The organism is Acinetobacter gerneri DSM 14967 = CIP 107464 = MTCC 9824, from assembly GCF_000368565.1.
GTDB classification, from domain to species: domain Bacteria; phylum Pseudomonadota; class Gammaproteobacteria; order Pseudomonadales; family Moraxellaceae; genus Acinetobacter; species Acinetobacter gerneri.
Map to the genome: position 1 here is coordinate 274,581 of NZ_KB849542.1, position 210,189 is coordinate 484,769.

Below are 210,189 nucleotides of genomic sequence, written 5' to 3' on the forward strand. Positions count from 1 at the left end.
CTGTAGCAGTAAGTGTTGCGGTTTCACCATCGGCAATCGGATTTGGTTCAAATGACCATTTGCCTTGACTATTGGCTGTCGTGGTCAAAGTATTGCCATGACCTAGATCAAGCGTGATCAGCGCATTGGCTTCGCTCGTACCTAACAAACTTGCTGCATTATTTTGCTCAACACTTGGTGCGAGTGGTGCAACCGTATCGGCCTTATCAGTCGTAATCGATGAACCAACATTGCCTGCGGCATCGGTTACCGTCAGCTTACCTGTTTCACCATCTGCAATCGGGTTTGGGGCGAATGACCATTTGCCTTGACTGTTGGCTGTTGTGGTCAAAGTATTGCCATTGCCCAAATCAAGCGTGATCAATGCATTGGCTTCGCTGCTACCACTTAATCCTGAAGCATTATTTGTAGTAATTTTTGGTTCAATTGGTGCTGTTACATCAATCGTAATGACTACTTTATCACTTGGCGAGCTTACATTTCCTTGTTGATTAACAATAATATAGCTAATCTCATGCGTACCCTCAGCAAGTGGAATTTTAGGTGTTAAGGTATTCGAAGCTTTATCATAAATCGCGTCGACTTTCACACCATCGACATAGAGTAAAGCAGTTTGACCATTTGCTAAATTTTGAATCACAAAACTCGGCGTATCATCATTTGAAATCTTATCGATACTCAAATATATTATTCCACCACTAATATCATTAATATATTTTATTGGTGCAACTGGCTGAGCAATCGTATTATCTTCTGTGGAAGTCTCATGTTTTGAATTAGAGCTGCTTAGACCCGCAATCAAACCGCCTGCTGCCAATACGCCACCTGCAAATAACCATGGTGTACCAATCAAAAAGCCTGCATCATGCTCATAAAGCAGTGGTTCTAGCTCATCTATTGATTGATAATATATTGATTTATCAATGATTTGAGTATCTTCTAAGTGTTGAATCCATGATAACTTAGCTTCATCATCCTTAAATACAAGACTATTATCTGCCGTATTATTCTCATTGTAGAAATCACTTATTTTTAAGATTTCTCCATTTTTAAAATGGATAATTAAATCATTACCTTGTCTTTCGATTTTTTGTACATCTTCTAAATTTGCATCTATAAGCACAACTGAATTTTCTTTGACTATAATATTATCATCTAATTTTGACTCAATTACATTGTGATTTTGCTTAGAGATCACGTTAATGTATTTCATATATACCCCCTAAAATATATTAAAATTCCAATGATTCATTTTATAATTTTAATACGTATTATTTTTAATATTTTTTTAAAAGCATTAATCAATATAAATCAATATATTAATAAGTTAACTATATAAATTTAAGATTTTTTTTAGCATTATATGAAAATAAATATTGCTTATACATTGTTTTTAATAATTAAAATATACAAATGTATATCTAAAAAATAACTAATTACGAAATAAAATTAAGCATTTAAAACATTTGAGCAAAAAACCGCTAACACACTATATTTATTTACGATTATTCATTACCAAAGCCCAATAAATTTAAAATATAACCACAACTACACCCTTTGTCCTTATAGTTTGAATTATTTCATATTGTAAAAAATCCATAATAGTTTTAAAAAATCAAAATTAAAACCATCAAATCTTAGCAACTATTATTTAAATATATTAATCACACAATTTTTCAATATTAGTAAAATTCAATAAACCATAAATCATAAACCAAATTCATGATAACTTTATGTCATAAGAAAAATAAACAATTAAATCCAATATAAAGACCCTCTATAATCAATATAAAAGAAAATAAACGGCCACTTAGTTAAAATAATAAATATCTAAAAAATTGACTTTCCTTATTATAATTTTGATAAAAAATTTCAAATACTCAAAAGCATTATTTTCAATAATTCACATCACTTTTTCTTAGGTTTACAAACAGCAAATCATTTATCTTTAATCAAAAAACTTAAATCAAAATTAAAATGTGCACGTAGATGCAAAAAGCTATAATTCATTGCTTTATTTAACAAAAAAATGCTTTTCAAAGCTTTGTCACATATTTAAATTATGCTTAGGTGCTAATGCCTTATCAAAATAAGATGACGAATATGAAGAAAATCACAACGGTAATCGCTGCAAGTGTTTTAGCGATGATCAGCGCAACAACTTTTGCGTGTCCTAAAGGTACAACTTTAACAGGCGGTGTTGGTCCTCATCATCAAGGTGGTAAATGTGTCACATCTACTGGGGCACCTGCTGCGAAAGCTGTAAAAAAAGATGCAAATAAAGCACAAGCTACTGCAGTAAAAGCGAAAGATGATAGTCAAAAAGCTAAAGATAGTGCAGCTAAAGCAAATACTGCTGCTGTTCAAGCGAATGATAAAGCGGCTAAAGCAAAAGCTGCTGCGGATGCAAAAGCAAAAGCCGCTGCTGCTTCTGAAGCGAAAGCAAAAGCGAAGGCTGACACAAAACCTGCAGAAAAAGCCGCTAAAACAGCGACCAAAACTCAGTAATTATTTTCTAATAAAAAAGCGAGCAAATGCTCGCTTTTTTTTGTCATATAAATCATTTAAAAAATATTATTATTGGCTTTAGTATTACCCAAACTTGGGTTATCTATAGCATCTTTACACAAGGCTTTATCGCGCTCATATTCTTTTTGTTTTTCAAGCAAATCGCCATCTTTCTTTTCCAAAGTGGCGCGCGCCCAATTATCCAAACTGGTTAAAGCTTTACGACATAGTGCGTATTTGCCTTCTGTTACTGAGTCCGTCATTTTGACATTGATCCGCCAGTCTGTACTCAACTTTCTGATTGGTTTTCTGACCTTTTCTTCGATGAGATTCAACTGTTTACGATAAACATAAGGATCTACATTGTTCATCATTTTCCATGCTTCATGCGCATAGCTTGTTGCATCATTGGTCAATTTAGGTGCTGCTTTGATTTCAACTTTATTCTTTTGATCTGTCGTTTGATCATTAGAATTTCCACATGCCTGTAATCCAAATAAACTTGCGAACACTGTTATCAGTAACAATGATCGTGGTTTTATCGTAGACATACTTGCTTACCCAAATAAACTAATTCATTCCTATGCTAGTAAATTCGGGTACAATACACAATCTTGTTTTTCAATTCTTCTCTCGCAAGGTATTTTGTGTCTGAACTTAAAACAGATCAAATCCAGCCTGCTGGCTTTTGGCAAGGCGCAAAAGATAGTCAAGCCATTATCTTTACTTATCTTCCTGTATCATTTGCTTTTGGTGTTTCGGCAACCCAATTTGGTTTTAGTGCTTGGGAAGCATTATTTTTATCTTGCACCATGTATGCAGGCGCGAGTCAATTTTTAGTCGTTGCCCTGTTAGGCAGTGGTACGTCGATCTGGATGACGGCTTTAACTGTAATTGCGTTGGATATACGCCATGTGCTTTATGGTCCCGCCTTACAAAACCTCATTCAAGATAAGCTTAATCTAAAAAAAACGGCAGTCTGGGCTTGGGGGCTTACAGATGAAGTCTTTGCCAGTGGCATGATTAAATTGTCACAACGTCGTCAAGAATGGTCTGAATCTTGGATGCTCGGTTTAAGTCTTTTTAGTTGGCTGTCGTGGGCATTGGGATCATTCTTAGGTGGCTTATTTTCAAATCAAGTCAGCCATTTACCCCAATTTTTGCAAGCCGCACTCGACTTTTTACTTCCTGCTTTATTTTTAAGTTTCTTACTCGCAGCCTTTGAAAAGAAACACACTTTGGTGGTTGGTGTGTCGATCATTACAGCGATCTTAGCTTGTTATTTTATCAATATGTCTGCTGCAATTTTTATTGGTATTTTTGCTGGAATAATCGCAGGATTATTCAAATATTATATTTTAAAACAACATGATGATCATCCCGTAGATCCATCAGGAGCATCACATGAATCTTGAAATAATTTTAGTCGGTATCGTGGTGGGAATCGCAAACTTTGCTTCGCGTTTTGGTCCTTTATTTTTTATTCAAAAAAATCATCAAAATAAACAACAGCGTGGCGCAGTTTGGCTAAAAATTGCCTTAGGTAGTATTGGCATTGCTGCGATCAGTTCGATGCTTGTCGTTGCAACGCTTCCCCCTTTAATCGAAACACCCAATAAAAGCTTTGCCATGTTAGTCGGTTTTATTGTACTCACGGGTTTGTATTTCAAATTTAAGAAAATCGTACCTGCAACTTTAACTGCCGCCTTAGCTTATGGACTGGTCTATACCTACCTTCCCAACGCATTTTAAGGCTAAAATTTTTAAAATATAACGCACTTAAAGCTCCTAAAAATGAGCTATAAGGGCATATGGGATTGGTTTTTTTAAATCTAATCTCTCGCAAATGATATTTATCCTGATGAAAATATTATTTGCGATCAAGTTTGATTTTTATCAATCTAATTTTGTTAGTTATATCTATGAAAAATGCGCTTCGTCTCGTTTATTTTTACTTTTAATTATAATAACTTAGTTTGCATATTTTCTATCAGAGTCAAATTTCCGATCATAATCGTCAGCTTTGTTCGACAAAAACGATTAGTTTATGTAAATCAAGGCTTAACACTGGCTTAAGTTCTGCTATGCTTAAAGTCCCATTTCCTAAGCATGGATGAATCGTATGAGCGTGACTATTGGTACTCCACTTCAGTCTTCTGCATTTAAAGTTTTACTTTTAGGCTCAGGAGAATTGGGCAAAGAAGTGGTGATTTCTCTACAACGTCTAGGAGTAGAAGTTCACGCCGCAGATCGTTACGATCATGCACCTGCGATGCAAGTTGCGCATTTTGCTTATACTTTAAATATGGCGGATCCTGCCGAATTAAAAGCTTTAATCGAAAAAATTAAACCAAATCTTATCGTGCCTGAGATTGAAGCGATTGCGACTCAGGTTTTAGTTGAAATTGAAGAAGAAAAAATCGCAACTGTTATTCCTTCAGCAAAAGCAGTCAATTTGACTATGAATCGTGAAGGTATTCGTCGTCTTGCAGCTGAAGAATTGGGTTTACCGACTTCTGCATATCGTTTTGCTGACTCTTTGGAAAGTTTCCGTGCTGCTTGTGATGACATTGGCTATCCAAACTTTGTCAAACCCGTCATGTCTTCTTCAGGTAAAGGTCAATCTCGTGTAAAAAGTTTTGCCGAAGTTGACGCAGCTTGGGAATATGCACAAACAGGTGGACGAGTAAACCAAGGCAAAGTCATCGTAGAATCACAAATCAATTTTGATTTTGAAATTACCCTTCTCACAGTTCGTGCTAAAAATCCTGAAACTGGCGTTGTAGAGACACATTTCTGTGATGCAATTGGTCATCGTCAAGATTCTGGTGATTATGTTGAAAGCTGGCAACCTCAGCCTATGACTGCTGTTGCTTTAGAAGAAGCTAAACGTATTGCAAATAAAGTCACTGTTGCTTTAGGAGGCTGTGGTATTTTTGGTGTTGAGCTTTTTGTAAAAGGTGACCAAGTGTGGTTTAGCGAAGTTTCACCACGCCCACATGATACAGGTCTAGTCACTTTAGCATCGCAGTTCCAAAGTGAATTTGAATTGCATGCCCGTGCGATCTTAGGTTTACCTGTAAATACTGCTCGCCATAGTATTGCAGCAAGTGCGGTAATCTATGCTGGAGTCGATTCGACAAACTTATCATTTTCTGGCTTAAATCTTGCTTTAGCAAACCCTGATACTGATTTACGTTTATTTGGCAAACCAGAAGGCTTTAAACGTCGTCGTATGGGCGTGGCTACAGCACGTGCAGAATCAACTGATAAAGCACGTGAACTTGCGAGTGAATCAGCTGCAAAAGTTAGTGTAAATTTAAATAATTAGTATATGGATTTCTGCTGAGCACTTAGCTGAATTGCAATACAATTCGGATAATTGATCGGCAGTTCCTGATAAAACTCGGACAATATTTATATGATCAATACCTCTCCTCTGTTGAATTACGTGAGTAGTCATCACGATATTCAGGCGATTAATCAATGGCGTACAGATGTCGAGCAACAGCTTCAGGAGGCTTTTGAACAGGGTCATCCGATTCGAGATATTGTCCGAGCGCGATCAAATTTCATTGATGAAGCTTTAATTTTCTTGTGGCATCATGTTGGTTTAGACAAAACCGATCTGGGTTTATTTGCTGTTGGTGGTTATGGCCGACGTGAAATGCTGCCCTATTCTGATGTCGATATCATGATTTTATCGGAAGAAGATTTAAGCGAAGAACAAGAAAAAATCGTCACTGAATTTATTTCCTCACTGTGGGATGTCGGCAATTTTAAACCGGGTGTCAGTGTCCGTACCATTCGCTGCTGTTTTGAACAAGCCACCAATGACTTAACCGTTGCAACAGCGCTAATTGAAGCACGATTAATTATTGGTAATCAACATCTTGCAAAATGGCCACGTCGTGTCGTTTCGCAAACTTGGACGGATAAAACCTTCTTTGATGCGAAAATGCAGGAACAAGCCAAACGTTATGCCCAACATAATAATACTGAAAGTAACTTAGAACCTGATATTAAAAATGCACCGGGCGGCATTCGAGATATTAACCAAATTGGTTGGATTGCTAAGCGTCATTTTAGAGTCAATCGTATTTATGATTTGGTTCATTTGGGTTTTATTTCCGAATTTGAACTACAAATCCTCGAACAGGCTGAAAACTTTCTTTGGGAAATCCGTCACCATTTACACCGTTTAGCCAAACGTGATGAAAACCGATTATTATTTGATTATCAACGTGAAATTGCTGCTAAATTTGGATATGTAAAAGAAGAAGGTAAACATATCAACTATCCAATTGAACAGTTCATGAAACGTTATTATCGGACTGCACAGCAGGTCAGTACCCTCAATGAAATGCTATTAGCGTATTTCAATGAGTCTGTTATTACGCCGCGTTTACCCAATTATGAACGTCAAATTGAAAACATTAACGATCATTTCAAATTGGTTGATGGCAAACTTGCCGTACAACATCATAAGATTTTTTCAGAAAAGCCAAGTGCAATTTTAGAAATTTTCTATTTGCTGGCGAATCGGCCTGATATTGAAGGAATACGTGCCCGCACCTTGCGTTTATTGATCTTGGCAGCAAAACGGATTGATCAACAATACCGTGATAATCCAGAGCATCAAGCCTTGTTTATGGCCATTATTCGCTCCCCGTATCGTTTATATGAAACCTTGTTGTCTATGAAACGCTATGGGGTATTGGGTGCTTATATTCCTGCCTTTGGTCAAATCATGGGCTTGATGCAATATGATCTGTTCCATATCTATACGGTTGATGCGCATACCCTTTTATTGATCCGCAATCTCAATCGTTTTAAAGAGCCTGAGTTTGCCAAAGATTATCCTGTCGTTAGTTCCGTTTTCCAGCGATTAGTACGTCGTGATATTGTTTATTTAGCTGCACTTTTCCACGATATCGCCAAAGGTCGTGGTGGTGATCACAGTGAACTCGGCGCTGTAGATGCAATAGATTTTTGCCGTGCGCATGGCTTTACCGAACGTGAATGTAATCTTGTGGCATGGTTGATTCAAAATCATTTATTTATGTCCATCACAGCTCAGAAAAAAGATATTTCCGATCCTGATGTGATCCAGAATTTTGCAGAAAAACTGGGTGATATGGAGCACTTAGATTATCTGTACACCCTGACTGTTGCAGATATTAATGCGACCAATCCAAAACTTTGGAATACTTGGCGTGCATCACTGATGCGTCAACTTTATACACATGCCCGTGATGTGATCCGTTCAGGCCTAGATCGCCCTGTCGATTATCAAATGTTAATCGAAGACACCAAATTTGCTGCGAGTGAACTTTTAGTCAATGATTTTTCACTCGATGAAGTTGAAAAAGTTTGGCAAGAACTGGGTGATGAATATTTCATTAAAGAATCTGCTGACGAGATTGCTTGGCATACCCGCGCCATTTTACAGCACGGCGACAATCCTGCACCAATCGTGCTCATGCGTGCGCACCGAAAAGCAGCACAAGATGCGGTTCAGATCTTTATCTACACCCAAGATAAACCCAATTTATTTGCCACGACCGTTGCTGTACTCGATCGTATGAATCTCGATGTACAAGATGCGCGGATTATTACGGCAACAAAAGCATTTAGTTTAGATACTTATGTAGTCTTGGATCGTTTTGGTACTCTACTCACAGATCCTGAGCGTGAAGAAACAGTGCAAGAGGCTCTGGTTAATGCGTTGAGTCATTCTGATAAATACCCAAGCTTGATGCAACGTCGTATTCCACGTCAATTGCGCCATTTTGATATTGAAACTACAGTAGATATCACATTAAATGAAGCCCTATTGCAAAATATGGTTGAAATCGCAACACTTGACCAACCGGGTTTGTTGGCACGTGTCGGTGGTTTATTTATGATGCAAGGACTTGATATTCACTCTGCCCGCATCGCAACCTTAGGTGAACGTGCTGAAGATATATTCTTTGTCACCAAAAAAGATGGTACACCGATGACTGATGAAGAAGCGTCTCTATTGGCAACCCAGCTTAAAGCCGCTTTGGATGAAGCATCAAATCAAGTGAACCAACATTAATTTATTGATCGGTAATTGTTTTATGAACTCTAGTTTGTCGTTATTACATCCTTATCCATTTGAAAAGTTAAATCAACTTTTTCAGGATGTTAAGCCAGCAGATCTACCTTTGATTCCATTGTCAATTGGGGAACCAAAGCACCCTGCACCTGAGTTTGTAAAACAAGCGATTATTGACAATTTAAATCATCTTTCAACTTATCCAAACAGCAAAGGTTTGCCTGAGCTTCGTGTAAGTATTGCTAATTGGCTCACTCGTCGTTTTAAATTAAATCACATCAGTAGTGAAGATCATGTACTACCTGTATCTGGTACACGTGAAGCAATTTTCTCATTTGTACAGGCCTTGGTTAAACGTGAAGATTCACCTTATGTGGTGATGCCAAATCCTTTTTATCAAATTTATGAAGGTGCGACTCTGCTTGCAGGTGCAAAACCTTATTTTGTAAATTGTACTGAAGAAAATAATTACCTCGGTGATTTTGATCAAGTTCCTGCTGAAGTTTGGCAAAAAACTGCATTGTTATTTGTTTGTAGTCCGGGCAACCCAACAGGTGCTGTCCTTTCTAAAGAACAATATAAAAAATTAATTGCTTTATCAGATCAATACGACTTTGTTATTGCATCAGACGAGTGCTATTCAGAAATCTGGTTTGACCAAGAACCTACTGGCTTACTGGAAGTTTGTGCCGAAATTGGTCGTGATGACTATAAAAATTGTGTGGTTTTCCATTCACTTTCTAAACGTTCAAATTTACCGGGTATGCGTTCAGGTTTTGTCGCTGGCGATGCCAATTTATTGAAACCATATCTAAAATATCGTACCTATCATGGCGCAGCTATGCCTGTTCAACATCAACTTGCTTCGATCAAAGCTTGGGATGATGAAGCACATGTCGAAGAAAATCGTAAATTGTATCGTGCAAAATTTGATTTATTCCAATCAGAACTTGGTTCATTGCTTCCGTTTAAAAAGCCTGACGCTGGTTTTTATTATTGGCTAAAAGTTGATCACGATGAAAACTTTGCCAAAATGTTAATGGAAAAGGCACATATCAAAGTGCTTCCGGGTCGTTATTTATCACGTGAAACAGAAACCGGAAATCCTGGAGAAAACCATGTACGTATGGCATTGGTTGCGGATATTGCGCAATGTGAACAAGTGATTGAACGATTGAAAAAGATTTTATAATTATTTCTTATCCTCTTATTTACTAAAGCCAAAATAGTCATGCTATTTTGGCTTTTTTTGATGCTATTGAAATATTGAAAATCTCAATTCGTATTAATTTGCAACAGAAAACTCATGAACCAATTCATAAATCACCGTTTGATCTGCATATTGAATTGGTTGAATTTTTGCTGACGCCAAAGCCTGAATCACTTTAGCATCAAATGATTTTGAGCCAGAGCTTTTTAAAATATCTGATTTAATCACCAAGCCAGCAGAACCTAAAACCGTCATTTTTATTTTGACTGGATTTTTATAAGTTTTCATATCTGTAGCTGAAACGTCTATTTTTGGCTTTACTAGCCAATCAAGCACATATTCTTTTTTATAATTTTTAATAATTTCTTGTTGTTTAACTGGTTCTGCTTCTTTTATTTCAGGTGTTTTGGTCTTCAATGTCTGCATCAAGTCAGTGATCGAGTCCATTTCTTCTGCTTGGACTGTGCTCATCCAAATCAAACAGAGTGCCACTGTGATGGTTTTAGCAAAAAAATTCATTGTATCTAACATAAATCAAATGTTCAGAATCCTATCCTACTCTACAGATCTATAAGTTGCCAATTTTAAAGATTATTCAAATAAATAATATTATTAATATAGGTCAAATATTTGCCTTATTTTTATATCGATCAGCAAATAAAATATTGTTAAATCATTTACAGACAGCACATGCGGTACTGTCTGCAAAAAACATTTAGATGCATCATATCGTTTTAAATCCAACGATATGATGATGCAGTTTAAGCGAGCTTAGACGATTGCTTGAATTTCTTCGATCCATTTCGCTTTCTCTGCATCTGTAATAAAAGATGCTTCAAAAGAATTAATCGCAAGTTGTTTTAGATCGTCTTGACTCAAATCTAAAGATTTTTCTATCGCATAAAAATTGTCATTCATATAACCGCCAAAATAAGCTGGATCATCTGAATTGACTGTAACTTTAACGCCTTGCTGTAACATACGATGAATATTATGCTCAGCCATATCCGATACCACACAGAGTTTTAAATTGCTGAGCGGACATACGGTTAATGGCATTTTTTCAGCAATTAGACGTTGCATCAATTGCTCATCTTCCTCTGAGCGCACACCATGATCAATACGATTGACATGCAGTAAATCCAACGCTTCCCAAACATATTCTGCAGGTCCTTCTTCCCCTGCATGCGCGACAACCAACAAACCTTCTTCACGTGCTTTAGCAAAGACGTTTTGAAATTTTGAAGGTGGATGCCCCATTTCACTCGAATCTAAGCCTACACCGATAATATCTTGCTTATAAGGCAATGCTTGTTCAAGTGTCGCAATAGCTGATTCTTCGCTTAAATGACGCAAGAAACACATAATCAAATGTGAACTAATACCAAATTGAGTCTTTGCATCAGTACATGCTTTTTTCAAACCATTTAAAACAGTTTGAAAACTCACACCACGTTCGGTATGTGTTTGTGGATCAAAGAAAATTTCTGTATGAACCACATGATCTTCATGGCATTTTTTAAAATAAGCAAATGCAAGATCATAAAAATCTTGTTCATGAATAAGGACATTTGCCCCAGCATAGTAAATGTCTAAAAATGATTGTAAGTTGTGAAAATTATAGGCTTGTTTAACTTCTTCTACAGAAGCATAAGGAATTTGAATTTGGTTGCGCTGTGCAATTTCAAACATCAATTCAGGCTCAAATGTCCCTTCGATATGCACATGCAATTCGGCTTTAGGGAGCGTTCGAATAAGTTCTACATTATTCACTTAAAATCCTCATTTTTTCTATTCAAAATTCGATGATTCTGAAACTATTTAAAAGGCAAAAAACAAAAGGGTGCAAACTAAAGTTTACACCCTTTTATTGAAAGAAAAATTAACCGCCAAATGCGACAAATTTAATAACCCATAACACAGCAATGATCCAAACCATATAAGGAACAGTTGCAGCCTTACCAGTAAACAGTTTGACTAAAGCATAACTGATAAAGCCCATCGCGATACCATCTGCAATAGAATACGTAAATGGCATAAAGACAATGGTTAAAAATGCTGGAACAGCTTCAGTGATGTCATTCCAATCAATATTGGTGATCCCTTGAATCATCAACACACCTACAAATAACAATGCAGGAGCGGTAGCAAAACCAGGAACAGATTGTGCAAGTGGAGCCAAGAACAAACAAGCAATGAAAAGTACTGCGACAACAACCGCAGTCAAACCAGTACGACCACCTGCCGCAACACCAGCAGAAGACTCAATAAATGGAGTGGTTGAAGACGTACCAAGCGCTGCACCAGCAACAATCGCTGTAGAGTCAGCAAATAAAGCTTTTTTCAAACGTGGTAATTTACCATCTTTGAGCAAACCTGCACGATGAGAAACCCCAACCAAAGTCCCTGTAGAATCAAACAAATCGACAAGGAAGAATACAAAAATCACCCCAACCAAACTTGCTTCAAATAGACCAACAAAATCCATTTGTAAGAATGTCGGTGCAATTGAAGGAATCGTACCTACAACACCCTTAAACTCGTTAAAGCCCATTAAAGTAGAAAGTGCAGTAATCACCAAAATACTGATAATGATTGCGCCACGAACTTTGAAATGATGCATGATAACGATCAAGAAAAAGCCGAGTAATGTCAATAACACAGTCGGTTGTTTGATGTCACCTAAACCAATCAAAGTCGCTTTATTTGCCACAATAATGCCTGAGTTTTTCAAAGCAACCAGTGCTAAGAACAAACCGATCCCACCGCCAATCGCAAATTTGAGTGACATTGGAATCGCATTGACGATTGCTTCACGTATTTTAAACATACTGATCGCAATAAAAATCAATCCTGAAACAAAGACTGCCGCCAATGCAGTTTGCCAAGGCACATGCATGCCAATACAAACAGAATAAGTAAAATATGCATTTAGCCCCATACCCGGTGCTAAAGCGATCGGATAATTGGCAACCAAACCCATAACCAAACATCCGATCGCAGCAGCTAAACATGTCGCGACAAATACCGCACCGTGGTCCATGCCCGTTTCAGAGAGAATCATTGGGTTTACAATGATGATGTAACACATTGTCAAAAATGTAGTTAAACCAGCTAATACTTCAGTTCGAAAAGTTGTTTTATTTTCACTTAATTTAAATAAGCGTTCTAAAACACCTGCTGAAGAATTGGGAGTTGTCATATTTAGCCCCTATATAGGTCTAAGCTTTTTAAATATATTGAGTTGAAATAAGATTTGCTGTCGATTGCAAACTTGCAAGAAATACGCCACTTTTCAACATCAGAAAATCGGGACTAACTGAACTAAAAAAGCTGCAAATTAAATGCAGCTTCAATGTAACATTGGGTAATATGAACAATGTAGTTAAGTTAGAATTTCATCGCGGAAAATTATAGCATAGTAACAAAATGTTTTAGTAAAACTTAAACGTCATTCATCTGCTCTTTTTAAAAGCTCGTTCTAAATATTTTTATTGGCTTTATATAAATCAGCATCATAGGGATAATTGCTATCCGAATCATCTGTATTTGAAGCTTGTGCTTCTTGGAAAATTTTATCCATTTCTGCTCTTTTTTGTTGTTCAGAATCTTGATGTGAAAGATATCCGATGCCAAAAATAGAAAAAAATAAACCTAATGTAACAATCATTGCTTTCATAGCTAAACAATTTATCTATTGAATGGTTAATGAACGAAATATATATTAACATAATTAAACTTAAAAATGTGACAAAAGTCACATTTTCGTAAAAATAATTCTTGATCTAACCCATGTTTTATATATTTTGCCTCATCTTGTATAAAGAATGATCTTATAGCAGTAATTTGACTTTTTTTTCTTGTCAAAAGCAAAAAAAATCAATATGATTCGTGCCATATAGGCGTATAGCTCAGTTGGTTAGAGCGCTACGTTGACATCGTAGAGGTCTCCAGTTCGAGTCTGGATATGCCTACCAAATAAAATCAAAGGCTTGCAGTTAGAATCAACAACTTGCAAGCCTTTTTTTATGTCTGAAATTTCATCAAAATCATTAAATGCTGTATAAAATAGCTAAAATTCGGCATAATTTACGCCAAGATTATGTAACTTTTCAGTCTATTCTGCACTAAATTACAACCTACTACTCCTCTCTCAACCAACATGCAACGACTTTTCACCCAGCTTGGTGCATTAGAATTTGAGGCAATAGAAACAAGTGCATGCCCATCGCCATATTGTTGCCATTTTCCATAACTGGACTTCCAATCATTAATGACTAAACAACTTCTATTGATAATTTTTAATGTGTTTTCCGCATTATCTTAGATCGAAAATGCAAAATCAGTTAGTTTTTTATCCCATGCTATAAATTCCACCCATTAAAAAACCCACCGAGGTGGGCTTGTTTTATTATCTCAATGCATAGCAAACATTTAAGTTGCCCCTGACTTGCTTATAACAATTCCAAACTGTTGAACTCGGCTTAGGTTCTTTAACAATTTTCTTTGTTTTAGCATCTAGATAATAATGTGATGCATCTTTCATATGATTTAAATCACTACCCAGTGAAATCCCACAATCATCTTCACACATAGTGGACTCTTCAATATGATACTGTTTCTTATTGATATTTAAAATCGTATACATCCCTCCAGCACCACCACCTGAGGAAATTACGCAAGGCTGAGGGCTGTTTTTCCCACTTACAATGAGGCATTGCCCTTTTCGATCTGGATTCTCATGTGCAAACGCTGAGATCGACACAAACATAAGGCTTATAGCGATTAAACTTTTCATTAGACCTTTTCTTTTTTCGCAGATTCAAATCCCAAGTGCAACACACTTGTAGTTAGTTGAAAAAGTTAGGTGTATTCATAGAATCATTAGACTTTTTCAACTCGCAATTGGAAAGCACACAATGAAGAAATACACCCAACTTTCTCAAGATGAAAGATACGAAATTTATGCTACTTTGAAAAGTAAAAGTTCAATCGCTAGCCTTGCTCGGGAGTTAGGGCGTTCACGATCAACCATCTACCGTGAGTTAAAAAGAAATACTGGGCAACGTGGATATAGAGCTCAACAGGCAGCGAAATTTGCAAGTCAAAGACGGTACCATCCTTCATCATCCATGACAGCATTTGCCTTCGCTTATATTGATTACTTAATTGGCTTAGACTGGTCACCAGAACAAATTTCAGGTGCTTTAACACAACGCGGTTGGCTGGATGTACCTTCACATGAGTGGATTTACCAGCACATTTATCAAGATAAATCACAAGGAGGTAACCTCCATCTACACTTAAGGCATCAGAAGAAATATCGAAAACGAGGTTACAAAAACACGGATCGTAGAGGGCAAATCATTGATAAAACAAGTATTCATTGCCGAGACCAGGTCATTGATCAGCGACAACGTTTAGGAGATTTCGAAGGTGATACGGTGATTGGTAAACATCATAAAGGAGCTTTATTAACCCTCGTTGATCGAAAGAGCCTGTACGTACATATTGTTCATTTAGGGTCAACGAGAGCATCCTCTAAAACGATTACTTGTGCATTAGATCGTTTACGAATGAGCCATGCTTATAGTGTAACATTTGATAATGGAAAGGAATTTGCCGAACACAAAAGAATTACTGATGTCGGCATAGATACTTATTTTGCTGATCCTTACAAGTCTATTCAGCGAGCTAGAAATGAAAATACGAATGGTTTAATCCGGCAATATCTGCCAAAATCATCATCGTTTGATGACGTGTCAAACGATGAAATAGAGCAGATAGAATTTTCACTCAACCATCGTCCTAGAAAAACACTAGGCTGGTATACGCCAAGTGAAGTTATGGCTGGTTTTTATACTGTTGCACTTGCTGCTTGAATCCGCCTTTAAAAAATAATTGCATTAAAAATATCAAGTAAAGATCTTTATCAAAATCTATTTAATCACATAGCAAACCTCAAGATTACCTTGAGTTTGTTTATTGCAAATCCAATCACCATCCTTGTTTTCAGTTACAATTTTTTTGGTCTTATAATCTCTAAAAAGTCTTTTTGCATTCTTCAGTTTATCAACACTAGTACCAACTTTAAAGCCGCAAGTATTGTAGCAATCGCTTGGTGCCTCAAATACATAATTTGCTTTATCTAAGTTCAGCAACTCACCATTAGGTCCTTGCTCTAAATAGTACTTTTTATCTAATTGCAACATTTGATAACTAGATCCATTCTCGCTTGTAATCGCTATTTGGCAAGTTTTGGTCGTACTATCTTTACCTTGAACATAGCATTCTCCATCAAATGCGATTACATCATTGGCGTGAGACAATACTGGAAATAGTAAAAGCAGACTTAGTAAGATTTTTTTCATTTTCAATTTACCTATTATTAGTTTTTAGAAAAATAACAAATATATTTTAAAATGTCTAAACTTTCCGCAACTGAGCCGTAAAACTCGCTCCAAATGCTTCATAAATTTTTTCCAATAAAAATCCACTCAGCGAGTGGGCTTAGGAAAAGTTTATTCTTTACAGCTGTCGTATATTATTTTTGAATACAATTTAACCACCTTCTCTTTTTCAACGGGACTTAGATAAATTGGCCATTTTTCATATGCCATGATCGCAATCCCTTTATAGAGCAGCTTAGTATCCTCTGAAATTTTATCTGTTTTATCCAAACTATCAGTGAATTCTTTTTTATCTTTACCATTTTGATGGGCGTACATTGCAGCTTCAACATATGTGCTCATCATTTGACAATTAAACTCTTTTGCTTGGACGGGATTTGCATTATCTTGTGCATACAATTGCCCGCAATACAATAAAACAATCAGAAGTATTTTTTTCACAAATTCAACCTATTATAATTAAATTAATTTTTAAGGATCTATTATTTAAAATACCACTATATCGAATATCGAATATCGAATATCGAATATCGAATATCGAATATCGAATATCGAAATGGTTTCACACTTTCCTCAACTGCACCGTAAAACTCACCCCAAATGCTTCATAATTTTTTCCCAATAAAAACCCACTCAGTGAGGGGCCGTTGTATATTTTGTATTTAACTATTTAGATGCACTTGAATCTGGCTTCATGCAATTCTTATAAGTATTATCATTAAACTTTAAACGTGCACTTTTCATTGCTTCTTCGGAGGAATAAATAGGTTTACGATATGCATCATTTAAGAGTCTTTTAAAATAATTCTTTTTTGCGCTTGGTATCTCTTTACTCTCATCAATCATTTCAAGATATTCTTTCTTTTCTTCACCTTTCTGATGCCCTTCAAATGCTAATGACGCTTAATAGCTCGCTGCATCGCACAACCCTTCCTTATTATATAGAACGTAACTTACAGTTTCTGAATGCGATAAACTTGAACAAATTAGAATCGATATAGTTATCAAAACTTTTTGCATGTAAAACTCCAAATCTTTTGAAGAATGTTCTAGTCTACTTTTGAGAGATCAATATTTTTCGGGAAGTCAGGAAAAAATTCATTAAAATCATCCTTACTTATGTAATCGGAGTAAATAAAAGCCCTCCACTCATTCGTCTTTAAGTTCCTTACATAAATTGTATATTTCCGATCTAATTTCTCTTTGCCATTAATAATAAACCGAGCCTCAACAGGTATAACACAAACCTCACCAGCTGAGAGTATACCGTTATATTTTATAGGAAATAACTTATTCCCATCATCAACGATAAAGCCACTTTTAACATCATCCATTACGCGCTTAACACGATCTGCATACTCTTCAGGACTGACCCATTTAACACCTGTAAACATTTTTCCAAGATGCTTTGATTCAAAAAGAGTTGAATAGGCATATTTATCCTTAAATCGTGAAACTTCCTCAAAATTGCCATTTTTCATTATCATCATTTTATCTTCCATCATTTTTTCAAATAATGGATAGTTTTTACTGCACTGCAATTCTTGGGCATAAACTGGAAAACAGCTTATGAAAGAAACCAAAAAAATAAATATTTTTTTCATCCGAATCCCCTCCCATCTTCTTACATATTTAGAAAATTCTTTCTTATTATTAAGAACATCACTTACTATATCTACATGAGAGAAGCCTAAAACTCTTTAAAATACAAGAAACGATTAAAATTTTATTCATATTCTACTTTCCTTAAACTTTAATCAAGCTACTCATTTTCAGTATAAAAATACAGCTGAGTTTAGATTATTGAATTGCTGTAATAAGCGTTGGTCATTTCATTTTCAAATTTAGCCCTATCGTTTTGTTGCACGCAGATCCATGACGAAGATGCTTGCTTTACATTCCTTATTGAAGTGATACTCTCTTTATTTATACAACTTTATGAGAATAATATTAATGATAAAGATACTACTTTTAGCAATATTATCTACTTTGAGTTTTGGAGCATTAGCTAATTCAGCTTGTGACAAATTAGATAAAATTGCAGATGAGAATGGCACTATGTATGGTACAAAATATAATTTCGTCGTCACAGGACCAAAAGGATTTCGGAGCTATTTTCACTCTGCACCATCTAGCCAATGTAAAATTAAAGACTTGTTTATAATCACGGGTGACTCGGTAATCGGATATCAAGAATTTAAAAATGAAAACCAAACTTGGCTCTATGTTATGTATATTGATAAAAACGGAAATGACACATCTGGATGGATTAAACTGAAGGACCTTAAAATATCTGGGAGACTAAGCCCTTCTCAATAATGATATTATTTCTCTAAACAAAAACGGCGTATTTTCTAAATTTGATAATTGGAAATAAAAAAGGAGGAAACCCGGTGCGTATCTTAAATAAAACGATAATATCTAGCTTCGCCATTATGTTAATGGCGTGTGGGCAAACAGCTAACGCTAAAAAATGGACTGAAGAAGATATAAATAAAAGCTTCGATCAAGCAAAAGAAGCGGCAATTTATGCCCAGAATAATCAGACAAGTCAATTAACTTATTTATATAAAACAGCCTACAACGAAGTGAAAAATCAATCAAAAATATACGATGAAATAATGTCTTTGGCAGGACAGCAAGTCATTACATTCGAAGAGTTGTATAAAAGTGTGGGGAAAAATTTAAGTGAAGAAATTAAACTAGCTAGCACTGATCAAGAAAGTATGATTAATGTCCAAACCATAGATGGATTATGCACAGGGAACAAATTTATTATTAAATATTTAAAAATTGAGGACTCTAACAAGATTTCTGAATCAAAAAAAGAACTCGCCCTAGAAGCGATAAAATTACAACCAGAATTGGAACAAGCATTAAAGAGTCAACAAAGTCCATTAGATAATTTTGTTTGTCTGTCATTAAAATAGTTTTAATGACCCTAATTTAGGCTTCTTAATTGATGTTTTATGATGAACTACGAATCATCATCATTTTAAAATACATATTTTAATTACTCTTAGTATTTAGATCATACTTAATTATCAAATAACAGCACAGTTATTGGTTACAAATCAAAAAATGGCTACCTCTCTTTGTCTATTTACTAAAAAACATCAAGCTAATATATCCAAGATTAATCAAGTAATATAGGGTTAAATATATAATGCTATCAGAAAAATTCTAAGCTGTGATTGCCCGATTATAAGGTGGATACTCTATGAGCCAATGGTGTAAAGAAAATCCTTTAGCTCATTTAGTTATTAATAACATCTAACAGCCATTTCAAGTAAACTTCTTTGTCTTTAAAATCAGGAGATTCATTCATATTCACAACTATCTCTTTACCGTCAGCTATGAATGCGTAATTACTTGCCATACTGTATTGATCTTCACCAACTCTAGCCTTTTCAAAATAATATTTTAAAAATAGTATATTACACGCCAAATTATCAGCCATCCTTGATAGCTTATCCAATTCAGCGTTCTTCCTTAAAAATCTATTTTTTACATCGCTTGGAAAGCGATAGCTTTTCAAGAAAGCATCGTATTTCTCTTCTAATTCTGCAGTATTCATTGTCAATCTAATCCATGTTTAGGTATAAACATCTTAGCTCAATTAACAACAAAAAAGCCCACATTTCTGTGAGCTTTAAGTGATTAATAACACGTCTTTATCCCTAGCTATTTTTAAAATTTTTATCATTACTAATCCGTAAAAAACCGCAAAAGCAAGGTTTAAATCTGTTAAGTGACTGTTAACATTAACTTACTAAGTTAAATAGAAAATGTTCACCATACAAAATACAATAAAATCAAATTGTTAGGCATTTAATTCTTTGACAACAAAAATTGATCTTCTCTTGTTGCAAGTACATTATCAAAATAATAAATTGAGCTAATTCAGCTAGTTTAAATGCTATGCTAATCTATACTTAATTGAGCTGAAGTAGCTGAGGGGAAAGCATCGAAATGATATCTCTCATTTCGTATATTCAGGTTCGAGTCCTGAACCAGCTCATCCTTATTTGCTAGACATTTAGATTTATGGTTAAAGTACATAAGTCCTTCTAATACCATCCGAAACCTAGTCCGCCACTTATAAAGTGTGAATACAAAATAACTTAGAAATGCATCCTTTTCATATAAAATAAACTCAGACTTTTCACTTTATAAAACCCATAAAAAACGGCGTATTTTCATACACCGTTTTTTCAATTAGTTCAAAACTAACATGGACATTTTTTCATCGCGCCGTTAGCAGCACTTGGATAGCGTGCATCCACACAGTAACGATAAAAAGTTTTCGGGTCCATCGGACTGAGATCAGGATGATGTTTTTTCATATGATCAAGGTAGGTTTGATAATCTGGCACACCCACCATCAAACGAAAACTTTGCTGTAACCGTTGCCAAAGTGTTGCAATACGTGACCAATTCTTTGGAGAAAAGATCAAATGTTTTTGTGATTTAATCGTCATCTTGATGATGTTATAAATCACAGTTTTTCCATTTTTTCCAAATTTTAGATCCATCACTCACCTCTTAAAGTTGCTTGTTTGCAACTACAGTGTCTTCGGCATCATCATAAACTGCTGGTGCTTCTTTTACTGTAGGTATTTTACTTGCAAGTGCACGGCGAACCACACCAAATGATGCAATGATCATGACCACTAACACGATCATAAAGAAGCCACAAAGCGCTGCATTGATTTGGTTAGAGAGAACAATCGTTTGCATTTCAGCGATTGATTTGGCTGGTTTTAAAATCTCACCTTGAGCAATTGCTGCTGAGAACTTATCTGCTTGAGCCAAGAAACCAATCTTAGGATTGCTATGGAAGATCTTTTGCCAACCCGCAGTCATTGCAGTGACAACCAAGAAAATCGTTGGAAGAATCGTCACCCAAACATACTTTTCTTTTTTCATCTTGAACAAGATGACCGTACCGAGTGTCAATGCCATTGCTGCCAAGATTTGGTTACCGATACCAAATAGAGGCCACAAGCTGTTGATACCACCAAGAGGATCGACCACGCCTTGGTAAACGAAATACCCCCAAGCTGCAACTGAAACCAAAGTACCCAGCATATTACCAAAGAAGTTATGTGATGCTTTAACTGCTGGAATAACTACACCAACGGTATCTTGCACCATAAAACGACATGCACGTGTTCCTGCATCTACCGCAGTTAAGATGAATAGTGCTTCAAATAAAATCGCAAAGTGATACCAGAAAGACATCATGGCACGACTGTTGAAAATTTCAGAGATGATATGTGCCATACCAATTGCAAATGTTGGCGCACCACCTGTACGAGACAAGATAGATTTTTCACCGACTTCTTGAGCCAATAGACTCAACATTTCTGGTGTAACCACAAAGCCTAGATTTTTTACTGCTTCTGAAGCTGTTTCAACGGTCGTACCGAGTACTGCTGCTGGTGCATTAATCGCAAAATAAACACCCGGATCAAGTACAGTCGCACAGATCATCGCCATGATACCGACAAATGATTCTGTCAACATACCACCATAACCGATCATACGAGTGTGAACTTCATTTTCAACCAGTTTTGGCGTAGTCCCAGACGATACCAAAGCGTGGAAACCTGAAATCGCACCACAGGCAATGGTAATAAATAAGAATGGGAATAATGAACCCGCAAATACAGGACCTGTACCGTCGATAAAATGTGTAACTGATGGCATTTTAAGCATTGGCATAGCAACAACAATACCAACAGCTAGACCTGCAATCACGCCAATTTTTAAGAATGTAGATAGATAATCACGCGGTGCAAGTAACAACCAAACAGGAAGAACAGATGCAATGAAACCATAAATCACCAAGCACCAAGTCAATTGAGTGCCTGTCAAGGTAAAGAAAGGTCCCCAATACGGGTCTTGTGCAACGTGACCACCATAAATAATGCCCAGCATCATCAAGACAAAACCAATGATTGAAACCTCAAAGATTTTACCCGGACGAATAAAACGCATATACACACCCATAAAGAGTGCAATTGGAATGGTTGCTGCAATACTAAACACACCCCATGGGCTGTTGGTCAATGCTTTAACCACAACCAGAGCAAGTACTGCCAAGATAATCACCATCACACCTAGCGCACCAAGCATGACAATAACACCCGCAAATGAACCTAGCTCATCTTTAGCCATTTCACCCAGTGATTTACCATCACGTCGAGTAGAAATAAAGAGCACAAGGAAGTCTTGAACTGCCCCTGCAAGTACAACACCGACTAAAAGCCAGATTGTCCCAGGTAGATACCCCATCTGAGCAGCCAAAATAGGACCAACTAAAGGTCCTGCTCCAGCAATGGCTGCGAAATGGTGGCCAAATAAAACGTATTTATTGGTAGGGACATAGTCAAGTCCATCCGCCAACCGCTTTGCGGGCGTTAAACGGCGAGAATCTAAACCAAAAACTTTATTTGCAATAAATAAGCTATAGAATCGATAAGCAATGCTATATACACAGATCGCAGCAAGGACTAACCAGACTGCATTTACGTGTTCACCCCGACTTACTGCCAGTATCCCAAACGATACCGCTCCAATGACAGCAACTATCGCCCACATCAGTTTTGAGACAGGCGTAGATTTTTTTTGAATATTTTCCATTCATACCTCACATTCTGAATACAAAAAGCAGATCCATTGTTTTTCTTTACTCGTAATGCATTTCATGTGAATCCAATCACATCTGACTCTACTCCTCATCTTTTTATTTTCATCTTATACTTTGGCATAAAAAAAGGGATGATTTTCATCATCCCTTCGATAATAGTATATTTCTACACCATTATGCACGTTCAAACTTAAGCACGTTCTAAATAATCGCCTGTACGAGTATCTACGCGAACGCTTTCTTCTTGTTGAACAAATAATGGAACACGTACAACTGCACCTGTTTCAAGTTTAGCTGGTTTACCGCCACCGCCAGAAGTATCACCACGAACACCTGGATCAGTTTCAACGATTTTCAATACAACGAAGTTTGGCGCGCTTACTGTTAATGGAACACCATTAAATAATAAGATTGTGCAAGTTTCGTTAGAATCGTCTTTTAACCATTTTGCAGCATCGCCCATAGCGACTTTATCAGCAGCAATTTGTTCAAAGCTTTCTGGATCCATAAAGTTCCACATTTCACCATCGTTATACAAGTAGTTCATTTCTACTTCAACGATATCTGCAGCTTCTAATGAATCACCAGATTTAAAGGTTTTTTCTAGTACTTTACCAGTTTTGAGGTTACGTAATTTAACGCGGTTAAAGGCTTGTCCTTTACCTGGTTTTACGTATTCGTTTTCCATGATTGAACACGGGTTGCCATCAAGCATGACTTTCAAGCCTGACTTGAAATCATTTGTAGAATAATAGGCCATGTCTGGCACACTCCAAACTTACTAACTTAAATCAAATAATGCAGCGAGTCTTGCGACTCCAATCAAAACTTATTTACATTCGACATCAATTGCGTATTTTACAATCCATGTGAAATATCAACAAATTTCTATACATTAAGACAATCAATATTTAATGATACAGTAAATGCATCGGATCCGCGTATATTCTAAATGAGCAATAGAGGTTGAATCAATGTATAAAATTTCATTGTCGCTGTGAATTTGTTATGTTGACCCTCGATAAAGCACATTTTTGTCTGATTTCGGCTCAATACAGAGTAAAAATTTTCATTTATGCCATTTCAATACAAAAAATATTTTAAAAACACTTCCACATATCTGGCTTAAACTTGACAATTTCACACGCTTTGTCTAGCTTGCACATGCAGAATACGACTTGCTTGTTGTATCTGCTTATTGCATGTTTTTATTTTGCGAAATCCCTATATTGAACCCTTATTTTTTGAAAGCTGCTTTAGTGCCGCGTTATTTCAAAAATCAAATGTAAAAAAATCTCCCGCATGACTCATTATTTATATCAATCACAAAACTGGCAAAAACAGTTAAGTGACCTCGTAACCGACCCTGCTGAATTGCTTGAATTACTGGATTTATCTTCAGATGCCCTTTACTCAGGTGCAGTGCTCGCAACTGAACAATTCAAGCTGCGTGTACCGCGTGCCTTTGTCGGGAAGATGCAAAAAAATAATGCCTTTGATCCACTACTTTTACAAGTACTGCCCCATCATCTTGAGCTAGAAGAACATGCAGGTTTTGTGACAGATCCTTTGGGTGAGGAAGCTGCCAATCAATTGCCAGGGGTTTTGCATAAATATAAATCTAGATTTTTGCTGACTTTAACAGGTGCTTGTGCGGTACATTGCCGTTATTGTTTTAGACGACATTTTCCTTATCAAGAAAATCTGCCCAAAAATGATGATTGGCCCGATATCAAACAATATTTAGGGCAGCATCCAGAGATTAATGAAGTCATTTTAAGTGGTGGCGATCCTTTGACTTTATCCAATCGAAAATTTGCACTTTGGGTCGAACGCTTGGAGTCAATTGCGCAGATTAAAACACTTCGAATCCATTCTCGTGTTCCAATTGTGATTCCTGAACGAGTGGATGATGAGTTTATTTCTATTTTAAAAAACAGTAGGCTACGTAGCATACTAGTGGTACACTCCAATCATGCTCAAGAGCTTGATGACCTCACCTGTTCCAAACTTTTAAGTTTGGCTACAGCACAGATTACTGTACTCAATCAAGCTGTCTTATTGAAAGGTGTAAATGATAATGCCGACACTTTGGTTGCTTTAAGTCAAAGACTTTTTGAGGCACGTGTCATGCCCTACTATTTGCATGTTTTAGACAAAGTCAAAGGTGCTCATCATTTTGATTTAGAAACTGATAAAATTGACGCGCTTTATACTCAAATCTTGGCAGAGTTACCCGGCTATCTCGTCCCCAAATTGGTACGTGAAATTGCAGGTGAAAACAACAAAACACCACTCTATGGACATGCCACATTTTAGCCATGATCTTTTTAGATCTCGTCATTTTAGACATCACAATTTAGCTCTTGCATAAATCGTTTTTAGAATTTGAGTGCCCAAAAAATGATGAATAAAGAAATTTCAAATGCATTTAAATCTCCCCGCAAACTCACGCTTGATCGTTTAAGTTTTTGCCATGCAACTGTAGACGATTTACGGCATTGGACTGTTGCTTTATCTGTCATGCCTTTGGGTGATGCCGCGCAAGCCATTTTAAAAGCAGTTTTAGAAATTTCTGAACTCAAATGCGAAGAAACATTACGTTTTGATTTAATACAAGTTTTACAACCCAATATTGAAAATGTGCTGCATAGCTTAGAAAAATTTTTCTTCGATAAAAACCTAATCCACACGGATCGAAATGAACAAATTATCGAGCTTGGTAATTGCTTACGTGGCCTAACGATCGCGGTATATGCTGACATTGCACGCCGAAGTAATCAGCAAATTGCACAGAAAAAACTGCCTTTATTTGCCATAAAACAAAAAAATAATTTGAAAATTGCACGTCAATTGGCGACTTACTATGCCTTGCAGCAAATGTGTATCCTCTTATATAAACAACAAACGCTCTATAGCGATAGCATAAATTATCAATGGGTCCTCGCTCATACTCTGTATGACATCGCCAACAAAAACAATGAAATATTTTTAAATATCAATCAAATACAAGGAACACATCTACCAGTCAACAATATTGCGCAAATTTATGCTCAGCTATTACTGCTTGATATTTTCAATACCAACCAGATCCGACCAACTGAAATCCGAGCGCTCTACTACTGTAGTCAAGACTGGGCAAAAATGATCCAGATTTTGCCGAAAGAAACATCATTATCACGTTATTTCGTCAATAAAAAATTAGATCACGCCGTTATTTATAATCAAAAGCACAATCAAGGAATGGATGCACATTTATTTATAGAAACACAGGGCTTATTGGAACATATCAATAAAACCATCGTGCAAGAAGAGGACAATATCACTAAAACAGAACGTCAATATTTGACCTCTGCGCTCAAATTCCATGTACAAAATATTTTGAGTAGTTCGAACGAGCGTCGCCATGAGCGCTACGAATATTCAGCCCAATTACGCATTTGTTTCAGTATTTTTGCAGCACATTATTATCTTTCTAATCGGATTGGTTTTAGTGAGACGATTATGAATGCACAAAGTTTTACCTTGCATTCGACATCAAATACACAAAATATAATTGAGCAAAGCCCACTCACACCGACACCTGCGAAGCTTTTAGATCAAGATTCTAAACAAATTTATATTACTGAAGTGCTCGATATCAGTGTCAATGGCTATCGTATCCATTGGACTGGTGAAACGCCTCGTAATCTACGTACTGGTGAGTTTATTTTGGTCAGTGAAAATAATAATCGAAAATGGAAAGGTGCGATTATCCGCTGGATTAAACAAGCCAGTAATAAAAGTCTTGAGCTGGGCTTAGAAGTTTTAGGTCAGGACACCTTTGCCTGTGCGGTTCGTTTGCAAGCTGACTTGCAAAATTTAAATTATCAACCTGCTTTATTAATACAAAATCATCAACTAGAATATAATAAAATATCTTTAATTATACCGAACTTATCGCTATTTAAAGAAAAGCAGAATATACAACTGCGTTTGGGGAAACATGAATTTCAAATTCAATTGACGAAAGCTGTAATTATCACACAAAGCTTCATTCAATTTGATTTTGAATTATTAAATAATACGCAACACTATTTAATTGAAGATTTTATATTAGATCAATCTGATCATTTTAGTTTAGGGGAAACTTAGGTGAGAAATTCTTTATTGTCAAAAAAATTAAAGAACTCTGAAACTCGGATTTTAATCATTGATGATAATCAAATAAGATATAACCAAATCATAGATATATTAAGCGCAGAAAAGCATGCAGTTCATGCAATTTTATTGGATGATTTAAAGAATTTTGAAAAACAATTAAATACCACTTGGGATGTGATCATATTTGGTCGAGCTTATGATTTAAAATATGATCAAACCATTTCTTTAGTACAAAATTCTGCCGAATTTAATGTTCCCATTTTACTCCTTAAACCCGACAATTATTATAAAGAACAATATCAGTCTTATATCAATAAAGGCATTTACGATATTATCAATTTAGAATATCCAGATCGTGTATATATTTCATTTATTCGTGCTTTTACTTATAGCCGTGCCATGCAAACACAAAAGCATCTTATGCATGAATTAGGGCATATACAAGAACAAAATGAAGAACGCATTGCTACCGAACGTATTGCGATTGCAACCTTAGAAGAAGGAATCCACGTTCATGCCAATGATGAGTATTTACAATTATTTGGGTTAAAAACACTAGATGAGTTGATTGGTTTACCGATACTCGACATTTTAAAACCAGATGACATCATTGATTTTAAAAAGAGATTTAAAAAAATTACTCAAGGTCAATTTGAACTTGGGAAATTTTCCATTCAATCCCATCACCCTCGCATTGCAGCATTTAATCCATTAAAAATTGAGTTTTTACCTTCAACCCAAGAAGATGCTCTGCAACTCAGTATCGTAACTTCTACCCTATCAAATCACATTCAGACTGCGCATATAAACTCAAATCAGCATGATCCTTTACCTCTCAGTAAAAAACTGTACAACGCTCTAAATCATGCACCACACAAACTAAATGCCTTTGTGTTATTGAGTATTGCACATTATCCAGAAGAGTTGATGCAGCATAACTGGCAAATAGTGAAGGATTATTTTGCCAAAGCGCAACAATATCTCAAACAACACATCCAACACCCACTTTTTCCTATTGATACTTTGCACACTGGTGTTTTAGTACAAGCTCAAAATCAGGAATTGATGCTATCTTATCTCTCGAGTTTAGCAACTTTGGATCAATTACATGTTTTAGAATTTGATGAATATCATTTTCCGATCAAATTTAAATTGGGTTATCAGTTAATTGATCAAGAACTGTTAAATGAAAATAATATTGGATCCTTTGAGATAGAACAATTAATCGAACAGGCATTTAACCAAGCCCTACCTCAAAACTCAGCATTATTGAGTACAAGCTCAATACAACACTCTGAAGATTCAAGTGATTTTTCTAGTCGTTTTAATGAAAATAAAGTCGATAAACTAGATGAAAAGCAGCAACAAAACAGCCATGATCTACCTGCAATTGAATATACGCCATCTAAAACGACTCAAGAACATCATTCATCAAACGAGATCAAGCAGAAATATGCACAATCCCCATCTTCGGCAGTCTTTCCTCAAACTGATATTTTAACCACACTAAAACAGCAACTCAGCACGAAACAGTTTCAACTCAAATTTCAACAACTCTATGATAAGCAAGATAATTTTCCAATATATGAAGTCAATGCTGGATTTTATCTGGAGCAAAAATGGTGCGATCTCGATAAAATTGAAGAATTAAGGCGTGATCCACTATTATCTATTGAGATTGACCGTTGGATTTTGCTTGAAGCCAGCAAACAACTACATAATTTTATTACTCAGTATCCAAACGCTATCTTGCTAATACCGCTCAATCCCGAAATTTTATTTAATGATCAGCAGTTTTTTAGTTTTATCTCACAAATTTTGCAAAACTTTAAACATTGCCCAGAAATTCCGTTGATTTTGCAAATTGATTTTATAAAGACAAAGCATTTACTCGATAAACTTTCACCTTCACTTCGTGCCTTGAAACAATTGGGGCTAAAAACCTCAATGAAAAACATAGCGGTCAATGCTGAGTTCGAAAATTTACTGCAGTTTTTAGATCTTGATTTTATCAAACTCAATGCAAAAAGCAGTCAAATGCTGAATGATGAACATCAGCAAAAGATTTTACAGACGCAAGTATTAAAAATACTAGATTGGAAAAAATTAAGTATTATTTTGTCTGAATTGAATGATATGAATCTGTTTGCCAATGCTTGGAATATCGAGGCTCGTTATCTACAAGGGGATTATTTCCAGAAAAAACTTGACCATCTCACCGATGTTCAAGATCAATAATCTCTACAAGTATGAAAACACACAAATAAAAAAAACGGGCATAAAGCCCGTTTTTTCGTATTGCGATATTAACGTTTGATAGAACGTGACATACCTGCAAAACGTTGTTTGAATTTGTCGATACGACCACCAGTATCTACATTTTTTTGTTTACCAGTATAGAATGGGTGGCAAGCTGAACATACGTCAAGATAAAGAGTGTCTTTACCGATCGCAGAACGAGTTTCGATTACGTTACCGCATGAACATGTAGCAACTAATTTTTCATATTTTGGGTGAATATCGGCGCGCATCGTCGATTACTCCTAAGTTAAGAAAGGTTTTGCCATCATCGCAATTGATCACTCTCAAATGAGGAACGCAGATTTGTAAAAAATCGCAGATCAACACGACAACAGACCATTTCTTTTGGCCCACCGAGACTCTAGGTCAGAGCTAAGCACAACAAGTGGGGACATTATACTCCCCTTTTTTAGTTTTTGCGAGTGATTCGCGCAGCTATTCTGTGATTGTTTCTGAATCGAGCTCTGTTTCTTTGTCATTTTGTCTTGCCCAATGATTGGCAATCACACCACAAACCATAAGCTGGATCTGATGGAAAACCATGATAGGCAAAACGATCATACCAAGCGGCTGACCTGCAAATAAAATTTGCGCCATAGGTACACCACTCGCCAAGGTTTTCTTAGAGCCACAGAAGAAAATCGCAATCTGGTCAAGACGATTAAAACCGAGCCAAACGGGTACATAGTATGCCAATAACATGATAATCGTGAGCAATACTGAGCATGCCAAAACCAAATAGAACATGGTTAATGCACTGACCTGATGCCACAATCCTGCAACCACCGCACTACTAAAAGCACCATAGACCACCATCAAAATCGTGCCTTGGTCGAAACATTTAACGATACTTGGTACTTTTTGCATCCATGGGAAAACTAATGGACGTAATAACTGACCTGCGATAAATGGAATCAATAACAACAATGCGATTTCGATAATTGATGAAGTCGGATCATAATCATGTTTTGCCTGCCCGAAAATGAACAGGCTCACCATCACTGGGGTAATGAACATCCCGATCAAGTTTGAAAATGAAGCACTACATACTGCCGCTGCCACATTGCCTTTCGCAACCGATGTAAAAGCAATCGATGACTGGACTGTAGAGGGCAAGAAGCACATAAACAAAAAGCCCCAATACATTTCCTGACCTAGCAATGGCAATAAGAATGGCTTCGCCATAAACCCTAAGATTGGAAATACGATAAATGTAAAAGCAAAGACGACGGCATGTAAACGCCAGTGTAATATTCCTTGTACAATGGCTTCGCGAGAAAGTTTCGCACCATGCAAGAAGAATAAAATGGCGATGGCGACATTGATAATCACGCCAAATATATGTGCTGCAGACCCTGAAACTGGCAATATTGTCGCCAATACTACCATCAGGATAAGCAGTATGGTAAAACGATCCAGTGCTAATAATTTCAACATAACTACATCCTGTAATTTTTATAGATATAAAAAACCCAGTAAGATTGCATGCTTAAAAATAATTTAAACATCGCTAATTTACCAAGAGGTAAACTATGATCTTACTGGGCTTTTGCTGTTTAGCCAATTTTCAAGTCATATATTCGCTATTTCCTGAGAATATATTCCTTTAAAATCAGTTATTACGAGCATTTTCATCTTGTTGAATTAATTCAATTTTGTAGCCATCTGGGTCTTCAACAAAGGCAATCACGGTAACACCACCTTTCATCGGACCTGCTTCACGTACCACATTTCCACCGCGAGCTTTGATTTCGTCACATGCTTTATAAGCATCTTCAACGCTAATTGCGATATGACCATAAGCATTGCCTAGATCATATTTATCCGTATCCCAATTGTGGGTCAATTCAAGCACTGTCGTATTTTCTTCGTCGCCATAACCGACAAATGCTAATGTAAAACGCCCTTCTTCATAATCACGTTTACGTAGCAAAGTCATACCGAGTACTTCAGTATAGAACGCCAAAGAGCGCTCTAAATTGCCTACTCGTAACATGGTATGTAACATGCGCATATATTTTCTCCAAATATTCAATCATGTAAGTCAAGATTATTCCTCGGTTGAGGCTCCAGTATTGACTTGTTGTTCATGCTTTTTCAATAATTTCGCAACCCAAACCACCAAGATTAAAATCGGAATGCCGATCAAACTGGTAATAATAAAGAAATCTGGATATCCCACTTTGGTGACTATAGTACCCGAATAGCCCCCAATAATCTTCGGTGTCAAAGTCATCAATGAACTAAAAATAGCATATTGAACGGCTGTAAAAGAGACGCTGGTTAAACTTGATAAAAATGCAATAAATGCTGCACCAGCCAAACCAGAAGCCATATTATCCAAAATAATCGCCAAATATAGCCAAATCTTGCTATATGGTTTAATGACTTTTCCTTTAATTTCCACTGTATCCGAAGGTGTATTTTGCAGTACTTTTATCGGTTGTATATCAACATCTAGTGTCGATTTATGTTGAGTTGTTTCATAACTTTTTGATGCAAGCACAGCCTCATGAGCACCGATAAAATTGGCTTTGGCTACCAGATTTTTGCTCGGTGATTGCAACATTTTTTTAGCATCAATCACAGCTGTAAATTGATCATCACCGTCAAGTTTTCCTGCATATTCCTGACCATCTAAACTGATTATAAATGGCTTCTCAGCATTTAAAGTTTTGCGGTCGATATTGGAAAATTGCCCTTTTACCACGATGCTTTGCGTCGCTTCAGTCGGCGAAATGGCATTATCACTGGTCACTGGAAATAATAAAATCTGTGAGTTGGCTTGCTGTTTCATATAAGGCAAACTTAAAGCAACGGCCTCTTTTAGATTTTGATATTGAGTTTTAACCGTCACATGATCTGCATTTTGCAGAACTTGATTTGGAACTTTTACTGACCAATACCCTGCCTCATCAGCATGAGCCTGATAGCTTTGCTGCCCAATTTGAACTTTGACAGGAGACAGTTCAGTACCAGATTTGACTAAACCAATAAACATCAAATTGGTTGCACTTGCCAAAACTGCACCGACAAACATCAACTTCATGATGTTCATACGCTGTGCCAAAAGCCCACCTAAGAAACCACCAAGTAAACTAAAAATCACCCCATAGATTTTTACAGCTTCAGCAATTTGCTCTTTGGTAAAGTTTAAGTCCTGATAGAAAACATTGGAAATAACGCCTGAAACGATATCTGAAATACGATAAAAACCGATCAATAACAACAAAACCAAAGCCAATTTCACGCCATAACGCTGGAAAAAGTCTTTGATCGGTTCAACCCAAGTTTCATAGGCCATTTGCTGATTGACTACGCCTAAACGAATCAACACATAAGCCACAAATACAGCTGCTGCTCCAGAACCTATAAAGCGAATCGCTTCCATTAAAAACTGTAGAAAAGTATCTTGAATATTCAACGCTTTTTTCAAGAATTGAACAAGGTTATCACCGAAAATATAGCAAACAACAAAACTCAAAACAGCAATAAAAAAGACAAAGACCAAACGATAATAATCAAGACGAGCATATTCTTTATGCACACGCTCTACTTTAGGTTCGCGGATGACTAAAGTGGTAATGATCCCGACCAACATGACCGCAGCCATTGCCAGATAAGTCATTTTCCATGCGCTATAAATGTAGTTCCCTTTTGCTGTCCCAAGCGAAGCTGCTAAAAATAGTGCACCTGCTCCAGCAATGATCATCCCTATGCGATAACCTGCATTATAGGTTGAAGCAAGAACCGTCTGCATTTGAGTTTCAGCCAATTCGATACGATAAGCATCAATCACGATATCTTGTGTCGCAGCTGAAAAACCCAACAATACAGCGCCAACCGCCATCTGGATCAAATAACTCTTACCCAAAGATGGATCAGAAAATGCCATGATACAAATGGCACAAATAATCAAACACTGTGCGATTAAAAGCCACGCACGACGACGACCTAATGTTTTGGTCAAAAATGGCACAGGCAATTCATCAATCAACGGTGCCCAAACAAATTTAAAAGAATAACCAAGTGCGGCCCAGCTAAAAAAAGTCACCGCACTTTTATCAATACCTGCCTCACCAAGCCATAAAGATAGACTTGAAAATATCAATAAAATGGGAATACCCGCTGAGAATCCCAAAAACAACATGATTAAAGCACGGCGATCTAGAAAAGCCATAAAGGCATTTTTCCAACCCGAAGTTTGTGTTGTCATTGCGTTATTATTTTCCACGAACCTAAATTGGCTTATTCAACCGCTTAATGCGATTAGATTCAATGTTTTTTATGAAACTACTGCATGATTTTTGCGTATATTTACTACAACTGAGCTTGAAATTTCCTGCCAAACCTGTATACCTTAAGTTTTCAACTTAATTTTAGTTTTGGATTTCACCTGTGACCCAAAAACACGATCAAATGAACACAAGCGCTATTTCTACCACCACTACAACAAATGAACTTTTAAATACTGAAAATTCTTATCCATCCGTGTTCGATCAGCCTCAAATTCAAAATACTTTGAGTAAAACCAAGCTTAATCCAGAACAGTTAACCCATATTCCAAATAAGGCGAACATTCCAACATCAACCAAGAGAATTAAGCCACTCAACAACTTTCTGGGTCAAGATCGTGCACGCGCTTCGGTGGAAGCGGGTATCGCCTTGCCATATTCTGGCTACAATATTTTTGCAGTCGGTACAGCAGGTTTGGGCAAACGCACCATGATCAAGCGTTTGCTACAACAACATGCGAAAACAATGCCGACACCAGAAGACTGGGTCTACGTCAATAATTTTAAAAATGCACGTAATCCACTCGCCTTACGCTTTTCTGCGGGACAAGGTTCAAAATTTCAGAACTTATTGCATCAAACATGGCAAACAATCCTCAAACAACTTGATCGTCGTTTTAGTGCAGAAACGTATCACAATCAAATCGAACGTATTCGCCAGATCACAGGCAATGAACAACAACATGCTCTGGTTGAACTCACCAAAGAAGGTGAAGAGCTTGGTTTAAAATTGGTTAATCGCAATGATGAACATTGTTTTGTGCCGACGATTATTATTGATAATCAAGCCCAAGAAATGCATCAGGAAGAAATCAATGCTTTAAGCAGTAAAGAACGTGCTGAGATCGCATCAAATATCCGTTATATGGATAAAAAACTTGAGCGTCTGGGTTTACAACTGGGTGATCTAGAAGATGATGCCCGTGATCAAGTTTCTGAACTGAATCGTGATATTGCCAAACAAGTTGTCATTCCACGTATGGATTTGATTGCCAGCAAATTTGAACATGTAGATGATCTTGAACAATATTTAAAGTTGTATGCTGAAGATATTATCAATAATGTTGAGTTGATTTTAGAGCAAGACGATGATGATACTTCAACAGCGAGTTTCAATAAAATCCCTGCACGTTATCAAGCCAATGTTGTGGTAAGTAATAAACCGAATACTGGCGCACCCGTTATTTTTGAGGATTTCCCAACGCACTACAACTTGCTCGGTCATGTTGAGCAATTGACACAAATGGGAACCATCACTACAGATTTCACCTTAATTCGTCCAGGATCATTGCACCGTGCTAATGGCGGTTTTTTACTGCTTGAAGCTGAACAGCTTCTTGAGCAGCCTTATGCATGGCAAGGTCTAAAACGTGCTTTAAAATCTGGTCAATTAAAACTTTCTTCTTTAGAACACATGCTGACCTTAACGGGTAGTATTTCTATCGAGCCTGCCCCAATTCCACTGGATTTAAAAGTGGTGTTATTGGCAGAACCTGAAATCTATTATGAAATACTTGAAGTCGAGCCTGAGCTTGGCAGTGTCTTTAAAATACGTGCTGATTTTACCGACACATTGCAACGTAATGACGCAAATGAACAAGCTTATATGCAACTCATTGCCGACTACGTACAACAAGATAAGTTATTACCATTTGATCGTACTGCCCTTGCTGCATTGTTGACTGATTCTAGTCGTCAAGCCGAAGATCAAAGCTCATTGTCTTTGCATGCCTCGACTTTGGGTGATTTAATTCGTGAAGCGCATCATCATGCCCTTCAGCAAGACCAAAAAATAGTGACTGCTGAACATATCAATACAGCACTGAAACATCGCCAATATCGCTTAGGCTATTTACGTGAATTGTACTGGCAAGACCTTTCTCGTGGTACTCAGTTGATTGAAACCCGTGGACATCGCTTAGGTCAAATCAATGCATTGTCTGTGATTCAATATGCAGATGTAGAATTTGGCTTACCCTCACGTTTGACTGCTTCCGTATATCAAGGTGGTGGTGATATTTTAGATATCGAACGTAGTGTTGAACTTGGTGGTTCTCTACATGCTAAAGGCGTGTTATTGATGTCGAGTTTCTTAAAAGCACATTTTGGTCGTGAACAGATTTTACATTTTTCTGCCGCTTTGGCATTTGAACAAAGTTATGGTCAAGTCGATGGCGATAGTGCAACTGTAGCTGAACTTTCTGCATTGATTTCAGCGATTTGCCAACTACCTATTGATCAGTCTTGGGCGATTACAGGATCGATGAACCAGTTGGGTCAAGTACAACCTATTGGCGGTGTAAATTCTAAAATTGAAGGTTTCTTCGATGCTTGTAAACTTCAAGGATTTACTGGTAAACAAGGCGTCATCATTCCTCGTCAAAACATGCAACATTTGATGATTCGTCATGATGTGATTGAAGCGGTTGAAAATGGTCAGTTCCATATTCATGCTATTGATACGATTGATCAAGCTTTAGAAATTTTGATGGCACGCCCAGTCGGTACTCTAGATAAAAAAGGTCGCTATAGCAAAGGTTCTATCTATGCCGCGGTCATGGAACAATTAGAGTATTGGCAAGCCATTGAAGATGGAGAAGAAATTGAAGAAGAGCCAAAGAAAAAGAAAAAAAAGAAGAAAAAAGACAAAGACTCAAAAGATAAATCTTCAAAAGAGACAAACAAAAATGAGTCTGAAGAAGCTGAGGTCTCTGCTAAAGCGATGAAATCATTGAAAAGAATGAAAAAATAATCCCAATAACCTCCGAGCGGTCACGTTAGGAGGTTTTTTTATTGTTTAATAAACACATATTGTCATTACATTATCTAAAGCTAAAATTTTAATTATTTTATTTAAATCACCATTTTTCACATACATTGAATGGTAAATAATATCCAGCCACATTGACTGCTTGTCGCATACTAAAGCCATAGCGCATGCCTGTTTCTATTCGATAATCATCAAAGGTGATTCGATTTTCACATTTTTTTTCAAAGTTTAGCTTGGGTCTGTTTTGGGTTATTTTTTGGCTTTTAAAATACTGCTGTGCCAATTGATTACGTCTAAAATCGCCCATGCTCATAAATTGCTTTAAGTCAATTTGATTATTCTGAGCAAGCTTTTTTGAAAATTCGGGGCTTTGTTCAAAATCAATTTCAAATTTCATTTCATCGTATTGATTGGCAAAAACCATTTGTGTCAGCAAAAAGTTGAGTAGCAATCCCACCAATATTGTTATTTTTTTCATGATTACTCAATATTTAAAATCTTGCTTACATTCTAGCCAAATTATCCAAAAGAGATATAAAAAAAAGCACCTATCAAAGGTGCTTTTAGATTCAGCAAAATAAATTATTTTGCATCTGGTGCTGGGCTATATTGTTCGATTAATGGTTTTAATTCACCATTTTGGAACATTTCAAGCACAATATCACTTCCGCCAACGAGCTCACCATTTACCCAAAGTTGTGGGAATGTAGGCCAATTTGCGATTTGTGGAAGTGTTGCACGAATATCTGGATTTTCCAAAATATTAACATAAGCAAAAGGACGACCGATTTGGCTAAGCGCTTCTACTGCACGTGCAGAGAAACCACATTGTGGAAATTGTGGTGTACCTTTCATATAAAGTAGTACAGCATGTTTAGCAATTTGATCGCGAATTAACGCTTCTGTATCGCGCGCTTGTTCAGTCATAGATAAAATCCTCAACTCATCTGCCCTGCATTATACCTAAAACTTTAGGAAACGGTGATGTTCCGCATAAATTTTCCATTTTTTTACATTTAGGCTTTAAATCAGATGCATATTTTGCTTATATAGGGGATTGTCGACAAATATCAAGTGATTTGCCGTACAACCTCTATTTTTATTTCCACCTAACAGATAAGAGTTAGTCATGAACAACATTACCCTCGCTCCGGTACAAACTGATCAACCATCACATTTGATGCCTGTTTTCGGCCGTCAACCGATCAGCTTTGTCCGAGGACGAGGTTCTTATCTCTATACAGAAGATGGTACTGAATATTTAGATGCACTTACAGGGATTGCTGTTTGTGGTCTAGGTCATGCTCATCCTGTGATTGCTGATGCGATTGCTGAACAAGCCGCAACATTGATTCACACCAGTAATATTTACGAGATTCCTTGGCAAACAGCAGCAGCGCAAAAATTGGCTGAAGTTGCTGGTATGGAAGAAATTTTCTTCTCAAATAGTGGCGCAGAATCAAATGAAGGTGCAATCAAAATTGCACGTAAATTTGGTCATATGCAAGGTGTCGCTAGCCCTAAAATCATCGTTGCTGATCATTCATTTCATGGTCGTACCCTTGCGACATTGTCTGCTACAGGTAATAAAAAAGTGCAAGAAGGCTTTGCACCTTTAGTTGAAGGCTTTATTCGTGTGCCATTTGGCGATGTTGAAGCAATCAAAGAAGCTGCTATCAATCATCCTGATATCGTGGCAATTTTAGTTGAACCGATTCAAGGTGAAGGCGGCGTAAATACTGCCCCTCAAGGTTTTAGTTATCTTGAACAAATTCGTCATATCTGTAATCAACACAACTGGTTAATGATGCTTGATGAAGTTCAAACAGGTAATGGCCGTACTGGTAAATACTTTGCGTATCAACATACCAATATCGTTCCTGATGTTTTGACTACAGCAAAAGGTCTAGGCAATGGTTTCCCAATCGGTGCAGTTATGACTCAAGGTCGTGGTGTAGGTGTATTGACTGCGGGTAATCACGGTTCAACTTATAGCGGTACGACTTTAGGTTCACGCGTGGTTTATACCGTAATTGATTTGATTCAAAAAGAAAATATCGTTGAAAATGCGGCAACCATTGGTCAATATCTTGTAGATCAATTCCGTAGCCAACTTGCAGATTGCAATGTAACTGTACGTGGCTTTGGGATGATGATCGGTATTGAATTGCCTAAAGCATGTGCTGAAATGGTTGAAATTGCACGTGATGAACATCATTTGATTATCAACGTAACAGCAGGCAATGTCGTTCGTTTATTACCTGCGCTCAATATGAATCATGAACAAGCGGATGATTTACTAAAACGTCTTGTTCCTGCAATCAAAAAATTTGTGACTGCCTAAATCGAACTCTATCTATGCTGATTTTGTATAGATAGAATCTTTGAAGTATAAAAAAGCCGCGTAATGCGGCTTTTTAATTGAAACTTTATGAAGCTTCTTGATATATCCTGCCCCCAGGAAGTTGGCTAAAATACTGTTTTAAAGCATCTAAGCAACGATAAGTTTTAACAGGTTGTTGTTCTTTCTTGGCAATCACAGCACATAAAGTAAATGCTGGAAGTTTCCAATCAGGTAGAACTTCAACAAGTGAACCGTTGACTAATTCTTTTTGAACATCTAAATAAAGTATACGAGCCAAACCATGACCTTGCTGACAAAGTGACTTTGCCACAAAAACATTGTTGGTTTGGATCCGACTCTCCATGTCTATATTGATTTCTTCACTACTTGATGGATGCACAAATGAAAAATAATGATTATTTTTCATTGTATTTAAATAGATCAAATCATGATTCAATAAATCTTCTGGGCGAGAAATAGGAATACTGGTTTGATTTAAATAACTTGGGGATGCAACTAAAACTTGATCCACATGCGCTAATGGAATAGTGATCAGGTTGTGGTTTTCTTCAATTTTGGAACACATCTTGATCGCAATATCTATTCTGCCGTCAATCAAATCATTGATCTGATTATTTGCATCAAAAAAGACATTTAAACCGCGATGAGCAGACATCCAATGTGATAGTGCTGGAACGACATGAGTCGCGCACAATTCTGGGGTGGTTGCTATACGTAGGTCACCGACTAATTCATCACGTAATTCATTAATACGGATTTTCCCACGTTCAGCAGCCGCTAACATTTCTTGGCAGCTTAGAAAAAAGGCTTGTCCAGCTTCCGTCAAACTCAAACGCCTTGTAGAACGATGCAAAAGTGTAACTTCCATATCTTGTTCTAGTGAACGAATTTGCTGACTCACCGCGCTTGTCGTGATACCCAATTCACGAGCCGCGCCACTGAACGAACTTTTTTCAACCACACAAGCAAAAACACCCATTGCTCGAAGTTGATCTAACATAAATTTCCCTCTGAAATTATGAGATGCATCACGTTTTTCTATTAATGCAACTCTTTGTATTATACGAGGAAATTATACGTTTGTAATGATTTGTTTAATTAATTCAACGGTAAAATTGTAGCCGGATCAATTGGCTTACCATTTAGACGGATTTGGAACTCAAGCATATTCTGTGATGCACCTGAAGATCCCATCTCTGCAATCTTCTGCCCTGCTTTGACATTATCACCACTTTTCACCAACATTTTACTGTTATGTGCATAAGCTGTAATGTATCCATCTATATGTTTTACAAGAACTAAATTACCATATTCCTTCAAACCATCCGCAGCATAAACCACTTGTCCATCAGCCGCTGAATAAATTGGATCGCCTAGATTTCCACCAAAACGAACACCTTTAATATTACCTGCAGCATTGTAACGCGCAATAATGGCATTACTTGATGGACGAACCCATTTTAATGACGTTGGTGTCGGTGCAACGGTCACGGTTGGTGCTGTATTTTGCGGAACGGTGTTTTGAACTGGTGGTGTAGCTGCTTGTGTTTGGTTTGGCAAGGCAATCGATTGACGCTGGATCGGCGTTGAATCGGTATAACTTTGCGTCGTTGTGGTCTTTTTACCGGAAGACTTTAAACGTAGTGATTGATTGACATAAATGGTATAAGGCGGTGCAATATCATTCATTTGAGCAACACTGATATAACTTAAACCATAACGCTGTGCGATCCCACTTAAAGTATCACCAGAACGAACTGTATAATAATCAGGCGCATTGGCATAACGGACTGAATTATTGATTTGTGGCTTAGAAGCACAACCAGTGAAAGCAAGTGCCGTAGTAACAGCTACAGACAGAAAAGCTACTTTCAACCATTTTTGTGATTGAAATGCGATTTCCTGAGATTGAACCTGTTGCATTACTTTCCCTCATCTATTTAGATTTATTAAAAATTTCACCAAGATTAGCAAAATTGCTCGTTAAATAAAGAATCAAATGGTTTATTTTCACAAACTTATAACAATCTTGAAGCTTATAATCCACTGATTATTTTAAATAATGTTGAATATTCACCTACAAATATTCAACATGCTTCAAATCAATCATCGACCAAGACGGCATTTTCAGCCAATTGAGCTTGTAGATTTTCTAAAACAGTATAATTTGTGGCATCCATTTGAATCGGTGTAATACTCACAAAACCATTGGCGATCGCATAGAAATCTGACTGCATTTGCGCTGAGTTTTTCTTTGGTTCAGCTACAGCCTCACCAGATAATCCGATCCAATACACTTGGCGACCACGAGGATCGACATGACTGGTGATTGGTTTAGATTGAGTACGTTTGCCTTGATAAGTTATTTTTGCGCCTCTGATAACACTTAAGTCTGGAATATTAATATTTAAAATATGACGCGGCGGTAGACTCGGCAAACCTTTAGCAACAAAATCATGCACCCAATTTGCAGCGACAGCATAGTCTTCAGGGCTTTCATAAGAACGAACATGCTGCCCACAAAATGAAATTGCCAAGGCAGGTTGTTTCATCAAACGCCCTTCAAATGCTGCACCGACTGTACCCGAATAAAGTACGTCATCACCCAAATTTGCACCGCTATTGATACCGCTCAGAACCAAGTCAAATTCAAAATCAAACAAACCGTTCATAGCTAAATAGACGCAATCTGCTGGCGTACCATTTACAGCCCAAACATCTGGCTGGATTTGTATTGGGCGCAGTGGACGATCTAAAGTCAATGCACTGGAAAACCCACTTCGTTCACTTTCAGGAGCAACGATTACTACTCGACCCAATGGGCTTAAAGCTTTCGCTAAGGCTTGGATACCCGGTGCAAAAACACCATCATCATTGGCTATTAAAATATTCAAAGTTTACTCGCAAATCGAATCGTTAAATACAAATCATTTTTTAAAATGATTTCAATCATATGATTATAAACACAAAAGAAACAAGGCTGCTAACATTTCACACTTCTTTGCAAATACGTCAACTTAACGAAGGTTTTTGCTTTGAAGCCTCAAAATCAACAGTATTTTGCTGAAAAATCAAACACAATTCATATATAAATACATCATCAATACACTTCCTCTATTTTTATTTCACAGAGAAAAAGTTTAATCTATGTAGGGTCATTTGACATTTCAAATTGGTTTCGCTGATGAATGTTTTTTAGATGATATGAGACATAGATTGAGAAATTTAGTCATCTAAATGATCAAACTACAACGAAATAGCATCAAAAAATACTCTCGTCATTTCGCCTTGCGCTGCGAACAAAGTAGTGCTTTGTTCTTGCTCTGGTTGTGAAATGTCAACAGTCCCTAAACCATTTGGTTATTTTATTTAGGATTTAGATTCATTATGCAATTAAAATTAGCAAAATTAATGGCTGTAGGATTACTTTCTACTTCATTCCTCATCCCACAAGCTTTTGCCGCTTCTCAAAAAACTAAATCTGATGAAGAAAATATCGATGTAACTCAAATCCAAGTCACTAAAGAAGAACTTGCAGCAATCTATGTTCTTTCTGAAATTTGCCCAAAACTTCAAGGTAAAAGTGACAAGTTTGATGCTGGTTTAAGTCGCTTAACCAAAGAATATATGCCGAATGAAAAAAACCCAGTTTCAGCGCTCAAATCTTTGAGCAAACAAGCCGCTTTTCAGTCTGCTTTAAAAGAAGCTCGTAGCGACGCTAAAAAGGCTGGTGACAAAAATAACAAAGAAATTTGTGAAGATGTGAGCAATTATCAAAGCTAATCTTGCTTTTGAAACCAATTCGTTACAATAAGTTTTAAATAAGCCGATTTCACTTGTGGAAGTCGGCTTTGCTTTGTCCTAAAATGCAACTTCGTTTTTGTGCTCAATAAGATATTGGAACCACCTAGAATGACCGGAAAAAGCGCCATTGCTGCATTATTACTCTTACCTTCATTTTCCTACGCAGCAACAGTATTATCTAACCCACCAGAATTAAATAATAAATCTTATGTTTTGATGGATTATGAAACTGGGCAGATCCTCGCGGCAAAGAATGAAAATGAAAAACTCGCGCCTGCTTCAATGACAAAAATGATGACCAGTTACATCATTGAACAGAAACTGCTCAAGGGACAACTGACTGAAGGCGAAAAAGTTCGCATGAACGAGTCTGCTTGGTGTCGTGGTAGTAGCTCCGAATCGTGTATGTATGTTCCTCTAAATGGTACAGCGACTGTTTTAGAAATGCTTCGCGGCATTATCGTTCAATCTGGTAACGATGCATCTAAAGCTATGGCTGAGCACATTTCAGGAAATGAAGGCACTTTTGCTTATGAAATGAATAAAGAAGCAAAACGCATCGGCATGACCAATACACATTTTATGAATGCGACGGGTATGCCTGCTGAAGGTCATTATTCAACAGCAAAAGATATGGCGCTTTTGGCTAAACATATTATTCATGATAGCTCAAAATATTACCCAATCTATTCTGAAAAAGAATTTACCTTTAACGGTATCAAACAAGGCAACCGTAATGCCCTACTTTACACAGATCCAAGTGTTGATGGTTTAAAAACAGGTCATACTGATGAAGCTGGCTATTGTTTAACCACCTCATCAAAACGTGGTCCAATGCGCTTAATTTCAGTTATCTTCGGCGCACCAGGTATGAATGATCGTGCAACTCAAACACGTGAACTCTTGTCTTGGGGTTATGCAAACTTTGAAACTAAAAATGTTAAACCTGCTAACCAAGTCCTCGCAAAATCAAAAGTTTGGTTCGGTAAAGAAAATGAAGTTAATGTTGGTTTAGCGGAAAACTTCAGCGTTACGATGCCTAAAGGTCAAGCTGGCGATATCAAAACTCAAATTTCTGTACAACCAAACCTAAATGCTCCACTGCAAAAAGGACAAGTTGTAGGTAAATTGATCGCAACTATGGATGGCAAAGTGATTGCAGAAAAACCACTTGTTGCACTTCAAGCAGTTGAAGAAGCTGGTTTCTTCTCTCGTATGATTGACCATATCAAACAATTTTTTAGCAACTTATTTTAAGTTTTAAAAGATTTGAAAATTAAGCATTTATACCATCGGTATAAATGCTTTTTTATTTTATCATTCAAACAAAGTTTAAAATCTCAGGGACAAGATGAAAAAAAATATTCGCTCGTATTTGGACATGCATCCAAAAATTGATTCGACCTGTTATATCGATGATTTATCCGTGATTATCGGTGAAGTTAAACTCGCCGAAAATGTTTCAGTATGGCCTTTTGCCGTGATTCGTGGCGATGTCAATTCAATTCAAATCGGTAAAAATAGCAATGTGCAAGATCATTGTATGCTGCATGTGAGCCATAAAAATGATAGTAAACCCAACGGTTCACCTCTAATCATTGGTGAAGATGTCACTGTCGGACACCATGTGACTTTACATGGCTGTAACATCGGTAATCGTGTGCTTGTTGGCATCAATACGATTATTTTAGATGATGCAATCATTCAAGATGACGTCATGATCGGTGCGGGAAGTTTAGTTCCCCCGCGCAAGGTTTTAGAAAGCGGTTATCTTTATGTTGGAAGCCCAGTTCAAAAAGTACGTCCTTTGACGGAAAAAGAACTTGAATTTTTGCCTTATTCAGCTAGACATTATGTCAAAGTAGCAAATAACTATTTAGAACAGTAACTATTTAGAACAGTATCATTTTAAAAATGGTTTTTATCAGATAAGAAAATACATAAAAGCCCAATCACGTGTATTGGGCTTTTATGGCTTAAAAAATAAACTGTGCAGCATAAAGCCATATTTTAAAAATTTATTTTCCGCTTTTACGTGAAGAATCATTAATTGCTGAAGAGTCTGTATCCTTCTGCTCACCAACGCTTCCTGCAAAAGCAGTTTGAAGAACTGGTAAAATAAGTAGAACTAAAAGAAATTTTTTCATATTAACCTCGAAATACGGTAATCCCCCCTAAAAATAATAGGATCTAAAAGTAGAATTTTCTCTTAAGATACAAGCAGGAGATTCTGCATGAAAACATCTAAATTTACAGACAGCCAGATCATGTCCATCTTAAAGCAAGCGGAGTCTGGTACACCTGTTGCTGCCCTATGTCGTGAACACGGTATGAGTAATGCAACCTTCTATAAATGGCGTGCTAAATATGGCGGCATGGATACATCTTTGATGGCACGGCTGAAAGAGTTGGAAACAGAAAATACCAGACTGAAAAAAATGTATGCTGAAGAGCGGTTAAAGGCAGAAATTATTCAGGAAGCGATGTCAAAAAAGTGGTGAAGCCATCTTGTCGACGTCAGATGGCTCAACATGCAGTGGCCCGACATGCTGTTAGTATCCGTTTGGCTTGCACTGCATTTGGCATAAGTGAAACCTGCTACCGTTATCAGGCTAAACTCAGTGATGACAATGTGCTCATTGCAGAACAGCTCATAGACCTCACTGAGGAAAATTCCGATTGGGGCTTTGGTCTATGCTTCTCATATTTACGGCATGTTAAGAGTCACTGTTGGAATCACAAGCGGGTTTACCGCATTTACTGTGAGTTAGCACTGAATCTGCGTATTAAGCCAAGAAGAAGACTAAAACGACATGCGCCTGAACCATTGAAAGAACCCATCCGTGAAAATCAGGTCTGGTCACTGGATTTTATGCACGATCAGCTTTCCGATGGTCGCAAATTTCGATTATTGAATGTGATTGATGATTACCGCCGCGAAGGTTTAGTTATTGAAGCAGGGTTCTCACTACCTGCAATACGAGTTATTCGAGCACTCAATCAGTTGTTGGAATATCGGGAAAAACCTTTGGTGATTAGATGCGACAATGGACCTGAGTTTATCAGTCATGAATTCGTACGCTGGGCAACTGAACACGGTATTTGTATTGAACATATTCAACCAGGTAACCCACAACAGAATGCGTATATTGAACGCTATAATCGAACCATACGTTATAGTTGGCTAAGCAAACATTTATTTGATACTTTGGATGAAGTACAAGATTATGCAACGAATTGGCTATGGCATTACAATCATGAAAGACCACACCAAGCCAACAAAGGAAGGCCTCCTCTAATGGCTGCTTAACCTCTACTTTTAACTTCAGTTAGTTATGGGAGGATTACCATACCATTTAAAATAAGATCAATTTATAAAGAAATCTGTTAAAAAATTCTGAGGGGAAATACCCAATATTTAATTTTTTGACACTTTCCATAATCGAGCCCTTTTTATTTGCTCTTTTTATATTTTGACTATTGTTTAGATTTTGCAATATTCCCAAATGGGAATGTGTTTAAAAAATTATAAAAATAGCTTCTATGCATTTTTAAATGAGCATTTTTTAATTGAAAAACAATCTAACACAGGTGGTTCGGGGTGGTTAACTTTTGGATTTTTTATTTTTCAAGGTGTGGCTGCACTGGTGATCATCGGTGTACGTCTTGTGATTTAGATTGGTCAATTGTTTCTATGAGCTTTATATAGTTAACTACAAATCCTTATCATCATGACCTTCTCCCCCCCCTGCATCTTGCGCTACGATCAAAGCAGTGCTTTGATTTTTGCTCATGGGGAAAGGAATTTCTATCTTAATTTTACTTTAAATAATACTATAAATATCAATCAATAACCCTCTATTAAAAACCTTATCTCACTAAAACAACTCAATCTTTTCATGCTAATCGTCACTTTCAATTTTTCTATAATTTAAATATCCAACAATGCCACCACCCCCATCTTTGGGATGGTTTACCCCATCCATCACAGGAATATTTTGAAAATCAAATGGTGATACACCCTCGATACAAGCAACATTGACGCCATATTGTTCTGGATTAGATCGTCTTTGGTGAAATGTATAAATGCCACAAACTGAACAGAAAAAATGCGCCGCTTGCCCTGTATTAAAACGGTATTCGCTTAACTTATCTTTACCTTGATAAACATTAATTCCAGAAAGCGGTGCAGATACAGCAACTGCCCCTCTCATACGACAAAATGAACAATTGCATCTACGCAGTGTATTAAAACCATCTGACAGCTCTACTGTGAATTTGATTGCTCCACAGTGACATTGAGCATTTTTCTTTTCAGCCATCATTTCACCTATCGTACTTTTTGTTTTGCCGAATAGTAAAAGTCAAATAAACCTATTTTTCAACTCATAAAGAGATTTAGACCAGACTTCATGAGGTTCTGATTGAGAAAAACCTTCACTTGATAAATAAAACTCATCATCATAGTAATCTATGAAACCAGCGAAGCCTTCATTTTCAATATATTTGGAAATTTTAAATAAGGTCATAAATTTGCATAAGATGATGTCTTTTGAATATTCAGATGTTGGTTGTTTCTCTGCATAGTCCACTAAAATTTCATAATAAATTTTATTATTCAGATCTAAGGCTATGCTCAAATGTTCAACATTAATATTTAAAAAATAATCTAAAACTTGTTGATCATTTGATAAAAAACAAATCTCTAATAGATAACTCGCCTAAATAATTTTTAGATTAAAATTATATTTTACAATGAGATTCCCTCTCCTTTTTAAAGGAGAGGGCTAGGGTGAGGATTCTATTAGAAATTTACCCTCATCCTAACCTTCTCCCAAAGGGAGAAGGGACTTCCTATATTAACTTTCAAAATAATAAATGATTGTATATTTTAGATTTATGAAAGAGATCTAATGCTAATAAATTATTAGAATCATCACTGAGCTGCTCTATTGCCCATTTTTGAATATCTTCTGGAGATATTAAGCTTAACCCCAACTTCAATTTGAACTTTAATTTATCTGCATCATACATTTGTTATTACCTTGCTATTTTTTATTTATTATTCCATTTTAAAATCAAAAAGTAATTCTTTCACTTAATCTTTTTAAAATACAAACCAATTGCTAACAATCGCTCAAACTGTACTAAATTTGATTAAAGTTTTATATAAGGATAAATGTTAGCAAACAATTCATCCCTCACCATAGCCATCTTCCCCTAAATTTTGTAGAATACTGCTTTTAAACCAAGGTGCTTGTTATGACCACTTGGACTCCACACGTCACAGTAGCCACAGTTGTTGAAAAAAATGGAAAATTCCTGTTTGTTGAGGAACATACCGAAGGTGTGACACATACCGTTTTCAATCAACCTGCAGGTCATGTTGAAAAAGATGAAACGCTGATCCAAGCTGCGATACGTGAAACGATGGAAGAAACAGGTCATCAAGTCGAAATCGATTCTTTGATTGGGATATATACCTATACCCCTCCGATGTTTCCTGACCGTACTTATTATCGTTTTTTATTTGCTGCGCATGTCGTGGAATACTTTCCAGAAGCAAAACTCGATACCGGTATTGTCGGTCCTGCTTGGATGACGCTTGAAGAATTGATTGAAACTGCTCGTGCACGTAGTCCTCTAGTGATTAAAGCTGTACAAGATGCTGCCTCTGGTCAACGTTATCCTTTATCGCTCGTTTATGAGCACCAAAACTCCCCATTTACTTCCTCATTGGATGCCTAATTTTATGCAACAACGTGTCATCGTCGGTATGTCTGGTGGTGTAGATTCATCTGTTTCTGCTGCACTTTTACTTCAACAAGGATATCAAGTTGAAGGCCTTTTCATGAAAAACTGGGAAGAAGATGATGGCACGGAATATTGCACGGCGATGGAAGATTTAGCCGATGCTCAAGCGGTATGCGATAAAATCGGTATTAAATTACATACTGCAAACTTCGCTATGGAATATTGGGATCGTGTATTTGAGCATTTCCTAGAAGAATATGCTGCAGGTCGTACACCTAATCCTGATATTTTGTGCAATAAAGAAATTAAATTCCGTGCATTTTTAGATCATGCCATGAAACTCGGTGCTGATTTTATTGCAACAGGACACTATGCGCGTCGTGGCGAAACATTGCTTAATTCTAAAGGTGAAGAATATGCACCTTTACTACGTGGCTTAGACAACAATAAAGATCAAACTTATTTCCTACATGCTGTGCATGGCCGTGAAATCAATAAAACCCTATTTCCAGTGGGTGAGATTGAAAAACCACAAGTTCGTAAGATTGCTGAAGAGCTCGGTCTTGCAACTGCTAAGAAAAAAGATTCGACTGGGATTTGTTTTATTGGTGAACGCCGTTTTAATGATTTCTTAAAACAATATTTACCAGCGCAACCTGGAAAAATTTTGCTCGACACAGGAAAAGAGGTTGGTGAACATCACGGCTTAATGTACTATACCCTCGGTCAGCGTGGTGGTATTGGGCTAGGCGGATTAAAAGGCGAATCTGAAGGTGCATGGTTTGTATTGCACAAAGATATTGAAAATAATCGTCTGGTTATCGGTCAAGGTCATGAACATCCGCTTATGCAAAGCACTGTTTTATGGTCAGAAGCAATCGACTGGGTAGCTGGTGAACAAGTGATTCCTGAGACAGGTTTCAGATGTACTGCCAAAACACGTTATCGTCAGCCTGATCAAGTGTGTACAATCTATAATGATACATCGACTCCAAATGGAGTACGTGTTGAATTTGATGAACCACAACGTGCAGTCACTCCAGGACAGAGTGTGGTTTTTTATGTGGATGAAATGTGCTTAGGTGGTGGAGTCATTCACCATACCAATGCACCTAAACCAGATTTTATTTAAAGGAATATTAGGCATGGTTGAGTTACCCTTTCAACAGCCTCGTACTTTGAATCAACGCCAAAACAGAGCTTTGGCGTTAGCAGGCGTATTTCAAGCAACCCAGCTGACGCATATGACAGCGATGATGGGGCGTCAAAGTATTGGTGAAAGCGGCAATTTTTATTTTGAACAACTCATCAAAGCCAGCCTCAATATACGCCCTACTGGAAGTTGCTCTTGTCAGACTTTAGATTTTTTTAATCAACTGGCAGACATTTCCTTAGGGCTTAAAACTTTAGAAAGCAGTATTACTCAACCTTTTTCTACAACGCCAAAATCCAGACTGCCTAAAATGAGCAATGCCAAATTGCCAATGTCTTATGCAATGTCTTTATTGGCGCTAGAAAAGAAAGTGTACGGCAATCCAGAATTTGTCCAAATCATTGAACAATCGCAACAAAAAATATTAAAGCAACTCTCATTTTTCGATAATAACTACGTTCATCCAAGTATCGTTGCCAACCTTGCACAGACTTATGTTGAAACTGCTGGGGCGATCAATCCCCGCATCATGGTTCGTGGCAATGCTGAAGCATTCAAAGACTCATCCCATACCAATCGTATCCGCGCCAGCCTATTTACAGGTCTGCAAATGGCGCACTTATGGCGTCAATTGGGTGGAAGTTCTTGGAATATGATGTTCAGCAAACGTAAACTTTTACAAGATATTCAAGATTTAGCTCGCTTACAATATCAGGTGGTATAGCCCCTATTGTCGCGAATTTTTAAGTTTTTGTTTTTGGTTAATGATATTTTTTTAAATCGTCTTAACCCCCAATTCCAAAGTTTAAGGAATCACTATGAGCGCTTTAACTGCACTTTCTCCACTTGATGGTCGTTATGCTAGCAAATGCGATGCACTTCGCCCTTACCTCTCTGAGTTTGGATTGATCCATGCTCGTGTGACTGTTGAAGTTCGTTGGTTACAAGCGCTTGCGAACCGCCCAGAAATCACTGAAGTTAAACCTTTCTCTACTGCTACAAATGCTGCTTTAGATGCAATTGTCAGTGATTTTTCTGAAGAAGACGCGCTTCGCATTAAAGAAATTGAACGCACAACAAACCATGATGTGAAAGCAGTTGAATATTTTCTTAAAGAAAAAATTGCTCATATTAATGAATTAAAAGATTCAGGTGAATTTATTCACTTTGCATGTACATCTGAAGACATCAACAACTTATCTCACGCATTAATGCTCAAAAATGGTCGTGAAGTGCTTGTTGAATCTATGCAAAAAATCATCGATGGTATCGTTGCATTGGCTGAAACACATGCTGACCAATCAATGTTGTCACGTACTCATGGTCAAACTGCGAGCCCAACAACTTTGGGTAAAGAAATGGCAAACGTTGCTTATCGTTTGGCACGTCAAATCAAACAATTTAAAAATGTTGAACTTTTAGGCAAAATCAATGGTGCTGTAGGTAACTACAATGCACATTATTCCGCTTATCCAGAAATCAACTGGCCTGCACATTCTCAAGCATTTGTTGAATCTTTAGGTTTAACATTTAACCCATATACCACTCAAATCGAGCCACACGACTATATCGCTGAAATGTTTGATGCATTACGTCGTTTCAACACGATTTTGATCGACTTTAACCGTGATGTTTGGGGCTATATCTCTTTAGGTTTCTTCAAACAACGTTTAAAAGAAGGTGAAGTTGGTTCTTCAACTATGCCACACAAAGTAAATCCAATTGACTTCGAAAACTCTGAAGGTAACTTGGGTATTGCCAATGCGGTACTTGCTCACTTAGGTGAAAAACTTCCTATTTCTCGTTGGCAACGTGACTTAACTGACTCTACTGTGTTACGTAACATGGGTGTTGGTTTGGCGCAAAGCTTGATCGCTTTCGATGCCTGCTTAAAAGGTATCGGTAAACTTGAACTCAATGCTGACCGTATCGAAGAAGATTTGGATCATGCTCAAGAAGTTTTGGCTGAACCAATTCAAACTGTAATGCGTCGTTATAACGTTGAAAAACCATACGAAAAATTGAAAGCCCTTACTCGCGGTCAAGCAATGACACGTGACATGATGGTGAACTTCGTAAATGGTGATGAACTATCTCAAGTTCCAGCAGAACAACGCGCTCGTTTGGCTGAACTCACTCCTGCAACTTATACAGGTAATGCAGCAGAACAAGCAAAACAAATTAAAGATTTGATTTCTAAAATCTAAACTTTAAATGTTCTAAAAAAGCGAAGTCATGACTTCGCTTTTTTTATGTTTTCAAATAAAATATCTAAATGACAATAAAATTTAAAGTTGACCAACATCATCACTAAAATGTCATTATAAAAGCAACACCCCTTTAACCTTATCGATAAACTTAGAAATTAAAAAAAATGATCTATCACAAATTGACGACGAAGCATTGGCTCGTGCTTCTATTACTCTTGATTGAAATCGTTATCGCATCCATCAACCCCTTAGAAATGGGTTCGTATCTTTTACATCAACTGGGTACTGTGTTGATGTTAATCGCCTTATTTTTTATGCAAAAGAAATATGGCTTAAGCTTTCAAGCATTTGCCTTATATATTTTATTTTTAATGATCCATGTGCTTGCCGCACATTATCTATATTCTTATGTCCCCTATAATGACTGGATCAAAACTATTTTCCACTTTGATCTCAATCAGACGATGGGCTGGTCACGCAATATGTTCGACCGCCTCGTGCATATCGGTTATGGATTACTCTTAACACCATTCTTTTTACGCATTTTTCAAGTATGGTTGCCACAGCTTTCCAAAGGTGTATTACTCATATTAGTGGTGCAATTTGTCATGGCAAGTAGTTTGTTTTATGAATGGATCGAATGGTGGATTGCCATCGGATTATCACCTGAAGAAGCGGAAAAATATAATGGTCAGCAAGGTGATATTTGGGATGCGCATAAAGATATGTTCGTCGCTACGCTTGGGGCTATATTTTCCGCAGTGATGATCTACAAATCAGATAAAACTAAAAATTAAAAAATAGCCCCTTCAAATTGAAGGGGCTATTTTAATCTACGATGCGCACGAATAACTTGACTTAGAATAAGGCCTGCTGGCTTTGTATTAACTGATCCAAGTCAGAACGTGTTAAAACTTGAGCCTCGATTTGGGATTGTTGGATAGCGGTCTCATTATTTGTTTGGCTTGATGAATTTGAGCTATTATCAGCAATCATTTGCTCAATAGCCAAATCACCAGAAGTCGTATTTTCTAATAGCAATTCAGTATTAATTGTACCATCCTGATAAATTAGCGTATTTTCAGCGTCTGGCTCAGATGCTTGATCAGTAGCAATTTCCAATAAACTCAAAGGTACAATTTTCGCCAAAGTTGGTTCAATCGATGCAGGCTCAACCAAATCAGTATCCGTTGTATCTGGTACAGACTCAGTTTCAGGCACTGTTTCATCAGGAGGAGTTTCAGGTTGTGGAGCAACAATAGTAATTTTTAAGACGTCACTTTCAGGACTGGTATTACCGGATGCATCGGTCAATACAAACGTAAAATTATGTTCACCTAGTGCCAAGTCAGATGATGGTGTCCAAGTCCAAGTTTTATCAGTATCGACAGTCACCTGAGCAATCAGATTATTACCTTTATCAAAAATAGATAAGATTGTTCCTGCTTCTGCACCAGTTCCTTTAAACGTAGGACGTGCATCATCAGTTGTTCCACCATTCTCTATAGTGCCTTTCTCAGCCCCGACATCGTCTGTCACAGTTGGTACTTTAGGAACAGTTGGGGCGATAGTGTCTTTGTTGCCTTGAATAGAGTTACTGTCAGAAACATTGCCAGATTTATCAGCAACTGTAATATAACAATATTTACCATCAGTCACAGCTGTACTCAGTGTCACGGTAAATTTACCATCAGCATCTGCAGTCGCCGAACCGATCACTTTGCTACTACTATCCTTAATCGTTACAGTAGAATTCGGCTCAGCAGTACCCGTAACTTCATTGCCATCTGCATTAATCTTTAAATCAGCCGCTTTTTCAGGCGCTATAGTGTCAGTACCCGCTTTAATAGTAACAGCTGTAGATTTATTACCAGCAGCATCTACAATAACAACTTGATTGCTAATCTTATCTGTCAAAGCAGTGGGTAAATCAATACTAAATTGTCCATTGGCATCTACCGTTCCTGTAGCAATGACTTTACCTTCGCTATCTAAAATCTGTACTGTTGCATTGGCTTCTGCTGTACCGATTAATTTAGTACCTTCTTCATTGACTTCAACCAGTGGTTTAGTCGGCGGCGTCGTATCTTTACCAAGTTCAGCTTCACTTGCTTCAGATACATTTCCAGCTTTATCTTTGGCTGTCACTTTAACAACTTGACCACTTTCAAGTGGCGTTTTCAAGTTGATGACGTATGTTCCGTTTGTAGCAACACCTGTCCCCAAAACATTGCCATTCGCATCTGTAATGGTAATCGTAGAGCCTGATTCTGCTGTACCTGATACTGCTGTACCATCTGCACTCACCTGTGCCACTGGCGCTTCTGGTGCAATCGTATCTTTGGACCCTTGAAGTAATGAAGGCTGCGATTTATTACCAGCACTATCTTGTACGTAAATTAAACCTTGATTACCATCAGTCAAAGGCTCACTCAGTTTAACTGAATAATTACCACTCGCATCCGCCGTAGTAGTGCCGAGCACCTTACCGTCTGTATCCACTACATATACAATACATCCAGCTTCAGATGCAGCACCTGTCACTGTATCACCGTCTGTATTTAAGGTAGCAGATTTTAAAGATGGTGCTACGATATCAGGAGCACTTGAAGACTTATTACTGCTCTTATTATCATCAAAAGCAGCCAAATAAATACCTTCGGCAGCTAAAACACCAAGACCAAGCTTAAGCAAAGTTGACTTTGAAAAAGTCGATTCTTCTGCTACTGGTGCAGCTTGAGGTGTAGACAATTGAGGGAACGACTCAATTGAGGATGGTGTGACCAAATCTGTATAGCTTTGAAATTGACCTTTTGAGTCGAAATTAACTTCATAATATTCGCTATTACCACGCGATAAAACCAACTGATTTTCATCTGGTATATCAGTAAAATAATGATCAATAACGATTTTTTCACCATTTTTAAGCGTAATAATCAATTTATTACCACTTCGCACCATTGAATCAACATCATCACGCCCTACAGCAAGTTGAATAATAGAAGCTTGGTTTAATTGAACTTTATTAGTATTGTCATTAAGTATAATTTTGTGATCTTGTTGAGCATACACAACTAATTGTGCCATCTTCATCTCGCTTTATAAAAAATTATGTACATCAGCACGTTAAAAATTATACTTAATATATAGAAAAATCAGGTATCACTCAAGGAAACAATAACTATCATGCTTTAATTAAATTCATATTTTTTTTAAATATTTTGAAATTTTCTGCAATTTTTTTTGTAAACACCCATATAAAAAAAACCAACTCGAAAGTTGGTTTTTCTTATGGCTAAATACACATGATCTTATAGCTTAGGATCACGCATTTGTACCAAAGTTGCATTTGCTTTACTTAAGCTATCTACAATTTTATTCATCAAACTCGGTACAAACTGATCTGCCATTTGCGCAGCTTGCAAACCAATTTTTTCACCCAAAGTTGGCTTACGGCGAGTTTGGATCACATATACATCATGTTGTAGCAATTGGCTCAAGAGATATTCATCAGAGGTCTGTAATTTATCGACCAAGTTGAGGTTTAGCGCGTCTTTACCGTACCAATGTTCGCCTGTAGCAACTTTTTCAACATTGAGTTTTGGACGATAATTTTCCACAAAATGTTTAAATAAAGAATGCGTTTGTTGTAACTCTTCTTCAAACTTTGCCTTACCTTCAGCCGTGTTTTCACCAAACATAGTCACAGTACGTTTAAACTGACCCGCGGTATACAGCTCAAAATCAACGTGATGCTCTTTAAGTAAACGATTAAAATTCGGCACTTGAGCAACCACACCAATTGACCCTACGATTGCAAACGGTGCTGAAACGATTTCATTGGCAATACAAGCCATCATATAACCGCCACTTGCAGCCACTTTATCCACACAGATCGTCAAATTAAATCCAGCTTCACGCAAACGAACTAGTTGTGCTGCTGCTAAACCATAGCCATGCACCATACCACCAGGACTTTCTAAGCGTAATACCACACGATCACGGCCTGCTTTTGCAGTCGCTAAAATCAAAGTAATTTCTTCACGTAAATTTTCTACAGCTGAAGCTTGTACATCACCTTTAAAATCTAAAACATAGATTTTTTGATTGTTCTTTTTACGCGTTCTTGACTCTTTTGCAAGTTGCTGGGTCAGTTGTAAAAGTTCGAATTTTGAAGCAGTTGTCTGAGCAATTTTTTTTCGTTGTTCATTGACACGTGCATTGAGATGACTCACACGTATTTCTGCTGGTAATTTAGGTAAATGAAATAACATAAAATTCGATTCTCATGAGATCAATACGTTTTGATATAACATGTGGGTTTCAGGCGCAAATTTCAATACGGTTTTTGAAAAATTAAGTATTAATACAAAATCAAACCAAAATTAAAAATTAAAAACACTTCTAAAAAACAACTTAAATTGTTGATTTATAATTATTATTTAAAAAAGCAAATATAATTAGTAAGATTTAACTCACGGTCATTTATCATTAAAATCTATAAATAACCATATAAGTAAAATAACCCTATACCACAAAAGGCTTTTATTAAAGTAAGTAGCACAACAACTATCTCATTTAAAAAAACAGATCAACACATACTTTATAAAGCCGATGAAGAGCTAAAAAGCCAATTTATTTAAAAAATCATCATAAATATTGTACTGAGTCATAGCATTTATAAAAATGAAAAATGAAAAATGAAAAAGCCGTAAATGATTACGGCTCTTATTTATCGCGATTGCTAAATGATGAATCGAATCATTAACCGAAACGACCCGTAATATAAGCTTCGGTAAGTTGATGATCAGGCTGTGTAAAGACTTTTTCAGTCGAGTTCACTTCGATCAAATCACCTAGATGGAAATAAGCAGTACGATCTGATACACGTGCCGCTTGTTGCATTGAGTGAGTTACGATTGCAATCGTATACTGAGTTGAAAGCTCTGAAATCAATTCTTCAACTTTTGCAGTAGCAATCGGATCAAGTGCTGAACATGGCTCATCCATCAAAATAACTTCAGGGCTTACCGCAATCGTACGTGCGATACACAAACGTTGCTGCTGACCACCTGATAAACCTGTACCCGGCTGGTTTAAACGATCTTTAACTTCATCCCATAGTCCTGCTTTACGCAAACTATTTTCAACGATTTCTTCAAGATCGTATTTGTCACGAGCCAAGCCATGCAATTTTGGACCATAAGCAACATTATCAAAAATAGACTTTGGAAATGGGTTTGGCTTTTGGAATACCATACCCACTTGCGCACGGAGTAACACCACATCTAAGTTTGGATCATAGATATCTTGGTTATCCAAAGTTACTTTACCTGTTACACGACAGCTATCAATGGTGTCATTCATACGATTTAAAGTACGTAAAAATGTTGATTTACCACAACCAGATGGTCCGATAAAAGCAATGACTTCATTTTCATATACTTTTAAATCAATACCCTTGATCGCTTCAGCATCACCATAATAAACATGAACATCTTCAGCACTAATTTTAACAGTCGAATTTTGTTCTTTCTTTTCAGATGCGTTAGTTTCAAATTGTGAAACGAACGATGTGCTTTGCTGTTTGCGTTCAGTATCTGAAGTAAATTGTGTTTGATCTTGGTTCACTGATTTATCCTTTTCTAAGGAATTTGTAATTTCTATAGTACTCATATTTTATCCTCGATTACCAACGTACTTCGAATTTCTTACGTAACCAAATAGCCAAACTATTTAGTCCAATCATCAAAGCTAAGAGCACGATGATCGCTGCGGCAGTGCGTCCTTCAAAGAAGTTACGTAGCTCATTGCCTTGCCACAAGAACACTTGCACAGGTAAAGCAGTTGATTGATCTAATGGTGTCATCGGCACACTTGCAACGAAGGCACTCATACCAATCAAGAGTAATGGAGCTGTTTCACCGAGCGCCTGCGCAACACCGATAATTGCGCCGGTTAAAATACCCGGCAATGCGAGCGGTAAAACATGATGAAATACGGTTTGAATACGTGATGCACCAAGCCCTAGTGCCGCTTGACGAATAGATGGCGGTACAGCTTTCAGAGCAGCACGTGTAGTAATAATCACTGTAGGTAAAGTCATCAAGCTGAGAACTAAACCACCGACAAGTGGAGCGGATATAGGTAAATGCAACCAACCGATAAAAATAGCAGCACCGAGTAAGCCGAATACAATCGATGGAACAGCAGCAAGGTTATTGATGTTGACTTCGACTACATCGGTAATCCAATTCTTTTTCGCAAATTCTTCAAGGTAGACAGCACTTGCAACACCAACAGGAATCGAGATGATGATCACAATCAGCATCATAAATAATGATCCCATAAATGCACCCGCTAAACCTGCTGTTGCTGGTGAGCTACGAGAGTCTGGATTGGTGAAAATTTGGAAATTGAAGGTACGATCGATAACACCATCAGCCGTCATTTGATCAGCAATTTTGCGAACTTCAGGACTAAGCTGTTGTTGCTCATCTGGCAAAGTACGGTCGATATTTCCAGCCAACCAAACATCCACATTTGCATCAGCTAAAAATTTGATTTCAACTTTTTTGCCGATCAGACTCGGATCTTTAAACACCATATCACGTAGGCGATATGATTCTGAGCTAGTATAAATACTACTTAAATCATCACGTTTTGATGCCAATGCTGGATCTTTAGCAATCATACCATTTTGAATCAAAGCATCCCAATCCACCATGCCCATTTTGCCTTGCCACGCGATATAGCGTTCTTGGTACTGAGCTGGAGATTCATTTTGTGCTTTGACTGGTTTAGGACCTGCATCGATTACTGTTGGATCAAAATATACAGGTATAGTCATACTAGCTTGCCAAAAAGCTGGCACACCTTTGTATAAAATACTACCAAAAAGTAAGGCTACAAACGCTAAACCGACAACAACAGCAGAGAATCCAAAAAATTTAAATGTTTTCTCTTTACGATGACGTTTTGAAAGTGACTTTTCAATTTGAGATTTACGTTTTTCGCGAAGCTCTGCAGCTTGACGAGGATCAAATACATTTTGATCCACTGGAGATGTATTTGATGTACTCATTCGTATTGCTCACGATATTTGCGCACGATATAAAGTGCTACGATATTTAGACCCAAAGTAATCACAAACAATGTCAAACCAAGTGCAAATGCCACCAACGCTTGCGGGCTGGCAAAGTCTGTATCGCCAGTTAATTGATTGACAATCGTTACGGTTACAGTCGATACCGCTTCAAGTGGGTTGATATGCAGTAATGGGCTATTCCCTGCTGCAAGTACCACGATCATGGTCTCACCAATCGCTCGAGAAGCTGCAAGCAAGAATGCACCGATAATTCCCGGTAAAGCTGCAGGAATCACCACTTGACGAATCGTTTCTGATTTTGTTGCACCAAGACCTAAAGAACCATCACGAAGTGAACGTGGTACTTGGGTAATGATGTCATCTGAAAGAGATGATACAAATGGAATGATCATAATCCCCATCACGAAACCTGCTGTTAAAGCACTGGTTGCGTTGATGTTGATGCCCACCATTTCTCCGAGCATCTTAAATACAGGACCGATCACCATCAAAGCAAATACACCGTAAACAATCGTTGGGATACCAGCCAAGATTTCGATGGTTGGTTTAGCCCAAGAACGAAGTGCTGGGGAAGCATATTCTGCTAGATAAATTGCGATCATCAAACCCACAGGTACAGATACTAAAAGTGCAATACCTGACACCATCAATGTTCCCCAAAGCAGTGGTAATAAACCATAGCTACCTTCAGCACCGCCTGAAGTACTAAAACCAGGATCCCACATTGTGCCAAAGAAGAAATCAATTGGATTGACAAACTTAAAGAAATGCATCGCTTCACTGAACATTGACATTACGATGCCAACAGTCGTTAAAATCGCAACCCCAGAACACAATGCCAATCCAACATTGATGGCTTTTTCAACTTGGTTACGTGCACGATATTTTTGACTAATTTGTTTTTTCGCAAAAACCAAACCAAGTAAAGCAGCACAGACCACCACCGCAAATTTTGCAAAAGAGCCAACTGTTTGAAATTTCTTATATTGCTCAGCTGCAATCGCTTCATAAGCCGCTGGATGATCAGAAACACCAAAACCTGATGCGATCGCTTTCACTCGATCCATCAGCACTTGCACCCCTGCCTCATCCAAACCAGATGCGACATTTGTAGGTATACTATTAAGTACAATGTGTTGCAGAATGTTTGGTTCTACAATATTCCAAACCATCAAAATTAAAAACGCAGGGATCCCACACCAAAGCGCCACTAAGGCTCCATAATAACCTGGACGGGAATGGAGGGTAGCTGAATTGTTCCCCTTACCTGCTAGGTTACGACTACGACGTAGCCCAATTTGATACGCGATTGCCACAAGTGCCAATAACACGCCAATAAGTAGCAGATTCATGTATTCTCCACTGTTTTTCCAATTTTCATTCTTTGAAAAAACTTTTTATTAGCACAAAAAGCCGATGGCAGTCATCCCACCATCAGCTTCGCTTTTGCTTTATTACAAAGATTTGCCAGCTTTAAATGCCGCAAGAACTTTTGCACGTTCAGCATCTGATAATGAGATTAAACCTGCTTTCTCAAGTTTAGAACCTTTACCAGAGATTTTCTTGTTCAAGAAGAATTCTGTGTATTCAGATAAACCACGAACTGACTTGATATGCTCGCCTTTCACGTAGAAGAATAACGGACGTGATACAGGATAAGAACCATTCAATACAGTTTTCTCAGAAGGTGCTACACCATTTACAGTCGCAACACGTAATTTGTCACGGTTTTGATCATAGAAACCTAAACCAAATACACCTACAGCACTCGGTTGAGTTTTCAAGCGTGCCAGTGTTTCAGTATAGTCACCCGCGATTTCGATAACACGACCATCTTTACGGAAGCTAGAACATGCTTTCTTTTGAGCATCTTTGTCTAACTTTTTAAAGTAGTCGTAAGCTTCACAACCTGAATCAACCATTTTCTCTTGGAAAACTTCACGAGTACCGTGGTTTGCCGCAGGAATCACTAAAGTGATTGGTTCATTTGGAAGGCTCTTGTCAATTTGGTTCCAACGTGTATATGGGTTTGGAATCAATTTACCATTTGAAGGTAACTCAGCAGCTAGAGCAGCAAATACATGTTGTGGACGCAATTTATAAGCGGCTTTGCTGATGTTAGATGCAAAGACGATGCCGTCATAACCGATTTTAATTTCTTGGATTTTATTTACGCCTGCTTTTTTACAAGCTGCGATTTCCGTATCTTTAATTTTACGTGATGCGTTTGCGATATCAATCGTGTTGTCACCAACGCCAGCACAGAACTGTTTTAGACCAGCAGAACTACCACCAGAACCTACAACAGGTGCTTTGAATTGTGGGAAAGTGTTGCGGAATTCTTCTGCAACAACACTCGCATATGGAAGAACAGTTGATGAACCAGCAATTTGAATCGTATCGCGTGCTGCGTTTGCTGCAGTAGTCGCTACAGCTGAAACTGCTAAAGCAATTGCAATGTGATTAAAGCGCATTGTTTTCTCTCTTAATGTAGATTCAATTATCAAGTACTCGACGTTCAATGTAGAGTGCTTTTCGGATAACTGCATTTTGATTTTAAAATATGACAAATAAGTGACAGAATTATTACGCTTTCATGATTTATTGAGTTTTATTATTGATTTATATAATTTTCATTTAAAATCAATATGTAATTTATCATTTCAAGATTTTATAATGCGTAGATTAGACACAGATTATTTGTAATATTTCATTTTATTGTCATAAATATTTCGAATTTTTTCATGCAACATAAACGACAAATAATGTCGTACTTGGGCTGCATGACCTTTATTTTCAAGCTAAAATAGAAAAAACATAATGAGAGCGAAAAAATGCGCCAATACACCAACCCCATTTTAACCACCAAAGAATGGCATGAAATTTATTTAAGAATGGTTGCTTCGACCAGTACGATTAGCCTACTTATTAGTATGAGCAGCTTTTTTATTTACATTTTAATAGGGCAATTACCGAATATTTCGATATTGCAGAGTTTCATTTGCAGTGTTGCGATTGTTTCATTTGTGATACTTATATTACAAACTCTGCGTTCTATGTATCACAGCTATCATCTACCCTTGATGCAAAACTGTAAACATTATTATCAAAAAATCATTTTCATCTGTAGCAGTATTTCCATGGTTCTGATCATCATCACATCTTTTGTGATCAGTACCACGAAATTACTGCAAGAATCATGGCTATAGTTTTAAATTAGCGAGAGATACCCACCTCAGGCATGATTGGGGCTTTCTTGCGATATTTCGCCATATACATCACACCCAAGAACACCAACCACACAGGGATCATCACCACAGCAATACGCATATCTGGCGTGAAACTCATCACAATCAAAATAAAGAATACAAAACCAATCGTTAGATAATTTGACCACGGTGCAAACAGACTCTTAAATGACGTCTGCTCACCTGTACTTAACATGACTTTTCTAAATTTTAAATGTGTAATCGAAATCATTAACCAGTTAATCACCAAAGCTGATACCACCAACATCATCAAAAGTTCAAAAGCTTTACTCGGCATAATGTAGTTGATCAAAACACAAAGTGCCGTCACCGCAGATGACAATAGAACAGCATTGACTGGAATCCCACGTTTATTGACTTTTTTCAAAAATTTAGGCGCATTACCCTGTTCTGCCAAACCATGCAACATCCGTGTATTACAGTAAATACAGCTGTTATAGACGGAAATCGCCGCGATCAATACTACAAAATTTAAAACATTTGCCACACCGCCACTATTTAAAGATTGGAAAATCAATACAAATGGACTGCCACCTTGCGCAACCTGATTCCAAGGATATAAACACAATAAAATCCCGATCGCACCTACATAAAAAATCAGCACGCGATATACGATTTGATTGACTGCTTTAGGAATGGTTTTTTGCGGATTTTTGGTTTCCGCAGCCGTGATACCGATCAGCTCAAGACCACCAAAAGCAAACATAATCACAGCCATCGCCATAATAAAACCATGTGCGCCATTTGGAAAAAATCCACCGAATTGCCAAAGATTGCTCACACTTGCTTGTGGACCAGCATTGCCACTCAATAACAGATAAGCACCAAAGCCAATCATGCTCAAAATCGCTACGATTTTAATCATTGAAAATAAAAATTCGGATTCACCGAAAAATTTCACATTGATCAGGTTAATACCATTAATCAAAATAAAAAAGAAAAGTGCCGTGAGCCACGTTGGAATCTCGGGCCACCAAAACTGCACAAATGTTCCAATCGCAGAAAGCTCAGCCATACTGACCAAAACATACAGCACCCAATAATTCCAACCAGACATAAAGCCTGCGATTTTACCGAGATATTTATTGGCAAAATAACTAAACGAACCACTCACTGGCTCATGAACCACCATCTCACCAAGTTGTCGCATGATCAAAAATGCGATCACGCCCGCCAATGCATAACCTAATAATACTGAAGGTCCAGCCAGCTTAATGGTTTGAGAAAGTCCGAGAAATAAGCCCGTTCCGATTGCACCACCCAGTGCAATCAATTGAATATGACGATTGGAAAGCTCCTTTTTTAGGGTATTTTTTTCCTGAATTTCCATATTAACTCCTGTGTTGTCGTATCCGTGACAACTTTTTTAGAAGAAATGATCTTTAACTGCCCATGCATTAAAGATCAGAGTTTTATTACGATCACATCTTAGAAATAACTTGAATTGGAAAATAAAAAAGAAGAGGAAATGTAGCTATGCCACTACATTCCCTCTTAGCGTCAAAACGAAATAGCATCCTGACATTTCACGTACTGTTCAGGCATTTTTAGTTTTTGGTAAGCATGATCGCCATAATCATAACGAGCCACGACATCGGCAAATTTTTGTAGGCTAAGTGGCGCATCCATCGCAGGAAGTTTCAGTTCAATAAACGATAAATGCTGATGATCATTGATTTTTTCTAAGGTTTGCTCAAGCTCTGCTGCGGTTTCAACTTTGAATGTTTCATAGGTATTTTGACCATTAAATACATGAACCATTTCGGTATATTTCCAGTTTTGGATATCGTTATAAGCCGCCTTTTCGCCCAAGATCAAACGCTCAATGGTATAGCCGCCATTATTCAACACAAAAATAATTGGTTTAAGATCATGACGAATAATAGTTGAAAGCTCTTGCATTGTAAGTTGTATTGAACCATCACCAATAAACAAAACATGACGGCGTTTTGGTGCTGCTTTCATCGCGCCTAACAAAGCTGGCAAGGTATAACCAATCGAACCCCAGATCGGCTGCGCGATATATTTTGCTGTTTTAGGCAATCTGATGCCTGATAAAGCAGAATTTGAAGTGCCTACTTCGCCGATAATCACATCATCTTCTTTTAAAAATGCACCGATATATTTCCACAAAATATCATGTGAAAGTTTTCGTGAACCTTGAGTGCTTTGTGGTGTGAAAGGGGTTGCCTCTAATACTGGTTTTAGCACTTTTCGAGTAGGTAGAGCTTGGCAGAGTGAAGTTAATAATTCTGACAATTCAATTGCTGGGAAGTTTTGCCCAAAAATATTTAAATCATATTGCTTAATATCGACAAAAGTTTTGGGATTAATTTGATGACTAAAATAGCCTGAACCCACATCGGTAAAGCGCGCACCAATCGCAATCAAACAATCTGAATTTTCCACCAATTGACGTACTGTTGGCTGACTTGCAGCACCTACATATACCCCTGCGAATAACGGTGATGACTCATCAACGATATTTTTAGCTGTGCTTAAACATACATAAGGAATCGCATATTGATTGGCTAATTTTTCCACCAGCTTGGTCACTTGGAAAATTTGCGCTTCATTGTCAATCAAAAGCACAGGGCTTTTTGCTTGTATAATCGCTGTCGATAGCGTTTCGATTGCATTTTCAAGTAATTCCGGATCACTTTTCGGCATAACAAAATTTAGAGGCTGATCTTCTACTTGTATTTTGACATGAGTAATATCTGATGGAAGTTGGATATGCACTGGACGTTTTTCGATAAAACATTGTTGCAATACACGATCGATTTCTTTCGCTGCATTTGCAGGCGTTAAACGTGTCTGCGCTACAGTAAACTCCTTCATACAGTTCATGATATTGTCATAATTACCATCGACCAATGTATGGTGTAAAAGTGCACCATTTTTTACTGCATGCAAAGGCGGAATCCCTGAGATATGTACTACTGCAACATTTTCAGTATAAGCACCTGCGATCCCGTTGATTGCGCTTAAATCCCCTACACCATATGTGGTTGCAAGCGCAGAAAAACCGTTGATTCGTGCATAGCCATCGGCAGCGTAAGCAGCATTGAGTTCGTTGCAATTTCCAACAAAATCAAGTTGTTTCTCTTCTTCAATCTGTTCTAAATAAGATAAGTTAAAATCACCCGGCACACCAAAAATATGTTTGATTCCAAGCTCTTGTAAGCGTTTGTTAAGGTATTGACCAATTTCTATTAACATATTCACTTTCCTTTACATTATTATTCCCTTTAGAAAAATAATATTGCATTTCATTTTTATATTTCATGCATAATAGAAACAGATTTTTTGCAATATGCATGATCTGTGTATCATAAAAGGATTTTCTGCAATGGATAAGTTTGATTGGCAAATCATACAAGCATTACAACGCAATGGACGTTTAACCAACCAAGAAATTGGTGACACGATTGGATTGTCAGCTTCGCAATGTTCTAGAAGGCGACAGGTCTTAGAACAAAAAGGAATTATTTTGGGTTATACCGCTCGAATTCTTCCCCAAGCACTTGGAATACAAGTCATGGCCATGGTCCATGTCAATTTGAGTACGCACGGTGCGGTATCAAAACAGGCTTTTCAAGATTTGATTGAATGTGAAGATCAGATTCAGGAGGCTTTTTCTTTAAGCGGAGATGCCGACTATATGCTCAAAGTTGTTGCTGAAAATTTGGAACAACTTTCACATTTTGTCACTGAGCGATTGTTGGCTTGTGATTTTATTGGGCACATAAAATCTTACATTGTTTTGAAAAATTTCAAACAAACGAATCAAATTATGATAAAACCTAAATTCAGCTGATATTGAATTTATCAATTTGATAAACTTTTCATTTCTAAATAAAAAACCCAGTTTTAAAACTGGGTTTTTTATTGATGAATACAGTGATTAATCAATCGCAGGAGTATAAGTACCTTGCTGAATCGGACCTTTGATACGGTCTGCCTCTGCAACGACTAAATCAAGCAAGTTTTTAACATTTTCAAGCGTAGCAACTGGGCTTAAAGTGGTCATTTTCAATGATTGAACATTGCCAACTTTAGTCACACCAATATTTGCTTCACCACGCGCAAACAATTCGTCTGCTACGTTTTGATTCAATGTATCAAGTAACTCGACTGGATAAGCCTCTGGCACTACACGGAATAATACCGATGCAAATTGAGGTTCAACCAATAGCTCTAGACCATCAGTTGCTTTGATATAATCTGCAACATCACGTGTCAATTCAACACCATGGTCAATCATCGAACCATAAAGTTCTTCACCAAGCGCTTCGATTGTCATCCAAAGTTTCAACGCATCAAATCGACGAGTCGTTTGCAATGATTTTGAAACAAGATTTGGCACACCATGTTCTTCATCATAAGCAGAGTTAAGATACTCAGCTTCATAATGCATAAAACGATAGTTAGCTGGATCTTTTAACAAGAACGCACCGCATGAAATCGTTTGGAAATAATGTTTATGGAAATCAAGCGTTACTGAATCAGATAACTCGATACCATCCAACATTGAACGATGATCATTTGAAAGAATCAACGCCCCGCCCCATGCTGCATCAATATGCATCCATGCGCCGTATTTCGTAGTAATTTCACGAATTTGCTTTAATGGATCAATCGCACCAGCATCCGTTGTACCTGCAGTTGCCACTACACATGCCACGATCTTGCCTTCAGCTTGTAAATGCGCCATCGTTTTTTCTAGAGCATCAACATCCATTTGGGCATTTTCATTGACAGGTACAGTCACTACAGACTGGAAGCCCATACCCATCATTGCCATGTTCTTTTGCACAGAGAAATGTGCATTTTCAGAACAAATGACTTTGACAGTTTTCATTGCTTCGCTTGGAATACCATCACGTTGTACTGACCACGGCTGACCATTTTCGTCTTTGTAGTTTTTAGCAATACAAGCATCACGTGCAAGTAATACACCCATCAAGTTTGATTGTGTACCACCTGAGGTAAATACGCCTGCTTCACCTGCACCATAACCCACTTTTTGACGAAGCCAATCAATCAATTGTACTTCCATCAATGAACCCGCTGGGCTTTGATCCCAAGAGTCCATAGACTGGTTAGTCGCATTGATCAACACTTCGGCAATTTGGCTCGCAACCATCGTTGGGCAATGCAAATGTGCTAGAGAATGAGGATGATGAACTTTTAAACTTTTATTTAAAAATAGTTCAACCATACGATTTAGTGACTGTTCAAGTCCTAAACCTTCTTTTTGAGCATTAAAAGAAATTGCACTACGCAACTCTTTAATGCTACCCCCAGTATACATCTTGTCATTTTGCAACCATGCAGCAACAGCTTTTACTGCCTGATCCATCGCCGACTGATAGTCAGCGATAGATTGTGCATCATTGCAGAGTAACGCTTTACGATGTTCTGCAAAATCAACCATTATTGAGCGCCTCGCACAGCAACCAATGCTTCAGCAATTGCTTTTTTGATACGTGCCACAACTTCAACACATTCTTCTTGAGTGATGATCAATGGGCAAAGTAAACGAATTACAGTACCGCTACGACCACCTTTTTCAAGTAAGAGTTTGTTGTCGAAACATGCAGTTTGAATAGCAGCAGCCAATTGAGAATCAGCAGGATATGCACCCAAATGATTCGGTTGTTGACGTTCATCAATGATTTCAACGCCAAGCATCAAACCACGACCACGAACGTGACCGATACATGGGAATTCTTCAGCTAATTTTTTGATTTCAGCTTGTAAGAATGCACCACGTTCCTCAGCATTTTTCGCCAAGTTTTGCTCTTTGATGGTGTTGATTGTTGCAAGACCAGTACCCATTGCAAGTTGGTTACCACGGAAAGTACCCGTGTGACCTGCAGGTTGCCAAGCGTCAAACTTACGTTTAATACCAAGCACTGCAAGCGGTAAGCTACCGCCAACTGCTTTAGACATCACCACAACATCAGGTTCAATACCTGCGTGTTCAAATGCAAACATTTTACCTGAACGGGCAAAACCAGCTTGAACTTCGTCAAGAATTAAAACGATGTTATGACGTTCAGTCACTTCACGAATTTTTTGAAGCCATTTTGTAGGCGCAATAACGACACCACCTTCACCTTGGATTGCTTCCAAGATCACAGCAGCAGGTTTTGTTACACCGCTTTCAACGTCTTCGATAAATTGTTCAAAATAATAAGTTAATGCATCAACACCCGCTTCACCACCGATCCCCAATGGGCAACGGTACTCATGCGGATAAGGCATAAATTGCACGCCTGGCATTAAATTATTTACAGCATTTTTAGCACTTAAATTGCCAGTCATCGCTAGTGAACCATGTGTCATACCATGATAACCACCAGAGAAACTAATCACTGAACCACGTCCAGTATAAGTTTTGGCAAGTTTGATCGCCGCTTCAGTCGCATCTGCACCAGATGGACCACAGAACTGCAAACAATACTCTTCTTTACCGCCTGGTAAATTTTCAAGTAATGCCTCAGTAAATGCATCTTTTAACGGCGTCGTTAAGTCTAAAGTATGTAAAGGAAGACCACTTGCTATAGTGTCTTGAATACTTTGAATCACCGCAGGATGGTTATGGCCTAATGCCAACGTTCCTGCCCCAGCTAAACAATCGAGGTATTTTGTACCTTCAACATCGGTAACCCAACAACCTTGTGCTTTCGCGATCGCTAACGGTAATTTACGTGGATAACTACGTACATTGGATTCCATCTGACTTTGGCGAGTCAAGTAGTATTCGTTAGTAGAATTGGTGGCAGGGTTTACAGAAGTAACGCTCATATCGAATTACCATCTCTGATATGGGTTGAAGAAAATAAGTCGGGTGACTTGCGGTCCTTTGACTCGGTGCTTTATAGAATTCTAGTCAGAGCTCTTTGATTTTTCATAACTAGGAGCGCGATCATACAGCTTTTTAAAAAAAAATAAATGCCTTTTATGTCCTTATCACGCAAATAGTTTTTGCTATTTCAAATATGCACAAACTGGATCATAGAATTATCATCATACTATGTGACAAAGCAAAGAAAAACCATAAATTTGCCCTGTAAATTTTGCAATTATTTTTAAATATATATCGTGCAGATGCATGCAATTCAAATTATTGATTTTATTTATAAATATTTAAAAATATCAGTCACTATAATACTGAAAAACATTACAAAGTCACCACAAAAACTCCTCACGTATTTCAAATGGGACATTTACCATGAAAAATATATAAAAATTGCATTTTTTCGATTAAACAATTTTCATTCAAGGATTTAATATGCGATCGCTCATCCTATCATCAGTATTGTTATCTACAAGCTTGCTCAATAGCGCATTTGCTGCCACAAATTCAAATAACGACATCAACTATAATGTCGTCAATATCCAAGCTGAAGCCAATCGCAAAGTATCAAATGATGAAATGCACGCTGTCATGTTTATAGAAAAAACCAACAAACAACCAGCGCAGTTGTCATCAGAAATCAGCCAATTGATGAATCAAGCTCAAGCCCTTGCCCGCAAATATCCGCAAATCAAGGTCGATACAGGTTCGCAAACCACTTACCCTGTTTATGACAATGACAACCAAAAACTCAAAGAATGGCGTGGTCGTGCAGAAATCAACATCGAAAGTAAAGATTTTAAAGCAGCCAGCCAATTGATTAGTGAACTACAACAAAACTTCCAAACTCAGGCGATCAACTTTACAGTTTCCGATGAACAACGTATTAAAGTTGAAAATGAACTCATTGTAGAAGCCTCTAAAAACTTCCAGCAACGAGCACAGATTATGAGTAATGCTTGGAATAAATCAGGCTATAACCTCGTGAACCTCAATATCAACACCAATCGTTCTTATCCTCAACCGATCATGGGCGCACGTGTAAGTATGGCTAAATTTGCAGCCGATTCAGCACCTGCTCAAGAAATGGCAGCTGGTGAATCTACGATTACTGTCAGTGCAAATGGTTCCGTACAATTTAAATAGTACCTATTTGCATCTTCAATATTTATCCCAAAAACCATGCCTTATGCATGGTTTTTTATACGAAAAACTTTAATATGCTTCAGTTTAATTGATCAAAATAATTTGAATAATAATATGAAATGTATCAATTTTAATTTATGATCAATTCTCAAGGATTGAACAATAAGCTGCAGAATATGCTCGACTTAGAACACTTTAATCTTGCCCTTGCATTTTTTGCATTCTGTGGTGGATTTGTTGATGCAACGGTAGGTGGAGGCGGCTTACTCATCGTACCGGCTTTGATGTATGCATTCCCAAATCAAAGTTTAGCCACGATCTTCGGAACCAATAAAGTCGTTGCTATTGCAGGTGCAACGTCCTCTGCTCTGGGCTTTATGCGGCGTGTCACCATCTCGTGGAAATTGATTTTACCCACGATGCTATCGGCATTTATATTTGCCTATATCGGTGCTCTATCCGTATCGCTCATTCCCAAACAACTGATGCAATATGCGGTATTTATCCTATTAATCTTGATGGCAATCTATACCTTTGCCAAAAAAGATCTAGGACAAGTCCATACTGCTGTCCAATTTGGCCCGAGAGAGATTGCTTTGGGCGTGATATTTGGTGGATTAATCGGCTTTTATGACGGTGTTTTTGGTCCAGGATCTGGTAGCTTTTTACTATTTTTATTCATCAAAGTTTTCGCTTTTGATTTTATCCATGCTGTCGCTTCAGCAAAACTCGTCAATATCGCCACTTTTAGTGCTGCCCTCTTTTTCTTTGCACCTGCTGGACATGTTTTATGGTTCACGGGGGTATATATGGCAGTTTTCGGCTTTATCGGTGCGATCTGCGGCACGATCTTAGCCTTTAAACTTGGTAGCGGATTTATACGAATATTCTTTCTAATCTTGTTAATCTTTTTGATTGGACGAATGGGTTATGATTTGTTTATGAATTAAGCATAAATAAATCATATTTATCTGGGTGAGGATTCTATTCTATATTTAGCCACATCCTAAGCTTCTCCCAAAGAGAGAAAGGACTTGCTGTATTAACTTTCAAAACGATAAATGATTGTATATTTTAGATTTATGAAAGAGATCTATTAAAAAAAATAGATTTTGAATTATTCAAAACTCGGTCTTGTCCATCTTTCACTCGCTGACCAGTTAATAATATCAATACGATCATCACAAACTAAAAACTCATTTTCATCTTCTAAAGCATCTTCATCCAAACTATATAAATCACGTTCTAAATCATTTGCAAAATCCGCTATTAATACCTGAATTGAATTGGCGACACATAGCCCAATCTCATATTCATCATCAATAAAAATGACTTGCCCCACCTTTCCCGAAGTGCTTGGTGCTAAGTCCAAATACAAACTTGTTTCCCCACCATCAAAAGCAAATTTGATCCAAAGTGGATTAAATACATTTTGAGCATCAATTTCTGGATCAGCATGATGTAGTGCAATCAATTGATCTACCATATCTGCGCGTCGTTGGACCTGTTCAATGACCTGCTCGATAGGGAAAAAATCCATCGCATAAAATAGATTTCCTAAATTACGATCATCATTTAAACCATTATGCCAAAGATATAGTGCCTTAAAGTCTTCTGGTAATGGTTGTTTAATCAGTTGTTCTAATTCATTTAGTTGTTGCAAAGTCGCAGGAGGGTTTAGCGAATCCTGTTTAATTTTGGGAGCATGTTGGGATAACCATTGTTCAATTCGTTGTAAATTATTTTGCATTTTCTTATTCCTATTATTCATACCTCATTTTATACACAAAAATCATGAAATAAATAAGTAAAAAAGCCACTCGAAAGTGGCTTAATTTAAAACGTCAAATATCAATTATTTCTTAAATGGCAATGCATATTTAAAAATACGTCCAATCACTTGGCTGTATTGTTTCAACATTGAGCCGTTGTTGTAGTTAAGACCATATTTTTTGCAAACAGCTTCAACTTTAGGCGCCATTTTACGGTAGCGACGCGCAGGAATATCAGGATACAAATGATGCTCGATCTGATGGCTCAAATGCCCTGTCAAAATATGAAATGCTTCTGTTCCAGATAAGTTTGAAGAACCACGGATTTGACGCATATACCAATGCCCACGGCTTTCATTCTGCATAACAGACTTAGGAAATACCTCAACATCTTTTGTGAAATGTCCACAAAAAATCACACTAAAAGTCCAAACATTACGAATACCATTTGCAACAAAATTGCCAGCAAATACAGGTAATGCAGCAGGTCCCGCAATCAATGGGAAAAATACATAGTCTTTAAATAATTGCTTAGCTATTTTCTTTTGCGCAGGCTGCCATTCTTTTTTGAACTCAGCTTTGGTTTTACGACCACTAAATACTTTACCTATTTCAAGGTTTTGGATCGCAACCCCCCACTGGAACAAGGTACAAAATGGAATGCTATATAGAGGCTGAAATACATAACCCCATCTCCAACGTTGCTCTGGGAATAAACGCACTAAACCATAACCGATGTCATCATCCATCCCTTTGATATTGGTATAAGTATGATGCTTATAGTTATGCGTTTGACGCCAGTTGTCAGAAGTACCAACGGTATCCCATTCGAAAGATTTACCATCAAATTTTGGATCATTCATCCAGTCATATTGTCCGTGCATGACATTGTGACCGAGTTCCATATTTTCCAAAATCTTTGAAACACCAAGCAATCCTGTACCCAAAAGCCATGCTGGTGGAAACCATCCTGCAAATAAACATGCGCGTCCAAGCATGCTGCTATAACGTACTGTTGAATAAATTCGGCGGATGTATTTCGCATCTTTTTCACCTAAATCATCCAATACTTCTTGACGAATCGCATCCAATTCACGTGCTAATTCATCTAATTCTGCTGGTGTTAAATCACGATTTTTAGGATTTTTAAAATATTGAAATTGAACTGGCATATTCATAGATGTACTCGCTTATAGATCAATGACAAGGTCAGACTGAGCTGAGTTGACGCAAATTTTGATTTGGTTGTTCGGTTCAGGATTGACTGCACCATCAAGTAAATTTTTGGTAGATCCTTGAACTTTTTGACACACACATTTATGGCAAATACCCATACGGCAGCCATACGTTGGTTTAACATTTTGTTGTTCAAGCGCTGTTAAAATGGATTCACCTTTTGCAACGGCAAGAACTTTATTAGATTTGGTTAAGGTAATATTCACAAAGCCGACATCATCATTTACAGTCGGTGAGAGGCTAAATGCTTCACTTTGGAAATATTTTGCTTGATCAAAAAGGCCTTCTGCCGTTGCAACAAAACCTGAAGGTCCGCAGGCAAATACTGTTGCTTGGTCAATATGGCGAATGGTATCTAAATGTGCGCTATTCAAACGCTCATCGGCATCATTTTCTTGAGTATAAAAAACTTGAAATTCAACATTGGCATATGACTTTGCCCAATTTTCAAATATATCAAGAAATGCAGCATCGCCTTTTTTCTTCACCCAATACAATAAATGAATCGGTTGATTTTGTAATTTCTTAGCTTGGGCCAATGCTTGCAACATACTATACATCGGTGTAATACCACTGCCCGCTGCTAGTAATACCAAAGGTTCTTGTACTTTATCTAAGGTCATTTCACCATAAGGTCGACCAAATTTCAGTACATCACCGACTTGAGCAGTTTCACACAACCAAGTACTGACTACGCCTTGATCGACGTGTTTTACAGTCAATTGCACATGATCTTGATCGAGATTGCAGAGACTATAGGTACGTTCATAAGTACGCCCATTAATTTCAATCAAAACTGGGTGATGTTGCCCTGCTTGTGCTTTTTTAAAGATACGATTGCAACGAATGGTCAAAGTGACCATGTCATTTGCAACTTGTTCTTTTTTTACGATTTTCCCCAAAGCCTGATTTACAGACCAAAGTGTATTGATTTTTTGAAGCCAAAAATTTGCCATATTTCTGTCATAAACGCTGTCAACCAAAGCATTTACAGGCGATTTAGTCTTTTGGATAGCTTGCATAGTTTTCGTACCACGCGATGAATTTTGAATTATTATACACATGTATATATATTTGTATATACACCTGTATTGTATCCAGACATTTCTAATTTTGGCTCGAAGGGCTATAATGCTTAAAATTGCTTTATTTGCTTGATATATATGAAACCATCCTCGAACTTTGATGATTTTTTTGAATTACCAGATCCTTCTGAGTTAGCTCCTATGAAGGCTCCAGTTCGTACGGTCGGAAGAAAAGCAACCATTACCAAAGAAGAATTATTCGAAGCAACACTACACTTAATTGGTCCACAGAAAAGTATCGCATCTTTAAGTTTAAGAGAAGTTGCACGTGAAGCTGGTATTGCACCAAATAGTTTTTATCGACATTTCAAAGATTTAGACCAACTTGCAATCGAACTTATTGAGCGTTCAGGCTTGGTTTTACGTCAAATTTTGCATGAAGCTCGCCTCAAAGCACCGAAGCAAAGCAGTATTATCCGCAGTTCGGTAGAAGTCTTTATAGAACAACTTAATGTTGATGAAGGTAATCTCAGTCTATTACTTCGTGAAGGCTATACAGGTTCAGATTCATATAAAAAAGCCGTTGAAAGTCAGCTCAATTATTTCCAGCAAGAATTACAGGATGATTTAATCCGTTTAGAACGTTTTAATAATAGCAAATTGGCGCATCCCGACCTCGTTGCAAAAGCAATCACTCAGTTAGTCTTCAATATGGGTGCAAAAGTGATTGATTTACCACAAGATGAACGTAAATTAGTTGCCGAACAAACCATGATTATGATCCGTATGATTTTAGAAGGATCACGTCATTTAGATGAAGCAAAAATTAAATAAATCACTAATAAATATGGTTTAGCGATTATTCATTTATGTCTATTATTATATGAATCATCTAGCTAAACCAATCAATTTAATTGCTGTAATGACTTCTTGTAAATTTTTTAGAATAACACTTATTGTTTAAATAATATTCAAAATGTAATAAATTATTAATGCAATCTGATTCACATCGTTTTAAGATTGGCGTTATATAAAGTAACAAGTTTATCCCTCAAAATATATTGGGTCTGTGACATATCATGACTAGGCGATCCTGTCGTCTAAAATAGAATGACCCTAAATTGACTGTATAAATTTTTATTGGTCATCGCGTTTCTGCACACGCAAGTTATTTGGTATAACTTATGTACAAATTTTTTGATGAAAAACATAGCATTATCGCAAGTTATATTTTAATGCTTATTTTTCTGGTTGCTTTGATTCCTTTACATTTACTTGCCAGTTTTTTTGCAGGTTTTGTCATCTTTGAAATCATTAATTCGCTCGGTAATATTACTGAAAAATATATCGATGGGCAAAGGGCACGTTTGACCATTAGTGTGATTTTAGGTGTGATCATCGTCACCCTAATTGTGCTTGGTATCACCAGTTTGATTAGTTTTATGCAACACGATATCCAAGGTACTGGGATGAGTGTGCTCAGTGATCAGATCGACGCAACTTTGCAAAAATTGCAACAAGAAATCGCGCAGTATATTCCAGGATTTATCCCCTATACCCTACCTGAGCTAAAAGATCATTCTTTAACTTTAATGAAAGATAATCTATCTACGCTCAAACATACGGGGACAGATTTTCTGCACAATATCGCGACCATGGTGATCGGGATGATCATCGGGATTTTGGTTTCTTTAAATCAATTGCATCGTGATCCAAGTCAACCACCTTTTAAACGCGCCTTGATTAAACGCATCGAAAATTTATCTATTTCTTTTAAAAATGTGGTCTTTGCACAGTTTAAAATTTCTGTGATTAATACCATTTTATTTTTAGTGTTTTCGCATATTATTTTACCAATTTTTGACATTCATTTGCCTTTTGCCAACACTTTAGTCATTTTGACCTTTATTTTTGGTCTCATTCCGATTGTCGGCAATCTCATCTCAAATACGATTATTGTGATTACAGGTTTGACGATCTCTGTAATGACTGCATCGATTGCGCTGATTTATTTGATTTTAATTCATAAACTTGAATATTTTATCAATGCAAAAATTATCGGCACTAAAATCCATGCGAAATCATGGGAAGTGTTGTTGGCTATGCTGATCTGTGAATCTTTGTTTGGTTTGGCTGGTTTAATCGTCGCTCCGATTTTCTATGCCTATATTAAGCTTGAGTTGAAAGAAGCTGGGATGATTTAAACAACGACTGACTCCAAAATTGAGAATATATCCCATTATAAAAATGGGGTTTTGTTTATAAACTATATTTCTTTTACAGTATCTTTATAACTTAACCATTTAAGCTCTTTTGATAAATGAGCGATAACCCTCCTGTTTAACAATAAAAAAAGCTCCTTAAGGAGCTTTTTTTATTGTTTTGTTTGTTATGGCTTAACCACAACCAAGATCTGGATCGCTTCTGGTGTAACAGCAATTCCATCCAACAAACTCAAACCTTCATTTTGCAATTTTTGCAGACGCTCGATTTCATCTGTACGAATGCTAGGATTGAATTGTTTAAGATAAGTCAAACGATCAATTTCATATTGCCATTTATTGCCATAGATCTCTTTCGCTTGCTCTTTCAATGCAGGCAAAGCAGATTTAGCAATATTCAAAGCATCGGCATAACGTTGCTCAATGATTTCACGGCGTGCTTTCACTACTTGACGACAACTGTTGCTGTCTAAGTGATGTAAATAAGGCTTGATGATTTCTGGATCAAGTTTCGCAGAAATATCCTGACCATTTTCAGTTAAAAGTACACGAATTAACTGAGTTGGTAAGCTTGATGGCAGATTCAATGCCTTAGGCGCAATCACATCTACTTTAAACCAAACTTCAAGCAAGATTGAACCTTGTTTGAGCGCATTGGTTTTTAATAATGCGACATTTGTACTACCAAACGCTTGAGTATTGATAATCTCCATCACACTTTCAGTGAATGGATGTTCTAGTGTCAAATACTGTGCATCTTCACGGATTTGCGCTTGATCGCGATAGAAAGTAACGGTCATACCATCTTCATCAATCTCTAAACCTTGAACTTGAGTTTGATCAGTTGGTTTGATGATCACTGTACCGTTGCTTTGCTCATCAAAATCAATATTTGTTGACGCCATAAAGCGTTTCATAAACATTGGCAAAGTCGTATTATCATCATAATCTTCAAGTGCTTGTACAATTTCTTGAGCAACCATCGGACGGCATGAGTTGTATTCTAACAAACGGTCACGACCATCTTGCAACTCAGTTTCGAGCGCCTGACGTTGTACATTAACTTCTTCAAGCAAATCTTCAAATACTTGACCTTTGTCTGCAAGCAAGCAATCTTTGAGATCTACAATGAAATTTTCTTGCAATGTTTGCGCAGTTGGCGAAATATTACTGAAAATATTGAGTGCTTCGTTATACCAACGGAACATACGCTCTTGTGCAGTACCAAGTAAATATGGCACATGAATCTGGATACGATTTTCTTGACCGATACGATCCAAACGACCGATACGTTGTTCTAAGACATCTGGATTTGCTGGTAAATCAAATAAAACGAGATCAGAAGCAAATTGGAAATTACGCCCTTCAGAACCAATTTCCGAACACAATAAAATCTGAGCACCATAAGACTCTTCAGCAAAATATGCTGCTGCTTGGTCACGCTCAAGTAAGCTCATTGCTTCATGGAACATAGCAGTACGAATACCTGCATGTAGACGTAAAGCATTTTCAAGCGCTTCAACGACAGGTCCGCTACGTGCGATCAATAACACTTTTTTATGTTTAAGATCAGTACGAAGTCTTTCCATTAACCAGTTTACACGTGGATCAGTTTGCATCCATGATCCATCAAGTGCAGCTTCTTCAGGCCACATTTGCTCACGGAGCTTACCATCTTTCGACCAGTTTTCTGGTGCAGGAAGTGCAGCAGGCTGACAATCACGTCCAGGGAATCCTTGAATCGCTTCACGTGTATTACGGAATAAAATACGACCTGTACCATGACGATCAAGCAATTCATGAATTGCACGGAAACGTTGTTCTGGTTCGTCACTAATCGGATGACCAAGAAGTTTTTCAACTGCTTGTAAATGTTCATCTTCTAGAGCCAAATCAGACATTAAAACTTCAGCGATTTTTGCAGTGTGATGATATTGTTCTTCTTCATCTAAGAAACGATCAAGCGAACTAAAACGCTGAGGATCAAGTAAGCGTAAACGAGCAAAATGGCTCTCTACGCCCAGTTGTTCTGGTGTAGCAGTAAGCAAAAGTACGCCCGGTGTGCATTCAGCAAACTCTTCAACAAGATCGTAACGGTCATTACCACCCTCTTCTTCGCTCCACATCAAATGATGCGCTTCGTCGACGACGAGTAGATCAAAACCTGCTTCAATCGCTTGTTCACGCAAATCATCGTGGTCAATCATCAAATCGACACTAGCAATGATGCATTGTTCAGTTAAAAATGGATTGAGTTCAGGATCATGCTCTTTGATCGACGCCGTACGGGTCAAATCAAATAATGAAAATTGCAAATTGAAACGGCGGCGCATTTCAATCATCCACTGATACTGAAGTGAATCAGGAACCAAAATCAAAATACGCTCTGAGCGACCTGTTTTCAATTGTTGGTGAATGATCAACCCAGCTTCAATAGTTTTCCCCAAACCGACTTCATCAGCAAGCAATACACGCGGAGCAAAACGTTTACCCACTTCATGCGCAATATAAAGCTGATGAGGAATTAGACCAACACGCGCACCGATCATGCCACGTAATGGACTATTTTTCATATTGGCTTGTAATTGCAAAGCTTCAATACGCAAGTCATACCATTCTTTATAATCAATTTGACTCGCGAGCAGACGATCAAGTGGTTTAGAAAGCTGAATTGATGCACCGATACGCGTTTCATTTAAAGATTTACGCTCTTCAGTTCCATCTTCTTGCTTACGAATCACGTTATAGCGAATAACACCATGACGATCTTCTAGCGATTCAACAGTCCAGGCATTGCCTTCTTGATCGTGAACTTCATCGTTGATATTGAATACAATACGAGATAAAGGTGCGTTGTTACGCGCATAAACACGAGTTTCGTCACTTTTTGGGAATAAGATACTGATTGAACGTTCATCAACATCAATCAGGACGCCTAGTCCTAGCTCGGTTTCTGTGTCTGATAACCAACGTTGACCAATAGCAAATTGCTGCAATTTTTCCACCTATATTTCAATTTGGGTCTGCAAAACTCAGTTCAAAGCAGGAGATAATTTGATCAGAGTTCTACGCCTTTACGCAATACATTTTGACATAAAGCTCACTAAAAAATGAGCATTTTCAATATTTATTTAAAAGTTTTTACCTAAAAAGGAGCTTGACAATAAAACTCGACCTGCTCCTTCGTTTGTGGGTGATAAAAACTCAATCGTTCAGCATGTAGACAAAGTCTAGGCATAAGCTGTTGTTGCGCAGCAGTCGCATATAAAGTATCACCGATAATAGGGTGTCCTAAATATTGCATATGCACACGCAGTTGATGAGATCGTCCAGTAATGGGTGTCAATTTCACACGCGTTACTGGTTGTCCCTGAATTTCTAAATGTTCAATCACTTGATAATGGGTTAATGCCGCTTTATTGTGATCTGGATCTGCAATATGTAATGGAGGGTGCGCTGGATCATAAACAACAGGCACATTGATTTCACCCTCACCCTGCAAATGACCTGCAACGAGAGCTTGATAAGTCTTTGAAGTTTCACGTTCTTGGAATTGACGGGAAATACTTTTTTGAGCAGATTTTGAAAGTGCAAAAATTAAAATGCCCGATGTATCACGATCTAGGCGATGAATAAGTAATGTTTTGGGTTCTATCTTTAATAATCTGTTGATCACACAATCTTGTAGTTCTAATGTTTTTCCGGGTACTGTGAGAATTCCTGCGGGCTTATGAATGACCATAAAATCATCGTCACGATGTATCAGGTTTTCAGTTAGAAAATTACTCAAGTTTCAGTTCCGCTGATCGTGCAAACAAGCGAGCAATAATAAGAATCTTGAGATAAAATTACAATGAATATTTTAGCTTTTTTGAAGCTATTCTCGTGATTTTCCCCATGAAGCTTATCGGGAGAATTTATCAAGTGCTTATCATGAATTTAAATAGATCCATAACGTATTAAAATACAATTTTATGTTTTTCAAATGTTTCATGATCCGCTTACTAAGCTAGAAACATAAATTGCTTAGGCTATTTAATGATAATTTAGTTGCTATAGAGCACTCATGTTTTTGCGCTTATCAAAAATATTATTCAGTCTCTTTTAAATCATTTATATCATGTAAAAATAATATTAAATATGTGGCTAGTTAAAAGATGATTATCATAAAATAAAACCAATAAATGCATGATCAATGATATGAAAATTTCACTTCCGCAAAGTCTTAAAAGTTTTATTGGAAATCAACCATTACAAAAAGATAAAGTGGGACAATCCCCTTCTGATGTGTATTCTTTTACCAAAAATAATGAAAAATACTATTTAAAAACCACTGAGCTAATTTATGCTCAAACAACTTATAGTATCATACGTGAAGCAAAAATACTCGACTGGCTAGATGGAAAGCTCAATGTTCCAGAGCTAGTTTTAATGGATACCGACCATGAAAATGAGTACATGATCAGCAAGGCAGTCCCCGCAAAACCCTTACAAGATTTCACAGGAAAAAGTGATCAATTTTTCATAGATATTTATACAGATGCTTTGGCACAATTACAGTCTATTTCAATAAAAAACTGTCCATTTATATCCAATAAAAAATTTCGATTAGCTGAGGCGGAATTCTTTATTGAAAATGGCTTACTTGATGAATTGGATGATGATGAAAAAGATCTAAAGCTTTGGTCCAGTTATCAAAATTTTGCTGAATTCTTAGATGATCTAAAACAGCAAAATTTCCAAGAAGAATATGTATTTAGTCATGGTGACCTAACCGACAGCAATGTATTTTTAAGTCATGATGCACAAATCTACTTTTTAGATGTCGGACGTGCTGGTATCGCAGATCGATTTGTAGATATTGCCTTTATTGAACGTAGTCTACGAGAAGATTGCTCTGAGGATGCTGCACTTCAATTTTTAAATCATTTAGCAGAAGACGATTCTTTTAAACGGAATTATTTTCTAAAATTGGATGAGTTAAATTGATCGAGTAAAAAGATCAGGATATTTTGAGAAAATGAAACAACTTCACCAATGAATTATTTTCCCAAAAATTCTCATAAGTGATATCTGCGCCATTGGCACGCCACAGCCCAATCAAGCTGACCATCGCCACAGAATCCAACCCATATTCACGTAAATCTACTTCAGGATCTATCTCCAAAGCATCCATATCTAACTGCTCAGCGATAGCGAGCAATATCCCTTTACTCGATAAAATCAACTCACTTGGCGCAGATAGTGCCCAAAGTCGAGTCACATTTTGCGTATTGCTATGCTGAATATTCTGTGCCGCAATCGTATTGATCCACTGTATATGTTGATCTAGATTTTGCAGTAATATTGCATCATTAATCACGCAGATATTCTGAGTCACTGAACTCATATACTTCATAATTTGCTTGAATTGTGAATCAACCATTCCAGCAACAACCAACTGAGAATCCCGACCCAGTTTTTGCCCAAGATGCAACATGCCATGCTGTGGCTGATGCATATCCAAATCTACAATAGGGATATCCAAAGCTTTAGCTTTTTTAATCAATTGCAATAAATGCTGAGCCAAAACAGAATCAGTAAAATCGGTTTGGCTTTTTAAATGCGCCAAACCGACAATCAATAACACTGCTTTTGCTGACTGCAATGACCATTTCGCTTGGCTTGCTTGTAGTTGAATTTTCTTGGGAAACAAATAAAACATAGATTAAATATTTGATCTAAAAAGACTTAAGCGTAAAAGATAAGCTAGATAATACTATATTATACTTGTTGAGCTAAAAATTTATCGATTGCAAATTGAGCAATCTCTGCATCTTGAAAAGATTTAACCCCTGATACACCTATCGCCCCAACTAACTGCCCTTCAAATAAAATAGGCTCCCCGCCCTCTAACATCCCTGAAAATGTTTGCATCGTCAAAAATCCCATTTGACCATTTTTAATAATATCTTCAAAAGCCTTAGAAGGTCGACGACTGACCGCAGAGCATCTTGCTTTTTCTAGACATAAATTTGCCGTCATTGGTGAGGCACCATCCATACGTTTCATTGCCAATAAACTGCCTGATTCATCAACAATCGCTATGCTGACATTAAATGAATTTTCAATTGCAAATTGATGTGATTGTTCTAGTAAAAATTCTGCATCAGCAAGTGTTAGATAGTGCTTAGTTTTCATGTGATTTCCCTATATTAAAGTGATAAAAATCGCCCGTTGTATCACGAGCGATTTTGAATGCTGCATTAAATAATTTTCTCTGTAAAACTATGCAGATCTATAGAATTACACAGATCTATAAAATTACACAGATAGGTTATTTAGCTTTCATTTCTGCAAATGTTTCTTTGGCTGCTTGAATCGTATAAGCAATATCTTCGTCACTATGTGCCGCCGAAATAAAACCTGCCTCAAATGCTGACGGCGCAAGGTTTACTCCACGATTTAACATGCCATGGAAAAATGCACGGAATGCTTCGATATCGCATTTTAAGATATCATCAAAGCTTGTGATTTCTTTTTGCTCGGTAAAATATAGACCAAATAAACCACCTGCTTGATCTGTAGTAAATGCAATACCCGCCTCATCCGCAGCTTGCTGTAGACCTGTTAACAATTTCTCAAGTTGTTGAGTTAAATTGCTATAAAATTCAGGTTTACGTAAATGCTCAAACATTTTGATCCCAGCACGCATAGCAAGTGGATTACCTGACAGAGTCCCTGCTTGATATACCCCACCAAGTGGCGCAATGCATTCCATGATTTCACGTTTACCGCCAAACGCACCTACAGGCAAACCAGCACCAATGATTTTACCCAAAGTGGTCAAATCAGGTTTTACGCCATAATAAGCCTGTGCACCACCGAGCGCGACACGAAAACCTGTCATCACTTCATCAATAATAAACACAGATTTATAGGCATCACATTGCTCACGAATCGTTTCAAGGAAACCTTTTACAGGTTTAACCAGATTCATATTTCCTGCTACAGGCTCAACGATCACGCCCGCAATATCTTGACCATATTTGGCAAAACATGCTTTTACAGCTTCAATATCGTTATAAGGCAAGGTAATCGTATGTTTAGCAAAATCAGCAGGCACACCTTTTGAAGTCGGCTCACCCATGGTCAACATACCAGAACCCGCTTTCACCAAAAGCGAATCAGAATGACCATGATAACAACCTTCAAATTTGACGATCATGTCACGACCTGTATATCCACGAGCCAAACGAATCGCAGTCATGGTCGCCTCTGTTCCTGAGTTGGTCATACGAACCAATTCAATTGAAGGCATGATTTCACAGATAATATCTGCCAAAGTTGTTTCATGAACAGTTGGCGCACCAAAACTTAAACCATCAACAGCCGCCTCTTGGACTGCTTTGATAATATCAGGATGGGCATGTCCTAAAATCATTGGTCCCCAAGAACCCACATAATCTACATAACGCTTGCCATCTACATCATAGAGATAAGCGCCATTTGCCTTTTCAATAAATACAGGCGTACCACCAACACCATTAAACGCACGAACCGGTGAATTGACACCACCCGGAATATGTTTGCTGGCTTGTTTAAAGAGTTGCTCTTGTTTTGGAGATAAGCTCATAAAATTACGATGTCCTATAAACTATTGAAATTGAATAAAACTAAAAATTTAATTTAAAATAATTGCGCCCAAGCTTGAACACGCTCAGGGATATCTTGAACCGATTTACCTAATATATCACTTATTACTGCACAAAGGTCAGCACCAGACTCTATCACAATTTTAGAATTTTCAACTGTTAAGCCACCAATTGCACAAATCGGCAAATCAAACTTTTCAGCAGCATTTTTTATTGCATCTAAGCCAATATTGCCTGCTTCGGGCTTGGTTGAAGTTGCATAAATCGCGCCGAAAGCCACATAACTTGCCCCATCAGCAATCGCCTTCTCTGCGAGTTCTAGTGAATTTAAACAAGTACGACCGATAATAACGCCTTGTGGAAGTCGAGCTTTCGCATCAACAATTTCACCGTCACTTTGCCCTAAATGTACGCCTAAGCCAAATTGTTCAGCCAAATCTAAATCGTCATTAATCACAAATGGAGTTTGATATTTTTCACATAATTGTTTAATCAATTTAACTTCATTTGCTTGGTCGATTTTAGCTACTTTTTTACGACGGTATTGCAAAATTGCGATCTTTTGGGTCGCCAATGCTACTTCTAATTTTTCTAATAATAATGGCAGAGCATCATCATTGGTAATGAGGTATAAACCGCGCATAATGTATTCCAAAATTCAAAGTTGCCTGATTATAGTCGAGATAAACCGAACACGCTTGAAAAGACGAAAAAAAGCCCGAAACAAATATGCTTCGGGCTTTTAGGACTAAGTCATCTTATTGGTTAGAAACGATAACCAACACCTAGATAGGTAATGATCGGATCAATATCAATTTTAGTTGATGAGTGAATTAATTTATTGCCATTATTTGCATCAATTACATCAATATTTGCCTGATTATTCAATTTTGCATAAGAAACTGATGCAATACCGTACCAGTTTTGATTGATATCATAGGTTGCACCAACGCTGACAATCGGCGCAATAGCATCTGTTGTTTTAACACGAACAAATGGATTTGCTGATGAAGTCTTCCCATCAAGCGCTGCCCCTGCTTGTCCATCATGAATATTTTGTATCATGTGACCAGCGGCAACTAGATCAGCACCAATTTGTGAATCCAGTTTGATATTACTAAAGTGTGCATACATTAAACCTACGCCAACGTATGGTCTAAACTTATTAACACCTGATTTACCAAACTGATACTGTGCTTCAATCGCTGGTGTCCACGCACGAACAGATGATGCTTTGCTTTTATTGCCTAAGTTCGTGATTGGAATATCTTTTATAAGATTCAATTGCTTATTTACAAGCGATTGAACATTACCTGCTGGTGACGCTATACCAGTCATATTTGCAACAATTTCACCTTTACCTTGAATATCAACTTTTGGAGGAAGACCACCAATAAGTTGCAAGGAAACATTATCATTTACGTAATAGCTGAGTGTTAAACCCAAAGTATCAACATCATCAGCCTCTAAACCAGTACCAGCATTTTGCCAACTTTCTAGCCCATTAATTTGGGCACTTCCTGTATTGGAAGCTTTGATTTCACCAGTTGCTGAGTCATAAACTAGATTAGTAAATGTTTTGTTATCCAATAACCATACTGCACGATCATATACTGTTTGATTTTTATTATTATCTCGAACTTGGTTCGGGTCCAATGTACTAAGAAAAGATTCTCTAGTGATATTACCAATTTTGGCATTTGTACCTTCAGCCACACTAGTATTTACATTAAATGGATTGGCTTTTCCTTGTGGCATCACATGCATCCAACCTGCCGACACCGACCAGCGCTTAAAATCACCCTCAGCATGTGCTAAATTTGTGCTTAAAAGAATTGCAGCTGGCAAAGCAGCCTTTAACCATTGGTTCATAATATTTCCCTGTTTTACAATTAATTTTTTTTATGACTTTGATAATCCGCACCAAAATCGCACGACCATTATTGGAATAATTACTCTAATAATCAACTATAAAATCGAGAAAAAACAGCGACTAAATTTGAATTAATAGAAACAATATTAGCTAAATATATAATTTTTAGATTATTTATTTGGAATAAAATGCCAATCAATGAAAATTCGTTTGGATATTTTTTATACCATTTAATAAAAAACCATCCTGTTTAATTGGATGGTTTTCAATCTTTTACTTGAAAATCGAGTATTAACTCTCAATTTTATCTAGGCTACGATCCTTCAAGCTTAGATTTCCACGAATGATATCTGACAACATTCGCCAATCACTAATAAAACTATAAAGTGGCTGTTTAAAACTTGCAGGCTTATTTTTTTCAAATACAAAATGTCCTACCCACGCACATGCATAACCTGATAACAATCCTAAAACTAAATATTTAGCCTTACGTTGGCGTACAGCTTTTGTCCAACAATAAATACCTAAAGCACTGCCCGTTGCATGTAAACGACGACTCATAATGCTGCGATGCTCTGTCAGATAAAAACGGTAAAATTCCGAATAATTTTTAATCGGCATTTGCATTTTAGGTTGTTCTGGTAAATCTGGTTTAACGAATGCATTCATTTTTTTATTCCTCAGCATTTTTACCCAAAATATCTTATTTTTTGATCAATTTAAAGTTAGATTTGCTAAGCTAACAGACAGTTCAAGGCTTTATACTCGCTATTGCATAATCTCTTTAATAAATCATTTTTTCTATCTTGTTGATTCGGTTACAATCACGCTTAGCTTAGAAAATATTGAGTTTTAACATTTTCTAACCACATTTTTTTAATATTAGGATTTTCATAATGCTTGAAATTGAGTTGAAATTTCAAATTCCTGAAGCACGTCAACGAGCTATTCACAAAGCTTTAGAGTCGAAAGAAACGGAAGTAATTCAACTTAAAGCGAAGTATTTTGATACAGCTGACAAACTTCTCTCGAAAAATGGTGCAGCAATTCGCCAACGCTTAGAAGGCAAAAATTGGGTACAAACCCTCAAAGCAGCGACAAAAAGTCAAATCGAGCGTTTTGAGCACAATCATGATTTTGGCGAATTGGAAAATTCACCTGAATTAAACCTTGAAATATACCAAAATGATCCAGAAGCTTCTGCCATACTCAATCATGCATTGGCAGATCAAAGCTCAGCTTTACAACTACAGTTTGAAACAGATATTACCCGTACTTCAAAGATCGTACATTTCCAAGATGCAGAAATAGAAGTGAGTTTGGATATTGGTGAAATCCGTAGCCAAGATGCTTCACACCCTGTTTATGAAGTTGAATTTGAATTAAAAAGTGGTGCGACAGCTTCACTTCTTGCTTTTAGTTTTGAATGGGTAAAAAAATACCATTTGTGGCTCGATGTTCGTAGTAAAGCCGAAATTGGGCATTTACTTGTTGCCAAACAAACCGTAAGTCCTGCAAAAACTTCACATGAATTTAACTTCAATAAAAAATATACAGCAGATAAAAATTTACGTGACTTGATTGCAGATCAATTGAATCATTTACTGCCAAATATTGCTGCCATCTCAGCACAAGTAAATGATCAAGAGCATATCGATCAAGCCCATATCGCACTTGATCATTTGCATTTGACGCTGTCGATTTTTAAAGATTGGAGTGATGATATTGTTGAAAAATGGTCTATGCAACTTGCCGCATTTAAAAACCATTTTGAAAATCTTAAACACTTCAAACACATGCAAAATACCTTGGGGGCTTTATTACAAAATCCCAAAACAGCTGAAAGTTTGGACAAAGATATTTTATATGCCAAAGAAAAACTGTTTAACTTGGTGACTTCAACCCAAAACGTGCAGCATTTCATTCAATTATTGATTTTTAGTGTGGAACAAGCAAAAACCGCACAAAAACAAGATCTCAGATTTTATGCACACAATACCTTGCAACATCAATATAAACAGTTGCAAGATGCGTTAAATAAAGCCGATATTAATGATTTTGAAAGTTTGGATGATCTTGCTAAACGTTTGAATGAATTGAAATTTAGCTTCCCTATTTTAACCAATGTTTACGATGTAAAAAATCTACAAAAGTATGCGAAAGCGCTAAATGAGGCGCAACATGCTTCTGAACAATATCAAGTTTTATCTTCTTCAGCTTCCTATCTGCAAGAAAGTGAACTTGAAGCGAGTGACTGGTTTGCACTGGGCTGGCTTACAGCGAAGCAAGAAAATTATGCGCAGACCTTTCTTGATGCCACTGAACAATTCTTACTCAGTCGTAAATTTTTAAAATAATCAAAGCAGATGATGAAATAATTTATGTGTTTTGCCCTATGTTTTTAGCTAAATATGTGAATTATTTCATCATAATAAAATACTATAAAACAAATACTTAAACTTTTATTTTTCTGATATATACTAAACAAAATCATATGAGAAATAAGAGAATAAAGTATGTTTTACAACAACATCAAATTACAATTTGCAAATAATACATTTAAGCAAATCAAGCAATTATTCCTCTCTAAAAATGCGGTTGAAGATTCATATACCCAACAATACTTAGACACAGAAGATCTAAAACTAAGCCAAAACCATATTTTTATATCGCTTGATCAAGACCAGCATTTTTTGACGATTGAAATTCCTCAGCATCACTTTTATAAACAACTAGAAAATTTTCAAAAAAATGAAAATATCGCTGATTTTTTATTAGAAAATAAGCATATTCTTTCTCATAAAAAAATCCATAAGCTACTTTCAAGCTCACTCAAAGACAGCCAAGCCCCGCTCATTTCATTTATAAAAATCAACCAAAAAATTTTTAAATATATTTATATTGAAGATAATCTTGAAATTGAAGTTTCGCTCATCAATAGTAAAAGTAAAATCCACAATAAAAATCGTGAAATCAATCAACTAGAATTTTCACATAAAAAAGGCGAATATCAGGACTTCATTCAATATATACAGTCTTGGCTTGAAAATTATCCGATTTACTTTTGCCAATTGTCAGCAATTCAACAATTTACAGTAGGAAACTATCCAGATCATTGCTACCCTATTCAATATCAAAAGGCTATAAAATTAGATCAAAAATATACAGTGCATCATGCTATGCAACTCATGCTGCAAAATACATTGCAGCATTTAACCACCAATTTATCTGCACTCACAACGAATCAATTTACTCCCGATCATATACATCAAACACGTGTCGCTATACGGCGTATGCGTAGCGCGCTTCAGAGTTTTAAAGATTGGTCACAAGCAATCGATCCAAATTGGAAAATTAAACTTGCTGATTTATTTAAGCATCTAGGTACAACGCGTGATCTTGATGTAATTCGGGATCAACTCATTCCTCAAATTGAAATTGCTGGCTCCCCTCCAATCCAACTACCACAAACCCAAGATAGCGATCATTCAATCCACTTAATTATGCAAGATAAAGCAACCACACAGCTTTTACTCGAAATTTTAGCTTTTAGTTATCAAGTTAATGATTCACATATTGATTCTAGTAAAAATATAAAAAAATTGGCGACCAAACAAATTGAACATTTACATAACTTAGTTTGCAAAAATGCAGCTATTTTCAATCAACTGGAAGTTGAAAAACGGCATGAGATCCGTAAAAAAATTAAACGATTACGTTATAGTTTAGAATTTACCGCAGCATTATTTGATCCTAAAGAAGTTTCATCTTATATAAAAAACTTAAAACCTGTTCAGGAAATATTGGGCCACTATAACGATCTTTGTGTTGCAGAAAGCCTATTTAAAACAAATGTTGAGCAAGATTCAACGCTTTGGTTTGTGCTAGGTTGGATTGCATCAGAACAGCAACATACTGTAAATCAAGCACAAAAGGATCTAGAAAATCTCGCCAAACATAAATTTAATCCCTGAAAAGGGTCTGAAATGCCAACAGACCCTATTTATATTTTCCAAATATTTTCCAAGTTCCATTATCTGCTAATGGATCACTATAGCTATCATTACGTTGCTTACGTGGCTTATCTCTGGCATCGATTAACTTAAAATCTTGTTCAGTACTTAATACAAGACCATTCACATAAAATCGAGTTCGTGTGTATTCACTTTGACCATGCTGAAAAACATAAACTCGTAAATCAATGAATTCTCGATGTGCAACTAAAGCTGCAGTGTCATCACTATTGAGCCAAGCAGCCATTTTTGCCACCTGTTCTGGTTCAAACTGACCACATTTTTCTTGCAAACTTGCGATACCACGAAAAGTTTTCGACTCTTTGGCACGTGTTTTATTGATCCGAATACGGTCAACATGAAAATAAAAAAGTGGAAAATTCAAATGACTAGGTAAATGAACCGCATCCAAAACCTCATCCTGCATAAAAGGCTGATACAAATCCTGCGCCCGCTCTATCAATCCAAGCCATTGTTTATAAAATTCATCAACTTGAGCTTTATTTCCATAATAAATTGGTAAACCTTCAACATTTGCTAAATCTACAGGCGGCCAAATATTTTGACGCAATAAAGCAATATCACTTTTCAAACTTTGTACTGCGATCGCATCTTGCATAAGAGTTCCAGTTCAATCCATTTACTTAGGCTATTTTAGAATATGCCAGAGGTTTAGTTTCTGCAAGTCTTTGCCTATAATAGAGCTGAATTAAATGTTTGGAAAATGTCGTGTCTAAAAAAATTGATGCCACTGATGTCACTGAAGAAGAAGCTTTAAATGCGGTTTTTTTTGAACGTGCAGATGAATTTATTAAGCAAGCCAATGATTTTTGCCGCCCACCTAAAGGTGAAAAAGCGAATCCTGATGAACTACGTGGTCAAGTGAGTGCAGCAATGCTGTTTGCTACTGCCCGTTTTAATACTTGGGTCGCTGCAAATACCTTTAAAAATGGCGAAGAAATGCGTGATGCAAAATCTGAAGTGATGTCTTATATTTTGCAACAATTTCAAATGATGCTTGAAGATAATTTTGACGAATATTGTGAGCAATTTGATAATTATCTACGTTTTCGTAAAAATGAAGACTTTCATACACATAAACATGACCACGATGATACTGATCATCACCATGATCATTCACATTAAAATCAAAAGCTCTTCGGAGCTTTTTTTATTGAAATATATTCTATAGCTCAGTATTTTTTACTAAAGCACTATTTATTTGGCAAATTTTTATAGTAATTTAAAATCAGTAGGAAAATAAAAAATAGGGAAATTATGCAAACATTAGATTTTAACCTGATTGATCCGCATATTCATCAATGGGATCCTTATAACACCCCACATGCTGCACGTTTAGCAGTAAAATTGTTAGGAAATCGACCTTATTTGCTGGATAAAATGGTCCGCTTAGTCAAACCCAAAGACCTGATCGAAACTGTAGGCTTGACAACGCATATTACCAAACCCTACTTACCTGCTGATTATAAAAAAGATCTAGGTCGATATAGTGCTGAACAAGTGGTTCACATTGAAGCGAGCTGGGCTGAACATAAGGGAAAAGGTGTCGTTGGTGAAACACGTTTTATCGAATCCCTCCCCTTCAATGAACAAACCGTAAAGCTTGGAGCTATTGTTGCGACAGCGGATCCTCGAGATAATAACTTTAAAAAGATATTGAAACTTCATTTAAAAGAATCAAAAAAAATTCGTGGCATTCGTCGAATGGGCGCTGTGCATGAAGATAAAGGAATCCATGCTTGGGCAGATCAGCCACATCTTTATACTGATAAAAAATTTCTCAAAGGATTTGAACAACTCGCCCAGTTCAATCTGAGCTTTGATGCTTGGGTATACTCAACTCAGTTGGCTGATGTCATTGCTTTAGCGAAGCAATTCCCAGAAACTTCAATCGTACTTGATCATCTAGGAACACCTGCAGGTTTGTTTGGGAAAGTTGGAGAAAATACTGGATTGTCAAAAACTGCTCGTGAAAATATATTTTATGAATGGCAAGATCATATCGCCGAGCTTGCCAATTTCGCAAATGTCTACACCAAAATGTCAGGTCTGTTTATGCCTGTTTTAGGTCATCAATTTCACAAGAAAAAGCAACAAGCTTCTAAGCAGCAAATCATTGATTTAGTGGCACCACTCATCACCCATGCGCTGGATAGTTTCGGTATATATCGCGTGATGTTTGCATCAAATTTTCCTATGGACAGCGTCAGTGCAAGTTTGGAAAATATCATTGATGCCTTTAGTGATATCGTAGATCAATATGATGAAAATGCACTGATCAAAGTATTTCATGACAATGCTAAACAATTTTATCGTCTGTAGTTTCCTAAGACAGCTAAATACATGAAAGATTGTGTTTTATTTTATGCAATCTTTCATGTAATAAATATTTAGATTAATAATGAAATCGCAATGCCCCACATCATCATACCGATGATAAAGTCCAATATTTTCCATGCGATAGCTTTACGAAATACTGGAAGTAATAATCTGGCTGCATAACCCAAACTAAAGAAAAATATCCACGAGGCACTCATTGCGCCTAGCGCAAATTTAATACTGTCGGCATTAAACTGTGCAGAAATAGAACCAATCAGGATCACAGTATCTAGATATACATGCGGATTTAACCAAGTGAAAGCCAAACAGAGTCCAATGATTTTATATAAGTTTTCAGGCTCGATCTGGCTCGGTTCAAGTACGTCCTGATGATAAAATGCCGAATATAAACTCTTTAAGCCATAAAAAAATAAAAATCCCGCACCCAAATATTTAGCCAATTCGACGATGATTGGGTATTGTTGAATAATCTTTGAAAATCCAACAACGCCCAAATAAATCAATATCGAATCCGACAATGCACAAATAGCGCAAACGATCATGACATATTGTTGCTTTAAACCCTGTTTTAGTACGAATGCATTTTGCGCACCTATTGCTAAAATCAAGGAAAAACCGACACCTAAGCCATAGAAATATGCAGACATATTGGATTCAAACTCAAATATTTAAACGTAAATAAAAATGAAAAATTCTTATAAAATCTGCTTTAAAAATCTATTTTTAAAGCAAATTTTACTAGAAAAGATTATCTTTTATTTGCAAATTTAATTCATTAAAATTAAATTTATTTATGATTAACTAAATTTTATTAAGAATACTTTGTTTGAGATATGGATGAAATGTGATGCTCGATAGCAAACAATGTGAAGCTTTTTTTGCAGTTGCGGAAACAGGCAGTTTTGATCTTGCTAGTGAGCAACTCTGCATCACAGCCTCAGCGGTCACGCAAAGAGTACAAGCACTTGAAAAAAATCTAGGGCAAATTCTATTGATCCGAGCACGCCCATGCAGCTTAACCAAAGCTGGAATAGAAGTTTTAGCGTTTTTGAGACACGCTCGATTGCTCGAACAAAACTTGTTGCAAAATCTACATGGTGAAATCGACAGCAACTTTTATGCCGTCAGTATCGCATCAAATGCGGACTCTCTAGCCACATGGTTACTTCCTGCATTAAGTGAAATATTGATAAAAGAGCGCATTGTTTTAGATATAAAATTGGATGATCAATCACATACTTATTCGTTACTAGAAAAAGGAATTGTCAATGCATGTATCTCGATTGAACCCAAAGCAATGACAGGTTGCAAATCTATTTTCTTAGGCTCTATGCAATATAAAATGCTAGCCACGCCTATTTTTATCGAAAAATATTTTAAATCTGGCATTACTCGCGAACAGTTAAAACAAACGCCTGCCATCATTTTTAATGACAAAGATCAAATTCATTTTGATGCCATTTTAAAATTATTTGGTTTAGTAAAAGGAACTTATCCCTGCTCTTTTATCCCATCATCTGACTCTTTTGTCAGTGCTATCGAGCAAAGTCTGGGCTACGGGATGATTCCCACCATTCAAGTTCAATCCTCAATAGCGAGCGGAAAATTAGTAGAAATATTACCTGAAGCATGTATCAATATTCCGTTGTATTGGCATCATTGGAATAAACAAACAGCTAAACTAGATCAATTGACTGAGCACCTTTTGCTTCAAGCTAAAAAGTTATTATTTTAAAAAACTATCTTTGAGCCAGATTTATTGATTTATAAAGATTTTTTAGTCCTAAAATTTAATAAGGCGGATTCAAGCAGCAAGTGCAACAGTATAAAAACCAGCCATAACTTCACTTGGCGTATACCAGCCTAGTGTTTTTCTAGGACGATGGTTGAGTGAAAATTCTATCTGCTCTATTTCATCGTTTGACACGTCATCAAACGATGATGATTTTGGCAGATATTGCCGGATTAAACCATTCGTATTTTCATTTCTAGCTCGCTGAATAGACTTGTAAGGATCAGCAAAATAAGTATCTATGCCGACATCAGTAATTCTTTTGTGTTCGGCAAATTCCTTTCCATTATCAAATGTTACACTATAAGCATGGCTCATTCGTAAACGATCTAATGCACAAGTAATCGTTTTAGAGGATGCTCTCGTTGACCCTAAATGAACAATATGTACGTACAGGCTCTTTCGATCAACGAGGGTTAATAAAGCTCCTTTATGATGTTTACCAATCACCGTATCACCTTCGAAATCTCCTAAACGTTGTCGCTGATCAATGACCTGGTCTCGGCAATGAATACTTGTTTTATCAATGATTTGCCCTCTACGATCCGTGTTTTTGTAACCTCGTTTTCGATATTTCTTCTGATGCCTTAAGTGTAGATGGAGGTTACCTCCTTGTGATTTATCTTGATAAATGTGCTGGTAAATCCACTCATGTGAAGGTACATCCAGCCAACCGCGTTGTGTTAAAGCACCTGAAATTTGTTCTGGTGACCAGTCTAAGCCAATTAAGTAATCAATATAAGCGAAGGCAAATGCTGTCATGGATGATGAAGGATGGTACCGTCTTTGACTTGCAAATTTCGCTGCCTGTTGAGCTCTATATCCACGTTGCCCAGTATTTCTTTTTAACTCACGGTAGATGGTTGATCGTGAACGCCCTAACTCCCGAGCAAGGCTAGCGATTGAACTTTTACTTTTCAAAGTAGCATAAATTTCGTATCTTTCATCTTGAGAAAGTTGGGTGTATTTCTTCATTGTGTGCTTTCCAATTGCGAGTTGAAAAAGTCTAATGATTCTATGAATACACCTAACTTTTTCAACTAACTACAAGTGTGTTGCACTTGGGATTTGAATCTGCGTAATAAAAAAACCCTTTCCAATTTATGAAAAGGGTTTTTTAGATTCATTTTCAACTATTTTTGCGCTTGCCCATATTGATCAGCAAATACTTCGACCAGTTGTTCTGGTTTGATATATTTTTTGATCACTGCATCTACATCAGCCTTTGTCAATTTCACGATCTCTTTATCACGCTTTTCACGTGATAATAAGTCTTTATTTTGCTCTAACTGATGATTCAGCATATTGTGAATAGATCGTTCATCCTCAAGCACTGTGACACGTTTTTTCATGATATCAGCTTTGGCAGCTTCTAATTCTTGCGTAGTCACACCATTTTTTATTAGATCATTCAATACTTTATATACTACAGCCGAGACTTGATCAGATTTACCTGCGGTATAATTTGCATCGATCTGTAATGCACCTGATTCAACATCATCATCCAATACAACACGACTACTAAAACCATAAACTAAAGCATTTTTTTCACGTAATTCACGACCTAAGCGAGAAGATAATTGTGAATTTCCAAGGATGTAATTGAACACTAACAAAGCAGGTGCATCTTGATTAAGTGCGCCAACAGGGAAAGCTAAGATACTGTTATAACTACCAAATTCACGTTGTTCTGATAGCGCATGCACTTTTTGACCTTTATATGCGACATAGTCAGATGTGATTTTTTGATAAGGTTCAGTATTTGTCCATTTACTGAATGATTGATCTAAAAGTGCACGCATTTCTTTAGCATCATAGCTTCCTGTAACAGCAATTTGTGCGTGATTCATCGCAAAAAACTTCTGATACAGCGCACGTACCTGCTCATCAGAAGATGATTGCAACTGTTTCTTTGCCAACTCAGGCTCAAAATGATAACGCAAATCTCCTGGCTGATAAGTTTCAAGCAAACGTGAAATCGTCATCGCTGACACGACTTCAGGCTCTGTATAAGGACGATTGAGGTCGTTTAAGCTTTGCGTTTTGATCAGATCAAATTGTGATTTTTCAAATTTCGGATTTTGCATCACTTCAACGATATATTTAAAAAAATCTTCAAATTTGTCATTATTTGCCACGATATTGATGACCATCGCATTACCATCGGCAGCAGCGCTTGCCATCCCACCTGCAGCAATCGACTTATCTGCGATATCCTGCAAACTATATTGATCTGAGGCACGAAGTAATAAATACGCTGTTAAATCCAATAAAGCATCTTTATTGAATAAAGACTCAGCACTACCGAAATTGACACGAATGGTGGCATAAGTTTTATTATCACGTGTTTGAGTCGGGAATAATGCATATTTCATCCCATTGCTCAACTTACCGCGTTGGATTTTATTTTCAGTACTTTGCAAGTATTTTTTCGACGTTTTAACATACTGCTGAACTTCAGCTTGGTATGTTTTGACATCTTTTAATGGTTCAGGCTGTTCGCTCGTCTGATCTAAAGTTTTTTGCTTATCAGTGGTTTTATCCTGCTGCATCGCTTTCTTTTGATCTTCAGGTGTCGGTTGTATATCCCCTGAAAAACGGTGCTGCGCAGTTAAAAACTCGTTGAGAGTTTGATTGGTTTGTTGCACAGTCAAATTTTGTACAGCTTGTTGATCTTTGAAATACTGATCCCAATCCCCTTGATTTGAAACCACATATTCACTCAAAGTCGTACCGACACTGACTGAGTTTGATAACATGCTATCAGCAGCATTTTTTATGATATTTTTCACACGATTCAATTCGGTTTCATTGAATGTCTGTTTCTTTTCCACACTGCTGATCAATGAACTTTCAATTTTTTTTGCATCATGATTGGGTGCATATATCGCTCCCATAAACACGAGATTAAAATCTCGATTGAGCCAAGTTGTAGATTGAACATTGGTTGAAATACCTGTTTCAACCATATCCTGATATAAATGACCACTTGGTTGTAAAGTATAGAGATAAGGTGCGAGGGCTAATGCTGGCTGAATTGTAGTATTTTTACCATTCATATAGATGTTAAATTTAGCTAAATCACTGCCCTTTTTCACGAGAAAGTTCCGCAGTTTGACTTGGCTAGAATCTAACACAGGGACTTTAGCCTGCTCAGGTATGTTGCGTGCAGGAATTGAACTAAAGTTTTGATCAATTTGCTTTAATACTTCTTTTTTATCAAATTTTCCAGCGATCACCATGACAGCATTATTCGGTGCGTACCATGCTCGATAAAACTTGTTTAACTCATCCATTTTGATAGATTTTAATTCTGCTAAATCCCCGATCGGCAAACGTCCTAATGATTGATTTCCATAAGCCGCTTTCCACATTTGATCCATAAGTACTGCAAAAGGTTGATCCATTCGCACTTCACGTTCACGCATTACGATATTGATTTCAGAAGGAACAAATTTCTCCTGTAAAACCAGTTTATCCATGCGTTGAGATTCAAGATAAATAATTTTAGCGAGCGCGGCTTTTTCAGGGCGGACGATATTGATATATTTTGTTGAATAATAATCAGTACTCGCATTTGCCATGAGCGTATGTTGATCTAATTGGCGTTGGAACTCTTCACCTTTTACATCTTGTGTGCCTTTAAACGCCAAATGTTCAAGCAAATGCGCCAAACCACCTTTGCCCGCAGGATCATTGAGTGAACCCGTTAAATAAACTGTATTTACGAAAACTTTATTTTCTTTTTCATTGGGCGCGAGAATGACCCTAAAACCATTATCTAACTTGTATTCTTCGATCTGATGATCACTTTTAACCAAAACTGTCGCAGCAAAAGAAGACGCACTAAAACCAATCAAACAAAGGGAGAGAGTTAATTGCTTAAAACGCATGAATTTTCCAGTTTTAAATATTTATGAATTAAGCTGTTTATATTAGAAAATACTGAATAAAATTTATAGTAACTTTTTGAAATTTGTTATTTATTTCAGAAAATTCACATAAATAATAATGTATATAGAACGATTTCCTATTGCACAATTACACTAATCATGGCGAGACATAATAAAATTATATAGCCTCTTTCATGTGATCTATCTGATATTTTTCCAATAAATTTTTGCGCAATTTTCATTCCAACATAACTACTCATGATCAGACAAATACAGGCTGGATAGTAAAAATAGCCAATAAAATCAGATCCTAAAACAATCGGATGTATCACATATTCAATGCAATACGTTATGCATCCTGCGACAGCAACTGGGATACTTAAAGGGTTTGCCAATGCAACAGCCGATGCCATATTTAAACCACAACGGCGAAATAATGGCACGGTCATTACACTACCACCAACACCCAAAGCCGCAGCAATGGAGCCGATGAATACACCAACACTCATTTGAGTTTGATGTGCTAATGAGCGTATTTTTACAGTATTTTGCTGTATTTGGATTTGTCTGAAAATGCTATCCACAATTGTAATAAGCAAATAAATAATGAATAAATATTTTAAAACTGTCGCTGAGATATAAAATGAAAAGTAAGTGCCAATCACTGCACCGATCGCGATATAAAAAGCCAAAGGAAATATAAAATTTGTACGAATATTGCCTTTTTTAAATTGCTGATATGTTGCCAATCCTGCATTGATGACCATTAATAATAATGATGTTGCAATCGCACTTTTAAAAGCAAATTGATAGGCCAAAGAATCAACATCTGTATATAAACGGATACAACTGAAGACGAGCGGAACAACAACAAATCCTCCTGCAAAGCCAAATAATATCGTTAAAATTCCACTTAATATTCCTGCAAAAATCAACAATAAATAAAGTTCCATTGCACTTTCTCATTTAAAAAAATGCAGTTTAAGCCTTAATAATTTCGATAAATTTGTTATATTCAGCATTCAATTACGCCAATCAGACAAGATGAAGCAGATTTCTATACATAGTATTGAACATTTAGAGCAAGCAATTATTGCGATAGATACACAATATGCTGATTTTTATATATTGGATTGGCATAGTCACTTACGTGGTCAGTTATTATATGGCGCTGAGGGCGTTATACACATTGAAACCCCACATGGTAATTGGATTATCCCACCTGAACGGGCTGTTTGGATTCCACCCAACGTACCGCATAAACTTAAAATGTATCAGGTTCGTACCTGCAGTTTGTATATTGAAGCAAGTCAATCTCCAAGAGCAATTGAGCAATGCTCTGTTTTATCAGTCAGTCCTTTATTACGACAATTGCTACTCAAAGCACCCGAATTAAAACAACCTTTTTCACATCATGACACATTGATTTTTGATCTCATTTTATGTGAAATCGCAAATGCTGAAGAGATTCAGCTACATTTACCACTCCCCACACATCCTTTGTTATTAAAGATCTGCCAAGACTTTATCCAGACACCCAATATCCACCTCTCTCCTGAACAGATTGCCTCTCAGCTCAATATGAGTGAAAGGCATTTTAGTCGAATTTTCAAACAAGAAGTTGGCATGTCATTTTCCAAATGGCGGCAACATGCATGCGTATTGCTCAGTCTTGAAAAAATTATCCAAAATCAATCTATCCAAAATATCGCTTTTGAGTTTGGCTTTCAAAATCCCGCAGCATTTACAACCATGTTTCATCGCATATTAGGGGTTAGCCCTTCTCGATATTTTAAAAATTGTTGAATGAATTAAACATTGATCTCGGCAACCATATATAACTTAGCATAACCTGAAATTTCGATGCTTTCATTTTCCAACAATTGACAATATAACTCTCCGCCTCGAGCAGATGCCTGAAAAGCAATGAGGTTATTTTTTGCTAGTTTGTCAGCCCAAAGAGGCGCGAGTCCAGTATGCATTGAACCTGTAACTGGGTCCTCATCTATGCCTTTTTGTGGGGCAAAATAACGTGAAATAAAATCATACTTTTCCGACTTTGCTGTCAAAGTTAAATCCAAATCAGCCCCATAAGCAGTAATGGCTGCACTTTGGTTATGCAACTCTGCAAGTTGTTTAATCGCCTCAAGATCAGGTATTGAGTCGATTACATCTTGTTCATTTTCTAATACCAGAATAAACGCTTGTTCATTCACATAAACTTCTGAAAATGGACGATCAATCACGTGATTTAGCTCTTCAGGATAGTGACTCAGTTGTTGTGCTTTTCGTATTGGGAAATTCATCGTAATTTTGCCATCTTGCAATTGTTCTATATTGAATATCCCAAGATTTTTCACATGAAAATTTAAAGTATTCCCTTGGATATAATCTTTAAATAAAACATAGGCACTCGCCAAAGTTGCATGCCCACAAAAATCTATTTCAACCGTAGGACTAAACCAGCGAATTTGATAATTTTGATTGTCGATTTTCTTTACAAAAGCCGTTTCTGCAAGATTATTTTCCAACGCGATGTTTTGCATCCAATCATCACTTAACCATTCTTCTAGCACCAATACAGCTGCGGAGTTTCCCTTAAATAGTTGTTGTGTAAAAGCATCGACTTGGTAGATTTTCATGGTTCAGTTCCTCATTGTTTTCTTGAGTATATCGATTTAGAAATTTGGATACAGATACAGTTTAAGATTAAAAATAGACACAGATTGAGTCACATTACCCCATCATTTTCAATAAAAAAGGCACCCAATCGAGATGCCTTTTTTATTTACTTATCACATGAATCTTTAACTATGACGTAGATTCTCATGTTCATCTGACAATAAGATTTCTTTATCCGTTTGCCCCATGAGTTGGCTCGTTACCATACCTGCAGTCATTGAACCATCGACGTTTAATGCAGTTCGCCCCATGTCAATCAGTGGTTCGATTGATATCAAAAGTGCAACCAAAGTCACTGGTAAACCCATAATCGGCAAAACAATCAAGGCAGCAAACGTTGCTCCACCACCAACACCCGCAACCCCAATCGAGCTTAAAGTCACGACAGAAACCAATGTTAAAATCCAAATTGGATCGAGTGGATTGATTCCAACCGTTGGTGCAACCATGACAGCAAGCATCGCAGGATACAAACCTGCACAACCATTTTGACCGATCGTTGTACCAAATGAAGCCGAAAAACTAGCAATAGATTCCGGAATACCTAAACGGCGAGTTTGTGCTTCGATACTGAGTGGAATGGTGGCTGCGCTTGAGCGACTTGTAAATGCGAAAGTAAGTACAGGCAATACTTTTTTGAAAAAACGTATAGGATTTACGCCCGTAAATAGCAATACGATCGCATGCACAACGAACATGATCGCCAAACCAATATATGATGCAACCAAAAAACCACCAAGATTGACAATATCAGCAAGGTTTGAGCTTGCCACGACTTTGGTAATTAACGCAAAAACGCCATAAGGGGTCAGCATCATCACGACTCTAACCAACTTCATGACCCAAGACTGCACAGTATCAATCGCAGTCAACAATAGTTTGCCTTTTTCAGGACTATCTTGAATCAGTTTTAAACCAGCAAAACCTAAAAATGCTGCAAAAATAACCACACTAATAATAGAAGTTGGATGTGCACCTGTGAGTTCAGCGAAAGGATTATTTGGAATAAATGATAAAACTAAATCTGGCACATTCAAATCAGTTACTTTTGAGACATAATCAGTGTTAATCTTGTTCAATCTTTCTGTTTCTTGTGCGCCTTGTACTAGACCAGCAGCGGACAAGCCAAATAAATTGGTCACAAATACCCCGACCAATGCGGCAATAAAAGTCGTGATCAATAAAGTGCCAATACTATAAAAACTGATTTTGCCCAATGAACCAGCATCATGCAGTTTGATTACCGCACTCAAAATCGAAACTAAGACCAATGGCATCACCACCATTTGTAAAAGTTTGACATAACCATTACCAACGATATTAAACCATTGAATTGATTCTTTTAATATTTGAGTATTTTCACCGTAAACCAGATGTAAACCCAAGCCAAAAACGACACCCAAACATAAGCCTGCAAATACTTTTTTTGCCAAACTCCAATCTGTTTTTCGGGTTTGCATTAAGAGTATTAACAGTGCAATGAATATTACAATATTCAAAATCAATGCTATGTTCATTGGATTTCCATAAGTTTTGATGAAGCTATTATAAGACAATGCCTTTTTTCTTCACAGTCTTTATCACTTTTTATGATTTTGAGATATACAAACAATCCAGTTTGAATTTTATAATAATCATAGCTATAGCACTCTTTTTCTAAATTTTGCATAAATATTGCAAAATAAATGCTATAGAAAAATTGGTTTTTTGAAATATTTGTTAAATTGGAATATGCCAATAATCAACCACAGTAATTTTAAGTCCTCTCCAACTTTGCTTTTAATGATTCACTGTAAGCCCAGTTTTTAGGTTCCAATAGGCAAATGAGGATTCTTTTATAAATTTCCCCTCATTCTAACCTTCTCCTAAAAGAAGAAGGGGTTTACTATTTTCGACTTGAGAGAAATCTAATATCAAAAGCCACTCTCCCTAACCCTTTTCTTTGGCTCGAAATGAGAATGCTCTCAGCTTTTACTTTAACCATAATATGTATCAAAAAAAATGACTTAGAGTAAAAAATGAGTAAGACGCGGTAAATAGAGTCTTTCTTGTACTAGGCAATCACTTTCCAATGCGAGCCGATTTGTACAAAGTCTGGCAATTTATCACTGTGAAATACATTATTTTCATTATCGACCGCAAATCCTGAAGCACTAAGTTCGCCATTAGAATTTATATTTTCAAAAAAACTAAACTCTCCCAAAACCGCAGATAAAGCTGTAGAGTTTGTGATCACTTTTTTTAAAGCATGATTTGGATCAAGTTCACTGATTTGTATGGCTTTACACTCACCATTTAACTCTTTTCCATCTAGATTTATAAAAGAAAATTTCATGATTAACTAGCCATTATTTAAGTATTAATCAAAAATATATCACACTAATTTAGCCCATTTGCATAATTTTACAGAACTTAATGTTCCTATAAATAAATCCTTAAAAACCTTCATTAATTACTTCTTAGAAATATATATTTCAAAAAAATCTCGCTAAAAAGCGAGATGTTTAAAATGAATTTTCAATGAGGATTATTCCATATTTTCAATAATCGCATCCCCAAACTCAGAACAACGTAGCAAAGTTGCTCCTGGCATCAAACGTTCAAAATCGTAGGTCACCGTTTTTTTAGCAATCGCCCCTGAAACACCTTTGATAATCAAATCAGCTGCTTCAGTCCAGCCCATATCTCTTAGCATCATTTCGGCAGAGAGAATAATCGAACCCGGATTCACTTTATCTTGACCAGCATATTTTGGTGCTGTGCCATGTGTCGCTTCATAAACAGCGATAGCCCCACCAATATTTGCACCCGGTGCAATCCCAATTCCACCAACTTCCGCTGCCAAGGCATCAGAGATATAGTCACCGTTTAAGTTTAAGGTTGCAATGACTGAATAATCGGCAGGACGCATCAATATTTGCTGTAAAAAAGCATCCGCAATCACATCCTTAATGATGATGTCTTTGCCTGATTTTGGATTTTTGATTTTCACCCAAGGACCACCATCAATGAGCTCGCCGCCAAAACGATCGATGGCTAATTCATAGCCCCACTCTTTAAACGCGCCTTCGGTATATTTCATAATATTACCTTTGTGCACCAGTGTCACAGAGGGTTTATCATTATCTATCGCAAATTGGATTGCTTTGCGAACCAAACGCTGTGTCCCTTCTTTTGAGACAGGTTTAATGCCAATACCACAATTATCTTCAAAACGGATTTTGCTCACACCCATTTCTTCTTTTAAGAATTTAATCACTTTTTTGGCTTCAGGTGAGTCTGCTTTCCATTCAATTCCGGCATAAATATCTTCGGAATTTTCACGGAAAATAACCATATCTGTTAGCTCAGGATGCTGTACTGGTGATGGTACACCTTCAAACCAACGTACTGGACGGACACAGACATATAGATCTAATTCTTGGCGTAAAGCAACATTTAAAGAACGAATCCCGCCCCCCACTGGCGTCGTTAATGGACCTTTAATTGAAATGACAAATTCACGTAAAACTTCAAATGTTTCTTCTGGCATATAAGTGCCATAAATTTTATCGGCTTTTTCACCGCAATACACTTCCATCCACTCAATTGAGCGCTTACCACCGTATGCTTTTAAGATTGCAGCATCCACTACTTTTTTCATTGTAGGTGTAATATCAACACCAATGCCATCCCCTTCAATAAAAGGAATAATTGGATGATTTGGAACATTTAATGATAAATCAGCATTTACCGTAATTTTACTACCGTCCACAGGTATAACTATTTTCTGATAACCCATTGTGCAGATTCTCCTTTTTATAGCTTTTATGACTTATTTTTTACGACAAATTTAAAAAAAATTGTCAATTAACATTACTTTCATCTGTAGTTAACGCATAATATTCTAATCTAAGATTTCGTGATTTTTGATTTATATGAAAAATAACCACATTTTGCATATAAATAGATCACAATGTTTGCAGTTTATTTAAGTTTAAGAAGCTTTTTTTATGAAAATTGTCATCCTGAACAAACCTTATGATGTGCTCTCCCAGTTTCGCGAAGATGATGCTCATTTAACGGTTTCTCATTTCGTCCATGATCCTGATTTACGTATTGCGGGACGCTTGGATCTTGATTCAGAAGGTTTAATGTTCTTGACTGATCACGGTGGCCTAAACCAATTTATTACCAACCCTGCCAGTAAAAAATATAAAACCTATCTAGCCCAAGTTGATGGTGATATCACTGAAGAAGCCCTTGAAAAATTGCGTCAAGGGGTCGAGTTGAACGATGGTTTAACTTTACCTGCTAAAGTGCAAAAAGTAGATGAACCAGAATGGCTCTGGGAACGTGATCCTCCTGTACGTTATCGCGCCAATATTCCAACATCTTGGGTCGAAATCCAAATTTGTGAAGGTCGTAACCGTCAAGTTCGTCGTATGACTTCAACTGTTGGTTTTCCGACTTTACGTTTGATTCGTACTCGTATTGGTTCAATTGATCTCATCCAACTGGCTTTACAACCGGGTGAACAAACAGAAATCGAACCTTTGCTTTATCCAGATTTTAAAGACCTGCCTGAAGATAAACCTTATCGTTCACGTTCTTATGTTAAAAAACCGGGCGGTACTGGTGGCAAACCAATGCAACGTAAGGACAAAGACGGCAAACCTAAAAAATCAGGAACTAAACGTATTTGGCAAATGGATGAAAGTGAAAAACCACGTCGTAAGACTAACGGTACTACTCGTCCAAATACAAAAAGTCGCGGTCGCCGCGCCCGTTAAGGATTTAAACCTCTAATTTAAGATGGCTTGAATATCTATCCCGTTCATCGCATTAGCCTCAAAAAAAGCTCGTAGAAATACGGGCTTTTTTATGTGAATAGTACAAATTTTATTAGAAATATCGCTTGAACACAGTACAAGAATAATGCTATTTATGATTCAATAATTTTAATTATTATTTTTTTATGTATCAATAAAAGGACTTTTCAATGGATCGGACGCATATCCAAAACTTATTTAAACAAGATCATTTGATGCAACAGCTTGAAGCCAGTCTCATCGACTGCAATGATCATTATGCAAAAGTCGCATTCACTGTCAAAGAGCAACATACTCAAGGGCACGGCACATGCCACGGCGGAGTGATTTTTACTCTTGCTGATGGAGCATTTGCCATGGCTTGCAATACTGAAACCGCATCAGTCGGTCAACATTGTACGATTAGTTATCTAAAGCCAGGTAAAATCGGTGATACCTTAACAGCGACTGCTATTTTTAAAGCTCCGAGTGGCCGCTCTGAAATTTATGACATCACAGTAACCAATCAACATGATGAAATCATTGCTGAATTTAGAGGAATTTCACGAATGGTGGGTGGGAAATAATTTTTATTTTCATGGTTTAAAAATAAAAAATCGGGTTAAACTTAATGATTAGTTTAACCCGATCTATTTTCAAAAAATTAAGCTTTTAACCAAGTATCCGCTTTTTCTTGATCAGTAACTTTCAATTCTACAGTCACTAACTCTGTTTCTCCAGCAGACAATTCGAACTGTAAAAACTCGTCTCTTCGGAATGCATAAACTTGGAAAGTTCCTGATTGTTTAGCATATTTATTAAACAATTTTTCAGTGGCTTTTAACCCATCAATCGCAACAATAACATCATTTGCAGACAATCCTGATTTTGCCCCTGCTCCATCACGACGTGCTTGTTGAACCAATAAACCTTCTGGTTTTTCAACAACTTTCAAACCAAATGGCAAAGTCTTCTCTTGTTTCAAGTTATAGCTTAAACCAAATTCAGGCAATAACTGGTCTAAAGGTAATTCATCTGTTGTATTGATCAAATGATTGATTTGTTCAATCCATTTTTGTCCTGTCAATGCTTCACAAAGATCAAAAATAGTACGCTCATTGACCTGTTTTCCAGCCTGAGCATCTTGGTATAGACGACGCATCAAATCATCTAAACTCGAACCTTTCAGACGTAAACCCAAGTCCAAACAAAGTGCCACTAAAGCACCTTTATTATAGTAACTTGTGCCCGCGTTATTGGTATTTTCATCTGGACGATAAAATTTTACCCATGCGTCAAAGCTTGACTCTGCAACGGTCTGCACAAAACGTCCCGGATTTTGCAAATAACGGTCGATTTGCCCTTTGATCAATTTTAGATATGAATCTTGTGAAATCACACCACTACGATACAAAATCAAATCATCATAATAAGAAGTAAAACCTTCGAAGATCCACAATAAAGAGGTATAGCCTTCCTTATCTAAATCATAATTGACGAAATTTTCAGGGCGAATAAATTTAACCAACCAAGAATGAAAATATTCATGGCTACACAACCCTAAAAAGCGTTGATAATCTTCTGAAGGCTCAGCAGGTTCATCCGCTTTAGGGAGATCACTTCGTGGTGAAATCAAGCTTGTGCTGTTTGGGTGTTCAAGCCCACCATAACTATTGGCTGTTGCCATCGTCATAAAGGTATAGTTTGAAAATGGTGCAGAACCAAACATTGAAATTTCGGTTGAACAAATTTTTTCAATGTCTTGTTTCATACGCTCGCCATTCATGCTGTGCGTACCTGAAACGACAAACTCGTGTGGGATGCCGTTTGCTTCAAAACTAAAACGCGTTTGTTCTGCCAATTCGACTGGACTATCAATCAACTGTGCATAGTTATCTGCTTTTAATGTAAAGCGTCCTTTGACCAAACTTTTATGAGGAAGTCCAGTTGCAATTTGGAAATGTTTTAGCTCTTGCGGCAAAAATAGCTCTAATTCAATCGGCGCATCTTCTTGATCTTGCAATCCTAAACAAACACAAGCAGGATTGAGATATAAACGAGTTTGATCGACATAAGCGCCACGTACGGATAAGTCATAGGCATAAACATCATATTCAACAGTGATCAGCTCATGATCTGTATTGAACAAACGCCATTTATTTTTTTCGAATTTGCTCATCTGTAACTGACGCCCAGCTTCATCATAAGCGTTGACAGATTCGATGTGCTTAGAAAATTCACGGATCAAATAACTGCCGGGAATCCAAGTTGGGAGGGATAAAATCTGTGTAGGGTTCGCCAAAAAACGTAAAGTTACGTGAACTAAATGCTGACGATAATCGTCAAATTCGATCTGATAATGCAACATAATTCGTAATCAAAATGGTAAAAATGGTCTTAACAATTAGATTAGCATTTTTTTACACAGTCATGTGATCTGTGTCGCTTTTAGCAACAAATCTTAGTAGATTCACAAAAAAAAAAGGCATAGGATTCGCACTACTCTACTAACCGTCAAGTTGGCCATAGGATTGGCATAAGGTGTTTAAAAGTTGAAAATCTTCACTTACATGATTGCATTACTCAGCATTCTATGTTCCACGCTGGTGAATGCAGCGTTACTCAATATTGACCCAGCAACTGTTGAAGCAAAATCATGGGCAATTCTCGATTCGAATTCTGGTCAAACCATTGCCGAATTTAATAGTCATGAACAGCGTGCCCCAGCTTCATTAACAAAAATGATGGTGGCTTACATCACACTCAAAGAAATCCAAGCTGGACATTTAAAGAAAAGTGAAATCATCACAGCTACTCCTGTCGTAAACATGGTGCAGTGGGATGAATCACAGATGTATTTAAAACCGGGTGAACAGATTTCCATGGATCAGTTGATTGCTGGCTTGATCGTCATGTCGGCTAATGATGCAGCTGTGACTTTGGCAAATCGTATCTCTGGTAGCGTGCCTGCATTCGTCGCTCGTATGAATCAAGAAGCTCAAGCACTTGGCATGAAAGACACCCATTTCACCAATCCTGCGGGTGTCACTATGGATAGTCATTATTCTTCAGCGCATGACTTGGCGATTTTGGCTTCACATGTGGTAAAAGAAACACCTGATTATTTACACTATTCAATCTTACCAAGCTTTAGTTATAACCAACGTTTTCATCATGCAACCAATCTGGTTTTAAAAGAAGATGCCAGTGTTGATGGTCTTAAAACAGGATTTACCAAAGCTGCTGGATATAATTTAGCATTGACGGCACATCGCCCTACTGGCATGGCAGAGTTACCAGAACGTCGCTTGATTGTCGTTGTTATGGGTACAGAAAGTGCTGCAAAACGTGCTGAAGTTGCACATCGCCTGCTCAATCTTGCTTATGCCTATACTCGTGATGAAGTTGCGATCAAAGATAAACAATTGATTGCTGAATTGCCTGTGATCAAATCTGCTTTGAAAATGTTTAAAGTCGAAGCGAAGAGCCCTCAAATCGTGACCACTTCACTTTATAACAACCCAAGCCCAATCAATGTACAAACTTTTGATAATATCAATCATAAAGTCATCTTAGATCAAAATGGTCTTAGCTCAGTGATTGAGCCCTTACAAAGCGCCAATATTCACATGAATGTTGAAGTGAATGAGAATGCGCTTACTGCTCCTCTTGCTCAAGTTATGCAATTGGCGAAAGTACATGTTTATCAAAATGACCAACTGATCCAAACTTTAAATATTGAAGATGATGTACAAATCAAAGAAGCTAATATTTTTGAACGCTTTTTTATGTGGATTAAAGCATTGTTCTCGAGCTCAAAAAGCGAATTAAAGATATATCCTTTGAGTTAACATTTTATAGAAAAAATGTTAAGAACACAGCATTTTTATGGTTTTCCAATTTAAAGATGGCATATTAAGCCATCTTTTTTTTATTGAATATAATGGAAAGTCTATGAGCGATCTTCATCATATTGTGATTGTTGGTGGCGGTGTTGCAGGTCTGGAACTCGCGACTCAACTAGGTGATACCTTTGCAAAACATAAAAAAGCGAAAATCACTTTAGTTGACCAAAAGCTAACTCATCTGTGGAAGCCTCTTTTACACGAAGTTGCAGCTGGGACTATGAATGCACATGATGAAGAAACTAACTATTTAGCTCATTCTGCAAAACACCATTATGAGTTTGTACTTGGTACATTTACAAAACTAGATCGTGAACACAAAACCATTGAATTACAGATCAAGACGCCATCAAAAAATGAAAATCTAAGTGATCGAAAAACTTTGCACTATGACACACTTATTTTAGCAATCGGATCTATTTCCAATGACTTCAATACTGAAGGAGTAAAACAATATTGCCATTTCCTCGATAGTCGCAATCAAGCAGATGTTTTCCATCAAGATATTTTGCAATATTACTTAGATGCCCAACAATCAACTGATGTAGAAACACCTCAAGAACTACATATTGGAATCATTGGAGCTGGAGCAACAGGAGTCGAACTTGCTGCTGAATTGGTTCAAACTAAAACCAATTTTCATCAATACGGCTTAAATAAAATCCATCCACAAAATGTCAAAATCACACTCATTGAAGGTGCTGAACGTATTTTACCTGCGCTATCCGAAACTATTGCTGAAAATACAATGAAGCAATTAAAACGCATGAAAATCGAAGTTCTTACGGCTTGTCGTGTCAAAAAAGTGGATGAAAACTTTATTTATATCAATGATGAACAAAAAATTCCTGCACAACTCAAAGTATGGGCTGCAGGTATTAAAACGCCTGATGTCATTGCCAATTTGGCTGATTTTCCAAAAGATAGAATGGGACGTATAGAAGTCTACGCGACTTTACAAAGCAAATTAGACCCGGATATTTTTGTGCTAGGTGACTGTGCTCATTGCGTACTCGATGCCAAAGAACCACCGCTCGGTCCACGTGCCCAAGTCGCAAGTCAGCAAGCTTCATTTATGGTGGATGCAATCAGCGCAAGATTGAATGGAAGCAAGCAACCGATGTTTAAATTTAGTGATAAAGGTTCACTAGTTTCATTGAGCAAAAATAAAGCTGTTGGTGAAATGATGGGACAAGTTCATGTGCAAGGTTTTATTGCCAAATCCATGTACGTTTCACTCTATCGTATGCACCAAGCCACAATTTACGGTTATACGCATGCGGGATTGTTGACTGCAAAAGATTTTGTTACACGAAAAATCGCGCCAAAAATAAAATTGCATTGAAATTTTAAAGGCTGTCCCCATTAATGAAAAAATCATCAAGAAAAAAGTTTATTTGCATAATTTGGTAATAAATACCTGCAAAAATTCGATTTTCACTTTATGATGTACCCCTAAAATATTAAATGGATCAATACAATGACCGATGCAACTGTAATTGCAAATGATCACGTGGTTTCTTTCCACTACACTTTAACAAACGCTGAAGGCGAAGTTCTTGATAAATCACAAGGTGAACCACTTGCATATTTGCATGGTGCAGGCAACATCATCCCTGGTTTAGAAAAATCGCTTGAAGGTAAAAAAGTTGGGGATAAATTTACTGTAAATGTTCCTGCTGCTGAAGGTTATGGCGAATACAATACTGATTTAGTTCAAGAAGTTCCAGCGCAAATGTTCCAAGGCGTTGAAAACATTGAGCCTGGTATGCAATTCCAAGCTCAAACTGATGACGGCGTACAAATCGTGACTGTTAAAGCAATCGAAGGCGACAACGTAATCGTTGATGCAAACTTCCCACTTGCTGGTCAAGATCTTACTTTTGAAGTTGAAATCGTTGAAATTCGTGAAGCTTCACCAGAAGAATTAGAGCATGGTCATGTTCACGGTGCTGGTGGTCATCACCACTAAGATCGTATGATCTCAAAAAGCAAAGTGCAAACTTTGCTTTTTTTATGTCTATTTTTTGATGAAGAATGATGTGAGGAGATAAATCGTGCAATTGGTCTGGTTTAGACAAGATTTACGCGTACATGATCATGCTGCACTCTGGCATGCCACACAAAACGATCAATGTGTTGCTTTGATCATCCTCTCACCTACTCAATGGCAAAAACATGATGATTGTGTCGATAAAATTGCGTTATATTTAAAACAAATAGAAGCCCTTAAAACTGAGCTAAATCACTTAAATATTCCATTGATCATTGAAACAATAGATCTCTGGGAAAATGTTGCTGAGCAAATCGAAAAACTATGTTTAAAATATGAAATAGCCAATGTTCATGCAAATATCGAACTTGGGCAAAATGAACTAAAGCGCGATAGCGAAGTACAAAACCAACTCAATACTTCTGGCAAAGACTTAATCCTCTACCATGATCGGACTTTATTTCCTGTTCAATCAATTCGAAATAAAAGTAATTTGCCCTATCAGGTTTTTGGTGCATTTAAAAAAGCATGTTATGAAAAACTTTCGATCAGTATTCCAAAATGCTATGCAAAACCCGAAGTACAACAGCCTGTCGAACTTGCGTTGAATGATGTTGTCCTGCCTAAAATAGAAGACATTTATCCCAATATTTCACATAAAAATCTCGCTGAGCAATGGTTTAGAACCGAAGAAAAAGCATTTGAATTATTAGATGAATTTATAGAGGATAAAGTACGACATTATCAGTTGGAACGTGACTTCCCCGCTCTAGATGCCAGTAGCCAACTTTCAACCTATCTAAATCTTGGTGTGATTTCTATACGTCAATGTATGCAGGCGCTTTTCCGTGCCCAACACGGTGACTTTTTTATAGAAAATACCGGACAACAAACGTGGTTAGATGAACTTTTGTGGCGAGAATTTTATCAACATATCCTTTTTGATTTTCCCCGAGTATCTAAAAATTTGCCTTTTAAAATAAATACATTAAAACTGAAATGGCAAAATAATGAAGCCCATTTTCAAGCTTGGAAATATGGTCAAACGGGTATTCCAATCGTCGATGCAGGAATGCGTCAAATGCTTGCTACAGGCTGGATGCATAATCGAGTTCGTATGATCGTCGCGATGTTTTTATCTAAAAACTTGCTTATAGATTGGCGTAAAGGCGAGCAATGGTTTATGCAAAATCTGATGGATGGTGACTTGGCTGCCAATAACGGCGGATGGCAATGGTGTGCTTCTACTGGTACTGATGCTGTTCCATATTTTAGGATATTCAATCCTGTTAGCCAGTCAGAACGATTTGATAAAAATGGTGATTATATTCGCCAGTGGCTACCTGAACTTAGTGCCTTGGATGCAAAAACTATCCATGATCCCTATGCGAAAAACCCGAATATCGTTTTAGATTATCCACGGCCTATTGTTGACTTAAAAGCAACACGGCAAGCTGCTATTGAAGCTTTTAAAAGCATATAATTTTACAATGCAGACAACCGCAAATTTAGTCTAAAAATCGCTTTAAAAATAAGGAAATTTCATGTTAAAAGTACTCGGTCGTTCAGACTCAATCAATGTTCGTAAAGTGCTCTGGCTATGTGATGAACTCAACATTGAATATGACCGTGAAGACTGGGGACGTGGATTTCGATCACCCAAAGAAGCAGAATTTATCAAACTCAATCCCAATGCAACCATTCCCGTCATCATTGATGCAGATCTAGTACTTTGGCAATCTAACAGCATTATTCGTTACTTAGCTAATCAATATCAAGGACAGGCACTCTATCCCGAGACAGCGAAACCACGCGCTCTGATTGATCAATGGATGGATTGGCAGGCGCTAGAGCTGAATCATAGCTGGACCTATGCCCTCATGAATCTATTTAGAAAGTCGCCTGATCATCAAGATCCGAATTTGGTTAAAAAGAGTATAAATGCGTGGACTGAGAATATGGGTATTTTGGATGAGCAGTTAGCTAAAACTGGGGCATATATTATTGGCGACCAATTTACTCTGGCTGATATCCCTCTAGGACTTTCTGTACAACGCTGGTATTTAACGCCATTTGAAAAAACTGAGTTTCACCATGTGAAAAAATATTATGAGTTACTCAGTCAACGTGCTGCATATATGAAATGGGGCAATAACGGGCAAAATTAGTTGATTTTCCCCTTGAATGTATTGAGTACTTTAGCAAGATTTGATTTTGCTTTTTGCTCTAATTTTTCTCTAAAATATGCAGTCTGATACAAAGGCTGCATCGTATAGAAGTGCTGTAAAACCTCTGCTCTTTTCACATGATATATCTCAGGCTCAACCCAAGCATATTCCTGTTGGATTTGTTGCTCATATTCGACAAATCGCGTGGCATCAGCCGCTAAAATCGCAAGATCAATATCGAGTAAATAATTTAAGTCTTGTTGTGTAGAGGCTTTGTGTTGTTTAGTAGCGATGATCCAACTATAGGCTTTTTCAAGTTCAATTTCACTTAAAAATTCTGCACAAAGATTTTGCATTTGAATCGCACTTTGCTCCTCATTATCCTGCGCCTGAGGTTGATAAATAAAATCATGAAACCAAATCGCGATTTGAAATGTTCTTTTATCCTCTATGTGGTCTTTGACCATTTCATAAAGTTCAAGACATTCTACGATATGCTGGTAAGTATGGTAAAAACGCTGCGGCTGCGAATAGGCATGTATTAAAGTTTGTAAAATATGATGAGTTTTTTCACTATTTAATCCAAGAGAATATGCAAAATTTAGCCAATATTCTTTAAAAATCATTTGTGTATTATTCATTTTAAATCACCTTAAAAAGAGAGTTTTAAAATACAATTCAATTTAAATCTCAAGCAAATTCAGTCATCTCATTAGAGACTCAAATTTCGGTTAAAGACCCAAAATTGATTATTTTTTTCATTTCGATCGACCATTGGATACATCACCACCGCATAAGCACCATGCTTTGTTTTATTTATTGCTGAAATAATAATACGTTCATTGTCGATCTCTAACACCGATCCATCAAGTAAATTGCGATAGCCTTTTATATTTTTACTATAATAAAATTCAAGTAAATGATCGCCTTGTATAGTCATCCAACCATTGCCAAACTCAGTATTGAATTGGATCACGACGATATCTTCTGTAATATTTTTAGCCCGCCAAGTGTTGTAAATCGGGTCAGTAAATTCAATTAAATCTGTTCGCTTGCACTCATGATCTGGCGAAATTGTTTGCACAAATATAGTGTTCTTATCATGGCATAAAATATATGAATTTTCTTCAAAACTTAAACTGATAATTTCAGAAAAATTCTTTTGAGTAACTTGAATAAAGCGTTGCTTTAATACTTTTCCATTGCTATCAATCTCTCGATGATTCCATGATTTTCCATCGATTGCGAGTAAATGAATTTGATTATTTTGCATAACGATCGAATTTGTTCTTGGTAATTCAAGTTTGATATTTTTCTTTTTATTGACAGCATTATTTTTAAAATCAATGATTAACAATTTATCAGGCTTTGTATCAGACCAGATATCATGGTGAAAAAAAACCGCATGCTGTTGTGTTGTTCCGATAAAATCGCCGACAAAAGGACGATTTGCTTTAGGCGTATCTACATGTCCTCTATTGAAAAGAGGAATTGAAATTTCTAAATCTTTATCTGGATCATAAGGCTGAATTGAAATGTAATTTTGTTGATCAGGACTTAGAAATAATGTGGGTAAAATACCGTCATTTTCAACAAAACTTTGCATATGCCCTTCGACATCAATCACACAATAAACGAGGTCATAACTTTCATTTTCGTGGTAATAATTTAAAGCGATTATTGTTCCATTATTCGTTTCAATACTATCGCGAACTGCAAGCTCAGTCAGATTGGTCAAATGACTTAAAACACCTAGAGAATGCTTTGTAATTGTTAATTTAAATAATTCTTTTTGTTTAATATTATCCATTTTATTGAACTCTAATTATCGTAATGTTCATCGTAGCGCTGTTTATTTTTACCGTGATCTTTAAAGCAAAACGGCTATGAAATCACAACCGTTTTATAACATTTGCAATGAATTTTAAAAAAAAAATTTATTGCTCGTCACGCTTAAATACCAACTCGCCTGCAAGAGAGCTTGCCGCATCAAAATAGTAACCATCCGTATTAAACGATTTCAGATCGTCAATACTGCTCAACTGATTTTCAATCATAAAGCGCGCCATCAAACCACGGGCTTTCTTCGCATAGAAACTAATCACTTTATATTTACCATTTTTTTGATCTAAAAAGACAGGCTTGATGATCTCTGCTTTGATCTTGCTTTCTTTGACGGATTTATAATATTCATCAGAAGCAATATTCACCAAAACATTCGAACCCGCTTGTTCAAGATCTTCATTGATTAGATTGGTGATGATATCTCCCCAAAATTCATAAAGATTATGCCCTCTAGGATTTTCAAGTCGAGTACCCATTTCCAAACGATAAGGCATCATCAAATCAAGTGGGCGCAACAGACCATATAAACCTGAAAGCATACGTAAATGTTTTTGTGCAAATTTAAAGTCTTTTTCATCTAAATGATAAGCATCTAAACCCGTATAAACATCACCTTTAAAGGCAAAAATTGCTTGACGGGCATTTGATAAATCAAAATCTGAATCCCAGTCTCTAAAACGCTCTACATTTAAATTGGCGATTTTTTCACTGACGCTCATCAAACTGGCGATTTGACTAGCAGATAGTTTACGACTTACGTCTATAAGCTGTTGCGATTGTTGCAACAGTCTTGGTAAAGTGTGCTCGTCAGTGGGAAGTGTCGATTGATAATCGAGAGTCTTAGCGGGGGAAATTAGGGCTAACATGTACCACCTGGTCAAAAAATAATTAATCAGACTATATCAGTAGGAATATTTTAATTCCAATTCGTGTTTTTGTTGAACATAATCGGTAAACTATACACTCTCCCCCGCAAATATTCGTTTAAATTATGTCCGAACAAATGTTCATTCATGGTCCTGTGGGCAAAATCGAAGTTTTTGTCGATTATCCTCAAGGCGAAGTGAAAGGTTTTGCTGTTGTCTGTCATCCGCATCCACTGCAAGGTGGTACTCCTCAACATAAAGTTCCTGCATTGCTTGCTCAAATCTTCCTTGAACAAGGTTTAGTCGTTTATCGTCCAAGCTTTCGTGGTTCTGGTCAAAGTGAAGGTGTACACAATGAAGGCTTTGGCGAAACTGAAGATATATTAACAGTCATCCAACATGCCCGTGAATTACACAAAGGTTTAAGCTTTTATGCGGGTGGTTTTAGTTTTGGTGCACATGTGATGGCGAAGTCTTATCACAGTCTTCCTGACGAACTTAAACCTAAGCAATTGATTTTATGCGGTTTACCAACTGCGACTGTAGATGGTGTGCGTCACTATGAAACACCTGCGATCAAAGGTGATATTTTATTTGTGCATGGTGAAGCTGATCCGACTACATTGTTGTCAGATGTGATTGCTTGGGCAAAACCACAGCGCCATATTATTACGGTATTGCCAGGTGCAAATCATTTCTTTACTGGATATTTAAAACAATTACGTGTCGCAATTTCACGTTTTTTACTTGTTGAATAATCCAATAAAATATTGAAATATCTAGGATAGTGATCGCTTGATGACTATCCTTTTTTGATGATTATTTTTAGCTCAACTCTTGCTTATTATCTCTGAACACTTTTATATTAGTTCAACATAATGATAATAATGTTGAGTTAATTTTATGCAATTCAATAAAAAACAAGGTTTATTTTTAACAAAAACCATTCAAGACTGGCAAGCTCAAGGAATTATTTCTCCTGAAACAGCCGATACATTGTCCAGTAGTTTTAAAATACGTCCTTTTGACTGGGCTAGACTCGCCAAATATTCGTTTTGGATCTCAATCATCTGTGCAGTGATTGCTGTTGCAGCAATCTTGCTAGACGAAATGTTGATGGAATTGTTACAACGTCTATTTCATTCTTCAGGGCTCGTACCTTGTATTATTTTTAGTATTTTATCAGTAGTCACCTATATACTCGCCTTTAAAAGACGGAAAAAATTCCCTGAAAAAACTTTTAGTAATGAAGCTATTATTTTTATCGGGGTATTATTTACCGCAGCAGCAGTCGCATTTTTTGGAAAATTCATCGATACAGGTAGTGGGCATTATTCGCTACTCTTTCTCTTATCTACTGTGATCTATGCGGTTATTGCATTTTGTTTTCCGTCTCGATTGGTTTGGATTTTTTGCTTATTGTCTCTAGGGGCTTGGTTCGGGACAGAAACGGGCTATATGTCTGGATCAGGCGCATATTTTTTAGGGATGAATTATCCTCTGCGCTTTATCTTATTTGGGGCAGTATTGGTTGCGCTAAGTTTCACGTTCAAACCTCGTGCTTTTTTAAATGAATTTTCACACTCTACATATGTGATAGGGCTACTCTACTTATTTATTGCCTTGTGGATTTTATCTATATTTGGCAATTATTCAGACCTCGACACTTGGCGTGAAGTTCCTCAATATCAGTTGGCACTATGGGGAATTTTGTTTGCTGCTGTCGCGTTAGTTACGATTTTTTATGGCTTAAAATATGACGATGCCACTTCACGTGGCTTTGGCATCACATTTTTATTTATCAATTTATATACTCGCTATTTTGAATACTTTTGGGATCATACCCATAAAGCGATATTTTTCATCATACTTGCTGTTTCATTTTGGCTAATTGGACGTTATGCCGAAAAGATTTGGAATTTAGAATTTTCAAGTTTAGAAAATTTAAAGCAAAAATGATTTTCTCTGTGCTTTGGGATGATCAAGCTTGTAAATCATCCCATTTCACTCCAAATTTCGCTAAATATTTTTTCACACGATCGCTATCATTGGTGCTCTGTCGCTCTACTCTTGATACTGAAAATAAACGTCTTCCTGCATCTGCCATAGATTTGGATTGTCGACAAATTTGAATAACCCCTTCCAACTGTATACGATCAAATTCATCCAATTTTTCTAATTGTTCTTCACTTAATATTTCATCTAAATTTGAATTTTTCTTTTCTGAGTGATCTTGTGCCCAGATATTTTTTAAACGCAGAATTTCAGCATCTACCTCTTTTAAACCGATATATAAACCTTCAGTTAAGGTCGCCATACGGGTCACACTTGCTGCAAGATCACGGAAATTACCTTGCCAAGTGGCATGCAGTGACTGTGCAAATTTTAGATATTTTTCTAAAGCATCACTATGAAAACGCAATTGTCTTTGATGCACATTGGCAAAACGATGTAATTCAAATTCTACATTGGGTGCAATATCCTCAGTACGATCTTTTAAACTGGGTAGGAAAAATGTCCAAGTATTTAAACGCGCCCATAGATCCTCACGGAAACGTCCAGCTTGCACTTCCTTACGCAAATCTTTATTTGTTCCTGCAATCAATTGAAAATCAGCAAAAACTTCCTGATCACTACCCACAGGGAAAAAGCTTTTATCTTCTAAAGCTTTTAGCAACATGGCTTGCTCATCCAAACCAAGCTCACCGATTTCATCCAAAAACAAAATACCGCCATCGGCACTTTTCAGCAAACCAGTACGTGCTGAAACTGCGCCAGTAAATGCCCCTTTGTGATGTCCAAATAAAGTCGACATCGCACTATCACCAATCAGCGTCGCACAGTTTACATCGACAAAACGACCAGTTAAATGAAACTTATCTTTTTTCAATGTATAGATTTGCTTGGCTAAATGCGACTTGCCCACACCTGTTGCCCCCATGATTAAAATAGGTGCATTAGAGCGTGTTGCGACCAATTCAACTTCTTGGATCAGCGCATTAAAAGCAGAGTTTTTGGTGGCAATTTGTGATTTTAATTGTTGCCAATTCTCATTTTTTTCTCGTTCAAAACGCTGAGTTAAAGCGGCATATCGTGATAAATCTAAGTCAATAATACGATATTCTCCCTCAGGCTGTTGCTTGCCTGTAGGCGAACTTTGGATCAATTTTGCAGGTAAATAATGTGCATCTATCAGCAAATACCAACAAATCTGTGCAACATGCGTCCCCGTTGTAATATGCAATAAATAATCATAATGATCTGTATCAAACTGATAGCTTTTTACAAAATCGTATAGCGCCCCATACATATCCGAAAAATCCCAAGCGTCTCGAATATTGACTTTCACGCCTTGTATTTGGGTTTGAGGAGATATTTCCAAAGCATCTTTTTTTAAATGATTGACGAGACTGTGACTACGCTTGTCATGCAATAACACCATTTCATCAATGATCAAATCATCATGCATAAGCAAACTCAGCGTTGGTCGCCATCTTTGCCAACGATCTGGTTTTGTGCCTTGGTCTAAGGTAGAGCCTACAAATCCGATCACCACTGTTTTTTTAGATTTTTGCATTTTCTATAAATCTATAAAATTTTATATTTACTGAACCATACTATATCTAATTTTATTCAAAAATTAATTACAACTTGGCTTTTATTTATGTATTGCATAATTTTTAATCTTCATTTAAATTAAAATTTCAAAATAAGCAAAGACAGGTGTCAGTCTTTAAAACGCATATCATGTCTATTCAAGTCCAAGTCCTTCATGACGACCTTGATCTCGCTTTAGAACAACTCCGCATCAAAAGTTATTACCTAACCACCCATCATTGGTATAAAAAATGCCATGACTACCATAACAAACCGCCGAGCAAAAGCCGTAAAAAAACCGATATGAAACTACTTATCGGTCATAGCCAAGTATTAGCTGATGATCCATTGGCACAGCGTTTAAAGATTCATCTTGAGGATTATTATCAAGTTACCAACGACTAGGATCATTACAAAGTTATTAAGATTCATTTTTTAAATCATGCACAGGGAGAAGCAATTCTCCCTGTGCTAACCTCTTTATACCTAGTCTCTTTACACCCAATCTTTTTATACTAAGTTCGAATAAGCTCATTTAGCGTATAAAAATATGCTGCATTAATGAGGATTTATCCTTGTCTCTTTCATTCGCTCTATCTGCTATGTTTCTATGCTTATTTCACAATTAAGCTATGTAAGCTTTTTATGCTCAATCACCTGCGAGGCATTTCATTTATATAAAAATATATAAAATAAGATAGTTTTATATATTTATTTATATTTAATTTTTTATAATTTTATCTAACGAATTCATTTTAAAAATTGGATTTAATTTTTATTTAAATAAATATCAATATTTTATAAAATAATTTACAGCTTAAAACCAAACTTGGCACGCTCTCTGCTATATACCTTGCATACATCATTGGATGTATTTACAACACCTGCCTGCAAACGCTTGGCAGGCAGGTTTAGAAAAGGAACATAAAATGTTGACTATTGAAAAGCAGATCGAAAAACAAAACTTAAATGATCGTTCTTATAACGTGATTCAAGACACTCAAGGCGTCCCTGTAAAAATGTGGACCAAAGGTATTCCTGTAGATGAAAAATCACAACAACAACTTTTAAAAACTGCGCAAATGCCTTTTATCTATAAATGGATGGCAGTGATGCCAGATGTACATGTAGGAATCGGAGCAACGATCGGAAGTGTGATCCCAACCAAAGGTGCGATTATCCCCGCTGCTGTCGGCGTTGATATCGGCTGCGGTATGATGGCGGCACGTACGAGTTTAACAGCATCAGATTTGCCTGATAATTTGTATGCCCTACGTACAGAATTGGAACGTCTAATTCCACACGGGATGACCAAAGGGCGTGGTCGTCGTGACCGAGGTTCTTGGGAAAATACTCCTGAACGCGTCGATCAAGAATGGGCAGGCTTAGTTAAAGATTTTGAATATATTTGTGAGAAACATCCACGTTTAAAAAATACCAATAACCATAAACAGTTAGGGACTTTAGGTACAGGCAACCATTTTGTTGAGATCTGTTTGGATGAATATCAACAGGTTTGGATCATGTTGCATTCTGGTTCTCGTGGTGTAGGAAATGCGATCGGTAACCATTTTATTGAGCTTGCTCGTAAAGATATGCAAAAGCATTTTATTAACTTACCAGATAAAGATTTGGCATATTTGGTTGAGGGTACAGAATACTTTGATGATTACTGGTTTGCTGTGGGTTGGGCGCAGCGCTTCGCCATGAAAAATCGTGAAGTGATGATGGAAGCAGCAGTTCAGGCGCTTCGCACGATCGTACCTAAAGCCTTTAATGCCAAAGTTGAAGCGGTAAACTGCCATCATAACTACGTGGATAAAGAAGAACATTTTGGTGAAGAAGTTCTTGTTACTCGTAAAGGTGCTGTGCGTGCCCGTTTAGGTGAATATGGGATTATCCCAGGCTCAATGGGTGCAAAATCATTTATCGTACGTGGTAAAGGAAACCAAGACTCATTCTGTTCTTGTTCACATGGTGCTGGTCGTGTATTTAGCCGAACTGAAGCAAAAAAACGCTTCACTGTTGAGGATCAAATTGCACAAACAGAAGGTGTGGAGTGCCGTAAAGATGCAGCCGTAATTGATGAGATCCCATCTGCATATAAATCGATTGAAGATGTGATGAAAGCACAAAGTGATTTAGTTGAAGTCGTGTATACGCTTCGTCAAGTGGTCTGTGTAAAGGGGTGATAAGATGACTTTATTTTTTCCATTACAGCTCGAATCTATTCAACTTGTTGAAGGTGGAATTTACCTTTCACCAAACAATACAGGTTTACTTCAAGCGATAAAAATACTAAAACTTGATGAATTTGGTGTTCATATCAGCATCTATTCAAATCAATATTTGGATTTTCCAAAAGATATAGATGAAGATACATTAACTTTTGGTCAATTCGATGCAAATGATGAGACAGTAAGCGTAGGACATTTGCCTATTTCTTACCAAACTTTTCAAGCATATACACCACTCTTTGTTCAAACATCAACTGTAAAAGAAGAAGAGTTAGACGGTTATAATATTTGGCTTGATGCAAATGGCGGATATTTTTAAATTTAAATCAAATACGCAAATAAATTAGGAAAATAAAATGAAACTCGCAGAAGCTTTACTCCTTCGAAGCGATCAAAAAACCAAGATTGCTTCATTAAAAAAACGTATCAATAATAACGTATTGGTGCAAGAAGGCGATGAACCTTCTGAAAACCCAAATGAATTGCTGAAAGAAGTTTTTGCCTTAATCGGTCAATCAGAACGCTTAATTTATGCAATTCATCAAACCAATGCGAAAGCAACATTGGCAGATGGTCGCTCACTCCTTGAGTTACTCACCAAGCGTGATGAACTCGTGGAACGACATAAAATACTGATCAGTGCGATAGCCAATACTCACCACGAACCAGATCGTTATAGTTCCCGTGAGATCAAATGGCATAAGGTCATTGCTGTATCAAGCTTGCAAAAGCAAGCTGATGATATCAGCGCAAAATTGCGAGACCTCAACGTACTGATTCAATCAAACAATTGGCAAATTGATTTACTTGAAGTTTAAAAAATTTATAAGTTTCGGCTTATAATCCAGTTTGAACATACTGGGCGAGTACAAGATCCTTTACTCCCACAACACAGGATTGAAAATAATGTGTAGTGGTCCTGAAGCGAACGGGCTAGCTAAATCCTTTTACAATTTAGTCCAGCACAAAGTACCTTTTAAAACTTTGTTAAAAGCAAAGTCACAACTGACTTAGCACTACCGTGTACTGACAGTATGTTCACCTTATTCAATCGCTTATTTTATAAGTATGGTTTAGATTCATGTAAGAAAATTAAATTTCCAATTCTTGATACATGACAATCCACACCATCAAAACGTTATAAATATCAGCTATCACGACAAGGCAGGATGCCGTCCGTTGGGCAAGGGTTACAGGGATGTAGCCCATTTGTCCAACAAAGACTTTTGCTTCTTTTGGTCTGACAAAAGAAGGATTTAATTGCCTACGCAGATCCATTTAAACCCTAATGGTAAATTGAGGCTGTATGAAAACTTATTCTAAATTTTATAATCTTTAAATATCGCGAAATTACAATGAACACGTTATTAAAAAAACCAACCATCCAAATTGATAGTTCAATTGGCGAAGGAGGCGGACAAATCCTACGTACCGCCCTCGCCTTATCCATGATTACAGGACAAGCTTTCGAGCTACAAAACATCCGCGCTGGACGAAAAAAACCAGGGCTTATGCGCCAACATCTCGTCTGTGTAAATGCTTCACAGCAGATCAGCCACGCTGAAACACGTGGTGCAGAGCTGCATTCACAAAATCTGTATTTTGCACCACAACAAATTCAATCTGGTCGATATGATTTTCATATTGGCTCAGCAGGTAGCACGACATTGCTTTTGCAAACGATTTTACCTGCCCTGATGATTCAGAACCATCCAAGTACGATCAGCATCCACGGCGGGACACACAACCCACTCGCGCCTTCGGCTGATTTTATCGAACACTGCTTTATTCCTGCGCTGAATGAAATAGGTATCGAAATGGCTATCGAGACTGAACGTGCAGGCTTTTTCCCGATTGGTGCAGGACAGATCAATGTAAAAATTATCCCATGGAAAAATCCTGCATTTTACTCAAAACTGTCACGCGGAAAACTAATGAGTCTGAGCGCTTTTGCTGCTGCGCTCAACATTCCTCACGATATCGCAACACGAGAACTTGAGGTCTTAAGCAATCGTCTGGAACTCACAACACAGAAACAACTGTACCCTCAAGGTATCAGTCAGGGAAATAGTGCATTTGTGCTTGCTGAATTTGAACAACATATTCAAGTATTTTCTGCGCTTGGAGAAAAGCGTAAAAGTGCTGAAAATGTTGCTAAAGATCTGGCAAAAGATGTAAAAAATTATCTCAATTCAGATGCCATTGCAGACGAGTACCTAGCAGACCAACTTCTACTACCTTTAGCCCTTGGTAAAGGTGGAGAATTTACTGCACAAGTGATCAGCGAACACACACGTACTCAGGCCATGTTGATTGAACGTTTTTTAGATTGTGAAATCATTTTTCATGAAAATGCCGAACATTGCAGCAAAATACAGGTCAATGTTTAAATCTACGGAGTATTCCTGATCACAGGGAATACTTTTTATTATTTATACAGCTATGTAACCTTAAATATTTTCAATCTAAGAGCAGTATTCTTCTAAATATATTATTTATAAAGTATTTTAAATCATGCCTTCCACTCAAACTCACTAAATGTTGCATCATCTTTTAATGTGTTTTCTACAGCACTAGCCAGTTGCTTAATCATACTTTGCGTTTCGATTTTTTTAAACCAAGGCTGTTCCTCTTCAGCATGCGCATTGATACGGCAAAGCAAATGTCCTTGATCATCAACCTGATCACAGATCACTGAGATTGCCACAGGATGATCATCAAGGCGTACTTCCACTTTTGAGGCTTGTTTTTCTAAATCTGTTTGAAATCCAAAATTGGACAATTTTTCTGACAATAATGTCGTCACATATTGTTGAGCTGCATCACTCGAATTATCGATTTGTGAGTGTGACTGGCAATTTGCACTGAATTGTAATGTTCTCATGACTTTTCATCCAAAGCATTTTTTTGTATAGCTAGAGCATAAGCAATAAATACAAAACAGCCAAGCATTTGCTTGGCCATTGTCATACAAAGTCTAATAAACTTTCGTACTATGCTAAAAACTTCAAATCATCCACATAGTGCACAGCAGCATCTGATCTAAAAATCAGTAAATGATCAATTAATCTTCATTTACATGGATACTTAAACCCGCTTGATTTGCCAGTTGAGTAAATGTTGGGAAACTGGTCGCTACAGTTTCAGTTCCAGTAATCACGATTTCACCCGTATTACGTAGACCCGCCATACTAAAGCTCATTGCAATACGATGATCGTGATGTGATTCGATCTCACCACCACCAAAAATTGCAGACCAATCACCTGCTTTGCCTTTACCTTCAATAATGATGCCATCATCAGTCGGGGTACATTCAACACCTAAAATTTTCAAGCCATCAGCCATCACTTGGATTCGATCAGATTCTTTAACACGAAGCTCTGCTGCTCCAGTTAAAATGGTTTGACCTTCCGCACATGCTGCCGCAATAAATAATGCAGGAAATTCATCAATCGCAAGCGGTACTTGATCTTCAGGCATATGAATACCTTTTAAAGTACGTGTCCCTTTGATATGAATATCTGCAATCGGTTCACCGCCAGCAATACGTTCATTTTCAACCGTTAGGTCAGCGCCCATTTGCTTTAAGATTTCAATCACACCTGTGCGAGTGGGATTGACACCGACCGCTTCAAGAACGACGTCAGAACCTTCGGTGATTGCAGCACCGACCATGAAAAATGCTGCTGAAGAAATATCAGATGGCACTTGGATTGCAGTCGCTGTCAATTTCCCACCACCTTGTAGGGAAATTCGATTGCCTTCAGTTTTCACATCATAACCAAATGCACGAAGCATACGCTCAGTGTGGTCACGAGTCGGCTCAGGTTCAGTCACTGAAGTCTCACCCGCAGCCCAAAGCCCAGCAAGTAAAATACCTGACTTCACCTGTGCAGAAGCCATTGGCAAGTCATAATGAATGCCTTGAAGCTTTTGCTCACCTGTAATCGATACTGGTGGAGTACCTTTTTCACCTGTAGTTTGGATTTGTGCACCCATTTCACGAAGTGGCTTTGCGATACGCTCCATCGGACGTTTTGAAAGTGAGGCATCACCTGTCATCACAGAATCAAAAGCTTGAGCAGAAAGCAAACCAGAAAGTAAGCGCATAGATGTACCAGAGTTCCCCATATAGAGTGCTCCAGTCGGTGCTTTCAAACCATGCATCCCTACACCATGAATAGTGACTTCACCATTTTTTGGTCCTTCGATACTCACACCCATGGTACGGAAAGCTTGCAAAGTTGCCAATGCATCTTCACCTTCCAAAAAGCCTGTCACATGAGTCGTACCTTCAGCAATTGCTCCAAACATGATGGAGCGATGCGATACTGATTTATCGCCTGGCACGGTAAATTTACCTTTAAATGTCTTATTTCCCGGCAAAATGGTAAATTGTTGTGTCACCTTATTTTTCTCCATCAAAGGTTTTTTGGCTAACATATGATTGAAGTGTTGGCGTGCAGCTTGTGCATGCCCCAAAAGTCCCATTAAAGCCTGAGAATTTTCATCTTCAATCAATTGTCGTAATATTTTCAACTGATGTTCAAAACCATCGACTGCATTTAAAATTGCCTTTTTATTGGCAAAGAAAATGTCATGCCACATCTGTGGATCACTGGCTGCGATACGTGAAAAGTCTCGAAATCCACCCGCCGCATAGCGAAAAATATCCAAGTTATCTTCACGATTTGCCAGTTGCTCAACCAAATTAAAAGCCATCAAATGCGGTAAATGACTGGTATGCGCCAAAACCTCATCGTGCTTTTCGACATCCATACAGATTACTTCAGCTTTAGCCGCTTGCCACATCTGTGTCAATTTAGATACAGCTAAAGGTGAGCTACTAGGTAATGGCGTCAATATCACTTTATGATTGGCAAATAAATCAACCTTTCCAGCGTGCACACCCGTATGTTCAGCACCTGCGATCGGATGCCCCGGAACGAAACCCGCCGGTAATGTTTCGCCAAAAACAGCTTTTGCTGCCTCAACCACATTTCCTTTGGTACTACCCACATCAGTGATAATGACATTTTCCGATAGATACGGCTGAATCATTTCCAATACTTTTTGTGTAGCACGAACAGGCAATGCTAAAACCACCAAGTCTGCATTTTTTACAGCTTCAACAGGATCGCTAAATCCCTCAGTGATCAAGCCAAGTTCCAAAGCATCTTGCAAGGTTTTCTTAGAGCGAGTAGAGGCAACAATCGTTGTTGCCAAATGCTCTTGAAGCATGACTCGCGCCAGACTCGAACCAATCAAACCCAAGCCGATAAATGCAACTTTATTAAACAATGTTCCAGACATAATGACTTACAACACCGCCACAGGGTAAGAACCAAGCACACGAACTTCTTTGACCAACGGGCGAATTTCTTCAATCGCTGCTTTTACATTGTCTTGTTCAATATGTCCTTCAAGGTCAATAAAGAACACATAAGCCCATTTTTCAGGCAAAGCAGGACGAGTTTCAATACTGGTCAAGCTTAAATTGTGTTTAGCAAATGGTTGTAAAATCTCAAGTAAAGCACCTGCACGATCATGTGCTGAAACCAATAATGAAGTTTTATCATTGCCACTTTGCGGCACTTTTTCACGACCAATTACAAGGAAACGTGTGGTATTTTCAGGATTATCTTCAATATTACTATGCAATATTTCTAAGTTATAAAGATTTGCAGCCACATCAGATGCAATCGCAGCAGAATGCCATTCATTTCGAATACGACGAGCTGCTTCAGCATTTGAACTTAACGCTACACGCTCCACGCTTGGATAATGCGCATCCAACCATTTACGGCACTGTGCCAAAGTTTGCTGATGTGCATAAATTTGTTTGATACTGTCTTTACGCGTATTTTCAGACACTAAAAATTGGTGATGAATACGCAATTCAACTTCACCAATCACATTGAGATGAGAGGTTTTAAAACAATCTAAAGTATGGTTCACCACACCTTCAGATGAGTTTTCAACAGGCACCAAACCATAATGTGCACTGCCCGCTTCAACTTCACGGAAAACTTCGTCAATTGTAGGTAAAGGACGAATCACAGCGTCATGACCAAAATGTTTTAATACAGCAGAATGGGTATAAGTCCCTTCAGGTCCTAAAAACGCGATGCTTTGTGGTGCTTCAAGTGCCAAACATGCTGACATAATTTCACGGAATAAACGTGCCATTGTCACATCAGAAATAGGACCTTCATTACGTTCCATCACGTTTCTTAATACTTGTGCTTCACGCTCAGGTCGATAAAACAATGGATTCTCTTCAGCGGCAAATTTAGCTTTTGCAACTGCTTCGGCAAGTCTTGCACGACGATTAATAAGTTGCTGAATTTGTTGATCTACAGAATCAATGTCTTGGCGAATTTGACCCAAATCAAGAGAATTTGATGAGTTTTGACCATCATGGACCATTTGTTATGCTGCCCTGTTATTGCGTTGATATCAGGACAGTATAGCAATAGTTGCGTTTAAATTGTTGTCAAATCTTGATTTTAAATATAGATAAAATTTATGTGTCTTATAATTCAAAAAATGGTTTTATTTTCAATGTGAAATACTCGATTTTCAAGATGAAATTTCACATCATTTCTCTGATTTTTATGATTTACTTTAAATCACGATTCACTTACAAAGATTGGCTTGCATGTTTTATTTAAATTTTTAAAACTAAATAAAATATTTTGGGATTTTCCAAATGAAAAAACGTGTTGCGGTACTCGTTACTCATGAGTTTGAAGATGCAGAATATAGCGAACCTGTAGAGGCTTTTCGTGCTGCTCGAAATAGTGTAACCAATATCGAACAACGTGCTGGAAATATTGTCTATGGTAAGCAAAGGAAAATATCAGTAAGTATAGACCGTAGTATTGATGATGCTTCAATCCATGATTTTGATGCGCTGTTAATCCCCGGCGGGGACTCTCCAAGCTCTTTAAAAATAGACGAACGCTTTGTTTATTTTGTTAGGCATTTTGCCAATGCACAAAAACCGATTTTTATGTGTAGCCATAGCCCCATTTTACTGATGCAGGCAGGCGTAATCTTGGGACGACGCATCACCAAGATGCAACATACTTTTCAAGACTTAGAGCAAGCAGGCGCGGTTTTGTTTGATCAAGAAGTCATGAATGATAATAACCTGTATATCTCATCACGCTCCACGCTTGATCTACCTTACTTCATCCAAGAAACCTTAAAAGTCCTTAGACGTTAAATGCCTCAATATGTCGTCAAATATTTTCCACACAAATAAAGTTCTTGCATAAGTCATATTTTGCTCAAATTTGCACTCTCATCATTTTGCTTCAAAACATAATAAAATTTGTAATTAAGGCAGGATGCCGTCCGTTGGTCTAGGGCGTTCCGCATTTTTTAAAGCAGTGCTTTAAAAAATGCTCAGGATGTACGCCCATTTGTTCGACAATGGTTTTCTTGCGAAATATATTTCTCATTTGTCCGAAAACAAAGTAAGAAATATTGTCTACGCAAAGTAAATTAAATGACTCTCGGCAAATGTGACCGTAAGTGGTACTTTCTACCCAGTTATCTGATCATTTTTTATTTATGGAAAAAGTCTAATAAAAGGCAAAAAAAAGAATTGTGATTTTGAGGCCACAATCCGGAGTTAAAACGCTTATTCTAATCTGTTGTTCGATCTTGTTCTATTTTAGAAATAGCGAACTTATTAAAAGTACAAATAACTAAACACAGATAATTAAACTTATTTACCCAAGATCCCACGAGCCACAATCTCTTTCATGATCTCATTGGTTCCGCCATAAATTCGCTGGATACGAGCATCAACAAAGAAACGAGAAATCGGATATTCACTCATATAACCATAACCACCAAAAAGTTGCAGCAAATTATCAGCAACTTTCATTTGCATATCCGAGCTAAAACTTTTAAGTGCTGCAGCCGTTTCAACATCCAACTTTCCTTCTTTATAGAGGGCTAAGTTTTGGTTATAAAACGCTGCCGTCGCCAATTCATCAATTTTCGCTTGCGCTAAAACAAATCGTGTATTTTGGAATTGACCGATTTCTTGACCAAATGCTTTACGTTCTTTGACATATTTAGTGGTGATATCAATCGCACCACGGATCGCACCTAAAGCTGTTGCAGCAATCGAAGTACGCTCACGAGGTAATTCTTGCATAAGATAAACAAATCCTTGCCCTGCTTGTCCTAAAATCTGATTAGCTGGAACTTTGACATTATCAAAAAACAATTCTGAGGTATCTTGAGAATGTAGACCAATTTTTTCCAGATTGGTTCCCTTTTTAAAACCTTCAAGATGTGTATCAACCAAAAGTAAAGAAACACCTTTTGCACGCGCCTGTGGATCAGTTTTCACTGCCAATACCACCAAATCAGCGTGCTGACCATTTGAAATAAATGTTTTTGATCCATTTAATAAATAGTGATCACCCTGCAAAATGGCACTACTACGCATAGCTTGCAAATCTGAACCAGCACCCGGTTCGGTCATACCAATTGCACCAACAACCTCGCCTGCAACCATTTTGGGTAACCAGTACTGTTTTTGCTCTTCAGAAGCGATATGCAAGATATAAGGTGCTGCAATTTCAGAATGACATGAAATCGCAGTCGATAATGAAGCAAATCCTGCACGTGCAGATTCTTCAACCAGCATCAAAGAATATTCGGTCGGTACACCGTAACCTCCATATTCTTCTGGAACATCAACACATAAAAAACCATTTTCACCCAACAATGACCAAACCGAACGAGGCATTAACCCCTCACGCTCCCACTGATCATAAAATGGTGCAATATGTTCACCCATGAAACGTCTAAAGTTATCGCGAAAAAGTTCCAAATCTGCATCATAGCCAAGCATTATGTTTATTCCTTAAAACTTGTTTTTTTCAATCTCTTTCATCCTAAATAGTTTTCAAAATGAAGTCATGATCTTTGTTCTTATTTTTTAAGTCGCTAAAGCCAATCCTGCTTAAGTCATATTTTATTTGTAACACAATTTTCGAGCTAAAATTGGTGCTTTCTTAGACTATAGTCTTAAAGTGTTTTTCTGCTTTTTTACTTTACATTGACTTTATAGATGTGTTAATTGTTTTAACTTCAAACAAAAATACTTATTTTTCATAATGTTAAACCATTAAGTTGTAATAAAAATCGCGTTATTTTTATATTGAAAAATAATTTTTTTTCTTATCCTTTTTTTGTCTATTTTATTTATAGTTTTTTTGTATTAATAAATTTTCAATAAATCCTCATTATTGCGAACATTATTTCATTTATAGCTATAATTATATTTATAAGTTCAATTCTTGATCAAAAATAAATAACATTTTTTATATTTATTTATTAATAAGTTAAATAAATATATCTTTCATTTTGAACATTTTACGCTCATCTTTTTTTTGAACAAAAGTTATAAAAACATCTTGTGAATAAATAGTATATAAATTGTTTTTCTTTTGTTTATTTATTATTAATTAATATTGGTGAGCAGCAATTCATAATACTTAAAATCGCATCATCAAATTTTTCTGCTTTATCTTTAATTATTTTGTTTCCGTGATATAGAGTATTTCGAAAAAAAATAGTTAATCCAAAGTGTCTGGAATAACGAAATAGGAGTCCGTATGGAGATTCAACTCGAGGGAAATTCCCTTCCTCCAAAGAAACAAAAGTTTTATCAAATTCTCTATGTACAAGTGATATTTGCTATCATTGTAGGTATTTTAATCGGTCACTTTTGGCCGGATTTGGGTAAAAGCTTGCAACCTTTAGGTGTTGCATTTATTAATCTTGTAAAAATGATTATTGCACCTGTTATCTTCCTTACAGTGGTAACAGGGATCTCCAGTATGAAGCATATGGGGGCTGTAGGACGAGTTGCGGGTAAAGCAATGCTTTATTTCATCACGTTCTCTACACTGGCTTTAATCATCGGGATGATCGTTGCAAACGTAGTTCAACCTGGTAGTGGTTTAAATATTGACCCTCACGTTTTAGAAGCAAGTAAAGATGCAACTAAGATCTCTGGTTATGTAGAAAAAGCGCATGAAAGCACAATTACTGGCTTTCTAATGAACATTATTCCGACAACATTGGTCAGTCCACTTGTTGCTGGTGACATTCTTCAAGTGTTGTTTGTTGCTGTTCTTTTTGGTTTGTCTTTGGCAGCGATTGGCGCTAAAGGTCAACCTATCGTGGACTTTTTAAACAACCTGACTGCGCCTATTTTCCACTTGGTCGGTATGCTCATGAAATTTGCACCGATCGGCGCGTTTGGTGCAATGGCTTATACTATTGGTGCTTTTGGTCTAAAAAGTGTCGGTAACTTGATGTTCCTGATTTTAACTTTCTATATCACAGCATTTTTATTCGTTGCAATCGTATTAGGCGCTGTTGCCAAATATAACGGCTTTTCTATCTTTGCATTGATGCGTTATATCAAAGACGAATTGTGGTTAGTACTCGGTACAAGTTCTTCAGAAGCCGCATTACCATCTTTGATGAGTAAAATGGAAAAAGCAGGTTGTGAAAAATCAGTAGTTGGTTTGGTGATTCCTACAGGTTATTCATTTAACCTTGATGGAACCAACATCTACATGACTCTTGCTGCATTATTTATTGCTCAAGCGATGAATATCGATCTTTCTCTCGGCGAACAAGTGTTATTACTTTTAGTTGCAATGATTTCTTCTAAAGGTGCCGCAGGTGTAACAGGTGCAGGCTTTATTACCCTTGCAGCAACACTCGCAGTTGTACCAAGTGTCCCTGTAATCGGTATGATGTTGATCTTAGGTATTGACCGCTTTATGTCTGAATGTCGTGCTTTAACCAACTTGGTTGGTAATGCATGTGCAACAATCGTAGTTTCTCGTTGGGAAAATGCGTTGGACAAAGAACAACTTGATCGTGTGTTAAATCATAAAGAATCTGATGCAGGTTAATATTCACAGTAAAAGCTAAGCTCGTGCTAGCCATTAAAATGTGAATGTTGCACTTCTCATGAGAATCTAAGATTTATAAAAGGAAGCAAATTTGCTTCCTTTTTTTGGCTTAATATTTTGAAAATATGAACAAAAGCTTTTAAATGTGGCATAGTGTTGCTGGATTTTTTTATTGTGCTTTGATCGCTATGAATAACAAACGTAATCTTTATCAAGACTTTGAACATCCTTTTGCGCAGTTTATCCGTATCATTGGTAAAGGTAAAAACGGTGCAAGATCATTGACTTTTGAAGAAGCGTATCAAGCATTTTCCATGATTTTAAATGATGAAGTCTTAGATGTTCAGCTCGGTGCTTTTTTAATGCTACTTCGCGTTAAAGAAGAGTCCGTCGATGAGCTCACGGGTTTTGTCAAAGCAACCAAAGATCAGTTAAAGTTTGAACCGATGCACGTCGATCTAGACTGGTCATCTTATGCAGGAAAGCGTAAACATTTTCCGTGGTTTATCTTGTCGGCACTCACTTTAGCTAAACACGGCTATAAAATCGTGATGCATGGCGCATCTGGACATACCATCAATCGTGTTTATACCGAACAAGTCTTGGAGTTTTTAGGTTATCCGATTTGCCAAAATCAAAACGATGTCCAAACTCAGCTACAACAATCCAATTTTGCTTATCTACCATTGCATGTGATTTCACCGATTTTAAGTGAATTGATTGCATTACGAAATGTTATGGGCTTACGTTCCCCTATCCATACATTGGCCCGCCTGATCAACCCTTTTGATGCTAAAGCAACGATGCAAGCCATTTTCCACCCTGCCTATCGTAGCTCTCATCAGCAGGCAGCCTTCCAACTCGGCTATCAAAATAGTGCCGTGATCAAAGGTGAAGGTGGAGAATTTGAGCGTAATCCTGATGCTAAGACACTCATTTGTGGGATTAAAAATGGTGAATTGTATGAGCATGAATTGCCGAAACTCACAGATAGCCGCAGCCCAACCGAAGAAGAACTTGATCTCAATATTTTTAAAGCAGTTTGGCAGGGTCAAGCACAGCATGAATATGGTGAAATAGCTGTTATCGAAACCATGGGCATTGCGCTTTATACCATGCAGGTATGCGATAGCTTTGAAAAAAGTATGCTGAAAGCTAAAGAATTGTGGGAAACAAGACGATAAGAGACTATTTTCTTTTATTCTAATACGGCGAAACCCAAGGGTTGTTCATACAAACACATTGGCTACGTGACAAGGCAGGATGCCGTTCGTGTGCAAGGGCTACAGGATGTATGCCCATTTGCTACATGGTGGTTTTGTTACTTTTGCCCTGCCAAAAGTAAAGCGAATTGCCTACGAAAATCATTTAGAATCATAATGAAAAGGCTTAGCTGTATGATGATCGTATCTTTAATTCCATTAAAATATTCTAAACTTAATTACAAAAATGTCTTATTTTTCTGACGTTTTGAGTATATTTAAAAAGTTCGCTATTTCCTACAAAAAAACCATTCATCAAGAATGGTTTTTCATTTGCAATATGCTGGTGATTAGACAAAACGGATCGGTTTAAATTCTGGCTCATGTAAGTGGTGATCATCTTCACACACTTCACCTTCTTCTTTTTTACCTTTATCGATATAGCCTGTACGCTGTTTCTCATCAACATGTTGATGTTCCCAAGCAATCACTGCTTGCATACAAATTTGACGTTGCTCTGCTGTTAAAGCAACACCGTTTGGCCATTTACCAATTTCAATGGCTGTTTTTAAACGCTCAACAATATCAGCATCTAAAACGGCAAGCATTTGTTCTACATTCATGATCAATCCTGCTGCTGTAATGAGTCGAAATCTTGGTTCCACCCGAGTTTTGTACGACAAGCCATATAGAAGTCATAACCCGGTGGATGCAATAATGATAATTTAAATGGATGCTTGCGGATATGCAAACTATCACCGACATTTAATGAAACACTGTGTTGCCCGTCAGCACTGACCATAGGCAAGACACGATTTTCTCTTATTTCAATCTTGATCTCACTTTGTCCACCCACCACAATCGGACGCGAAGACAAAGTATGAGGATGCATAGGCACCAATGCGATCGCATCCATACTTGGATGTAAAATAGGACCGCCGCCTGAAAGTGCATAAGCCGTAGAGCCTGTCGGAGTCGACACAATCAAGCCATCACTATGCTGACGGTAAACATATTGACCATCAATATAGAGGTCAAAATCAATCATATGAACCGATTTTCCAGAATGCAAAACCACATCGTTAAGCGCAATTGCATCATAAATCGTTTGGTTACTTGAGCGTACTTCCATTTCCAACAAGAAACGGCGATCAAGCTGAAACTCACCTTTTAAAACTTGATCAAGTTTAAAAATCACTTCGGTCGGCTTAATGTCTGTCAAAAAGCCCAAACGACCACGGTTAATCCCAATCACAGGCGTATTGTATTTAACTAAAACACGAGCTGCATGCAGCAAAGATCCATCACCACCGACGACGATGACCAAATCCACCACTTCACCGAGTAAATGACGGCTAACCGTTTGAGTATCAGTATAAGGAACAAGTTTGGCAGTTTCAGTATCAAATACAGGATGTAAACCTATGCTTAATAAATGATCATGAATAAGACATAACGTATCAACGACTGAAGATTTGTCAGGACGTCCAATCAGTCCAATATTTCTAAATGATTTAGCTGAGATTTGCACCTAAAGCACGGCTCCGTTACGATTCAGGCATATCATAACATTAATGACCTTGATTTAAAAAAACATTTAAATGACAAAATGCATCACATTTGTATCTGTATTTTTATTTTATTCACAGATTAATCATTGCAAAATGATGAAAAGCTTCGCATGATTAACGCAATAATCAGGGGATTATTTATTATATATGAAGGTTCAACGCGGTATTGGTTTTGTTGCGCTCATCTTTTCAATATTGGTGATTGTCGCATTTTTGGCATTTAGTGCTTATTTAATTCGTTTGGATAATATTATCCGAGATAAATTTGAAGGGAAACGTTGGGATATCCCAGCGAAGGTTTTTGCCCGCCCTTTAGAAATATATGCCAATGCACCAATTTCTTCTGCTGATTTTCAACAAGAGCTCAACATGCTCGGTTATAAAAAATCAGAAAGTTATGAAAAATCTGGCCATTATGTCAGTGATGGCACTTCACTTTATATCCATACGCGTGGCTTTGATTATGGAGATAATGTTGATCCTGAACAAGTCATCCAAGTCAGCTTCAATGGTGAACAAATCGCTGATGTCAAAGCAACCAAGCCGAATAGTACAGGTATGGTCCGACTTGAGCCTTTGCTGATCGGTGGGATCTACCCTCAGCATAACGAAGATCGTGTGCTCATCAAACTTAACAAAGTTCCAAAAACTTTGATTGAAGCTTTGATTTCAACAGAAGACCGCAATTTTTATAAGCATCACGGGATTTCATTCCGAGGTACAGCACGCGCTTTAGTGAGTAATGTCACAGGTGGAAAACGTCAAGGTGGTTCGACCCTTACCCAACAGTTGATCAAGAATTTTTATTTAACCCCTGAAAAAACCTTGAAACGTAAAGTCAATGAAGCACTGATGTCTTTGTTGCTTGAGCTTCATTATAGTAAAGATGAAATTTTAGAAGCCTATCTAAACGAAGTAAATTTAGGTCAAAACGGTAATTATTCTGTTAATGGTTATGGTTTGGCAGCCCAATATTATTTTGGTTTACCATTACGTGAACTCAATATCGCACAACAAGCGTATTTGGTTGGTTTGGTACAAGGTCCGACTCTATATAACCCATGGAGAAATCCAGAAGGTGCATTGAACCGTCGTAATGTTGTTTTAAACAACATGTTGGTGATGGGTTATTTAACTCAAGATCAATATGATAAGGAAGTTGCTCGTCCATTAGGTGTGGTGACAAAACCAACTTTGGGTACTTCCCGTTTCCCAGACTTCTTGGATGTTGTCCGTCGTCAACTCAAAACTGAATATCAAGAATCAGATTTGACCAATCAAGGCCTACGTATTTTTACGACACTTGATCCAATTGAACAAACTAAAGTTCAAGATGCATTTAGATCAACTGTATCTCGACTTGCGGGTTCAACTCGTCTAAAAGATTTACAGGGTGCTGTGATTGTCAGTCGACCTGAAAATGGTGAGCTTGAAGCCGTTGTAGGCTCTACACAAGACTTTACTGGTTTTAATCGTGCTATTGATGCCAAACGCCAAGTTGGCTCTCTACTCAAACCAGTGATTTATTTGAGTGCAATCGAATCTGGACGTTATAACTGGGCGTCAAAAATTGAAGATGAACCGATTAGCGTTTCAGTTGAAGGCAAAACGTGGACACCGAAAAATTATAGCGGTGGTGGGCACGGCATTGTTCCTATGGCACAAGCACTGGCAAACTCATATAACCTTGCAGCAGTCCGTGTAGGTCAAGAGTTTGGTGTAGCGACATTTAGTAATAACTTGAAGAAATTTGGTGTGACATCCAACATTCCAAACTACCCATCTATCTTCCTTGGTGCGGTGGATATGTCTCCAATGGAAGTCATGAGTATTTATGGTAACTTTGCTACTGGCGGCTTTAAATATCCAATTAAATCAATTCGTTCAGTTGTCGATTCCAATGGTCGTGTACTAGATCGTTTTGGTTTAAATGTACAACAAACCATAGACCCTTCTGCAGCGTATATTTTAAATTATGGCTTACAACAAGTCATGAGTAATGGTACGGGTAAGGCTGCTTATAGTGTAATGCCGAGTGAATTAAAGCTTTCAGGTAAATCTGGTACCACAAATGATACACGTGATTCGTGGTTTGCAGGCTATTCAGGCAATCATGTTGCTGTGGTATGGCTTGGACTAGATAACAACAAAGTGACTGGTTTGACAGGATCTTCAGGCGCACTACCTGTCTGGATGAATGTCATGAAACAATTAAAGCAAAAACCGGTCAATATTCGTCAGCCTGATTCTGTGCAATGGCAATGGATCGATACCAATTCTGGTTATCTATCGGCACAAGGCTGTGAAGGTGCGATGTACATTCCATTATTGAGTAATACAGTACCCACTCGCGCAACGGAATGTGGTTTACCGCATTATCAAGTTGAACCGACTTATGATCCAAACGCTGAAACTTCAGCACCAGCAAGCAATGATTCAGATAGCTATATTCGTGACAGTGAAAATAACATGGATCAAGACCTATCTAATCGCGCAATGTAGAAAAGCTCCCTCCTTTACCAAAGGAGGGTTGGGGTGGATTCATAAACCTTTAACTGATCAAAAGGCAAATCAGTTAAAAATTATTAACACAATCTTTTAAATCTCCCCTAACCCCTCTTTAAAAAACTCCCTCCTTTATCAAAGGAGGGCTGGGGTGGATTCATAAACCTTTAACTGATCAAAAGGCAAATCAGTTAAAAATTATTAACACAATCTTTTAATCTCCCCTAACCCCTCTTTAAAAAAGAGGGGAACTAACAGTAATAAATGTTTTTTGTTATAAAAGCTCCCTCCTTTATCAAAGGAGGGCTGGGGTGGATTCATAAACCTTTAACTGATCAAAAGGCAAATCAGTTGAAAATTATTGACTCAATCTTTTAATCTCCCCTAACCCCTCTTTAAAAAAGATGGGGAACTCACTATAAATAAATATTTTAGTTATAAAAGCTCCCTCCTTTATCAAAGGAGGGCTGGGGTGGATTCATAAACCTTTAACTGATTAAAATACTGATCAGTTAAAAATTATTGACCCAATCTTTTAATCTCCCCTAGCCCCTCTTTAAAAAGAGGGGAACTCACTGTAAATAAATATTTTAGTTATAAAAGCTCCCTGTTGGGGGTGGATTCAAAGAATCTATAGCTAAACACCGTACATCACTTACATGGGTTTGTTATCAAATTTGTTAATATTAAAAGTGATTCGGTTCAATTTTCAGCATTTCTCAGGTATAACGATGATCTTGTTATCATTTTAATACTAGGAAAAAGCGCTTATGTTTGTAAAAAAAGGCATACTGATAAGCAGTCTACTGATCTTAGTTGGCTGTCAAACCACACCTGAACCTAAGCAAACAAAGCCACAAGCGACCCAAGAAAAGCCTGTTCAAAAAGGTATACCCACACCTGATGGTGTAAAAATAACACCTTATGATCAAGGGGAAATCTCTAAACAAAGTCTTCCTAAGCCATCAAAGCCTGCACCACCTAAAATCATCGTGCCAAAACAACAAGTAGCGCAACAACACATCGATGATGGCACTTCCTTAGTTCCCTATCGCAACACGATTGCCGAGGCGAATAAAGCTTTAAAAGCTGCAAAATGGGATGATGCTGAAAAACATGCATTACAAGCACAAAGACTTGCACCACAAGCTGCCGAGCCCTTTTTATATCTCGCCTTAATCTCAGAACATCGTAATCAAAATACTAATGCAGAATCGCTTGCACGTCGTGGTTTAAGCTATGCGCAGACACCCCCAATGAAGCGTGAACTCTGGAAAGTGATTTTAAACTCTGCAACTAAGCAAAAAAATACCAAAGTGATTACTGAAGCACAAAGCCATTTAAAAGCACTGTAGCTTTTAAGGCTTTGCACTTTAGATCCATCACTTATTGTTCGGCTTAGGCAGTGGAAAGGATTGATTAAAAACTTCGAATACCAGCCACACCATAAGCATGATGTTTTTGCGCTATTTCCAAGTCTTGAGGATTTAAACCGCCCATAGCAAATACAGGAATGTCTGACATCTCCGCCAGTGCAGCAAATTGCTCCCAGCCCAAAGGATTGGCATCTGGATGCGTTTGGGTAGCCTGAACAGGGCTAAGCAGCAATGCATCAAAACCAAGCTGATTGGCACGCTGAATCGACACAGCATCATGGCAAGCAGCGATACAACGTATAGCCACAGGCAAATCACCTTTATTTAATTCAAATAATTGTGATTGTTTAAAATGAATCGCCGCAACATATTTTTGTTGATGAATATTTAATTTTTTCCAAATATCGATATTGACGATCAATTTGCTCAGCTCATTTTCAGTTAAGGCTTCTAAGGCCTCATTTTCAATGTCTTGCTCAGTCCGCCAATACAACCAAGTATCTTGATTTAAATGAGCAAGTTGGGACAAATCATTGCTAATTTTTATAAAATGAGCCCAAATCAATCGAGAGATGATATTGATATTTGCTTTTGGAAAATTCAAATCCAATAACTTTTCACGACTATACCAATTCCATGGCTGCTGAATATCTTTTAAATACTGGCGAGGGACTTGAGCATGAAATAGATGCAATGTTACTTCGAGATCATCATATTCATGATGGATCACATCAAATGCATGCCAAGTCTGAATACCTACGCCGACTTCTTCAAAAATTTCACGGCGACACGCCTGTTCAATGCTCTCACCTACTTCAACTTTTCCACCAGGAAATTCGTATTTATTCCCTTGATGCTGATTTTCATTGCGCCAGCCGACTAACACTTTTCCTTGGTGAAACAATAAAGCGATCGCAACATGAATGGATGGTTTTGACATGATCATTCAACACAAAATATTTTATGAAATTGTAAGCAATAATCATTTTTTTTGAAATGATAAAAATTATCGTTGACAGGCCTATTCGATAATGATTATCATTTAAAACAATTTCAAACCACCCTCGCTGGAGTAGCAAAATGAACGCACCTTTTAACTTCTTTACTCGTAACAATGAAGCTCACCACGCATTACCAATGCTTCATTCAAATAATCTGTTTGCGCTTGGACGTGAAATCCGCATCATGCATGCAGGTGAAGAATATCGCCTACGCCTGACTCGAAATAACCGCCTCATTCTTACCAAATAACAATAATAACAATTGTTATAATAAGAAAGGTGGAAATAAGTAGTACAAATCAGCGCGTACTACTTTTAGGCATCGAGCGTCCCAAAGGCTGAAATGAAAATATAATAAAATTTCAGTTTTGCTTTAGTACCCATATTTAATCATTAGAAAAATTGAGTTGCACTTTGAGTCCGTGATATTCAGAAGGCGAAAACTGAATGGAGGCATGGTGCAACTCAATTATTTTTTTGCAAATCGACAGGCCTAAACCACTGCCCTGAGTTTTGGTTCCCAGTGCACGATAAAAGCGTTCACCTAAACGATTGATGACTTGTTCTGTTAATTTTTTTCCATCATCTTCTATCGTTAAAATACTGTTTTGTTGATCAGAATTTAAATGGACATAAATATTGCCACCAAATTCTGCATAACGAATCGCATTATCGAGAAGATTTCTTATACAAATATAAATAAGTTCTTGGTTTGCCCTTATCTCACTTGGCATAATTTCAAGGTGAAATTGAATTTTTTTCTGCTCAGCAAATGGTGCCAAAGCGCTCATTACTTCATCAATAAGCTGCGGTAAATATACTTTTGTCATCACCACTTGAGTCGATTGTGTTGGATCTAAACGTGCCAACATAATTAAATTTTCTAAAATCCGTGTGCCGCGATCCACATCTTGTTGTATTTGAATTAGATCTTGCTTGATTTCTGGTGCGACATCCGAATATTTTCGCTTTAACACTTGTAAACGCATTTGTATGGCAGACAATGGTGAACGTAGTTCATGAGATGCATCAGCAGTAAAACGCTGCTCTCGAATCAAGGCATCTTCCAAACGTGCTAAAAGTTGATTCAATTGCTTGATCATCGGCTGTAGTTCTTCTAACTCTGGTTCTTTTTGTTGGATAGGACTTAAATCTTCAGCATTTTTTTCAGAAATTTCACGTGATAACTGATGAAGTGTTTGGAATTGTCTTTTTATAGAAAAATGCGTGATCAACCATTGCAAACACCATAAAAACAACAACACAGCGGTATAGCCTAAAAAACTTTGTAGCATTTCCTCAAAGCGAACATGCAGTGGCTGTAAAACCTGCACCTGCATATTGTGATCTTCATTCTTGGCATGATAACTACGCCAGATTCTTTTTTTATACCAAATATATGAATATTCATCTTTTTGAGTGATAAATTGATCTTGTGGAAAACTATATTGAGTAGATTGAGTCAGCACGTGTTGATTCATTCTTAATTGATATTCAATATCAAACTCACTGCTTAACTCATCGACTTGCTGACCAGAATTTGCTGTGAGATCTGAAATTAATAACATGTCAGAGATTTCATCCATAATCTCATCTTGAACTGACATGGTCTGATAGATAGAAATCCCAACCAATAAAATCAAAGCAATCACTCCCGCTACAACAGAGCCTAACATTGAAGTCTGAAGCAATTTTCGCTGTAACGAGATCGTTTTTGCCATAATTCTAGTTTTCCTGATTCATGCGATAGCCCAGACCACGAATCGTCTTGATACTTTGGTTGCCTATTTTCTTTCGTAATTGATAAATAAAAACCTCTATTGCATTACTCTCAATCTCATCACCCCAAGCATAGAGTGATTCCTCCAATTGCTCCCGTGTAACAATATGCTGAGGGTTTTGCATAAGCTTATGTAATATTTGGTATTCTTTTGCTGCGCAGATTCAAATCCCAAGTGCAACACACTTGTAGTTAGTTGAAAAAGTTAGGTGTATTCATAGAATCATTAGACTTTTTCAACTCGCAATTGGAAAGCACACAATGAAGAAATACACCCAACTTTCTCAAGATGAAAGATACGAAATTTATGCTACTTTGAAAAGTAAAAGTTCAATCGCTAGCCTTGCTCGGGAGTTAGGGCGTTCACGATCAACCATCTACCGTGAGTTAAAAAGAAATACTGGGCAACGTGGATATAGAGCTCAACAGGCAGCGAAATTTGCAAGTCAAAGACGGTACCATCCTTCATCATCCATGACAGCATTTGCCTTCGCTTATATTGATTACTTAATTGGCTTAGACTGGTCACCAGAACAAATTTCAGGTGCTTTAACACAACGCGGTTGGCTGGATGTACCTTCACATGAGTGGATTTACCAGCACATTTATCAAGATAAATCACAAGGAGGTAACCTCCATCTACACTTAAGGCATCAGAAGAAATATCGAAAACGAGGTTACAAAAACACGGATCGTAGAGGGCAAATCATTGATAAAACAAGTATTCATTGCCGAGACCAGGTCATTGATCAGCGACAACGTTTAGGAGATTTCGAAGGTGATACGGTGATTGGTAAACATCATAAAGGAGCTTTATTAACCCTCGTTGATCGAAAGAGCCTGTACGTACATATTGTTCATTTAGGGTCAACGAGAGCATCCTCTAAAACGATTACTTGTGCATTAGATCGTTTACGAATGAGCCATGCTTATAGTGTAACATTTGATAATGGAAAGGAATTTGCCGAACACAAAAGAATTACTGATGTCGGCATAGATACTTATTTTGCTGATCCTTACAAGTCTATTCAGCGAGCTAGAAATGAAAATACGAATGGTTTAATCCGGCAATATCTGCCAAAATCATCATCGTTTGATGACGTGTCAAACGATGAAATAGAGCAGATAGAATTTTCACTCAACCATCGTCCTAGAAAAACACTAGGCTGGTATACGCCAAGTGAAGTTATGGCTGGTTTTTATACTGTTGCACTTGCTGCTTGAATCCGCCCTGTTAAATGAACAACTTGGTCATCTTTATAGAGTATTTTCGCTTGAGTATCTAGACGTAAATGATCAAAAATAATCTGAGAATCAACTGAAACTTGTTGTTGTCTAATCTGACTTCTCACCCTCGCAGATAATTCTTCAAGACTAAAAGGTTTGACCAAATAATCATTTGCTCCCAGATCTAATCCTTCAACCCGATCATGAATACTATCTTTTGCAGTGATGAAGATCACTGGCGTACTGATATGGTGGCTACGCAATTTTTTTAAAATTTCCTCTCCACTGGCTTTCGGCATATTTCGATCAAGTAAAATACAATCATATTGATGTTGCTCAATCGCCAAAATTGCATGATCACCCCTCTCGACCCAATCTACATTGTAGCCATCCATTTCCAGCCAAGTTTTTATACTTTCTGCTTGTGATTGATCATCTTCAGCGAGCAATATTCTCATGTTTTATCTCATATCAATATGCTTTATAGATGCACTATAGGGGCTTGATCCTAAAAGTTAAAGTCAATCGTAGATCACTCAATAAATCCTGTAGTAAAAAGAAAACCACATCAGCTATGTGGTTTTCTTTATGAAAAATTTTGTCTAATTAAAATTTAACTTGTTCTACATCGATTTCTACACGCTTCATCGGTTTATAGTCAATATCTACTTCACCAATAAGCGTCACTGGTGTATTTGCAGCAATAGGACGACCTTGCCAAAGTTCATCATCTATATCAACGGTAATCGAGCCAGTATTATCGCGAAATTGATATTTTTCATCGCCGATGGACTTAACCACATGACCTCGAAGTTGGACTTTACTGTCATCTTTCATATTTAATGCGTTTTTAACTGTAGTAACTGTAGGTGCAATGGCAGTTTGATTAACTGCTGTATTTGCGATTGCAAAAGTGCTTGTTGCAACAAGAGTACTCACCAATAAAATTTTATTTAATGCCTTCATTTTTTTTACCTTTATCACATGATTGTTTCGATAAAGTCATTAAATCAAAGAAAGATGAGGCGAATCTTAAGATGTCTAAATTTAGCCCCTATACACCATTCTCAAAAGCTTTACATCACTCTCGTATTATTTTTAGAAAAAAAAATTGGATTAAAAGGGTTTGTTTATTCGTAAGAAGTGAATGAATCCAAAATAATGAATATCTTTAGCCCTTTTAGAGACTGAAAAATGCGCAATGTTGCACACAATTGATAGTTTTTGTGCTATTAAATGGTTTTTAATATAGATTATTGTTTTTTAAAATATTTAATTTGAGAATTTATAAAAATAATGCAAAATAAAATGAAATTTACACTATAAAAATATAGGAATAGCACCATGAGTATGTTGTCTCTCATTTCTATACATACAATCTCAATCACACAATTTTTGACGATTATTGCGGCTGCGCTTGGTTGTGGGTTATTGATTGGTTTAGAACGTGAAAGAAGTAGACAACGTGAAAATCAGCATAGTTTCGCAGGTTTCCGTTCTTTTGCGATCTGTTCATTACTTGGTGCAATCTGCTTTTTATTCGATCCTATACTCGGTATCGTTGGTGCTATTGTGGTTGGTGGAATTTGTATTATCACCATTAAAAATCAAAAAGAAGACCCAGGTATCACCACTGAAATCGCTTTCTTTTTCACATATTTTATCGGCGCAATGTGTATTTATAATATTACCTTTGCTGCGGCTTTAGCTGTGATATTAACCATATTATTGCTCAGTAAACATAAAATGCACCAATTTGCGGGAAAATGGATCACCGAATCAGAAATTACAGACGGTATATTTTTGTTAGCATTGATCTTGATCGCATTACCTTTAATGCCAAACAAGCCGCTCTGGGGACAAGTCCTCAACCCTTATGTCATCGTTAAACTACTGAGCTTAATCCTTGCCGTTCAAGCCTTAGCACATATAGCCAAGCGACTGATGTCAAAACAAAAAGCGCTGATTTTATCATCAGTAGCATCAGGATTTGTTTCTAGTACAGCGACCATTGCCAATTTGGGTATGCAGGTGCGTGCAGGTCACGCACAAGCCAAATCCAATGCTGGTGCTGCGTTGATGTCCTGTGTCGCAACCTTGTTACAACTGCTCATTATCGTTGCAGGAACGAATCCAGCATGGCTAAAGGTACTCATCGTACCATGCCTATCCGCAACATTAATCTTGATCATTGCAGCACTTTTTTTGATGTACAAATCACAAAACAATGAAAGTGTTTCAGCAGATACAGGGCGGATGTTTAGCCTTAAAGAAGCTGGAATTATTGCGATTACATTGACGTTGATCCAAGCCGGAGTCTATGGTCTAAGTGTACTACTCGGTGATGCTGGCTTACTCGCTGGCACTCTATTGGCTTCATTGTTTGAGGTTCATGGTGCAATGGCATCTGTTGTCATGCAAGGTGATCCTGATCAAACCATCTTATTTTATGCTGTTGTTTTAGGATTAAGTGTGCATGCCTTAGCAAAATGCGTTAATTCTTTCTTAACTGGTGGGCTTAAATTTTTATTATATTTTGCACCTTTTCAAATTTTACATATGGCGGTATTGGTTCTATTGATGTTCGTCATGATCAGATTATAGCGTTTAAAGAATGCAAAGAATCTAAGCCATCTTTAGATGAAATTTAAATAAAATTTATCAAGTTATGCTGTTCAAAAATAAGGCTTCGATCAAAGTTGACCCTGATCTCTCAACTGTTTTATATGATCGATTTCACGATAAATTTCACCCTGCAATTGATCCCTAAACTGATATAAGTCTTCTACAGAATGGATATTTTCAATACTCATTCGAGGTAAAAATTTGAAATAAAATGGAATACGTTTGGGAATAATATTTTTTGGAATTGATGGAATGATTTCACCATGTCTTAAAAATTTACCCAATCGTGGATAACTTAACAGCTTTTGAAACCATTTTTGTTTTAACAATCCATTGGCATCAAAGATCAGATCAAAAACCTCATCACCGCCAATCGCTACAAAGGGTGCAATGTCATAACCAAACTCCTGAGCGAGCTTGATAAATCCATAGCGCTCTTTCCAGATCAGTTGATATTCTTCACCTTTTCGTTTCACCACCTCTCTGCCACCACCCGGAAAAACCAAAATGGAATAGCCTTGTTGCATGGCAAGCTTAGCGTATGCTTGGACACCATCAATTGCGCCAATGCCTTTAACCATTTTCTTCCAAATGGGAATGTGAAAATGCACATGATCAGCGAGGCTCACCACTGCGATTTTGTGTTCATTAAAGAGATAATCAATGATAATGGGTGAGTCAAATACACCATAAATACTGTGATTTCCCACATACATTGCAGGCTTTTCGGGATGGATATTTTCCGAACCAAAAAATTTAGGCTCAAAATAAAAACGCTGCAAACTACTCACCAAACGGATGAGTTTGGCATTATGAGTAATTTTCAAAGTTTTTTTCATCTTCAAATCCTTTGATGATGTATATGATTGATCTTGTTATTTTATTATTGCCTTACAGCACATGGCTATAAGGCAAAATTTGAGACTTTATCGCGACATCAAAGCATTAGACAACATGCTTTTGAACGAGGATTGAACCCACTGAGTAGCCTGCACCAAAAGAACAAAGGACACCGTATTCGCCATCATTCACTTGGTCTTGAGTACGATGCAAGGCAATAATCACCCCAGCCGATGAAGTATTTGCAAATTCATCTAAAATGATAGGAACTAAAGCAGGATCAGCTTCAGCAGCTTGCTTACCTACAACCAGTTTTAAGATAAGCTCATTCATATTGGCATTGGCTTGATGCAACCAGAAACGCTTCACATCCGTTGGTAAAATATTGTTTTTTTCCAATTGCTTAGTAATCATTTTTGCAACTAGAGGACAAACTTCTTTAAACACCTTACGACCATCTTGGCGGAATTGTTTATCATCGCGATGCGTCAATTCTGAAGCATTTAAGAAGCCAAAGTTATTGCGGATATTGTTTGAAAATTGTGTGAATAATTGGGTATCTACAATTTCAAAACCTGTTTTAGTGGTTGTATCTTCGATAATCGAAGCTGTCGCAACATCACCAAAAATAAAGTGACAATCACGTGAACGATAATCTGTGTGACCTGAAGTGATTTCAACATTAACTAAAAGTACTCGACGAGCACCTGTTTTAATCGCATCATAGGCTTGTTTCAAACCAAACGTTGCTGCTGAACAAGCCACATTCATGTCATAAGCATAACCTTGGATACCAAGCTCAGTCTGGATTTCAACCGCTACAGCAGGATAAGCACGTTGTAGATTTGAGCAAGCTAAAATCACAACATCGATATCTTCAGCTGTTACACCTGCATTCTGCATCGCTTGTTTCGCTGCGATGACACCCCATTCAGCTTGGATCGAAAGTTCTTCATCAGTACGTTCTTCTAAACGTGGACGTAAACGATTAATATCCAATACACCTGATTTTTCAATCACATAACGGCGTTTAACACCAGATGCCTTTTCAATAAATTCGGCACTAGAGCCACGACGAGCGACAACTTCACCAGTTTCGATTTTGTCTGCATTATCGTGGTTATACTGTTCCACATAAGCATTCAGGCTTTCTACAAGCTCTTCATTTGTAATAAATTCTTCAGGATGATACAACCCAGTACCTGTGATACGGATGCCCATGTAAAACTCCTTAATAAAATGACCTATATTTTAACTGATTCCTAAACGAGCCCACTGCTTTTGCAAGCGGGCTTCTGAGATCGGCATCTTGGTCTTCATTGGTTGAGAGAATAATGAAATGCGCAATTCCTCAACCATGAAATACAATTCTTTGAGGCGCGCGTCATTTTTAAATTTAAATAATTTGTCCATCCAAGGATCAATCTGTGCGATCGCATCAGCATCCCTCATTAGATTATTTGGCAATCGATCTAAACGCAAGATCAAAGCTTTTAAATATCGTGGATATTCTTGCCAAATATCTGAAGATTTGCTGTAAACAAAATTTGATAAATCCATCAAATCAAGTTGATCTTCGATATCATCCATATTTTGAGCAAATACATTTTGATCCAAGACCAAAAGCTTTTGTCGAATTTCCTGCCATTGAATGAAAATTTCACTCATCATTTTTAAGGCTTCTTGTCCGATCGACAAAAACTGTTGTTTGACCTGAATGAGCAGTTGATTATATTCATCTGCATTAATCGGAAGATCTACAATCGACATTTGCAAAGTCGCATAAATCAACATTTGCTCAAGTTTTGCCTTATCACCTAAAGGCGAATAAGCCAAAGCTAATGGTTTTGAAATCTGCTTTTTCAACTGACGGATCAAATCGCCCAACTGCATATGAATCAGGCGAATGATACCCTCACGATGCTGTTTGATCGCTTCATCTTGATCATTAAAGGTTTGAATCACGATCCCTGACTCATCTTTCGCATCTAGTTTCGCAAAGGCTTTTACGGGCACAAGTGCTTGATATTGTTTAACAATAACACCTGTCACTTTTTGCGAAGCTTCAAACACAAATTTTTCAGGGAAAGTTTTAAATTCACCTTTAAGTTGTTTCACTGGACTATGTGTTTCTGTACGGCAACGTGCTTTGAGTTCTTCAAGATCACGACCTTTTTCAATCACACGCCCTTTTTCATCAATCACTTTGATAAATGGAATGAGAAATTGATCAATTTTATCAAAAGAAAAATCTTTGCTTGTAATCTGTTCACCGCGCAATTGAAATGCCAAAAATTCAAAAATATGCTCACGCAAATGTGTGGCATCAATTTGTTTTGACAGTTTTTTTGCAGTATCTGGAATGGGTACAAGATTACGACGTTTATCTTTAGGCAATGATTTTAGTAATGCTTCAATCAAATCCAAACGCCAGCCCGGTATTCCCCATGACCAAATCTTTTCATCGACTTGCGGCAAGGCTTGCACAGGAATTTTAACCGTAGCCCCATCTTCATCATGGCTCGGATCAAATCGATAACTTGCAGCCAAACGTAGCTGACCATTTTGTAAATAATCTGGGAATTGTTGCGTGGTTGGACGATCATTCATCCAGAGCGCATCATCATCGACAAATAAATAACGTGGATTTTTAGGCTCAACAGTCGCACGCCAGTCTTCAAAACTTCGACGGCTGGCAATATCTTCTGGGACTTTTGCAGCATAAAACTGGTAAATGGTTTCTTCGTCCACCACCAAGTCACGACGTCGTAATTTATCTTCAACTCTTTCAACTTCTTCAAGTTTTAATAAATTATGTTTTAAAAATGGTGGGGTTGAACCTAGATTACCTGTTGTTAATGCATCTCTTAAAAAGATTTCATGTGCAGCAGCTTGATCGACTTTTTCATAATTGGTCAATCGTTTCGGCTCAATAATCAAACCAAACAACGAAATCTGATCATAAGCATTTACAATGCCCGGCTTCTTCGCCCAATGTGGCTCAAAATAGTGATGCTTCAATAGATTTGGTGCAGCGAGCAATATCCATTCAGGTTCAATTTTTGCCAAATTACGTAAATAAACCTGTGAAGTTTCCACCATCTCAAAAGCCATAACCCATGACGCACCCGCTTTATGTAAAGTAGATGCTGGGAAAATTCGGGCTTTTTGCTGACGCACTGCCATATAAACATTTTTTTCATCTGTTTTATTGGCAATAAACGAAAGCAATCCCGTCAATAAAGCACGATGTAGATTTTCATAGCTTGCAGGTTTTTCATTGAAAGAAAGTTTTAAACTCTGAGCCAAATCAAGTAACTGCTCATGTGTTTTCTTCCATTCTCTTAATCTTAACCAACTTAAAAAATGCTGACGTGCAAATGTACGACGTTTATTTTCACTTAAATTTTCACGGTTATTTTGCAGCGTTTCCCAGAGCTTACTATAAAATAAAAAGTCAGAATCTGGCTGCTTAAACAAGGCATGTTTTTGATCTGCTTGTGCCTGTTTATCCGCTGGGCGCTCACGTGGATCTTGCACAGCAAGTGCCGCTACGATCACTAAAACTTCATTTAATACACCAAAATGTGCCCCACCTAAAATCATACGTGCAAGACGTGGGTCAATTGGCATTTTCGCCATTTGCTGACCGATTTTAGTTAAGCCACTTTTCGATGAATCGCCCTTAGCCTTTCTTTTTTGTGAATGAGACGGATGGCTTGAATCAGACCCTTCTTTATCAGGAGAAGATTTAGGGGAATTATTTTCATGATCAGAAATCGCACCAAGCTCTAGCAAGAGTTTACGACCATCATTGACCAAGCGGTGATCTGGCGGCTCAATAAAATCAAAATCTTCGACAGCCCCCAAGCCCAAGCTTTGCATTTGCAAAATCACAGAAGCCAAGTTGGTTCGTTTAATTTCTGGTTCTGTAAACTCAGGACGACTTAGAAAATCTTCTTCACTATAAAGACGGATACAGACACCTGGCGCAATACGACCACAACGCCCTTTACGCTGATTTGCTGCAGCTTGCGATACCGCTTCAATCGGCAATCGCTGTACACGAGAACGGTAACTATAACGTGAAATACGTGCAAATCCGCTATCAATAACATAACGAATATTCGGTACAGTCAATGCAGTTTCGGCAACGTTTGTGGCGATGATAATACGTCGACCACCACCAGATGGATTGAAAATCTTTTGTTGTTCAGCCAAAGCCAATCGTGCATATAAAGGCAAGATTTGCGTATGACGTGGGCCATATTTTTGTAAGGTCTCTTGTAATTCTCGAATCTCTTGTTCGGTACTCGAAAAAATCAAGATATCCGCATGTTCGGGATGCCCTTTTCTTTCGGCGTCCTTAAAACATTCTTCTACAGCTTGAACGACTGCACGTGGTAGATTTTCTTCAAAATCATCAAAGTCATCGTCATCACTGCCACCGATCGTCATTTCAGAGATAGGACGATAGACCACTTCTACAGGGAAGCTACGACCTTCAACTTCAAAAATTGGAGCAGCGTTGAAGTATTCACTAAAACGATTTACATCTAATGTTGCAGAAGTAATGATAATTTTTAGATCAGGACGTTTTTTTACCAGTTGCTTGAGATAGCCCATGATAAAGTCAATATTAAGTGATCTTTCATGTGCTTCATCAATAATAATCGTGTCATATTTATTGAGATAACGGTCATTTGCCAGCTCAGCCAACAAAATACCATCCGTCATCAAACGAACGAGTGAATCTTTTGAACCTTGTTCATTGAAACGAACTTTATAACTGATCGACTCGCCCAGTTTTTCCCCGACTTCTTCAGCGATACGCTCCGAAACACTTCGAGCAGCCAAACGACGAGGCTGAGTATGACCAATCATCCCAGTTAAACCACGACCAGCCAACATTGCAATCTGTGGCAATTGCGTTGTTTTACCCGAACCTGTTTCACCTGCAACGATAATGATCTGATTTTTTTGAATCGCTGCGATCAATTGATCTGCATACTGAGTGACTGGAAGATCTTGATTAAGTTTAATATTTGGAATGCGCTCAAATCGTTTACGAACTTGGGCATTAGATTTTTCAAATAACGTTTGATATTGCTCAGGATTTACGTCTTTACCCTTTTTAAGTCGATTTAAGCGATGACGGTCGCGCACCATGACCAATTGATCTACGTTTAAATGACTTGGCACAGATAAATAATCCCAAAGATAAAAAATGAACGGGCTATTTTACGCTGTAATCTAAAAGAGATAAAGACATAGAAATGTGATGTTTTTATTCTATTTTTAAATATATCAAACTAAATACAAAGGAAAACCACAATCCTACAAGCCATACGATCAACATCATATTGTGACAATACAAAATACTGTCATGAATCATTTGATAGGCGGTAGAGCTTTCAATAAATCCTGTTGCCCAAAAAATCAGCAAATAACAAAACAACATGACGATAAAAAAAGCCATTTTATTTTTGATAAATATCAAAATAATAGAAAATAAAAATGCAATCATTCCAATCAGCACGAAAGCGACAGGATCATTTGCCGATACCCCGTTTAGCTCTGAAAAATAAGTCAGTTCATCTGGTACAGTATAGCCATTTAGACAAAAGCTTTTCGTATCACGTTCTGAGAAAAAAGCAGCCAATGCAGACAAAAAGAGAAATAAAACAGCAAACAAACGAATGATGTGATGCATCTTAATAATTCAAAATTGTTTTTATAAATTTTATGATTAAATTTCAAACAATTGAAATATTTATTGTTATTTTTTTATATCAAGCCTTGAAATCATCCGCCTAAGGCATCATGTTCTATCACGAGTTAACGAGAACTTTTGTCATTGTACGATCATATATTTCATGCAAAATTTTTTGCAGATTTTCTAAAATGACAAACGATTTGAATTGGTGAAATCGTACTGGAGCGAGCTAAATTCAATTTTCCGATTTTAGCTATGAAAAAATACTATTTCACCAATAACAAAAAAATCATTATGCTAGTTTCAAATTAAATACAAACCACAATCAATGGAGATAGTGATGAGCTTAATTAATACTGAAGTTAAACCATTTAAAGCACAAGCTTTCCAAAACGGTCAATTCATCGAAGTTACTGAAGCTGATCTTAAAGGCAAATGGTCTGTTGTATTCTTCTATCCAGCTGACTTTACTTTTGTTTGCCCAACTGAACTTGGTGACCTTGCTGACAACTACGCTGAATTCCAAAAATTAGGCGTTGAAATCTACTCAGTTTCTACTGACACTCATTTCACACACAAAGCTTGGCATGATTCTTCAGAAGAAATCAAAAAAATCCAATACGTAATGGTTGGCGATCCTACTTGGACTCTTGCTAAAAACTTTGAAGTGTTAATCGAAGCTGACGGTCTTGCAGATCGTGGTACTTTCGTTATCGATCCTGAAGGCAAAATCCAAATCATCGAAATCAATGCTGGTGGTATTGGTCGTGATGCTTCTGAACTTCTTCGTAAAGTTAAAGCAGCTCAATACGTTCATTCTCACCCAGGCGAAGTTTGCCCTGCTAAATGGAAAGAAGGCGACGCAACTCTTGCTCCTTCAATCGACTTAGTTGGTAAAATCTAATTTTTAATTAGATTAAACTGATCAAAAAAACCACGTCTTATGGCGTGGTTTTTTTATTGCTAAATGATTTAGATTTATAACCATGACCAGAGCTATAAATCAATTCATTCTCAAAAGTCTTATATAAATTGAACGATATACTTCAATCGTGATATTGAGTAAACAATACAAGATAAGCATAAAAGAACAATCTACATAAAAATAATTAGTGTACAAATTCATATAATTAAATAATTAGATCTCTTGTTTCGACAATAGCAGTCTTTTAAAAGTATTCACTTAAAATGTAACATGTGTTACATTTTAAAAATGTTGAATTGAGGTGCTGAAATATGAGTGATATTCCTTTAGAGCAATATCGTAAAAAAAGCCAAACAGATTCAGTGAATCAGCAAGAACGTGCAAATTCACAAGTTATTTTCCAAGCATTATTTCAATTGATGCTTGAACAAGGTTATGAACAAGCCAATTTTCAGAAAATATCAAAAATTACTGGTATCAGCCGTACCACACTTTATCGGCGATGGGCTTCTATCGATGATTTATTGTTAGATGCGATCGCTGACAAAGTTCCCTCTGCAATTATTTTAGAATCATGTGCAGACCCGATACTTGAACTACGCCATGTCTTTGTTCAATTGGCAGATTTCTTAAAAAGCCCATTAGGTCATGCTGTTTTACAAGCGACGATTCGGCTACAGGATCAACATAGTTTAGAAAAGCGACAGGATTTATGGGACATCCGTTATCAGCAAATTGTTCAAATATTTCTAAAGTTAAAGCCTGCGCCACATACAACAGATCTAGCAAAATTGCATAATGTGGTCAGTATGGCATTGGGAAGTTTTTATTTTCAAATCTTCGTACAAAAAGCGGAAGTGACAGATGTATTTATTGATTCAATCTTAAACAACACCCTTTTACTCATCCAGCAAATTTAGGACACTGACCATGTATGTAGGACATTTAGCGATTGGCGTAGCCATCAAATCCAAGTTTCCACAAGTTTCAACTCTGGCAATCATGCTTGGAGTCGGCTTCCTAGACATTATTGATGGTATTTTAATCATGTTGGGGATCAATCATGTCAGCCCAAATCTTCAAAGTGGACCTTATTTGTTTTTTGATTTGAAGTTTATTGACTGGGATCATTCACTTTTAATGGCGATCCTTTTATCGATTTTATGGGGTGCAATTTTTTTTAAAAATAAAACCACTGCCATCGTCGCAGGTTTGGCTTGTTTCTCTCATTGGCTTGCTGACTGGCCCTTACATAATATGGACTTGGCTCTGTTCCCATACTCTATCGCGCACTTTGGATATGGGCTTTGGGGAAAATTGGGGACTGGATCTTGGATTTTAGAAGGTATTTTTTCTGCCATAGTCCTCGCTTATGCTTGGCAACAATTTAAAAAGCAGAATATTTCCATATTTTGGCCAGTTGTATTTCTCACTATCTCATTTTTTAACCTTTCACCGTGGTTTTCTCCGATGAAAAAGGCTGCTCAGTTGGCGGAACCAAATGCGTCTCTCTTACATGGATTTTTTGTATTTATCGGCTTCTTCATCCCAGCGTTACTGATTACTTGGTTAATCAATCGTCAAAAGAAATCTTTTCAATAAAATGACTTGGCACGAGAAGTTAAAACTTTGGGGCTATATGTCACAACATAGCCCCTACTCTATTTAGTATGACTGCTGAGTATTGCTCGGTTTTCTCCAATACAACATCACAAATCCAATCAATAACCACAGCGTAATACTGGATAAATACAACACTGAATGATGTGCTGAACTAAATGCTTGATTTGCAATCAATTGAATTTGAGCTGCAACTTGATCATTTACATGTGGCAAAATTTGCATAGTTTCTGCAATAGAATTTTGTGCACTGGATGTATTTTCTTCAGATAAAAGTCGCCCAAAATTGACTTTTTGACTATAAAAATATGAGACAAGTAAACCAAAAATCGCAACTCCAAATCCTGCTCCTATCTCATAAGACATGCCCTCAATTGATCCTGCCGCTGTGGCTTTTTCGACAGGACTTGCAGAAATAATCGCAGAAGTCGCAGCTAAAAATGTCGCTTCAATACTAAAACCAAGCACGATCATCCAAAACCATGCAAGGATCTGTTGTTGCATAAAATGAGTTTCAGCAAGACCAATGAGACAAATCGCAGACAAAGCAAGCCCAACCAATATGATGTGACGCACACCAAAATGGTTGATTAGGAAACTAGCAAAAATACCGCTCAAACTGACTGCCAACATAAATGGCAGTACAAATAATCCTGCGTCCAAAGCGGAGTATTGATATACAAACTGCAATTCTTGTGTAATAAGCAATTCAAAACCGACTAAGGCAATCATTGCAAAAACACAAATCAGAAAACCAATTTTCACAGGTTTATATTTAAACAAACTTAGATCGAGTAAAGGTTCATCCAACTGTTTTTGTTTATGGATAAAATAAAACAGTAAAGCAGCACCGATACAAGCAATCGAAAAGACCAGCGTATCTAAGCCTTTCATCGCCGTTTTTAATGCATAAATAATCAGCAATATAGAACATACTAAAATCAGTGCATCGAAAATATTGATATGTTTCTGTTGGTTTATCTCTTGATTTGGAAGTAAATAATATGCAGCAAAGATCACGATAATGATCAATGGAATATTAATTAAAAAAACTGAACCCCAGTGATAGTGTTCAAGTAAAAAGCCACCGATTAATGGGCCGAATGCCGCACCACCACCGCCTGCAACCACCCACATTCCAAGTGCAAAATTACGCTTTTTTTCATCTAAAAATACACTTCGAACACATGCGAGGGTCGCTGGAATAATCATTGCAGCACCGAAAGCCAAGACCATTCTGGCAAATATTAAATAATAGGCATTGATTGAAAAAGCTGCGATCAGCGATCCAATTCCAAAAAACCCAGCACCCATGATCATCAAACGCTTATAGCCTAGCCTTTCTCCAAGTGCACCCATCGGTAAAATAAAACCAGCCATCATCAGTGAATAGATATCAATAATCCACAGCATCTGAGTATTTGTTAGACCTAATTGCTGCGTAAGCGTTGGAATCGCAACATGTAATACCGTTGCATCAATTGAAACTGGCAGATATATCAGTACAACTATTGCTAATATATACCACTGACGTAACATAAAATTTACCGACTATTAACTTGAACATATGTTCAATTATGATATACAAACTTGAACAAATGTTCAATTTAGTGCTAGGCAAATGAATGAGCTATTTAAACAAGCAAGATAGAAAGAATCAAATCATTGAAATTGCAAAACAAATTGTATTAAATGATGGTTTAAATGCATTAACTGTTCGACATTTAGCAACAACTGCTAACATTTCAGTAGGACAAGTGCATCACCATTTCGGCTCAGTCTCTGAGCTTAAATCTACGGTTTTCTTAAATTTAGTCCATATCAATCTACAGATCGAACCTGAAAATTTAGATGAATTGAACCAGCTGATTTATATTTTAGGTTTTGATCAGACTCAAGAAGAACTTTGTTATCTAAAGCTTTGGAATGATGCCGAAAAATTGATGGATTTAGACACTAAATTTAAACCTGCTTATCAAGAAGCGATACAACTTTGGCATCAAGCAGTCATGACAGTTTTAAAGCATGGGCAAGCTCATGGTGCTTTTCAGTTTCAAATAGCCCATGTTGAAAATATCGCATGGCGGCTCATTGCAGCGTCTTGTGGTCTTGAAAGTATTTATAATTTAGGTTTTACGGGTATGGATCAGGATTTTTTCCAAAAAAACATTCAGACATTTATAGAAAATGAATTGCAGCTGAAATAATGTCAATTTCATGAAAAATTCGATAGCACTTTTAGTGATAAAAATATGCTTATTTATTTGATAAATTATATTATTTTTACAATTCAGTAATACAAGACCAAGGCAAATTAGATTAGTTTCAAACATAAGCAGAAAATAAATTCTGTGAATGTAAATTTAATCAGAGGTTGCTTATGGGAACAATGCTTGCCGTGACTTCTTGGAACTACAATGCTTCTGCACGGTATCTCAAAATTTTTTATAATAATGGCTCAGGAGAGCTGTATCACCCTGTGCCCGAATTTATCTATAATAATTTGCTTCGATGTAGTGATAAAACTGCCTTTGTACAGAAATACTTAGAATATGACTTGCACTTTACACGAATAACAATTTCATAAAAAAATCAGGGATTCTCCCTGATTTTCCTTTAATTGCTCTATCTCTAAGACTTAAATACCACCATAAATAGTCCAGCACCTACGGATAATGTCGTCGTCATAAAGCGTGTATCTTGTTTTACTTCACTGATAAAAGTTTTCACTTCTGCAGCATGCGAGATGACATTGTCTACGATGAGCACGCCGCCATTTGGATTGATCATATGCTGTAAATATTGCCAATATTCAATATAAGTTTCACGTTCTGCATCAAGTAAAATCAAATCAAATTGTTGCTGATGCTCAGCTAAATAATCTTTGGCATCACCGACCCAAAAATCAATCACATCCGCAACTTTCAGCTCATTGGCATATTCGATCGCTTGTTTCGTTCTTTCTGGATCTATTTCAAGTGTAGTCACCTGCCCTTGTGTCACTTGGGCTGCATCTGCAAGCCAAAGTGTTGAATAACCAGTAGAAGTTCCGATTTCTAAAATCCGCTTAGACTGCTGGATACGAATCAACATCGCCAAATACTGTGCAGATTCTGGTTCAATATTTCTATAGCGCTGAATTCGATCTGGCATTGCCGCATCATGTTTGATAAAACATTGATATAACTGATTTACACGTTGTAAAAACTCAGGATTTAAACTCATATTTTGTGTCCTTGTTATTTTCAGCGCAGTTAGATTGTATTTTTTATATGCGTCAAAATAGTTAAATTTTACGTAGTTTCTTGAATCAATTTAAATCTTGCCAATGTTTGACCATCTACATCGACTTGTTCTTGGAACATTTCTAGGGGTCTAACCCACATTGAATAATCACCATATAAACATTGATAAACGACAAGCTGTTCTCGCGTTTCACTATGTGTCGCCACATGAAAAACTTGATAAAGCTGACCTTTATAATGTTGGTAAATCCCTTTTTTTAACATGAAAATGAGCTACTTTATTTCTTGATTGTTTCCGATATTAAATCAATGTCATGTTAAAAATATAGTTGTTTTACAAAATATTATCTAATTTTAATGATAACTTGCACTGTACTGCTCAAGTTTTAACAGCTCAACAAAAAATGTATCTTGACGAGCAAAGAAAATAAATTTTCAGTCCTCTTTTGTAAGAAAAGTCTTGTTTTACGCCGTTTATGCCAAACCATCAAATAAACCGATCACATTTATAATTACAAACTGTTTTACCTATTTATAAATATGGCGTACTATTGCTTTCAAGATAAGAAATTAACTCCTTTGGAGAACGGAAAATGTTAGATCAAAATATTAAAGCCCAACTCAAAGCTTATTTAGAACGTCTAGAAAGCCCGATTGAATTGGTTGCAGCCTTAGATGATTCTGATAAAGCATCTAAAATCAAAGAACTTGTCACAGAAATCGCTGAACTTTCTGACCAAGTCACTGCTCGTTTTGATGGTAACAATAGCCGTCGTCCAAGTTTCGGTGTAGCAAAAGTCGGTGAACAACCACGCGTATTCTTTGCTGGTTTACCGATGGGGCACGAATTTACCTCTTTAATTTTGGCTTTATTGCAAGTTTCTGGCTATGCACCAAAAGTGTCTGATGAAATTTTAGCGCAAATTAAAGGCTTAAATTTAAAAGCGAATTTTGATGTATTTGTTTCTTTAAGCTGTCATAACTGTCCTGATGTTGTTCAAGCACTCAACTTAATTGCGATCAACAATCCTGAAACAACGGCAACCATGATTGATGGTGCATTTTTCCAAGACGAAGTTGAAGAACGCAAAATCATGGCTGTACCAATGTTGTTCCAAGACGGTGAGCATGTGGGTCAAGGTCGTATGACTTTGGAAGAAATTGTCGCTAAATTGGATACAAACTCTGCTGCGAAAGAAGCTGAAAAATTAAATGCAAAAGATGCATTTGATGTATTGGTGATTGGTGGTGGACCTGCAGGTGCAACAGCAGCGATGTATGCATCACGTAAAGGGATCAAAACCGGTATCGTTTCTGAGCGTTTCGGCGGTCAGGTGATGGATACAATGGATATTGAAAACTTTATTTCTGTAGTGAAAACTCAAGGTCCACGCTTTGGTGCAGACATGGAGACTCATGTTCGTGAATATGAAGTTGATATCATGAACTTGCAACGTGTTAAACATCTCCGCGGTGCTGATGAAACTGCCAATGGATTAGTTGAAATTGAACTTGAAAATGGCGCTAAATTAGAATCAAAAACTGTGATTTTATCTACAGGCGCACGTTGGAGAGAAATGAATGTACCGGGTGAGAAAGAATACAAAACACGTGGTGTAGCGTATTGCCCTCACTGTGATGGTCCACTTTTCAAAGGTAAAAAAGTTGCCGTGATCGGTGGTGGTAACTCTGGTGTAGAAGCAGCGATTGATCTTGCGGGTATTGTTGAGCATGTAACTTTGGTTGAATTTGATACTAAATTGCGTGCTGACCAAGTGCTTCAAGATAAATTGAACAGCTTGCAAAATACCACAGTGATTTTAAATGCACTTTCAACTGAAGTTGTCGGTGATGGTTCACAAGTGACTGCACTTAAATATAAAGATCGCGCAACAGATGAAGAACATAGCTTAGAACTTGCAGGGATCTTTGTCCAAATTGGTTTATTGCCAAATACAGATTTCTTAAAAGAAAGCAAAGTTGCACTTTCAAACCGCAATGAAATCGTGGTCAATGAACGCAATGAAACCAATGTTGCTGGTGTTTTTGCAGCAGGTGACTGTACAACTGTGCCATATAAACAAATCATTATTGCAGCAGGTGAAGGCGCGAAAGCATCATTATCCGCTTTTGATTATATGATTCGTTCTGGTCAATAAGCCCAGTCATCCATTTTAAAGAATGACTTAAAAAATCCACTTTTACATAAAGTGGATTTTTTATATTTGAGATAAGCATTTACAAATGATCACTATTTTTTTAGAGCGCTTAATTTATATTCTGAGTGTCCATAAGATTGTGGATGAATTATAAAAGGTCTAAAACATGAATAAATTAGCAATCGCATTAGGTTTAGCAGCAACAGTAGCGCTTGTTGGCTGTAATAAACAAAAAGAACCAGAAACTGGCGCTTCAACAGGTGAACATTTAAAAAATGCTGCTGATCAAGCAGGACACGATATCAAAGATGCAACCAACCATGCTGCAAATACGACGGCTACGGCTGTAGATAATGCGACAAATGCAACCGCTACTGCTACAGATCATGCCGTAAATGAAGCCAATAAAGCCGCAGATAGTGCGCTTGCATCTGCTAAAGAAGCTGCACAAGACGCAAAAGATGCAACTAAACAAGCAACAGCAAAAACAGCTGAAGCCGTAGAACATGGCGCAGCTCACGTGAAAAAAGAAACGTCAAATTAAAACCGATATTATTTAGCTATATTTATAAAAAATGCTTATCCAAGGATAAGCATTTTATTTAATGTCATGACATTTTCAGTTTTATTTTTCAATTAAATCATTTGTTTTTTTGCTCAATGCTAGATCTAATTGTTCTTTATCTAAAGCTTTGTCCCATTTTGCGACTACGATTGTTGCACAAGCATTACCGATCAAATTGGTCAAAGCACGGCACTCCGACATAAAACGGTCTATTCCCAAAATCAGCATCATACCAATCACAGGCACGCTCGGCACAACTGCCAAGGTCGCAGCTAAAGTGATAAATCCTGCACCAGTAACACCCGCCGCCCCTTTCGAAGAAATCATCGCAACCAAAAGTAATAATATTTGCTGACCGATCGTCAAATCGATATTCATGGCTTGAGCGATAAATAATGCTGCCATAGTCATATAAATATTGGTTCCATCTAAGTTAAATGAATAACCTGTTGGAATCACCAGACCTACAACTGATTTTTCGCAGCCTGCCTTTTCCATTTTATTCATCAAAGATGGTAAAGCAGCTTCTGACGAGCTGGTGCCCAATACTAACCAAAGTTCATCTTTGATATAACGCATCAATGCAAAGATAGAAAAACCGTTATATCGAGCAACTGCGCCCAATACTAACGCCACAAATAAAAAAGCAGTGATATAAAATGTCAGTATCAGGAACATCAAATTTCCGATACTTTTCAAACCAAAAGCACCAATGGTATAGGCCATCGCACCAAATGCACCCAGTGGTGCAAATTTCATCAATAGTCCAACGAGATAAAAAATCGGTGCAGTTAAATGATTGAGAAAATCAACAATCGGCTGACCTTTAGCACCCGTAGCAGCCAAAGAAATTCCAAATAAAATCGCAACAAAAAGAACTTGAAGAATGTCATTTCCAATCAATGGGCTAACCAATGTTGTTGGAATAATATTCATTAAAAAACTCACGATATTTGTATCATGTGCTTTTTCAACATAGGTGCTAATTTTTGCAGCATCTTTACTGGCTTGCAAAACCGCTGGATCGATATTTAAACCATGACCCGGCTGTATGACATTGGCAACGATCATCCCGATAATCAGCGCAAGCGTTGAAAATGTAATAAAGTACAGTAAAGCTTTACCTGCAACCCGTCCCACAGCCCCCATATGTTTCATACTGGAGATGCCCGTAACAACGGTTAAAAAAATGACAGGAGCAATAATCATTTTGACTAAATTGATGAATGCAACGCCTAGTGGTTGCAAACTTTTACCTAAATCAGGCGAAAAATGCCCCAACAAAATACCCAATACAATTGCAAATACAACTTGTACGTATAGGATTTGATATAGCTTTTGTTTTTTACGTGGTGGTGGTGACTGCTCACCAACTTGAATTTCCATAAATCCCCCAATCATTAAAATCACTAGAAATCTGTAAATATTAAATTTCTAAATATATGATTTTAATTATTTTAAAAAAAATTAGTAAATACTATTTATCTATAATATAAATATATAATTCATTAAAATTTTTGGAATTAATTATTAGATTATTCATTTTTTAATTAAATTGAATATGCAGTACATTCGATAATCAATATTTTATATTTCGCGCATTTAAGATTAAACATGTCAGCATAATTTCAATCATCCCCCAAATACCACCTAGATCAAACTATTATTTTTTATATATTTTTAACATTAATAATATTGTTTATTGAGATAATTAAAATCTATTATTCATTTGCAATTGATCACAAAATATCATTTTAAATATTGAGATAAATCACATATAAGTTTTTTAAATATACTACATCAATTATTTCAAATCACTTTAAACACAATATACTCTGTTATATAATATTTAATATTAATTATTAAGTTAAAATAACCACGATGTCGTTTTAAATTTCTCTTTTATGTCTACTCTCTCGAATAAAGCTATTTCCGTCCAAAAGTCGGTTTGGTTTGCTTTAGCATTTCTTATCATTGGCTGTCTAGGTGCTTATCATTTTGTTGGTCTCAACCAAGCATTGCTCTTTTTAGTTGGCGGTGCTTTAGGGATGACTTTGTATCATGCATCGTTTGGTTTTACCTCAAGTTGGCGTGTTTTTATCAAAGAACGTCGTGGTCGTGGCTTACGTGCACAAATGATCATGTTGGCTTTGGCAGTTGTGTTATTTTTCCCTGCCTTAGGCGCAGGTCAACTGTTTGGTCATCCAGTGCAGGGCTTCGTATCACCAGTTTCAATGTCAGTCGCTATCGGGGCGTTGATTTTTGGGATTGGCATGCAACTCGGCGGTGGCTGCGCTTCTGGCACACTTTATACTGTCGGTGGTGGTAGCGCTCGTATGGTCATCACTTTAGTCTTTTTCTGTTTTGGTTCTTTATTGGCGACCAAACATCTAGACTGGTGGTTCAACCTACCTCATCTCGCACCGATTTCTGTAATTGAACAATTCGGTGTTTTGCCTGCGATTTTGGTGAACTTTCTACTTTTCGCTGTGATCGCTGCCATTACAGTTGTGCTCGAGAAAAAACGTCATGGTTCACTTGAAAGTGAAACAAAAACTTCTCAGCATGGACTCAAACGTTTTCTACAAGGACCTTGGCCATTGGTTTGGGGCGGGATTATTTTAACCCTCTTAAACTTTGCCACTCTTGCTTTAGCTGGTCGTCCATGGGGTGTCACTTCTGCACTTGCCGTTTGGGCTGCGAAGTTTGTCGATATGATCGGCTTCAATGTGTCAACTTGGGATTATTGGCAACAACCTGCAAATGCCGCTGCCCTCTCACAACCTTTGTGGTTTGATATCACCTCAATGATGAACTTCGGTATCATGCTCGGTGCATTGCTTGCGGCAAGTTTGGCTGGGAAATTTGCTCCAAATTTCAATATCCCTAGACGCTCAATTTTGGCAGCTGTATTTGGTGGATTACTACTTGGTTATGGTGCGCGTTTAGCGTATGGCTGTAACATTGGTGCATATTTCAGTGGTATTGCTTCAGGTAGTTTGCATGGCTGGTTATGGTTAGTTTTTGCTTTTATCGGTAATGCATTTGGTGTTAAATTGCGTCCATTCTTCTTCCCAAATGAAAAACCACAACCGACTAAAATCACTGGCTGTTAAATCATAAATTGAATTTATGTTTGCATAAAACTTCCTCTTGATAGAGGAAGTTTTTTTAGGTTAATATGTTATGTTTTTGAATAATATTTAATCATTCTTTCACGTTTAAATAGTCTTTTCATTCATATAACGCCAATACCTTTTTGGTACATATTGCACATGAAGTTTCATATTTTGCCTTGCTGCAATATTGATACTCTTAAAATAATCCTTCCATAACTGATCATACAAAACTTCTTCATCATCTAACTCAATAGCGAAATTTTGGCTATGTCCTGTTTTTATATTTTGATCCATTTCTGATACATTCATATTGACTTGATGAACTTGTTTTAGATCATAAAAAATCCCGTACTGACGTTTTTCATCATAAATGAGCCATTTTTGATCTTGATATCGTTGCCTAAAATGTCGTTCGATCAAAGGCAAAACATTAAAATCAGGACGCACTAAACTTAAATAAAGTTGATCCTTACATTTTTTAAAGCGAACAAAAGCTTCCATTCGATGCTTTTCTCGACCTACTTGTTTCGCCCACTGTGATACAGCCAAAACATCACGATGCCCATAGTCCTGATCAATTCGATGCTTAGTAGAAAATGCGTAAATGCTATAAGCAAACAGATGTTGAAAAGCATCTACATTTTCAGATAAAAATGCATAATAAAAAGCAGCCAATCCCTGTTTGGATAGCTTTGATTTTAGGCCTTTCCAAACACGATCCGCTTGCGCCTCATTGGATGAAATAAAGATATTTTCATCAAATAAATTTGATTGATCATTTTGATTTTCGCTGACCATGACATCAAATTCTTTAAACTGAAACGCCCGAAACACACAGCATAAAAGCCCTGTCATCGTTCCATCAAAAATATATTTTGCCATTTTTAACGATATACTCGATTAACGATGATCATTTTAAAAACCCAAACTCAGTTGTGGCGAAAGCTGCGCAGTATATTTAGACTGCCCTGCTTGCAAAATTTGCTGGCGAATCTGAAAAGATTGCTGTTCTTTTTTAAATTGAGGCGTATCAGCACAGCGAATAAAATATTGTGCGCGGTTATAAGCAACGCCCATTTTCTTAAGCTGATCGATGTGAATTTTGGAAAATCGGCGTGCTTGCACGATTTTCTTTGCAGATTTTAATCCTATACCTGGGACACGTAGGATCATCTGATAATCTGCTTGATTAATATCAATCGGAAACATTTCAGGATGTCTTAATGCCCAGCTCAATTTTGGATCAACATCCAAATCCAAATTTGGATATCGCTGATCGACAATCTCCTCTGCGGCAAAGCCATAAAAACGCATTAACCAATCAGATTGATACAATCTATTTTCACGTAATAATGGCGGTGCTGAACCGATCATTGGCAGAGATTTTTCGTCTGAATTTATTGGAATATAACCAGAATAATAAACCCGTTTCAGCTTAAATTCTTTATAGTGGCGATCCGCCATCATAATGATATCTTGATCCGTTTCCTGATGTGCCCCAACCACCATTTGTGTAGTTTGTCCTGCTGGTACAAATTTGGGCACTGATTTAATTATTTTCCGTTCATCTTTAAATTGAATTAAACGATCTCGAACAATACCCAAATCTTTTTGTACTTCTTGATGAGTTTTTTCTGGAGCAAATTTTTTTAATCCATCCTCAGTCGGCATCTCCAAATTGATGCTCATTCGATCAACATATAAACCTGCTTCATGAATGATTTCTGCCGATGCGCCCGGTATGGTTTTTAGATGAATATAGCCGTTAAAATTTTCTTCAAGCCGTAATTTTTTAACAACTTGCAGCATTCTCTCCATTGTATAATCAGCAGATTTGAATATACCTGAGCTTAAAAACAATCCTTCAATATAGTTTCTACGGTAAAAATTAATCGTTAAATCAACAACTTCTTGCACAGTAAATGCCGCGCGTTTGACATCATTTGAGCGACGCGAAACACAATAAGCACAATCAAAAATACATACATTTGAAAATAATATTTTCAATAAAGAAACACAGCGCCCATCTTCAGTATAGCTATGACAAATGCCTGAGCCTGTATCTCCCAGTCCTTTATCTTTGTTTTTTCGATCGCTACCACTTGATGAACATGAAACGTCATATTTGGCAGCATCAGCTAAAATCTGTAATTTTTCACGGATACGATCAGACATGATTTTTAAATTTAACTAAAAAGATTAGTCATTATAAAAAAATCAATCCCAATTGTGATGCTGTTGATCTTTTATGCGACACGCTTTGACGCTTTACAAAAGATGTATTTTAAAGATATTTTTTAAATAAATAATGAAGATTATTTGCTTATTGCGCCATGGTTAGGCAAAGTAAAAATATATCAAGGGAGCGTTAACATGACTTTATTAGAAAGATTAGACATTAAACATCCAATTTTACTGGCACCGATGGCTGGTGTTTCCACCCCTCAGCTTGCCGCTGAAGTCTCGAATCAAGGCGGTTTGGGCTCACTTGGTTTAGGTGCAAATAGCGTCGAATCTGCTCGCCAACAAATTTTACAGACCAAAGAACTTACGGATAAACCCTTTCAAATCAACTTCTTTTGCCATCAAAGTGTTGAGCTTGATGAAAGCACAAATGCGCGTTGGATTAAGCATCTGGCACCACATTTTGAAAAGTTTTCTGCCACTCCCCCATCAGAATTGAAATGTATTTATCCAAGTTTTTTAGATAATGATAATTTTCTAAACTTATGCTTGGAAATGAAACCGAAAGCTGTGAGTTTCCATTTTGGTATTCCGCACCAATACCAAATTCAAAAATTGAAAGATGCTGGAATCCTAACGCTCGTATCCGCTACAAATTTGGCAGAAGCTCAAGCAATCGAAGAAGCAGGCATTGATATCATTATCGCTCAAGGTGTTGAGGCCGGTGGCCATCGTGGCATTTTCAATGCAAATATTGATGCATCTATCAAAACCTCAGATTTGGTTCAATTGATCAAACAGCACTGTTCACTTCCGATCATTGCAGCAGGTGGGATCATGAACGGCGCACAAGCACGAAGCATTATGCAATTGGGGGCGGATGCTGTGCAACTTGGAACTGCTTTTGTTCAATGCAAAAGCTCAAATGCCAATACTGCTTATCGTCATGCATTGTTTAATCAACCATTAACACAAATTACTTCAACCATTTCTGGTCGTCCAGCACGTGGCCTAATTAATCATTGGCATAAAGACATTGATCTACCAGATCGTATAACTCACGCTGCCTATCCTTATGCTTATGATTTGGCAAAACAACTCAACACTGCTGCATCTGCACATGCTGATTTTGCTTATGGCGCATTTTGGGCGGGAAGTAATGTTGCACAAATCCGAGAGTTGGAAGCGCAAGATCTCGTTAATCAATTGGTTTTAGAAATGAATCAGTTTTAAGTTGCTTTGATCCTAAAAAACCTTGAAATTACTTTACGATTTCAAGGTTTTCTTTATTTATATAAATTTTTAAAAACATGAATTTATTCAAAATATTTAATCATAAAATTTTAAATCAAATCAGCCTTTTATAAGCTCTGCTCAATCCTATAGACCCGTGTTTTGAGTCGACTCGAAATCAAATAGAGAAATAATGCGATGACGAGACTTAATGTGAAAATCGTCCACAAAACAAATTGCATCATCTTTTCTATAAGTTCGGCATTTTTCACTTGATCTTTCACACTCTGTGCAACTGGAGTGATGGCTTTTCCATAAACTTGTTGTTGCATCGTCCAGAGTTGTTCTGGGCGAAAACCATATTGATCAAACTTGGGATTTTGTCGTTCTGCATCAACCAACATTTGCAAATATGGTTTTGCAGTTGCTAGATCGGCAGGTTTATGCAAAAGCGCTGTTTGAGCGAGTAGATAAGCTTTAACATACTGATCTTCATTTGAATTTTGTAGATACTGTGCGATTTTACTTTGCTGAATATTTTGATCATATTGAGTCAATTCCGCATAGGCTTTTTCTTTTTTATCTTTCATATCGTATTGAACAAAACTCATGCCTGTCCAAACCAAGATAAAACACAGGAGCCAAGCCACAAATCTTAATACCAAAGATTTAAAACGCACTTTAAAAAAATGAAAATGTTTTAAGATCGACACTAAGATAAAGGCAGCAAAAAAACTGCCAAAGAACTTTAAAATCAGCCAACCAATCCATTTAAATAGACTGAAAATATAATCTGAATCACTTGAAAAATAAGATAAATCAAGATTCATCATTGCTGGAAAATAAAGCTGTTTGGTTTCACTTGCCAGTCCAAATAAACCAAAAGCAATATCATGCTGAAAATACAATGTAAAAATAGACAAAATACACAGGCTTAATGATGTAGTCGCGAACCACATCAGATGTTTTTGCCTTTTTTTAAGACTTACAAGGCGTTGTTCTACGCTTTGTAACTGAGCATTTTGCGATTCAGGAATGGACAAATACTACACCTCGCTGATCAAACTATTTTTTCTGCTCTATTTTTGCAGGACTTGCACCAATCACAAGTTGCTGCAAATTGTCTTGTAAATTGCGCAAACGTACTGTTGCTTCTTGACGCTTTTGCATGCCCTCTTTTTGGATTTGAATGACATCATTCACGGTATTAATCAAACTATTTTGAACGTGTTCGAGTGTTTCAATATCGATCACAGAACGCTGATTGGCTTTGGCTGTATCGACAGAATTTTGATGCAACAAATCAGCATTACGTTTCAATAGCTCGTTGGTTGCATCATCAATAGTATTTGCCAACTGCACACTATTTTTTTGCTCTGCCAAAGAGATCGCCAAACTAATCTGATTTTTCCAAGCAGGTAAAGTAATATTTTTAATTGCATAGAATTTATCAACTAACATTAAGTTATTTGATTGGATAATGCGGATCATTGGCAAAGTTTGCATTGCCGATTGCTGCAAAATATGCAAATCACTGACACGTTTTTCTAAGTTATTTGCCAAATGATTAAGGTCGTAAATCTGCTGTGTAGTTTGCTGATCTTGCTCAGGTTTGGCTGTTAATTCATGGATAAAGTCTTGAATTTCAGTTTGTTTAATTTTACCTGCCGCGATATAGATACCCAATTGCTTATATTCATCTTGCACAGCACCGAACATCTTATCCAAAGTGCCAACACGTGATTTTAAACCTGATTGCGATGTCTCGATTTCTTTGACCAATGCATCAATCTGTTCTTTAGTGGTGTTGAAATGCTGATCAAAATTTTGTTTTGCACCTTTAAATTTGCTCAATAAACTCCCTAAAAAACCACCAGATTTTGCTGGGCTTAAAATACTAGAGGTATTGAGTTGCTGAGCAACTTGCACCACTTGATTCAGTTTTTGACCCGTTTCGTCCAAGTCTTTATTTTTAACCAAATCAAGTAATTCATCAGTATATGTTGAGGTTTTAGTTGCGATACTTTTCCCATATTCAGCCACTGAAGTATGATTGAGATCATTTAACTCTTGATGCGCATTCATCACCTCATCAAAATCAGCATTTTCTAAGCCAATATCTTTCAGGTTTAAATGTCCAAATTTCTCCTCGCGCACTTCTTTTGAAGTTTGTGGAATCAATGCATTTTGTTGGGTTAAATCACTCATCATTTCACCTTATTTTTTTCTAATGAATCTTTTAATGCTTGAATCAAACGCTCTCTACTGATGTTTAATTCACTTAAATATTCATTTGAATCTGAATTATTTTTAAGTTTTAAATTGTATCGCCAAGCAGGGATTAAAACTTGCTCTGCTTCTTTATAACGATCAAGCAAATCATAGGACAATTGTTGTGATAATTGCATCTGTGTAATGGCAATATCATTACTGGTTTGCACAGTTTGTAAAGTGTTTATTTTCTTGGATAATCTTTCTTGAAAATTATTCAAGGGATGCTGATTGTTACTAAATTTTGGATATTCTTGCAGAAAATCTTGTGCTGCAACAATATATTTTGCCATTTGTTCTCGGTATCCAAGCAATTGTTGATAGCGAGATTGGGATTTTTGAATCTCTATATGCAATTTTTGACTCAAATGATTGGCTTGATCTATCAAAGTATCTAAAGCTTTAAAATATTTTACCTGCCCTGCATCAAACTCGATATCTAAACCCAACCATTTTTGTAATGCATTGAATTTTTTATTTTTTAGATATTTTTTCGAGTTGCTGAGTTGCCCAATAATTTCACTAATGACCTGACTCAACTTTTGCGTAAGCGCAGGATCAACGCCTTTAAGCATCACGGACTGTGCCTGAATCAATTGATCTGCATAATAGTTCATACGTGACTGATCATTGAGTAACGGAATCAGATCATTGCGCTGAATCGATAATATATCTTCACGCGCGATATCAAAACGATCTAATGGTGTTAATTCAATGAATTGCATAGTCAGAGCTTAATCAGTTGTAAATCAAAATAATAGTAATCATTAATTGAGGGTTTATATAGCAAATTGCAAATTTTTAAATATTATTTTTTGTTGCAAGCATTGCTCATATTTGAATGGATTAAAAAAGCCAGATCTTAATCCAGCTTTTTTAATGACTACTCTCAAATTTTGAAACTGTTTAACTATTTAGCTTTAGTCTTATAACGTCGGTAAGCAACTAAACCAGCTAGACCAAATAAGCTCCAAATCCCAAAACTACCGCCGCCCGAGGTAGCACTTGCACTCGATGCAGTATTTTTTAGATAAACAGTACCCGCTGCTGCAGACGGTGTACCATCTGCATCATATACATAGTATTTAAAGCTATAGTTAAATGGATCCAAGGTATTTTTCACAGTAATTTGGATTTTTCCACCTAAACACGTTTTTTTATTGTCTTTTCCTGGACATATACCAGAGCGCTCAGCTGTCACAGCAACTGAATCAGGGACAGAATCGACATTGATCGCTAAATCACGTCCTTGAGCATCAGTATAGTAAGGTTTTTTATTTGGTTTATCTATCAGGAAAGCCACGTTACCATCGCCATCATCATTGGTATTTTCCAATAAATTTACTGATATGCTTTGTAATGTGCCATGTTCAATCGTATAAGTTGCATCTTTGGCATATGGCGCAATGTTGGAAAAGTTTGCAATGACATAACCTGTTGATTTGGTCGCAGTGGCCGTACCTTGATCATTGAGCAAAGTCAAAGAATATCCACAGAATAATGAATCACCTGTTGCAGTAATATTGTCATCTGTTCGATACATTAAGATTTGTTCTAGATTTTTATCCCATTCACATTTAATTTTATCTTTGTCAGAATTTGTTCCATCAGGTATGAAAACATTTTTATCACTTAAGCGTCCTTTACCTAGAGGCCATGTATCTACTTGATAGTTTTTACTTGATAGATATTTAATCTCACGACCATTATTTGAAAGGACTTTTTCGGCAGGCATACTTGCTGCAAATGGATCAGCAAAGATTGTACGATATTTTTGGTCTGATTTTACATACTTGATCCAATTTGTGTATTTCTCAGCCTGTTGTTTGTAATACGGTAAAAAATCAGGGCGAGTCGCTGGATTGTTAATGAGATCCGTAAATTTAGTCTGATATTCGGAGAAGCCTTTAAGCAAGTCCACTACATCATCATTTGTTTTGGCGATATTAGCTGCTGTCAAACGGATCAGCTCAGTAGAACCAATATCACATGTATTTGGATCGGTTGCACCTTCTGCCACTCCTGTAATCGTACGTAAAATGCCACGTTGATCAGCATTCGTACCACATTGTGTTGATCCTACATCAACTAGATCTGTGTCGTTTTTATTGTCCACAGGAAAATACATTTGCATAAATGCAGTATATGCAGAAGCAGGTTGTAATGTACTTAAGACACTCGACATCGGAACAACACCACTATCAGGACTTAAATTTACAACTTTATCTTTAGAATTTTTAATATCTTCATCAGACAGTTCACATTGATCAACACCCTCTGCTAAAACAAAGGCATTCCAAAACAATGATAATTGACTTGATTTATTATCCTTCAAACCTGTATCGGCATAACGACACGATTTACCAGACTTGTTATAGGCAATCACATTGTTATTTAAAGCTTTTCGACCAATATTGTTATAAAGCAACGTTGCCCAAGCTGTATTTTCTACAATGGTATTATTTAACAGTGTCAAAGTCGCATTTACACTTAAAGCAATCTTGCCACGTGGACTATTTGAGCTAAACTGTAAAATGGTACCGTTTGTTGTGTTTACAGTATTTTGTGCAATCGTTGCATTTGAGATTACAGTCGTTAGTTTACCACACAGTGCCAAAGTCGAGTTGCTATTACTATCACCATTGCCAATGATACTGACACTATCCATGGAGAGATTACGCAAACCTATATCCAAATTATCCTGACAAGACATCGCGACGACGCTACCATCGACCGCATTGTTGGATAAGAAATTCCCTTTGGAAACTGTTAAATTACTATTCGGATTACTTAAATATATAGCACCTCCGGCCTTTGCTTTAGAGTTTTGAATGGTGACATTACTGAGTGATACTGCCCCCCCCATATATAGCGCCCCACCTCGGTCAGCACTGAAACCATCACTCAATACCATATTAGATAAAGTTAACAAAGGCTGGTTATTGATGGTTGTATTGAAAAGCCGGGTCTGACCTTTACCCGTAATGGTCGTTTGAGGAGCGATACTTGCTGGATATGTATTGGTGATCACATTGACGTTGTTGTAATCTAGTGGTTCTGCACCTAAAATCGTCATTGATGAGGTCGGTTGCAACTCTTTGCTTAATACATATTCACCTTTTTCGAGTTGAATAACATTTACACCCGTTGTTGGTTTACATCCACCATAAGACATATGCGTCGATGCAGCTCTCACAGCTTCACGCAGTGAACAGTTATTGGTATTTTCACCATCTTCATCAACAAAAGTATTCACATAAATTTTTGTATCTGGTGTATCTGCCATCACCATCATGGCAGATACAATGGTCAATCCAACCAAGCCTTTTTTATAATTTTTCATTGCTCTTCCCTAAACTTTCTAGCACTTTACTTTATATCTGCGTAGTACGATTAATCCAAAAAGTATACTTAAAGCGCCAATTCCTACACTACCACCTGAAGTTTTCACACTCTTATTTTCAAAAGTATTTGGCGGTGCCTGTACTATATTGACTGGTATAGTGATATACGGTGACTTAGAGTCATTAAATCGCATTGTTGTGGTAATCACTTGTAAATCAAATTCATCTGAACCATGCCAGTTGCCATTCGGCACATATTTAACCGTACCATCTTGGCTAATCGTCATCGTACCCTTTGAAGGTGTTGCATTACGCTGGATGATTTTGGCACAACCTGGTTCCCACGGTTTTCCAGTTGGATTATCACCCAATAAGCTTTGACATTGTTCAGGCATCAACAAATCACCATCGCTTAATATATCTGGTAACTTCATCGTTGCGGTTTCGCCATAGAGCAAATCCTCACCCATCGTAGGGATATTATCCGTACTCACTGTCAATTCTATTGCACCACGATCACACAACTGTTGATCATCTGGACGTTTTTTACCACGTTGATCCGATGCTACACATCTCATTAAATCTAATGCTTCTGGCGGAGGTCCTTTATTGACAATCGGTGAATCTGCAATACTTTTATAAGAAAGACTTAAACGTGGGCGGAAATACCCCCAAGTTGTAGAACTATAATTTGCAAATGGACAAAGCATACCTTCCGAAGTCACATCACATTCACCTTCAATCGATGAACCTGCAAATAGCTTGGCTGAACCTATAGCTTGGCCATTGGTTCCTGCACATCCTACTGAATATAAATTATTGGAAATTTGATCAGCTTTAAAATCCGCTGATTGCACTTCACAATCGGCGCTACCATTTTGAACTAAAATACTATTTACAACATAACTATAGTTAAATGGGGCATTGATCATTAAACCTGCGCTATTGCCAATCATAGTGATGTTATTGACCAGCATCGAATCGAAAACTTTGGCAACGTGACCCGTATTTTTAAAGATCGTCGTATTCCAAATCCCACGAGAATAAGCAGATGTAGTCGCAGATGATGTAGTCAATGCTTTGCTTGTTGCTTCGTCAAAAGCGACTTCGATATCAAACACTGCTGAATTATTATCAGTAACAGTATTATCTCGAATAACAGATGAATTGACGACATACTGCGCAATTTGCGTATAAATTACCGCACCCTGCTGTGCTGTATTGTTTTGGGCAAGGACATTTTGCAAAGAAACAAGGCTAAGCGGTTTTTTTTCATCATATAAACCTTCGTTATAGATTGCACCACCTTGAACAGCATAGCCTTTTTCTAGCTTGCCATATTTGATAATTAACTGATCTCTATTTAAAAATAGACCACCTTTATCGGCACAGTTTGCTTGACCACAACCTTGGAAGCTCACTTCTGAAAATTGTACGCTGATCGCAGCATCTGTTGTTGAGCCATCAGAAGGTGTACTAGTATCGGACTCAGTTGCATCTTTTGAAACAACGGGTACTGTTGGGTCTATCCCTTTACGATCAATGGTAAATAAACGATCTTTACCGACCATTTGGATCACCGCATTATTTTGACCTGGTATAACCTCAGTAGATGGCGTGGTATTTGCATCATAGATTGTATTAATAGTAACCGCTTTTGTGATCAATATTTGTTTATTGAGCTTATAAGTCTGATTACCTGTTAACTGAATGACATTGGTCGCATCTTTACCACCACAACCTTTATAACCTGCTTCAGGCATACCTTGGTTGACGTATTCGATTGCATGTCGAAGAGAACATTGAGATGTTTCGCTGTCATTATCTTCTGTTGTTTTTACAACAATAGCACCACTATATGCATGACCCGCAATACATAATAATCCTAAAACTATGCCCTGTTTGAGCATCTTAGTCTCCTTGATTTTTTTTAATTATTTCTTACGGTTCAGCCAAAAGCATCACCTAACATTCCATTTTTGCGTACTTTGTCACAGCTTAGCGATTAAAACAAGATAATTTATTGATGATACTCATCAATTAATGCATAAATTTGTTTCAAAGTTGCATTTGATAATTTTGTTTTTTCGCCTTTAAGTAATTTTTCAAGCTGTTCCACAGTTTGTAAGAGTGTACTTGTTTGGTGCGGACCATGTAATAGCAAATATTCCGTTATTTGACTGTCAAAATGGACACCCCGACGAGAAAGCACCGAAGTTAGTAGTGCATGTCGATCCGCATAAGAATGGCCACTAGGTACACGTACACTAACGGCTTGAGTGAGGCGGGATTGTAAATCTGGAAGTTCGAGTTTTAATTCTATAGGTGCAAAGCGTGATGAAAATACTAACTGCCCACCACCTTCATTGTTGCTATTAATCAGATGAAAGACAGCTTTTTGCCAGTGCGGCACTCCGCTAATCGCTTCAATATCATCTAAAGCCACCAAATCATAATTTTCCAATGAAGTAATGGCTTCAATTGGTGCATCTAAAAGTTCTAGTAAAGAAACTTTAATCGCTGATTTGCCAATTTCTAAATAAGAGTCGCAGATCGCAGAGAGTAAATGGCTTTTTCCTGTACCAGCGCCACCATAGATATAAAATCTATTCATCAGCCCAGCATGCAGTTGTCGAACAGCATCAATGACAGGCCCCCATCCCGGACCAGAAAAATCACTAATTCTGGCATCGAGTTGTGGTTCTATATCTAGCTGCAATTGACGCATAAATATATTAAATCCCTAAATTATTCTTGATCAGCTTTATCTGATTTCACAGTATCTTGCGTGTTTTTCAATTCAATATCAAGATCAAGCTGATCACTTTCAATGGAAATTTTGCTTGAAGAACCCACATTGTCTATTGAAACTGCAGCTGGACGATATAACTGGCTAGTTTGGTAACATTCTCGTACATGTTTTAGTAGAACAACAATCACTGCTGCTACAGGTAAAGCGATGAGCATGCCTAAGAAACCACCAAGTTGTGCACCTGCTAAAACTGCAAACACAACCGCTACTGGTGACAAACCGATTTTATCTCCAAGCAAGAATGGCTGTAGCACATAGCCTTCAATTGCCTGACCAATCATAAAGACCACACCGACCAACAATAAATGCGTCCAATCCAGTCCGAACTGAAATAATGAAGCGATAATTGCAGCAATAATCCCAACCGCAAATCCTAAATATGGAATGATACTCGCAAGCCCTGCGACCATCCCAATAATCAAACCAACTTCAATACCAATCAATTGCAAGCCAACAGCATAGACAATACCGAGTAAGACCATGACCAAGAATTGACCTTTTACAAATGCGCCTAGTACACTATGACATTCATGAACAATCGTCATCGTACTTTTTTCATATTGACGTGGAATCAGATCTTTCATACTCAACAGCATACGATTCCAATCGAGTAAAAAATAAAAGGCAATAATCGGTAACAGCACCAAAGTACCGCCAACCTGTATAAAGCTCCATCCAGATTGCAGAACTTTGAGCAGCATGGTTTGGATACTATCTACACTATAATTGGTCTGAACATAGTCCATTACAACTTTAGACAATTGATCTGTATCAATCTGCATGCGCTCTACATTGAAAGTCGAGGACACCCAAGGTAAAAATTTGTAATTAATCCAGTGAATCCCAGCAGGAATACTATCTCTGGCATAAACCAATTGTTTCCACACCAATGGTACAACGAACCAAATAGCCCAGATGAATACCAATAAAATTCCAAGGAATACGATTGCAATGGCTAACCAACGCGGTAAAAATTTTGCAAGCTTTTCAACCAATGGACTAAACAAATAAGCCATGAAAAAAGCGCCGACAAATGGTAGGACGACTGGCTTAAGTAAATACAAAACCCACAAGACCAAAGCCAGTCCTGCAAGTAAAAAAATTCGTTTCAATGTACGATCATGCATGCAATCTAGCCTTTTTTCAGTTTATTCGTTATAGAAAGCAAAAATATTTGAATAAAGATAGCATTTTAGCCGAGAAATAGCACAAGACTTTCATCATTTCAGGTTATAATCTGCCGCCAATGCGGAGACTTCATTATGAGCAACTCAACTTCTACCCCAAACACTGGTTTAAGCTATAAAGATGCTGGTGTCGATATTGAAGCGGGCGACGCACTGGTCGATCGAATCAAATCTGTCGCTAAACGTACTACACGCCCAGAGGTTATGGGTGGTCTAGGTGGCTTTGGCGCACTTTGTAAAATTCCTAAAGGTTATGAAGAGCCTGTATTGGTTTCTGGCACAGACGGTGTTGGAACTAAATTACGTCTTGCACTCAACTTAAACCGTCATGACACTATTGGTCAAGACTTAGTTGCAATGTGTGTAAACGATCTTCTTGTATGTGGCGCAGAACCATTATTCTTCCTTGATTATTATGCGACTGGTCACTTAAATGTTGATGTTGCTGCAAATGTAGTTACAGGCATTGGTAAAGGCTGTGAACTTGCTGGCTGTGCGCTTGTAGGTGGTGAAACTGCCGAAATGCCAGGTATGTACGAAGGTGAAGACTACGATCTAGCTGGTTTCTCAGTTGGTGTAGTTGAACAAAGTAAAATCATTGATGGTACTAAAGTCAAAGCAGGCGATGTTTTAATTGGCTTAGCTTCATCTGGTGCACATTCAAATGGTTATTCACTTCTTCGTAAAATCTTAGATGTGAAAAATGTTGACCTTACTCAAATCGTTGATGGTCGCCCTCTTGCTGATACAGCAATGGAACCTACACGTATTTATGTAAAACCTGTATTAGAACTATGCAAACAAGTTGATGTTCATGCAATGGCTCACATTACAGGTGGCGGTTTACCGGGTAACTTGCCACGTGTACTTCCAAATGGTGCACAAGCTGTAATCAACGAAGCTTCATGGGAATGGCCTGAACTATTCAAACTTTTACAACGTGAAGGCGGTGTAGAACAATTTGAAATGTACCGTACATTTAACTGTGGCGTGGGCATGGTGATTGCTGTTGATGCAAACGATGCGGATAAAACTGTTCAAGTTTTAAATGCTCAAGGCGAAAAAGCGTGGAAAATTGGTCACATTCAAGAAAATGCTGAATCAGTTGAAGGCGCAGACGAAAAAATTCGTGTGATTTTTGCATGATCAAAATTGCTGTACTCGTTTCAGGCAGTGGAAGTAATCTACAAGCCTTGATTGATGCAAATCTTTCAGGGCAAATTGTTGGGGTTATTTCCAATAAGCCTGAAGCCTATGCACTTGAACGTGCAAAAAAAGCTGGTATTGCCACTGCGACAATTGAACATAAACAATTTCCAAACCGTGAAGCATTTGATGATGTAATGCATCAACAATTGCTTGCTTGGGATGTTGATTTGGTTGTGCTCGCAGGCTTTATGCGTATTTTAAGTGCCAAATTTGTCAATGCTTGGGAAGGGAAAATGGTCAATATCCACCCTTCTCTTTTGCCTCATTACAAAGGTATGCATACTCATCAGCGTGTACTCAATACTGGTGATCGTCTACATGGTTGTACGGTACACTATGTCACCGCTGAGCTTGATGCAGGTCAAGCACTCACTCAAGGTGTACTCAGTGTAAATCAACATGATGACGCTTCAAGTTTGGCTGATCGTGTTCATGTCCTTGAGCACTTGATTTATCCTCAAGCGGTTGAATGGATTTGTAATGGTACGCTTGTGCATACAGATCAAGGTGTTTTATTTAAAGGACAGTCTTTAAATGCACCTGTGCAGTTTTGTAAAATTTAAAGATAACCAGTCAATTTAGGTTGGCTGGTCGTTTCTATAAAACAATCTTATAACCTTAAGTTTTTAAAACTAAAATTAAATTTGGATAATAGATACAAAGTATTTATTTAATTACCCTTGAATACAATTTACCTTGTTTATATAACCAAGCTTTATTAGTTTTAGGATCAAAATAACTACCTTGCCCCCAACTTCCTTCCATTTCTTCTTTCCAACTTTGACCATTATCATGACTTATAAATGCGATATCATCATATGAAGCTATACCCGTTGACTTCATTCCGATAATATAAAGCAGATTGTCTTGACCTACATAAAATGCACCCAATAAATAATTCTTACCAAATTTGTGTAATATTTTGATTTGATTATTTTCTAAAAAAATAAAATTAGAAACTTTAGCTTCCATTCCCGTATAGTATGCATCAAAGGGATAGACTTCAGTTAATAAATAAAATTTACCATCACCAGCAAGTTTTATATCTGTGACAAACTGATTATCAATAGTTGCGACAGGCTTCAAATTATTCAAATCGACTAATTTATCATCCCAAGGCACAGCGTATATTATGCTTTTACCCTTTCGTGCTTCAACTGGATCATGTACAAAACAAGACAAATATAGGGTTTTCGTTTTTTTATCAAAATAAAAGGCATCCCACTCAAGAGAAATATTTGGCATATTATTTCGGTCTCAAATAATTGGAAGTCTAAATTCTCTTGGAATCGTTATGGCTTGCCAAGTTTTTGCACCATCACTGGTACGTCTAAGCACTCTTTTACCACCCACAGCATAACCATACACACCTGTATCATCAAATAATAATTGTCGTACTGAAAAATATAATGGCCAATCCATTTCAGTAAAAACATTTCCACAGTCTACAGATTTATATAAATGATAAAAATAGATTTTTCTATCATAGTTTGGATCTTCATCTGAAATAACTTCAGCCAATTTATAATCTAAAAACTCAGTTGATATATATATAGTTTTTTTATCTTCAGATATTGCAATCGAACTATTTTGTGCCTGTTTACTAAATATTAATTTTGTTTCTGAATTATCAAACCCACGATATAATTCAGTATAACTTCGGTTCAATCTATCTCCACTATTTTTCATCCAATCTTCAGTAACAATTTGGTCTATAGTATTTCCATATTTATCATAAACTGATTTATACTTAATCTTCTCTCTTTTATCTACTTGAAAATAGACTCTGTCACTGTATACATATAATATCCCCCCATCTAAACCTTCAGAGTTAACTTTAAAATCACGTTCAAAATTCCACACCTTTTCACACCCCACTAAGGAAAAAGCTAAAAAAAATAAAATAATTATAATTTGATTTTTTTTTAAAATAAAAATCATTTAAATGGATTCCACTTTTTTAATACATTTACTAGATCGTCAACATATGTTGTAGCTTGTTCTGATATCTTTAAAATTTTTTTAGCAACAGTTTCATATAGCTCATCCAACTTTTTTTGAGCAAGTTCTGGATCTTTAATTGTTTTGATTATCATATCTCTTGCTACTTCTATTGCTTTAATTATACGTCCAATCCAATCACCAAAAACGATTACAGCAGCATCAATCGCCTGTTGACGTGTTTCTGAGTCAGCCCACTCTATTGGTCTCGGCCCTAGACATATTTTAAATAAATCTATCCACCCTGAAAAAATTGAAGTATTAATTATATCTGCCAAATTAGCATCAACATAAGCTGGGACATGTGTAGTAAAAGCCATATTTTTAAATTGATCTGCTAATAATTCAATATTTTTTAGTCCTACATTTATAGGTGGTTTGATAAATTTATCTGGATATTTTTTTGACGTGATTACAATTATTCCATTACCATGCATATTTTGTGCTAACGCATCGTCTAAATAGATTTGAAGGTTCTTTCTTGCTGTAATTAACCAGTTTCTAGCCTCTTGCGTTTTAAAACTTGGGTATAAATAAGTTACATATCTTGAGCAATAATAATAACCATAGTTAATATAATATGGTGGTGGTTCGTGTCCACAGCTACGGTGTCGACCTTTAAAATCGTGCCACCTGCTCCAGTTCTTTTCTTTTATATTAATTAAACCTTCTTTTCCATCATAAAGCCTATCAAATAGACTTTTTGAGCTTGTTGGACTGTTAAAAATCTCTCTTGCTAGATCAAATATTGTGATGAACTTAAACTTATAGATTTCCGTAGGACCTAATGGATCTAGTACATACGGTCTATAGTAATAATTGCAACTTCCATATATAGAATTGTCTGCTATTGGCACTTCTTTAACACACTGGGGCTTTAAATAAACTCTGGTTTGAGCATTTTTCCCAGCAATCGCAAAACTTTTATTGATTGTACTTTGAGTAGTTCCCATAACTTCCCCTTTTATTCATCTGAATAATCAATTGAATCTATCTTTAACTGTTTTGCTGACAATGCCGTTTCAGTAAAACAGTTTTCATCTGTTTCTCCTTCTAATACGCTACCATCACTTAAAATCATTTTGTATTTTCGACTTGGAACTGCCTGCTGGGTTTCTTGATTGAATAACTGAACTTTTAAGTCATAAAGCTGGTGACCAAATTCAGTTTTATTCACTTTCTCTCCACTCTTAAATAAATGCTGGCCTGCCTTTGACTCATATAAACCACCTGTTTTAGAAAAGATTCCCGCATCCTTTATACAAATTTGTGAACTCCCTCCAGTTAATATCAGCTCCGTTGGACTAGTCACATAAACTTTTCCTTCTTTAGAGCTCATATGTATATCTTTACGAGCAATAATATCGAGAACATTAGAACTTGCTTTAATCAAAACTTTCCCAAGACCGGCGATAAAACTGGCATCTTCACGTGCTGCCAATAAACTTAATTTTTTACTAGCTTGGGCTAGAAAACTATTTTGGGTAGAAATATTTATGCTTTTGCCAGCACTATGCAAAATAAACCCTTTAGCAACAGAATGAATATCTTCTTCACTACTTAACCCTATACTTTTAGGGGAAGCTAATATAACTATTGCAGATTTAAAAGCCTCAGCCTTACTCTCATCTTCTTTCGATAATTGCTCTATAAATTTTTTTAAATTTTCTAAAACATCTAATGGTGTACTTTCTAATTCTTTAGCAGTTTTATCTAATGATTTTATTTGATCATAATTATGATCGAGCTGTTTCTTCGCTTCCTCAGCATTTAAATGATCACCTTTCGCCTGATCTTGCCTATAAGTACTCAGCAATAGACCAGCACCTGCCCTGATTGCCCCCATTGATCTGTGCGAAGTTCAAAGCCTTCACCTCGATCATCGCTTTTCTCCTTTTCCTTTGGATGACTCAGCTTTCCTAAATTAAGCTGGCTCACCGCATAAGAACTTTGCAACTGAGCACTGATTTGTCCAGTCGTGTCATCAAATCTAAGCTGGTTATAACCACTCGCATTAATTTCTTGGCTTCTCACACCACTCAAATATCTGGTATCAGGTAACTTCCCTTTATCATCAAATTTACTCGGATAGCGTTCACTTTCATGAATTCGTCCAACCACGATAGGTCGATCTATATCTCCATCTATATGATCCAATAAAACGAGTTCACCCACTCTAGGCAGGTAGCGAGAACCAAATCCTTTACCTGCAAAATTTGTTAAAACTTCTACCCATGCACTATCACGATCCGTTTCACTACTTCCAGCATTACTTGCATGAACATTATCTTCACTGCGACTAAACAAATAACGAACTTTAATTCGAGACCATTCATCGACATAAACCGTCTCACCTTGTTCACCCGTAACTCTTGCATGCATTGGATGGGCTTTAGGGCGATCCAATATAGGATCATAAATAGGTAAAACAGGAACTTCACGACGTTGCAAATTTAAAATATTGCCCTGTCTCTCACCATTAAAACCAACTAGCTTGTCCAGCCAATTACTTTCCTCAACTAAACATTGACACTGATAATTGAGGTCTTTAGGTAAATTATTTTGATTAAAAAATTCTTTAGAAGTAATAATATATTCGTTATCAGCACCACGATGCTGATCAATTTGCGTATACCCCAAAAGCTCAAACCAGCAACCGACCTCAGCATCACGTACTGTACTTTTTGCCACAAATACTTTGGCTAATTGATCTAACATCAAAGTTTGATTTTTTGCTAATTTTTCTAGATGCAGGATATCAGCACGATCAGCGCCATCTTTTTGATTTAAGTCATTGATGCTGGCTGGTGTGATTGCATAAGATAATTCTAAACCTGAACCAAAATTTGAAATATTTTCACTATGTTGATGTTTAGACGTTTTTTGCGTTTGTTCTTGATCTATAAAATCGGATCGCCAGCGTTGTAAATGTACTTGTGTCGCCTGCATCATTCTTTTCGCAGAGATCTGCGTAATACTATCGAATCTTTCCGTCGCATCACTACGATGAAACCGAATATTTTGCCTGCTGAGTTGATTCAAAAATTGATTTTGATCAAATAAAGATAATTTTTTTGCCTGAATATCAGTACTAAAACTTGCTACAAATGCATGCTGTTCTTTCTGTATAAAATTCACAGAAATACGGGCTAATAATCTTTTTAAAAATTGAAAATCTGTTTCATTATATTGTGTGATTTGTGTCTTAATTTCATAATTTTCATTTAAGCCTCGCAAATCCAGTTGATTTGATGCGGCATAAACTCGACTCCTTTGACACCATTCCTTGTGTAGAATCTCAATTACTTCAATTTCATTCTTATTTAAAAATACACGGCTGTTCTTTCTATGATTGAGTAAACTTAGTGGATCTTCTATGGTCAATAAATAACTGATTAAAGCACCATCAGAAGCTCCCTGCACTGCTTCAGTAATAATCCCAGTCGTCCTAAAAATGCGTCCATCATCGGTACGTTGATCAACAGCAATTTGACATGCGATAAAACGTTTCAGGGGAATAGTTGAGTCCGTTGAAAAACACAATAACTGTGCTCGCATGCTTTCATTGACAGCACTTCTCCCCGAAAAATGCTGCGCATACAATTTTTGATTGAGTTCTTTTGATGAAAATAAAGCTGACAATGGGCGTTTTTCAGCACTTAGACCAAACTTGTCTAATATCCCCAATAATTCATTTAACATTATTAAAATTCTTTATCTTGTGTTTTATCATCAACACTATAATTATTTTTATTTTCAAATCATATGAATAGATTGATTTTTATAAAAATGATAAATATTTTTTCGTTAAATGTTATATTTCACAACAATAAAAAAGAAGAAAATTAAATGATATTTCCAAATAATTTTCTTCTGATCTATCTCATAAAAAGTTAAATAAAATGGGCTAATTTTGCTTTAAGTAGTGCCACAGTTTCATCTGGATGTTCCAAAGGAAACATATGCCCACCATTAGTCACAGTGTATGGTATCCCAAATTTTTTCTTTGTAATTTGCGGAAATTTTTGTTTTAAAAATGGGCTTTGATCCCCGACGATCAGCTCCGTTGAGACTGGTGGCTTAGGCATAGGTAACCACCAATTTGCGGGACTTGTACGGAAAATTTCCACTTCATCATGCTTAGAAATTGTGAGTGTTACTCCACCATTCAGATGATCTTCAGTTAAAGCATGATCAATGTAGTCCTGATAACATTCATGATCAAAATCCTGATAAAACTTTTTACTCAGTAATAAATCGTGTGCTTGTTCACGTGAATCCCAATGATCTCTGCGTTTAGCACTCAATCCTGCAGGTGTTATTTTATCGATAAGTTTCGGTTTAAATATCTTCGCCATTTGAAAAGCAAAAGAAGCTTTTCCTACAATCAATGGCGGATCCATCATGATTACTTTTTCAAATAATTCAGGACGTTGATACGATGCCATAAACGTTAAAACAGAACCTAATGAATGTCCAAGCCCTATAACTTTGCGACCTTCCGCCTGTCTTACAATACTATCAATCACTTGTTCGGTCAGTTCAGCCCAATTATTGCGAATCGGATAACGACGATCTGGACCGATCAAAGGTACTGAAATAATGTCAAATTCAGATGAAAGTTGCTCGAAAATTTTACGATAAACTTTTGAAGGTACGCCATTTGCATGTGCAAAATGAATAAGTGGTTTTTGCTTCATCGATTCCATTTCCAATATGATCCATCTGAGTTTTAACAGACATAAAAACTCAGTGAACTCTAATGTGTTTTATAAACTATTAGAGTTCAAAGTTTTAATGATATTTACTGCAATTTTAGTGATTGTTGTGTTGCTACTTGTTTAGTCATTGCTTCAGCAGCACTTTGACCCATTTCTGATCCTACACGACCCATCACAGAATCAAATGGACTTCTTTCAACTGTATAGTTCACAGTTTTACTCACTTTAAGCTCGCGTTTTAAAGTTTCGATATTGCCTGATTTATCTGCAATACCCAATTTAATCGCCTGCTCACCTGTCCAGAAAAGCCCTGAGAATATCGCAGGATCTGTAGATTTTAAGCGTTTTCCACGACCTTGTTTTACTGCACTAATAAAGTGATCATGAACATTATCGAGTAAAGCCTGAATATGTGCGCGCTGTGCAGGATCAATCGGCTTAGTCATGCTCAAGATATCTTTATTTGAACCTGATGTCATCGTACGATCTTCTACGCCAAGTTTTTGCGCCAATCCATTTACACCATAGTTTGGCATGATTACGCCAATCGAACCGACCAAACTCGAAGGATTTACCCAAATTTCATCAGCAGCTGAAGCGATATAATACGCACCTGAAGCCCCCATATCTCCGATCACAGCATAGACTTTTTTATCCGGATGCTCTGATTTTAAATATCGAATCTCTTGCCAAATATCATCGGATTGTACTGGTGAACCACCAGGTGAGTTGATATTCAGCACAACTGCTCTTGCCGATTTAGCTTCAAAAGCACTTTTTAATGATTTAATCGTATCTGTACTATTTACATTTTGTTTGCCTGAATCAATCGTACCGACTACGTTTACTACTGCTAAATGTGGTGAACTAGTCGATGTTTCAGCACTATCAGATGTGATCGTACATGCCTTAACAAGAAATATCAGAACAAAAAGTACATAAATAAAAGTCAAAATTTTAAAAAAGATACTCCAACGACGACTTCGACGTTGCTCTTCAACAGAAGCCAGTACAGCCTTTTCTAAAATTTGCCATTCTGGACCTGAAATTTCAGTTTTGTTTGGCTTTGTATTTTCATTTTGTGGTTTAGGTGGCCAGTCGGACATATAAAGATAATCCAAAATATTAAAAATTCGCATCCATTATATACAAGGAATACGCAAAATCTGTCTAATCAAAATGATTTATCATATAATATTTCCCAAATCACTACATTTTTTGACTTTAGCCAAACAATTGAAAACGATGACAGATAAACAAAACTCTATGACATTTGGGATTTTACAATTCTTTAGTCGCCTACCCATTCAAATTTCTCGTTTTTTTGCTCGAATGTTGGCTGGCTTAATTAACTTACTTCATTTTACAAAAACCTCTGAAACGATTAATTTCAATATTCAGGTTTGTCTGCCTGAATTATCAAAATCAGAACAGAAGCGTATAACTCGTGCAGCCATTCGTAATGAAATGCAGTCCTATCTCGAATTTTTTTGTATTTGGGGTTCAAGTAATGAAAAAAATATTTCACGTATTCAGCATATAGAAGGTGAGCATTTCGCCCATGAAGCTTTGGCTGAAGGCAAAGGGTTAGTTTTAATTGTTCCGCATTTTGGCACTTGGGAAGTAATGAATGCATGGTTTGCCAGTCACACTCAAATGACCATCATGTATAAACCGATTAAAAACCCTGATGCGGATCGATTTGTACGTGATGCACGTAGTCGTGAAAATGCCAAATTGGTTCCTACGGATGAATCAGGTGTCATGCAAATTTTTAAAGCACTTAAACGTGGTGGAACTACCGTTATCCTGCCAGATCATACGCCACATGTAGGTGGTGATATGGTTGACTATTTTGGTATTCCGCTGGCTTCTAGTAGCTTAAGTGCCAAATTGATTCAAAAAACCAAATGTAAAGCACTGTTATTATATGCAATTCGTAATGAAAGTGATGGCTTCAATATGTTTATCGAGCCAATGGATGAACGTATTTATCAAGGTACAGCACAAGATGGTACGCGTGTGATTCATGAAACATTAGAAAAACTCATTCGTCGCTATCCTGAACATTATCACTGGAGTTATAAACGCTTTAAAGCCAATCCAGAATTGAACAATGTGTATAACATTCCGAATGATCAAGCTATTGAAAAAATTGAACATATCCGTCAAGAAACATTAAAAGTTCATTTGGATAAAATCAATCAAAGCATAGATGAAATAGACCAAAATTCACAAAATGGTTAAGTCTTAAAAATTGTCTAAAGCTTAAGAGACAAGCTTATCTCTTTAACCATTTCAAAGTATCACGATATTTATATAGCTTCATTTCACCGCGCCTTTCTTGAACAAAATGGATACTCCCTTGTTCAATGGTACTTATAAAAGGAATATTTAAGGCTTTGAGTCGCTCTATTACGATCGGCGTAGGATGATGATAACGATTATTATATCCTGCTGAGGCAATTGCGAGTTTGGGTTTGAGCTTTGCTAGAAAGTCATAAGAAGAACTGTGCTGACTGCCGTGATGCCCTAAAACCAAAACATCAACTTTTAAATCGGGGTATTTTTCTAATATTTGATACTCTGAATCCCAACCTGCATCACCCATAATTAAAAAATTTTGATAAACCTTGGCATCCAAAACTTGGATATACACCACACAAGAATTTTCATTTCGATCAATACTTGCATTGCTTAGGCTATTTTTATCTGGATGTAGAATCTCGATTTTGACCTGATCATATTGCCATTTTTGTCCTGCATAACAATATTTAAATTGTTCTGGAGAAAACTTATCTCGGTATTCACTTGAATATATTTCATTTATTTTTATAGACTTAACCATCTTGTCAAATGCACCGCTATGATCTTGATCCAAATGAGACAGGATAAGTTGATCAATTTTTGAAATGCCTTGTCTCATCAGATAAGGCACTATGATTTGCTCACCTACACTAAATTTTTCTTCATCATAATAACCTCCCGTATCAATCATTATATTTTTCGAAGCAAGCTCTAAAAATACTGCTTGCCCCTGCCCCACATCAAGTATGGTCATTTCAAAAGGATGCTGTTTTTTTACAGGTAAGAAAATCTGTAAAAAACACAATACAGCCCAAAATTTGGGTACAACACCTTTGGGTAAAAATAAAATGAATATTCCTATAAAAAAGCAAACAATTGTCCAGATATTGAAAGCAAACCATGTTAAATGTGCATGCGTATATTGATCGATATGATCTAAACCTGACATCAGGATACTGAGTGAAAAATCAACAAGATGAAAAGTAAAACTTGCCAATGAATCTGAGAAAAAACTCAACATCGCTGCCACGATATCCACAGGTACAACGACTGCCCCAATCAATGGAATCGCAAATAAATTACTGATCGGAGCAACCCAAGAGACTTGTTTAAAGATCAAAATCACCAAAGGCATCAAGGCAATGAATACTTTCCATTGTGATTCAATCAGGACTTTAGCTGCTGTATATATTTGATTTTTTACTGAAACTTGTTCTGTAAATGATTTTTTCTGAATGGTCTGATAGATTCGCAGCAAGATGAAGCATGCCCCGTATGACAACCAAAATGCTGCAGATAGAATACTAAAAGGATCATACAGCAGTAAAAGACTCGCACTAATTAATAAGGTTTTCAGCGGTTGTATACTTTGTTTAGTCAGTAACAGAGTTGCTGTAATCAATACCGTCAATAAGGTACGGATTGCAGGAATTTCAAAACCGACAAACGCTGTATAAATCCAAACAGCACAGCAAAATGGCAGTAAAATTAGATATTGTTTGGGAATTTTCAAATAAATTTGTGCATAAAAACGATTGATCATCGCGCTAAAAACCGCAATCACCAAACTGGCAAAAATCAGAACATGTGGACCTGAAATCGCCAGTAAATGCGAAATTCCAAGTCGCTTAAATTGATCTTGTTGCTTTTTACTCAGTAAACTTTCATCACCTGTGAGCAATGCCAACATGAGCCCTTGGTTTTGATATTTTCCAGCATTGATCAATGTCCTAAAATCCAAGCGTTTTTGCTCGATGCCCAGTTTAAATTTCGATATCCAATGCTGTTGTTGTCGGATGAATTTACTATAATTCAGTTCATTTTCATCTATTTCTATAATTTGATGGATGGTAAATGTCGCGGAGATATTTTCTTGTATAAACCATTTTTCCTGATCAAAAACTCCATCCACAGCATAACTATGCGCAGGTTTTGCCTGCCCTTGTATCTGATAATAATGTCCTAATTTGAGTATTTGTGCTTGATTTTCATTGAGATATGCCAACCACTGTACGGGTTCCGCACCTTGATTTAAGACCCAAACTTTTTGCTTACTTTTGGTTGTGGATAGGTCAACATTTTCAATGCTATTGCTGATTTGGCTTATTTGATCGACATAGATAATGGCATCAAGATCTTGAATGTGCGTGATCCGATTTGCCAAACGTATATCCAATGCCCGATCTGCATAGAGATGCCCCAAACTAAAACTTAAAGCAGACAAAATCATTGCTATACACAATCTAAAGAAATGCTGTTTGATCGTTTTTATTTTTAGAAATAGTAATATCGCAACAAAACTAGTGCTGCAAATCAATAGCGGATGAATGCTTGTATCAAGCAAGGATATTTGACTTCCCATGCTTGAAATCCCCAAAATCCATCCAAACAGAATGAATAGAAAATACATAAGTTTATGAAATAATATTTTATATAAAATTAAAGCCCAACTGAGTGGGCTTTAACAATATGAATTTACGAATTTTTATTGGTCAATCTAAACCCAAATCCCATCTTGCATATGCAAAATACGATCTGCTGATTTCGCCAACTGCTCATCATGTGTCACGATCAACATCGCCATATTCAGCTCATTTCTAAGCTCTGACAGCAACTCAAAGATACCCACCGCAGTTTTACGATCCAGATTACCAGTGGGCTCATCTGCAAGCATTAATGCCGGCTTGGTCACGAGCGCACGCGCCAATGCTACACGTTGACGCTCACCACCTGACAACTCACCAGGCTTATGGGTTAAACGATGTGACAGACCAACTCGCTCAAGCAAAGCCTCAGCTTGTTGTTTAACTTCGCTATATTGGCTTTCTTTGCGTAACATTATCGGCATAGCCACATTTTCAAGTGCTGTAAATTCTGGCAAAAGATGATGAAACTGGTAAACGAAACCGAGATATTGATTACGTTTATAACCACGCTCAGTCTCATTTAAATTGTCAAAGCGCTGTCCATTTAAAAACACCATACCTTCTGTTGGGCGATCCAAACCACCCAATACATGCAGCAAAGTACTTTTACCTGAACCACTTGAACCAACGATTGAGACAAACTCACCAGCCGCGACTTTCAAAGATAAATCTTTGATCACATCGACAGAGTTTTTGCCTTCATTAAAGCTTTTTTGGATATTTTTTGCTTCGAGCACGATCTTGTTATTTGCAAAATTATTCATAACGTAGTGCCTCCGCAGGTTGGACTTTTGCTGCTCGACGTGCAGGATAAACTGTTGCCAAGAAGCTCAAGATTAATGAAGCAGAGACAATTTTGATCACATCTTCCCATCTGAGGTATGAAGGCAAATAGCGAACAAAATAAGCATCAAACAAATGCAAACCAAAAGTATCATTGAGCCATCCCATAAATCCTGAAATGGTCGTTGCAAATATAATACCCAAGATTGCGCCTGATACCGTTCCAATCACACCAATCACTGTCCCTTGTACCATAAAGATTTTGGTAATCGTGGCAGGCGATGCGCCCAAGGTACGTAAAATTGCAATATCTGCTTTTTTATCAGTGACAACCATGACCAATGAAGAGACGATATTGAAAGCAGCAACCAATACGATCAAGAATAAAAGCAAGCTAACCATTGCCTTTTCCATCTTGATTGCATTGAACAAATTACCTTGCGTATATGTCCAATCTGTCGCATAAAAATCTGGTGGCAATGTTTTCACGATCTCTTGTGAAACATCTTTGGCAAGGAAAATATCATCCATTTTCATACGAATGCCTTGCGCACCAGCAGGTAAACGCAATAATGCAGATGCATCATTTAGCGCGATATACCCCATAGTCGAATCGACTTCTGCGCCGATATCAAAGATCCCCACGATTTTAAATCGTTTAAAACGAGGCATCACCCCTGCAGGAGAAGCTGTTGCTTCTGGCAATACCAGCGTCACGCTGTCACCAAGTCCGAGTGCCAAGGCATCAGTCAATTGCTTACCCAGTACGATGCCGAATTCACCCTGTTTCAGGTTATCAATACTTCCAGCAGCCATATGGTCTTGAATGATCGAAACATTGCGTTCATATTTCGGATCAATACCATTGACCATCAAACCTGAAACCTGCCCTTGAGCAGTGATCATGCCTTGTAATTGAGTAAATGGTGCTACACCTGCAACATGAGGATGTTTCTTAATTTTTTCAGCCAGAACTGGCCAATCTGTCAAAATCTGATTTGAGGAAACCGTGGCTTGCGGAATCATCCCAAGGACACGATTTTTTAATTCACGATCAAAACCATTCATCACCGACATCACCGTAATCAATACAGCAACACCTAAAGTGAGTCCGATCATCGAAACTAATGCAATAAAAGAAATAAAGTGATTACTACGCCGCGCACGGGTATATCGTAACCCTATATACAGCGAGATTGGTTTAAACATACCATCTAGTCCGAGGAGTTTGAATGGAAAGCACAGTGCACCGACGCAAAAGAAATTCAATTGAATCAATGTCTATGATTAAGAATTCGCTTGTAGCACATGCTCAAGCTGGCTCTTAACGATCCATAAATGATCTAAATTTTATTTTACCGCGCTATTTTCTACTAGTTGCTCGATGAGATCAAATTGAACTGGCATTTACACACGAAAAAATACAATTTTATCCATAAGATCAACAAATTGCTCTAAGTATGTTCTTAAACAAAATGCATTAAAATAAAAAATGAGGCTTGGCTCACCGTTTCATCTTATGTTCAAGTTCTCGGCTTGATTTAAAATCTTTATAAAAATATAAAAATAAACCAAATAACAAGACACTTGCACCGACAAAAACCATCATCGATGGATATTCATCATTGAGAATTGCCCCAAAAAACATAGCAAGTACAGGTGTCATGACAGTCGTTAATGACAATGTCGTCGCCTTGATATTTTGTACCAATTTAAAATAACAGAACATAGCTAAAAGCGAAGCCATAAATACCGTATAAAGCAATGCAAACAAAGACTTGCCATTTGGCATATGTGTAGGAATATCTTGCCAAATGAAAGGAATAATACAAATCGCTGCAATGGTTGAGACTAAAATTGAACCCGTTGCCTGTGCCATAGGAACCACATCGGCATTAACTTTTTTAACCCAAAAAATAGACAATGCATAAGTAAACACACTCATCATCATCAATCCGATACCAATCGGATGCACATGCTGAGTCGAGCTACCATTAAAACAAATAATCGCTAAACCACTGACAGAAACCAACATTCCAAGCCATTGTAACTTTTGTAAATGTTGCTTAAATCCAAATCGTCCGATAAAACCTGCCATGATCGGTGCAAGACCAAACATCAAAGCAATAATCCCAGAGCTCAAATAATGGGTCGCAGCGTAGGTAAAGATCTGTGATCCAATTAAGCTAAAAGAACCTGCAAAATAACTATGTAATGCAACTCGATCGGTTGGAAATTTGATTTTTAATACAATCAATAAAATCACTGCAATCGGTAATGCGATAAAAAAACGCAAAACCAATGCCCACATCACGTGAATATCTTGAACACTCCACACAATAGCAAGTGGTGTAGTTGCCCAAATGAAAACCAATAAAGCATAGGTCGCCATAATATTGCGTTTTGAAGGCATTTGAAGCTCACTCAATTCAAACTAAGAAAATCGATTGAAGAACATCGATCTCGGTATTAAACAGAAGTTTTACGTTTCTGCTTTTGGATGGTCTGATCCAGACTACTTGAAAATTCACGTTTATCACGTTCAGAAATCGGTGGTGGTCCACCTGTTTGAACACCTGCACCACGCAAAGTATCCATAAAGTCACGCAGATGCAAACGTGCTTTCACATTGGCAGTGGTATAGACTTCACCGCGTGGATGAATCGCAACACCGCCCTTTTCGATCACTTGTGCAGCCAAGGGGATATCTTGTGTGATCACGATATCATGCTCAGTCATACGCTCCACAATTTCTTTATCAGCTTGATCTGCACCACTCATCACTTGTATAGATTTGATCCGCACAGAAGGCGTAATCCCAACATTTTGGTTGGCAACAAAAGTGACTTCTAACTGATAACGATCAGACGCGCGCAGAATGACATCACGCAGAATCTTTGGCAATGCATCAGCATCAACCCAAAGTTTAAATGGAAGCACATGCATTCTCATGATATGAAGATGTACATAGTCTAACAAAATAATAAGACTGTTCCGATCTATTCATTTATATTTTTATGAAAATTTTCAAGTAAAAGTTTGATGCGCTATTACATTCAAAAACATACATTGCAGCAATAACTATGTAATATAAAATGAAATTTCTGAGATTTAACAAAAATTTTGACCAGCAAATCAAAATTTGGACTTGAAAAAATCAGATTACCCTCGATTTAATAGATATATCCACGAATCACAAACAGTAAATATGAAAAATCAAAATAGACCTGAAATTATTACTATAGAAGATCAAAGCTTTGGCAGCCATGTCGAGCACTGGAATTTGCTCACTGAAAATCCAACTAGCGATGTTCCCAAATGGTTAGGTCTAGCGCTTGATGCTCCTGTTATGCCTATGGGCTTATGTGAAAAAGAATGTGATATGGATAGCTCAGTTTGGTTAATTCAGGGGCCAAACAATTCTGCGGTTCAATTGTGCCAAGTAATCGAAGTTGAAGATAATAAACCACGTGCAGTGAAAACTGCATTTCCTAGCTTTGATAGCCCTTACACTTTCAATGCCAATGTTGATCGTATTGTCACTTGTAAATCCAATACCCAAGCGGTTTTACGTTTACAACTCAATCCAAATAGCGTGATTTATGCTTTTGATAGCTTATATAGTGTCAATAGCGAACAATATTGCAAAAATCAAACTTATAAAGTCCAATTAAATGCATGGGCTTATGAACTTGAAAAAGTTTCTGATCATGAACAAATCGTTGTAGATGATCCTGCTTCGATTAAACATCATCGTGCTTTAAATGATATTTTGGCAGAACATAACGGTGTCGCTCCTGCAAACCTACAAGAGTTGATTGATGCTTGGCAGCCAAAATCAGATGATGATACGCAGCCTGTTACTGTTGATTTCTCAAAAATGGTGGCTTATCTCTATGGCGAAACAGTGGGACAAGAAGATGAAGCTTGGTTCCAAGGCAAGGTCGTAGGTAAAACCCAAATGCAATTTATGGATCAAGAATACACACTTTATGATGTCACCCTGATCCTTGAAGAAAATCAACCTGCTATTTTAATTCGTGTTGCCACTAAAGAAGAGGCACATAAACACTTTGAAATTGGTCAATATATTCGTGGGAATATTTGGATTCAAGCCAATATCTACGCAAAAACTGCATAAAAACAGTAAATTAACTATAAAAAGCTAGGGTTTTCATAAAGTCCTAGCTTTTTTATTTCGATATAATGATCTCAACATATCCACAACTAAAAGCAGATCATTATTAATTTGAATTCAAAAAATCATTAATCTGCCCTTAGAAAGAAAATATCGCATTCAAAAAATATACTACATCCGCTTCATTTTTTTGATTAACTTTCAACCATTTCAAAATACCTCAGTTGCAATCATTATTTTGCTGATATTTTATCCACATTAAAAAAAATATTTTATCCACATTTAAATTCGAAAATAACCATTATAACCATTTCAAAATATTCTAAATTTTATACTTTATTATCAGTGATTTATACTCATAGATATTATAAGTTATCCACAGTTTTGATTATTTTAAATTCAAAATTATATCCACATTTTGAATTCATTTTTTTATTAATATTGTTTAATGTTTTTGTTAATTAATATGACATTGTCAAAATAATACTTTCAATAGCATAATATTTATGCTAAAAATACGATAAATCGAATATGGTTTAACAATAATTTTAATATTCTAGGCTCAGTGATGAAAATTATACCCGAACAGTCGACTAGTCTAATTAGCACCACTACCCGTCCCTTTTTTAAATTGGACAAGGGCTGCGTTTGCTTTTTCATTCTTGGCATGTTTCTGGCTGCCATGATCATCCATATGCTTGGTCTTTTTCCAGTCGCTTAAACGCTAATCGTTTATCGTTTATCGTTTATCGTTTATCGAAAATATTTTATTATTTCATATCGTTTTGCACTAAAAACCCCTCATAAAAGAGGGGTTTTTTAATGGAATTTTATTATAAAATTCGCAGCACTTAAGCATTGCGTTTAGCAAAATCATCCATAAAGTTCACTAAAGCTTGAACAGCTTCAAGTGGTACAGCATTATAAATACTTGCACGCATACCACCAACAGAACGGTGACCAGCAAGATTTAATAAATGATGTTCTTCAGCTTCTTTCAAGAATTGTTTATCTAAATCAGCATTTGCCAAAGTAAATGGTACATTCATGATTGAACGATTTGGGATTGCGATTGGGTTGTTATAAAAATCACTTGAATCAATATAACCATAAAGTAAGTTTGCTTTTTCAAGATTTACTTTATGAATTGCTTCTACCCCGCCCTGCTCAAGTAACCATTCAAAAACAAGACCTGACAAATACCATGCATAAGTCGCAGGTGTATTCACCATTGAATCATTTTTCGCTTGAGCGCCATATTTTAAAATGCTTGGAATTTCAGGTTTAGCTTGATCAAGCAAATCTTCACGAACGATCACTAAAGTCAAACCAGCAGGTCCGATATTTTTTTGCGCACCCGCATAAATCAAACCAAATTTTGAAACATCAATCGGTGCAGACAAAATGCTAGAAGATAAATCGGCAACTAGAGGCGCATCTACATTTGGAATTTGATCAAATTGGATACCACCAATTGTTTCATTTTCAGCATAATGCACGTAAGCAGCATCTTTAGATAAATTCCAAGTACTTTGATCAGCGATTGCAATTTTACCATCAACAGTCGTTGCAGCTTCTACAACATTGATTTCGCCATAACGGCTTGCTTCTTTATGTGCTTTTTCAGACCAAATCCCAGTATGGATATAGTCTGCTTTGTTATTTTTACCCAATAAATTGAGTGGGATCGCAGAAAATTGTAGAGAAGCGCCACCTTGAAGGAATAACACTTTATAGTTTTCTGGAATATTTAATAATTTACGTAAATCAGATTCAGCTTTTTCAGCAACTGAAACAAAATCTTTACCGCGATGGCTCATTTCCATGATGGATAAGCCTTTACCATGCCAATCCAACATTTCTTGTTGAGCTTTTTCTAAAACGGCAGTAGGTAATGCAGCAGGACCAGCACAGAAATTGTACGCGCGCATGATTTTTCCCTTAAATAAGTGAAACGAAATAAGTGTGTGCATTTAACCATAAAATGCTTAATCTTGCAGTATTTTCTCTAGTCAAACTTTCAATCAACACAGTAAAAAGGATTCATTTTTATTATTTTGATCATTTAATTATGCGCTTCATTCAGCAGAACATTTATAAAAATAATGCGGTCATATTCTCTTAATCTTTGCTGTATCTTTGAAAAATTGCCATATCATGATCTAGATTTAGAGCGATATTAAATGCTTCTCTTTCGTCACGTTGTTGCTCAAGTATTTCATAAAAATAGCGCATCATAAAAATCAAAACCGCCGATCCTAAAATATAATCTTTCGGAGCGATATAAACAGAACATCCAGAGTTTAGAAATGCTTGTGAAAGCAAATCCCCACCAAGAGCACAACCTGTTGCGATCACTTTCACCTTATTAAGTTTTGCATATTTTTCAATATATTGAGCACCGAAAGCATGGGTAGGAGGTTCATCATTTGTATAAATTTCTGGGGCAAGTTTAGGTAGTAAAAAAGCATCATGATCACCATGAAAACATAAAATCAAATAATCGATTGGACTCATAAGATCAGTACCGCTTAAAACACCTATAAAATCATTTGGTCGAGCAATCCAATATGTAATGACTTGAATATTGAGATATTCTAAAAAACTACGTAGGGCATACGCCTCTCTTTCACAATTTTCACTGATTGCCAATGCAACGATGAGGCTCTTTTTAGTCATTTTTATCTAGGCCTTTTATAATTGAAATCTCACCAACATCACTAAAATATTATCATACTAATATTACATCCTTTATGATGTAATAAAGATCGCAAAATGAGTTAAAAACTCTAATTTTAATCGTTATAATTCAAATAAAGTTTCACAAAATAAATTTAAGTTGCCGAAAACTATGACAAATAAATGCTATACCACAGCTAGACGCAATTTCCTTTCTTTTGCGAATTTTAAGTCGCTAACATTTGCATGTTTATTGTGTACTGGTTTTTTGAGTACAAACACCTTGGCAGAAGATTTAAGTTATGCCCAAGCTGAGCAAGAAATTTTAGAAAATTCATATACATCTCAAGCCAGCGAAGCCTTATCAAAAGCGTCACAACTGCAAAGTGAAGCGATCAAAGGTTTAGGTCTACCACGTGTGGATCTAAATGTACGAGCGTATAAATTTCATAGCGAAGTCGATATTCCACTGGATAAATTTAAAAGCAATTTGGAACAAACCCTATCTCAGGGGATCAATGATAAATTATCTGGATTTGAAGGCAGTATCCCGTCTGGGGTTTTAGATCCCTTACAACAAGGACTCAACCAAACCATTCATAGTGGTATCGGACTTTTCCCAGACAAATCCAATGTCGTGCTTGAAGATGAAGTGGTTAAACCCTCTATTTCAGTACTCATGCCTTTATATACGGGTGGTCTGATTAGTAGCAGTAAAACTGTCGCCAATATCAAAGCTGAACGTAGTCAAATCGATCACCATCAACAACAAGACACACAACGTTTTGAAATGATCCAAGCTTATTTCAATGTGCAATTGCAACGACAACTTTTGGATGCAAGCCTATTCAATTATACGGCTGCGCAACAGCATTATGACAGTGCATTAAAACTTGAAAAACAAGGATTTATCAGCAAAGGGCAACGCATGCAATTTGAAGTTGCTCGTAATAATGCCCTGCGTTTGCTGCAAAATGCACAATCCAATCTGCAAGCCAGCCAATTTACTTTGAATAATTTATTAAATAAAAAAAATATTGACCGCTTGAGTACCCCCTTATTTGTAAATAATCAAAATGATCAATCTTTACAACAACTTTTGCAGTCATATCCTGAAGGTTCAAATTTAGTCAAAAAACTGCAAATGGATACTCGCATCGCCGAACAAAATGTCAAAATTCAACAAGCGGCTAAGCGTCCAAATCTGTTTGCTTTTGGAGAATATAGTCTCGATGACCAACAAGATTGGATCGTGGGGGTTGTTGCAAAATACAATATTTTTGATGGTGTAAATAAAAATAAAAATATGCAAGCTGCTGAATTACAACGTTATGCTTCAGAGTTAATGACGGCGCGAACCAAACAAGAAATTGAAAATGTCATTTATAAATCCTTTAGTGAAATGACCTCTGCACAGCAAAGCCAGATTTTACTTAAACAAAATATTTTGGCGGCTACGGAAAATCTTCGCATTCAAGAATTGTCTTATAAAGAAGGAATGGCTACACCAAATCAAGTGATTGATGCACAAAATGCTTTAATGACGGTCAAGACTGATATGGCAATAAATGCATTTAAATATGTCATTTCACTGGCGACCTTATTGCAAAGCAATGGTTCGATTAGCCAATTTAAAGTTTATACAAATCAAGCCAATACCGATTTTATCCGCTAAGAGATGGAGCAGAAAATGTCACAAGATCAAAACTCATCATTCAATGACAAAACTGATCAATCTTCATCTTTAGTTGAAAATGATCAAAATGTCACATCACAAAATCATGAAAATGCAGATAAACATTCATCTGAAATAAAAAGTGAAAATTCAACACAAAACCAGACCACGCAACAGCACGCACCATCAAATAAAAAGAAACCAATTCTCATTATTGCAGCTGTGATTATTCTTGCGATTTTATTGGCATTGATTGCTTTTGGACTTTGGAAAAGTTATCAACCGAAAATGGTCGATATACAAGGACGAGTTGAAGCAGATAGCCTATATGTCAGCACCAAAGTGCCGAGCCGCATCGAAGAAATTTATGTCACTGAAGGACAAAAGGTTGAAAAAAATCAACCGCTAGTCAGACTTTATAGCCCTGAAGTTGATGCAAAAAAACAGCAAGCACAAGCCAGCTTACAATCTGCACTTGCTCTACAATCTACTGCTGATCGTGGTTCCCAACAAGAAAATATCGATAGTTTATATGCAAATTGGCAAAGCCTTAAAGCACAGCAAAATCTGGCTCAAACTACATTCCAACGTGGTGAGAACTTATATCGTCAAGGGGTCATTTCTAGACAACGTCGTGATGAAATGCAAGCTGCTGCCCTTTCCTCAAGTCAATTAACCGAAGCTGCCTATCAACAATATGCACGTGCAAAACGTGGTAGTACGCCTGAACAAAAGCAGACTGCGGATGCACAAGTAGAAATTGCTAAAGCAGCAGTTAACGAAGTAAATGCTTTAGAAGCCGAAACAAAATTGTTCGCACCTACTGCGGGTACGATTTCCAAAACTTACGGCAAAGTTTCCGAGCTGGTCGCTTCAGGTGTACCTGTGGTGAGTATCATCCAAGATCAACATCCGAAAGTGATTTTGAATGTGAGAGAGGATCAATATGCACATGTCTATCAGAGTAAAACACTTCAAGGATATATTCCGGCATTGCAGCAAAATGCGACGTTTAAAATAGAAAATATCGATGCCGAAGGCGAGTTCGCGACAATCAAAACAACACGTCAAACAGGTGGTTATGATATTCGTAGCTTTAAATTGCACTTAGTTCCAGTTCAACCAATCAAAGATCTAAAAGTTGGGATGAGCGTAATTTTTAAAATCCAAGAGTCAAAATAAATGTTGGCTTGTATGTGGCGGGAACTTGTCTATTTGCTTAGGCATAAGTGGGACTTATGTCTAGTCACACTTGCCCCGCTTTTGATCATTGTGATGTTCAGTAGCATGTTTTATGCAGGTAAACCTGAGCATTTACCGATTGCGATTATTGATCAAGATCATGGTGAATTAAGTAGAACTATCACGAGATATATCAGTCTAAATCAAGGACTAGAGATTGCGACTATCGCCAACAATCCCGATGAAGTTGAAACTTTACTTAATCAAACCAAAGTCTGGGGATACATCTACATTCCTTCAGGCGCTGAACGACGTTTGGTCAATGGGCAAGATGCCCAAATCAGTATCGCCTATAATCAGTCATTTTTTAGTATTGGTAATACGATTTCATCTGCAATGCTGGTCAGCACCTTACAAGGTATGGCTGAATTTAGTGGGCAGGATTATTTAAAAAATAGTATGCCCTACATCGACATCCCCACCGCCAATATCAAAGTTTCGCCACTATTCAACCCAACGTTGAGCTATGAGCTTTATCTTGAACCCTTTATGATTCCAGCGATTTTACATTTATTGCTCTGTTGCTGTGTGGCATTTGCTGTAGGGCAAGAATTAAAATACAAAACTGTTAAATCATGGATTGGACAACAAAATGTCATGTCTGCCCTATTCGCAAAAATTATGCTCTATGTCATGATTTTTTGTTTTTGGACATGGATCTGGATGTTTTGGCTGGTTGAAATTCGTGGATGGTTCATCGCAGGCAGTTTATGGCTGATTTTATTGGCACAATTTTTACTTTATACCGCCTATGCCTTTATCAGCTCAACAGTCGTACTCGCAACCAAAGATTTAGCTAAAACTTTTGGCTTTATCGCAGTCTACGGTGGTTCTTCGCTGAGCTTTGCTGGCGTGACCTTGCCTTTAAATAATGCTCCAACATTCACTAAATTTTGGTCCAATATTATTCCCTTTACGCCTTATGCAAAATTGCAAACCGAGCAATGGGTTGTAGGCAGTCCTATCTGGGTATCAATTGTCGCCTTATTGATATTATTGGCCTATGTTGTATTTTACTTCCTTATTTCAAGTTTACTCCTAAAAAAATATTTAAAAGGAGCTGAAATATGAAAGCATTTTTCAAACAATTTTTCTCATATTATTTGCAGACTTTTAAAAATATTTTCAGCAATTCATCAATTCTAACAACGATGATTCTTTCTGTATTTCTGTATAGTTTTTTCTATCCAATCGCCTATAAAGGTGAAAAAGCTGAAAATATACCCATTGTCATCGTTGATGAAGAAAAAAGTCAGCTCAGCAATCAAGTCATTTCAGCTGTAGAAAAAAGTCCGAATGTGAAAATTCAAGCAATTACTAGTAATTTCCTTGAAGCAAAACAGCTCATTCGCGAACAAAAAGCACAAGTAATTTTATTGCTCCCTGACAATTTATCGCAAAGTATCCGTCGTGGTGAATCAGGTGGTATAGGATTATATTTGAGTAGTGCTTATTTTCTGCAAACCAAAGAAGCAGGCGTTGGCATAGCAACTTCTATTGAAAATGTTTTAGTCGATTATGCTCAAAAATTTACGGAAATTTCACATTTTCAAGTCGACTTGCCTATACATCAAATCCCCTTATTTAATCCACTTTCAGGCTATGGAAGCTACATTTTTCCAGCCGTTGCGCCACTAATTATCCATCAAACCATTTTTCTTGGTCTATGTATGCTGATTGCATCCTATCGTGAAAAAAAATGGAAACCAAAATCTGCTGAATTTTTTGCAGTATTTGCGACAGCCTTGACCATTGGAACATTCGGTTGTCTCTATTTATTTGGCTTTACTTTTTGGCTCAATGATTATCCACGTGGTGGTAATTTTTGGGGAATGATCATCGCTATACCCATTTTTTTAAGTGCTGTGATCGGACTTGCCATGTTTTTTGCTTCTTTTTTAGATATTTCAGAACGTGCTGGTCATGTGATTGTATTTACCTCTATACCGCTATTTTTACTTTCAGGGAGTGCTTGGCCGCTTGAAGCTATGCCGCAACTGATGCAATGGCTTTCTTGGTGCTTACCTTCAACCAACGGTATCCAAATGTTTGTCCAGCTAAATCAAATGGGCGTACCCACTTTTGTAGTGGTTCCAAAATTGATCTATCTAGCTGCTGCAGCCATTGTTTTACTGACTCTCGCCTACTACCGTTTGGTTATAAAAGCACGGACTTAAATTTTTATCATTTATGCTATAAATCACGTTATCTCATGAACGCAATAGTGGCTTAGGCTTTGCTTTTTGCCACTTTACTAATTTGAATATCATCAACCAAACTTCTCTTGTTGTTCTTTGAAAATTTGATCTGTAAATAAACCAGATCTGTCGGATAGCTCAATTTATAGAGCACTTCAAAACTTCGATCATCTCGATCTAAAATACGTTCACTGGTACTGATCAATTCTTTATTTTTCAGGCTTTTTGCTTCGGGTAATAAACTGCATAATTGCTCTAAATACTTTGGTTCAGTCACGATTTTTTCATGTAATTCTGGAGTTACACTGTTCTTCAATGCTTCAATATTGCGAGATTGGATCTGATAGACCAATTCATGAATGCGTGTTTCTTGATGACTAGAAATAGACAAACTTGGGTGTTCAATCTGGTCGATGGTATAATCGCTAATTTTTTCACATGCGATTGGCTTTGTTGCACAAACCTATCTGTAAAGGGTTTTTCAGCGATATAATTTTCAAATGAAGAAGCCTGCACACAAAATCTACCGTACAACCAATTGGCCCGCATATAACCGAGCACTCATGAGTCGCGGAAATATTGCCATTTGGTTTGATCCTGCTACGCAATGGTATGCTCCATCAAAAGGCAAACAAGGGCGAAATCAAACCTACTCCGACGCAGCCATCCAATGCTGCTTAATGATTAAATCCTTATTCCGTCTGTCTTTACGTATGGTCACTGGCTTTGTGCAAAGTCTGATTAAACTTTGCGGATTAAATTGGATAGCTCCAGATTACACCACGCTTTGTAGAAGACAAAAGCATATTGATATTGTAATCAGCTACCAAAAAAGTAGCGATGGGCTGCATCTACTCATGGACTCTACAGGCATGAAGTTTCTAGGTGAGGGCGAATGGAAACGCAAGAAACATGGACCTGAATATCGTCGCCAATGGCGTAAACTTCATATTGGTATAGATGCTAAAACCCTACAAATACGAGCAGTTCAGCTTACAACCAATAATATCAGTGATTCACAGGTGCTTGGTGATTTACTTAATCAGATTCCACAAGATGAGCAGATTAACTCTGTTTATACCGATGGAGCTTATGACACCAAGCAATGCCGTCAGGTCATTGCAGATCGGCAAGCGCATGCGGTGATTCCACCTAGAAAAAATGCGAAACCATGGAAAGATACAAAGAGTAGCTCGCTAGAGCGAAATGAATTACTTCGAGCAATTAAACGTTTAGGCAGGACACTATGGAAAAAATGGTCAGGCTATCATCGGCGAAGTTTGGTTGAAACTAAGATGCATTGCATCAAATTATTAGGAGATAAACTCAGTGCAAGGAGTTTTGATAGCCAAGTGAATGAGATCCATGCACGTGTAGCAGTCCTTAACAGATTTACGGAATTAGGTCGCCCACTTACCCAAGTTACGCCTTAAATTTGGCTCAATTAGGGGCGCTTTGCATTTCAAATCTTTGTGCAACAAAGCCCATGCGATTAAAAAAACTAAACTACAAACAGCGACTACGCCAATTCTTTTCATCAAAACTTTCTTATATTCAATGTGCATCTTGTTTATAAATATAGCAATTTCTACAACTGAGTTCTATCCTTTATTACGTGATGATGAAACTAAATTTTATAAAAAGTTCGATATTCTTTTAGACAATACATTTTTCCTAATTAAACAAATAGTTAATTTGAAAATATTTAATGTCGTTATCTAGGCTTAAATTTATCAAAATAGCCTATCGAAACAACATCCCTATAAATACAAATAGCAATTGTAATGTGATGACGAATAGGAACCACATCCAACCCTTTTGCCTTAAAGCTATTTTATCAATCGTGTCATATTTTACAGATTTTATCATTTTGATACCTCATTCATTGTTTGAACAATACAGTAGCAAAATTTGTTCCATTATTTGTTATTTTATTTAATCTACTGATTTATTTTAACTTATCCAAGTTGCAAGTTGTAATAATTTTTGTGTTTCAAATACCATCAAAGTTTCTATGCTTGCTAAGCAGATGATAAAAAGCATTAAAAATCACAAATTTCAGTGATATGGCTTTTTTATTTATTGCTTCATAATGGATCTATCAGTGCATGAATATATGCAAATATTTAAATATCATAAAATTCTCAGTTAATAATGGTAGCCGAGCCCTTAACCAAGTGGCTACCATTTTTTTTATTTCAGATTTTTAAAAACTTATAAAATCCAAATTAAACTTGTTGATTAAAAATAATTTCTCTAAATCTTTTCGGTGACAATCCCGTATTCTTTTTAAAGAAATTGGTAAAATATGCTTGGTATTCAAAACCTAAGCTATGTGCGATTTCAGAAATATTCCAATTACTATATTGCAATAAAGCTTTAGCTTCTTGAGTGATTCGATTACCGATATGTTCAGAAGTCGTTTTACCGGTTGCTTCTTTAATCACACGATTTAAGTGATTGACATGTATCGATAAACTATAGGCATAATCATTTGCAGTTTTCAGTTTTAATTGATAGCTAGGTGAGTCAATTGGAAATTGACGCTCCAACAATTCAAAAAATAAATGTGAAATCTTCGATGATGCATTGCCCTGCCTTTCAAAATTGCTGCTGGGCTGCATTTTCATTGCTTCATGTACGATCAAATGCAGATAATTTCTAAGTACATTATATTTGTACGTATAGGTAGAATGCATTTCATGCATCATTTTTTCATAAATCAAAGAGATTTCATTGACCTGATAATCGTTTAAAAAATATAAAGGATCACCATCTACTTTAAATAGTGGAGAATCTTTTAATACACTCTGCTTCGATTCCTGATTGATAAATTGCTCTGTAAATAAGCAAAACCAACCTGTCTGGTCTTTTGATGTCATTTCCCAAGCATAAGGAACGACAGGATTTGAAAATAATAATGCTGGTCGGTCAACTTTGATCCAGCGGTTTGAATAGTGTAATTCCCCCATTCCCATGACCAATGAAATCTTATAATAATCTCGACGGCTATATGGGGTTAAAAAGGAACAAGCATCTCGTTTGAACACATTGAAATGTCCAAACGAAGATTGAATTATGTCGTAATCCGAATTTTTAGACAGCGTAAATTTACGATAAACATCATGTGTATTTTCCATGAAAAACTCTTTATGACACGTTTACTGGGAGATATGTTCAAAAATAAAAATTTTCAAATTGTAAGCACGAGCCATCTACTCCCGAAGGAGTAGATGATTCAAAAGTATGTTATGCAATGATGATTTGATGGTTAGCTAACAAAGTTGCTAAATCAGTTTTGACATCTTGGATCACCAACAAGTCTTGGTAATGCCCACCTGTACCATTTCGATCAATCTGTAAATATGAGTTTTGACCGTCATATACCACACGCAAGAATTGCTCAATTGTGTCGTTGGCATCAATTGTGGCTTTACCGTTTTGGTAATGCGCCGCACCATCTTGATCCGCTTGGTAGCCGACCAATAAATCTTTAAGATCAATGCGATCGGCATCAGTATTGGCTTCATATAGCCCAACCGTAAATCCTTTAACGCTATCTGCGCCATTTCCACCTGTACCATCAGTACTATCTAGAACTTTATAAATCAGGGTGTCATGTCCACCATGATGAATAAGGTTGAACGTATCGTTGCCACCACGTCCTTCGAAGCTGTTATCTTTACCATTATTGGTGAAGACATCATTTCCGCCAGCTCCAGCAACACCTTCGATATTGATCAGTGTAGCGATACCAAATCCTGTGTTTTGAGCAGTCGTCAATGACAGATCAACATTTAGAGATTTAGTTACAGCCAATTTATAATCAATGATGTCCATGCCGCCTGTGCTTGACCATACAGTCTCGCCTGAAACGATTGTACTTCCGCCACCACCATTGTAGATATGCTGACCTGCTGTTGCATAAAGCGTGTCGTTATAACCTGTACCTACAATACCCGTTGTATTCGTCGCATCTGTCGCAGCAGCTGTACTTGCAGCCTTATCTCCATTTTCTGTGGTCAAGACATAAGCATGATTTGCGGCTACAGCTTTTAAGCCACCCCAAGTTTCGTTGTAGTTCACGATAGTGCGATCTGTACCCAATTTATAATTGATGATACCGCCATAATCTTTACCATTTGCCAGGATCACCGCACTATAGGTTTTACTTGCATCTAAGCCGTAGAAATAAACCAGTCCTGTCGAGTTATTCACCGTACCCGATTGAGCATTGATGATTTGTGTTGCTACCACTTGACCTGTCGCTTCATCAATCAATGCTACGGTATTACCAAAGTATGCATTGACACCATTTTGATCCAAAATCCTCAAAATAATGCTGGTGCCATCTTGGATTTTCGTCGTGTTTTGAATATAACTCGATGCTCCACCACCTGCTCTAAATACGATCAGGTCTTGTACACCATTCCAATCCAAATCGACTGAAAGTACACCCGTTACATATTGTGTATTGCTTAGGTTTGCTTGTTTCAATATGTTTTGTGAAGTCCAGTTGACTTGTTTGGTTGATGAATTCACTCCACCATTTAACCAGACTAGACCTTGATTCGTTGTATCTGCCGCATAGTCAGTCGAGTTATGCGAAACACCTGCAAACTCAACAAAGTCCATCTTGCCATCACAGTTCCAATCCAATGCTAAAGAAATATTACTGTTAGTTGTGTCAGTTAGAGTTTGTACGTTAGAGCCTATACCAACTTGGTTTTCTCCAGCTGTCAATTTGCCTGTACCATCATTATAGAAAATACGTGTCGCAGCATAATTTGAACTCGTTGAGGCTGTGCCCGAACCTGCCATAACCAGATCCATATAACCATCACCATTAAGATCAGCCCAAGTCATTGTAGTTATGCGGCTCGATGTAGTACTACTATCATCCAAACCTTTAAATACACCTGTCACGACTTGAGTCGATTTCAATACTGTTTGGCCTGATGCATTGACGCTGTTAGAGAGTACGACTAAGCGGTCTGGGCTTGTTGAGCTATAAACTCCTGATGTTGTACCTGTTACCGTACCGTTATTGCTTCCTGTCGTACCATGATAAACAATATCGACATAACCATCGTTATTGAGGTCAACACCTGCTACCTCTTTATCTGGCTGTGCATTGCCGCTAGTACTTGTCACATCAGTTGATGAAGCCCCTGTAGGATATAAATCTTTGTTATCTACATAGAGATTGGTTTTATCAAATCCTGCAATCGTGCCGTTGGTATTAAAAACAATCGAAGTATCAAACTGACTACCCAAATAACTATAATCAGGGTTGATGAAACCGCTCCCTAGATTGTAATAAGATTCATATGATGGTGCATAAGCGCCGTATACAATATCACCATAACCATTACCATCTAGATCAACAATGACAACTGAGCCATACGCAGCATGCGTATTACTATTACGATCATCAGTCGCACCAATTTGGAAAGTCGTGTATTTAGTGCCGTCGTACTTATAAGACTGTTGCCCATCTACAAAGTTCGAATCTTCACCCAAAATATCCATCAATCCATCACGATCTATATCGACAAATGATGATGAATATTGAGTATTTCCATTCGCATCTGTCAATGTGGTCTTAGACAAATCATAAATATTGCTTGAGCTAACAGCTTTTTGATCAAATACAGTGCCATTTGTCAGTATTCTCCAAACACCATCCTCACCCAAAGTCACAGCCGTAGATATGTCTGACGTATTTGCACTACTTAAATCAAGCGTCGAAGCGGTACTTGTCGGCTCTGTAATGACGACTTCATTACTTGTATGATCTTGAGCGACATTGCCTGCACTACCTTTTAATATCGCTTGAACATCATATTTCCCGACACTCAAAGCTGCATTTTCAGGGATTTGTAGATACCAACGACCACTTTCTGTATCGAGTACTACCGCTCCATTTTTAGAGGAATAAGTCACACCATTTACAGTCACTTCTAGATATTCATTTACTGCAATTTCACCATGAATTGATCCAGTGATAATCGGCGTTTTATCTACAGTGCTAATGCTGTCAACGATTAATGAAAGTGAAACTTTAATTTCAAAAGCGTCTGAAACATTGCCACGTGTACCATCTTTATTTTCAATCACAGCTTGATATTTCTGGCTAGATTGATCAACTAAACCTGAGATCTCAAAAGTCCAAGTTTGAGTATCAGCATCAACAGTTGCATATCCAACAATTATACCTGTCGTGGTATCAATAATCGCAACCTGACTACCCGCTTTTAACTCACCATTTATGCTACCTTGCAACGTTGGTGATCGGTCATCTGTTACAGTACCAGAAGTTTTATTTAAACCTTGCTCAGTACCATAATTATCATAGAAACCAAAAATTTGTGCTTCAGATGCATAGCTTACCGCTATCCATGAACCAGTCGGTGCTATTGGGCTGGTATTTCCTGCAAGATCCACTACGGTGAGTTGACCAGTTTCGCCACTCGCTAAAGGATTTGGTCCGAAGCTCCATTTTCCATCAGCGTCTACAGTTGTACTTACTTTGCTAGAATCAGCCAAAGTTAAGATCACGACTGCACCAGCTTCAGCTGTTCCTGATAATGTATTTTCCGCATTGATGCTTACAACTGGCTGTGCTGGAGCTTTGCTATCAATCACAATATGTCCAAGCGAAGTGATTTCACTAGAATATCCAGCTTCATCTGTTTGACGCATTTGGATTTGACCTGCCGCGTATTCGCCTTCAGGTATAACAAATTGATGACCAGTTCCCTGAGTCCAATTTTTTCCACCGTCCAAGCTATAGAACCAAGTTGCCGTATCTTCTAGATAATTGACATTGACCGTACCATCACTGCTCACGCCATCGGTATGAATTACGCCTGTATCATTTGCCAGTTGAGCCTCTGGAGCGACTGGTGGAGTTTGATCTCCACCAATCAGTCCAGCTTTTCCAGACTCATTGTCATTTTTGTCAGTTGCTTCAATCGTACCTTTATCACCTTCAGCCAACGGATTTTTAGGGAAATTCCAGTTACCATTTTCATCAACCACAGTCGTATAAGTATTACCTTTAGAATCTGTCACTGTAACCGTGCTACCGACTTCGCCTGTACCTGACAAGCTTGTACCATTTTCTGTGATTTCTGGAATATCAACGTGTTGATCACCACCTATTAACTCAACTTCACCAGACTCATTACCATTCGTGTCAATCGCTTCGATACTTCCGACTTCACCTTCTGTTAATGGATTTTCTGAGAAAGTCCAATGACCATTCTCATCCACCACAGTTGTAGAGGTATTGCCATCCGCATCCGTCACGATGATCGTGCTACCAGCCTCGCCAGTTCCTGACAAACTTGTGCCATTTTCAGTGATTTCTGGAAC

181 protein-coding genes, 1 tRNA gene and 3 pseudogenes are annotated in these 210,189 nt (G+C 37.1%); 77 read left to right on the top strand and 108 right to left on the bottom strand.

Annotation, left to right across the window (positions count from 1 at the left end; translation table 11 throughout):
* Positions 1 to 1,213: BapA/Bap/LapF family prefix-like domain-containing protein (locus tag F960_RS22630; RefSeq protein ID WP_004861273.1), on the bottom strand; the 1,213-nt coding region annotated here is incomplete at its 3' end.
* A gap of 890 nt (positions 1,214 to 2,103) precedes the next feature.
* On the opposite strand from F960_RS22630, the gene F960_RS06835 reads away from it, so the two are divergent.
* Positions 2,104 to 2,508 carry a hypothetical protein gene (locus F960_RS06835; RefSeq protein ID WP_035374501.1) on the top strand — a complete coding sequence of 135 codons (405 nt, stop codon included), beginning with the start codon at positions 2,104 to 2,106 and terminating at the stop codon, positions 2,506 to 2,508.
* A gap of 56 nt (positions 2,509 to 2,564) precedes the next feature.
* Here the strand turns inward: F960_RS06835 and F960_RS06840 are convergent, their stop codons facing one another.
* The gene (locus tag F960_RS06840; RefSeq protein WP_004861278.1) at positions 2,565 to 3,059 is read right to left on the bottom strand and encodes a hypothetical protein; all 495 of its coding nucleotides are present in this window, start codon (positions 3,057 to 3,059) and stop codon (positions 2,565 to 2,567) included.
* Between the two features lie 120 nt (positions 3,060 to 3,179).
* Between F960_RS06840 and F960_RS06845 the strand changes: the two genes are divergently transcribed.
* The 5 genes from F960_RS06845 to dapC all read left to right on the top strand — a co-directional run bounded on the left by F960_RS06845 (position 3,180) and on the right by dapC (position 9,785).
* Positions 3,180 to 3,923 (top strand): AzlC family ABC transporter permease, encoded by a 744-nt coding sequence (locus tag F960_RS06845; RefSeq protein ID WP_171066252.1) that lies wholly within the window; start codon positions 3,180 to 3,182, stop codon positions 3,921 to 3,923.
* The gene (gene ygaH / locus F960_RS06850) at positions 3,913 to 4,260 is read left to right on the top strand and encodes an L-valine transporter subunit YgaH (RefSeq protein WP_004861285.1); all 348 of its coding nucleotides are present in this window, start codon (positions 3,913 to 3,915) and stop codon (positions 4,258 to 4,260) included. The genes F960_RS06845 and ygaH overlap by 11 nt, the downstream gene beginning before the upstream one ends.
* Positions 4,261 to 4,621: 361 nt before the next feature.
* Positions 4,622 to 5,839: a formate-dependent phosphoribosylglycinamide formyltransferase gene (gene purT / locus F960_RS06855; RefSeq protein WP_085945818.1), complete on the top strand. Its 1,218-nt coding sequence runs from the start codon at positions 4,622 to 4,624 to the stop codon at positions 5,837 to 5,839.
* A 90-nt stretch (positions 5,840 to 5,929) separates the two neighbouring features.
* Positions 5,930 to 8,593: a [protein-PII] uridylyltransferase gene (glnD, locus tag F960_RS06860; RefSeq protein WP_004861292.1), complete on the top strand. Its 2,664-nt coding sequence runs from the start codon at positions 5,930 to 5,932 to the stop codon at positions 8,591 to 8,593.
* A gap of 22 nt (positions 8,594 to 8,615) precedes the next feature.
* Positions 8,616 to 9,785 (top strand): succinyldiaminopimelate transaminase, encoded by a 1,170-nt coding sequence (gene dapC, locus F960_RS06865; RefSeq protein WP_004861294.1) that lies wholly within the window; start codon positions 8,616 to 8,618, stop codon positions 9,783 to 9,785.
* Between the two features lie 93 nt (positions 9,786 to 9,878).
* Here dapC and F960_RS06870 read toward each other — a convergent pair whose 3' ends face one another.
* The 4 genes from F960_RS06870 to F960_RS06885 all read right to left on the bottom strand — a co-directional run bounded on the left by F960_RS06870 (position 9,879) and on the right by F960_RS06885 (position 13,473).
* Positions 9,879 to 10,322 carry an energy transducer TonB family protein gene (locus F960_RS06870; protein WP_169333006.1) on the bottom strand — a complete coding sequence of 148 codons (444 nt, stop codon included), beginning with the start codon at positions 10,320 to 10,322 and terminating at the stop codon, positions 9,879 to 9,881.
* 252 nt (positions 10,323 to 10,574) lie between these two features.
* A complete protein-coding gene (locus F960_RS06875; RefSeq protein ID WP_004861300.1) occupies positions 10,575 to 11,576 on the bottom strand; it encodes an adenosine deaminase in 1,002 nt (333 codons plus the stop codon).
* A gap of 109 nt (positions 11,577 to 11,685) precedes the next feature.
* A complete protein-coding gene (locus F960_RS06880) occupies positions 11,686 to 13,005 on the bottom strand; it encodes an NCS2 family permease (protein WP_004861303.1) in 1,320 nt (439 codons plus the stop codon).
* Positions 13,006 to 13,284: 279 nt separating this feature from the next.
* Positions 13,285 to 13,473: a hypothetical protein gene (locus tag F960_RS06885; RefSeq protein WP_154650733.1), complete on the bottom strand. Its 189-nt coding sequence runs from the start codon at positions 13,471 to 13,473 to the stop codon at positions 13,285 to 13,287.
* A gap of 230 nt (positions 13,474 to 13,703) precedes the next feature.
* On the opposite strand from F960_RS06885, the gene F960_RS06890 reads away from it, so the two are divergent.
* Positions 13,704 to 13,780: transfer RNA gene (locus tag F960_RS06890), tRNA-Val, on the top strand.
* A gap of 434 nt (positions 13,781 to 14,214) precedes the next feature.
* On the opposite strand, the gene F960_RS06895 is transcribed toward F960_RS06890, so the two are convergent.
* Positions 14,215 to 14,601, bottom strand: a complete 387-nt coding sequence (locus tag F960_RS06895) for a hypothetical protein (RefSeq protein WP_035374497.1) — start codon at positions 14,599 to 14,601, stop codon at positions 14,215 to 14,217.
* A gap of 121 nt (positions 14,602 to 14,722) precedes the next feature.
* Between F960_RS06895 and F960_RS06900 the strand changes: the two genes are divergently transcribed.
* Positions 14,723 to 15,685, top strand: coding sequence for an IS30 family transposase (locus F960_RS06900; RefSeq protein WP_004854881.1), 963 nt, complete (start codon positions 14,723 to 14,725; stop codon positions 15,683 to 15,685).
* A 57-nt stretch (positions 15,686 to 15,742) separates the two neighbouring features.
* On the opposite strand, the gene F960_RS06905 is transcribed toward F960_RS06900, so the two are convergent.
* The 3 genes from F960_RS06905 to F960_RS06920 all read right to left on the bottom strand — a co-directional run bounded on the left by F960_RS06905 (position 15,743) and on the right by F960_RS06920 (position 17,817).
* The gene (locus F960_RS06905; protein WP_004861310.1) at positions 15,743 to 16,174 is read right to left on the bottom strand and encodes a hypothetical protein; all 432 of its coding nucleotides are present in this window, start codon (positions 16,172 to 16,174) and stop codon (positions 15,743 to 15,745) included.
* Positions 16,175 to 16,324: 150 nt separating this feature from the next.
* Positions 16,325 to 16,654 (bottom strand): hypothetical protein, encoded by a 330-nt coding sequence (locus F960_RS06910; RefSeq protein WP_004861312.1) that lies wholly within the window; start codon positions 16,652 to 16,654, stop codon positions 16,325 to 16,327.
* A 608-nt stretch (positions 16,655 to 17,262) separates the two neighbouring features.
* Entirely contained in the window at positions 17,263 to 17,817 is a 555-nt protein-coding gene (locus F960_RS06920) for a hypothetical protein (RefSeq protein ID WP_004861313.1), read from the bottom strand.
* A 349-nt stretch (positions 17,818 to 18,166) separates the two neighbouring features.
* Between F960_RS06920 and F960_RS06925 the strand changes: the two genes are divergently transcribed.
* Together F960_RS06925 and F960_RS06930 are read left to right on the top strand one after the other, a co-directional pair.
* Complete coding sequence (locus tag F960_RS06925) at positions 18,167 to 18,532, top strand: hypothetical protein (RefSeq protein WP_004861315.1); 366 nt, start codon at positions 18,167 to 18,169, stop codon at positions 18,530 to 18,532.
* Between the two features lie 74 nt (positions 18,533 to 18,606).
* Complete coding sequence (locus F960_RS06930) at positions 18,607 to 19,143, top strand: hypothetical protein (protein WP_004861317.1); 537 nt, start codon at positions 18,607 to 18,609, stop codon at positions 19,141 to 19,143.
* Between the two features lie 326 nt (positions 19,144 to 19,469).
* Here F960_RS06930 and F960_RS22925 read toward each other — a convergent pair whose 3' ends face one another.
* From F960_RS22925 to efp, 4 genes are all read right to left on the bottom strand, one after another.
* Entirely contained in the window at positions 19,470 to 19,790 is a 321-nt protein-coding gene (locus tag F960_RS22925; protein ID WP_004861320.1) for a hypothetical protein, read from the bottom strand.
* A gap of 652 nt (positions 19,791 to 20,442) precedes the next feature.
* Complete coding sequence (locus tag F960_RS06940) at positions 20,443 to 20,751, bottom strand: YbdD/YjiX family protein (protein ID WP_171066249.1); 309 nt, start codon at positions 20,749 to 20,751, stop codon at positions 20,443 to 20,445.
* A 7-nt stretch (positions 20,752 to 20,758) separates the two neighbouring features.
* Positions 20,759 to 22,861, bottom strand: a complete 2,103-nt coding sequence (locus tag F960_RS06945; RefSeq protein ID WP_004861326.1) for a carbon starvation CstA family protein — start codon at positions 22,859 to 22,861, stop codon at positions 20,759 to 20,761.
* Positions 22,862 to 23,058: 197 nt separating this feature from the next.
* Positions 23,059 to 23,628 (bottom strand): elongation factor P, encoded by a 570-nt coding sequence (efp, locus tag F960_RS06950; protein ID WP_004861329.1) that lies wholly within the window; start codon positions 23,626 to 23,628, stop codon positions 23,059 to 23,061.
* A 542-nt stretch (positions 23,629 to 24,170) separates the two neighbouring features.
* Here efp and epmB point away from each other — a divergent pair.
* The 3 genes from epmB (at position 24,171) to F960_RS06965 (ending at position 29,249) form a co-directional block, all read left to right on the top strand.
* A complete protein-coding gene (gene epmB / locus F960_RS06955; protein WP_004861331.1) occupies positions 24,171 to 25,187 on the top strand; it encodes an EF-P beta-lysylation protein EpmB in 1,017 nt (338 codons plus the stop codon).
* 84 nt (positions 25,188 to 25,271) lie between these two features.
* Positions 25,272 to 27,002: a cyclic-di-GMP receptor FimW-related protein gene (locus F960_RS06960; protein ID WP_004861335.1), complete on the top strand. Its 1,731-nt coding sequence runs from the start codon at positions 25,272 to 25,274 to the stop codon at positions 27,000 to 27,002.
* Complete coding sequence (locus tag F960_RS06965) at positions 27,003 to 29,249, top strand: EAL domain-containing protein (RefSeq protein ID WP_004861338.1); 2,247 nt, start codon at positions 27,003 to 27,005, stop codon at positions 29,247 to 29,249.
* Between the two features lie 68 nt (positions 29,250 to 29,317).
* On the opposite strand, the gene rpmE is transcribed toward F960_RS06965, so the two are convergent.
* The 4 genes from rpmE to F960_RS06985 all read right to left on the bottom strand — a co-directional run bounded on the left by rpmE (position 29,318) and on the right by F960_RS06985 (position 33,528).
* On the bottom strand, positions 29,318 to 29,542 hold the full coding sequence (rpmE, locus tag F960_RS06970; protein ID WP_004861340.1) for a 50S ribosomal protein L31: 225 nt from the start codon (positions 29,540 to 29,542) through the stop codon (positions 29,318 to 29,320).
* Between the two features lie 205 nt (positions 29,543 to 29,747).
* Positions 29,748 to 30,749, bottom strand: a complete 1,002-nt coding sequence (locus F960_RS06975; protein ID WP_004861343.1) for a bile acid:sodium symporter family protein — start codon at positions 30,747 to 30,749, stop codon at positions 29,748 to 29,750.
* A gap of 175 nt (positions 30,750 to 30,924) precedes the next feature.
* Positions 30,925 to 31,326: a lactoylglutathione lyase gene (gene gloA, locus F960_RS06980; protein WP_004861346.1), complete on the bottom strand. Its 402-nt coding sequence runs from the start codon at positions 31,324 to 31,326 to the stop codon at positions 30,925 to 30,927.
* A 36-nt stretch (positions 31,327 to 31,362) separates the two neighbouring features.
* Positions 31,363 to 33,528: an AmpG family muropeptide MFS transporter gene (locus tag F960_RS06985; RefSeq protein ID WP_004861351.1), complete on the bottom strand. Its 2,166-nt coding sequence runs from the start codon at positions 33,526 to 33,528 to the stop codon at positions 31,363 to 31,365.
* Between the two features lie 203 nt (positions 33,529 to 33,731).
* On the opposite strand from F960_RS06985, the gene F960_RS06990 reads away from it, so the two are divergent.
* On the top strand, positions 33,732 to 36,359 hold the full coding sequence (locus F960_RS06990; protein ID WP_373855016.1) for an AAA family ATPase: 2,628 nt from the start codon (positions 33,732 to 33,734) through the stop codon (positions 36,357 to 36,359).
* 106 nt (positions 36,360 to 36,465) lie between these two features.
* On the opposite strand, the gene F960_RS06995 is transcribed toward F960_RS06990, so the two are convergent.
* Positions 36,466 to 36,855 (bottom strand): hypothetical protein, encoded by a 390-nt coding sequence (locus F960_RS06995; protein ID WP_004861360.1) that lies wholly within the window; start codon positions 36,853 to 36,855, stop codon positions 36,466 to 36,468.
* Positions 36,856 to 36,959: 104 nt separating this feature from the next.
* On the bottom strand, positions 36,960 to 37,304 hold the full coding sequence (gene grxD, locus F960_RS07000; RefSeq protein WP_004861364.1) for a Grx4 family monothiol glutaredoxin: 345 nt from the start codon (positions 37,302 to 37,304) through the stop codon (positions 36,960 to 36,962).
* 202 nt (positions 37,305 to 37,506) lie between these two features.
* Here grxD and F960_RS07005 point away from each other — a divergent pair, with 202 nt between their 5' ends.
* Entirely contained in the window at positions 37,507 to 38,721 is a 1,215-nt protein-coding gene (locus F960_RS07005) for an aspartate aminotransferase family protein (RefSeq protein ID WP_004861365.1), read from the top strand.
* 85 nt (positions 38,722 to 38,806) lie between these two features.
* Here the strand turns inward: F960_RS07005 and F960_RS07010 are convergent, their stop codons facing one another.
* The 3 genes from F960_RS07010 to surE all read right to left on the bottom strand — a co-directional run bounded on the left by F960_RS07010 (position 38,807) and on the right by surE (position 41,636).
* Positions 38,807 to 39,742: a LysR family transcriptional regulator gene (locus F960_RS07010; protein WP_004861368.1), complete on the bottom strand. Its 936-nt coding sequence runs from the start codon at positions 39,740 to 39,742 to the stop codon at positions 38,807 to 38,809.
* 98 nt (positions 39,743 to 39,840) lie between these two features.
* Positions 39,841 to 40,665, bottom strand: a complete 825-nt coding sequence (locus F960_RS07015) for a peptidoglycan DD-metalloendopeptidase family protein (RefSeq protein WP_004861369.1) — start codon at positions 40,663 to 40,665, stop codon at positions 39,841 to 39,843.
* A gap of 179 nt (positions 40,666 to 40,844) precedes the next feature.
* Entirely contained in the window at positions 40,845 to 41,636 is a 792-nt protein-coding gene (gene surE / locus F960_RS07020) for a 5'/3'-nucleotidase SurE (protein WP_004861375.1), read from the bottom strand.
* A gap of 493 nt (positions 41,637 to 42,129) precedes the next feature.
* Between surE and F960_RS07025 the strand changes: the two genes are divergently transcribed.
* The 3 genes from F960_RS07025 (at position 42,130) to F960_RS07035 (ending at position 44,434) form a co-directional block, all read left to right on the top strand.
* Positions 42,130 to 42,525 carry an MCR_0457 family protein gene (locus F960_RS07025; protein ID WP_004861376.1) on the top strand — a complete coding sequence of 132 codons (396 nt, stop codon included), beginning with the start codon at positions 42,130 to 42,132 and terminating at the stop codon, positions 42,523 to 42,525.
* Positions 42,526 to 42,654: 129 nt separating this feature from the next.
* Positions 42,655 to 43,803, top strand: a complete 1,149-nt coding sequence (gene dacC, locus F960_RS07030) for a D-alanyl-D-alanine carboxypeptidase PBP5/6 (protein WP_004861379.1) — start codon at positions 42,655 to 42,657, stop codon at positions 43,801 to 43,803.
* Between the two features lie 94 nt (positions 43,804 to 43,897).
* Complete coding sequence (locus F960_RS07035; protein WP_004861381.1) at positions 43,898 to 44,434, top strand: gamma carbonic anhydrase family protein; 537 nt, start codon at positions 43,898 to 43,900, stop codon at positions 44,432 to 44,434.
* A 130-nt stretch (positions 44,435 to 44,564) separates the two neighbouring features.
* On the opposite strand, the gene F960_RS23105 is transcribed toward F960_RS07035, so the two are convergent.
* Positions 44,565 to 44,693, bottom strand: a complete 129-nt coding sequence (locus F960_RS23105; protein ID WP_004861384.1) for a hypothetical protein — start codon at positions 44,691 to 44,693, stop codon at positions 44,565 to 44,567.
* Positions 44,694 to 44,780: 87 nt separating this feature from the next.
* Between F960_RS23105 and F960_RS07045 the strand changes: the two genes are divergently transcribed.
* Positions 44,781 to 45,856 (top strand): IS3 family transposase gene (locus F960_RS07045; protein ID WP_085945819.1). Its coding sequence is split into 2 segments (ribosomal slippage): positions 44,781 to 45,033 and positions 45,033 to 45,856, totalling 1,077 coding nucleotides; the frame shifts between segments, so codons are not numbered across the junction.
* Between the two features lie 181 nt (positions 45,857 to 46,037).
* Positions 46,038 to 46,223, top strand: a complete 186-nt coding sequence (locus F960_RS22260) for a hypothetical protein (RefSeq protein ID WP_154650734.1) — start codon at positions 46,038 to 46,040, stop codon at positions 46,221 to 46,223.
* A gap of 225 nt (positions 46,224 to 46,448) precedes the next feature.
* On the opposite strand, the gene F960_RS07050 is transcribed toward F960_RS22260, so the two are convergent.
* Both F960_RS07050 and F960_RS22265 read right to left on the bottom strand, forming a co-directional pair.
* Entirely contained in the window at positions 46,449 to 46,868 is a 420-nt protein-coding gene (locus F960_RS07050; protein WP_004861395.1) for a GFA family protein, read from the bottom strand.
* A 544-nt stretch (positions 46,869 to 47,412) separates the two neighbouring features.
* Positions 47,413 to 47,580: a hypothetical protein gene (locus F960_RS22265; RefSeq protein WP_004861400.1), complete on the bottom strand. Its 168-nt coding sequence runs from the start codon at positions 47,578 to 47,580 to the stop codon at positions 47,413 to 47,415.
* 228 nt (positions 47,581 to 47,808) lie between these two features.
* Between F960_RS22265 and F960_RS07060 the strand changes: the two genes are divergently transcribed.
* The 5 genes from F960_RS07060 to F960_RS07080 all read left to right on the top strand — a co-directional run bounded on the left by F960_RS07060 (position 47,809) and on the right by F960_RS07080 (position 52,460).
* Positions 47,809 to 48,294: an NUDIX hydrolase gene (locus F960_RS07060; RefSeq protein WP_004861403.1), complete on the top strand. Its 486-nt coding sequence runs from the start codon at positions 47,809 to 47,811 to the stop codon at positions 48,292 to 48,294.
* Between the two features lie 4 nt (positions 48,295 to 48,298).
* Complete coding sequence (gene mnmA, locus F960_RS07065; protein WP_004861406.1) at positions 48,299 to 49,432, top strand: tRNA 2-thiouridine(34) synthase MnmA; 1,134 nt, start codon at positions 48,299 to 48,301, stop codon at positions 49,430 to 49,432.
* Between the two features lie 13 nt (positions 49,433 to 49,445).
* The gene (gene hflD, locus F960_RS07070) at positions 49,446 to 50,177 is read left to right on the top strand and encodes a high frequency lysogenization protein HflD (protein WP_004861409.1); all 732 of its coding nucleotides are present in this window, start codon (positions 49,446 to 49,448) and stop codon (positions 50,175 to 50,177) included.
* A gap of 94 nt (positions 50,178 to 50,271) precedes the next feature.
* A complete protein-coding gene (gene purB, locus F960_RS07075; RefSeq protein ID WP_004861412.1) occupies positions 50,272 to 51,660 on the top strand; it encodes an adenylosuccinate lyase in 1,389 nt (462 codons plus the stop codon).
* A gap of 167 nt (positions 51,661 to 51,827) precedes the next feature.
* Entirely contained in the window at positions 51,828 to 52,460 is a 633-nt protein-coding gene (locus F960_RS07080; protein ID WP_004861414.1) for a DUF2238 domain-containing protein, read from the top strand.
* Between the two features lie 61 nt (positions 52,461 to 52,521).
* On the opposite strand, the gene F960_RS07085 is transcribed toward F960_RS07080, so the two are convergent.
* From F960_RS07085 to F960_RS07125, 8 genes are all read right to left on the bottom strand, one after another.
* Positions 52,522 to 54,750 carry an Ig-like domain-containing protein gene (locus F960_RS07085; protein WP_004861416.1) on the bottom strand — a complete coding sequence of 743 codons (2,229 nt, stop codon included), beginning with the start codon at positions 54,748 to 54,750 and terminating at the stop codon, positions 52,522 to 52,524.
* 224 nt (positions 54,751 to 54,974) lie between these two features.
* Positions 54,975 to 55,937, bottom strand: a complete 963-nt coding sequence (gene sohB, locus F960_RS07090) for a protease SohB (protein WP_004861418.1) — start codon at positions 55,935 to 55,937, stop codon at positions 54,975 to 54,977.
* A gap of 490 nt (positions 55,938 to 56,427) precedes the next feature.
* Positions 56,428 to 57,339 carry a phosphate ABC transporter ATP-binding protein PstB gene (pstB, locus tag F960_RS07095; protein WP_004861419.1) on the bottom strand — a complete coding sequence of 304 codons (912 nt, stop codon included), beginning with the start codon at positions 57,337 to 57,339 and terminating at the stop codon, positions 56,428 to 56,430.
* 13 nt (positions 57,340 to 57,352) lie between these two features.
* A complete protein-coding gene (pstA, locus tag F960_RS07100; RefSeq protein WP_004861421.1) occupies positions 57,353 to 58,747 on the bottom strand; it encodes a phosphate ABC transporter permease PstA in 1,395 nt (464 codons plus the stop codon).
* Positions 58,744 to 60,123 (bottom strand): phosphate ABC transporter permease subunit PstC, encoded by a 1,380-nt coding sequence (gene pstC, locus F960_RS07105; protein WP_004861423.1) that lies wholly within the window; start codon positions 60,121 to 60,123, stop codon positions 58,744 to 58,746. The genes pstA and pstC overlap by 4 nt, the downstream gene beginning before the upstream one ends.
* Before the next feature lie 102 nt (positions 60,124 to 60,225).
* Positions 60,226 to 61,245, bottom strand: a complete 1,020-nt coding sequence (locus tag F960_RS07110; RefSeq protein WP_004861425.1) for a substrate-binding domain-containing protein — start codon at positions 61,243 to 61,245, stop codon at positions 60,226 to 60,228.
* Positions 61,246 to 61,987: 742 nt separating this feature from the next.
* Positions 61,988 to 63,370, bottom strand: a complete 1,383-nt coding sequence (locus F960_RS07120; protein ID WP_004861429.1) for an amino acid permease — start codon at positions 63,368 to 63,370, stop codon at positions 61,988 to 61,990.
* A 170-nt stretch (positions 63,371 to 63,540) separates the two neighbouring features.
* The gene (locus F960_RS07125; RefSeq protein WP_004861431.1) at positions 63,541 to 65,262 is read right to left on the bottom strand and encodes an alpha-keto acid decarboxylase family protein; all 1,722 of its coding nucleotides are present in this window, start codon (positions 65,260 to 65,262) and stop codon (positions 63,541 to 63,543) included.
* 130 nt (positions 65,263 to 65,392) lie between these two features.
* On the opposite strand from F960_RS07125, the gene F960_RS07130 reads away from it, so the two are divergent.
* Positions 65,393 to 65,860, top strand: coding sequence for an Lrp/AsnC family transcriptional regulator (locus tag F960_RS07130; protein WP_004861434.1), 468 nt, complete (start codon positions 65,393 to 65,395; stop codon positions 65,858 to 65,860).
* An 87-nt stretch (positions 65,861 to 65,947) separates the two neighbouring features.
* On the opposite strand, the gene F960_RS07135 is transcribed toward F960_RS07130, so the two are convergent.
* Positions 65,948 to 67,480, bottom strand: a complete 1,533-nt coding sequence (locus tag F960_RS07135) for a pyridoxal phosphate-dependent decarboxylase family protein (protein WP_004861437.1) — start codon at positions 67,478 to 67,480, stop codon at positions 65,948 to 65,950.
* Complete coding sequence (locus F960_RS07140; protein ID WP_004861440.1) at positions 67,480 to 68,856, bottom strand: diaminobutyrate--2-oxoglutarate transaminase; 1,377 nt, start codon at positions 68,854 to 68,856, stop codon at positions 67,480 to 67,482. Before F960_RS07140 ends, F960_RS07135 begins: the two co-directional genes overlap by 1 nt.
* A 487-nt stretch (positions 68,857 to 69,343) precedes the next feature.
* Here F960_RS07140 and F960_RS07145 point away from each other — a divergent pair, with 487 nt between their 5' ends.
* Both F960_RS07145 and F960_RS07150 read left to right on the top strand, forming a co-directional pair.
* Positions 69,344 to 70,054 (top strand): SIMPL domain-containing protein, encoded by a 711-nt coding sequence (locus tag F960_RS07145; protein ID WP_004861443.1) that lies wholly within the window; start codon positions 69,344 to 69,346, stop codon positions 70,052 to 70,054.
* 176 nt (positions 70,055 to 70,230) lie between these two features.
* Positions 70,231 to 71,004, top strand: a complete 774-nt coding sequence (locus tag F960_RS07150) for a TSUP family transporter (protein ID WP_020846696.1) — start codon at positions 70,231 to 70,233, stop codon at positions 71,002 to 71,004.
* Positions 71,005 to 71,171: 167 nt separating this feature from the next.
* Here the strand turns inward: F960_RS07150 and F960_RS07155 are convergent, their stop codons facing one another.
* The 3 genes from F960_RS07155 to F960_RS07165 form a co-directional block, all read right to left on the bottom strand.
* A complete protein-coding gene (locus F960_RS07155) occupies positions 71,172 to 71,804 on the bottom strand; it encodes an SMI1/KNR4 family protein (RefSeq protein ID WP_004861450.1) in 633 nt (210 codons plus the stop codon).
* Between the two features lie 105 nt (positions 71,805 to 71,909).
* Complete coding sequence (locus tag F960_RS07160) at positions 71,910 to 73,004, bottom strand: fatty acid desaturase family protein (RefSeq protein ID WP_004861453.1); 1,095 nt, start codon at positions 73,002 to 73,004, stop codon at positions 71,910 to 71,912.
* 12 nt (positions 73,005 to 73,016) lie between these two features.
* A complete protein-coding gene (locus F960_RS07165; protein WP_020846695.1) occupies positions 73,017 to 74,084 on the bottom strand; it encodes a flavin reductase family protein in 1,068 nt (355 codons plus the stop codon).
* Between the two features lie 204 nt (positions 74,085 to 74,288).
* Here F960_RS07165 and fabR point away from each other — a divergent pair, with 204 nt between their 5' ends.
* Complete coding sequence (fabR, locus tag F960_RS07170) at positions 74,289 to 74,921, top strand: HTH-type transcriptional repressor FabR (RefSeq protein ID WP_228134734.1); 633 nt, start codon at positions 74,289 to 74,291, stop codon at positions 74,919 to 74,921.
* Between the two features lie 350 nt (positions 74,922 to 75,271).
* Complete coding sequence (locus tag F960_RS07175; RefSeq protein WP_004861461.1) at positions 75,272 to 76,291, top strand: AI-2E family transporter; 1,020 nt, start codon at positions 75,272 to 75,274, stop codon at positions 76,289 to 76,291.
* Positions 76,292 to 76,476: 185 nt separating this feature from the next.
* Here F960_RS07175 and rapA read toward each other — a convergent pair whose 3' ends face one another.
* Together rapA and F960_RS07185 are read right to left on the bottom strand one after the other, a co-directional pair.
* Positions 76,477 to 79,314 (bottom strand): RNA polymerase-associated protein RapA, encoded by a 2,838-nt coding sequence (gene rapA, locus F960_RS07180; protein WP_020846694.1) that lies wholly within the window; start codon positions 79,312 to 79,314, stop codon positions 76,477 to 76,479.
* A 140-nt stretch (positions 79,315 to 79,454) separates the two neighbouring features.
* The gene (locus F960_RS07185) at positions 79,455 to 80,099 is read right to left on the bottom strand and encodes an RluA family pseudouridine synthase (protein WP_035373254.1); all 645 of its coding nucleotides are present in this window, start codon (positions 80,097 to 80,099) and stop codon (positions 79,455 to 79,457) included.
* Positions 80,100 to 80,515: 416 nt separating this feature from the next.
* On the opposite strand from F960_RS07185, the gene F960_RS07190 reads away from it, so the two are divergent.
* On the top strand, positions 80,516 to 81,298 hold the full coding sequence (locus tag F960_RS07190) for an APH(3') family aminoglycoside O-phosphotransferase (protein ID WP_035373261.1): 783 nt from the start codon (positions 80,516 to 80,518) through the stop codon (positions 81,296 to 81,298).
* A gap of 13 nt (positions 81,299 to 81,311) precedes the next feature.
* On the opposite strand, the gene F960_RS07195 is transcribed toward F960_RS07190, so the two are convergent.
* From F960_RS07195 to F960_RS07220, 6 genes are all read right to left on the bottom strand, one after another.
* Positions 81,312 to 82,013: a phosphopantetheine-binding protein gene (locus F960_RS07195; RefSeq protein WP_004861470.1), complete on the bottom strand. Its 702-nt coding sequence runs from the start codon at positions 82,011 to 82,013 to the stop codon at positions 81,312 to 81,314.
* 59 nt (positions 82,014 to 82,072) lie between these two features.
* Complete coding sequence (locus F960_RS07200; protein ID WP_004861473.1) at positions 82,073 to 82,489, bottom strand: GlcG/HbpS family heme-binding protein; 417 nt, start codon at positions 82,487 to 82,489, stop codon at positions 82,073 to 82,075.
* Positions 82,490 to 82,625: 136 nt separating this feature from the next.
* Entirely contained in the window at positions 82,626 to 83,924 is a 1,299-nt protein-coding gene (gene hemL / locus F960_RS07205) for a glutamate-1-semialdehyde 2,1-aminomutase (RefSeq protein ID WP_004861475.1), read from the bottom strand.
* A 53-nt stretch (positions 83,925 to 83,977) separates the two neighbouring features.
* Positions 83,978 to 84,586: a thiamine phosphate synthase gene (gene thiE, locus F960_RS07210; RefSeq protein ID WP_004861479.1), complete on the bottom strand. Its 609-nt coding sequence runs from the start codon at positions 84,584 to 84,586 to the stop codon at positions 83,978 to 83,980.
* Between the two features lie 122 nt (positions 84,587 to 84,708).
* Positions 84,709 to 85,815 (bottom strand): OmpW/AlkL family protein, encoded by a 1,107-nt coding sequence (locus F960_RS07215; RefSeq protein WP_004861482.1) that lies wholly within the window; start codon positions 85,813 to 85,815, stop codon positions 84,709 to 84,711.
* 292 nt (positions 85,816 to 86,107) lie between these two features.
* Entirely contained in the window at positions 86,108 to 86,485 is a 378-nt protein-coding gene (locus F960_RS07220; protein ID WP_004861485.1) for an Mpo1-like protein, read from the bottom strand.
* Between the two features lie 227 nt (positions 86,486 to 86,712).
* Between F960_RS07220 and F960_RS07225 the strand changes: the two genes are divergently transcribed.
* Together F960_RS07225 and F960_RS07230 are read left to right on the top strand one after the other, a co-directional pair.
* Entirely contained in the window at positions 86,713 to 88,173 is a 1,461-nt protein-coding gene (locus tag F960_RS07225) for a CYTH domain-containing protein (protein WP_004861487.1), read from the top strand.
* A gap of 159 nt (positions 88,174 to 88,332) precedes the next feature.
* On the top strand, positions 88,333 to 89,790 hold the full coding sequence (locus tag F960_RS07230; protein ID WP_004861490.1) for a CHAD domain-containing protein: 1,458 nt from the start codon (positions 88,333 to 88,335) through the stop codon (positions 89,788 to 89,790).
* Between the two features lie 25 nt (positions 89,791 to 89,815).
* Here F960_RS07230 and F960_RS07235 read toward each other — a convergent pair whose 3' ends face one another.
* Positions 89,816 to 90,448 (bottom strand): hypothetical protein, encoded by a 633-nt coding sequence (locus F960_RS07235; RefSeq protein ID WP_004861493.1) that lies wholly within the window; start codon positions 90,446 to 90,448, stop codon positions 89,816 to 89,818.
* A gap of 110 nt (positions 90,449 to 90,558) precedes the next feature.
* On the opposite strand from F960_RS07235, the gene F960_RS07240 reads away from it, so the two are divergent.
* Both F960_RS07240 and F960_RS07245 read left to right on the top strand, forming a co-directional pair.
* Positions 90,559 to 90,975: a DUF3144 domain-containing protein gene (locus F960_RS07240; RefSeq protein ID WP_004861496.1), complete on the top strand. Its 417-nt coding sequence runs from the start codon at positions 90,559 to 90,561 to the stop codon at positions 90,973 to 90,975.
* A 132-nt stretch (positions 90,976 to 91,107) separates the two neighbouring features.
* Entirely contained in the window at positions 91,108 to 92,172 is a 1,065-nt protein-coding gene (locus F960_RS07245; RefSeq protein ID WP_004861499.1) for an amidohydrolase family protein, read from the top strand.
* A gap of 68 nt (positions 92,173 to 92,240) precedes the next feature.
* On the opposite strand, the gene F960_RS07250 is transcribed toward F960_RS07245, so the two are convergent.
* Positions 92,241 to 92,837 (bottom strand): LysE/ArgO family amino acid transporter, encoded by a 597-nt coding sequence (locus F960_RS07250; RefSeq protein ID WP_004861502.1) that lies wholly within the window; start codon positions 92,835 to 92,837, stop codon positions 92,241 to 92,243.
* Between the two features lie 200 nt (positions 92,838 to 93,037).
* On the opposite strand from F960_RS07250, the gene F960_RS07255 reads away from it, so the two are divergent.
* Complete coding sequence (locus tag F960_RS07255) at positions 93,038 to 93,925, top strand: LysR family transcriptional regulator ArgP (protein ID WP_004861505.1); 888 nt, start codon at positions 93,038 to 93,040, stop codon at positions 93,923 to 93,925.
* Positions 93,926 to 93,994: 69 nt separating this feature from the next.
* Here the strand turns inward: F960_RS07255 and F960_RS07260 are convergent, their stop codons facing one another.
* The 3 genes from F960_RS07260 to F960_RS07270 form a co-directional block, all read right to left on the bottom strand.
* Positions 93,995 to 94,957, bottom strand: a complete 963-nt coding sequence (locus tag F960_RS07260) for an IS30 family transposase (RefSeq protein WP_004854881.1) — start codon at positions 94,955 to 94,957, stop codon at positions 93,995 to 93,997.
* Positions 94,958 to 95,115: 158 nt separating this feature from the next.
* Complete coding sequence (locus tag F960_RS07265; RefSeq protein ID WP_004861508.1) at positions 95,116 to 97,875, bottom strand: M16 family metallopeptidase; 2,760 nt, start codon at positions 97,873 to 97,875, stop codon at positions 95,116 to 95,118.
* A gap of 137 nt (positions 97,876 to 98,012) precedes the next feature.
* Positions 98,013 to 98,828 (bottom strand): sulfite exporter TauE/SafE family protein, encoded by an 816-nt coding sequence (locus tag F960_RS07270; protein WP_004861511.1) that lies wholly within the window; start codon positions 98,826 to 98,828, stop codon positions 98,013 to 98,015.
* A 91-nt stretch (positions 98,829 to 98,919) separates the two neighbouring features.
* Here F960_RS07270 and F960_RS07275 point away from each other — a divergent pair, with 91 nt between their 5' ends.
* Positions 98,920 to 99,681: an AraC family transcriptional regulator gene (locus F960_RS07275; RefSeq protein ID WP_004861512.1), complete on the top strand. Its 762-nt coding sequence runs from the start codon at positions 98,920 to 98,922 to the stop codon at positions 99,679 to 99,681.
* A 5-nt stretch (positions 99,682 to 99,686) separates the two neighbouring features.
* Here the strand turns inward: F960_RS07275 and F960_RS07280 are convergent, their stop codons facing one another.
* The 4 genes from F960_RS07280 to icd form a co-directional block, all read right to left on the bottom strand.
* A complete protein-coding gene (locus F960_RS07280) occupies positions 99,687 to 100,517 on the bottom strand; it encodes a PhzF family phenazine biosynthesis protein (protein ID WP_004861514.1) in 831 nt (276 codons plus the stop codon).
* Between the two features lie 165 nt (positions 100,518 to 100,682).
* Complete coding sequence (locus F960_RS07285) at positions 100,683 to 102,074, bottom strand: L-cystine transporter (protein ID WP_004861515.1); 1,392 nt, start codon at positions 102,072 to 102,074, stop codon at positions 100,683 to 100,685.
* A 536-nt stretch (positions 102,075 to 102,610) separates the two neighbouring features.
* On the bottom strand, positions 102,611 to 102,892 hold the full coding sequence (locus tag F960_RS07295) for a hypothetical protein (RefSeq protein ID WP_004861518.1): 282 nt from the start codon (positions 102,890 to 102,892) through the stop codon (positions 102,611 to 102,613).
* A 192-nt stretch (positions 102,893 to 103,084) separates the two neighbouring features.
* The gene (gene icd / locus F960_RS07300) at positions 103,085 to 104,338 is read right to left on the bottom strand and encodes an NADP-dependent isocitrate dehydrogenase (protein WP_004861520.1); all 1,254 of its coding nucleotides are present in this window, start codon (positions 104,336 to 104,338) and stop codon (positions 103,085 to 103,087) included.
* A gap of 211 nt (positions 104,339 to 104,549) precedes the next feature.
* On the opposite strand from icd, the gene F960_RS07305 reads away from it, so the two are divergent.
* Entirely contained in the window at positions 104,550 to 105,329 is a 780-nt protein-coding gene (locus F960_RS07305) for a pseudouridine synthase (RefSeq protein WP_004861521.1), read from the top strand.
* A gap of 209 nt (positions 105,330 to 105,538) precedes the next feature.
* Positions 105,539 to 105,934, top strand: coding sequence for a hydroxyphenylacetyl-CoA thioesterase PaaI (gene paaI / locus F960_RS07310; protein ID WP_004861524.1), 396 nt, complete (start codon positions 105,539 to 105,541; stop codon positions 105,932 to 105,934).
* A gap of 77 nt (positions 105,935 to 106,011) precedes the next feature.
* Here the strand turns inward: paaI and F960_RS07315 are convergent, their stop codons facing one another.
* A complete protein-coding gene (locus F960_RS07315; RefSeq protein WP_004861525.1) occupies positions 106,012 to 107,715 on the bottom strand; it encodes a M61 family metallopeptidase in 1,704 nt (567 codons plus the stop codon).
* Positions 107,716 to 107,899: 184 nt separating this feature from the next.
* Between F960_RS07315 and F960_RS07320 the strand changes: the two genes are divergently transcribed.
* The 5 genes from F960_RS07320 to F960_RS07340 all read left to right on the top strand — a co-directional run bounded on the left by F960_RS07320 (position 107,900) and on the right by F960_RS07340 (position 113,413).
* Positions 107,900 to 109,198, top strand: coding sequence for a D-alanyl-D-alanine carboxypeptidase PBP6B (locus tag F960_RS07320; protein ID WP_035374005.1), 1,299 nt, complete (start codon positions 107,900 to 107,902; stop codon positions 109,196 to 109,198).
* A 103-nt stretch (positions 109,199 to 109,301) separates the two neighbouring features.
* Positions 109,302 to 110,597 carry an NAD(P)/FAD-dependent oxidoreductase gene (locus F960_RS07325; RefSeq protein ID WP_004861531.1) on the top strand — a complete coding sequence of 432 codons (1,296 nt, stop codon included), beginning with the start codon at positions 109,302 to 109,304 and terminating at the stop codon, positions 110,595 to 110,597.
* Positions 110,598 to 110,732: 135 nt separating this feature from the next.
* On the top strand, positions 110,733 to 111,224 hold the full coding sequence (locus tag F960_RS07330; RefSeq protein WP_004861532.1) for an FKBP-type peptidyl-prolyl cis-trans isomerase: 492 nt from the start codon (positions 110,733 to 110,735) through the stop codon (positions 111,222 to 111,224).
* Positions 111,225 to 111,309: 85 nt separating this feature from the next.
* Positions 111,310 to 112,728 (top strand): cryptochrome/photolyase family protein, encoded by a 1,419-nt coding sequence (locus tag F960_RS07335; RefSeq protein WP_004861533.1) that lies wholly within the window; start codon positions 111,310 to 111,312, stop codon positions 112,726 to 112,728.
* Positions 112,729 to 112,789: 61 nt separating this feature from the next.
* Positions 112,790 to 113,413: a glutathione S-transferase family protein gene (locus F960_RS07340; protein ID WP_004861536.1), complete on the top strand. Its 624-nt coding sequence runs from the start codon at positions 112,790 to 112,792 to the stop codon at positions 113,411 to 113,413.
* Here F960_RS07340 and F960_RS07345 read toward each other — a convergent pair.
* The 3 genes from F960_RS07345 to yaaA form a co-directional block, all read right to left on the bottom strand.
* Positions 113,410 to 114,054: an HD domain-containing protein gene (locus tag F960_RS07345; protein ID WP_004861540.1), complete on the bottom strand. Its 645-nt coding sequence runs from the start codon at positions 114,052 to 114,054 to the stop codon at positions 113,410 to 113,412. The two genes, F960_RS07340 and F960_RS07345, sit on opposite strands and share 4 nt — an antisense overlap.
* 71 nt (positions 114,055 to 114,125) lie before the next feature.
* A complete protein-coding gene (locus F960_RS07350) occupies positions 114,126 to 115,223 on the bottom strand; it encodes a hypothetical protein (RefSeq protein WP_004861542.1) in 1,098 nt (365 codons plus the stop codon).
* Positions 115,224 to 115,350: 127 nt separating this feature from the next.
* Positions 115,351 to 116,124 carry a peroxide stress protein YaaA gene (gene yaaA / locus F960_RS07355; RefSeq protein ID WP_004861544.1) on the bottom strand — a complete coding sequence of 258 codons (774 nt, stop codon included), beginning with the start codon at positions 116,122 to 116,124 and terminating at the stop codon, positions 115,351 to 115,353.
* 125 nt (positions 116,125 to 116,249) lie between these two features.
* On the opposite strand from yaaA, the gene F960_RS07360 reads away from it, so the two are divergent.
* Both F960_RS07360 and F960_RS07365 read left to right on the top strand, forming a co-directional pair.
* A complete protein-coding gene (locus tag F960_RS07360) occupies positions 116,250 to 116,882 on the top strand; it encodes an alpha/beta hydrolase (RefSeq protein WP_004861547.1) in 633 nt (210 codons plus the stop codon).
* Between the two features lie 145 nt (positions 116,883 to 117,027).
* Positions 117,028 to 118,083, top strand: coding sequence for a DUF2157 domain-containing protein (locus F960_RS07365; RefSeq protein WP_004861549.1), 1,056 nt, complete (start codon positions 117,028 to 117,030; stop codon positions 118,081 to 118,083).
* Between the two features lie 22 nt (positions 118,084 to 118,105).
* Here F960_RS07365 and rtcR read toward each other — a convergent pair whose 3' ends face one another.
* Complete coding sequence (gene rtcR, locus F960_RS07370) at positions 118,106 to 119,701, bottom strand: RNA repair transcriptional activator RtcR (RefSeq protein ID WP_004861551.1); 1,596 nt, start codon at positions 119,699 to 119,701, stop codon at positions 118,106 to 118,108.
* 170 nt (positions 119,702 to 119,871) lie between these two features.
* Here rtcR and F960_RS07375 point away from each other — a divergent pair, with 170 nt between their 5' ends.
* The 4 genes from F960_RS07375 (at position 119,872) to F960_RS07390 (ending at position 122,776) form a co-directional block, all read left to right on the top strand.
* On the top strand, positions 119,872 to 120,126 hold the full coding sequence (locus tag F960_RS07375) for a hypothetical protein (protein WP_004861554.1): 255 nt from the start codon (positions 119,872 to 119,874) through the stop codon (positions 120,124 to 120,126).
* A 614-nt stretch (positions 120,127 to 120,740) separates the two neighbouring features.
* Positions 120,741 to 121,913: an RtcB family protein gene (locus F960_RS07380; protein ID WP_373855017.1), complete on the top strand. Its 1,173-nt coding sequence runs from the start codon at positions 120,741 to 120,743 to the stop codon at positions 121,911 to 121,913.
* A 4-nt stretch (positions 121,914 to 121,917) separates the two neighbouring features.
* Complete coding sequence (locus F960_RS07385; RefSeq protein WP_004861560.1) at positions 121,918 to 122,277, top strand: hypothetical protein; 360 nt, start codon at positions 121,918 to 121,920, stop codon at positions 122,275 to 122,277.
* A gap of 37 nt (positions 122,278 to 122,314) precedes the next feature.
* Positions 122,315 to 122,776, top strand: a complete 462-nt coding sequence (locus tag F960_RS07390) for a DIP1984 family protein (RefSeq protein WP_004861563.1) — start codon at positions 122,315 to 122,317, stop codon at positions 122,774 to 122,776.
* Between the two features lie 274 nt (positions 122,777 to 123,050).
* Here F960_RS07390 and F960_RS07395 read toward each other — a convergent pair whose 3' ends face one another.
* Positions 123,051 to 123,236: a hypothetical protein gene (locus tag F960_RS07395; RefSeq protein ID WP_004861565.1), complete on the bottom strand. Its 186-nt coding sequence runs from the start codon at positions 123,234 to 123,236 to the stop codon at positions 123,051 to 123,053.
* Between the two features lie 77 nt (positions 123,237 to 123,313).
* Here F960_RS07395 and rtcA point away from each other — a divergent pair, with 77 nt between their 5' ends.
* On the top strand, positions 123,314 to 124,348 hold the full coding sequence (rtcA, locus tag F960_RS07400) for an RNA 3'-terminal phosphate cyclase (protein ID WP_004861567.1): 1,035 nt from the start codon (positions 123,314 to 123,316) through the stop codon (positions 124,346 to 124,348).
* Between the two features lie 122 nt (positions 124,349 to 124,470).
* Here the strand turns inward: rtcA and F960_RS07405 are convergent, their stop codons facing one another.
* The 3 genes from F960_RS07405 to pheA form a co-directional block, all read right to left on the bottom strand.
* On the bottom strand, positions 124,471 to 124,842 hold the full coding sequence (locus F960_RS07405) for a hypothetical protein (RefSeq protein ID WP_004861571.1): 372 nt from the start codon (positions 124,840 to 124,842) through the stop codon (positions 124,471 to 124,473).
* 180 nt (positions 124,843 to 125,022) lie between these two features.
* Positions 125,023 to 127,272 (bottom strand): bifunctional prephenate dehydrogenase/3-phosphoshikimate 1-carboxyvinyltransferase, encoded by a 2,250-nt coding sequence (locus F960_RS07410; RefSeq protein WP_004861574.1) that lies wholly within the window; start codon positions 127,270 to 127,272, stop codon positions 125,023 to 125,025.
* A gap of 6 nt (positions 127,273 to 127,278) precedes the next feature.
* Positions 127,279 to 128,388, bottom strand: a complete 1,110-nt coding sequence (pheA, locus tag F960_RS07415) for a prephenate dehydratase (protein ID WP_004861576.1) — start codon at positions 128,386 to 128,388, stop codon at positions 127,279 to 127,281.
* Positions 128,389 to 128,671: 283 nt separating this feature from the next.
* On the opposite strand from pheA, the gene F960_RS07420 reads away from it, so the two are divergent.
* Complete coding sequence (locus tag F960_RS07420) at positions 128,672 to 129,190, top strand: DJ-1/PfpI family protein (RefSeq protein WP_004861581.1); 519 nt, start codon at positions 128,672 to 128,674, stop codon at positions 129,188 to 129,190.
* Positions 129,191 to 129,697: 507 nt separating this feature from the next.
* On the opposite strand, the gene F960_RS07425 is transcribed toward F960_RS07420, so the two are convergent.
* Positions 129,698 to 130,840 carry an acyl-CoA dehydrogenase family protein gene (locus F960_RS07425; protein ID WP_004861585.1) on the bottom strand — a complete coding sequence of 381 codons (1,143 nt, stop codon included), beginning with the start codon at positions 130,838 to 130,840 and terminating at the stop codon, positions 129,698 to 129,700.
* Positions 130,841 to 131,606: 766 nt separating this feature from the next.
* On the opposite strand from F960_RS07425, the gene F960_RS07430 reads away from it, so the two are divergent.
* Complete coding sequence (locus F960_RS07430; RefSeq protein WP_004861588.1) at positions 131,607 to 132,923, top strand: dicarboxylate/amino acid:cation symporter; 1,317 nt, start codon at positions 131,607 to 131,609, stop codon at positions 132,921 to 132,923.
* Between the two features lie 188 nt (positions 132,924 to 133,111).
* Positions 133,112 to 134,107: a glycosyl transferase family protein gene (locus F960_RS07435; protein ID WP_035374010.1), complete on the top strand. Its 996-nt coding sequence runs from the start codon at positions 133,112 to 133,114 to the stop codon at positions 134,105 to 134,107.
* Positions 134,108 to 134,475: 368 nt separating this feature from the next.
* Here the strand turns inward: F960_RS07435 and F960_RS07440 are convergent, their stop codons facing one another.
* Together F960_RS07440 and F960_RS07445 are read right to left on the bottom strand one after the other, a co-directional pair.
* Positions 134,476 to 134,748, bottom strand: coding sequence for a YeaC family protein (locus F960_RS07440; protein ID WP_004861593.1), 273 nt, complete (start codon positions 134,746 to 134,748; stop codon positions 134,476 to 134,478).
* 2 nt (positions 134,749 to 134,750) lie between these two features.
* Complete coding sequence (locus F960_RS07445) at positions 134,751 to 135,656, bottom strand: NAD(+) kinase (protein WP_004861594.1); 906 nt, start codon at positions 135,654 to 135,656, stop codon at positions 134,751 to 134,753.
* 187 nt (positions 135,657 to 135,843) lie between these two features.
* On the opposite strand from F960_RS07445, the gene mrcB reads away from it, so the two are divergent.
* On the top strand, positions 135,844 to 138,198 hold the full coding sequence (mrcB, locus tag F960_RS07450; protein WP_004861597.1) for a penicillin-binding protein 1B: 2,355 nt from the start codon (positions 135,844 to 135,846) through the stop codon (positions 138,196 to 138,198).
* Positions 138,199 to 138,971: 773 nt separating this feature from the next.
* Positions 138,972 to 139,556, top strand: a complete 585-nt coding sequence (locus tag F960_RS07455) for a tetratricopeptide repeat protein (protein WP_004861598.1) — start codon at positions 138,972 to 138,974, stop codon at positions 139,554 to 139,556.
* Between the two features lie 64 nt (positions 139,557 to 139,620).
* On the opposite strand, the gene F960_RS07460 is transcribed toward F960_RS07455, so the two are convergent.
* On the bottom strand, positions 139,621 to 140,517 hold the full coding sequence (locus tag F960_RS07460) for an NUDIX domain-containing protein (protein ID WP_004861600.1): 897 nt from the start codon (positions 140,515 to 140,517) through the stop codon (positions 139,621 to 139,623).
* A 140-nt stretch (positions 140,518 to 140,657) separates the two neighbouring features.
* On the opposite strand from F960_RS07460, the gene hemP reads away from it, so the two are divergent.
* Complete coding sequence (gene hemP / locus F960_RS07465; RefSeq protein ID WP_004861602.1) at positions 140,658 to 140,828, top strand: hemin uptake protein HemP; 171 nt, start codon at positions 140,658 to 140,660, stop codon at positions 140,826 to 140,828.
* Positions 140,829 to 140,964: 136 nt separating this feature from the next.
* On the opposite strand, the gene F960_RS07470 is transcribed toward hemP, so the two are convergent.
* Both F960_RS07470 and F960_RS07475 read right to left on the bottom strand, forming a co-directional pair.
* Positions 140,965 to 142,299: a sensor histidine kinase gene (locus F960_RS07470; protein WP_004861604.1), complete on the bottom strand. Its 1,335-nt coding sequence runs from the start codon at positions 142,297 to 142,299 to the stop codon at positions 140,965 to 140,967.
* Between the two features lie 4 nt (positions 142,300 to 142,303).
* Positions 142,304 to 142,513 (bottom strand): annotated as a pseudogene (locus F960_RS07475) (winged helix-turn-helix domain-containing protein); the annotation flags it as partial.
* 106 nt (positions 142,514 to 142,619) lie between these two features.
* Between F960_RS07475 and F960_RS07480 the strand changes: the two are divergent.
* The gene (locus F960_RS07480) at positions 142,620 to 143,582 is read left to right on the top strand and encodes an IS30 family transposase (protein ID WP_004854881.1); all 963 of its coding nucleotides are present in this window, start codon (positions 142,620 to 142,622) and stop codon (positions 143,580 to 143,582) included.
* 2 nt (positions 143,583 to 143,584) lie between these two features.
* Here the strand turns inward: F960_RS07480 and F960_RS07485 are convergent.
* Positions 143,585 to 144,043 (bottom strand): annotated as a pseudogene (locus tag F960_RS07485) (response regulator transcription factor); the annotation flags it as partial.
* 148 nt (positions 144,044 to 144,191) lie between these two features.
* Complete coding sequence (locus F960_RS07490; protein WP_004861609.1) at positions 144,192 to 144,551, bottom strand: NirD/YgiW/YdeI family stress tolerance protein; 360 nt, start codon at positions 144,549 to 144,551, stop codon at positions 144,192 to 144,194.
* Between the two features lie 378 nt (positions 144,552 to 144,929).
* Between F960_RS07490 and F960_RS07495 the strand changes: the two genes are divergently transcribed.
* Positions 144,930 to 146,189 carry an MgtC/SapB family protein gene (locus F960_RS07495; protein ID WP_004861611.1) on the top strand — a complete coding sequence of 420 codons (1,260 nt, stop codon included), beginning with the start codon at positions 144,930 to 144,932 and terminating at the stop codon, positions 146,187 to 146,189.
* Positions 146,190 to 146,278: 89 nt separating this feature from the next.
* On the opposite strand, the gene F960_RS07500 is transcribed toward F960_RS07495, so the two are convergent.
* The 4 genes from F960_RS07500 to F960_RS07515 form a co-directional block, all read right to left on the bottom strand.
* A complete protein-coding gene (locus F960_RS07500; protein WP_004861612.1) occupies positions 146,279 to 147,049 on the bottom strand; it encodes a lysophospholipid acyltransferase family protein in 771 nt (256 codons plus the stop codon).
* Between the two features lie 106 nt (positions 147,050 to 147,155).
* A complete protein-coding gene (locus tag F960_RS07505; protein ID WP_004861614.1) occupies positions 147,156 to 148,271 on the bottom strand; it encodes a beta-ketoacyl-ACP synthase III in 1,116 nt (371 codons plus the stop codon).
* A gap of 30 nt (positions 148,272 to 148,301) precedes the next feature.
* Positions 148,302 to 152,219 (bottom strand): DUF3418 domain-containing protein, encoded by a 3,918-nt coding sequence (locus F960_RS07510; protein WP_373855018.1) that lies wholly within the window; start codon positions 152,217 to 152,219, stop codon positions 148,302 to 148,304.
* 118 nt (positions 152,220 to 152,337) lie between these two features.
* On the bottom strand, positions 152,338 to 152,763 hold the full coding sequence (locus F960_RS07515) for a hypothetical protein (protein ID WP_004861620.1): 426 nt from the start codon (positions 152,761 to 152,763) through the stop codon (positions 152,338 to 152,340).
* A 343-nt stretch (positions 152,764 to 153,106) separates the two neighbouring features.
* Here F960_RS07515 and ahpC point away from each other — a divergent pair, with 343 nt between their 5' ends.
* From ahpC to F960_RS07530, 3 genes are all read left to right on the top strand, one after another.
* Positions 153,107 to 153,670: an alkyl hydroperoxide reductase subunit C gene (gene ahpC / locus F960_RS07520; RefSeq protein WP_004861624.1), complete on the top strand. Its 564-nt coding sequence runs from the start codon at positions 153,107 to 153,109 to the stop codon at positions 153,668 to 153,670.
* Between the two features lie 332 nt (positions 153,671 to 154,002).
* Positions 154,003 to 154,611: a TetR/AcrR family transcriptional regulator gene (locus F960_RS07525; RefSeq protein WP_004861626.1), complete on the top strand. Its 609-nt coding sequence runs from the start codon at positions 154,003 to 154,005 to the stop codon at positions 154,609 to 154,611.
* A gap of 10 nt (positions 154,612 to 154,621) precedes the next feature.
* Entirely contained in the window at positions 154,622 to 155,293 is a 672-nt protein-coding gene (locus F960_RS07530) for a hypothetical protein (RefSeq protein ID WP_004861629.1), read from the top strand.
* Positions 155,294 to 155,356: 63 nt separating this feature from the next.
* Here F960_RS07530 and F960_RS07535 read toward each other — a convergent pair whose 3' ends face one another.
* A complete protein-coding gene (locus F960_RS07535; RefSeq protein ID WP_004861633.1) occupies positions 155,357 to 156,850 on the bottom strand; it encodes an MFS transporter in 1,494 nt (497 codons plus the stop codon).
* A gap of 86 nt (positions 156,851 to 156,936) precedes the next feature.
* On the opposite strand from F960_RS07535, the gene F960_RS07540 reads away from it, so the two are divergent.
* A complete protein-coding gene (locus tag F960_RS07540; protein ID WP_004861635.1) occupies positions 156,937 to 157,518 on the top strand; it encodes a TetR family transcriptional regulator in 582 nt (193 codons plus the stop codon).
* 173 nt (positions 157,519 to 157,691) lie between these two features.
* A complete protein-coding gene (locus tag F960_RS21775; protein ID WP_004861637.1) occupies positions 157,692 to 157,898 on the top strand; it encodes a KTSC domain-containing protein in 207 nt (68 codons plus the stop codon).
* A 44-nt stretch (positions 157,899 to 157,942) separates the two neighbouring features.
* On the opposite strand, the gene F960_RS07545 is transcribed toward F960_RS21775, so the two are convergent.
* Both F960_RS07545 and F960_RS07550 read right to left on the bottom strand, forming a co-directional pair.
* Entirely contained in the window at positions 157,943 to 158,536 is a 594-nt protein-coding gene (locus F960_RS07545; RefSeq protein ID WP_004861638.1) for an O-methyltransferase, read from the bottom strand.
* 68 nt (positions 158,537 to 158,604) lie between these two features.
* Positions 158,605 to 158,820, bottom strand: coding sequence for a DUF1653 domain-containing protein (locus tag F960_RS07550; protein ID WP_004861640.1), 216 nt, complete (start codon positions 158,818 to 158,820; stop codon positions 158,605 to 158,607).
* Between the two features lie 329 nt (positions 158,821 to 159,149).
* On the opposite strand from F960_RS07550, the gene ahpF reads away from it, so the two are divergent.
* Together ahpF and F960_RS07560 are read left to right on the top strand one after the other, a co-directional pair.
* The gene (ahpF, locus tag F960_RS07555) at positions 159,150 to 160,715 is read left to right on the top strand and encodes an alkyl hydroperoxide reductase subunit F (protein ID WP_004861643.1); all 1,566 of its coding nucleotides are present in this window, start codon (positions 159,150 to 159,152) and stop codon (positions 160,713 to 160,715) included.
* Between the two features lie 166 nt (positions 160,716 to 160,881).
* Positions 160,882 to 161,259: a hypothetical protein gene (locus F960_RS07560; protein WP_004861645.1), complete on the top strand. Its 378-nt coding sequence runs from the start codon at positions 160,882 to 160,884 to the stop codon at positions 161,257 to 161,259.
* An 81-nt stretch (positions 161,260 to 161,340) separates the two neighbouring features.
* Here F960_RS07560 and F960_RS07565 read toward each other — a convergent pair whose 3' ends face one another.
* On the bottom strand, positions 161,341 to 162,666 hold the full coding sequence (locus F960_RS07565; RefSeq protein ID WP_020846764.1) for a dicarboxylate/amino acid:cation symporter: 1,326 nt from the start codon (positions 162,664 to 162,666) through the stop codon (positions 161,341 to 161,343).
* 518 nt (positions 162,667 to 163,184) lie between these two features.
* On the opposite strand from F960_RS07565, the gene F960_RS07570 reads away from it, so the two are divergent.
* On the top strand, positions 163,185 to 164,396 hold the full coding sequence (locus F960_RS07570; protein WP_004861653.1) for a YeeE/YedE family protein: 1,212 nt from the start codon (positions 163,185 to 163,187) through the stop codon (positions 164,394 to 164,396).
* A 105-nt stretch (positions 164,397 to 164,501) separates the two neighbouring features.
* Here the strand turns inward: F960_RS07570 and F960_RS07575 are convergent, their stop codons facing one another.
* Both F960_RS07575 and F960_RS07580 read right to left on the bottom strand, forming a co-directional pair.
* On the bottom strand, positions 164,502 to 165,281 hold the full coding sequence (locus tag F960_RS07575) for a TIGR03915 family putative DNA repair protein (RefSeq protein WP_004861656.1): 780 nt from the start codon (positions 165,279 to 165,281) through the stop codon (positions 164,502 to 164,504).
* A 33-nt stretch (positions 165,282 to 165,314) separates the two neighbouring features.
* Positions 165,315 to 166,574 carry a putative DNA modification/repair radical SAM protein gene (locus tag F960_RS07580; protein ID WP_004861658.1) on the bottom strand — a complete coding sequence of 420 codons (1,260 nt, stop codon included), beginning with the start codon at positions 166,572 to 166,574 and terminating at the stop codon, positions 165,315 to 165,317.
* A 150-nt stretch (positions 166,575 to 166,724) separates the two neighbouring features.
* On the opposite strand from F960_RS07580, the gene F960_RS07585 reads away from it, so the two are divergent.
* Positions 166,725 to 167,816, top strand: coding sequence for an NAD(P)H-dependent flavin oxidoreductase (locus F960_RS07585; protein WP_081401782.1), 1,092 nt, complete (start codon positions 166,725 to 166,727; stop codon positions 167,814 to 167,816).
* 128 nt (positions 167,817 to 167,944) lie between these two features.
* On the opposite strand, the gene F960_RS07590 is transcribed toward F960_RS07585, so the two are convergent.
* The 7 genes from F960_RS07590 to cxpE all read right to left on the bottom strand — a co-directional run bounded on the left by F960_RS07590 (position 167,945) and on the right by cxpE (position 177,370).
* Positions 167,945 to 168,859 (bottom strand): hypothetical protein, encoded by a 915-nt coding sequence (locus tag F960_RS07590; protein ID WP_004861661.1) that lies wholly within the window; start codon positions 168,857 to 168,859, stop codon positions 167,945 to 167,947.
* Positions 168,860 to 168,881: 22 nt separating this feature from the next.
* Positions 168,882 to 170,024, bottom strand: coding sequence for a toxic anion resistance protein (locus F960_RS07595; RefSeq protein ID WP_004861663.1), 1,143 nt, complete (start codon positions 170,022 to 170,024; stop codon positions 168,882 to 168,884).
* A complete protein-coding gene (locus F960_RS07600; RefSeq protein WP_004861665.1) occupies positions 170,024 to 170,812 on the bottom strand; it encodes a hypothetical protein in 789 nt (262 codons plus the stop codon). The genes F960_RS07595 and F960_RS07600 overlap by 1 nt, the downstream gene beginning before the upstream one ends.
* Before the next feature lie 185 nt (positions 170,813 to 170,997).
* Complete coding sequence (locus F960_RS07605) at positions 170,998 to 173,430, bottom strand: CSLREA domain-containing protein (RefSeq protein WP_004861667.1); 2,433 nt, start codon at positions 173,428 to 173,430, stop codon at positions 170,998 to 171,000.
* An 18-nt stretch (positions 173,431 to 173,448) separates the two neighbouring features.
* Entirely contained in the window at positions 173,449 to 175,341 is a 1,893-nt protein-coding gene (rbtA, locus tag F960_RS07610) for a rhombotarget A (RefSeq protein WP_004861670.1), read from the bottom strand.
* A 110-nt stretch (positions 175,342 to 175,451) separates the two neighbouring features.
* Positions 175,452 to 176,159 carry a DnaA regulatory inactivator Hda gene (gene hda, locus F960_RS07615; RefSeq protein ID WP_004861672.1) on the bottom strand — a complete coding sequence of 236 codons (708 nt, stop codon included), beginning with the start codon at positions 176,157 to 176,159 and terminating at the stop codon, positions 175,452 to 175,454.
* A gap of 20 nt (positions 176,160 to 176,179) precedes the next feature.
* Positions 176,180 to 177,370, bottom strand: coding sequence for a chloramphenicol efflux transporter CxpE (gene cxpE, locus F960_RS07620; RefSeq protein ID WP_004861673.1), 1,191 nt, complete (start codon positions 177,368 to 177,370; stop codon positions 176,180 to 176,182).
* A 135-nt stretch (positions 177,371 to 177,505) separates the two neighbouring features.
* On the opposite strand from cxpE, the gene purM reads away from it, so the two are divergent.
* Positions 177,506 to 178,576 (top strand): phosphoribosylformylglycinamidine cyclo-ligase, encoded by a 1,071-nt coding sequence (gene purM, locus F960_RS07625; protein WP_004861675.1) that lies wholly within the window; start codon positions 177,506 to 177,508, stop codon positions 178,574 to 178,576.
* Positions 178,573 to 179,202 carry a phosphoribosylglycinamide formyltransferase gene (gene purN / locus F960_RS07630; protein ID WP_004861676.1) on the top strand — a complete coding sequence of 210 codons (630 nt, stop codon included), beginning with the start codon at positions 178,573 to 178,575 and terminating at the stop codon, positions 179,200 to 179,202. The genes purM and purN overlap by 4 nt, the downstream gene beginning before the upstream one ends.
* 103 nt (positions 179,203 to 179,305) lie before the next feature.
* On the opposite strand, the gene F960_RS07635 is transcribed toward purN, so the two are convergent.
* The 7 genes and pseudogenes from F960_RS07635 to sppA all read right to left on the bottom strand — a co-directional run bounded on the left by F960_RS07635 (position 179,306) and on the right by sppA (position 186,467).
* A complete protein-coding gene (locus F960_RS07635) occupies positions 179,306 to 179,884 on the bottom strand; it encodes a hypothetical protein (RefSeq protein ID WP_004861678.1) in 579 nt (192 codons plus the stop codon).
* 12 nt (positions 179,885 to 179,896) lie between these two features.
* Positions 179,897 to 180,580 (bottom strand): beta propeller repeat protein, encoded by a 684-nt coding sequence (locus F960_RS07640; RefSeq protein ID WP_004861680.1) that lies wholly within the window; start codon positions 180,578 to 180,580, stop codon positions 179,897 to 179,899.
* Entirely contained in the window at positions 180,577 to 181,593 is a 1,017-nt protein-coding gene (locus F960_RS21480; protein WP_004861682.1) for a hypothetical protein, read from the bottom strand. The genes F960_RS07640 and F960_RS21480 overlap by 4 nt, the downstream gene beginning before the upstream one ends.
* Positions 181,594 to 181,604: 11 nt before the next feature.
* On the bottom strand, positions 181,605 to 182,366 hold the full coding sequence (locus F960_RS22930) for a DUF2345 domain-containing protein (protein WP_228134741.1): 762 nt from the start codon (positions 182,364 to 182,366) through the stop codon (positions 181,605 to 181,607).
* Between the two features lie 36 nt (positions 182,367 to 182,402).
* Positions 182,403 to 184,342: pseudogene (locus F960_RS07650) on the bottom strand (type VI secretion system Vgr family protein); the annotation flags it as partial.
* 191 nt (positions 184,343 to 184,533) lie between these two features.
* Complete coding sequence (locus tag F960_RS07655; protein WP_004861688.1) at positions 184,534 to 185,340, bottom strand: alpha/beta fold hydrolase; 807 nt, start codon at positions 185,338 to 185,340, stop codon at positions 184,534 to 184,536.
* Positions 185,341 to 185,444: 104 nt separating this feature from the next.
* The gene (sppA, locus tag F960_RS07660) at positions 185,445 to 186,467 is read right to left on the bottom strand and encodes a signal peptide peptidase SppA (RefSeq protein WP_004861691.1); all 1,023 of its coding nucleotides are present in this window, start codon (positions 186,465 to 186,467) and stop codon (positions 185,445 to 185,447) included.
* Positions 186,468 to 186,627: 160 nt separating this feature from the next.
* Between sppA and F960_RS07665 the strand changes: the two genes are divergently transcribed.
* The gene (locus F960_RS07665; RefSeq protein WP_171066256.1) at positions 186,628 to 187,608 is read left to right on the top strand and encodes a lysophospholipid acyltransferase family protein; all 981 of its coding nucleotides are present in this window, start codon (positions 186,628 to 186,630) and stop codon (positions 187,606 to 187,608) included.
* A 34-nt stretch (positions 187,609 to 187,642) separates the two neighbouring features.
* On the opposite strand, the gene F960_RS07670 is transcribed toward F960_RS07665, so the two are convergent.
* From F960_RS07670 to F960_RS07690, 5 genes are all read right to left on the bottom strand, one after another.
* A complete protein-coding gene (locus F960_RS07670; RefSeq protein ID WP_004861695.1) occupies positions 187,643 to 190,030 on the bottom strand; it encodes a DNA internalization-related competence protein ComEC/Rec2 in 2,388 nt (795 codons plus the stop codon).
* Positions 190,031 to 190,165: 135 nt separating this feature from the next.
* Positions 190,166 to 190,858 carry a lipoprotein-releasing ABC transporter ATP-binding protein LolD gene (lolD, locus tag F960_RS07675; RefSeq protein ID WP_004861696.1) on the bottom strand — a complete coding sequence of 231 codons (693 nt, stop codon included), beginning with the start codon at positions 190,856 to 190,858 and terminating at the stop codon, positions 190,166 to 190,168.
* Positions 190,851 to 192,086 (bottom strand): lipoprotein-releasing ABC transporter permease subunit, encoded by a 1,236-nt coding sequence (locus tag F960_RS07680; RefSeq protein WP_004861698.1) that lies wholly within the window; start codon positions 192,084 to 192,086, stop codon positions 190,851 to 190,853. The genes lolD and F960_RS07680 overlap by 8 nt, the downstream gene beginning before the upstream one ends.
* Positions 192,087 to 192,381: 295 nt before the next feature.
* A complete protein-coding gene (locus F960_RS07685; protein WP_004861699.1) occupies positions 192,382 to 193,290 on the bottom strand; it encodes a DMT family transporter in 909 nt (302 codons plus the stop codon).
* A gap of 56 nt (positions 193,291 to 193,346) precedes the next feature.
* Positions 193,347 to 193,823 (bottom strand): YaiI/YqxD family protein, encoded by a 477-nt coding sequence (locus F960_RS07690; protein ID WP_020846769.1) that lies wholly within the window; start codon positions 193,821 to 193,823, stop codon positions 193,347 to 193,349.
* 262 nt (positions 193,824 to 194,085) lie between these two features.
* On the opposite strand from F960_RS07690, the gene F960_RS07695 reads away from it, so the two are divergent.
* Positions 194,086 to 195,018, top strand: coding sequence for a hypothetical protein (locus tag F960_RS07695; RefSeq protein WP_004861703.1), 933 nt, complete (start codon positions 194,086 to 194,088; stop codon positions 195,016 to 195,018).
* 848 nt (positions 195,019 to 195,866) lie between these two features.
* On the opposite strand, the gene serC is transcribed toward F960_RS07695, so the two are convergent.
* Positions 195,867 to 196,946 (bottom strand): 3-phosphoserine/phosphohydroxythreonine transaminase, encoded by a 1,080-nt coding sequence (serC, locus tag F960_RS07700; protein WP_004861705.1) that lies wholly within the window; start codon positions 196,944 to 196,946, stop codon positions 195,867 to 195,869.
* A 190-nt stretch (positions 196,947 to 197,136) separates the two neighbouring features.
* The gene (locus tag F960_RS07705) at positions 197,137 to 197,694 is read right to left on the bottom strand and encodes a hypothetical protein (RefSeq protein WP_004861707.1); all 558 of its coding nucleotides are present in this window, start codon (positions 197,692 to 197,694) and stop codon (positions 197,137 to 197,139) included.
* Between the two features lie 172 nt (positions 197,695 to 197,866).
* Between F960_RS07705 and F960_RS07710 the strand changes: the two genes are divergently transcribed.
* Genes F960_RS07710 through F960_RS07725 form a run of 4 tightly spaced genes read left to right on the top strand, consistent with a single transcriptional unit; the run spans position 197,867 to position 202,788 of the window.
* Entirely contained in the window at positions 197,867 to 199,369 is a 1,503-nt protein-coding gene (locus tag F960_RS07710; RefSeq protein WP_004861708.1) for a TolC family protein, read from the top strand.
* Between the two features lie 15 nt (positions 199,370 to 199,384).
* A complete protein-coding gene (locus F960_RS07715; RefSeq protein ID WP_004861710.1) occupies positions 199,385 to 200,551 on the top strand; it encodes an HlyD family secretion protein in 1,167 nt (388 codons plus the stop codon).
* On the top strand, positions 200,552 to 201,682 hold the full coding sequence (locus tag F960_RS07720; RefSeq protein ID WP_004861711.1) for an ABC transporter permease: 1,131 nt from the start codon (positions 200,552 to 200,554) through the stop codon (positions 201,680 to 201,682).
* Positions 201,679 to 202,788: an ABC transporter permease gene (locus tag F960_RS07725; RefSeq protein ID WP_004861713.1), complete on the top strand. Its 1,110-nt coding sequence runs from the start codon at positions 201,679 to 201,681 to the stop codon at positions 202,786 to 202,788. The genes F960_RS07720 and F960_RS07725 overlap by 4 nt, the downstream gene beginning before the upstream one ends.
* A gap of 52 nt (positions 202,789 to 202,840) precedes the next feature.
* Here F960_RS07725 and F960_RS07730 read toward each other — a convergent pair whose 3' ends face one another.
* Positions 202,841 to 203,200: a hypothetical protein gene (locus F960_RS07730; protein WP_004861715.1), complete on the bottom strand. Its 360-nt coding sequence runs from the start codon at positions 203,198 to 203,200 to the stop codon at positions 202,841 to 202,843.
* 109 nt (positions 203,201 to 203,309) lie between these two features.
* On the opposite strand from F960_RS07730, the gene F960_RS07735 reads away from it, so the two are divergent.
* The gene (locus F960_RS07735; protein WP_020846600.1) at positions 203,310 to 204,242 is read left to right on the top strand and encodes an IS5-like element ISAba12 family transposase; all 933 of its coding nucleotides are present in this window, start codon (positions 203,310 to 203,312) and stop codon (positions 204,240 to 204,242) included.
* Between the two features lie 310 nt (positions 204,243 to 204,552).
* Here F960_RS07735 and F960_RS23110 read toward each other — a convergent pair whose 3' ends face one another.
* The 3 genes from F960_RS23110 to F960_RS22820 form a co-directional block, all read right to left on the bottom strand.
* Complete coding sequence (locus tag F960_RS23110; protein WP_004861719.1) at positions 204,553 to 204,678, bottom strand: KGW motif small protein; 126 nt, start codon at positions 204,676 to 204,678, stop codon at positions 204,553 to 204,555.
* A 359-nt stretch (positions 204,679 to 205,037) separates the two neighbouring features.
* Positions 205,038 to 205,949, bottom strand: coding sequence for a helix-turn-helix domain-containing protein (locus F960_RS07740; protein ID WP_004861722.1), 912 nt, complete (start codon positions 205,947 to 205,949; stop codon positions 205,038 to 205,040).
* Positions 205,950 to 206,058: 109 nt separating this feature from the next.
* The coding region (locus tag F960_RS22820) for an Ig-like domain-containing protein (protein ID WP_004861724.1) at positions 206,059 to 210,189 on the bottom strand (4,131 nt) is incomplete at its 5' end.

Bases quoted from the DNA above. Each gene is read 5' to 3' on its own strand.
- F960_RS07560 (WP_004861645.1), top strand. From the start codon at position 160,882: ATGAATAAATTAGCAATCGCATTAGGTTTAGCAGCAACAGTAGCGCTT.
- serC (WP_004861705.1), bottom strand. From the start codon at position 196,946: ATGCGCGCGTACAATTTCTGTGCTGGTCCTGCTGCATTACCTACTGCC.
- F960_RS07500 (WP_004861612.1), bottom strand. From the start codon at position 147,049: ATGAAAAAAACTTTGAAAATTACTCATAATGCCAAACTCATCCGTTTG.
- F960_RS07275 (WP_004861512.1), top strand. From the start codon at position 98,920: ATGAAGCAGATTTCTATACATAGTATTGAACATTTAGAGCAAGCAATT.
- F960_RS06975 (WP_004861343.1), bottom strand. From the start codon at position 30,749: ATGTTGAAATTATTAGCACTGGATCGTTTTACCATACTGCTTATCCTG.
- F960_RS07600 (WP_004861665.1), bottom strand. From the start codon at position 170,812: ATGCAATTCATTGAATTAACACCATTAGATCGTTTTGATATCGCGCGT.
- F960_RS07455 (WP_004861598.1), top strand. From the start codon at position 138,972: ATGTTTGTAAAAAAAGGCATACTGATAAGCAGTCTACTGATCTTAGTT.
- mnmA (WP_004861406.1), top strand. From the start codon at position 48,299: ATGCAACAACGTGTCATCGTCGGTATGTCTGGTGGTGTAGATTCATCT.
- F960_RS07425 (WP_004861585.1), bottom strand. From the start codon at position 130,840: ATGCTTGGCTATGATGCAGATTTGGAACTTTTTCGCGATAACTTTAGA.
- sohB (WP_004861418.1), bottom strand. From the start codon at position 55,937: ATGTTATTTCATTTACCTAAATTACCAGCAGAAATACGTGTGAGTCAT.
- F960_RS07580 (WP_004861658.1), bottom strand. From the start codon at position 166,574: ATGTCTGATCGTATCCGTGAAAAATTACAGATTTTAGCTGATGCTGCC.
- F960_RS07005 (WP_004861365.1), top strand. From the start codon at position 37,507: ATGAACAACATTACCCTCGCTCCGGTACAAACTGATCAACCATCACAT.
- F960_RS07665 (WP_171066256.1), top strand. From the start codon at position 186,628: ATGACATTTGGGATTTTACAATTCTTTAGTCGCCTACCCATTCAAATT.
- F960_RS07395 (WP_004861565.1), bottom strand. From the start codon at position 123,236: ATGGATCTGCGTAGGCAATTAAATCCTTCTTTTGTCAGACCAAAAGAA.
- F960_RS07080 (WP_004861414.1), top strand. From the start codon at position 51,828: ATGATCTATCACAAATTGACGACGAAGCATTGGCTCGTGCTTCTATTA.
- F960_RS06995 (WP_004861360.1), bottom strand. From the start codon at position 36,855: ATGAAAAAAATAACAATATTGGTGGGATTGCTACTCAACTTTTTGCTG.
- F960_RS07285 (WP_004861515.1), bottom strand. From the start codon at position 102,074: ATGAACATAGCATTGATTTTGAATATTGTAATATTCATTGCACTGTTA.
- lolD (WP_004861696.1), bottom strand. From the start codon at position 190,858: ATGAATAATTTTGCAAATAACAAGATCGTGCTCGAAGCAAAAAATATC.
- dapC (WP_004861294.1), top strand. From the start codon at position 8,616: ATGAACTCTAGTTTGTCGTTATTACATCCTTATCCATTTGAAAAGTTA.
- purM (WP_004861675.1), top strand. From the start codon at position 177,506: ATGAGCAACTCAACTTCTACCCCAAACACTGGTTTAAGCTATAAAGAT.
- dacC (WP_004861379.1), top strand. From the start codon at position 42,655: ATGACCGGAAAAAGCGCCATTGCTGCATTATTACTCTTACCTTCATTT.
- F960_RS07250 (WP_004861502.1), bottom strand. From the start codon at position 92,837: ATGTCTGCATATTTCTATGGCTTAGGTGTCGGTTTTTCCTTGATTTTA.
- rbtA (WP_004861670.1), bottom strand. From the start codon at position 175,341: ATGCTCAAACAGGGCATAGTTTTAGGATTATTATGTATTGCGGGTCAT.
- F960_RS07540 (WP_004861635.1), top strand. From the start codon at position 156,937: ATGAGCTATTTAAACAAGCAAGATAGAAAGAATCAAATCATTGAAATT.
- hemP (WP_004861602.1), top strand. From the start codon at position 140,658: ATGAACGCACCTTTTAACTTCTTTACTCGTAACAATGAAGCTCACCAC.
- F960_RS07260 (WP_004854881.1), bottom strand. From the start codon at position 94,957: ATGAAGAAATACACCCAACTTTCTCAAGATGAAAGATACGAAATTTAT.
- fabR (WP_228134734.1), top strand. From the start codon at position 74,289: ATGAAGGCTCCAGTTCGTACGGTCGGAAGAAAAGCAACCATTACCAAA.
- F960_RS06925 (WP_004861315.1), top strand. From the start codon at position 18,167: ATGATAAAGATACTACTTTTAGCAATATTATCTACTTTGAGTTTTGGA.
- pheA (WP_004861576.1), bottom strand. From the start codon at position 128,388: ATGGTCCATGATGGTCAAAACTCATCAAATTCTCTTGATTTGGGTCAA.
- F960_RS07325 (WP_004861531.1), top strand. From the start codon at position 109,302: ATGAGCGATCTTCATCATATTGTGATTGTTGGTGGCGGTGTTGCAGGT.
- pstA (WP_004861421.1), bottom strand. From the start codon at position 58,747: ATGAGTACATCAAATACATCTCCAGTGGATCAAAATGTATTTGATCCT.
- sppA (WP_004861691.1), bottom strand. From the start codon at position 186,467: ATGTCCGACTGGCCACCTAAACCACAAAATGAAAATACAAAGCCAAAC.
- F960_RS07710 (WP_004861708.1), top strand. From the start codon at position 197,867: ATGACAAATAAATGCTATACCACAGCTAGACGCAATTTCCTTTCTTTT.
- F960_RS07365 (WP_004861549.1), top strand. From the start codon at position 117,028: ATGCAATTCAATAAAAAACAAGGTTTATTTTTAACAAAAACCATTCAA.
- F960_RS06885 (WP_154650733.1), bottom strand. From the start codon at position 13,473: ATGATTGTTACATTAGGTTTATTTTTTTCTATTTTTGGCATCGGATAT.
- F960_RS07150 (WP_020846696.1), top strand. From the start codon at position 70,231: ATGCTCGACTTAGAACACTTTAATCTTGCCCTTGCATTTTTTGCATTC.
- F960_RS07640 (WP_004861680.1), bottom strand. From the start codon at position 180,580: ATGATTTTTATTTTAAAAAAAAATCAAATTATAATTATTTTATTTTTT.
- F960_RS07685 (WP_004861699.1), bottom strand. From the start codon at position 193,290: ATGCCTTCAAAACGCAATATTATGGCGACCTATGCTTTATTGGTTTTC.
- F960_RS07460 (WP_004861600.1), bottom strand. From the start codon at position 140,517: ATGTCAAAACCATCCATTCATGTTGCGATCGCTTTATTGTTTCACCAA.
- thiE (WP_004861479.1), bottom strand. From the start codon at position 84,586: ATGCGCGGTTTATACCTCATTACCAATGATGATGCTCTGCCATTATTA.
- F960_RS07265 (WP_004861508.1), bottom strand. From the start codon at position 97,875: ATGCGTTTTAAGCAATTAACTCTCTCCCTTTGTTTGATTGGTTTTAGT.
- F960_RS07110 (WP_004861425.1), bottom strand. From the start codon at position 61,245: ATGCGCTTTAATCACATTGCAATTGCTTTAGCAGTTTCAGCTGTAGCG.
- F960_RS07360 (WP_004861547.1), top strand. From the start codon at position 116,250: ATGTCCGAACAAATGTTCATTCATGGTCCTGTGGGCAAAATCGAAGTT.
- F960_RS07440 (WP_004861593.1), bottom strand. From the start codon at position 134,748: ATGAATGTAGAACAAATGCTTGCCGTTTTAGATGCTGATATTGTTGAG.
- F960_RS07690 (WP_020846769.1), bottom strand. From the start codon at position 193,823: ATGCATGTGCTTCCATTTAAACTTTGGGTTGATGCTGATGCATTGCCA.
- F960_RS23110 (WP_004861719.1), bottom strand. From the start codon at position 204,678: ATGATAAAATCTGTAAAATATGACACGATTGATAAAATAGCTTTAAGG.
- F960_RS21480 (WP_004861682.1), bottom strand. From the start codon at position 181,593: ATGGGAACTACTCAAAGTACAATCAATAAAAGTTTTGCGATTGCTGGG.
- F960_RS07565 (WP_020846764.1), bottom strand. From the start codon at position 162,666: ATGGAAATTCAAGTTGGTGAGCAGTCACCACCACCACGTAAAAAACAA.
- F960_RS07125 (WP_004861431.1), bottom strand. From the start codon at position 65,262: ATGTTAATAGAAATTGGTCAATACCTTAACAAACGCTTACAAGAGCTT.
- pstB (WP_004861419.1), bottom strand. From the start codon at position 57,339: ATGAGTACTATAGAAATTACAAATTCCTTAGAAAAGGATAAATCAGTG.
- F960_RS22265 (WP_004861400.1), bottom strand. From the start codon at position 47,580: ATGTATGATGCAGATAAATTAAAGTTCAAATTGAAGTTGGGGTTAAGC.
- F960_RS07430 (WP_004861588.1), top strand. From the start codon at position 131,607: ATGGAGATTCAACTCGAGGGAAATTCCCTTCCTCCAAAGAAACAAAAG.
- F960_RS07140 (WP_004861440.1), bottom strand. From the start codon at position 68,856: ATGAGCGTTACTTCTGTAAACCCTGCCACCAATTCTACTAACGAATAC.
- F960_RS07405 (WP_004861571.1), bottom strand. From the start codon at position 124,842: ATGAGAACATTACAATTCAGTGCAAATTGCCAGTCACACTCACAAATC.
- F960_RS07130 (WP_004861434.1), top strand. From the start codon at position 65,393: ATGGATAAGTTTGATTGGCAAATCATACAAGCATTACAACGCAATGGA.
- F960_RS23105 (WP_004861384.1), bottom strand. From the start codon at position 44,693: ATGAAAAAATTTCTTTTAGTTCTACTTATTTTACCAGTTCTTCAAACT.
- F960_RS07135 (WP_004861437.1), bottom strand. From the start codon at position 67,480: ATGGTTGATTTTGCAGAACATCGTAAAGCGTTACTCTGCAATGATGCA.
- F960_RS22925 (WP_004861320.1), bottom strand. From the start codon at position 19,790: ATGAATACTGCAGAATTAGAAGAGAAATACGATGCTTTCTTGAAAAGC.
- F960_RS07195 (WP_004861470.1), bottom strand. From the start codon at position 82,013: ATGTTTTATTTGTTTCCCAAGAAAATTCAACTACAAGCAAGCCAAGCG.
- efp (WP_004861329.1), bottom strand. From the start codon at position 23,628: ATGGCCTATTATTCTACAAATGATTTCAAGTCAGGCTTGAAAGTCATG.
- F960_RS07495 (WP_004861611.1), top strand. From the start codon at position 144,930: ATGAGTATGTTGTCTCTCATTTCTATACATACAATCTCAATCACACAA.
- F960_RS07015 (WP_004861369.1), bottom strand. From the start codon at position 40,665: ATGCAACAGGTTCAATCTCAGGAAATCGCATTTCAATCACAAAAATGG.
- F960_RS07535 (WP_004861633.1), bottom strand. From the start codon at position 156,850: ATGTTACGTCAGTGGTATATATTAGCAATAGTTGTACTGATATATCTG.
- F960_RS07060 (WP_004861403.1), top strand. From the start codon at position 47,809: ATGACCACTTGGACTCCACACGTCACAGTAGCCACAGTTGTTGAAAAA.
- F960_RS07280 (WP_004861514.1), bottom strand. From the start codon at position 100,517: ATGAAAATCTACCAAGTCGATGCTTTTACACAACAACTATTTAAGGGA.
- F960_RS07270 (WP_004861511.1), bottom strand. From the start codon at position 98,828: ATGGAACTTTATTTATTGTTGATTTTTGCAGGAATATTAAGTGGAATT.
- F960_RS07255 (WP_004861505.1), top strand. From the start codon at position 93,038: ATGCTCGATAGCAAACAATGTGAAGCTTTTTTTGCAGTTGCGGAAACA.
- F960_RS07505 (WP_004861614.1), bottom strand. From the start codon at position 148,271: ATGGGCATCCGTATCACAGGTACTGGGTTGTATCATCCTGAAGAATTT.
- F960_RS07725 (WP_004861713.1), top strand. From the start codon at position 201,679: ATGAAAGCATTTTTCAAACAATTTTTCTCATATTATTTGCAGACTTTT.
- F960_RS07525 (WP_004861626.1), top strand. From the start codon at position 154,003: ATGAGTGATATTCCTTTAGAGCAATATCGTAAAAAAAGCCAAACAGAT.
- F960_RS07375 (WP_004861554.1), top strand. From the start codon at position 119,872: ATGTCTATTCAAGTCCAAGTCCTTCATGACGACCTTGATCTCGCTTTA.
- F960_RS06835 (WP_035374501.1), top strand. From the start codon at position 2,104: ATGAAGAAAATCACAACGGTAATCGCTGCAAGTGTTTTAGCGATGATC.
- F960_RS07635 (WP_004861678.1), bottom strand. From the start codon at position 179,884: ATGCCAAATATTTCTCTTGAGTGGGATGCCTTTTATTTTGATAAAAAA.
- F960_RS06985 (WP_004861351.1), bottom strand. From the start codon at position 33,528: ATGACAACACAAACTTCGGGTTGGAAAAATGCCTTTATGGCTTTTCTA.
- F960_RS07410 (WP_004861574.1), bottom strand. From the start codon at position 127,272: ATGTCTGGAACATTGTTTAATAAAGTTGCATTTATCGGCTTGGGTTTG.
- F960_RS07175 (WP_004861461.1), top strand. From the start codon at position 75,272: ATGTACAAATTTTTTGATGAAAAACATAGCATTATCGCAAGTTATATT.
- F960_RS06960 (WP_004861335.1), top strand. From the start codon at position 25,272: ATGATGAATAAAGAAATTTCAAATGCATTTAAATCTCCCCGCAAACTC.
- F960_RS06905 (WP_004861310.1), bottom strand. From the start codon at position 16,174: ATGAAAAAAATCTTACTAAGTCTGCTTTTACTATTTCCAGTATTGTCT.
- F960_RS07245 (WP_004861499.1), top strand. From the start codon at position 91,108: ATGCAAACATTAGATTTTAACCTGATTGATCCGCATATTCATCAATGG.
- hemL (WP_004861475.1), bottom strand. From the start codon at position 83,924: ATGAGCTTATCTCCAAAACAAGAGCAACTCTTTAAACAAGCCAGCAAA.
- yaaA (WP_004861544.1), bottom strand. From the start codon at position 116,124: ATGTTAGCCCTAATTTCCCCCGCTAAGACTCTCGATTATCAATCGACA.
- F960_RS07220 (WP_004861485.1), bottom strand. From the start codon at position 86,485: ATGAATGCATTCGTTAAACCAGATTTACCAGAACAACCTAAAATGCAA.
- F960_RS06945 (WP_004861326.1), bottom strand. From the start codon at position 22,861: ATGGAAAATATTCAAAAAAAATCTACGCCTGTCTCAAAACTGATGTGG.
- F960_RS07235 (WP_004861493.1), bottom strand. From the start codon at position 90,448: ATGCAAGATGCGATCGCAGTACAAAGTTTGAAAAGTGATATTGCTTTA.
- F960_RS07740 (WP_004861722.1), bottom strand. From the start codon at position 205,949: ATGGAAAATACACATGATGTTTATCGTAAATTTACGCTGTCTAAAAAT.
- F960_RS07050 (WP_004861395.1), bottom strand. From the start codon at position 46,868: ATGGCTGAAAAGAAAAATGCTCAATGTCACTGTGGAGCAATCAAATTC.
- F960_RS07230 (WP_004861490.1), top strand. From the start codon at position 88,333: ATGTTTTACAACAACATCAAATTACAATTTGCAAATAATACATTTAAG.
- F960_RS07480 (WP_004854881.1), top strand. From the start codon at position 142,620: ATGAAGAAATACACCCAACTTTCTCAAGATGAAAGATACGAAATTTAT.
- F960_RS07380 (WP_373855017.1), top strand. From the start codon at position 120,741: ATGTGGACCAAAGGTATTCCTGTAGATGAAAAATCACAACAACAACTT.
- F960_RS07575 (WP_004861656.1), bottom strand. From the start codon at position 165,281: ATGGCAAAATATATTTTTGATGGAACGATGACAGGGCTTTTATGCTGT.
- F960_RS06840 (WP_004861278.1), bottom strand. From the start codon at position 3,059: ATGTCTACGATAAAACCACGATCATTGTTACTGATAACAGTGTTCGCA.
- F960_RS07735 (WP_020846600.1), top strand. From the start codon at position 203,310: ATGAAGAAGCCTGCACACAAAATCTACCGTACAACCAATTGGCCCGCA.
- ygaH (WP_004861285.1), top strand. From the start codon at position 3,913: ATGAATCTTGAAATAATTTTAGTCGGTATCGTGGTGGGAATCGCAAAC.
- hflD (WP_004861409.1), top strand. From the start codon at position 49,446: ATGGTTGAGTTACCCTTTCAACAGCCTCGTACTTTGAATCAACGCCAA.
- cxpE (WP_004861673.1), bottom strand. From the start codon at position 177,370: ATGCATGATCGTACATTGAAACGAATTTTTTTACTTGCAGGACTGGCT.
- F960_RS07680 (WP_004861698.1), bottom strand. From the start codon at position 192,086: ATGTTTAAACCAATCTCGCTGTATATAGGGTTACGATATACCCGTGCG.
- F960_RS07550 (WP_004861640.1), bottom strand. From the start codon at position 158,820: ATGTTAAAAAAAGGGATTTACCAACATTATAAAGGTCAGCTTTATCAA.
- F960_RS07330 (WP_004861532.1), top strand. From the start codon at position 110,733: ATGACCGATGCAACTGTAATTGCAAATGATCACGTGGTTTCTTTCCAC.
- F960_RS07470 (WP_004861604.1), bottom strand. From the start codon at position 142,299: ATGGCAAAAACGATCTCGTTACAGCGAAAATTGCTTCAGACTTCAATG.
- F960_RS07155 (WP_004861450.1), bottom strand. From the start codon at position 71,804: ATGCAAAATAATTTACAACGAATTGAACAATGGTTATCCCAACATGCT.
- F960_RS07160 (WP_004861453.1), bottom strand. From the start codon at position 73,004: ATGAATATGCCAGTTCAATTTCAATATTTTAAAAATCCTAAAAATCGT.
- hda (WP_004861672.1), bottom strand. From the start codon at position 176,159: ATGCGTCAATTGCAGCTAGATATAGAACCACAACTCGATGCCAGAATT.
- F960_RS07720 (WP_004861711.1), top strand. From the start codon at position 200,552: ATGTTGGCTTGTATGTGGCGGGAACTTGTCTATTTGCTTAGGCATAAG.
- F960_RS07420 (WP_004861581.1), top strand. From the start codon at position 128,672: ATGAAAAAACGTGTTGCGGTACTCGTTACTCATGAGTTTGAAGATGCA.
- F960_RS07295 (WP_004861518.1), bottom strand. From the start codon at position 102,892: ATGAAATTTTCTTTTATAAATCTAGATGGAAAAGAGTTAAATGGTGAG.
- purT (WP_085945818.1), top strand. From the start codon at position 4,622: ATGAATCGTATGAGCGTGACTATTGGTACTCCACTTCAGTCTTCTGCA.
- F960_RS07515 (WP_004861620.1), bottom strand. From the start codon at position 152,763: ATGCATCACATCATTCGTTTGTTTGCTGTTTTATTTCTCTTTTTGTCT.
- rtcA (WP_004861567.1), top strand. From the start codon at position 123,314: ATGAACACGTTATTAAAAAAACCAACCATCCAAATTGATAGTTCAATT.
- purB (WP_004861412.1), top strand. From the start codon at position 50,272: ATGAGCGCTTTAACTGCACTTTCTCCACTTGATGGTCGTTATGCTAGC.
- F960_RS07305 (WP_004861521.1), top strand. From the start codon at position 104,550: ATGAAAATTGTCATCCTGAACAAACCTTATGATGTGCTCTCCCAGTTT.
- F960_RS07145 (WP_004861443.1), top strand. From the start codon at position 69,344: ATGCGATCGCTCATCCTATCATCAGTATTGTTATCTACAAGCTTGCTC.
- F960_RS06920 (WP_004861313.1), bottom strand. From the start codon at position 17,817: ATGAAAAAAATATTTATTTTTTTGGTTTCTTTCATAAGCTGTTTTCCA.
- F960_RS07705 (WP_004861707.1), bottom strand. From the start codon at position 197,694: ATGACTAAAAAGAGCCTCATCGTTGCATTGGCAATCAGTGAAAATTGT.
- F960_RS06990 (WP_373855016.1), top strand. From the start codon at position 33,732: ATGAACACAAGCGCTATTTCTACCACCACTACAACAAATGAACTTTTA.
- mrcB (WP_004861597.1), top strand. From the start codon at position 135,844: ATGAAGGTTCAACGCGGTATTGGTTTTGTTGCGCTCATCTTTTCAATA.
- F960_RS07215 (WP_004861482.1), bottom strand. From the start codon at position 85,815: ATGAACCAATGGTTAAAGGCTGCTTTGCCAGCTGCAATTCTTTTAAGC.
- F960_RS07340 (WP_004861536.1), top strand. From the start codon at position 112,790: ATGTTAAAAGTACTCGGTCGTTCAGACTCAATCAATGTTCGTAAAGTG.
- F960_RS07350 (WP_004861542.1), bottom strand. From the start codon at position 115,223: ATGGATAATATTAAACAAAAAGAATTATTTAAATTAACAATTACAAAG.
- F960_RS07385 (WP_004861560.1), top strand. From the start codon at position 121,918: ATGACTTTATTTTTTCCATTACAGCTCGAATCTATTCAACTTGTTGAA.
- F960_RS07200 (WP_004861473.1), bottom strand. From the start codon at position 82,489: ATGAAAACTAAGCACTATCTAACACTTGCTGATGCAGAATTTTTACTA.
- F960_RS07225 (WP_004861487.1), top strand. From the start codon at position 86,713: ATGCTTGAAATTGAGTTGAAATTTCAAATTCCTGAAGCACGTCAACGA.
- ahpF (WP_004861643.1), top strand. From the start codon at position 159,150: ATGTTAGATCAAAATATTAAAGCCCAACTCAAAGCTTATTTAGAACGT.
- paaI (WP_004861524.1), top strand. From the start codon at position 105,539: ATGGATCGGACGCATATCCAAAACTTATTTAAACAAGATCATTTGATG.
- ahpC (WP_004861624.1), top strand. From the start codon at position 153,107: ATGAGCTTAATTAATACTGAAGTTAAACCATTTAAAGCACAAGCTTTC.
- glnD (WP_004861292.1), top strand. From the start codon at position 5,930: ATGATCAATACCTCTCCTCTGTTGAATTACGTGAGTAGTCATCACGAT.
- purN (WP_004861676.1), top strand. From the start codon at position 178,573: ATGATCAAAATTGCTGTACTCGTTTCAGGCAGTGGAAGTAATCTACAA.
- F960_RS06895 (WP_035374497.1), bottom strand. From the start codon at position 14,601: ATGAAAAGTTTAATCGCTATAAGCCTTATGTTTGTGTCGATCTCAGCG.
- rpmE (WP_004861340.1), bottom strand. From the start codon at position 29,542: ATGCGCGCCGATATTCACCCAAAATATGAAAAATTAGTTGCTACATGT.
- rtcR (WP_004861551.1), bottom strand. From the start codon at position 119,701: ATGCAAAAATCTAAAAAAACAGTGGTGATCGGATTTGTAGGCTCTACC.
- F960_RS07315 (WP_004861525.1), bottom strand. From the start codon at position 107,715: ATGTTGCATTATCAGATCGAATTTGACGATTATCGTCAGCATTTAGTT.
- F960_RS07695 (WP_004861703.1), top strand. From the start codon at position 194,086: ATGAAAAATCAAAATAGACCTGAAATTATTACTATAGAAGATCAAAGC.
- F960_RS07570 (WP_004861653.1), top strand. From the start codon at position 163,185: ATGTCTACTCTCTCGAATAAAGCTATTTCCGTCCAAAAGTCGGTTTGG.
- F960_RS21775 (WP_004861637.1), top strand. From the start codon at position 157,692: ATGGGAACAATGCTTGCCGTGACTTCTTGGAACTACAATGCTTCTGCA.
- F960_RS07545 (WP_004861638.1), bottom strand. From the start codon at position 158,536: ATGAGTTTAAATCCTGAGTTTTTACAACGTGTAAATCAGTTATATCAA.
- icd (WP_004861520.1), bottom strand. From the start codon at position 104,338: ATGGGTTATCAGAAAATAGTTATACCTGTGGACGGTAGTAAAATTACG.
- F960_RS07390 (WP_004861563.1), top strand. From the start codon at position 122,315: ATGAAACTCGCAGAAGCTTTACTCCTTCGAAGCGATCAAAAAACCAAG.
- F960_RS06900 (WP_004854881.1), top strand. From the start codon at position 14,723: ATGAAGAAATACACCCAACTTTCTCAAGATGAAAGATACGAAATTTAT.
- F960_RS07715 (WP_004861710.1), top strand. From the start codon at position 199,385: ATGTCACAAGATCAAAACTCATCATTCAATGACAAAACTGATCAATCT.
- F960_RS07165 (WP_020846695.1), bottom strand. From the start codon at position 74,084: ATGCAAGCTATCCAAAAGACTAAATCGCCTGTAAATGCTTTGGTTGAC.
- F960_RS06880 (WP_004861303.1), bottom strand. From the start codon at position 13,005: ATGACAACTCCCAATTCTTCAGCAGGTGTTTTAGAACGCTTATTTAAA.
- F960_RS07345 (WP_004861540.1), bottom strand. From the start codon at position 114,054: ATGAATAATACACAAATGATTTTTAAAGAATATTGGCTAAATTTTGCA.
- F960_RS07120 (WP_004861429.1), bottom strand. From the start codon at position 63,370: ATGGAAATTCAGGAAAAAAATACCCTAAAAAAGGAGCTTTCCAATCGT.
- epmB (WP_004861331.1), top strand. From the start codon at position 24,171: ATGACTCATTATTTATATCAATCACAAAACTGGCAAAAACAGTTAAGT.
- F960_RS07490 (WP_004861609.1), bottom strand. From the start codon at position 144,551: ATGAAGGCATTAAATAAAATTTTATTGGTGAGTACTCTTGTTGCAACA.
- F960_RS07085 (WP_004861416.1), bottom strand. From the start codon at position 54,750: ATGGCACAATTAGTTGTGTATGCTCAACAAGATCACAAAATTATACTT.
- F960_RS07510 (WP_373855018.1), bottom strand. From the start codon at position 152,219: ATGGTGCGCGACCGTCATCGCTTAAATCGACTTAAAAAGGGTAAAGAC.
- pstC (WP_004861423.1), bottom strand. From the start codon at position 60,123: ATGAATCTGCTACTTATTGGCGTGTTATTGGCACTTGTGGCAATCGCG.
- gloA (WP_004861346.1), bottom strand. From the start codon at position 31,326: ATGCGCATGTTACATACCATGTTACGAGTAGGCAATTTAGAGCGCTCT.
- F960_RS07035 (WP_004861381.1), top strand. From the start codon at position 43,898: ATGAAAAAAAATATTCGCTCGTATTTGGACATGCATCCAAAAATTGAT.
- grxD (WP_004861364.1), bottom strand. From the start codon at position 37,304: ATGACTGAACAAGCGCGCGATACAGAAGCGTTAATTCGCGATCAAATT.
- F960_RS07435 (WP_035374010.1), top strand. From the start codon at position 133,112: ATGAATAACAAACGTAATCTTTATCAAGACTTTGAACATCCTTTTGCG.
- F960_RS07655 (WP_004861688.1), bottom strand. From the start codon at position 185,340: ATGAAGCAAAAACCACTTATTCATTTTGCACATGCAAATGGCGTACCT.
- F960_RS07595 (WP_004861663.1), bottom strand. From the start codon at position 170,024: ATGAGTGATTTAACCCAACAAAATGCATTGATTCCACAAACTTCAAAA.
- F960_RS06870 (WP_169333006.1), bottom strand. From the start codon at position 10,322: ATGAATTTTTTTGCTAAAACCATCACAGTGGCACTCTGTTTGATTTGG.
- F960_RS07010 (WP_004861368.1), bottom strand. From the start codon at position 39,742: ATGTTAGATCAACTTCGAGCAATGGGTGTTTTTGCTTGTGTGGTTGAA.
- F960_RS07025 (WP_004861376.1), top strand. From the start codon at position 42,130: ATGCAATTAAAATTAGCAAAATTAATGGCTGTAGGATTACTTTCTACT.
- F960_RS07605 (WP_004861667.1), bottom strand. From the start codon at position 173,430: ATGAAAAATTATAAAAAAGGCTTGGTTGGATTGACCATTGTATCTGCC.
- F960_RS07530 (WP_004861629.1), top strand. From the start codon at position 154,622: ATGTATGTAGGACATTTAGCGATTGGCGTAGCCATCAAATCCAAGTTT.
- F960_RS07670 (WP_004861695.1), bottom strand. From the start codon at position 190,030: ATGGGAAGTCAAATATCCTTGCTTGATACAAGCATTCATCCGCTATTG.